Consider the following 212310-nt stretch of genomic DNA (forward strand, 5'->3'; position numbering starts at 1 on the left):
CAGATGTACGACGCTTGAATTCACGCTCGGACGTCGACGTCACCGTCAGGGAAAGCAGCGGTGACGAGCGGCAGTTCACCGTCCCAGCCGCCATGCTCGGCCTCGGGTTGCCAGCGCCAGGTTATTCAGTGGCCGCGGGACGCGTGCGCAACATCGGTGATACCCAGGGCGACGATCCGTGGGTAGCCAGTGCGGGCTGGACCGGCGCCGTGCACCCGCAACTGTCCCTGGGCAGCGGCGTGCTGGCGTCCAGCGAATACCGCGCGGCGGGGCTGAGCCTGGGCTGGCTGCCGTGGCTGGACAGTCAAGTGCAACTGTCCAGCCAGGTCGCCGATGCGCAGGCACGGGACAAAGCCCGCGGGCTGCAGACCGACCTGTCCTGGTCCCAGCGCCTGAATGATCAATGGTCGTTCAGCGTGGCCAATTCCTGGCGCACACCGGGCTATCGGGAGCTGGAAGAAGCCACCTACGAACCCGAGACTACGCAGCAGCGTCGCTCACGTTATCGCGATCAGCAAAGCGCCACCCTGGGTTGGTCCCATCCCTGGTTGGGCGCCTTCAGCGCCGGGGTTTCGCGCTCCAGCAGCTTTGATGGCGACAGCAGCAGCCGCGGCCTGGTGTCCTGGGGCAGCAGTGTGCGTGGGGTGTCGCTGTCGGCCAGTGCGGAATGGCAAATGGGGGGCCGTCAGCAGCAAGACAATGCGGCGTACCTGAATATCAGCCTGCCCCTGGGCGAGAACCGTCGGGTACGCAGTTGGGTGCGCAACTCGGGCGGCGAGCACCGCACCGGCCTCGGTTTGAACGAGCAGATCGACGATCAACTGAGTTACCGCGTCAGCGCCGAACACGACAGCCGCGACCAGCAGGTAGAAACCACCCTCGGCCTCTCGGCCCTGCCCCGCTACAGCCAGCTCGACTTCAGCTACAGCCGCTCCGATGCCGAACGTTCAAGTTATCAAGGCAGTGCCCGTGGCGGTGTGGTGGTGCATGGCGGTGGCGTAACGCTGTCGCCCTATCCGGTGCGTGACACCTTCGCCCTGGTCGCGGTCGGCGATATGCAGGGCATCAAGCTGAGCACCCCCAGCGGTCCGGTATGGACCGACTGGCAAGGCCAGGCCGTGGTGCCACAGTTGAGCGCTTATGGCCGCAGCCCGGTGGAAGTGCAGACCCGCTCGCTGCCGCGTAACGCTGATATCAACAACGGCCTGGCGATGATCGCTGCCGGGCGCGGCGCCGTGGATCGGGTCGACTTCGGCGTGACCCTGACACGCAGGGCATTGCTCTACGTGCGCAACGAACAGGGCACGCCACTGCCACGTGGGGCGTCCGTCACCACCGCTAGCGGTGAGTTCGTGACCCTGGTTCAAGACGGCGGCCAGGTGTTCCTGCCCAATGTGCTTGAGCAACCGCAACTGTGGGTCAGTGCACCTGGAATGGCGCGTTGTGCCTTGTGGTTCGAGTTGCCGGAAAAAAGCGACCCGCGGGTGTATTTCGAAACCGCACCTGCCCGATGTGATCAGTCATGAGGACAATCACCATGGATATAATTTCTGCCCTGCCACGTCTGGCCGTGACGCTGATGCTGGTGATATTCACCAGCAACGCCGTCGCCGAGGACGAATGCCAGTTGAACATCAGCGAAGCACTGCTGGACTTCGGTCTGATGAGCCGTATTGCCCAACGTGACAGCGCGTCTGAACGCCCCCTGGGTGAGCGGCGCATGAGCCTGAACTTCAGCTGTCCACAACCTGCCGATATGAGTCTGTTTTATAGAGCCCTGGCAGCCAATACCCAGCGCCTGCAGTTCACCGAGCATGGCAGTTACGCGATCCAGGCCAGCGACGCAGTACTGGACGGCAACGCTGTGGAGCTTGGCTTGGTCCCAGCACTCGGCCAACCGCCGGTGGCTCGCGGCACTCTGCTGAACTGGCGCACGAACCACGGCATCGCGCCGGTCAAGGGCGATACGGTACTCAGCGGCCAGCACTTTTCCGTGCAATTGACCTTCAGTGCCTTTGCCGATATCGCTGCCACACGGGTCAAGGACACCACCACCTGGGAAGTACCAGGGACAATCTATAGCCGCCAGAGCGGTCGCTACCGGGAACTGACCCTGCGCGCCCACTTTGCACCCGCCGCGTGCATGCCGCAGCTGTCCAATGGTGGCCTGGTCGATTACGGCACCTTGTTGGCCAAGGACCTGAGCAGCACCAACGAAAACCCACTGCCCACCCGTACCCTGCAATTTTCTGTCAGTTGCGATGCGCCCACGCCCTTCGCCCTGCTGATGCACGACAACCGCTTCGGTACAGCGACCGGCGGCACCGATGAAACCGCCTATGGCCTGGACCTGGACAACAGCCGGAACAAGATCGGCCGCTACTACCTGAACATCGACCCCGCGGATTTCACCGCCGATGCCTACGGCACGCTCTACCGTACGGACTCCACCAGCAGCGGCCAGGCCTGGAGCAGCTCCAGTGCACGACAGATTCCTATCGCCGCCAACAGCCTCATGGGATTTACCAACAGCGCCGGCAATACCCTTGGCCCGATCGCGTTGCAAAACCTGGCCGGTACCGTCCGTATCAAGGCCTACCTGGCCCCCACCCAGTCCCTGGATCTACGCACGGTGGTACGCATCAACGGCTCGGGCACCCTGGAAATCATCTACCTCTAGCCTCTGGAATCCACCCCATGAAAAAGTACTGCCTGGTTTTTTCGTCCCTGTTGCTACTGCCCTCGGCCCAACATGCACTGGCGGCGTCGACCGTGGACCTGACCGTCAAGGGCCGGATCACGCCCATCGCCTGTACGCCGCGGCTGTCCAGTGGCGGCCTGATTGACTACGGCAAGATCTCCCAACAGGACCTGAACGTCGACCGGGGCACACGACTGCCGATCAAATACCTGCAAGTCAGCATTGCCTGCAATGCCCCGAGTCGTTTTGCCCTGCGCATGCGCGACAACCGTGATGGCACGGCCACGGTCAACAGTGAGATTTACTACGGCCTGGGGCTGGACCACAGCGGCAATCGACTCGGCCTTTACTCCATGAGTTTTGACCCGCGCCACACCCAGGTGGACAGCACCACTACGGTCTACGGCACCGAGTCCACCACGGGCGGGGTGGCCTGGCGCACATCCAACCTCAACCCCATCGATATCGGTGCCAACAGTTACCTGGGTTTCACCGACACCCAAGGCAGCGTTGCCGGGCCTTCGGCGATCCAGGAGTTGATCAGCACGGTCAACGTCGCGGCGGTGATCAATGCCAGGCAGAACCTGGACCTGAGCACCGACACCCTGCTCGACGGCTCGGCGACCCTGGAAGTGGTGTATCTCTAGAGCTTCTCGCTGCTGACCTGCACATACAGCGCACGCCCGGCGCCTAACCCCGCGACGATTGCACCCAGGCCGATCACCGCAAAAATCCAGCCGATGGCCGTCCAGCCGCCGGTCCAGTCATGCACCAGGCCCACCGCGAGCGGGCCAAGGGACGCTAAGGTATAGCCGAAGCCTTGGGCCATGCTCGACAGGTTCGCGGCCACATGGGCATCGCGTGAGCGCAGGACGATCAAGGTCAGCGCCAGGCTGAAGGTGCCGCCCTGCCCCAGGCCGAGCAAAATCGCCCAGCCCCATAAACCGTCCAGTGGGGCATACAAGCAACCGAACAAACCACCGAGGGTCAACAGCATCACCACCACGATGGCCAGACGCTGGTCCTTGCCACGCGTGGCCAACCACGGCGCCGCCAGGGAGCTGGCCAACTGCACAATGACCGAGCCAGACAACACCAGCCCGGCCTGGGTAGCGGTCAAGCCTCGACCGATGAGGATCGATGGCAACCAACCGAAAACGATATAGGCCAGGGACGATTGCAGGCCCATGTACAAGGTCACCTGCCAGGCCAGCGGATCGCGCAGCAAGCCTTTGACCCGGTAGGCCACCTGGTGGGCCCCGTGTTTCTGGCCCACTTGCGGCAACCAGAACAGCGCCGCCACCAGCGCTGGCAGAACCCAGAAGCCCAGGCCGATGTTCCAGCTGTCGCCGAAGAAGTGACTCAACGGCACCGTGGCCCCTGCCGCCAGCGCCGCCCCCAGGCACAGGGCCATGGTGTAGACACCGGTCATGGTGCCGGCTTGCCTGGCGAAATCACGCTTGACGATACCGGGCAGCAACACCCCGATAATGCCGATACTGGCCCCGGCCAGCAGGCTGCCGGCGAACAGCCCGACCTCACCGAACGAACTGCGCAAAATGATCCCGGCCGCCAGGGTCAGCAAGATGCCCAGCACCACTCGCTCGGCACCAAAGCGCCGGGCGAGGATCGGCGCCAGGGGCGCAAACAGGCCCAGGCACAGCACCGGCAAGGTGGTCAGCAGGCCAGCCTGGGCCGCCGACAAGCCCAGGCTGCTGGACACTTCGCTGAGCAACGGTGCCATGCTCGACAACGCCGGGCGCAGGTTCAGCGCCACCAGGATCAGGCCCAGCAGCAACAGCCACGGGCGATGCACCAACGGCGGGCTGTGCTGGACCATCTCGTCGTCGGCCTCGGCGTCGATCAGCAATTCTTCAAGGGTGTTTTCTGGGCGTGACATGGCGCTCTCAGGGTCAAGGTTCATTGATCAACTGCCGGGACAATGCCTTGGCGCGCTCCGGGTCCTGTTGCTCCACGGCCTCAAGCAGCTCGACATGCAGGTCGAACACCGCCTGGCGGCGTGGCTTGATGTTCAGGGTCTGGCGCAACTGGGCGCCGACGATGCTGGAAAAGTATTGGTACAACTCGCTCAAGGCCGGGTTGTGAGCGGCATCCACCAAGCGCTTGTGGAACACCAGGTCGCAGCGAATGTAGTGCTCCAGATCACCATGGTAGTGCTCGCCGCTGGCGTCTAACGCTTCGCGCAACCGTCGTAAATCTTCTGGGGTTCGGCGCAAAGCGGCCAGGCCAATGGCCTCGACTTCGAGAATCTGCCGCGTCTCCTGGGCCTGGAACAGGGTGCAATGAGACATGGCGTTCATTACCCCCAAGGGGTCGGTCATCGAGCGCAGGTAACTGCCATCGCCCTGGCGGATCTCGATCAACCCCGAGAACGCCAGCACCCGCATGGCCTCGCGCACGGTGTTGCGGCTGATGCCCAGCTCGGCAGACAGCTCGGGCTCGGTGGGCAGGCGTTCGCCAATCGCCCACTTGCCTTGGGTGATGCGCTGGCGCAGTTGGTCCAGGGCCTGGTCGACCAGGGAACGTTTGATCAGCGGAGCGATGTCTGTCATCGGATTTTCGCTTTCGTCCAATCATAGGATGAATTTTCGTACAGCCTATTCGGAGTTGCCCACAGAAGCAACGCACTAGGGTTTTCAGGCGAGTAAAGGAGCGGAATTTTCGATTAGTAAAATTACCCTTAAAGGGTAATTATTGGAGTCAGGTGTCTTATGGAAAAGTACACACCTCATTACGATTTGGCGGTGATAAAGGCTGATTTCAGGCGGCTTGGGAAGAAAGCGTTTACCCGGGCAGCACAAGAGTGCGGTGAGGAGCTCGGCTTCAGCATCGAGGAAATGCAGGGCGTCATCTATGAGTTACAAAACTGGAGGTTGTACAAGTCGATGACCACTTATGGAGACCATAGAGTCTGGCAGGACGTGTATCACACTTACTCAAAAGATAGGGAGATTTACATCAAGGTCACTTACCGCACAGACGGAAGACCTCCAGTAGTCTCCTTCAAGGAGAAAAACCCATGAAAAAAACTGAGCTGTGCTACATCTGCGGCGCCCCCGATGCATTGAGTTATTTCGAGGGCCGCAGCGAAACCATCAGCGTCAAAGGCATGGAGCGACGGGTCGACAACCTTTCAGGCTGGGAATGCGAGGTCTGCGGCGACGGTTTCTGGGATCCTGACAACGACAGCGCAGATCGCTACGCAGAGGCAAAAGATGAACTGACCCTCGCCGCCCGGCAAATGATCGGCGCCGAGATGAAACGCACCCGCCGCAAACTGCACCTTACACAAAAGGAAGCGGTGCAATTGCTGTCCGGGGGCGGTCACAACGCGTTCTCCCGGTACGAGCGCGGCGAGCTTCTGGCGCCCAAACCCTTGGTGCTGTTGATGCGCTTACTGGATCGTCACCCACACTTGCTGGCAGACGCAAAAACCCTGGCGGACGGCGCTGATATGCGCGGTGCATTCACCTACACGGTGAACAACGACGCTGAAGCACTCAAAACGTCCTAGCCCAAAAAAATAAACCCGGCGCCAGGCCGGGTTTATGCTTTCAAACATCGATCAATGCAAAATCTGGCTCAAGAACAACTTCGTCCGCTCATTCTGCGGGTTGTCGAAGAAGTCATTCGGCGCCGCCTGTTCCACGATCTCGCCCTTGTCCATGAAGATCACCCGGTTGGCCACGGTCCGTGCAAACCCCATCTCGTGGGTCACGCAGAGCATGGTCATGCCGTCTTCGGCCAGGCCGATCATGGTGTCCAGCACCTCCTTGACCATCTCCGGGTCGAGGGCCGAGGTCGGCTCGTCGAACAGCATGATCTTGGGTTTCATGCACAACGCCCGGGCAATCGCCACGCGCTGTTGCTGACCACCGGACAACTGCCCCGGAAACTTGTGGGCCTGCTCCGGGATGCGCACGCGCTCCAGGTAGTGCATGGCGATTTCCTCGGCCTTGCGCTTGGGCATCTTGCGCACCCACATCGGCGCCAGCGTGCAGTTCTGCAGGATGGTCAGGTGCGGGAACAGGTTGAAGTGCTGGAACACCATGCCCACTTCACGGCGCACGGTTTCGATCTGCTTGAGGTCGTTGGTCAGTTCCACGCCATCGACCACGATGCGGCCCTGCTGGTGTTCTTCCAGGCGATTGAGGCAGCGGATGGTAGTGGACTTGCCCGAGCCCGACGGGCCGCACAGGACGATACGCTCGCCCTGCTTGACGTTGAGGTTGATGTCTTTCAACACGTGGAACTGGCCGTACCACTTGTTCACGCCCTGCATCTGGATAATGCCTTCAGGGCTCACAGGCTGTTTGATTGCTTCGCTCATCAAAAGAACTCCTAACGCTTGTGGCCAGTGTCGAGCTTGCGTTCCAAATGAATGGAGTAGCGCGACATACCAAAACAGAAAATCCAGAACACCAGGGCCGCAAATACATAGCCTTCAGTGGCCATGCCCAGCCATTTGGGATCGGCAGCGGCTTGCTTGACGCTGTTGAGCAGGTCGAACAGGCCGATGATGATCACCAGGCTCGTATCCTTGAACAGCGCGATAAAGGTGTTGACGATGCCCGGTATCACCAGCTTCAAGGCTTGCGGCAGAATCACCAGGCCCATGCTGCGCCAGTAGCCCAGGCCCATCGCTGCGGCCGCTTCGTACTGCCCCTTGGGAATCGCCTGCAAGCCACCGCGCACCACTTCTGCCACGTAGGCCGACTGGAACAGGATCACCCCGATCAACGCGCGCAACAGCTTGTCGAAGCTCATGCCTTCAGGCAGGAACAGCGGCAGCATCACCGAGGCCATGAACAGCACGGTGATCAACGGTACGCCGCGCCAGAACTCGATGAAGGTCACACAGATCACACGAATCGCCGGCATATTCGAGCGCCGCCCCAACGCCAGCATGATGCCCAGCGGCAAGGCGCCGGCGATGCCGACAGTGGCGATCACCAGGGTCAGCATCAGCCCGCCCCATTGGCTGGTCGCCACGTTGGTCAGGCCGAAGACGCCGCCATGCAACAGGAAGAAAGCCACGATCGGGTACACCACCAGAAAGCCCAGGCCGTAGACCGCCTTGCGCTGCAAGCGCGAGATGAACAACGGCGCCGCGCCGACAATGGCCAGCCACACGGTCAGGTCCACGCGCCAGCGCAAGTCGCTGGGATAGTAGCCGTACATGAACTGCCCGAAACGCTGTTGGATAAATACCCAGCAGGCACCCTCCTTGGTGCAGTCGGCGCGGGTAGTCCCCACCCAGTTCGCGTCGAGGATCGCCCACTGCAGAATCGGCGGTACAACCAGGTACACCAGGTAGAACGCGAGCAAGGTCAGCAGGGTGTTGAGCCAGCTGGAGAACAGGTTGGCGCGCACCCATGCCATCGGGCCGAAGACCTTGCCCGGCGGCGGCATATCAGGTTTGAAAGTATGCGTACTCATGGGTGTTTCCTCACCGCTCGATCAGCGCAATGCGCTTGTTGTACCAGTTCATCAGCAGGGAAATGCTGATACTGATCGCCAGGTACACACTCATGGTGATGGCAATGACCTCGATGGCCTGGCCGGTCTGGTTGAGCACCGTGCCGGCAAACAGCGAAACCATTTCCGGATAACCAATACCGGCGGCCAACGACGAGTTTTTCGCCAGGTTAAGGTATTGGCTGGTCAGCGGCGGGATGATCACCCGCAGGGCTTGCGGGATGATCACCTTGCGCAGCGTGGGGCCTGGGCGCATGCCAAGGGAGTGCGCAGCTTCGGTCTGGCCGTGGCTCACAGACTGGATACCCGAGCGCACGATCTCGGCAATAAACGCAGCCGTGTAGACGGTCAGCGCCAGGGTCAGCGCCAGCAGTTCCGGGATCAATACCCAGCCGCCGACAAAGTTGAAGCCCGCAAGCCTGGGCATTTCCCAGTGCAACGGTGCGCCGAAGACCAAGGTACACAACGCCGGAATCACGATGAGCAGCGCCAGGCCCGCCCAGAACTTATGAAACGGTACACCGGTGGCCTCAAAGCGCTTGTTGGCCCAACGCGTCATCAACACGACCGCCACGATAGCGACGACGACACTGGCGACAAACGGCCAGAAACCTTCAGACGCCAGTGCGGCCGGCATATTCAGGCCCCGCGAGCTCATGAAGAAGGTATCGCCAACGTTATGGCTGTTGCGCGGCAACGGCATGGTCAGGAACACCGCGAAATACCAGAACAGGATCTGTAGCAGCGGCGGAATGTTGCGGAACACTTCCACATACACCGTCGCCAGCTTGTTGATCATCCAGTTGGGTGACAGGCGCGCCACGCCGATGATGAAGCCGAGCAGGGTCGCCAGGACGACACCGATCACGGACACCAGCAAGGTATTGAGCAAGCCGATCACAAACACCCGGGCATAGCTGTCCGATTCGGTGTAGTCGATCAGGTGTTGCGCGATGCCGAAGCCGGCACTGCGCTCAAGAAAGTCGAAACCGGAGGTAATACCCCGGTGTTGCATGTTGGTCTGGGTGTTATGAAACAAGTACCAGCCCAGCGAGACCACCGCCACGATGGTGATGATCTGGAATAGCCACGCGCGCACTTTGGGATCGCTGAAGCTGAGCTTCTGCTTGGGTGCGCCGATTTGAGTTTGCATGAAGTGCCCCGCAAAAAATGGAACAGAACATCACCCGGCGGTTGGCCCACCGGGTGATAGAACCATCAGCGATCAGCGCACTGGGGGTGCGTATTGAATGCCGCCGTTATTCCACAGCGCATTCAGGCCACGGTCGATTTCCAGCGGGGTGCTCTTGCCCAGGTTGCGCTCGAACACTTCGCCGTAGTTACCGACCTGCTTGACGATCTGTACGACCCAGTCTTTCTTCACTTTCAGGTCTTTGCCGTATTCGCCATCAGCGCCCAGCAGGCGGGCGACATCCGGGTTCTTGGTGGCCTTGGCTTCAGCCTCGACGTTTTTCGAAGTGATACCGGCTTCTTCAGCGTTGAGCATGGCGTAGCCCACCCAGCGCACGATGGCCAGCCACTCGTCATCGCCATTACGCACGACCGGGCCCAGGGGCTCCTTGGAAATGGTTTCCGGCAGCACCACGTACTCCTTCGGCGCGGCCAGCTTGCTGCGCTGGGCGAACAGTTGGGACTTGTCGGAGGTCAGTACGTCGCAACGCCCGGACTCCAGCGACTTGGCGCTTTCATCGGAGGTATCGAAGGTGATCGGGGTGTACTTGAGGTTGTTGCCACGGAAGTAGTCGGAAACGTTCAGCTCGGTGGTAGTACCGGCCTGGATGCAGATGGTTGCACCGTCCAGTTCCTTGGCACTTTTCACGCCCAGCTTGTTGTTGACCAAAAAGCCAATGCCGTCGTAGTACGTGATAAACCCGGGGAATTTCAGGCCCATGCCCGCATCACGAGAACTGGTCATGGTGGTGTTGCGCGACAGGATGTCGACTTCGCCAGACTGCAGCGCGGTGAAACGCTCCTTGGCGTTCAACTGGCTGAACTTGACCTTGGTCGCATCGCCGAAAACAGCGGCGGCCACGGCGCGGCAGTAGTCAGCGTCGATCCCGAGGATCTTGCCGCTGGCATCCGGCACCGAGAAACCCGGCAGGCCGTCGCTGACACCACATTGCACAAAGCCTTTCTTCTGCACCGCATCCAAAGTGGCGCCGGCCTGGGCCAGGCCACTGATACCCAATACGGTCGCCGCAGTCGCGATGGCCAGGGTGGACTTCAATACCTTCATTCAAACCTCCAGTTGCTCTTGTTGTGTCGAAGCGCCAACCTCTGCGCACCCTTATGAGGCGATATCGACCCGTGTTGGCTTTTTTTAGGGTCAAGCGGCAAGAGGCTGGTGCTGTCATTCCAGCGGTATCCCACAGGCGGCAGTCACTGATAGTGTTACCGTCCTCGGAAAGTTCTGACATCGACCTACGCATAGCAAGCGCCGTACCAGAGTGGCAGCTGAGCCGTTTCAGCCCATGAACCATCGCAAAACAGTCAACCATGCGACATCTTGTTAACTGAATCACCTTTTTCGCACCACCCCAACGCCCCCCATCGGCGCGCACGCACATATATGGAGCAAACATGACCGAACCCTTGATTCTTCAGCCCGCCAAGCCCGCAGACGCCTGCGTAATCTGGTTGCATGGCCTGGGTGCCGATCGCTACGACTTCTTGCCGGTGGCCGAGGCGCTGCAAGAAACCTTGCTGTCCACCCGCTTTGTTTTGCCCCAGGCACCGAGCCGTGCGGTGACCATTAATGGTGGCTACGAGATGCCCAGCTGGTACGACATATTGGCCATGAGCCCAGCACGGGCCATCAGCCGAGAACAGTTGGATGAGTCGGCCGAAATGGTCATTGATTTGATCGGGCAGCAAAAAGCCAGCGGAATAGACGCATCGCGAATTTTCCTCGCCGGCTTTTCCCAGGGTGGCGCCGTGGTCCTACACGCCGCGTTTGTGAAATGGCAGGGTGCCCTCGGTGGCGTGCTTGCCCTCTCCACTTATGCGCCAACCTTCAGCGACGAGCTCGAACTGTCGGCGAGCCAGCAGCGAATTCCGGCGCTGTGCCTGCATGGCCAGTACGATGAAGTGGTGCAGAACGCCATGGGCCGCAGTGCCTACGAGCATTTGAAACTGCGTGGTGTCACCGTGACATGGCAGGAATACCCAATGGGTCACGAAGTGTTACCCGAGGAAATCCGCGATATCGGCACTTGGCTGGCCGGCCGCCTGGGTTGAAAACCAGGCATTGTGTAGCCGCATGACCAACACACTACGCCGCGCCCGATTCTTGCATTACACTGGCCGGCGTACATTCCTTAACCAATTGATGAGATGACCGTGCTCAAAGCACTCAAGAAGATGTTCGGTAAAAGCGAGGCTGAACCACTCGCCCCTGTTCCCAGCGCCCCTGTCCAAGCTCCCGGCAGCCGCAATGACGGTAAACAGCCTGGCCGAACCGCGCCCGTTGCCTCACCAAAACAGCCGCCAGCCGCTACCGCCGTGCAGCCCGCTGAACCCGCACACGTGGAAAAACCGCGCCGCGAACGTGCGCCAAAACCCGTGGTCAAGCCGTGGAAACTGGAAGACTTCGTGGTCGAGCCGCAAGAGGGCAAGACCCGCTTTCATGACTTCAAGCTGGCCCCGGAACTGATGCACGCCATCCAGGACCTGGGTTTCCCGTATTGCACACCGATCCAGGCACAAGTGCTGGGCTTTACCCTGGCCGGCAAAGACGCCATTGGCCGCGCCCAGACCGGTACCGGCAAGACCGCTGCCTTCCTGGTTTCCATCATTACCCAACTGCTGCAGACCCCGCCGCCCAAAGAACGCTACATGGGCGAGCCACGGGCGCTGATCATCGCACCGACCCGGGAGCTGGTGGTACAAATCGCCAAGGACGCCGCCGACCTGACCAAATACACCGGCCTCAACGTCATGACGTTTGTGGGCGGCATGGACTTCGACAAGCAGCTCAAGCACCTGGAAGCGCGGCACTGCGACATCCTCGTGGCTACGCCGGGCCGTTTGCTGGACTTCAACCAGCGCGGCGACGTGCATCTGGACATGGTTGAAGTGATGGTGCTGGATGAAGCCGACCGGATGCTCGACATGGGTTTCATCCCACAAGTGCGCCAGATCATTCGCCAGACCCCGCCGAAAAACGAGCGTCAGACTTTGCTGTTCTCCGCGACCTTCACCGAAGACGTGATGAACCTCGCCAAGCAGTGGACCACTGACCCGTCCATCGTCGAAATCGAAGCAGAAAACGTCGCCAGCGAAAACGTCGAACAGCATATCTATGCCGTGGCCGGTGCCGACAAATACAAACTGCTTTACAACCTGGTCAACGACAACGGCTGGGAACGGGTCATGGTGTTTGCCAACCGCAAGGACGAAGTGCGCCGCATCGAAGAACGCCTGGTGCGCGATGGCGTCAACGCCGCGCAACTGTCGGGCGATGTGCCGCAGCACAAGCGCATCAAGACCCTGGAAGGCTTTCGCGAGGGCAAGATCCGCGTGCTGGTGGCCACTGACGTGGCGGGTCGCGGGATTCATATCGACGGCATCAGCCACGTGATCAACTTCACCCTGCCGGAAGTGCCGGACGACTACGTACACCGCATCGGCCGTACCGGGCGTGCAGGTGCTGCCGGGGTGTCGATCAGCTTTGCCGGTGAAGATGATTCGTACCAGTTGCCGTCGATCGAGGCGCTGCTGGGGCGCAAGATCAGCTGTGAGACACCGCCGACGCACTTGTTGCGCGCCGTAGAACGCAAGCGCCCTTAAGCTGGAATGCGGTAAAAAATGTGGGAGCGGGCTTGCTCGCGATAGCGATAGATCAGTCAATAGATTCGGCGACTGATACACCGCTATCGCGAGCAAGCCCGCTCCCACATTAGTCTTGCGCTATCTTCAAGTACCTATTCCAGGAGGAACCCATGACCCAAGCCGACTACATCATCATCGGCGGCGGCATTGCCGGTGCCTCCGCCGGTTACTGGCTGTCCCGACACGCCCGCGTCATCGTGCTGGAGCGTGAGTCCATGCCGGGCTATCACTCCACCGGACGCTCGGCCGCCCTGTACATCGCCGCCTACGGCACCCCGCAAGTGCGCGCCCTGACCCTGGGCAGCCGCGAATTCTTCGATCATCCGCCCACAGGTTTTACCGAGCATCCATTGCTCACGCCCCGTGGCGAAGTCCTCGTGGATTTTATCGGCGACCCCGACGAGCTGCAGCGCCAGTACCTGAGCGCCAAGGCCCTGGTCCCGCCAACCCGCCTGCTTAGTCTCGAAGAAACCCTGGCGATGCTGCCCATCCTGCGCCGGGAGAAAGTCTACGGCGCGATCTATGACCCGACGGTTTGTGATATCGACACCGACGCGCTCTATCAGGGCTATTTGCGTGGTATTCGGCGCAACGGTGGCGTGATCCACACTAGCAGCGAAGTGCAAAAGCTCAACCGTGACGATCAAGGCCTGTGGCAAGTGCGCACCTCGCAGCAACGCTTTTGTGCGCCGGTCATTATCAATGCGGCCGGTGCCTGGGCCGATCATATTGGCGAACTGGCCGGTGCGCAGAAAATCGGCCTGCAACCCAAGCGTCGCAGCGCCTTTGTGTTCGCCCCGCCTGCCGGGCTGGATATTCATGACTGGCCAGAGCTGGCCGCCCTCGACGGCTCGTTCTACATGAAGCCTGACGCAGGCATGTTCCTCGGCTCACCGGCCAATGCCGACCCAGTGGAACCTCACGACGTACAGCCCGAAGAGCTGGATATCGCCACGGGCATCTATCACATTGAAGAGGCCACGACCCTGACCATCCGCCGTCCGGCCCGGACCTGGGCCGGGTTGCGCAGTTTTGTCAGCGATGGTGATCTGGTCTGCGGTTTTGATCCGCAGGTGGAGGGGTTGTTCTGGGTGGCGGCTCAGGGTGGCTATGGGATTCAGACCTCACCGGCGATGGGCCAGGCCAGTGCGGCGCTGGTACGTGGGTTGGGGTTGCCCGAGTGCTTGCAACAAGCAGGTTTGAGCGAGGCGATGCTGTCACCCAGGCGTTTTAGTTGAGCGGGAGCATGACGCAAACCCATTGGCGCCATGCTCCCGCTCCTGCCTCATCGGTTACCCTTAAAACAATTCCCCCAGGATCGGTTGGCGAATACGTGTCGCCTCGTCTCTGAATGCCTGGTAATAGCTGGCACTGCTGCTCGGCATATCGGTCAAACGGCTGCCCGTCGCTTGTGGCTGGGGCTGAGTCGAGAAACTTGATGGATCCGCCTCAGGAGCCGGAGTTGCGGGTGCCGTTTTACTTCTGGCTTCTATTGCCCGGCCAAAGTTGGTGGTTCGCAATGCAAAACGGGTGACACCGTAAATCTTGCTGAACGTGGTGATTCCCTGTTTATCGGTGAACTTATAGCTCAAACCCACCATGCGCTTACCTGCTGCCAGAATGCCACTCCCTACCGGGGTATCAAAAAAACCGGGGTACTTGATAAAATCCTTGGCCGCCCCGGCTTTGGCTGCTGCGTTAAAGGCCAGGCTTGCCGACGTGTAAGCCCCTGCCAGACTGACAGACCATGAAGCAATAGAAAATCCGAATGAAGCCCATCCCAGGTTATTGATGTGGCGCGAGCGGTCCCAGCCCATCTTCCTGTCGACCTCAGCGATGCTCAGCGCCGCAGTACCCAGTGTCCCCCCAACAACACCCAACCCCGAAGCGGTAGCCAGCGCGAGCTTGGAGGCAAGAACTATCATTGCCGTAGTAAGCGCTGCTTTCGCAGTAGCAGCGGCAGCAGCCGTAGCTACCGCGGCCGCAGTTGCCGCCGCCGTATACGCCGCCGCTGCGGCTATAACCCCCGGAACGGCGAACCCTAGAGTCACTATCGACAGCGCCAATGCCGCCCCGGTCAACGCCCACTTCAACCAATTCGGCCACAACCCACTGGGGTCGATCAGGTTGATCGGGTTGCCCGCACAGTAGGCATAACCGTTGATTCCCCCCTCATCAAATGGGCTTAGTGGGTCAGCTTGCAGAAACATCATCAAGTCAGGATCGTAGGCACGCTGGCCATTGCCCAGGAAGTAGAGATTGCTCGCAACATCCAGTCGCTGACCATTGAACGCCGGTAGTTGCAGGTCAGCCATGGTACGGACCTTACCGTCATCCAGAGGTATCTGCGCGTCGCCATAAGGCGTGTAATGGCGCCGTACATGAGCCCGCCCCGGGGCCGATACGCCGCGCACACTGCCTGCGGCATCATTGACATGCAGTTGCGGCCCATCCACGCCACCACTGCGCGCCATCACCTGATCCCTACCGTCGAAGTAGCGGATCTTTTTGCTCCCCTCAACCAGAACATCCAGGCGATCACCAGAGTACGCCAGCATCACAGGCGCCTCGTTGCCTCTGGAGGCGCTTACCTGGCGAGACTCGGCATCGTACTGGTAGCTGTACTTGAGGGGGCCGGCCTGTACTGCGGTCAGTTGATCAAAACCATTGTACGTATAGACCTGGCCTGAAGGCGCCGTCTTCACGTTGCCCGCCGCATCATAGGCCAGGGTGAAATCCTGCACCGGCCGGGTATGAGTCACCCGGGTCAGTTGGGTTGGGTCGGTGCCCGTGAAATAGCGCACGCAGGTGTCTTGCGTGCCATCGGCAAAGGTGGTCACCACCCGGGTGATGTTGTTGAGGCTGTCAAAGCTGAAATCCTGCCCGACGATGCCACGCCCCTGGTGATCCTTAGGATGTTCAAGACCTTCGCAACGGTACGTCTTCAACCGCAAGTAGGCGTCATAGGTGAATGTCTCACCGATCACTACACGTGAACTCGCATCCCGAAGAACGCGTGTCGCCAGCATGCTGTTGCCGTGATAGGTACTGGTCATCGTCTGCAACAACGCACCATTCTGCTCAAAGCGGCGCTCGGCTTCACGCCCCAGTGTGTCATAAGACACCCTGGTGACGACCTTCAGACTGTCGTAGGTGGTGGTCAGGGTCTGCGGCCGGCTAAACGTGTCGTAACTCTGTTCAATGGCCATGGCGCCGGCGGTCATTTTTGAAAAGCGCCCACGGGTGTCGTATACAAACTGGCTTTGCTGGCCATCGGCAGCGGCTTGATTTTGCAGGCGCCCACCGGAAGAGTAACCATACGTTGCAGTCAACGCCGTGCCATTGGCGGTTTGAACGTCTTTCTCCAGATACCCGCTCGCATTGTGAAACACCTCATGGACCAGGCTATTGGTCTCCGAGCGAGCCAGTGCAGCAGTAACCGGGTCATGTCGGTAGTGACTGATCGGTAGCCCTGTCATTTCGATCTTAGTCGGTACATCCAGCTCTTTGTCATAAGTCAGGGTCTGACGGCCACCACCAGGGGAGTTCATGGCGATAGGTTCCATCCAACCCGCTTCGTACTCCCAGGTCGTGGCTTGCCCTGTCCCGCGTACCTGGCTGGTCATTCGGCCCAGGCTATCGTAAGTACGGGCGCCCAACCGCTTGCCATCGATAGTGAGTGCACTGACCATTTCTCCACTGGTGCCTGGGACGTAGTCTGTTTTACGTGACCGTTGTGGGGTCCCATCTACCGGTTTTTGCGTGGCCGTCAGTTGGCGGTCGTACGGGTCATAAGTAAATTCGGTGAGGTTTTTGCTGACATCCCGTACTGACAGGCAACGCCCCAAGCCATCGTAGGTACGCGACTCCACTTCAACGCTGTTATTGGCCGTGTCGAGACGCTCCACCTTTACCGGCTGATTATGCCCATTGAAAGACGTCCGCAGACGCTCGCCGCCTTCAATGCCCTCCAGCTTGATATTGAGCTGCGGATCGTATTCATCAATCACCACAGAGCCATCGGCACGGGTCACACGACTGGCATTGCCCCAACGACTGTAGGAGTAGGTGCTTTTGAGCAAGCGTTGCCCGTCGGTCAGGTAATCGAAATTAACCACTTCCTTGATTTGCCCAAGCGCGTCATACAGCCAGGTCCCTGCAGCACGCTCCTGGTCCCCGGTCAACAGTTGAGCTTCGGCGACCTGACGCCCCAGGCCATCGTAGTAAGTGATTGAGCGGTTGCCTTGGGCATCGGTAGTGATCAGGTGAGCACGTTTGGTCGGCGTCGCAAAATGGTAGGCATAACGCCGCGCCGCTTGCTGCGGCTTGCCGGGGGATGCCGTTTCCGACGTCAACCGGCCACTGACATCGAACGCCAGGGCCAAGGTGCTGCCACCGTCTCGCGTCATCGACAATATACGACGGTTGACCAGTGAGAGCGTGCGCGCCGACTCCAGCCATTGCCCTTCACGCCCCTTGAGGCGGCGGGTTTCGGAAAGTGTATCGCCGGTAATGGTGTAACTGAAATCGCTGACCAACGACTGCCCGCCAATGGTGCTGGTGGTGCTCTTCAGCCGGCCGGCCAGCGCGACAGGTGTGTCGTAGTAAGTTTGTTGCATGCTGAACACACCGGCCTGGTTGCTCGACTGCTGCACGACAAAATAACTGTCGCCGGTTAGTGGCATGCGAGTGTGGGTGTACTCGGTGAGCCGGGCAGCAGGCGTACCACCAACCGGGATGAGGCGCTCTTGCTTCACGTAACGCTGGAACAGGTTATGAGGATCGGCCGGGCATTTGCCGCTCTCGCCAGTGATCGGGTAATAGCTATATTCGGTGCGAACTCCGGAAGCGTCGGTGCGGCTTAGTTCGTTGCCGTAGTCGTCGGTCTCGATACTCTCAATCACCGTCCTTGTTGGGTTAGCGGCCAGTACATATTGTTTGGTGATGGTTTTCGGAAGGTGGAGATTGGCCGGCTGCGCCGGAAAGAGCCCAGGTTTAGTGTTATAGGCAATGCTCGTCGTGGTCAACGTCCCCTCGCGCAGGACTCGCTCTTCGATCAGTAAGTGAAACTTGTTGTAGGTGGTACGGGTAGTACTTAGCACCGCATCATTGTTTTCCGAGTCTAGGTATTTTTCTTCTGTCCAATAGTCATAGGCACTGCCAACCAGATACAAATTGTCTTCGCCTTCACGAAAACCGCCGGCATAAGGGAACCCTGTAAAGTTAAGACCTGGGCTGTACCCATAAGTCCGGGTGATACGAGGCTGATTACTACCCGGAGTCAGCGTCCAACTGGACACTCGGGGGATGAACTGGTTATTTGCATATTGATGACCATTTTCTGTGTAGTTGATTTTCTCCTCCCCTCCCATAGGCAGCTGCATCCGATCGATCGCAACCAGGCCGTTACGAAACGGATCCCTGTACACAATATTATAGGCAGCTGTCCCGGGCGCGCCATTACGGTCATACGGAGCGGTGACCGCAGTGAGGCGGCCGTTAGACTGCGTAAACAACATACGCGCATAACGGCCGCCATCAACCCGGGCATCAGCCATTTGTAAGCGCCCACTCCCGTAAGTCAGTACCAGTAATTCTTCCTGCTTGTGATTGAGGATACGTTCCAGAGCCCCACTCTCGGAATAACGAAAGCTTAAGGTCTCACCGTTTTCGAATTTTATAGAAGTGATCCGATAAGGGAGGGTACTGTTGGTGCGCTGCAAAACTTCGATCGTGCCATCTTTATAAATCACATAGAGCGTACTTTCATCCGGGCGCTTCACCACCAGATCTTGGAGCTTTCGATCCTTGATAATCATCGTCCCTTTGACCGAGGGCATGCCTTGCGTCTGAAATTGCTCACCACTGAGTAAAGTAAGTTTTGAGGTAGCAAGATCAAACTCTGTGTTGCTCAATCGCCAGCCTTTTCCATAAAGCGAGCTCTCGGGACCGAGCATTGAGAATGACAAAGCAATACTGCGATTGACCTCAAGAGCTCCTTGAGGGGACAACTGCGCCAAGTTGATTTGACAACCGTATTGACCAGTACGCGGATCGACCGACCCACTTAAGTATGAACTGAAATTAAAAGCATTGGAGTAAACATTCATGACATGCTCCCTACACTAATAAAACCCAAGTCAATTCTCATAATCCGCCAGCAAAATTGTATTCCAGTCTTCACGTATCACAAATGAGTGCTCACAACCATAGTTATCTATTAAGCGCCAAGGTGTTCCGGCATTTCCCTGACTGATGGGTCTTTCTGTAGAAAACCATACCGCACGCATGATTGTATTCACACGATTAAACTCAATATAGGGATTATCCCAATGACCGGGGGCGTCCCGATGAATATCATTATAACGAAGCCTCAATCCGGGTATATTCTTAGAGACAACCACCCCCACCTTTCTATAAACCTTACCCGACCTTTGGCAAAAGGATGTATGAAAATAATCCCCCTCATGACTAACTTGCAGAGGCGCATCCAGTCCTGACTGGGAGACAAACCTCAAACCCGAAGGAGGCAACCAATAATAAACATCAATATCAATCTTCCAAACCCCATCCCAAAATGGGTCATCCCTGGTCTGCCGAAGATCAGCAACTTTCACTCGATAAGGCCGCTGAGGGGAGATATGCAACCAACTATTGAAATCCGAACTTCCATCCTTGAAGTTAGTTGTATAGACCTTGCCGCCTACAACTATCTTAGCCATAAACCGTCGAGACTCAACAGAAGAGCCTGCCAACAGCCGCATATAACGATCAATGACCTCTATTGAAGCTGGTGAGTCTGCATGCCTTTGCGGGCCTTGCTCTCCTGCAGGTTCTGCACTACGTTCCCAAAGACCGATTTCATATATATTTTTATTCGTATCACACGCCCACCCTAGCGGAAGCGGCTGGTTCACATCCGCCGAATAAGCCGTCACCGTCACACTGGCTTTTTCTTCGGGGGTTAAGGGTACAGCCTCCCATCCACCATCTACCGTCTCACGCTCCACAACGACCTCAATGCTTACTTTACACTGATGTCGGCTATTGGCATAAAGAGCGTTAGTTGAATCTTGCCCATTGGGAAGTGTGATGCGGAAAAAATGAACCTTCCTTTTCAGTGGTACGGGCACTATCGACAACCGATTGCCACTCTCATACGGCACTATCTTGAATATATGGAGTGTTCCGAAATTGTCCCGAAGCCGCCAGTTACTTTTTGAATCAAGATGCGGAAGCTCAGGTATCGTCGTTGTAAGCTTAGCTGCACACATGATGCTAGCATTTATTCGCCGAATGACCGGATTTGAGCCCGGTTCTATATCAGGAAGCTGCTGGTGGACCGTATCTAAATACCAATATAGTGCGGCTGGATTTTTGAAAACCCCTCCTTTAAATATCCCCGAAAAACCATAAGAAGTTTGAAACATCAACCCCTCATTCGGCACAAACAACGGCTCAATCAATCCATAATTATCAACAAAACGCAAACCATTTACACCACTCCAGTAGTACACATCCACATCGAGTTTATTAACCACATTAAAAGCATTATAGTCGACCGTTTCTGTAAGCTCGGTAGATAGCAACTCAGGCGGCAGGACAGGCGCAACAAAGACCGATGATTGAAAATCCGTCGGCCATTCGGAATAGCTATTGGTGACGTTTTCCCCATCCAAGATAATTGTCGCCATGAACTGCATAGGTTCGAGAGATGCATTCTCTTCAACACGTATGTATCGCTTGACAATTTCTATGCGCGGATCGGCAACAACACTTCTTGGTACTCGCTCACTTAAATCTTCCCCTGTACGATTCCAAAGCCCTGGATCGTATTTATTTTTCTCCGTATCACATATCCATCCGACCGCTTTACTCTCATCAGATGCCGTTGGTACCGGTACAATTTCTACACTCGCACGCTCACTATCAGTCAACGGAACGTTACCCCAAGTGTTAAACCGGCCGACGACCTCCTTTATAACCTCAACAACGATTTCAAGCTGATGATGCCCATTGGCATAAAGCGCATCCGTATAATCAGTACCGTCAGCAAACCTGACATTAAAATGTGCAAGTTTCATATTAGCCGATTGCCTGATCATCTCGCTCTCCCATGAATTTCTATCCGAAGAAATAATAGAAACCAGCCAAAAAGCACGCACTTTTATGCCAGATCCTTGGAAAAAGTAGATCCTAAAAATTCAAAGAAGATAACTGTCAGAATTGACAGTCAAGTAGCTCAATTCGAAATAACTTCAACAATCGTCATAACCGTAAACCACAGACGTGGCAGCTTGTTTATACAGGCACCATCGACTAATCAACAATCAGGCTTTCCAACGCCCCGCCGCCACATGATCACTGTCCCGCCCCTCAACCCACCGCGCCCCTTCACTGGTATTTTCCTTCTTCCAGAACGGCGCCCGAGTCTTCAGGTAGTCCATCACAAACGCACAAGCATCAAACGCGGCCTGGCGATGGGCACTGGCGGCTGCGACGAACACAATTGGCTCGCCGGGCTCCAGGGCGCCGATGCGGTGCAGCACTTCCAGCTTGAGCAGCGGCCAGCGCTGCTCGGCTTCGATGGCGATCTTGGCCAGGGCTTTTTCGGTCATGCCGGGGTAGTGTTCGAGGAACATGCCCGCCACGTCGAGACCGTCGTTGAAGTCGCGTACATAACCGACAAAGCTGACGACCGCGCCCACGCCGACATTGGCCGCGTGCATCGCGTTGACTTCAGCACCGGGGTCAAAAGCCTCGATCTGTACACGAATGGCCATGTTCAGCCTCCGGTCACGGGTGGGAAAAACGCGACTTCATCGCCCGCCTGCAGTGGCTCGTCGAGGGTGCAGAGTTCCTGGTTGCGCGCACACATCAAGCTGGCCTCGTTGAGCACCTCAAAACCTGGATCACCTGCCAACGCCTGGCGTACGGCATCGACCGTGGCAAAGTTGCCTTCCATTTCCAGCGAGTCCAGGCCTACCGCTTCGCTGTAGCGGGCAAAAAACAGTACGTTGATACTCATGCTTGATCCGCCTTGAAATGCCCACTCTTGCCGCCGAGTTTTTCCAGCAAGCGAATGTTTTCGATGGTCATGCCCCGGTCGACCGCCTTGCACATATCGTAGATGGTCAATGCGGCGACGCTGGCGGCGGTCAACGCTTCCATCTCCACGCCGGTCTGGCCGGAGAGCTTGCAGCGGGCGACGATGTGCACGGTATTTTCCCCTTCGGCGGCGAGTTCAACCTTGACCCCGGTCAGCATCAGCGGATGGCACAGGGGGATCAGATCACTGGTTTTTTTCGCGGCCTGGATCCCGGCGATGCGGGCCACGGCAAATACGTCGCCCTTGGGGTGGGCGCCGTCGACGATCATTTGCAGGGTCTGGGGCAGCATGCGCACCCGCGCTTCGGCCACGGCTTCACGGAACGTCACGGTTTTGTCGGTGACGTCGACCATATGGGCACGGCCCTGGGAATCGAGATGAGTCAGCACGGGGATACTCCTGATCAGAAGCCCCGATTGTAAACCCAACGCAGATCAAAATGTGGGAGCGGGCTTGCCCGCTCCCACACTGACGGCTACAGGTGGGATTCGGCGTATTCGGCCAGAATCGAGCGAGGGACGCCCTGCAAGGCGATGTGCACGCCGTTCGGGAAGTCCTTGAAGCGTTCTGTCAGGTAGGTCAGCCCGGAGCTGGTCGCGGACAGGTAAGGGGTGTCGATCTGTGCCAGGTTGCCCAGGCACACCACTTTGGAACCGGCGCCGGCACGGGTGATGATGGTTTTCATCTGGTGCGGTGTAAGGTTCTGGCACTCATCGATCAAAATCAGGCTCTGCTGGAAGCTGCGACCCCGGATGTAGTTGAGGGATTTGAACTGCAACGGCACTTTGCTGAGGATGTAGTCGACGCTGCCATGGGTGTTTTCATCATCCATGTGCAAGGCTTCGAGGTTATCGGTGATCGCCCCCAGCCACGGCTCCATTTTTTCTGCCTCGGTGCCGGGCAAAAAGCCGATTTCCTGGTCGAGGCCCTGCACGCTGCGGGTAGCGATGATGCGGCGATAGCGCTTGGTGACCATGGTCTGTTCGATGGCGGCGGCCAGGGCGAGGATGGTTTTCCCGGAACCGGCAGCACCGGTCAGGTTGACCAGGTGGATGTCCGGATCGAGCAGCGCGTACAGCGCCAGGCTCTGGTACACGTCACGCGGTTTCAGGCCCCAGGCCTCCTGGTGCAACAGGGGTTCCTGATGCAGGTCGAGGATCAGCAGCTTGTCGACCTGGATCTCTTTGATCCAGCCCACAAAACCCTGTTCGTCGATGATGAATTCGTTGATATGCACCGCCGGCAGGTTGTCGATCAGCTGTACCTGGTGCCAGGTGCGGCCATGGTCCTGGCGGGTCTCGACCTTGCTGACGCGGTCCCAGAACGAGCCGGTCATGGTGTGATAACCACGGGACAGCATCGACACGTCATCGACCAGTTGGTCGGTACTGTAGTCCTCGGCCGCGATCCCACACGCTCGTGCCTTGAGGCGCATATTGATGTCTTTGGTCACCAGCACCAGGCGCAGGTCCTTGTCGCGCGCGTGCAGGTCGATCAATTGGTTGATGATCTTGTTGTCGTTGAGGTTTTCCGGCAGCAGGCTGTTGGGCTCGCTGCGCTTGCTCATCAGGATCGACAGCAAGCCCTTGGGGTCGCCCTTGCCACGCTGGATCGGTACGCCGACTTCAACATCCTCAGGCGAAGCTTCACCCAGGGTCTTGTCGATCAGGCGGATGGCCTGGCGGCATTCGGCGGCCACGCTATGGTGCCCGCTTTTGAGCTTGTCGAGCTCCTCAAGCACGATCATGGGGATGGCGACGTGATGTTCTTCGAAATTAAGCAGCGCGTTTGGATCGTGGATCAATACGTTGGTATCAAGCACATAAAGGATTGGCTGGTCGGAAGAAGGGGTACGTCCATGATCATCCATACTCGGTCACCTTTGTGGGAGCCAGTCGACGCAATACCACAACAGTGCTGCGCCTCGATTCGACCGCCGGATACACCGCAAAGGGAGTCTGGGAAGACGCCACCTGTGGTGCAGGTTTCGGCGATCTGACTTCGTAATACCGCAAAACCCATGACAGAAAAAAGCACTTTGACGCTTTTTTGAAGTTTATTTTTCAGGATGACGAATAGCACTAGCCGAGTGCCCGATGCACCGTTAAAGTCGGAAGTCCGCCTGCATCGAAATGTCGCGGCAAATCGCCCCAGAAACCCCTCATCCCCAACAGGGCCGGGCATTTGCGTTTTTCAGCGAAACGCCTCCCGACACGCCTGCCAACCCAACCCACTTTGCGCCGTGGCCTGTAACAACAGAGGCAATGCGACCCGTGCCTTGTCCTGGGTGTCATGGAACACAATCACACCTTTGCGCCACAACAACATCAGCGTCAAAACGCGATGAGCCGACTCCTCGGCCTTGAGCGACCCAGGCTCATCCTGGGAGTCGATATCCCACAGCGCCACTTGCAGGCCCTGGGCCTGGAAGAAGCCCTGGCTGTCGGCCCGGCGCTGGCCATAGGGCGGGCGGAACAGCGGCACGTAGTTTTCCGGCAGCAGGTTCTGGGTCAGCGCGGCGCTGCGGGTGATGGAGTCCTGCCAATCGACCCAATGGCTGTGGGAACGATATTGCCAGCCCTGGATACCCACGCACTGGCCTTGATACAACGCCTGCACATCGGCGGCCGAAGTTTTCTCCAGACGTGTTTGCAGGCTGTTGCCCAGGGCAAAGAAGGTGGCCGTCATTTTCTGCTTGCGCAGGTAATCGGCCAGCCAGTCGGTATTACCGTTGACCGGCGCCGGGCCGCCGTCAAAGGTCAGCAGGAACAGCCGGTCGTTAAGCTCATCGCCATTGCGCTCGAAATCACCAAAACGCGCGACTTCGCTGCTGATCTGCGGGAACAACGCGGCCTTGCGCAGCAACTCGTCCAGGTAGCGCTGGTGAAACATGCGACTGGGGCCGGCCCAGCCTATATAGAAGGATTGGTCGCTGACTTCAAACTTGCCGGCCTGCTCGCGCAGGTCGTCCATGTTTTCCACCAGGTAGCAGAACGAGGCGTCCTGCTCGCAGCTTTGCTGGGCGAACGTGTAGTTCTCCAGCAGCCGTTGCCACAGGTGGCGACGCAGGTCATCGACAGCCCCCCGGTTGATGATCTTCAGGCCCAGGCGCTGCTTGAGCGCAGGTTCGTCCAGGGCCTCACTGACCAGCAGAGTGTTGGCGAACATCAGGATTTCGGCGCGTGACGCCACATCGAACAGCGCCGGGCTGCTGAGTTTTTCCGGCCAGGTGCCGCGGTCGAGGCTGGCGACATCCACACTGGCCGCCTGGGCGCCCAGGCACACCAGCCAGGCGCATAAGAAAAGCGCAATTCGCACAACGGGTCCCTCTGTAGGAGCGAGCTTGCTCGCGAAGAACGTCAACGATAACACTGGCATCCTGCATGCACGCTGTGCCCTGGCGTTTTTCGCGAGCAAGCTCGCTCCTACAGAAATTGCGTGGCTATTGGCTTGATAGGTGGAGTCAAACCGCCCTACCCCCTAGAATCCCCCGACGATTACAGGAGACGACTTCATGCTGATGGTGATTTCCCCCGCCAAAACCCTCGATTTCGAGACCAGGCCTGCGACCCCGCGCTTTACCCAGCCGCAATACCTTGACCACTCCCAGGAGTTGATCGAGCAGTTGCGCGAGCTGAGCCCGGCGCAAATCAGCGAGTTGATGCACGTATCCGACAAGATCGGCGGTCTCAACGCCGCACGTTTCGGCAGTTGGACGCCGGCCTTTACCCCGGCCAACGCCAAGCAGGCGCTACTGGCGTTCAAGGGAGATGTGTACACCGGCCTGAATGCCCAGACCTTCAAGGAAGCCGACTTCACCTACGCCCAGGAACACCTGCGCATGCTCTCCGGCCTGTATGGCCTGCTGCGCCCGCTGGACCTGATGATGCCGTACCGCCTGGAGATGGGCACCAAGTTGGCCAACGCCCGTGGCAAGGACCTGTACGCGTTCTGGGGCACACAGATCAGCGAGTGGCTTAATGAAGCACTGGCCGAGCAAGGCGATGACGTGTTGCTGAACCTGGCGTCCAACGAGTACTTCTCTGCGGTCAAGCGCCCGGCCCTGAACGCGCGGATCATCAATACCGAGTTCAAGGACCTGAAAAACGGCCAGTACAAGATCATCAGCTTCTACGCCAAGAAAGCCCGCGGCATGATGAGCCGCTTCGTGATCGAAGAGCGCATCAACGACCCAGCCCAGCTCAAGCAGTTCGATGTGCAGGGTTATCGCTTCAATGCCGAGCAGTCCAAGCCGGATAACCTGGTGTTTTTGCGCGATCACGCACCGGAATAAAGCGCTGCCCGATCTAAAGAACAATGCGGATAAAAATGTGGGAGCGGGCTTGCTCGCGAAAGTGGTGGATCAGTCACCGGATAGATTGACTGAAGCACCGCTTTCGCGAGCAAGCCCGCTCCCACATTTGTCCTACATTCCTTCAGCAGAATCGTCATTATTTTGGCGTCAAAAATATTTCTTCAGATTCTCTAACGTTTCTTTCACTCGACATTCGTCAGTTTTTTTCGTAGTGGCACCACTTTTTTTAAACAGTAGTGGCATAAAACTATATCCCCGCGCCAACTCCCTATAACCACTAGCCAAATCCGCAAGTGCTATCAATATAGTACCAGTGCCATCTTTGCCAATATTTCAAGAAATTTCGAAAAACAGGATGAGCGGCCAGGAACTATGCCCCCAAGTGCCGCTCATACCACCGGTAACGATTATCTCTGCTCTTGTGCGATATGACTTACACAACGACCACCGAAAGTAGCAAAGTTGTCACATACACGTTTACTTTCGGTTCTAACAACCAACTATTTAGTTGAGGGCAGGCGATCAGGTTGCATGACCATCACCTATAAGGCCAAGGCTGAGCCTACCCAAATGGGTCAGTGAGACAACCCAAGGCACTGATAGAAAAGGGCTTAATCCCCATATCACGGCTTTGCGGCACTGGCGCCAGACCTTTCTCGCTGAAGGCTGGCTGCATTTCAGGGCAAGCCCCAACAACAAGGCCAAGTTGCGCACAACTTGAGTGCATTAGTTAGTCACTCGACTTTTAACATGCCTGTACACGGGAATGCTGTGTCTATTCACGGCATAACCTTATGCATGAGTGACGCTTTAAAACATTAACTCCAGCCATCTAATGGCTCGTTAAACACAGAGGTATATGCGATGCGCATCAGTATATTTGGTTTGGGTTACGTGGGCGCAGTCTGTGCCGGCTGCCTGTCTGCACGGGGCCATGAAGTGGTCGGCGTAGACATCTCCAAGGATAAGATTGACCTGATCAACGCGGGCAAGTCGCCCATCGTTGAACCAGGCCTGGGCGAACTGTTGAGCCAGGGCATTGCCAGCGGTCGCTTGCGCGGTACCACCGACTTCGCCGAAGCCATCCGCGATACCGATCTGTCGATGATTTGCGTCGGTACACCGAGCAAGAAAAACGGCGACCTGGAACTCAACTACATCGAAGCGGTGTGCCGCGAGATCGGTTTTGTCCTGCGTGACAAGACCACCCGTCACACCATCGTGGTGCGCAGCACCGTGTTACCCGGCACCGTGGCCAACGTGGTGATCCCGATCCTCGAAGACTGCTCCGGCAAAAAAGCCGGTGTCGACTTCGGTGTAGCGGTCAACCCGGAATTCCTGCGTGAATCCACCGCCATTGCCGACTACGACCTGCCGCCGATGACCGTCATCGGTGAGTTCGACAAAGCCTCCGGCGATGTCCTGCAATCGCTGTACGAAGAACTCGATGCACCGATCATCCGCAAGGACATCGCCGTCGCCGAGATGATCAAGTACACCTGCAACGTCTGGCACGCGACCAAAGTGACCTTCGCCAACGAGATCGGCAACATCGCCAAGGCCGTGGGCGTCGATGGTCGCGAAGTGATGGAAGTGGTCTGCCAGGACAAGACCCTGAACCTGTCCCAGTACTACATGCGCCCGGGTTTTGCCTTCGGCGGCTCGTGCCTGCCAAAAGACGTGCGTGCCCTGACCTACCGCGCCGGCGCCCTGGACGTGGAAGCGCCGCTGCTCAACTCGCTGATGCGCAGCAACGAGTCCCAGGTGCAGAACGCCTTCGACATCGTCTCCGGCCACGACAAGCGCAAGGTCGCCCTGCTGGGCCTGAGCTTCAAGGCCGGCACTGATGACCTGCGCGAAAGCCCGCTGGTAGAGCTGGCGGAAATGCTCATCGGCAAGGGCTTCGACCTGAGCATCTACGACAGCAACGTCGAGTACGCCCGTGTCCACGGTGCGAACAAGGACTACATCGAAGGCAAGATCCCCCATGTGTCGTCCCTGCTCAACTCGGACTTCGACGATGTGATCAACAACAGCGACGTGATCATCCTCGGCAACCGTGACGAGAAATTCCGTGCCCTGGCGCAGAACGCCCCGCACGGCAAGCAAGTGGTCGACCTGGTGGGCTTCATGTCCAAGGCCACCAGCGTGACGGGCCGTACCGAAGGCATTTGTTGGTAACAGCAACAGCAAGTTTCGCGCTGCAGCGTTCCCATCCCCAGCGTTTGCAGCGCGAAGCCTTCTTCACCTTCGGATGACGCTTATGTCCAAGTTAAAACACGTACTACTGCAATCCGCCGGCTGGCTGTGCTTCCTGAGCCTGCTGATGGGTCTCGCCCTGCTGTTGCCAGCCAGTACGTTCGACTCCGAGTCGAAGAATTTTATTTTCCTGATTGGCGCCGTCGGTATCTGGCGCTACTCGATGGGTGCTACGCATTTCTTTCGCGGCATGCTGTTCCTCTATGTGGTCTACCCGCACCTGCGGCGCAAAGTGCGCAAGCTGGGCAAGGCGGCGGACCCCTCCCATGTGTTCCTGATGGTCACCAGTTTCCGCATCGACGCGCTGACCACCGCACAGGTCTACAGCTCGGTGATTCGCGAGGCCATCGAGTGCGGTTTCCCTACCACCGTGGTCTGCTCGCTGGTGGAAATGTCCGATGAGTTGCTGGTCAAGAGCCTCTGGGAAAAGATGAACCCGCCGGCCCACGTCAAACTGGATTTCGTGCGGATCGCCGGCACCGGCAAGCGCGATGGCCTGGCCTTCGGTTTCCGCGCGATCTCCCGCCATCTGCCGGACGAGCGCGCCGTGGTTGCAGTGATCGACGGCGACACGGTGCTGGCCGAGGGCGTGGTGCGCAAAACCGTGCCGTGGTTCCAGCTGTTCGGCAATGTCGGCGGCCTGACCACCAACGAATTCTGCGAAGTGCGCGGCGGCTACATCATGAGCGAGTGGCACAAGCTGCGCTTCGCCCAGCGTCACATCAACATGTGCTCCATGGCCCTGTCCAAGCGCGTGCTGACCATGACCGGGCGCATGTCGGTGTTCCGTGCCAGCGTAGTCACCGACCCCGGTTTTATTGCCGATGTGGAAAGCGACTCGCTGCAACACTGGCGCCTGGGCCGCTTCAAGTTCCTGACCGGCGATGACAAGTCCAGTTGGTTCAGCCTGATGCGCCTGGGCTATGACACCTTCTACGTGCCGGATGCGGCGATCAACACCGTGGAACACCCGCCGGAAAAGAGCTTTATCAAGGCCAGCCGCAAGTTGATGTTCCGCTGGTACGGCAACAACCTGCGCCAGAACTCCCGCGCCCTGGGCCTGGGCATGCAACGCCTGGGCCTGTTTACCAGCGTGGTGCTGTTCGACCAGCGCGTGTCGATGTGGACCTCCCTGCTGGGCCTGACCGTGGCAATCATCGCCACCTTCAAGTACGGCGGTGCGTTCATCCTCGCCTACCTGTTGTGGATCGGCATCACCCGCCTGATCCTGACCCTGCTGCTGTCGTGCTCCGGCCACAAGATCGGCCCCGCCTACCCGGCGATTCTCTATTACAACCAGATCATGGGCGCGCTGGTGAAGATCTACGTGTTCTTCCGCCTCGATCAACAGTCCTGGACCCGCCAGGACACCAAACTGACCCGCGATTTGGCCAGCTTTCAACGTTGGTTCAACACCTGGTCGTCTCGGACCATGACCTTCTCCGCCGGCAGCATTTTCGTCGCCGTGTTGCTGATGATGGTCTGACCCTGCCAAGCCTGAATTAACCTAGGAATTAGTACGCCATGAACAGTCAAGTAAACGCCAACGTTGTCCACGAATCCGAAGCCCAGCGCCAACACGCCCGGGTAAAAATACCGGCCAAGCTGCGTTTTTTCGGCGCCGACCGCACGCCCATGGAAGTGCGTGTCATCGACCTGTCCGCCGGCGGCCTGGCCTTCAATGCCGCCCAGCAACCATTGAAAGTCGGTGATGTGCACAAGGCGCGCCTGCAATTTGTGATCGACAACCTGGGCCTGGCGATGGACGTGGAATTGATGGTGCGTTCCCACGACCGCCAGAGTGGCCGCACCGGCTGCCAGTTCCAGAACCTCGACGCCCAGGACATCTCGACCCTGCGCCACCTGATCACCTCGCACTTGTCGGGCGATATCGTGACCATGGGCGACGTGCTGGCAACCCTGCAGCGCGACAACTTCACCAAGGCGCGCAAGGTCAAGGACAGTGGCAGTGGCATGAGCGCCTTCGGCCGCCTGCGCGCCGTGACCTTCAGCCTGGCGATTTTCCTGGTGGGCCTGGCAGCCTTCGGGTTCGTGTTCAAGTCGGTGTACGGCATGTACTTCGTCAGCCATGCCCAGGCCGGCCTGGTCAACGTGCCGGGGATGAACGTAACCATGCCCCGCGACGGCACCGTACAAAGCCTGATCAAGGACAACGGCGTTGCCGCCAAAGGCGCGCCACTGGCGACCTTCAGCACCAGCATGCTCGATGTGCTCAAGGGCCATCTGGACGAAGACCAACTGCAACCGGCCAAGGTCGAAGAGCTGTTCGGCAAGCAAATGACCGGCACCCTGACCTCGCCCTGCGACTGCATCGTCGCCCAGCAGTTGGTCGCGGACGGCCAGTACGCCAGCAAAGGTGATGTGATCTTCCAACTGGTGCCGCGCGGCAGCCAGGCGAATGTCGAGGCGCGCTTTTCCTATCGTCAGTTCGCTGATGTGCGCCCAGGCACCCGCGTGAACTTCCAGGTGGCCGATGAGGAACAAGTGCGCAGCGGCACCATCGTCAGCAGCACCAGCCTCAACAGCGCCGACCTGTCTTCCGACATCCGCGTGCAGATCAAGCCCGATACCCCGTTGGACAGCCTCTATGCCGGCCGCCCGGTGGAAGTGACCAGCGACCGTGGCCCGTCCCTGAACTGGCTGATCGATAAAGCCATGGCTGCTGGTTTGTAAGCGAGGACATGCCTGTGAACCCTATTTCAAGAACAACACAATCCCTGTGGGAGCCTAGTCCTGTAGGAGCCGGGCTTGCCCGCGATGCAGGCGACGCGGTGCATCAGACAAACCGCGGCGATGCCTTCGCAGGCAAGCCAGCTCCCACAAAAGCGCGCGCCCACATCCGCCCTGTGGCGCTGCTGGCATTGGCGGTCAGCCTGGCCGGTTGCGCCGGCCTGCCCGACCAGCGCCTGGCCAATGAAGCACTCAAGCGTGGCGACACCGCCACCGCCGCGCAGAATTACCAGCAACTGGCAGACCTGGGTTACAGCGAGGCCCAAGTCGGCCTCGCGGATATCCAGGTCGGCAGCCGCGACCCGGCGCAGATCAAGCAGGCCGAGGCCACCTATCGCGCGGCAGCGGATGTATCGCCACGCGCCCAGGCCCGCCTGGGTCGCCTGCTGGTGGCCAAGCCCGGCGCCACCGAGGCCGAGCACCGCGAAGCCGAAAGCCTGCTGAAAAAAGCCTTTGCCAATGGCGAAGGCAACACCCTGATCCCACTGGCGATGCTGTACCTGCAATACCCTCACGATTTCCCCAGCGTCAACGCGCAGCAGCAGATCGATACCTGGCGCACTGCCGGCTACCCTGAAGCGGGCCTGGCGCAGGTGCTGCTGTATCGCACCCAGGGCACTTACGACCAGCACCTGGATGACGTCGAGAAAATCTGCAAGGCCGCGCTGAACAGTACCGATATCTGCTACGTCGAACTGGCCACCGTCTACCAGAAACGCGGCCAGGCTGAGCAACAGGCCGAACTGCTCAAGCAGATGCAAGCAAACTACAGCCGTGGCACCGTCACCGCCCAGCGGGTCGACAGTGTGGCCCGTGTGCTGGGCGATGCCTCACTGGGCAAGACTGACGAAAAAACCGCCCAGGCCCTGCTGGAGAACATCGCCCCAGGCTACCCTGCATCCTGGGTCAGCCTCGCGCAGTTGCTCTACGACTTCCCGGAACTGGGCGACGTCGAGCAGATGATGAAGTATCTGGACAACGGCCGTGCCGCCGACCAACCCCGCGCCGAATTGTTGCTGGGCAAGCTGTACTACGAAGGCAAGTGGGTGCCGGCCGATGCCAAGGCCGCGCAAGCGCACTTCCAGAAAGCCCAGGGCCAGGAAGTGGCTGCCGATTACTACCTCGGCCAAATCTACCGCCGTGGCTACCTCGGCCAGGTCTACCCGCAAAAGGCCCTGGATCACTTGCTGACCGCAGCGCGCAACGGCCAGAACAGCGCCGACTTCGCCATCGCCCAGCTGTTTTCCCAAGGCAAGGGCACCCAGCCCGATCCGCTGAACGCCTATGTCTTCAGCCAACTGGCCAAGATCCAGGACACCCCGCAGGCCAATGAGCTGGCCGCGCAACTTGAACAACAACTGCCGCCGGCCCAGCGCGCCGAGGGCCAGCGCCTGCTGCAACAAGAGCTGGCCGCCCGTGGCGCCCTGAGCCAAAGCACGCTGCAACTGCACGCCCTGCAAGAAGAAGACGGCGAGGAATCCCTATGAAACTCAATCCATTCGTCAAGGCCGGTATTGGCCTGACCTTCGCTCTGCTGTGGTCGTGCCCGACCCTGGCCGCGCTGACCGAAGACAAGAACTTCGGCCTGGAAGTAAAAATCACCGGTCAGTCCGAAGATGACCGCGACCTGGGCACCCAGCGTGGCGGCGACGTCAACGGTATCGGCCTGGATGTACGCCCGTGGATCTATGGCGAAAGCGGTGCCTGGAGCGCCTACGCCATGGGCCAGGCAGTGGCGTCCAGCGACATCATCGAGACCGATACCCTGCAACAGTCCGATGGCGACACCACCGAGCAGTCGAGCAACAACGATCGCAAGACCAAGAAGAACTACCTGGCCCTGCGCGAGTTCTGGGTCGGCTACAGCGGTTTCACGCCCTACCCTGGCGAGATCCTCAAGCTCGGCCGCCAACGCCTGCGCAATAACGATGGGCAGTGGCGCGACACCAATATCGAAGCGCTGAACTGGACCTTCGACACCACCCTGCTCAAAGCCAATGTCGGCGTTGCCGAACGCTTCAGCGAGTACCGCACCGACCTCAAGGAACTGTCTCCCGAAGACAAGGACCGCCAGCACTTGTATGCCGATGCAGCCTACCAGTGGACTCCCGGCCATTGGGTCGGCCTGCGCGGGCATCACACCCACGACGACGGCAAGCTCGACTACCCACAACCGGGCGTGGCCGCCGACCCACTGGACAAGCGCCAGAACGGCGACCTGACCTGGCTCGGTATTGAGGCCAACAGCGACGCCTATAACTGGCGCAACACCAATACCGTCAACTACTGGGCCAGCGTCACCGGCATGCAGGGCGACCGCAGCAGCGTCAACGCGCTGAACGCCGACGGCACACGCCCAGCCAACGCCAAGCGCAACCAGGATGTAGACGGCTGGGCCACTGACCTCGGCGTGCGCCTGCGCCTCGACCCGCAGTGGCAAGTGGGCGCGGCCTATGCCCGCGCCAGCGCCGACTACGAGCAGAACGGCCTGCAAAGCAACCGTTCGAACTTCACCGGCACGCAATCGCGGGTGCATCGTTTTGGCGAGGCGTTTCGCGGCGAGATGAACAATATGCAGTCCATGAGCCTGTTTGGTTCCTGGCAATTGCGCGACGACTACGACGCCAGCCTGGTCTACCACAAGTTCTGGCGCGTGGACGGCAACAAGCCAGTGGGCAGCAATGGCATCGATGCGGTACAGAACAACTACGACGACGTCACCGGCGCCGTGTTGTCCAGCGCCTCCCTGCCGCTGGTAGACGGCAACAAGGACCTTGGCCAGGAGATGGACCTGGTGGTCACCAAATACTTCAAGAAAGGCCTGCTGCCCGCAGCCCTCAGCCAGTCGATCGACGAACCGTCGGCCCTGGTGCGCTTTCGTGGTGGGGTGTTCAAGCCGGGCGATGCCTATGGCAAGCAAGTCGACTCGTACATGCACCGCGCCTTTGTCGACGTAGTCTGGCGCTTCTGATGGGAGCCTGCGCAATGAATCCTCACGCCCTCAAAGGCTCGGCCCTGCTCGCTGCGGCAATGCTGCTGGCGTGCGCCCCGGCCTTTGCCAATGTCGAGCCGCAGGTCAAGGCGCCCACCATCGCCAAGGAACTGCAACAGGCCAAGACCTACACCATCACCAGCCCGCCGACCGCGCCGCTGGAGATGCCCAAGCCGGCGCTGCCAGACCTGTCGGGCTACACCGCCGAGGCCGTGGCGCAGAAGATCGTACGCAGCAAGGCCGGCAAGGTCAGCATCCGTCGGATGATGCAGGAGAACGCCCTCAAGGACTTCATCGGCGGCGACAACAAGATGGCCGAATGGGTGGTGCGCCAGCACGGCATCCCCCAGGCGATCTTTATCGACGACGGCTACATGAACCTCAAGGACCTGCTCAAGAAGGTGCCCAAGCAATACCTGAGCGAAACCTCGCCCGGGGTATTCCTGGCCAAGCTACCGATTGTGGTCGGCGAAAAGGGCATCCTCGAAATCGATAAACAGACCCAGGAATTGCGCCTGTCCCAAGAGGCCGGCTCGTTCCTGGTCAACGATGGCCAGCTGTTTGTGCGCGATACCAAGATCACCGGCTGGCGCGAGAAGACCAATGGCCCGGCGACCTTCCGCTCGCCCAAGGAATTCCGCCCGTTCCTGCTGGCCTGGGGCGGTACCCAGACCTATATCGTCAACAGCAAGATGGCCAGCTTCGGCTACGCCAACAGCAAGTCCTACGGCGTGAGTATTTCCCAGTACACGCCGAACATGGCCAAGGTGCTCAAGCGCCCGGAACCCACCGGCTGGATTGTCGATTCCGAGTTCTCGGACATGTGGTACGGCTTCTACTGCTACGAGACCACCGGGTTTGTGATCAAGGGCAGCACCTACAAAGACAATATCGTCTACGGCATCGACCCCCACGACCGTTCCCACGGCCTGATCATTGCCGACAACACCGTGTACGGCACCAAGAAAAAGCACGGCATCATTATTTCCCGTGAGGTCAACGACAGCTTCATCTTCAACAACCGCAGCTACGACAACAAGCTCTCGGGCCTGGTGATCGACCGTAACAGCGTGAACAACCTGATCGCCGATAACGAGATCTACCGCAACCACACCGACGGCATCACCCTCTATGAGAGCGGCGACAACCTGTTGTGGGGCAACCGCGTGATCAGCAACCGCCGCCATGGGATCCGCGTGCGCAACAGCGTGAATATCCGCCTCTACGAAAACGTCGCCATGGCCAACGGCCTGACCGGCGTCTACGGGCACATCAAGGACTTGACCGACACCGACCGCGACATCGCCCTCGACCCGTTCGACGCCCAGGTCTCGCTGATCGTCGTCGGCGGTGAGCTGGCGGCCAACGGCAGCGGGCCGCTGTCCATCGACTCGCCGCTGAGCATTGAGCTGTTTCGCGTATCGATGCTCGCACCCACCAAATCCAGCGGCATCAGCTTCTCGGGGATTCTTGGCGAGCGCCAGGATGAAATTCTCGACCTGCTGGTGCGCCAGCGCAAAGCCGTGCTGATCGACCCTGTCGAACGCCAGACCCCATTGCAGGACTGAGGATGACCTTTATGCACCCACACATGATCAAACTGCTCAGCCTCTCGGGTTTGACCCTTGGCATCCTGGCCGCCAGCCATAGCGTGCGCGCCGATCAAGCACCGGCCCCAAGCTTCACTGCCGAGCCGTGCTGCAACCTGTGCCCCGCGGCGCACGACGCAAAGAACTACACCACTCGCTACCAGCAGAACTTCACCACCCTGGTACAGGCCCAGGGCGACTGGCTGTTCCGGACCCAGGAAGACCTGCGTACCGAATTCGACACCACCCCGGCCGGCTACAAGCGCATGCAACAGTTGCACGATGCGTTCAAGAGCAAGGGCGTGGAGTTGGTGGTGGTCTACCAGCCGACCCGTGGCCTGGTGAACCGCAACAAGCTCAACCCGGCGGAAAAGGCGCGCTTTGATTTCGATAAGGCGCTGGGCAACTACAAGTCCATGCTCGGGCGTTTTGCCAAGATGGGCTACGTGGTGCCGGATCTGTCGCCGCTGACCAATGAACAGTTACCGGACGAACTGCCGGCCCATGATTTCTACTTCCGTGGCGACCAGCACTGGACCCCGTATGGCGCCCAGCGCACCGCAAAAATCGTCGGTGCCAAGGTGCGCGCCATGCCCGAATTCGCCGGGATCCCCCAGCGCGAATTCGAGACCAAGAAATCCGGACGCATGGGCAAGACCGGCACCCTGCACAACATGGCCGGGCAGTTATGCGGCACCAGCTACGCGATCCAGTACATGGACCAATTCAGCACCGAGCCCAAGGGCGAAGCGGCGGACGGCGACCTGTTCGGCGACTCTGGCAACCCGCAGATCACGCTGGTGGGCACCAGCCACAGCGGCAAGAACTACAACTTCGCCGGTTTCCTGGAACAGGAAATCGGTGCCGACATCCTCAACGTCGCCTTCCCCGGCGGTGGCCTGGAAGGTTCGATGATCCAGTACCTGGGCAGCGAAGAGTTCCAGAAAAGCCCGCCGAAGATCCTGATCTGGGAGTTCTCGCCGCTGTATCGCCTGGACCAGGAAACCACTTATCGCCAGATGATGGCCCTGCTCGACAACGGCTGCGAAGGCAAGCCGGCGCAAATGAGCGCCAGCACCACGCTCAAGCCCGGCAAGAACGAGTTGATGGTCAACAGCAAGAACATGGACCTGCGCAACAGCCGCCATCAGGTTGATATTCGCTTCGCCGATCCCTCGGTGAAAACCCTGCAAGCCACCCTCTGGTACATGAACGGGCGCCACGAGGACATCAAGATCGACAAGCCCGAAACATCCGAGACAGACGGGCGTTTCGCCTTTGAACTGCGCACCGATGAAGACTGGGCCTCGCAGAACCTGCTGGCCGTGGAAGTCCAGGGCCCCGAAGCGGGTGCTGCCGCGCAAAAAGTCGAAGCGAAAATTTGCACACGCAACGTGTTCCCAAGCGACGGTCAGCAGACCGCCCAACTTGGGCAATGAGGTTACCTATGCAAAAGTTACTGATTCCAACGCTGCTGGGCCTGGCGATGTTTGCAGGTCAAGTCAACGCCGCCGCGCCGCTGCGGCCGCCCCAGGGTTACTTCGCGCCGATTGAAGCGTTCAAGACCGGCGACTTCAAGAATGACTGCGACGCGATGCCCACGCCCTACACCGGGGCCCTGCAGTTTCGCAGCAAATACGAGGGCTCCGATAAGGCCCGTTCGACCCTGAACGTACAGTCGGAAAAAGCCTTTCGCGACAGCACCGCCGATATCACCAAACTGGAGAAAGACACCAGCAAGCGGGTGATGCAGTTCATGCGCGACGGTCGCCCGGAGCAATTGCAATGCACCCTGAACTGGCTGGTGAGCTGGGCCAAGGCCGATGCGTTGATGTCCAAGGACTTCAACCACACCGGCAAGTCCATGCGCAAATGGGCGTTGGGCAGCATGGCCTCGGCGTATGTGCGCCTGAAGTTTTCCGAGTCGCAACCGCTGGCCAAACACCCGCAGGAATCACAGTTGATCGAAGCCTGGTTCAACAGACTGGCCGAGCAAGTGGTCAGCGACTGGGACAACCTGCCCCTGGAAAAAACCAACAACCACTCGTACTGGGCCGCCTGGTCGGTGATGGCCACGTCCGTCGCCACCAACCGTCGCGATCTGTTTGATTGGGCGGTCAAGGAATACAAGGTCGGCGTCAATCAGGTCGATGCCCAGGGCTATCTGCCCAACGAACTGAAGCGTCAGCAACGGGCCTTGGCCTATCACAACTATGCGTTGCCGCCACTGGCGATGATCGCCAGTTTTGCCCTGGTCAACGGCGTGGATGTGCGCGGTGAAAACAACGGCGCGCTCAAGCGCCTGGGGGACAAGGTGCTCGCAGGCGCCAAAGATCCGGACATATTCGAACAGAAAAACGGCAAGGAGCAGGACATGAAGGATCTGGAGCAGGACTCGAAATTCGCCTGGCTCGAACCGTTCTGCACCCTCTACACCTGCGCCCCGGATGTGATCGAACGCAAGCACGACATGCAACCGTTCAAGACCTTCCGCCTGGGCGGCGACCTGACCAAGGTCTACGACCCGGCGCACGATAAAGGCCGTTGATGGAACGGGCGCCCAATGTGGGAGCGGGCTTGCCCGCGATAGCGGTCTGACATTCAGCATTGATGTCACCTGACACACCGTTATCGCAGGCAAGCCAGCTCCCACATTTGGGGCCGGTTTCGACAGTGAAAAAGTAGTACAGCCCTCCCCGGTTTTTCGTGGGGGGTTTGGGGGGGCCGTTGGCCCTTGACTGTTGGTTAAACATGGAGAGATCGGGATGGTTTTCTCGTCCAATGTGTTCCTGTTTCTGTTCTTGCCGATCTTCCTCGGCTTGTACTATTTGAGCGGGCAACGCTATCGCAATCTGCTGCTGCTGATTGCCAGCTACGTGTTCTACGCCTGGTGGCGAGTGGACTTCCTGGCGCTGTTCGCCGCCGTGACCCTGTGGAACTACTGGATCGGCCTCAAGGTCGGTGCGGCAGGCGTGCGCACCAAGCCGGCGCAGCGCTGGCTGCTGCTCGGGGTGGCGGTCGACCTGTGCATCCTTGGCTACTTCAAGTACGCCAACTTCGGCGTCGACAGCATCAACCTGATGATGAAATCGGCGGGCCTGGAACCGTTTATCCTGACCCACGTACTGTTGCCGATCGGGATCTCGTTCTACATCTTCGAGTCCATCAGCTACATCATCGACGTGTACCGTGGCGACACTCCGGCGACCCGCAACCTCATCGATTTTGCGGCGTTCGTGGCGATCTTCCCGCACCTGATCGCCGGCCCCGTGCTGCGCTTTCGCGACCTGGCCGACCAGTTCAACAACCGCACCCACACCCTGGATAAATTCTCCGAGGGCTGCACGCGATTCATGCAGGGCTTTATCAAGAAGGTGTTTATCGCCGACACCCTGGCGGTGGTGGCCGACCATTGCTTCGCCCTGCAAAACCCCACCACCGGCGATGCCTGGCTCGGCGCGCTGGCGTATACCGCGCAGCTGTACTTCGACTTCTCCGGCTACAGCGACATGGCCATCGGCCTGGGCTTGATGATGGGTTTCCGTTTCATGGAAAACTTCAAGCAGCCGTACATCAGCCAGTCGATCACTGAGTTCTGGCGGCGCTGGCATATCAGCCTGTCCACCTGGCTGCGCGACTACCTGTACATCACCCTGGGCGGCAACCGCAAAGGCACGCTGACCACCTACCGCAACCTGTTCCTGACCATGCTGCTCGGTGGCCTGTGGCATGGCGCGAACATCACCTACATCGTCTGGGGCGCCTGGCACGGCATGTGGCTGGCGATTGAAAAAGCCATCGGCCTCGACACCTCGCCACGCACGTTCAACCCGCTGCGGTGGGCCTTCACCTTCCTGCTGGTGGTGACCGGCTGGGTCATTTTCCGCGCGGAAAACCTGCAGGTGGCCGGGCGCATGTACGGCGCGATGTTCAGTTTCAACGAGTGGTCGCTGTCGGAACTCAACCGCGCCAGCCTCACCGGCCTGCAAGTGGCAACCCTGGTGGTGGCCTACGCCACCCTGGCGTTCTTTGGCCTGCGCGACTTCTATCGCGATCATCCGGCGGCGCCCCGCGTAGCCCAGGCAGTGCCGGGCTACGCCATGCGGGCCTGTGTGTTGCTGCTGTTCGCGGCATCGATTCTCAAACTGTCGGCGCAGAGTTTCTCGCCGTTCCTTTACTTCCAATTCTGAGGGAGCCGACATGACCCGTTCATTACGCGTGCTCTATATCGCCCTGTTCCTGAGCATGCTGCTGGTGCTGGGACTTTGGTCGATGCGCAGTTTTTTCGGTTTCAGCACCCACGCCGATGCCACCGTGCTCAACGGTCGCTGGACCAAGGCCGTCGAGACCCATTACGACGACGAGTTCCCGATCAAGCGCCTGGGTACCAACCTCTGGGCGGCGTTGGACTACAAGCTGTTCAACGAAGGCCGTCCCGGCGTGGTGCTGGGCCGCGATCACTGGCTGTATAGCGACGAGGAGTTCAACCCCGCCGTCAACCAGGCGCAGAACCTGCAAGACAACTACGCCCTGGTCGAAGGCGTGCGCCAGACCCTCAAGGCCAAGGGCGTGCAGTTGGTGATGGCGATTGTCCCGGCCAAGGTGCGCCTGTACCCCGAGCACCTGGGAGAAGTGCAACCCGCGACTATTCATGCCGGGCTCTACCAGGATTTCCACGCCCGGGTTGCCGCCGACAAGATCATCGCCCCCGACCTGCTGGGCCCGTTGCAACAGGCCAAGCTCCATGGCCAGCAAGTGTTCCTGCGCACCGACACACACTGGACCCCGGATGGCGCCGAAGTTGCGGCCAAGCAACTGGCCAGGGTGATCAACGCCAAGACCCTGCTCAGTGGCGAGCCCCAGCGTTTTGTCACCGACGCCGAGAGCATCACCCCGCACAGCGGTGACTTGCGCTTGTTCCTGCCCCTGGACCCGCTGTTCGAAAACCTGATGCCGCCCAAAGAGCCCCTGCAAAAACGCGTGACTCACGCGGTGCAAACCCAGGCAGCAGGCGATGACGCCCTGTTCGCCGACAGCGAAATGCCGGTGGCGTTGGTAGGCACCAGCTACAGCGCCAACCCCAACTGGAACTTCGTCGGCGCCCTCAAGCAAGCCCTGGGCAGTGAAGTGGTGAGCTACGCCGAAGACGGTCACGGCCCGATCCTGCCGATGCTCAGCTACCTGAAAAGCGACGACTTCAAGAACAGCCCGCCACAAGTGCTGATCTGGGAGTTTCCGGAACGCTATCTGCCTGTGAACAACGAAATCGGCGACGCCGACCCCCAGTGGGTTGCGCAACTCAAACAAGCCGGTACCCGCCAACAGAACATGGCACTCAACACTCCCGTTAAAACCCAGAAATCCGAGACGCCCGACCGGGCGCAAAACTGAAAGAGAGGTAACTCACATGACTTTCACTACTACTCCGCGTCGTCTCGCCAAGACCCTGGCCCTGGCCGCCGGTATGAGCTTCGTATCGATGTCCGCCTTCGCCGGCGATGCCGCCCTCTACGGCCCGGTAGCGCCGAAAGGTTCGAGCTTCGTGCGCCTGTTCAACGCCAGCAACCAGGAAGTCAGCGCCACGGTCGGCAACACCGCCTTGAGCGACGTCGCCCCGCTGGCCAGCAGTGACTTCAGCTTCCTGCCGGGCGGCGACTACAGCGCCAAGGTCGGTAGCCAGAACGTCACGGTCAAGCTGGCCGCCGATCACTACTACACCCTGGTCAACAGTGGCAGCGGTCAGCCGCAACTGATCGAAGAGCCACCGTTCAAGAACAAGCAGAAATCCCTGGTGCGCGTGCAGAACCTCAGCGACAAGGCCCTGACCCTGAAGACCGCTGACGGCAAGACCGACGTGGTCAAGGCCGTGGCCGCCAAGGGCCGTGGCGAGCGCGAAATCAACCCGGTGAAGGTCAGCCTGGCGCTGTACGACGGCGACAAGAAAGTCGGCGACGTGAAGCCGGTGGCGCTGGAGCGTGGTGAGGCGGCGGTGCTGTATGTCACCGGTTCTGGCAGCAGCCTGTCGCCAGTGTGGGTCAAGCGCCCCGTGTCGACCCGCTAATTATTTCCTGAACTGACGGCTACCCACTGTAGGAGCGAGCTTGCTCGCGAAAATCGCCAACGATAACGCGAGCAATCTGAATGAACGCGGTGTCTGGAAGTGCTTCGCGAGCAAGCTCGCTCCTACAGGGGATCAAGGCGTCAGTTCGGACCGAGACAAAAACAAGAGTGAAACGACTGAATTTCGTTGCTCTAACCCATACAGATTCAAGGAGAAACCCATGATCCCAGTAATCCTTTCCGGTGGTAGCGGCTCACGTCTTTGGCCGCTTTCGCGTAAACAGTTCCCTAAACAGTTCCTGGCCCTGACCGGCGAGCACACGCTGTTCCAGCAAACCCTGGAGCGCCTGGTGTTCGAAGGCATGGACAGCCCGATCGTGGTCTGCAACAAGGAGCACCGTTTCATCGTCAACGAGCAGTTGAGCGCACGCAAGCTGGAGAGCCAGCGCATCCTGATGGAACCGTTTGGCCGCAACACCGCGCCGGCCGTGGCCCTGACCGCGATGATGCTGGTCAATGAAGGCCGTGACGAACTGATGCTGGTCCTGCCCGCCGACCACGTACTGGACGACCAGAAAGCCCTGCAACGCGCCCTGGCCCTGGCCACCGTGGCCGCCGAGCGTGGCGAGATGGTGCTGTTCGGCGTGCCCGCCACTCGCCCGGAAACCGGCTACGGCTATATCAAGTCCACCAACGACTCACTGCTGCCCGAAGGCGTCAGCCGCGTGCAGCAGTTTGTGGAAAAACCCGATGAAAAACGCGCCGTGGAGTTCGTCAAAAGCGGTGGTTACTTCTGGAACAGCGGCATGTTCCTGTTCCGCGCCAGCCGCTTCCTCGAAGAGCTGAAAAAGCACGACCCGGACATCTACGACACCTGCGTGCTGACCCTGGAGCGCAGCGAACATACCGCCGATACCGTGACCTTCGACGAAGCCACCTTCGCCTGCTGCCCGGATAATTCCATCGACTACGCGGTGATGGAAAAAACCCAGCGCGCCTGCGTGGTCCCGCTCAGCGCCGGCTGGAGCGACGTGGGCTGCTGGGCCTCGCTGTGGGCGGTCAATGACAAGGACGCCAACGGCAACGTGACCAAAGGCGACGTGGTGATCCAGGACAGCAAGAACTGCATGATCCACGGCAATGGCAAACTGGTGTCGGTGATCGGCCTGGAAAACATCGTGGTGGTGGAAACCAAGGACGCGATGATGATTGCCCACAAGGACAAGGTCCAGGGCGTCAAACAGATGGTCAACACCCTCAACGAACAGGGGCGCAGCGAGACCCAGAACCACTGCGAGGTCTATCGCCCGTGGGGCTCCTACGACTCGGTGGACATGGGCGGGCGGTTCCAGGTCAAGCACATCTCGGTCAAGCCGGGCGCGTGCCTGTCACTGCAGATGCACCACCACCGCGCCGAACACTGGATCGTGGTCAGTGGTACCGCCGAGGTGACCTGCGACGATAACGTGTTCCTGCTCTGCGAGAACCAGTCCACCTACATCCCGATTGCCTCGGTGCATCGCCTGCGCAACCCGGGCAAGATCCCGTTGGAGATTATTGAAGTGCAGTCGGGCAGTTATCTGGGCGAGGATGATATCGAGCGGTTTGAGGATATCTACGGTCGGTCGACCCCGATTGAGCGTGGCGTGTCGGTGAAAACCATCGCGCAGTAACCACGCCGTACAAAAAGCCCCCGTCCAGCTCACTGCGTCCCCTATCCGCAGGGGGTTGGGCGGGGGCTTTTTCTTTGGGGCTTTGGGTGATGCTGAGGGCCCTTTCGCGAGCAAGCCCGCTCCCACACTTACCGAGTCCATCCTTGAAATGCGGTCAACCTGTGGGAGCGGGCTTGCTCGCGAAGGCGTCAGCCCAGCCAACACACCTCTTAAGGTAGCCAATCCCACCTGCGCTTCAGTTAGGATGTTCGTTCCTTATTCGAGGTGGTCTCCATGTTCTTCGGCGTTCTACTGATCATCACCTGGCTGATCCTGCTGCTGCGCTATCCCGCCAAGGCCTTGCCAGTATCCCTCGCAGCTGCCGTGGGCCTGGGCTTCGTGGCGATGTGGGTGGTCTGGCTGGACAACCGCGAAGCCGCGCAACTGGCGCGCCTGGAACTACGCATCAGCTACGCCCCCGAGCAATGCCCTGTCGATCGCCCCTTGCAGCTCAAACTCAACAATGGCAACGATGTGCCCCTGACCGAATTGCGCTGGCGCGTCGCCGCCTACGCGCCGGGCGATACGGTCAACCTGGCCGACAACGTCTATGCTGCCCCGCGCTATCGCGGCCCCGGCGAGTTGCAGGCCGGCGCGACCTGGGAAGATTGCCTGCCGATGCCGCCACTGCGTCCCGGCTATCGCCCACAAACCCTGGAGTTTCGTGCCGAACGCCTGCAAGGCAGTTTCTCCGACTAATACCCACAAAGGATTGATCCATGCCCAACGTGCTTATCACCGGTTGCTCCAGCGGCATCGGCCGCGCCCTGGCCGATGCCTTCAAGGCTGCCGGCTATGACGTGTGGGCCAGCGCCCGCCGTCCCGAAGACGTCGCGACCCTGGCGGCAGCCGGCTTCAAGGCCGTGCAACTGGATGTCAACGATGGGGCGGCGCTGGCGCAACTGGCCGGGCAAGTGGGCGAGGTGGATGTACTGATCAACAACGCCGGATACGGCGCCATGGGCCCGCTGCTCGATGGCGGTACCGAGGCGATGCAGCGCCAATTCGAGACCAATGTGTTCTCCATCGTCGGCGTGACCCAGGCGCTGTTTCCAGCCTTGCGCACGCGCAAGGGGTTGGTGGTGAATATCGGCAGTGTTTCCGGAGTGCTGGTCACCCCGTTTGCCGGTGCCTACTGCGCCTCCAAAGCCGCCGTCCATGCCCTGAGCGATGCCCTGCGCATGGAGCTGGCGCCGTTTGGCGTGCGGGTCATGGAAGTGCAGCCGGGGGCGATCAACACCCGTTTTGCCAAGAACGCCGGCACCCAGGCCGAATTGCTGATCAACGAACAATCGCCATGGTGGCCGTTGCGCGAAAGCATCCGTGCGCGCTCCCAGGCCTCTCAAGACAAACCCACACCGGCCAGCGCGTTCGCGGCAGATGTGCTCAAGGCCGTGCAACAACCAGAACCACCGCGCCTGCTGCGCTCGGGCAATGGCAGCCGGGCGTTGCCGTTGATGGCGGCACTGTTGCCCAAGGGGTTGCTGGAGAAGGTGTTGAAGAAGCGGTTTGGGTTGGCTGGGGTTTTGTAGGTTTATTCAGGGACCGAGGCGCCTGTATCGCGAGCAAGCCCGCTCCCACACTTGCCGAGTACATCCTTGAAATGCGGTCAACCTGTGGGAGCGGGCTTGCTCGCGATGGCGTCCCAACCAGCAACCGCCCCCTCCTTCATGAAATCAATAAACGCCCGCACCTTGAGCGGCAAATGCCGCGTGTCCGGGTACAGTGCATACACCCCCTGGGGTACGAAGCGATAATCCGGCAACAGGCGTACCAATCGCCCCGTGTCCAGATCCTCCTGTACCAGCCACTGCGGCAGGATTGCCACGCCATGGCCACGCACGGCAAATGCCTGGAGCACGGCGGCACTGTCAACCATAAGCGCACAGGGACCAGAGCGATATTGATGCTCGCCACCTGCCGGGTCGATCACACTCAACTCGGTCAATCGGCCGTGCCCCAGCTTGGGCAGTTGTTCAAGTTCATCCAGCGTATGGGCGGTACCAAAACCAGGCGCCGCAACCGCGAATATCTGGTAAGTGGATAACTGCACCGCACGATGATTGGAATCCAGCAGCCGCCCCAACCGAATCGCCACATCAAAGCGCTCGGAGATCAGATCGGCATGGGTGGAGGATGTGGATAAGTGGACATTCAGATCCGGGTGCAGACGTCGAAAGGCTTCCACTGCTGGGGCAACCACCGCCAACGCATATTCCACGGTGGTGGTGATGCGCAGCGTGCCCTTGAGCTGGGCGTGTTCAGAGCGGGCTTCTTCCACCGCCAACTGCGCTTCTTCGAGCATGCGTGTACAGCGCAGGTAAAACCGCTCGCCGGCATCGGTCAACGCCAATTGCCGGGTGTTGCGCGTCAGCAGGGTGACACCGAGTTCAGCCTCCAGGCGCTTGAGATTGAAGCTGACCACAGCGCGGGTCTGCCCCAGTCTATCGGCCGCGGCAGTCAGCGAACCGGCCTCCACCACCGTCTTGAACGTCTCGAAACGATCCAGGCTGACCATGGGCCACGCCTCCATTTGTCAAAATATTTTTGACAAACTAACAGCCAAACCAGCGTTCCCCAAGCATCCGCAGCACTCTACCCTGCCGGGATTGAATGCAGGAACGCCCTGATGACCTACCGCTCGAAAGTCGCCTGGATCTTTTTACTGGGCTTTGCCCTCGACCTGGTGAACATGTTTGTCGCCACCATTGCCTACCCGGATATCGCCCGCGAACTGCAGGCTTCGGTCACGCAATTGGCGTGGGTCAGCAATGCCTACATGCTCGGCCTGACTGCGATCATTCCCATGAGTGTGTGGCTGGCCGCCATGCTGGGGGAAAGAAACCTGATTGCCGTCAGCCTGCTGCTGTTCGCCGCAGCCTCGGTGATGGTCGGGCAGGCGAGTTCGATTGAAGCGCTGATCGGTTGGCGCGGCCTGCAAGGGTTGGGGGGTGGCTTACTGATTCCGGTGGGCCAGGCAATGGCCTACCGGCACTTTCCCCCAGCAGAACGCAGCCAACTCACCGCCAGGGTGATGTCCGTCGCGTTACTGGTACCAGCATTGTCCCCAGCGCTGGGCGGGGTGATCGTCGACAGTGTGTCGTGGCGCTGGATCTTCTACGCCAACCTGCCGCTGGCGCTGCTGACCTTACTGCTGGCGCTGCTGTGGATAAAACCCGACCAACCAACAAATGTTCGCCCTGTGCTTGAGCTGGGGGGGATTTTCACCCCCCTGAGCAGCCCGCTGTTACGGGTGGCGATGCTGGTCTATCTGTTTATTCCCGGGGTCTTTATCGGCACCAGCCTGATTGCCATCCTCTATCTGCGCGGCCTTGGATACGACTCGACACGCACCGGGGGCCTGATGCTGCCATGGGCAGTGGCGTCGGCCCTGGCCATTTTCCTCAGCAAAAAACTGTTCAACCGCTGTGGGCCCAAGCCATTGCTGCTGGCGGGCATGGTGCTGCAATGCAGCGGTATTGTGCTGCTGAACACCGCCGAACCTGTGCTGATCATTCTTGCCTACGCCTCAATGGGCCTGGGCGGCAGCCTGTGCAGCAGCACCGCACAGACCCTGGCGTTTCTCGATGTTCCCGTCGAACGCATGGGCCATGCCAGCGCGCTGTGGAATATCAATCGGCAAGTCAGCTTCTGCCTGGGTGCCGCAGCGCTCAGCGCACTGTTGTCGGCCTTGGATTCCTTCAGCATAACCTTCACGATAGCGGCAGCCCTGACACTGCTGCCACTCTTCGCAGTGCTGCACCTGGATGCTTCCAGAGTCCGCACGCTGCTTCACCCAGCCAGCGAGCCGCAACGATGATTGACTACAGTGATTTTTTTGAAGAAGTGATCCAGACCCACATAGAAATCGAGCAATGGTTTGCCGGCGTGGCACCCGAAGGCACCCTGCAGAACCTGCTTGCGCGCTTCTCCCCCGAATTCAGCATGATCGCCCCCGCCACCGGCGCACGGGTCAATGCCGCCGGGGTCAATGCCCTGTTCACTCGCCTGGGCGGCATGCGGCCCGGATTGAAAATCACCTTGAGTGAAATGGCAGGCATTGACCGGCATGCACGCGGGGCCACGGTGACCTACCGCGAACGCCAGATCGATGACAGCGGTACACAAACAGACCGCCGTGCCACCGTAGTATTCGAGAAACAAGCCAGTGGCGCGCTGCTGTGGCGCCATCTGCACGAGACCTATATCCAGGGCCAATAACGCCTCCTGTAGGAGCTGGCTTGCCAGCGAAAAACGTCAACGCTGACACGGAGCACCAGGTACCCCGCGTTGCTCTCAGGTTCTTCGCCGGCAAGCCGGCTCCTACAGCAATCCGCGAACTAGCTGACATCATTAACGGTAACCAATCTTCAGGCTCTTTCACCTCTTGTCCAAGGAAAGGTGAAAGGATGCTCAAGGACTTTCTCAGCAGCGGCGTGCCCAATGCCCACATAACAACTCGTCAACGACTAACCAGCCTACTGGACCTGCCCAGGCTCTATCGAACCATTGACGCCGATCCTGCCATCGTCGGGGCTGGCGTAGTGCATATCAGCAGTGATTATCGGGTGACGGTGCTGCGACTGAAAAACCCTCGCCATCCTCGCGAAATAATCCGGTTGAAGCAGTTGGCCGGAACTCTTCCTAAACGCTACAGCAATGCCCAATTACGCCAAGACATTCTCACTCAGATAGCAGATCAGATAGGGGCCGCGATAGCCGTCACAGGTAGCAGCATCTCTGGAAATATTAACCACATCGTCATCGCGCTTTATGAGGAGTTCAGTAGCCATGACCAATAACGCCAATACAGTATGCAAGCCGCGAACATTGCGTGGTTACACCCAACGCTTTGCTTTCACGGTGGGTACTGCAATATCAATGAACTTAGTGAGCATCTCGGGCAACCTGTCACATAGCCTCTCTTATTACGCCCGAATAAACTATCTCTCTAGCGACTATGCTGTGATGGCAAGCCTGATACTGGTATTGGCAATGTGTATCGGATTAGCCTTGGTGGCGCTAGGGTTTCGTTTGGGCCCTCCACTACTTGCATGTGTCGCGGCTCTGAATGTTCTGCTTTCGGCGGACTACTTGGGCAACCACCCGGTCACTCTGTTTGCGCTATTTCCTCTGCTGCAATCTCTGCTCTGCCTGGTCATCCTCAATACAAGAAACCACCGCCGCTACACCAACATGCTGAGGGTCAAGCGTCGGCGTAAAATCAGGGCTAACGCGTCAATCTCTTAGTCAACCGCAAAAAATCTGTGACCAAACCAGATCCCACACTTTTAGTGTTGTGTCTGGTTCACGATCACCGTGCACGTGATACCAGCCGCCAGCAGCACGCCTTCCGGCACTTCATCGATATGAATGCGCACCGGCACACGCTGGGCCAGGCGCACCCAGTTGAAGGTCGGGTTCACGTCGGCGATCAGTTCGCGGCTTTCAGGGTTGTCACGGTCGTAGATGCCGCGCGAGATGCTTTCCACATGGCCCTTGAGGGTTTCGCCGCTCATCAGTTGCATGTCGGCTTTATCCCCCACTTTTACATGGGGCAGCTTGGTTTCTTCGAAGAAGCCATAGACCCAGAACGAGTTCATATCGACGACTGCCATCTTCGCCTCGCCGATGCGCGCGTAATCGCCGCGATGTACGTTGAGGTTGGTGACATAACCATCGACGGCCGCCACCACCTGCGTGCGTTTCAAATTCAGCTCCGCCGCTTCCAGTTGCGCCTGGGCATGCTGGTAGTCGGCCAGGGCCGAGTCGGCGATGTTGCTGGCGTCGTCGCGGTTTTCCTTGGAGATCACCAGAGCGTCAAGGTCAGCGCGGCGGTGCGCATTGACCTTGCGCATCTCCCAGGTGGCCTTGCGTGACGCCACCAGTGATTGCGCCTGTTTCACCGCAATGCGGTAGTGCTCGGGGTCGATCTGCATCAGCAGGTCGCCCTTTTTCACCAACTGGTTGTCGCGCACCGGCACGTCAACCACCTCGCCAGTGACGTCGGCAGCGACGTTGATGATGTCGGCGCGCACCCGACCATCACGGGTCCACGGGGTCTGCATGTAATGCACCCACAGCGTACGGCCAATCCAGATCGCCAGGGCCAAGACCAGCAATGTCGCAAGCAGGCTGAAAAACTTTTTCATCAGGGCATTCTCAACGGTAGACGGTCAGCGCCATGGCGCCGAACAGGCAAACAAATAGGCTCAGGCGCAGCAACGCCGGGTGCCAGAAAAAACGGTACAGGTCATAACCCGCCAGGAAACGGTCCAGGGCCCAGGCCAGCCCCGCGGCAATGAAAAACATCAGGGTCATGGTTGGCATGTAGATGCCGTGGAACGCGATTTCACGAGGCATGGGCGACTCCGGAAGGCTTCAGGGCAGCCAGGGGCGATTGCGGGTCCAGCAGGGACGTGCGGATAAAGTGCAGGTAGCTTTTCACCCGGCGCAGGGCCGAGGTGTCGAAGTGCGGGGCGAAGGGTTCGTCAGTGGCTTGCACGCGGCTGATCGCGTGATCCACCGCGATCAAGGCGCGCTCAAGATTGCTCTGGCCGGGTTGCAGGAACAGCCGCACCAGCGAGCGCCCCATCACCCGGATGGCCTGGCGCCAGGGCTGGGATTCGGCATACGCCGGATGCACCGGCAGGATCGCCTGTTCCTTGCGCAACTCAATGATCGCGTGGCCGACCTCCAGCACCACGAACATCCAGCGCAACAGGTTGCGCTGCACTTGCGGTTGCCCGGCGGCCAGGCCATAGGCCTGGTGCAGCAGGTCGCGGGTGCGGCTTTCGAAACTTGACGCCAGGCCCTTGAGCTTGCCGCTGATCGCGTACACCACTTGCTCGCGCAGGTCGCGCTCCAGGCGGCGCCACAGCCAGGGGCTGTTGGGCGGCAGGATGATCGCGCCCGCCGCCGCACACACCAACATGCCGAGGATCATCGCGATGTAATCGTTGATAAAGGTGTAGGGGTTGTAGATCGTCAGGTTATCCGGCACGGAACCGGTGCTGAAAAAAATCAACAGGCCCAGGCCGACCCCGGCGTATTGCGGCCGCGACGACAGGAACGCACCCAGCACGATCACTGGGGCGAGCATCACGCAGAGCAAGGGAAAGCCATCGATCCAGGGGAACACGAAGAACATTTCGACAAACCCCACCACCGCGCCGATCAAGGTGCCGCAGGCCATCTGAAAGGCCATGCGCTTGGGGTTCGGCGTAGCTGCCGACAGACCCACGGTGGCCGCCGCGATCAGGGTCATGGTGGCGCCGCTGGGCCAGGCGGTGGCCACCCAGTAACTGCCGAGGACGATCAGAATGAATGACGCGCGAATCCCCGAGGCGGCGCAGGCCAGCCAGTTGGTTTTTGGCGTGTAGGCTTCGTCCCAGTGCTCGCGCTCGTGGCTGTGTTCGGCCAGGGAGGCGTGGGTCTGCGCATAGTTGTGCAAGTCATCGACAAAGCGGTACAGCAACTCGTAGGCGGTATGGAAATCCAGTTGTTCGGCCTCGCTCGGCCCGCTCTTCTGAAACAGCGCCCGCAGGCTGCGCACCTTGGCGGGCAGGCCCTCTTTATAAGCCGTGAGTTGGCTCACCAGGCGTGCCGCATCGGGGCTGGTCAAGGCACGGCCGCTGAAGCCATCGAGCAGTTCGGCAAGGTCCTGCAAACCGGGTTTGATGGCCGCTACCACATGGTCGGCAGCATCGCTGCGCAGGCGTTCGAGCAACTGGTGCAGGGCATTGAAGCGCGTGGTGATGCCCATGAACTCGCTGTTCAAACGACTCAGGCGGCCGTTGCGCCGGCGCATGTGCGGGTCCTCGAACACGGTGACGCTGCGCAGCCCTTCCAGGCCCACGGCTTCGGCGATAAAGCGCACATTGCTGCTTTCAAAACCCTCGCGCTGGCTGCGGCCACGCAGGCCATCGGTGACGAACAGGGCGAAGGTGCCGAAGCGCTGGTACAAGGCGTTGCGCATGGCCGCGCTGCTGGTTTGCGGAAGGATTGCGGCACTGACCAGGGTCGCGCAGAGAATCCCCAGGGAGATTTCCAGCACCCGCCATACCGCCGCCATAAATGCGCCGTCCGGGTGGGCCAGCGCAGGCAAACCCACCATTGCCGCCGTGTAACCGGCCAGCACAAATCCGTAGGCGCGAAAGTTACGGTTGCGCGTCGCACCCGCCGTGCACAGGCCAACCCAGATCGCCAGCGAGCCAAGGAACAGCTCAGTGTTTTGCGCAAACAAGGCGATCAACAACACCATCACCGCAGAGCCTGCGAGGGTGCCGAGGAAACGATAGAAACTCTTGGCGAACACCTGGCCGCTTTGCGGCTGCATCACGATAAACACGGTAATCATCGCGGTGCGCGGTTGTGGCAGCTCCAGGCGCATCGCCAGCCACAGGGTGAGAAACGCGGCGATCAGTACTTTGAAGATATACACCCAGGTCACGCCATCACTGCGTGCCCAGTCGAAAAAGCCACGGCGCCATTCCAGGGAATGCAGCCAACGCAGCGGTGCAGGCAAGGGAGTCATGGGAAACCTGATCAGTGATCGAACACGGCCAGTGCCGCCGGGGTCTTGCTCGGGAGGGTCGTGTCCGGGGCCGGGGCATCGCTGCCCGCGCCAAGGCCACCGCCCAAGGCGGTAACCAGCTCGGCATGGGCGCTCAGGCGCGCAGCCTGGACCTGCTGCTCGACCTGTTGCTGACGAAACAGCAACGTCTGGGCGTTGAGAACATTGAGGTAATCGGTCAGGCCGCGCTGGTAGGCGATCATCGCGATGTCATAGGTTTTCTGCGCCGAGGCCACCGATTCGGCGGCGAATATTTGCTGCTTGGCCATGGATTCGCGGCGGATCAGTTGGTCGCTGATGCCCTTGAGCGCATTGACCAGGGTCTGGTTGTAGCGAGCCACAGCAATGTCGTAGCCGGCGCTGGCCTCGCCCAATTGCGCGCGCAGGCGGCCGCCGTCGAAGATCGGCAAGGTAATCGCCGGGCCGACGCTGTAGTTGAGCTTCTTGCCGGTGAGGAACTCCAGCATACCGCCGCCGGTGGCGACGTAGCCGAGGCTGCCCACCAGGTCGACATTGGGGTAGAAGCCGGCATGGGCCACGTCAATCCCCCGGGCCTGGGCCGCCACTTGCCAGCGGCTGGCGACCACATCGGGACGCTGGCCAAGCAATTGCGCGGGGAGTGCCGACGGCAGTTTCAGCGGTTCGCCGAGGGCCAGGGTCGGTCGCTGCAGTTTTGCCCCCTCCCCCGGGCCCTTGCCGGCCAAAGCCGCCAGTTGGTTGCGGGTCAGGGCGATTTCTTCGTCGAGGGCGTCCAGTTGCCGGTGGGTTTCGGGCAATGGGGACTGGGCCTGGCTGACTTCAAAATGTGTGCCGATACCACCATCCAGACGCTTTTGCGCCAGGTCGAGGATCTGCTGTTGCTGGGCCAGGGTGGCGGCGACGATATCGCGCTGGGCGTAATGCAGCGACAGCTGGATATACGCGCGCACCACGTTGTTCTGCAATTCCAGCTGGGCTTGGCGCGCTTGGGCGACACTCATATGAGCCAGGTCCACCGCGCGTTCAGTGGCGTTGCGTTCGCGGCCCCACAGGTCGAGGGCGTAACTCAGGCCCAAGGCGGCGTTGTTGTCCCAGGTGGTGGAGTTGTCCAGTTTGCCAGGGCCGTAGAACTGATCGCTGGGCCAGTTGTGGCGCTTGAGCGTGGCATCCCCGTTGATCTGCACGGCCTCGGCGGACTCGGCCAGCCCGGCCATGGCCCGCGCTTCACGCACCCGCGCGGCGGCTTCGGCCATGCTCGGGCTGCCTTGTACGGCGAGGTCGATCCAAGCATTGAGTTGCGGATCGCCATAAACCTGCCACCACCGGGTGGTCGGCCAGTGGGCATCCCGGGCGGCGCTCTGGATCGCGTCGTCGGTGGCCAGGGTATTGGCGGCGAGGCTCTTGCCTTGGGGGGCAACTCCTCCGGTTCCGATGCAGCCGCTGATTGCTAACGATAAAGCCCAAACACTGAGAGTCTTCAGCTCTCTGCTGATGCGACGCGGCACTGCTGCGAATTCCTGAGGTGGTGTTGCGGGGACGGTGCGGCAATTCTAGGGGGCGCAAGGAATGGCGATAAGGTGGGATTCCTGTGAATCTTTGTTACCGTTAAGGCGATAATCCATTGGTCGGGCTCACTCGCCCCCGTAACTTCGTGTCACAATTTGCCATCTCCCTTGAGAGCACCCCATGGACACTTTGCAAAACATGCGCGCCTTCAGTTGTGTCGCCGAAGCCGGCAGCTTCACCGCCGCCGCCGTGCAACTGGACACCACCACGGCCAACGTCTCGCGCGCGGTCTCCAATCTGGAGGCCCACCTGCAAACCCGTTTGCTCAACCGCACCACCCGCCGCATCGCCCTGACCGAGGCGGGCAAACGCTATTTATTACGCTGTGAGCAAATCCTGGCCTATGTCGAGGAAGCCGAGGCCGAGGCCAGCGACGCCCATGCACGGCCTGCCGGGCAGCTCAAAGTGCACACCATGACCGGCATCGGCCAGCATTTCGTGATCGACGCGATTGCCCGCTATCGCCGCACCCACCCCGATGTGACCTTCGACCTGACCCTGGCCAACCGCGTGCCAGACCTGCTGGACGAGGGCTACGACGTGTCCATCGTGCTCGCCAGCGAGCTGCCGGACTCAGGGTTTGTCTCCCAGCGCCTGGGGATCACCTACAGCATCGTCTGTGCCTCGCCGGCCTACGTCAAAGCCAACGGCTGCGCGCAGCGCCCCAGTGATCTGCTCAACCATGCCTGCCTGCGCCTGGTCAGCCCGGTGATCCAGTTGGACAAATGGGTGTTCAACGGCCCGGATGGCCAGGAAAGCGTGAGCATCAACAGCTCGCCATTCCTGGTGAATTCCGCCGACGCGATGAAGACCGCGATCATCAGCGGCATGGGTGTCGGCCTGCTGCCGGTGTACGCGGCCATCGAAGGCCTGCGCAATGGCACCCTGGTGCGAATGATGCCGACTTACCGCTCCCAGGAACTGAACCTGTACGCCATCTACCCGTCGCGCCAGTACCTGGATGCGAAGATCAAGACCTGGGTCGAATACCTGCGTGGCTCGCTGCCGGAGATCCTGGCGGCGCACCAGGCGGAGTTGGTGGCGTATGAGTTGAGTGGGAGTTTGGGTAGCGTGCGCCTTACGACCTGATTTGGAACACGGCCTCCCAAATAGTGGAGATCACCCTGTGTACGGGCTTGCCCGCGATAGCCATGAGTATCTACACAACTGTCTTCTTGGTATGTGTACATATCCGTTGCTGCGGTCAGGGCCACTTAGGGTTCCGCTCTTACAGCGGGTCACTTTCGAAAAGCGCGAAAGTAACCAAAGCGCTCTTGCCCCACCACTCGGTGCCTCGCCTAGGCTCGGCATGCCCGTAATCCGACATTGATTTGGGTGGCCGCCGCGATGGGCCATCCATGGCCCAGCGCGGCTAAACCGGCGTCCTGCCGGTTTACCCCCCAAATCAATATCGGATTCCGGCCAGCGTGGTTTAACGGGGCGCCTAAGATCAAAATCAAAAAGCAAAGCGAGTCGAGGCGGCCTGACAGCCGACCTGATTCTTGATGCGTACGCGCACCCTTTGTGGGAGCGGGCTTGCTCGCGAAGGCACTGGGTCAGTCAACATCAATATTTGCTGGGCCGACATCTTCGCGAGCAAGTCGAATCGTCGCACCGCCGCTCCCACAGGTAAGCAGCCAGCTCTGCACTATGCTTTTACTTTTGCTTTTACTTTTGATCTGGCTTTTGATCTTAGGTGCCCCGTCAAACCACGCTGGCCGCAGGCAGGTATTGCACAGTGGGCACCCGGTGTCCTGACAAGTGTGTGCAGGAATGTTAGCTTGCTTGGCATTCCTCCCTGTCGATGAGCCCCACTTGCGATGAAAAAGACTGTCCTCGCCTTCAGCCGTGTCACCCCCGAGATGATCGAACGCCTGCAACAGGACTTTGACGTCATCGCGCCCAACCCCAAGCTCGGTGATATCAACGCGCAATTCAATGAAGCCCTGCCCCACGCCCACGGCCTGATCGGCGTGGGCCGCAAGCTGGGCCGTGCGCAGCTCGAAGGTGCGGGCAAGCTGGAGGTGGTGTCCAGCGTCTCGGTGGGCTACGACAACTACGATGTGGACTACTTCAACGAACGCGGGATCATGCTCACCAATACCCCCGATGTGCTGACCGAAAGCACCGCCGACCTGGCCTTCGCCCTGCTGATGAGCAGCGCCCGTCGCGTGGCCGAGCTGGACGCCTGGACCAAGGCCGGGCAGTGGAAAGCCAGTGTCGGCGCGCCGTTGTTTGGCTGTGATGTACACGGCAAGACCCTGGGCATCGTCGGCATGGGCAATATCGGCGCCGCCATCGCCCGCCGTGGGCGCCTGGGCTTCAATATGCCGATTCTCTACAGCGGCAACAGCCGCAAGAGCGCGCTGGAACAGGAACTGGGCGCGCAGTTTCGTAGCCTGGACCAGTTGCTGGCCGAGGCGGATTTCGTGTGCCTGGTGGTGCCGCTCAGCGAGAAAACCCGTCATTTGATCAGCACTCGCGAACTGGGGCTGATGAAGTCCAGTGCAATCCTGGTGAACATCTCCCGGGGTCCGGTAGTGGACGAGCCCGCGCTGGTCGAGGCCCTGCAAAACCACACCATCCGCGGCGCTGGGCTGGATGTGTATGAGAAGGAGCCGCTGGCCGAGTCGCCGCTGTTCCAACTGAGCAATGCGGTGACCTTGCCGCATATCGGTTCGGCCACCCATGAAACCCGCGAAGCCATGGCCAACCGCGCCCTGGACAACCTGCGCAGCGCATTGTTGGGCCAGCGCCCGCAGGATCTGGTGAACCCGCAGGTGTGGAAAGGCTAAGACACAACACAACCCACTGTAGGAGCGAGCGTGCTCGCGAAAAACATTAACGATAACGCGTCTATCCTGAATAAACGCGGCGTCCTCGGGTTTTTCGCGAGCACGCTCGCTCCTACAGTTTTTTGTGCCTGAGTCGATAACCTGCCATAGAAGATTGTTATCCCTGATCCACAGAAGGTTTTTATGTCCACCACCAAAGCCCGCGCAGATTCACTCTCGCTTCTGCTCTTTACCTTGCGCAGCGGCAAGCTGATGGCCATCAACCTGCTGAAAGTCAGCGAAATCATTCCCTGCCCGCCGCTGACCAAGCTGCCGGAGTCCCACCCCCACGTCAAAGGCATCGCCACCCTGCGTGGCGCGGCCTTGTCGGTGATCGACCTCAGCCGCGCGCTGGGCGAAATGCCCCTGCAAGACCCCGACGGCGGCTGCCTGATCGTCACCGATGTCAGCCGTTCCAAGCAGGGCCTGCATGTGCAGGCCGTGAGCCGGATCGTGCATTGCCTGACCACCGATATCCGCCCGCCACCCTTCGGCTCCGGCGGCACGCGCTCGTTTATCACCGGCGTGACCCAGGTGGACGGCGTGCTGGTGCAAGTGCTGGACATCGAAAAAGTCATCCATGCCATCGCCCCCGCCCAGATCGAAGTGGCCCCCACCGACCTGACCATGGAAGAGGCCGAAGTGCTCGGCCATGCACGCATCCTGGTGGTGGACGACAGCCAGGTCGCCCTGCAGCAATCGGTACACACCCTGCGCAACCTCGGCCTGACCTGCCACACCGCACGCAGCGCCAAGGAAGCCATCGACGTGCTGCTGGAGCTGCAAGGCACTGCCGGGCAGATCAATGTGGTGGTGTCTGACATCGAGATGTCGGAAATGGACGGTTATGCCCTCACCCGCACCCTGCGCGAAACCCCGGACTTCCAGGACCTTTACGTGCTGTTGCACACCTCCCTGGACAGCGCGATGAACAGCGAAAAAGCGCGCTTGGCCGGTGCCGACGCGGTATTGACCAAGTTCTCGTCGCCCGAACTGACCAAATGCCTGGTTGTCGCGGCCCAGACGGTGGCGCAGAAAGGCCTGTAGACGGTGACAGAGTATTACCAACTGCTACGCCGCGACCTCACTGGCAGCCTGCCCGCACCACAGTGGCCGGCCGACACCCGCCTGGATCATTACCGCGAAGAGCTGGCCCCGGCGATTCATGCGGTATTGCGCATGACCCAGGAACAGGGCGGTGGCCGCGTCGCCAACCTGGACACCTGGCAGCAGCAGTTCGTCACCGACGCAGAGTTCGACCCCACGCTGTGCCTGGTGGCCAGTAACGGTGATGGCATTCTCGGCGTCGCACAGTGCTGGACCAGTGCCTTTATCAAGCACCTCTGCATACACCCCTGCGCCCAGGGCCAGGGCCTGGGGCGCGCCTTGTTGCTGCATAGCTTCCAGGTGTTCAAGCAGCGTGGCGAACCCTATGTGGACCTCAAGGTACGCGAGAGCAATCTGCGCGCACGTCAGTTGTATGAGAGTGCGGGCATGGTCTTTGTCCTGCGCGACGTGGTGCCGCAAGACTGACAGGCACTGGCGCATAACTTGCTTCCAGAGTCTCTGAACGGCGGATAGAGGTAAAAACCCGTCACCGTTCTAGAGAGCCCTCTGACCTGGCCTGGTAGCAGATCCTCCATGAATACTCAGTTTTCCTGCGTAGGTTGCGGCAAATGCTGCACCGATCACCATGTACCCCTGACCCTCGACGAAGCCCGCATGTGGGCGGCAGACGGTGGCAATGTCATCGTTCTGGTGGAAGGCTTCCTGGGCAACGGCCTGGGCCTGCCACTGCAGCAACGCGAGCATGCCGAACGGCGTTCGGTGGTGGTGCCCAGCGGCACAACCCAAGCGTTTGTAGCAATCACCTTTGCCGCCTACAACGCCGGGCCCTGTCGGAATCTTGACGCAGACAACCGCTGCGGGATCTATGAGCGTCGCCCGCTGGTCTGTCGCATCTACCCGATGGAGATCAACCCGCATATCCCGCTGAACCCGGCCGCCAAGGATTGCCCACCGCACGCCTGGGAACAGGGCCCGGCGCTGATCGTCGGCGGCGAACTGATGGACCTGGAACTGGCAGATTTGATCCGCCGTTCCCGCCAGGCTGACCGTGACGATGTGCAGACCAAGGAAGCGGTGTGCGCCCTGTTGGGGATTCGCACCACCGCGCTCAAGGGCGATGGCTTTACCGCGTACCTGCCGGACATGGGCGCCTTTGCCCAGGCCATTGAGTTGGCGGTGGAGCAACCCGCCGAGGCCCATGAATGGGCATTTCATGTCTCCGGAATGGACATTGCCGAACAGTTGCTGGACGCCGGGGCACAGATAGCCACCGAGGTGCCGGCCAACTATGCGTTTATCTCCCTGCGCGCAGCCTGACCTGACACGGGCAAACGCTAGCGGCGCTTGCCCCAGAACTCTTCTGCCAGCCGCCGCAGGTCTTGCGCCAGTGCCGCCACGTCGCCCGAACTGAGCTGGCTTTGCTGGCCGGCACTGACAGTGGCCTCGCCAGCATTGCGGATGCCGACGATATTGCGATTGATGTCCTCGCTCACCGCGCTCTGCTCTTCCACCGCCGTCGCGATCTGCATACTCATCGCGGTGATCTGGTTGACCCGCTGACTGATGCCGTCCAGGGCCGATGCGGCACGCTGGGCATGCTCGACACTGACGTCGACATGTTGGCTGCTTTGTTCCATGGCCATCACCGCATCCCGGGCGCCGCCCTGCAGGGTGCTGATCATGCGCTGGATTTCATTGGTCGATTGCTGGGTACGTTGGGCCAGGCCGCGCACTTCGTCGGCCACCACCGCAAAGCCACGGCCCTGTTCGCCCGCCCGCGCGGCTTCGATGGCCGCGTTGAGCGCCAGCAGGTTGGTCTGCTCGGCAATCGCCCGGATCACTTCCAGCACACTGGAAATATCACCGCTGTGGTTTTCCAACTGATGGATCACGGTGGTGGCCCTGGCCAGCTCCTGAGACAGGCGCAGCACCGCATCGCGGCTTTCGTCCACCCGCTGATGACCTTCGCGGGTCTCGCTACCGGCCTGGTCTGCGGCCTTCGAGGCCTGCTGGGCATGGTGGGCGACTTGCGCCACACTGGCCGCCATCTGCTGGATGGCGGTTGCCACCTGATCGGTCTGGCTCTGCTGGCCAAGGGTGCTGGTGTGACTGCTATCCAGTTGTTCGACCAATGCGGCGGCGTGCCCGGATAAACGCTGCGACGCATCGCCAATCCGGCCGACCACCGCGCCTACCTGGGCCTCAAGCATCTGCATGGCAAATTCGATTTGCCCCAGCTCATCCGCGCGCCCGGTGTAGATCGCCTGGCTGACGGGGTTGTCGGCAATCTGCCGCGCCCGCTCACTCAATTGCTTCAGGGGACGCAATAACAGATTGATGCCCAATACCCCCGCCGCGCCCACTGCCGCCAGGCCCAGCACTTGCAACGCCCATGAATAACTCGCCAACCCAGCCCCCACGCCCCAGGTCAGGACGCACGTTGCGCCGGTGACCAGCGACAACTTCAAGGGCATCTCCAGTATTGGCCGCCAGCGCCGAGTCCCTGCACGCAGGCGCGCATAAGCGCGCTCCGCCGCCATCACTCGCCGCGCATCAGGCTTGGTGCGTACCGACTGATATTCCACCGCCACGCCGTCGCGCGTGACCGGCGAGGCATAGGCACTGACCCAATAATGATCACCGTTCTTGCAGCGATTCTTCACCATGCCCATCCACGAGCGACCGCTCTTGAGGGCCTGCCACATATGGGCAAAGGCCGCCGACGGCATGTCCGGATGGCGCAGCAGATTATGTGGCGCGCCCAACAATTCCTCGCGGCTGTAGCCACTGACGTCGATGAAGTCCTGGTTGGCGTAGGTAATCGAACTGCCGAGGTCAGTGGTCGAGAGGATATTGGCGTCTTGGGCAATGTCCACACTTCGCCCCGTGACCGGGAGATTGATCTTCATGGAAAGCGCGCTCGGGGGGTTATTGAGGGAGTCGGCAAGGGGCACCGACTCTAAGCGCACCGCTTGAGCAAATACTGATCCAGCTCATGTTCCACGCATTTAGTTGCCCGGTGTGATCACCACCGCCCCGTGATGGTCCTCGGTCTGGGCCACACACTCGATCGCCACCCGTGCGCCGCGCGGCAGCCTGCGTACGGCCAGTACGCTGCGGGCGGGCAAGCGGCTACTGGCGAAGTAACCCAGGTACACCTGGTTGACCAGGGCCAGGTCATCCAGCTCGACCAGCATCAAGGTGCATTTGGCCACTCGGTCCAGCGACGACTGATGGCGCTCCAGCAGGTCGTGCAGGGTCTTCATCACCTGTGTCATCTGCGCGCCCGTGCCTCCTCTGACCAGATTGCGGTTCGCATCCACACCCAAAATAGTCGAGATATACAGCGTGCTGCCCACCCGCACAGCCTCGGAAAAGGTCAGCTCCACATCAGTGGGGTAGAACTGCGGCCCATTGGTGTCTTGCACGGTGGCGGCGTCGGGCTCTTGCTCCTGATAGTTCTGGAGAATGCGCCGATGCTCGCCGCTCTGCCTGAGCTGCTCCAGCGCCCGGTTAAGGTCACTGCGTAACTCGGGGTCGGATTTGCGCACGCCGATGGCCACGGCGGTGCCCATCTGCTGCCCGGTGACTGGCGGGCCGACGAAGTCGAAAGATTGCCCCTGCTCAGTGTCGAGCAGTTCCTGGCGGATTTCTGCGGTGCCCTGCAGCGTCGCGTCGATATCACCGGCCACCAGGCTGCGGATCAACTGGTCGTTGAGCCAGAAGCTCTTGATGATCACACCGGCCGGTGCCCATTGTGCCTGGGCGAAGGCTTCACGATTGCTCCCGGTCAGCACGCCCACACGCTTGCCCTTGAGGGCGCGCACCGTGGGCATCAGCCCGGAATACCTACGTGCTACCAAGTGCGTGGTCAGGGGGTACAAATCGTCGGTAAAGTCGATCAGGTTGCGGCGCTGGGGCGTTGAAGCCATACCCATGATCGCATCGAAACGCCGGTTTTCGAGGGCCTCGATACTGCGGGTGAATACCTGGTCGACCCAGATGCAGCGGGCGTCGAGCTGGGCACACAAAGCATTGCCCAAGTCGATGTTCAGGCCGACCAACTGCCCTTGTGCATTGCGGCTTTCATAGGGAGGAAACAGCGGGGAGATCGCGAAGCGGATCTCGCTGCGTGGCGCAGCACCGGCTGCTGCCCCAACAAAAAAACCGCCTGACAACAGCCCAGCGGATAACACGAAGATCTTTGCCAAAGCCATGAAGACATCCCTTTCTTGAAAGACCAACGCCTTCAACCGGGGCTTCTGCCAGCCAGGTGGGGCGAAGGGGTATCGAGCAAGCTTTCAAGAAAGAGTCATGGACCGACAAGGCGAAAAGTCAGCAATGATTGTAGGCACAACTGCCGTTAGCGTTTACCCATCGAGCGGCGTGTGCCTGGCGGCGCCATACCAGGGGTCTTGGTGTGGCCGTTCTTGGCGCCGTTTTTGTACCACGGCTGATTACCGTCTTTCGCCCCGGCCAGTTCACCCGGTTTGAAAGGGAACTTAAAAGCAGGAATTACCGGCTTGGCTTCACTGTCGAGGCTGTCTGGGTTGGCGGGATCAGCCAATTCGGCGCTTTCAACAGGCGATTGTGTCGGGGAAGTCATGGAAGCTCCGGAACGTGCAAAAAATGACGCGGGCCCGCCTTGCAGGCCACACTGGCGCGCAGTATACCTGCGCGCCCTAGTTCTTTAACCACTGCTCGTACGAATGGTCGACCTTTGCTGACAGCGCTGTCAGTTAACGGTCACTTTGCTGACCGGGTTTGCAGGCTATAAAGAGCATCCAGCCTTCCAACTCTCTGTCCGGACGCCGCTCGCCCATGCACATTCAACGAAAAACCACCTTGATTGTGCTCGTCTGCGTGGCCCTGGCGACTGTGGCCTGGCTCTCGATCCGGCCAACCAAGACCAAGCTGTCCGCCTCCAGTGCGATTCCGGTGCGGGTGGTCAGTGTCGCGCAACAGGATATCCCGCGTTTTGTCAGCGGGATCGGCTCGGTGCTGTCGCTGCACAGTGTGGTGATTCGCCCCCAGGTCGATGGCATTCTCACCCAATTGCAGGTCAAGGAAGGGCAACTGGTCAAGGCCGGCGACCTGCTGGCGAGCATCGATGACCGGGCGATCCGCGCCAGCCTCGACCAGGCCAAGGCCCAGTTGGGCGAAAGCCAGGCGCAGTTGCAGGTGGCGCAGGTCAATCTCAAGCGTTACAAGGAGCTGAGCATCGACGACGGTGTGTCGAAGCAGACGTATGACCAGCAACAAGCCCTGGTCAACCAGCTCAAGGCCACGGCACAGGGCAACCAGGCGGCGATTGATGCGGCCCAGGTACAACTTTCCTACACGCAGATTCGCTCCCCCGTCAGCGGCCGGGTGGGGATTCGCAATGTGGATGAAGGCAACTTCCTGCGCACCAGCGATACCCAAGGCCTGTTCTCGGTGACACAGATCGACCCGATCGCGGTGGAGTTCTCCCTGCCACAACAGATGTTGCCGACCCTGCAAGGCCTGATCGCCGCGCAGCATCCAGCCAGTGTCGATGCGTTCCTCGGCGCCGACACCGATAGCCCGGCGGCGGTCCTGCTTGGCGAAGGCCGCCTGAGCCTGATCGATAACCAGATCAGCGCTACCACCGGCACCATCCGCGCCAAGGCCGAATTCAGCAATGCCACGCAAACACTATGGCCAGGGCAACTGGTCACGGTGAAGATCCAGACCGCCCTCGACAAGGCGGCCCTGGTGGTGCCGCCGACCGTGGTCCAGCGCGGCATGGACTCGCACTTCGTGTACCGCCTCAATGGCGACAAGGTGGACGTGGTCCCCGTACACGTGGCCTACCAGAACAGTGACCTGACGATTGTCACCGGGGTGCAGTCCGGCGATGTGCTGGTCAGCGACGGCCAGTCACGCCTCAAGGCCGGCGCCCAGGTGGAGGTGCTCAAGGAGCCGCCGCAAGTGATCCAGACGGCCCAAGCGCAGGCCCGGCCATGAAAGGCCATGGTTCGGTATCGGCCTGGTGCGTCGACCATCCGGTCGCCACCCTGCTGCTGACCTTTGCCCTGGTGCTGCTGGGCTTGATTGCCTTCCCGCGCCTGCCGGTCGCGCCGCTGCCAGAGGCGGAGTTCCCGACCATCCAGGTCACCGCCCAACTGCCCGGCGCCAGCCCCGACACCATGGCGTCCTCGGTGGCCACGCCCCTGGAAGTGCAATTCAGTGCCATCCCCGGCATGACCCAGATGACCTCCAGCAGCGCCCTGGGCTCCACGCTGCTGACCCTGCAATTTACCCTCGACAAGAGCATTGATACCGCCGCCCAGGAAGTGCAGGCGGCGATCAATACCGCGGCCGGCAAGTTGCCCAGCGACATGCCCAACCTGCCGACCTGGCGCAAGGTCAACCCGGCGGACAGCCCGGTGCTGATCCTCAGCATCAGTTCCAACAACATGCCTGGCACCGAACTGAGCGACTATGTGGAAACCCTCCTGGCCCGGCAGATCAGCCAGATCGACGGGGTGGGCCAGATCAGCATCACCGGCCAGCAGCGCCCGGCCATTCGCGTGCAAGCCTCGCCGGACAAGCTCGCCGCCATTGGCCTGACCCTGGCCGACATCCGCCTGGTGCTCCAGCAATCGAGCCTGAACCTGGCCAAGGGCGCGCTGTATGGGCGCGACAGCGTGTCGACGCTGTCGACCAACGACCAACTGTTTCATCCCGAGGAATATGGCGAGCTGATTGTTTCCTACAAAGACGGCGCGCCCGTGCAACTGCGCGATGTGGCGCGGGTGATCAATGGCTCGGAGAACGCCTACGTGCAGGCCTGGTCTGGCGACACGCCAGGGGTCAACCTGGTGATTTTCCGCCAGCCGGGGGCCAACATCGTCGACACCGTGGACCGCATCCAGGCCGAGCTGCCGCGCCTGCAGGCGATGCTGCCGGCGTCGGTGGATGTCAGCTCGTTGTCGGATCGCACCAAGACCATTCGCGCCTCGCTGCATGAAGTGGAAATCACCCTGTTGATCGCCGTGTTGCTGGTGGTGGCGGTGATGGCGCTGTTCCTGCGCCAGTGGTCGGCAACCCTGATTGTCTCCAGCGTGCTGGGGGTATCGCTGGTGGCCACTTTCGCCTTGATGTACGTGATGGGGTTCAGCCTGAATAACCTGACGCTGGTGGCCATCGTCATCGCCGTGGGCTTTGTGGTGGACGATGCGATTGTGGTGGTGGAGAACATCCATCGTCATCTTGAGGCGGGCCTGGACAAGCGCGAGGCAGCGATCAAGGGGGCCGGCGAAATCGGTTTTACCGTGGTGTCCATCAGCTTCTCGCTGGTGGCCGCGTTTATCCCACTGCTGTTCATGGGTGGCGTGGTCGGGCGTCTGTTCAAGGAGTTTGCCCTGACCGCGACCTCGACCATCCTGATTTCGGTGGTGGTGTCCCTGACCCTGGCGCCGATGCTGGCCGGGCAGTTCATGCGCGCGCCCACCCACCCTCCCCACGACAAGCCGGGCTTTGGCGAGCGCCTGCTGGCCAGCTATGCCCGGAACCTGCGACGGGCACTGGCCCATCCGCGCACGATGCTCGCTATCTTCACCGTGACCCTGGGCCTGGCCGTGGCCGGCTACGTGTTTATTCCCAAGGGGTTTTTCCCGGTACAAGACACCGGCTTTATCCTCGGCACCAGCGAGGCGGCCGCCGATGTGTCCTACCCCGATATGGTGGCCAAGCACCAGGCCCTGGCCGAGATCATCAAGGCCGACCCGGCGGTGGAAAACTTCTCACACTCGGTGGGCGTGACCGGCAGCAACCAGACCATTGCCAACGGCCGCTTCTGGATTGCCTTGAAGGATCGCGGCGATCGCGACGTGTCCGCCAGCCAGTTCATCGACCGGATTCGCGCCAAACTGGCCCAGGTACCGGGGATCGTGCTGTACCTGCGCGCCGGCCAGGACATCAACCTCAGCTCCGGGCCCAGCCGCAGCCAGTACCAATACGTGCTCAAGAGCAACGATGGCGCGACCCTGAATACCTGGACCCAGCGCCTGACCGAAAAACTGCGCGCCAACCCGGCCTTTCGCGATCTGTCCAACGACCTGCAACTGGGCGGCAGCATCACCCACATCAGCATCGACCGCCAGGCGGCCGCGCGGTTTGGGCTGACGGCCACCGATGTCGACCAGGCGCTGTACGACGCGTTCGGCCAGCGTCAGGTCAATGAGTTCCAGACCGAGACCAACCAGTACCAGGTGGTGCTGGAGCTGGACAGCCAACAACGGGGCAAGGCCGAGAGCCTGAATTATTTCTATCTGCGCTCGCCGCTCAGTGGCGAGATGGTGCCGCTTTCGGCGCTGGCCAAGGTTGATCCGCCAACCGTCGGACCGTTGTCCATCAGCCATGACGGTATGTTCCCGGCGGCCAACCTGTCGTTCAACCTGGCGCCGGGGGTGGCCCTGGGCGACGCGGTGATCATGCTCGACCAGGCGAAGAACGAGATCGGCATGCCGAGCACCATCATCGGCAACTTCCAGGGCGCGGCCCAGGCATTCCAGAGCTCGTTGGCCAGCCAGCCATGGCTGATCCTCGCGGCGCTGGTGGCGGTCTACATCATCCTTGGCGTGTTATACGAAAGCTTCGTGCATCCGCTGACGATCATCTCGACCCTGCCCTCCGCCGGCCTCGGCGCATTGATCATGCTGTGGCTGTTGGGCCAGGACTTTTCGATCATGGCCTTGATCGGCCTGGTGCTGTTGATCGGCATCGTCAAGAAAAACGGCATCCTGATGATCGACTTTGCCCTGGAAGCCCAGCGCGTACGTGGGCTGGCACCTGGCGATGCGATTTACGAAGCCTGTGTCACGCGTTTTAGGCCGATCATCATGACCACCCTCGCCGCCCTGCTGGGCGCCGTACCGCTGATGCTCGGCGCAGGCCCCGGCGCGGAGCTGCGCCAGCCACTGGGCATCGCGGTGGTCGGTGGGTTGCTGGTGAGCCAGGCGCTGACGCTGTTCACCACACCGGTCATATACTTGTACCTTGAGAAACTTTTCCACAGACCCAAACCGGCGCTCGGGCTGGCGACCACACATTGAGGCGGGGTCATGCGTGTCCTGATTATTGAAGACGAAGAAAAAACTGCCGACTACCTGCATCGCGGGCTGACGGAGCAAGGCTATACGGTGGACGTCGCCCACGATGGCGTCGAGGGCCTGCACCTGGCCCTGGAAAGCGACTACGCGGTGATCGTGCTGGATGTGATGCTGCCCGGCCTCGACGGTTTTGGCGTACTGCGTGCCCTGCGGGCGCGCAAGCAAACCCCGGTGATCATGCTGACCGCCCGCGAGCGCGTGGAAGATCGCATTCGCGGCCTGCGCGAAGGCGCCGACGATTACCTGGGCAAGCCGTTTTCCTTCCTCGAACTGGTAGCGCGCCTGCAAGCCCTGACCCGGCGCAGCGGTGGGCATGAACCGGTGCAGGTGACCATCGCCGACCTGTGGATCGACCTGATCAGCCGCAAGGCCAGCCGCGCCGGCCTGCGCCTGGACCTGACGGCCAAGGAGTTCTCGTTGCTCAGTGTCCTGGCCCGGCGCCAGGGCGAAATCCTGTCGAAGACGGCGATTGCGGAAATGGTCTGGGATATCAACTTCGACAGCGACGCCAATGTGGTCGAGGTGGCAATCAAGCGGCTGCGGGCCAAGCTCGACGGGCCGTTCGAACACAAGCTGCTGCACACTATTCGCGGCATGGGCTACGTGCTGGAGAACCGCAGTGTCGAGTAACTCCATTGCCCTGCGCCTGAGCGGCATGTTCAGCCTGGTGGCGCTGGTGATTTTCCTGCTGATTGGCGGTGCGCTGTACCAGCAGGTGGACCGCGGCCTGGGCCTGTTGCCGGGAGCCGAACTGGATGCGCGCTACAGCGTGCTGGAGTCGTCGATCACCCGCTTCGGTACACAGGATCACTGGGGCAAGATGGCCAACAAGCTCAAGTTGTTGGGGGAAGAGGACAAGCGCATTCGTTTCTGGGTGGTCAGCAGCGACCCAACCTATGAATACGGCAACCCGGATGCGCGCATCCGCGAATTTGCCACAGGGCCGACGGGCAAACGCGACCTGCACCTGCCGGGGCAAGCCTACCCGTTCAAAGTACTGGTCAGTCAGTTCCCCGCCAAAGACCAGCGCCCGCCCCTGCGTTTTATGATCGCCATCGACACCGCCAACTTCCGCACCACCCAGCATCATTTGCTGATGGCGCTGATCAGCCTGGCGTTTGTCGGCGTGGTACTGGCTTCCCTGCTGGGCTTCTGGGTCGCGCGTATCGGCCTCAAGCCGCTGATCAAGTTGTCGGATGAAGCGCAAAAACTGGCACCGCCGAAACTCTCCGGGCGCCTGCAACTGTCGCCGCTGCCGCCGGAACTCAAGCAGTTCGTCAATTCCTTCAACTCCACCCTGGAACGTGTGGAAACCGCCTACTCGCGCCTGGAATCGTTCAACGCCGATGTGGCCCATGAACTGCGCTCGCCGTTGACCAACCTGATCGGCCAGACCCAGGTGGCGCTGACCCGTGGCCGCTCCGCCGAACACTACTTCGAAGTGCTGCAATCGAACCTGGAAGAGTTGGAGCGCCTGCGTTCGATCATCAACGACATGCTGTTCCTGGCCAGCGCCGACCAGGGCAGCAAGGCGACCAAGCTGATTGAAAGTTCCCTGGCCGATGAGGTGGCGACCACCCTCGACTACCTGGACTTCATCCTGGAGGACGCCCAGGTGCAGGTCTCGGTGGTTGGCGATGCCTTGGTGAAAATCGAAAAGGCCCATTTACGGCGAGCACTGATCAACTTGTTGAGCAATGCGGTGCAGCACACGTCACCGGGGCAGGTGATCGAGGTGCGGATTGAAGCCCGGGAGCAGCAGGTGGTGATCGGGGTGACCAACCCTGGCGAGCTGATTGCCAGCGAGCACTTGCCCCGTTTGTTCGAACGTTTCTACCGCGTTGACGCCTCGCGCAGTAACAGCGGGGCCAATCATGGCTTGGGCCTGGCCATCGTCAAGGCGATTGCGTTGATGCATGGCGGGGATGTGTTTGTGCGCAGCGAGCACGGTGGCAACACCTTTGGTATCACCCTGCCGATTTGAATTTTCAAACCTCCCACATAAACCCATTCCCACAGGTTGATCTTCATCGTCTGGACTGTTGCGGTTTGGGCAACAGTCATTATCTTGTTACACTCTGTACCGTACCGCTCGCCTGCGCCAATATGTCGCACCGACGAGCGAGACGGCAAAGACAGCCGACCCGCCCTGCCATTTCCCTCGACTTATTTCCAGGGCTCTACACTGGGAATCTGTTTTAAAGCCGCTGACTTCAGCGGCTTTTTTTTGCCGTAAAAAAGGCCAGGAACACCCCACGACATTGGCCGTTCAGACTGACCCAAAGGAGCTCCCCGGTGAAAACCGCGCTGACATTCACCCCGTTATTCCTCGCGATTGCAGCAACTATCTCCCCGCTCGCCCATGCGGCAGACGCTCCACCTGCCGACGGTTTCGTCGAAGGCTCAACGCTCAACATCAACACCCGCAACTACTACATGAACCGCGACCGCCGCGACATTCATATCGATGACAGCAAAGAATGGGGCCAGGGTTTTCTCGGTATCTTCGAATCCGGCTACACCCAAGGCACCGTGGGTTTTGGCCTGGATGCCCACGCCATGCTCGGCCTGAAACTCGACGGCGGTGGCGGCACCGATGGCTCCAGCATCCTGCCGTACGGCAGCGGCAGCGGCAAAGCGCCCGGGTCGTTTTCCACCGGTGGCGGCACCCTCAAGATGCGCGCCTTCGATACCGAGCTGAAAGCCGGTGACCTGTTCCTCAACAACCCGGTGATTGCCGGTGGCATGACTCGCATGCTGCCCGAGACCTTTCGTGGCGTCAGCCTGACCAACCACAGCCTGGACGGCTGGATGTTCGAAGGTGGACAGGCCAGCTTTGCCAAGCTCTACAACCAGAGTGGCCATGGGCGTATCGGCACCAGCTATGGCGCGCTGCCCAAAGGTGAAAGCAGCCAACACATGAACTGGGCCGGCATGGCCTGGAGCGGCCTGCCAGGACTGACCAGCAACCTGTACGCCTCCGAGCTCAAGGACGTGTGGAACCAGTACTACTACGACCTGGACTACACCTACGCGCTCAATGACCTGGTCAGCCTCAACCCGGGCCTGCACTTCTACCATACCCAGGACACCGGGCATGCGCTGCTGGGGGATATCGACAACAACACCTACAGCCTGCATTTCACCGTCGGCGTGGGCAATCACAGCGTCACCGCCGCGTACCAGCGGGTCAACGGCAACACGCCGTTCGACTACATCGCCCAGGGCGACAGCGTGTACCTGGACAACTCCCAGCAGTACTCGGACTTCAACGGCCCCAACGAGCGTTCGTGGAAGCTCAAGTACGCCTATGACTTCGCAGGTCTGGGCCTGCCTGGCCTGACCTCGGCGGTGTCCTATATCAGTGGCAAGACCGACCTGACCAAGGTCGACCCCAACAGCCGTGGCTACTCGGCCTGGTACAACGCCGACGGCAAGAACGCCAAGCACTGGGAACGGGACATCGACCTCAAGTACGTGGTGCAGGGCGGCAAGGCCAAGGACCTGGCGGTGCGCCTGCAATGGGCGACCAACCGTGGCAGCAATGGCTACTCGGCGGTGGACCGGGATGTGGATGAGTACCGGATGATCGTCGACTATCCAATCAACGTGTTCTAACCCGTAGCACTGTAGGAGCCGGCTTGTCGGCCCCTACATCTTGTTCTGCACTCTTTTGCGGGCTTGCTACTACGCTAAGGGCATCCTCGACGCAGAAGTACGCCCGATGAGCTCAAGCCCAGCACGCCCGCCCCGCCCGACCCGTCGCCCGGAGTTTATGTTGATCCTGGGCAGCGGCCTCACCGTGCTGATGATCGTCAGTGTCGTGACCGTGCTGCTGATTCGTGAACACGCCAACACCCTGCAGGCAGCCAAGCGTACGGCGAGCACCATCACCCAACTGATCGACGCCGATGTGCTGCGGAACGTCGAACTGTATGACCTGTCCCTCAAGGGCCTGATCGCCGCCACCGAGCGTAGCGATCTAGAGGGTGTGTCGGCCAACATCCGCCACCTGGTGTTGTTCGACCGCTCGACGGCCGCACGCTACAAGGGCGATATCCTGTTGCTGGACAGGACCGGCGAGGTCATCGCCGACTCTTCGCTACTAAAGCCCAAGCCCGGCAACTTTGCCGACCGCGACTACTTCCAGGTGCACCGTCAAAACCCGGAGCTCGGGCTGTTTATCAGCCGCCCCTTCCAGACTCACTGCGTGTGTGAGGATAACTGGCGCATTGCCTTCAGCCGCCGTGTGTCGTCCGCCGACGGGCGCTTTATGGGCGTCGCAGTCGCGTCCATGCGTTTGTCGTACTTTGACCAACTGTTCAATAGCCTGAACATTGGCAACAACAGCACCATCAACCTGCTCAATCACCAGGGCATCCTGCTGGCGCAACAGCCGTTGCTGGAGCCGGACATTATCAACAAGGACCTGAGCGCCCGACCCAACGTTGCCCGGATCCTGCGCGAGCGCGACGGCAGCTTTAGCAGCGTCTCCAGCGTCGACCGTCAACGACGCCTGTACACCTTCTCCAATGTCGGTGCCCTGCCGTTGATTGTGGTGGTGGCCTTGTCCAACGACGAGATCTTCGCCCCCTGGAAACGTGCCGCCCTGCTGATCAGCGCTGCCACCGGGGTGTTGTGCATCGGTTTGCTGTGGCTGACCTGGATGTTGTGCATGGAGTTGCGCCGTCGCTATCGTGCCGAAGGGGTGCTGTCAGAACTGGCAGCTACCGACCCGCTCACTGGCCTGGCCAACCGCCGCACACTGGACCAGCGCCTGAACCTGGAATGGGATCGCGCCCAGCGCTCCGGCGAACCCTTGACCCTGTTGATGATTGATGTCGACCACTTCAAGGCCTTCAACGACCGCCATGGCCATCAGGGTGGTGACGAAGCACTGCGCAGTGTGGCTCAGGTGATCGAGAGCAATATCCGCAGGCCCGCCGACCTCGCGGCCCGTTATGGCGGTGAGGAGTTTGCGGTGATCCTGCCCAATACCGACAGCCAGGGCGCCCAGGTGATTGCCGAGCATATCCGCAGCAGCGTCGAGCACTTGCCACGGGTGGCCGGGGATACACAGCCAGTCACCGTGAGCATCGGCCTTAGTAGCTGGCACAAACGCAGCAATGCGTCATTGGAAGAACTGCTGCTCAGTGCCGACCGGGCGCTGTATGAGGCCAAGGATGGCGGGCGCAACCGTACCGTTGATGCCGCAGGTTGATTGCGCTATAAAAAAAGGCCACCCGAAGGCAGCCTTTAAAAACTAAAGAAAGAGAGTTGTTACTTACACCGCCGCAACGGGACGCATGTAAGAGATCGGTGCGGTGCTGGCATCTTCGAAGGTGACGACTTCCCAAGCATCTTTCTGCTCAATCAACTTGCGCAGGAGCTGGTTGTTCAGTGCATGGCCCGACTTGAAGCCTTTGAACTCGCCTATCAGGCTATTGCCCAGCAGGTAGAGGTCACCAATTGCATCGAGGATCTTGTGCTTCACGAATTCGTCTTCATAGCGAAGGCCGTCTTCGTTCAGTACACCATCCGCGTCGACCACGATGGCGTTTTCCACGCTGCCGCCGAGTGCGAGGTTGTGCTTGCGCAGGTACTCGATGTCACTCATGAAACCAAAGGTACGGGCGCGGCTGACTTCTTTTACGAACGAAGTGCTGGAAAAATCCACGCTTGCACTTTGGGTGCGGTCACGGAATACCGGGTGATCGAAATCGATCTCAAAGCTCACTTTAAAGCCTTCGAACGGGACGAAGGTGGCGCGCTTGTCGCCGTCTTCTACTGTCACTTCCCGCAGAATGCGAATGAACTTCTTGGCTGCGTCCTGTTCTTCCAGGCCGGCAGATTGAATCAGGAATACGAAAGGTCCAGCGCTACCATCCATGATCGGGACTTCAGACGCGGAGAGCTCGACGTAGGCGTTATCGATGCCCAGGCCAGCCATGGCCGAGAGCAAGTGCTCCACCGTGTCCACTTTGACGTCACCGTTGACCAATGTGGTCGACATGGTGGTTTCGCCAACGTTTTCCGCGCGAGCAGGAATCTGCACCACAGGGTCCAGGTCGGCACGAACAAACACGATGCCGGTGTCGACAGGTGCGGGCTTGAGGGTCAGGTATACCTTCTCCCCGGAGTGCAGACCTACACCTGTGGCACGGATAATATTCTTCAGGGTGCGTTGTTTAATCATGGCTTGGACCGCTTCAGCGCAAATTGCGAACTGGTATCAACAAAGGCTGGCGATAATAACAGACCAGACCTTTGCTGAACACCAATCACCTTCATAGCCCTGATACATTCCATTAATCGGCCTGACGACGCAGGAAAGCCGGGATGTCCAGGTAATCCAGATCATCTTGCGGATTCGGGCTACGGGACGCAGCAGCACCGGCCTGAGCCTGGTTGCGCATCACGGTCGGGCGATCCAGGTCACGGTAGTTCACCGACGGCATTTCCGGGCGCACAGGCGCTGGAGCGGCAGTCGAAGACGCCTGGCTGGTGTGAACGGTATTGTCGATGACCTTCACAGGCTTCTCGATTTTTGCGCCCAGGCCAGTGGCAACCACGGTCACATGCAGTTCGTCGCGCATGTCTGGATCGATAACAGTACCGACCTTGACCATCGCGTGCTCGGAAGCGAAGGCTTCGATGATGCTACCCACGTCGGAGTACTCACCCAGGGACAGGTCGGGACCTGCGGTGATGTTCACCAGGATGCCGCGTGCACCTTGCAGGTTCACGTCTTCGAGCAACGGGTTGCGGATGGCCGCTTCGGTGGCTTCACGTGCACGGTTCGGACCGCTGGCGCAGCCAGTGCCCATCATCGCCATGCCCATTTCGCTCATCACGGTACGTACGTCGGCAAAGTCGACGTTGATCATGCCCGGACGCTTGATGATGTCGGAGATACCGCGAACGGCACCGGCCAGTACGTCATCGGCCTTGGCGAAAGCCGACAGCAGGCTTGCGTCTTTACCGAGAATGGTCAGCAGTTTCTCGTTGGGGATGGTGATCAACGAGTCAACGCTTTCAGACAGCAGACGGATACCCTCGTCGGCGATCTGCATGCGCTTGCGGCCTTCGAACGGGAACGGACGGGTCACGACTGCAACCGTCAGGATCCCCATTTCCTTGGCCACTTCGGCAATGATCGGTGCTGCACCGGTACCGGTACCGCCGCCCATGCCAGTGGTGATGAACACCATGTTGGTGCCTTGCAGCACTTCGGCAATACGCTCGCGGTCTTCCAGGGCGGCTTGACGGCCGACTTCCGGATTGGCACCAGCGCCGAGGCCCTTGGTCACCGCGGTGCCCAATTGCAGGATGGTCCGCGCGCCGATGCTTTTGAGCGCCTGGGCATCAGTGTTGGCGCAGATGAATTCAACGCCTTCAATGTTGCTCTTGACCATATGGTTGACAGCGTTGCCGCCGCCACCGCCGACACCGATTACTTTGATAACCGGGCTTGCGGGGATGTTGTCTACGAGTTCGAACATTTTCCCTCTCCTTTCATTTCTCTAGTTTTTTCGCCTACTACTTGAAACGGTGTTGCGGTAAATCTTTAGAAATTGCCCTTCACCCAGGCTTGCAGGCGCTCCAGCAACGGCGCTTTCGGCTCGTCACTGCTGTAGCTTTCGCGGCTGCCAATGCCCGACAGGGAAATGCCGTCGGTCTGCTTTTGCAGGCCGTACAACAGCAAGCCCACACCGGTGGAGTAAATCGGGTTGCGCACCACGTCGCCCAGGCCCTTGACGCCATGGGGCACGCCCAGGCGCACAGGCATGTGGAAGATTTCCTCGGCCAGTTCGACCGCGCCTTCCATCTTCGAGGTGCCGCCGGTCAGCACGATGCCGGCCGGGATCAGATCTTCGTAGCCACTGCGGCGCAGTTCAGCCTGGATCAGGGTGAACAGTTCGTCGTAGCGCGGTTCGACCACTTCGGCCAGGGCCTGGCGCGACAGTTCGCGCGGTGGACGATCGCCCACGCTTGGCACCTTGATGGTTTCACCGGCACCGGCCAGCTTGGCCAGGGCGCAGGCGTAGCGAATCTTGATTTCTTCGGCGTACTGGGTCGGTGTACGCAGCGCCATGGCGATGTCGTTGGTCACCTGGTCGCCGGCAATCGGGATCACCGCGGTGTGACGGATCGCACCTTCGGTGAAGATTGCGATGTCGGTGGTGCCGCCACCGATGTCCACCAGGCATACGCCCAGTTCTTTTTCGTCGTCGGTCAATACCGAGTAGGCCGAGGCCAGTTGCTCAAGAATGATGTCATCGATTTCCAGGCCGCAGCGGCGCACGCATTTTTCAATGTTCTGTGCAGCATTCACGGCGCAGGTCACCACGTGGACCTTGGCTTCCAGACGTACGCCCGACATGCCCAGGGGCTCGCGAACACCTTCCTGGTTGTCGATCACATAGTCCTGCGGCAGGGTGTGCAACACGCGCTGGTCAGCCGGGATAGCCACGGCCTGGGCCGCGTCCAATACGCGCTCCAGGTCAGCCGAGCTGACTTCACGGTCGCGGATCGCCACGATGCCGTGGGAGTTCAAGCTGCGGATGTGATTGCCTGCCACACCGACGAATGCCGAGTGAATCCGGCAGCCAGCCATCAACTGCGCTTCTTCGATAGCGCGCTGGATCGACTGCACGGTGGATTCGATATTGACCACCACGCCCTTCTTCAGGCCCCGGGACGGATGCGTGCCGATTCCGACGATTTCCAGCGTGCCGTCGTCCGCGACCTCGCCTACCAGCGCCACCACCTTGGAGGTGCCGATATCGAGACCGACGATCATTTTGCCGCTTTGCACGTTTGCCATGGGTCCTGCCTCTTCTTAATTCTTCGCGACAGCGGGTTGCGCTGCCGTGGGCGCAGCCGGTTCGCGCCAGCTAACGGCCAGGCCGTTGGCGTAACGCAGGTCGATGCTCGCAATGTTCGTAATCTGTTCTTTCAGGGTTTTGTCGTAGATGGCGATAAAGCGGCGCATCTTCTCCACCAAGTGGTCGCGTCCCAGCAACAACTCGATGCCCGGGCCGGAACTGCCTGCCCCGGTGGTCAGGAACCAACTGCCCCGCTCGCGCAATTCCAGGCGCGCAATGGAGAAGCCCAGTGGCCGCAGCATCTGGCTCAACGCCTGGTACTGCTGCATCACTTGCTGCTGTGCCCGTTGCGGTCCGAACAACTGCGGCAAATGCTCGTAGTTGGCCAGCTCACGCGGGTTGAACGCCTGGCCCTGGTTGTTCAACAGCGCTTCGTCGCCCCAACGGGCCACGGGCAGTTGCTCTTCCAGGCGGATCGTCACTTGATCCGGCCACACGCGCCGTACTTCGGCGTGGGCAATCCACGGCATCTGTTCCAGTTCGGCACGCATGCCTGCCAGGTCGATGGTGAAGAAGCTCGCCGCGACAAAAGGCGCGATCCGCTGCTGCACCGCTTGCTGGCTGATGTAGCTCAAGTCGCCTTGCACGCTGATCTTGGTGATCGGGCGGTCGGCATACGGCAACAGGCGCTGCGCACCTTCATAGGTACCAAAGCCCAGCGCCACCAGCAGCACCGGCCAGAACAAGGCCTTGAGAAAACCAAAGTTGGCTTTCGGCAGGCGCGCCGACATCGGCTCTTTAGCCACCATTCGACTGGCACCACGCGGCACCGGCTTGCGGCCGGGAGCGGGTTGCTGATGACGAAGCGATGCGCCTTGCATGGTCTTAACCTCGTGCCTCTATATAGCTAGCCGCCAGAATTGCCAGCACCAACTGCTGGAAATCCAGGCCGGCTGCGCGTGCAGCCATGGGGACCAGGCTGTGGTCGGTCATGCCCGGCGCAGTGTTGACTTCAAGGAACCAGAAATCCCCCTGGTCATCCTGCATCACGTCTGCCCGCGCCCAACCGGCGATACCCAACGCCTCACAGGCTTTCGCCGTGAGGTCCATCAATTCCTGCTCTTTGGTTGCATCGAGGCCGCATGGGATCCGGTACTGGGTATCGGAAGCCACATACTTGGCGTCGTAGTCGTAAAAGGTGTGGGGCGTGCCCAATGCGATGGGCGGCAATACCTGGCCACGCAGGGTGGCGATGGTGTACTCGGGACCCTGGATCCACTGTTCCACCAACACTTGCGAATCGTAGGTACTTGCCGCTTTCCATGCGTCGATCAATTCGGCGGCCGAGTTCACTTTGGCCATGCCGATACTGGAGCCTTCATGGGCAGGTTTGACGATCAAAGGCAGGCCCAGTTCCTTGGCTGCAGAAATACAATCGTCTTCGCTGCACAGCACACTGTGACGCGGGGTCGGAATCCCCAGGCTGTGCCACACCTGCTTGGTGCGCAACTTGTCCATGGCCAGTGCCGAGGCGAGGATGCCGCTGCCGGTATAGGGAATGCCGGCGCACTCCAGCAAGCCTTGCATGCTGCCGTCTTCACCGCCACGGCCGTGCAGGATGATAAAGGCGCGGTCGATCTTCTCGGCCTGCAGGCGGGCGAGGAAGTCATCGCCCACGTCGATACCAAAGGCATTCACGCCTGCACTTTGCAGGGCTTCAAGCACGGCATTGCCGGACTTGAGCGACACTTCGCGCTCAGCACTCTTGCCGCCGAACAGCACCGCCACACGGCCGAAATCGGCAGGCGCGATGGTGGAGAACAGGGAGCCGTAGTCAGTGATCATTTCGACTTCCCCTTGGCCACGGCGAAGAGCGGGCTCGCCAACAATTTAGGGGCAAGGCCGCCGATATCACCGGCACCCTGGCACAGCAGGATGTCGCCGGCGCGCAGCAGCGGCTTGACGATTGGCGCCAGGTCGACACCCCGCTCGATGTAGATCGGGTCCAACTGGCCGCGCTGGCGGATGCTGTTGCACAGCTTGCGGCTGTCGGCGCCGGGAATCGGTTCTTCACCGGCCGGGTAGACTTCCATCAGCAGCAACACGTTGGCATCGGCCAATACATTTACAAAGTCGTCGTACAGGTCGCGGGTGCGGCTGTAGCGGTGCGGCTGGTAGACCATCACCAGGCGACGCTCCGGCCAACCACCGCGCACAGCCTTGATCACGGCCGCAACTTCGGTCGGATGGTGACCGTAGTCGTCCACCAGCATCACTTCCCCGCCCTCTACCGGCAACTGGCCGTAGACCTGGAAACGCCGGCCCACGCCGGCAAAACCCGACAGGCCTTCGACGATGGCTTCATCACTGACGCCTTCATCGGTGGCAATGCAGATGGTTGCCAGGGAATTGAGCACATTGTGGTTGCCCGGCATGTTCACCGACACGTCCAACGGTTCGCGATCCGGGCGCAGCACGGTGAAGAACGTCTGCATGCCTTGCTGGCGAACATTGATCGCGCGCACGTCAGCATCTTCGCTGAAGCCGTAGGTCACGGTCGGGCGCTTGACCAATGGCAGGATTTCACGCACCACCGGATCGTCCAGGCACAGCACGGCCAAGCCATAGAACGGCAGGTTGTGCAGGAACTCGACGAAGGTTTTCTTCAGTTTGTTGAAGTCACCGTCGTAGGTCGCCATGTGATCGGCGTCGATGTTGGTGACCACGGCGACCAAAGGTTGCAGGTGCAGGAAGCTGGCATCGCTTTCATCGGCTTCGGCGATCAGATAGCGGCTGGTACCCAGTTGTGCATTGGTACCTGCTGCATTCAGCCGGCCACCGATCACGAAAGTCGGGTCCAGGCCGCCGGCAGCGAACACCGAGGCGATCAGGCTGGTGGTGGTGGTCTTGCCGTGGGTACCGGCGACGGCGATGCCGTGGCGGTAGCGCATCAGCTCGGCCAGCATCTCGGCGCGTGGCACTACCGGAATACGGCGTTCAAGGGCAGTGGCCACTTCCGGGTTGGAGGTGTTCACGGCGCTGGAAACCACCAGTACATCAGCTTGCGCGGCGTTCTCGGCACGGTGGCCGATAAAGATCTGCGCGCCGAACGATTCCAGGCGCTCGGTGACCGGCGAGGTCTTGAGATCGGAGCCGGAAACCTGGTAACCCAGGTTCAGCAACACCTCGGCGATCCCGCACATGCCCACGCCGCCGATACCGACGAAGTGGATGCGACGGATGCGGCGCATTTCCGGTTGCGGCATGGCTTTTTGATTCTCAACCATGGGCCACCTCCAGGCAGATATCGACCACGCTGCGGGTGGCGTCGGGTTTGGCCAGGCGGCTTGCGGTGCTCGCCATGCTGTTCAGTCGTTCGGGTTGCATCAAAACCTCAGTCAGGCGAGCGGCCAGGTCGGCGGCGCCAGTCGTTCTTTGCGGCAGCAGGAAGGCAGCGCCCTCTGCGGCCAAATATTCGGCGTTGCGGGTCTGGTGATCGTCAATCGCGTGGGGCAAAGGCACCAGCAAGGACGGCAGACCGGCGGCAGCCAGTTCACTGACGGTCAACGCACCTGCGCGACAGACCACCAGGTCGGCCCAGCCATAGGCATGGGCCATGTCTTTGATAAAGGGCTCTACCGTTGCCTCGACCCCGGCCTCGCGGTAGCGGCCAGCGGTCACTTCATCGTGGTTCTTGCCAGCCTGGTGGAAGATCTCGGGACGCAGGTCCACAGGCAGTTGCGCCAGCGCTTCTGGCAGCAATTTGTTCAACGGCTCGGCGCCCAGGCTTCCGCCCAGGATCAGCAGGTGAGCCTTGCGCCCGACCAGGGCCTGGCGGGTAATGTCCATGAACAGTTCGGTACGCACCGGGTTGCCGGTGGTGCGTCGCTTGTCCATGGCCGCAAACGTATTCGGGAACGCCTCGCACACCCGCGCGGCCAATGGCGCCAACAGACGGTTGGCCGTACCGGCCACGGCATTCTGTTCGTGGACGATCACTGGCACACCACACAAGCGCGCAGCCACACCGCCGGGACCGGTGACATAGCCACCAAAACCCAGCACACAAACCGGTTTCAATTCACGGATGACCTTGCACGCCTGCCACACCGCCTTGAGCAACACGAACGGCGCCTTGAGCAGTGACAACTTGCTCTTGCCGCGCAGGCCGCTGACGTTGATCAGGTGCAGGGACAAACCGGCAGCCGGGACCAACTCATTTTCAATGCCACGCGGTGTGCCCAGCCAATGCACGGTGTAGCCACGGGCCTGGAACTCACGGGCACAGGCCAGCGCCGGGAACACGTGGCCGCCGGTGCCGCCAGCCATGATCAGCACGTTAGCGCCCATGGGTCGGCTCCTCGGCAAAGTCGCTCTCGCTGAATTCCATCTCTTCGCTGCCCAAATGGGTTCGACTCTCCCATTCGATACGCAGCAACAAGCCGAGACAGGCACAGCAGATCACCAACGAGCTGCCGCCGTAGCTGAGGAACGGCAAGGTCAGGCCCTTGGTCGGCAGCAGGCCGACGTTCACGCCGATGTTGATCAGGAACTGGCCGATCCACAGGAAGGCCAGGCCGTACGCTACATAGGCAGCAAAGAATTGTTTGGCTTTCTCGGCCCACAGGCCGATGTACATGGCCCGCACGCAGACGAACACGAACAGCCCGACGGTGGCCAGGGAGCCAACCACGCCCAGCTCTTCGGCGAGGACCGAGAACACGAAGTCGGTATGCGCTTCCGGCAGGTAGAACTGCTTCTGCACACTGTTGCCCAGGCCCACGCCCAACCACTCGCCGCGACCGAAGGCGATCAGTGCCTGGGTCAACTGGTAGCCGGAACCGAACTGGTCGGACCAGGGGTCGGTAAAGGTGATCAGTCGCGCCATCCGATAGGGTTGCGCCTGGACCAGGATCGTCACGGCGGCAACCGCCAGCCCGACCATCAAGGCAAAGCGGAACAGGCCCACGCCACCGAGGAACAGCATCGCCGCAGCCGCGCCCATCATCACCACGGTGGCGCCGAAGTCCGGCTCCATCAACAGCAGGCCGGCCATGGGCAGCAGCACGATGAACGGCTTGAAAAAGCCCATCCAGCTTTCGCGCACTTCTTTCTGCCGGCGCACGAGGTAGCCGGCCAGGTAAATCACCACGAATACCTTGGCAATTTCCGAGGGCTGCACGTTGAAGGCACCGAAGCCAATCCAGCGCATCGAACCATTCACTTCACGGCCGATACCGGGGACGATCACCATCACCAGCAAGCCGAAGGCGCCGATCAGCATCAGCCAACCCAGGCGCTGCCAGGTGGCGATAGGAATCATCATGGTGACGATGCAGGCACCGAGACCGATCACCAGGTAAATCAGGTGGCGGATCATGTGGTACAGGGTGTTGCCCGACTGCACGGCGGCCACTTCCGAGGACGCCGAGGTGATCATCACCAGGCCCAGGCCCAGCAACGCCAGGCAACCGGCGAGCATCGGGAAGTCGAGGTCGATCCCGCGCCCGGTAATGATTGGCGACGGGTACGGCTTGATGATGTTTTTCAGGTCCAGACTCATGCCAAGCCCTCCACGGCGCGGGCGAACAACTGGCCGCGCTCTTCGTAGTTCTTGAACATGTCGAAACTCGCGCAGGCTGGCGACAGCAGCACCGCATCGCCCGGCTGGGCCAGGCCGCGGCATTGGGCGATGGCGTCGTCCAGCGAGGTGGCGCGCACTTGCGGCACAGCGTCGCCCAGGGCAGCAGCGATCAAGTCGCTGTCACGGCCCATCAGCACCACCGCACGGCAATGGGCAGCCACCGGGCTCTTGAGGTCCTTGAAGTCGGCACCCTTGCCATCGCCACCGGCGATCAGCACCAGCTTGCCGTCGATATCGGCGCCCAGGCCTTCAATGGCGGCCAGTGCGGCACCGACGTTGGTGGCCTTGGAGTCGTTGTAGTAGCTCACGCCATCGAGGTCGCGTACCCACTGGCAGCGGTGTTCGAGGCCGGCAAAGGTGCGCAGGCTCGACAACATCGCGTCGAACGGCAAGCCGACCGCGTGCCCCAGTGCCAAGGCCGCCAGGGCATTGGATTGGTTATGGGCGCCACGGATCTTCAGTTCACGCACCGGCATCAGGTTCTGGAATTCGAAGGCCAGGTATTTCTCGCCACTCTCTTCCCGGATACCAAAGGCCTTGAAATCGGGCTTGCTCAAGCCGAAGGTCCAGCACGGCAGACCCTCGCCCATCAGCGGACGACTCAGGGCATCCTGGCGATTGACCACCACTTGCCGCGCACCACGGAAGATCCGGTGCTTGGCCAGGTGATAAGCCGGCAGGCCGCTGTAGCGGTCCATATGGTCTTCGCTGACGTTCAACACGGTGGCCACTTCGGCGCCGAGTTGATCGGTAGTCTCCAGCTGGAAGCTAGACAGCTCCATGACGTACAGCTCGATATCGTCGCTGAGCAGGTCCAGCGCCGGCGTACCGAGGTTACCGCCCACGGCCACGCGCTTGCCGGCCGCTGCCGCCATCTCGCCGACCAGGGTAGTGACGGTGCTCTTGGCGTTGGAGCCGCTGATCGCCACGATCGGCGCCTTGGCGTTGCGGGCAAACAACTCGATATCGCCAGACAACTTCACGCCACGCGCTGCGGCGGCTTGCAGGGCCGGTGTAGCCAGGGCCAGGCCCGGGCTCACGTAGAGCTCGTCGGCACGGCACAGAAACTCGACATCCAACTCGCCACAACGCACTTCCACGTGCGGGTAGTCACGGCGCAGCGTGACCAGCTCCGGTGGATTTTCCCGCGTATCGGCCACGGCAAACGACGTGCCCCGGTTCGCCAGGAAGCGAACCAGGGACATGCCGCTCTTGCCGAGGCCGACAACGATGCGGAAGTGGTCAGAAGCGATCAGGGACACTCGTTTCTACCTCAGTTTCAGGGTGGCAAGGCCAACCAGCACAAGAATCACGGTGATGATCCAGAAACGGACAATCACACGCGGCTCAGGCCAGCCCTTGAGTTCAAAATGGTGATGAATCGGTGCCATACGAAACACGCGGCGGCCGGTCAACTTGAAGGACGCTACCTGGATCACTACCGACAGGGTTTCCATCACGAACACGCCGCCCATGATGAACAGGACGATTTCCTGGCGCACGATCACGGCAATGGTGCCCAGGGCCGCGCCCAGCGCCAGTGCGCCGACGTCGCCCATGAACACTTGCGCCGGGTAGGTGTTGAACCACAGGAATCCCAGGCCGGCGCCGATCAGCGCGCCGCAGAATACGATCAGCTCACCTGCGCCCGGTACATAAGGGATCAGCAGGTACTCCGCGAATTTCACGTTACCCGACAGGTAGCAGAAGATGCCCAGGGCGCCGCCCACCATGACCGTCGGCATGATCGCCAGGCCATCGAGGCCATCAGTCAGGTTGACCGCGTTGCTGGAGCCGACGATCACAAAGTAGGTCAGCACTACGAAGCCGACGCCCAACGGGATACTCACATCCTTGAGCATCGGAATCAGCAGGGTGGTTTCCACCGCACTTGGCGCAGTCATATAAAGGAAGATCGCCGCGCCCAGGCCGAATACCGATTGCCAGAAGTACTTCCAGCGGCTTGGCAGGCCCTTGGAGTTCTTCTCGATCACTTTGCGGTAGTCATCGACCCAGCCGATGGCACCGAAGAACAGGGTCACCAGCAACACCACCCACACGTAGCGGTTGGCCAGGTCGGCCCAGAGCAAGGTGCTGACACCGATGGACGACAGGATCAACGCCCCGCCCATGGTCGGCGTGCCAGACTTGGACAGATGCGACTGCGGGCCGTCATTGCGCACGGACTGGCCGATCTGCAGGTTTTGCAGAGTACGGATCATCCATGGCCCCAGAAACAGCGACAACGACAGCGCGGTCAGCACACCCAGGATCCCGCGCAGGGTCAGGTACTGAAAGACCGCGAAGCCTTTGTGGAACTGTTGCAGATACTCAGCCAGCAGCAGCAGCATTAATGTTTCTCCGTACTTGAGCCACACAAGGCCGCGACGACGTTTTCCATCACCGCGCTGCGCGATCCCTTGATCAAAATGGTTGTGTGTTTTTCTTGTTCGGCGCCGACCAGCGCCTGGATCAATTCAGCCTGGGTCGCGAAATGCCGGGCAGCGGAGCCAAACGCAGCTACGGCGTGGGCCATATTCGTGCCCACGGCATACAGTGCGTCGACCTTGCCGGCGGCATAGGCGCCGACTTCACGATGGCCTTGCTCGGCCCACTCGCCCAGCTCACCAATATCGCCAAGCACCAACACCTTGCGCCCGGTAAAACCTGTCAACAGGTCGACGGCGGCACAGATCGAGGACGGGTTGGCGTTGTAGGTATCGTCGATCACCCGGATGCCGCTGCTGGTCAACTGCGCAACAGTGCGGCCCTTGACCGGTTGCACGGCGCCAAGACCCGTGGCAATCCCGAACAGCGACACGCCCAGGGCATAAGCCGCAGCCGCTGCGGCCAGGGCATTGGCCACGTTATGGTTACCCAACAGATTCAGTTGGACGTGCTCGTCACCTTGCGGGCTGTGCAGGGTGAAGGCCGGGCAGCCACGGGCATCGACGGTGATGCGCGAGGCGTGGAAATCAGCGGCGGCGTTATGCACGGCAAAGGTCAGGACCTTGCGACCGGCGGCACGTACACGCCAGGTTTCGAAAGCCTTGTCGTCCAGGTTCAGTACCGCGGTGCCCGAAGCGTCGAGGCCTTCAAGGATTTCGCCCTTGGCTTCGACAATTTTCTCGGGGCCACCAAACTCGCCAACATGGGCGGTACCCGCGTTGTTGATAATGGCGACTTGCGGCCGGGTCATGGCCACGGTGTAGGCAATTTCGCCAATGCGCGACGCGCCCAACTCGATCACCGCCGCAGTGTGTTCCGGGGCCAGTTCGAGCAGGGTCAGCGGTGCGCCAAAATCGTTATTGAGGTTGCCACGGGTGGCCAGCACCGGCCCGCGCGTGCGCAAGATACCGGCGAGCAATTCCTTGACCGTGGTTTTGCCACTGGAACCGGTGATCGCAGCCACCGGGTTGGTAAACGCTGCGCGGTTAAGGGCCCCCAGCTGGCCAAGGGCCAGGCGCGTATCGGCCACCAGCAATTGCGGCAAGGTCGAATCAGCCACTTCGCGCTGCACCAGAGCGCCGACCGCGCCCTTGGCGGCCACTTCGTTCAGGTAGTCATGACCGTCGAAACGCGGTCCGGCCAGCGCAACAAACAATTGCCCCGGTTTGATCGCACGACTGTCGATGCTGACGCCGTCGAAACTGCAATCGCTCGACAGGACGCGGGCCGCCAGGGCCTGGGTCAGTTCGCTGAATGTCATGGCCTTAAGCATGGGCAACCTCCCATGCGGTCAAGGCGTGATCAGCCTCGACCAGATCGGAGAAGGCATGGCGCTCGCCGTTGATTTCCTGATAGTCCTCATGCCCTTTACCGGCCAGGACCACCACGTCGTCTGCGCTGGCGCTGGCGATCAATTGGGCAATGGCAGCACCGCGACCGGCAACAAAGGTCACCTGGGAGGCGTCTTTGAAGCCTGCACGAATATCATCGAAAATCTGGCTCGGCGCTTCGCTGCGCGGGTTGTCATCAGTCACCAGCACACCATCTGCCAGGCGTTCGACAATCTCGGCCATCAAGGGGCGCTTGCCGCGATCACGGTCACCGCCGCAGCCGAACATGCACAGCAACTTGCCCTTGGCGTGCGGGCGCAGGGCTTCGAGTACTTTTTCCAGGGCATCCGGGGTGTGGGCGTAATCGACCACCACCAGCGGTTGCGTCCCGCCCCCCAGGCGCTGCATGCGCCCGGCCGGGCCTTCGAGTTTGGGCAGTACGCGCAGGATTTCATCCAGGGCGTAATCCAGGCCCAGCAAAGCGCCGATGGCAGCAAGGACATTGCTCAGGTTGAAGCGGCCCAGCAAAGTGCTGCGCAAGTGATGCTCGCCCTGGGGCGTGACCAGCGTTGCAAGCACGCCTTCATCATTGAACTGGGCTTCGCGGCAATACAGGTAGGCGCTGGAGTCTTCCAGGCTGTAGCTGATCAGGCGCGATTCACTTTTTTCAGCGGCCAGTTGGCGACCGAATGCATCGTCCAGGTTGACCACCCGGCACTTGAGGTCATTCCAGCCGAACAGCTTGGCCTTGGCCGCAGCGTAGGCCTCCATGTTGCCGTGGTAGTCCAGGTGGTCGCGGGACAGGTTGGTCATCACCGCCACGTCGAAGGCCAGCGCGGTCACCCGGCCTTGATCCAGGCCATGGGACGAAACTTCCATGGCAACCGCCTTGGCGCCGGCCTTTTTCAGGTCGGCCAGGGTCGCTTGCACGGCAATCGGGTTCGGCGTGGTGTGCAGGCCGCTTTGCAGCGCGCCGTAGAAACCGGTGCCCAGGGTACCGACGATGCCGCAGTGCTGACCCAGCAGGTCCAGTGCCTGCGCCACCAACTGGGTAACGCTGGTCTTGCCATTGGTGCCGGTAACGCCAATCAGGTTGAGCTGGCGGCTCGGGTCGCCATAAAAGCGCCCGGCGATGTCCGACAGCTGTGCCGCCAGGCCCTTGACCGGGATCAGCGGCACATCGGTGATTGGCAGGACGGTGGCGCCTTCAACTTCATAGGCCACCGCTGCCGCACCGCGCTGCAAGGCGTCGGCAATGTGTGCACGACCATCGAGTTTGCCACCCGGCACGGCCAGGAACAGGTCGCCGGCACGTACATTGCGGCTGTCCAGGCTCAGTTCGCGAATCAACAGATCGCGGCCAGCGTGGGCGAAAATCTTGTTCAGGCTAAGAGACATCAGCCGCGCCCTCCATTGGCTTTTACCGCTGCGGCCGGTGGTCCGGCGTTGGCTTGTTGGGTCGGCGGCAGGTTGTCCGGCGTGATGTTCATCAAGCGCAGGGTGCCGGACATGACTTTGCTGAATACCGGTGCCGAGACCAGGCCGCCGTAGTAGCCGGCCTTGCTCGGCTCATCAATGACCACGACGATGGCATAGCGCGGATCGCTCATGGGACCGAAGCCTGCGAACAGCGAACGGTAGGAGTTTTCCGCGTACCCCTTAGTGCCCACCGAAGTCTTACGCGCGGTACCGGACTTGCCGGCCACGTGATAGGCCGGGACCTGTGCACGGAACACACCACGCGGCGCCTCGATCACCTGTTGCAGCATGGTCTGCATAGTCTTGGCGACGTTTTCCGGGATGACCTGTTCGGATTTCGGCGCTTCGTCCACGTGGATCAGGCTCAACGGCGTCATGCGGCCATTGTTGGCCAGCACGGAAAAAGCATGGGCCAACTGGATCGCCGTCACCGACAGGCCATAGCCGTAGGACAGGGTCGCAGTCTCGGCCTTGCGCCACTCACGGTAGTTGGGCAGGTTGCCGACGCGCTCGCCCGGGAAGTCCAGGCCGGTGGGCTGGCCCAGGCCGATCTTCTGCGCCAGGTGGTAGATGGTCTCGCCGCCGATATCAAAGGCGACTTTACTCATGCCCACGTTACTGGAATTGATCAGGATGCCGGTCAGGTCCAGCACCGGGCCTTCGCTGCGCGATACGTCGCGAATGGTGTATTTGCCCAACTGCAGGGTGCCTGGATACACCTCGACCTTGTCGGTCGGCTTCCAGCGCCCGCTTTCCAGGGCCGCACTCATGGAGATGGCTTTCATGGTCGAGCCCGGCTCGAACACGTCGATCATCGCGCGGTTGCGCATCATCGCCGGTTGCAGGTTGCGACGGTTGTTCGGGTTATAGGTCGGCTGGTTGACCATGGCCAGGATCTCGCCGGTCTTCACATCCATGATCACCAGGCTGCCGGCCTTGGCGCCGTTCTCGATGATCGCGTTGCGCAGCTCACGGTTGGCCAGGTATTGCAAACGCAGGTCAATCGACAACGCCAAGGGCTTACCGGCCTTGGCGTTTTTGGTGACTTGGACATCCTTGATCAGTCTGCCGCGCCGATCCTTGATGACCTGCCGCTTGCCGGGAACCCCGGCCAGCCACTCGTCGTAGGCAAGTTCCACCCCTTCGCGGCCATGATCATCAATGTCGGTGAAGCCGACCATGTGGGCAGTGGTTTCACCGGCCGGGTAGAAACGACGGAATTCCTCGATGCCATAGACACCGGGGATTTTCAGGTCGAGTACGCCTTGACCCTGCTCGGGGGTGAGGCCGCGAACCAGGTAGATGAATTCTTTATTGGCCTGGGCCTCAAGACGTTCCTTGAGGGCCTTGGGGTCCTGGCCGAGGGCGTGGGCCAGCTCGGTCCACTTGTCCTTGGCGACTTGCAGTTCCTTGGCGTTGGCCCACAGGGTGGTTACCGGGGTGCTGACAGCCAGGGGTTCGCCGTTACGGTCGGTGATCAGGCCGCGGTGCGCAGGAATCGGGATATGCCGCAGGCTGCGGGCATCGCCCTGGCCGATCAGGAAGTCGCGGTCCACCACCTGCAAGTCGACGATGCGCCAGACAATCGCGCCCACCATCAATGCGAGCAAGCCCAGCACGACGCGGAAGCGCCACGGGTAGAGTGCGCCTTCGAGTTTCATCATGGCGCCACCATGCGTACTTCTGCTGCGCCAGGAATGTGCATCTTCAGTTGCTCGGCAGCCAGCACTTCGATCCGGCTGTGGGCCGTCCAGGTGCTTTGCTCCAGAATCAGCCGACCCCATTCCGCCTGCGCCTTGTCGCGCACGCTCAATTCGCCGTACAGGCTATTGAGCAACTGACGGTTCCAGTGGGCGCTGTAGGACACCGCAATCGCGGACACCAGCACGCCGACATACAGCAGCATCATAAAGAAGCTGCCGCCCGGAAGGGGCTTGGCGAAAAGCTTGCTCACCGCAGCTTCTCCGCGACGCGCATGACGGCGCTACGGGAACGTGGGTTGGCCTTGAGTTCGGCTTCGGAAGCGAACTGCGCTTTGCCATGGATTTTGATTTTCGGCACAAAGGCTTCGAAACGTACCGGCAGGTTGCGCGGCAGGTTGTCGGTTTCGCCCTTGACCAGACGACGCATGAACAGTTTGACGATGCGGTCTTCCAGGGAGTGGAAACTGATCACCACCAGGCGACCACCCACTTCCAGGGACTCCAGGGCAGCCTCAAGGCCAGCCTCCAGGTCACCCAGTTCGTTGTTGACGTGAATGCGCAGGCCCTGGAAGGCACGGGTCGCCGGGTTTTTGCCCTTTTCCCACGCAGGGTTGGCGACTTTCAGCACTTCGGCCAGGTCGGCAGTGCGTTCGAACGGCTGGATTTCCCGGCGCTCGACCACGGCACGCGCCATGCGGCCGGCGAAACGCTCTTCGCCGTATTCCTTGAACACGCGGGTAATTTCTTCGTGGGGCGCACTGGCGATGAACTGCGCAGCACTGATGCCACGGCTCGGGTCCATGCGCATATCGAGCGGACCATCATTCATGAAACTGAAGCCGCGCTCAGGGTCGTCCAACTGCGGCGAAGACACGCCCAGGTCCAGCAAGACCCCGGCCACCTTGCCCGCCATGCCCCGCTCGGCGACTTCCGCGCCCAGCTCGGCAAAGCTGCGCTGCACAACGACAAAGCGGCCGTCTTCGGCCGCTAGCGCTTGCCCGGTGGCAATCGCCTGGGGATCCTTGTCGAACCCGAGGAGTTTGCCCTCCGGGCCAAGCTGGCTGAGGATCAAGCGACTGTGCCCGCCGCGCCCGAATGTGCCATCCAGATAGCAGCCATCAGGGCGCACGGCGAGAGCCTCGACGGCTTCGTCAAGCAGCACGGTGATGTGGTTAAAGCCGCTATCAATAGTCACAGGATCAAATCACGCAGTTCATCAGGCATGGCGCCCGGTTGTTGAATAGCAGCCAGGTCAGCTGCAGAAACAGCATCCCAGGCATCTTCGTCCCACAATTGGAACTTGTTCAGTTGGCCTACCAGCATCGCGCGCTTGTCGAGCTTGGCGTATTCGCGCAGACGCGGCGGAACCAGGAAACGACCACTGCCATCGAGTTCGAGGTCGACGGCATTACCAATCAGCAAGCGTTGCAGGCGACGGTTCTCTTCACGCAACGAAGGCAGAGCGCGCAACTTGGTTTCAATCAACTCCCACTCATCGAGCGGGTAAACACACAAACATGGATCAACGGCATCAATCGTGATGATTAACTGGCCTGAACTTCGCGAAATGAGCTCGTCACGATACCGGCTCGGCATGGCGAGACGGCCTTTTGCATCGAGACTGATAGCGTTAGCTCCGCGAAACACAGATGCGTTTCTCCAAATATTAGCGTTTTACGTTCAAAAAACCCACTTTGTGCCACTTTCCGCCACTTGCGCACACTATAGGAATGCGCCCACCACACCGTCAAGGCGCGGATTAAAGGAAAAGCCTTACAGAACGGAGATTTAGGAGCGTAAAAGGAGGAGAAACGAGAGTTCAGCGATGTTTTTGACTCGATAATCCCAAGCAGCTCAAAGAGCTAGAGCTTGAAGTTAAAGTAATTTATTAAGAGTAAGATTTTTTCGGTATTACGAAGACGCATCTGCCAATGATTTGGCAGGGAGGGATTCTTGCGTTACTACCTGGTTTCTGCCCGAGACTCGTGCAGAAGGAAAAAGGTGGAGAGTCGATCTATAAGCCGGGTTCTGTCTTGAACAGTCATTCGTCTACGATGGCCATCACTGGACATCTTTAGCAACCTACCCGGTTCCAGCGCGGGCCACGCCTTGGAACCCTATTTGGTCTTGCTCCAAGTGGGGTTTACCTAGCCACGAACTGTTGCCAGTCGTGCGGTGCGCTCTTACCGCACCTTTTCACCCTTACCGGCACCGAAGTGCTTAGGCGGTTATTTTCTGTGGCACTTTCCGTAGGCTCACGCCCCCCAGGCATTACCTGGCACTTCGCCCTATGGAGCCCGGACTTTCCTCCCCCCCCTAATTTTCATAGAGGGCAGCGACTGTCCAATCGACTCTCCGCCGCGAAGGTTAACGGCACGGCGGCCTTAGAACAAGTATTAAAAGACAGCATTGCCATCATGTGCCGACGTCGTGCACGTTAAACCCGGAACTATTCGCTCTTTTGCTTATCAAGCGCAGCCTGATACAACACGTTCTTGCGCACCCCGGTTATTTCCGCCGCCAGGGCCGCCGCACGCTTGAGCGGCATTTCCTTGAGCAACAGATCCAGCACGCGCATGGCTTCGCTGCCCACGACATCTTCACTTTCCGGCGCACTCCAGCCTGCGACCAGCACCACACACTCGCCGCGCTGCTGATTGCTGTCACCTTCGACAAAGGCGCGCAGCTCTTCCAGCGGCAAGCCCTTGAGGGTTTCAAAAGTCTTGGTCAACTCCCGCGCCAGCAGGGCCAGGCGCTCGCCACCAAAGACCAGCTCCATGTCCTGCAGGCACTCAAGGATGCGGTGCGGTGCTTCGTAGAAGATCAGGGTGCGCGGCTCTTCTTTTAACAACTCCAGGCGCGCGCGACGCCCCACGGCCTTGGCAGGCAGGAAGCCTTCGAAGATAAAGCGGTCAGACGGCAAGCCCGCCGCCGACAAAGCCGCAATCAACGCGCACGCCCCGGGAACAGGGACTACATTGATACCAGCGGCACGAGCCTGACGCACGAGATGGTAGCCAGGGTCGGAGATCAGTGGAGTACCGGCATCGGAAATCAACGCCACGTCGTCCCCCGCCAAGAGGCGGGTAATAAAGCGGCTGCCCTCGTCACGCTCGTTATGTTCATGGCAAGCCGCCAAGGGCGTGGTAATACCAAAGTGCTGCATCAGGCGCAGCGAGTGCCGAGTGTCTTCCGCCGCAATCAACTTGGCTTCGCGCAACACCTTCAGCGCCCGAGCGCTGATGTCGTCCAGGTTGCCAATCGGCGTCGCCACCACAAAAAGCGAGCCAGCAGTGGAATTCAAAGGACCTGGAGCAGTCAAAGCGCACACCTCGAAGATTGGCAAAAGCCATATTGTAGCGCGTAGACGTCAAGAAAATGCGCCAACGGGGTAGCGTCCATCGGGTCTGTTTGCGGCGGTTACTGACGCTCTGCAACATTTAAACGATCTAAATAGACGGTTTCACGCCAGTAACATCGCGCCCCGGCCAGTGCTTGGGTACAATTCCACGCTAATTTGATCGGTATCAGGAACACTTACATGATCGCTTGCCTGCGGCTGTTCTCTGCCCTTTGCCTGGCTGCCCTGTTGGCGGCTTGCGCAAGCTCGCCCTCGTCAAGCCTTGGCGAACTCCCACGGACCCCGGATGCCACGATCGAGCAACTGCTCGAACAGGCGACTTCGGCCAAGACTCCGGAAAAAGCTGCACTGCTGCGCCTGAGCGCAGCTGACATGGCCTTCCACCAGAACAATCCCGGCCGCTCGGCGCAGATTCTCGCGCAAGTGCCACTGGACAGCCTCAAGCCGGCGGCCCAGGTCTTTGCCAGCACCCTGACTGCAGAGCTGGCCATGACCCGCAACCAGCCCAAGGCGGCGCTGACGGCGTTGAGCCATCCGAGCCTGCAAAACCTCAAGGGGTTGCCGCCGGAGCAACAGGTCCGCACCGGCACCGTACACGCCCGCGCCTATGAAGCCGACGGCCAGACCCTGGCCGCAGCCCGCGAACGCGTGGACATCGCCCCGCTGCTGACGGGAGATGCCGCCGCCAGCAACCACGAGGCCATCTGGAGCCTGATTGCTGCTGTGCCTGGTGAACAATTGCAGGCCAGCGGCAACCCGACACTCGATGGCTGGATCAGCCTGGCCCAGGCCGTCAAGAACGCCGGTACCCTGGAGCAGCAACAAGCCGCCATCGACACCTGGCGTGCGCAGAACCCTGCGCACCCGGCGGCGGTGCAACTGCCCCTGCCGCTGACCAAGCTCAAGGAGCTGGCAAGCCAGCCACTGAACAAAATCGCCCTGCTGTTGCCGCAGCAAGGCCCGTTGACCAACGTGGCCAAGGCTTTGCGCGAAGGCTTCATGGCCGCGCACTACCAGGCGCAACAGGCCGGGCAGAAACCACCGACCATCGAGTTCTATGACAGCTCACGGGTCAGCTCCCTCGATGAGTTCTACAAAAAGGCCCAGGCTGACGGCGTGCAACTGGTGATCGGCCCGCTGGAAAAACCGCTGGTCAAGCAACTCAGCACCCGTGCGCAGTTGCCCATCACCACCCTGGCCCTGAACTACAGCGAAGGCGATCAAGCACCTGCACAACTGTTCCAGTTCGGCCTGGCAGCCGAGGACGAAGCCCGCGAAGTATCACGTCGTGCCCGCGCCGATGGCCTGCACCGCGCTGCGGCCATGGTGCCGAAAGGCGAATGGGGCGACCGCGTACTCAAGGCCTTCCGCCAGGACTGGGAAGCCAATGGCGGCACCCTGATCGGTGTCGAGCATGTCGACCAGCCCGTCGCCCTGGCCCAGCAGATCGCCGACCTGTTCAAGCTGCGCCAGAGCGAAGGCCGCGCCAAGAGCCTGCAAAGCACGGTCGGCGCTGACGTCGCCGCACAGCCATCGCGCCGCCAGGACATCGAGTTCATCTTCCTCGCCGTGACGCCACAGCAGGCCCAGCAGATCAAGCCAACGCTGAACTTCCAGTACGCGGGCGATGTGCCGGTGTATGCCACCTCCCACGTGTACAGCGCCAGCGGCGACAAGAACCAGTACAACGACATGAACGCCATCATGTTCTGCGAGACGCCGTGGCTGCTCAACACCACCGACCCACTGCGCAACCAGGTCACCGCACAATGGCCACAAGCCAATGGCAGCCTGGGCCGCCTGTACGCGATGGGTGTTGATGCCTACCGCCTGGCACCGCGCCTGGGCCAGCTCAAGGCGCTGCCGGATACCCGCATCGATGGCCTTTCCGGCAACCTGGGGATGAGCCAAAGCCAACGGATCGAGCGCCAACTGCCGTGGGCCAAGTTTGTCAGTGGCCAGGTCGAACGCCTGCCCGATACCCCGCGCTGATGCCCCTACGCTCCAGCGCACAAAGCGGCAAGGATGCCGAACAACAAGCACTTGAACACCTGCAACAACAGGGTCTGCGCCTGCTGGCGCAGAACTGGTTGTGTAAACGCGGCGAGCTTGATCTGGTCATGCTTGACGGCGATACAGTAGTATTTGTCGAAGTCCGCTACAGAAAATACGCACAATGGGGTGGCGCACTCGCCAGTATCGACGAGCGCAAACGCCAAAAGCTGATACTCGCCGCGCAGTTTTTCCTGCTCAGTGAACGTCGCTGGGCTGACTCCCCCTGCCGTTTCGATGTGGTTGCCATGGAAAGCACGCCCCACGGAACCACTGATCTGAACTGGCTGCGCAACGCCTTCGACGGCTGAGCACCACCGGGACGGATCGGACATCTTCACCGCACACTTTTGCTCTTTGCTTTGCGGGCTGCACATTCGTGTGCCATACAGCCGCGCTACTTAAGGTCACACAGATGGACATGCAATCCCGAATTCGCCAGCTTTTCCAGGCCAGTATCGATACCAAGCAACAGGCGATGGACGTACTTGCACCGCACATCGAGCAAGCCAGCCAGGTCATGGTCAACGCCCTGCTCAACGAAGGCAAAATGCTTTCGTGTGGCAACGGTGGTTCGGCCGGCGACGCCCAGCACTTTTCCTCCGAGCTGCTCAACCGCTTTGAGCGCGAGCGGCCGAGCCTGCCGGCCATCGCCTTGACCACCGATTCGTCGACGATCACCTCGATCGCCAACGACTACAGCTACAACGAAATCTTTTCCAAACAAATCCGTGCCCTCGGCCAACCGGGCGATGTGCTGCTGGCTATTTCCACCAGCGGCAACTCGGCGAACATTATTCAAGCGATCCAGGCCGCACATGATCGCGAAATGATTGTCGTAGCATTGACCGGCCGCGACGGTGGCGGCATGGCCTCGCTGCTGCTGCCCGAAGACGTGGAGATCCGCGTCCCGGCCAATGTCACTGCACGTATTCAGGAAGTCCATCTGCTGACGATCCACTGCCTGTGCGATCTGATCGACAGCCAACTGTTCGGGAGTGAAGAATGACCGTTAACCGCCTCAGCCTTTTGGCCATCACGCTGTGCCTCGGTATCAGCGGCTGCACCTCGGCCATCACCGCGACCCGCGACACACCGATCCAGGACGACCGGGGCACGCGCACCTTTGGTAGCAAGATCGATGACTCGCTGATCGAAACCAAGGTCGGCGTCAACGTCGCCAAGGCCGCACCCGACCTGGGCAACGGCGCATCGCGTATCGTCGTGACCAGCTTCAACGGCATCGTGCTGCTCGCCGGGCAAACCCCGCGCGCCGACCTCAAGACCCAGGCCGAACAAGCCGCCGCAACTGTGCAACGGGTCAAGAAGGTCCACAACGAATTGCAGGTCACGCAGCCGATCACGCTGCTGGCAATCAGCAACGATGCGGTGCTGACCACCAAGATCAAGGCGCAGATGTTGACCGACAGCGCGATTCCCGGCTCTCGGATCAAAGTCGTGACTGATAACGGTATCGTCTACCTGATGGGACTGTTGACTCAACAGGAAGCCACTCGCGCAACCAACCTGGTGCAGGGTGTGTCCGGCGTACAGAAAATCGTCAAGCTGTTCGAATACATCGACTGATGTAATCACCAGCCACAAAAAAGGGTGCCGCGCATTGACTGCACGGCGCCCTTTTTAATGGCTGGCGGTTACTGGTACTGCTGGTATGGATTGCCCTGGAACTGGTTGTTCTGCTGCTGTTGCTGCTGTGCAGGCTGACCATATTGCTGACCAGGGATCGGGCCGAGGTTGACCTCGACGCGACGGTTCTGTGCGCGGCCGTTGACGTCGGCGTTGCTGGCAATCGGGTTATCCGGGCCGGCACCGCGGGTGGTCAGGTTGGTCGGACTCACACCTTGGGATGTCAGGTAATTGGCCACGCTTTGCGCACGACGCTGGGACAGGTCCATGTTGAGCTGGCGACTGCCGGTGCTGTCGGTGTAGCCGACAATCTGAATGGTGTTCTGGTTGAACTGCTTGAGCGAGTTGGCCAAGTTATTCAGCGGGGAGTAGAAGCTGCTGGCAATTGCATCGGAGTTGGTCGCGAAGGTGATGTTACCCGGCATGATCAACTTGATCTGGTCACCCTGGCGCTGCACCTCGACACCGGTATTAGCCATGCTTTCACGCAATTTCTTTTCCTGCTGGTCGGCGTAATAGCCATAACCTGCGGCACCGATACCGGCCACCGCTGCGCCGATCAGCGCGCCCTTGCCACGATTATCATGGCCAATGGCCGCACCAGCCAACGCGCCAGCCAGCGCGCCGAGGCCGCCGTACTTGGCGGTTTTGCTCATGCCTTGTGAACCGCTGTCCGCCTGCCCCTGGCTGCCATCGTAAGGGTTAGGGGAAGCACAGCCCGACAACAGGGCTACCGCTGTAGCAACAACAAGCAGACGACGCGAAGTGAACATGAAGGAAGCTCCTACTTTTGCATTCTGTGATGCAGAGGACATTGGCAATGGACCTGTGCCGAGTTTGGAACGCGACAAACGACAAAAATTCCATGCCCGGCCTCTGCCCTGTAACAAAAGATGGAGACCGGTGCGCTTACCTGAACACTAGCAGAGCCTCGCCATATCAGGCCCTGACAAACGGATTTTCGCGCATTTCATCCCCCAGTCGCGTATCCGGACCATGCCCCGTCACCACGGTCGCGTCCTCATCCAGGGTATACAGGCGCTGCTGGATCGAGCGAACGATGGTCGCCTGGTCGCCGCCCCACAAATCCGTACGCCCTACCCCGCGCCGGAACAAGGTATCCCCGGCGATCAGCAGCTTGGCATCGGCAAACCAGAAACTCATGGAGCCCGGTGTATGCCCGGGTGTGTGCAAGGCCACCCCGCAGCCACACGCCAACTCTTCATCATCGGCCAGCCAGCGATCCGGCGACGGCACCGGCGTGTAGGGCACGCCGAACATCTGGCATTGCATCTCCAGGTTATCCCACAGGAACTGATCTTCCTTGTGCAGGTGCAGCGTGGCACCGGTCTTCTCCTTCAATTGGCCGGAAGCCAGGAAGTGATCCAGATGCGCATGGGTATGAATGATGCTCACCACCTTCAAGCCCAGCGCGTCGAGCCGCGCCAGGATCAATTCATGGTTGCCACCCGGATCGACCACGATGGCCTTCTTGCTGATCGGGTCGCCGATGATCGTGCAGTTGCACTGCAAAGGGCCGACAGGAAATGTCTCGCGAATGAGTTGGAGCTTTGCAGCGTGCATAAGAGGTCCGTCCTAACTATTAGCCCGAGCGGCGTGCAGCTTTTTATAGCTGTCGATCAACCGCAGGTGTCGGTCCAGGCCTTCGAGCTTCATGCTGGTCGGCGTCAAGCCATGGAACCGCACGCGGCCATCCACCGAACCGATGGCGGCATCCATGCGCTCATTGCCAAACATGCGACGCAAGTTAGCCTCGTAGTCTTCCAATTCCAGGTCCTCGTCCAGTTGCATCTCCAGCACCGCATTCACCGCCTGGTAGAACAGGCCGCGTTCGACGGTGTTGTCGTTGTACTGCAGGAACATCTCCACCGCCTCTTTCGCCTCTTCAAACTGCTGCAAGGCGAGATAGATCAGCAGCTTCAACTCCAGGATGGTCAACTGCCCCCATGCGGTGTTGTCGTCGAACTCGATACCGATCAGGGTGGTGATATCGGTGTAGTCATCCAGTTCGCTTTCCACCAGGCGCTCGACCAGCGCTTGCAGGCCGTCCTCATCCAGGCTGTGCAGGTTGAGGATATCGGCGCGGAAGAACAACGCCTTGTTGGTGTTATCCCAGATCAGGTCGTCAACCGGATAGATTTCCGAATAGTCCGGCACCAGGATGCGGCAGGCCTTGGCGCCGATATGTTCGTAGACCGCCATGTAGACCTGCTTGCCCATGCCTTCGAGAATGCCGAACAAGGTCGCGGCTTCCTCGGCGTTGGAGTCTTCGCCCTGGCCGGAGAAGTCCCATTCCACGAATTCGTAATCGGACTTGGCACTGAAGAAGCGCCACGACACCACGCCACTGGAGTCGATGAAGTGTTCGACAAAGTTATTCGGTTCAGTCACCGCATGGCCTTCAAAGGTCGGCTGCGGCAAGTCGTTCAGGCCTTCGAAACTGCGGCCTTGGAGCAGCTCGGTCAAGCTGCGCTCCAGCGCCACTTCCAGGCTTGGGTGGGCACCGAACGAGGCAAACACACCACCGGTGCGCGGGCTCATCAGGGTCACGCACATTACCGGGAATTCACCGCCCAGGGAGGCGTCCTTGACCAGCACCGGAAACCCCTGTTCTTCCAGGGCCTGGATACCGGCGAGGATGCCTGGGTATTTGGCCAGCACGTGGGCCGGTACATCCGGCAGGGCAAATTCGCCTTCGATGATTTCGCGTTTCACCGCGCGCTCGAAGATCTCCGACAGGCACTGCACCTGGGCTTCCGCCAGGGTGTTACCGGCACTCATGCCGTTGCTCAGGTACAGGTTTTCGATCAGGTTTGAGGGGAAATACACCACCTCGCCATCCGACTGGCGCACAAACGGAAGCGAAACAATGCCGCGCTCTTCATTGCCAGAGTTGGTGTCGATCAGGTGCGAACCACGCAATTCGCCATCACGGTTGTAGATCTTCAGGCAGTACTCGTCGAGGATCTCAGTCGGCAGCGCATCTTTGCGGCCCGGCTTGAACCAGCGCTCGTCCGGATAATGCACAAACGCCGCGTTGGCGATGTCTTCGCCCCAGAACTGGTCGTTGTAGAAGAAGTTGCAGTTCAGGCGTTCGATAAACTCGCCCAGGGCCGACGCCAGTGCGCCTTCCTTGGTCGCGCCCTTGCCGTTGGTAAAGCACATCGGCGAATGGGCATCGCGGATATGCAGCGACCAGACATTGGGCACGATATTGCGCCACGAGGCGATCTCAATCTTCATGCCCAGGCCCGCGAGAATCGCCGACATGTTGGCGATGGTCTGCTCCAGCGGCAGGTCCTTGCCCGCGATATAAGTGCCCGCGTCCGAAGCAGAAGCCGGCATCAGCAACGCCTGGGCATCGGCGTCGAGGTTTTCCACCTCTTCGATGACAAACTCAGGCCCGGCCTGTACGACCTTCTTGACCGTACAGCGGTCGATGGAGCGCAGGATGCCTTGGCGATCCTTGTCGGAAATATCCGCAGGCAACTCGACCTGGATCTTGAAGATCTGGTTGTAGCGGTTTTCCGGGTCGACAATGTTGTTCTGTGACAGACGGATATTATCCGTGGGGATGTTGCGCGTGCTGCAATACAACTTCACAAAGTAAGCCGCACACAACGCCGACGAAGCCAGGAAGTAGTCGAACGGACCAGGGGCCGAGCCATCGCCCTTGTAGCGAATCGGCTGGTCGGCCACCACGGTGAAGTCATCGAACTTGGCTTCAAGCCGGAGGTTGTCGAGAAAATTGACCTTGATTTCCATGCGGGATTACCAGAATAGCGGAGCAAACGAATTGGCCGCCATTATCCGGCTTTTGCGGCGCAAGTCTCCCCCTTACCCCAACAACCCCATCTCCTGCGCCCGCGCGACCGCCTGGGTGCGGCGCTCGACCCCCAGTTTGCTGTTGATATGACTGGCGTGGGTCTTGACGGTGTGCAGCGAGATAAACAGCTGGTTGCTGATTTCCTGGTTGGAGCAGCCTTGGGCGATCAACTGCAGCACCGCCAACTCACGGGCGCTCAAGGTTTCGCTGGAGTGGCTGGTTTCGACCGGCTCGCGCGGGGCAACCGCCGGCAGCAGGGCCCACAGGCTTTGCCGCAGCAAGTCACTCGGCGCCTGGCCCAGTTGCTCGCGCACCCAGTCGGGATAACGCTCCAACAGGCGCTGGAAGGGTTGCAACGCGCCGCCGCTCGCCATTTGCCGGGCCCGGGCAAAAACCGGCCGGGCTGACGCTGCCTGACCGTCATCCAGCAACAACAGGACGTGTTGGTTCAGGGCCATCACCGCGATCATCTGCTGGCCCTTGTCTTCAGCCTGCCGGGCGAGCGCATCGAGCCGACGCAGGGCGCTTTCGGACTGACCACGAATGGCCTCCAGGGCCGCCTGTTGCAGTTCGATATGTTGCGGCAGATGTGGGTGAAACTCCGGGGCGGCCGCTGCCTGCTCGCCGTTATAGGTTTGCCCCAGGCGGGCCAGCCAGGCATCGGCCAGGTCGGTACGCCCCTGGGCCAGCCACAACTCGCATTTGATCAGGGTAATCATGGCCAGGTAGTAGATCGGCGGCACGTCCCAGATGTGCATCAGCCGCTCGGCTTCGGCCAGCTCGGCAAAAGCCTTGGGAAAGTCGCCACGGCGCCCTTCAAAGTTGGCAATGACACAGTGCCCGATCAACACGCTGATATCTCGGCAGGCACGGGCTTCAGCCAACCCCGTACGCAAACGCAACAGGCCGGTTTCCGGCTGGCAACGCATCAGCAGCAGGAACCCTTCATACAATGACAGGCGTGCGCGCACCGCATACAGGCGTTGAGGCCCCAGGCCCTGCAAGCGTTGCAGGCCCTCGTGCACCTCATCCAGGGAACGCAGGATTTCCCCGCGCGCCTGCAGCACGCGCGCCCGGTCGTAATGGGCCAGGGCCTCGAACAGCGGGTTGCCAACACGTTGCGCCAGCTCCAGGGATTCACGATTCAAGCCACGCGCGCGCCAAAGGTCGGCATCGACGATGGCCAGGTTCGACAAGGTCGACAGGCACATCAAGCGCTGGCCGTAACGCTTGTGCGGCAGGCTTTCCAGGGCTTCGCTGCAATACAGCTGGGTCAACTCGCGATTGCCGCGGCCACGGGCAATGATGCCGCTGAGGGCCAGCCACTGGGCCAGCATCGACTTCTGCGCCGTGGCCGACGGTGCCGGCAGGAAGCGACTGAGGTGGCTGGACAACTCCTCTGCTGCGTCCAACTGACAGGCCAGCCCCAACGCCCAGCTATAAAGCACGATCAAGCGTGGCGTGCTGATCAACAGGCTATCGGGCAGGTCCATCTTCCAGCGCAGGAGCATGCCGACGTTCTGCTCGGCCAACAATTGCTCTTCGGACAGGTTCTGCACCAGGTTCGCCGCCACATCCAGATGCCCCGCGCGCAGGGCCTGCTCCACCGCCTCATCAAGCAAACCCTGGGCATTGAACCAGCGACAGGCGCGCAAGTGCAGGCTGGCGGCCGGCAGCATCGCGTTCGGTGAACGCCGGGTGCGCAGCAAATCGGAAAACAGGTGGTGATAGCGATACCAGTGGCCCTGCTCGTCCAGCGGCACCAGGAATACTTGGTGGGCTTGCAAGTAGCGCAGGATTTCCGCGCTGTCATGGGCCTCACGCACGGCGTCGCACAGCTCGCTGCAAAAACGCTCCTGGGAAGCGGTGTCATAGAGGAAGGCCTGGACCTCTGGCGGCAGGCAGTCGATCACCTCTTCCAGCAGATAGTCACGGATCAGCCCTTCCCCACCATGCAGGCCTTGGGGCAGGTCGGCCTCGCTGCCGGCTTCGGAGGCCGCCAACAACCAAAAACGCAGGCCGGCCACCCAGCCTTCGCTACGGCGGATCAGGTTGTCCAGCGCTTCACCGCGCAACGAGCTGCTATGGCGGTCGAGCAAGGCCAAGGATTCATCGTTGGTCAGGCGCAGGTCCTGCTCATGCAACTCCAGCAAATGCCGCGATAGGCGCAGCCGCGCCAAATGCCAGTCGGGACGCTGGCGGCTGGTGACCAGCACCAACAGGCCATCGGGCAGATGATTGAGAAAAAATTGCAGGCAGCGATCCAGCACCGGACCCTGGGCCAGATGGTAGTCATCCAGCACCAGTAACAACGGCGTGCGTGTAGACAGATGGACAGTCAATTCATCGAGCAAGCCATCGAGCCATTCTTCAAAGGCAAATGGCTGATGGCGCTGGCGCATTTTCAACAAGCCCAGGGCCTGGTTGCCGACCTGCGGGAAGTACTGCTGCAAACCCTCCAGCAAACGCTCAAGGAAGCGCCCCGGATCACTGTCCCGCGAACTGAGGCCCAACCACAGGCTTTGCCAGTGGTCAGGCAGGCTTTGGCAGAACTCCACCGCCAGCGAACTCTTGCCAAACCCGGCCGGCGCGCTGACCAACAGCAAACGGCCCTCCAGGCCCGCGCTCATACGCTCACACAGGCGCGGGCGCAGCACATAGCCGTCGGGTAGCGGGGGTCGATAGAAGCGCCCTTCCAGCGTGGGGATTACCGTGCTGGCAGGCCCTTGGATTCGGGACAGATCAGTCATCGCCGGGCTCTTGTAATAGGCTGTGGTCGGCATTGCAGATGTCGGCAGACTAGCGTTAAAAGCGGCAGCTTTGTAGATCTTTGCAACATTTGTCTGAAAAAGACTACAACAAAAAATAACCAACCATTTTCCGGGTAGCCGAAAACAAATGTGGGAGCGGGCTTGCTCGCGATAGCAGTGTGTCAGTCACTGGTGAATTGACTGAACCACCGCTATCGCGAGCAAGCCCGCTCCCACACAAGCCCGCCCCCACAGGTGCGGACTTGTTTACCGCTGGTTAGCGCACGCCTTCCTGGCGCAGGGCCGCTGGCGTGAAGTCTTTGGTGGTGGCGGTGAAGCCGAAGTCATAGGCCTTTTTCTCTTCGTTCTTCATGCCCAGTGCCAGGTAGCGGCCGGACTGCAGGTCGTAGAGGGTTTCCAGGGCGTACCACGGCACTTGCTTGTCGTAGTAGTTCTCGCCATGGGCTTCAGCCACACGCCACAGCTGGCCACGACCGTCGTAGTGGTCGATCACGGCTGCTTGCCAGGTGTCTTCGTCGATATAGAAGTCACGCTTGGCGTAGATATGGCGCTGGCCTTCCTTCAGGGTCGCGACCACGTGCCAGACGCGGCGCAGTTCATAGCGTGCCAGGTCCTGGTTGATGTGGCCGGCCTTGATGATGTCGGCGTACTTGAGCTTCGGATCGTCGAGCTTGTAGCTGTTGGACGCGATGTAGATTTCCTTCTTGCCTTCCAGCTTCCAGTCGTAGCGATCCGGCGCGCCGTTGTACATGTCGAGGTTATCGGAGGTACGCAGGCCATCGGCAGCAGTACCCGGCCCGTCATAGGACACTTGCGGCGCCCGACGCACACGGCGCTGACCGGCGTTGTAGACCCACGCCGCGCGCGGTTCCTTCACCTGGTCCAGGGTCTCGTGTACCAGCAGCACACCACCGGCCAGGCGCGCCGGTGCAGTCACTTGCTGCTTGAAGTAGAACAGGATGTTGCCCGGATTGGCCGGATCGTAGTCCTTCATCTTGTCGCGGAACACGAACTGATCCTGGAAGTACACCAGGCTGTACGAGCCGTTGGCCTGTGGCGTGGCCTGGGTCACCAGGCGCGTCACGCTGCCACCACGATAACGGGTGATGTGGTTCCAGATCACCTCGACCCCACTTTTCGGGATCGGGAACGGAATCGCGGTCTCGAAGTTTTCCAGGCCGTTACCGCCACCTACCAGGTTGGTGCTGGTGGCGTTTTTCTTGATGGAGGCGAACACTTCGGCCGGCACAGTGGCGCCGCGATGGGTGGTGTACACCGGCATCTTGAAGGTTTCAGGGTAGCGCTTGAACATCGCGTACTGCCCCGGCGCCAACTTGTCTTTGTACTGCTCGACGTTCTGCGCGGTGATGGTGAACTGCGGCTGCTCGCTGGCATAGGGGTTGGCCAGGAAGCCCTTGGCATCCACGGCGCCCGCGTTGGTTGGCAGGGCTTTCCAGGCGGGGATGGTGCCGGCAGCGTTGCCGGCCATTTCCGCGCCCATCGGGGTCAGCGTGGTTCCCAGCTTGGCGGCTTCATCCGCCGAGACGGCCGCCATGACGCTGCTGGCCATGATCGACAGTCCCAGCACACCCACGTGCAACAGACTTTTGGTTATTTTCATGTTCTGGTCTTCCTGAAATGCAGTGTGCTTAGAAGTTCGCGCCGAAACTCAGGGCCACGAAATCGCGGTCAACCGAGGTGTTGTAGTCGCCACCAAAGAAGTTGGTGTAGGCCAGGCTCGCGGTGTAGGTGTTCTGGTATTCCGCGTCCAGCCCCAGGCTCACCGCTTTGCGACCTTCTTCGAAGTTGCCGCCAGGACCTGGCGAGTAACCGCTCACGTCATGGGACCAGGCCACACTAGGCTTGAGGTTTACACCGGCGAACACATCCGGGTATTCCCAGATAGCGCGGCCACGGTAGCCCCAGGATGTGGAGGTGGTGAAGCCGTCGTTGTTGCAGTTTTTGGACAGATTACTGGCGTCTGTTCCCGGACCCGCGCCACCGATGGTGCCCGTGTTCAAGATTTGCGAACAGGTATTCGCAGAGCCGGTATTAGGCAGTGCGCCTGGACCATAAACCGGGTCACGGCCATAACGAATCTTCGATGAGCTCTCAAGCCCGCCCACGTGAGTCACCCCGACTTCACCCACCACGGTCAGACGACTGGCGCCCATCACCTGATCGAAGAAATGGGTCAGTGTGGTCTGGAACTGGGTGATTTCCTTACGGCGATAACCATGCATGTCCTGCCCAGGAACGCCATTGAGCAGCGATGCATTATCGTAAAGGCCCTTCAAAGGCTTAACGGCGGAGTACAAGATATCGGTGGTATTGAGCTGTACCGGAGCATTCGGGCGATAGCTGACTTCACCGCTCCATGCGGTGCCGGTAGGTAACGTCGTGGAGAAGCTCAAGCCATACAGACGAATGTCTTCCGGGTACTCGATGAAGTACTTGGAATTACCCGCAATGAACACTGGCGCCAACTGACCAAAGTTAGGTGCCATTGCATAAGCTGAGGCTGGCGCAGCCGTCGCGCTGAAGATCGGCGCCCGGCTGTGGTAGTTCATGAAATAAGCGCCGAACTCGGTATCCAGCGGCTCGAAGTTGTAGTGCATCGCCGCGCCGAATTGGCCGCTGTCGCGTGCATCCCGGTCGGGGCCACGGCGAACCAGTGTGCCCTCATTGTTAATGTCCATGCCCATGCGATCAAATACCGCCAATGCACCACGACCTGGGGCCGTTGCAGCAATGGTCGAACGCTTGGCCAGCAGGCGCAGGTTGTCGCTGCAGCCATCGGACACCACATCCGGCTGGGAGAAGAACGTCCCGCAGTTGTCGGTAACCGTCTGGTCCCATTCCAACTGGTAGAAGGCTTCTGCCGACAGGTTATCGGTCAAGGATTGAGACACGTAGAACATGTTGACCGGAATCAGGCCTTCCTTGATTTCGGCGCCCGGACGACGGAACGCAGACACGTCGATCGGGTTGACGGAGTTGATACCACCGCCAATGAACGTACTTTCACCCCAGCTCACAACCTGCTTACCGAACCGCACCGAACCCGGCGCATCGGCAATGGAGTAGTTGTGGTAGATGAACGCATCGAGGATCTGCCCGCCAGAAGACTTGGCGCCCTCTTTGCGGTTGTGGTCGCTGATGTCCTTGAACTCGCGGCTTTCATCCTTGAGTTCAAAGTCATACCAATACTTGCCACGTACAAACACACCGGTATCGCCGTACTTCAGTTCCAGGTCATGGATACCCTTGAAGATCTTCGAGAACGTTTCCCCACGCTTGAAGTTCAAGTGACCGTCGTCAGAGGTCTGAGACAACCCCTTGCCACCGTTGTTGACACCAATCAGGTCGCGATCGGGCTTGGCCGTACTCCAGCTGGCCCCCACCGACAGGGACGAGTCGAAGCTGCCTTCGACCTCACCGATGTTGAAACTGACGCCGAATGCGGGCCCGGCGAGGGTCGAGGCAAGACTGACCGCCAGGGGTAATCTCGCCCGGCGCCAGAACTGATTTACTGAGGTCATCGACGCTACTCCATGTGCATTTTATTGTTATGGCAGTGAGCCTTTTCAAACATGCTTGTAACAGCCGGAATACAACGATTCCAATGCCAGACAACCGCCGGACCACCCAGGACCGCAGCGCCACATTCTTGAAAAACTCTGGGAGGGACTATAGCCAGCAGGGGGTATCGCTTGATCCCTCTAAAGTGTGATTTGCATCACCAACCCGTCTGCAACAGCCCTTTCGCCATGTCAGCGAGAGCTGACGCGAAAGAGGATGGCTGAAATTTGCCAAATGACAAGGCGAAGGCTTGTAATAGAGCATTGCCGTGCCCGGGCGGGCACGGCGAAAGGGGTCAAAGCGTGGAGAGGAAGGTGCTGTTATTGGCCTGCCATTCAATGATGTCGATACGGATACGTTTCTTGTCGAGTTTGCCGACACTGGTCTTGGGAATTTCCGTAACAATGGCAATCTGACTTGGAATCGCCCACTTGCTCAGGTGGCCCTGCTCGACATACGGCTTGAGGTGTTCCTTGAGTTCACGCGCGCCAATCCCGTGGCCCTCGCGCACCACCAACAGGGCAAACGGGCGCTCGCCCCACTGCGGGTCGGCAATCCCGACCACCGCTACTTCGCGTACCGCCGGGTGACGGCTGACCAGGTCTTCGAGGGCCAGGGACGAGATCCACTCACCGCCGGTCTTGATCACATCCTTGATGCGGTCGCGAATATCGATCACGCCGAAGGCATCCAGGGTGGCCACGTCGCCGGTGTGCATCCAACCGCCTTCCCAGAGTTCGGCGCCCTTCTGCGGTTCGTTGAAATAACCCTCGCTGAGCCACGGTGCGCGTAGCACCAGTTCGCCCTGGGACTCGCCATCGGCCGGGAGGAAGTTGCCGTCAGCGTCGACAATCGCAGCTTCCACCAACGGCCCGGGCACACCGGCCTTGATCCGGTAGGTGGTGCGCTCGTCTTCGCTGCCGGCCAGCAGTTCTTCATTGAGGTGGGCACAGGACACCAGCGGCCCGGTCTCGGACATGCCGTAGGCTGCCGTCAATTGGATACCACGGGCCTTGGCCGCTTCATACAGCGAACGGTTGAGGGCGCTGCCGCCGATCACGATCTTCCAGCCGCCAAAGTCCACGCCCTGGGCGGCCTTGGCGTTAAGCAGCATCTGCAGGATGGTCGGCACACAGTGGGAGAACGTCACCTTCTCCTTGCGCCACAGCTCCACCAGGTATTCCGGGTCGTAACGGCCGGGATAGACCTGCTTCAGGCCGAGCATGGTCGCCACATACGGCAAGCCCCAGGCGTGCACGTGAAACATCGGCGTGATCGGCATGTACACATCGTTGGTGCCGAGCAGGCGCACGCTGTCGATGCTGCCCATGATGGTCGCCACGCCGATGGTGTGCAGCACCAGTTGACGGTGGGTGAAATACACACCCTTGGGGTTACCGGTGGTGCCGGTGGTGTAGAAGGTAGTGGCTACCGAATGCTCATCGAAGTCCTCGAAGGTGTACTGAGTACTGGCGGCGGCCAACAGGGTTTCGTACTCACCCACCAGGTTCGGCAGGTCAGCGGTTTTTTCGTCGCCATCGGTCAACAGCAGGGTCTTGTCGACCGTGGTCAACTGCCCGGCAATGGCCTGGTACAGGCCGACGAACTCGCTGTTGACCAGCACAAAGCGGTCCTCGGCGTGATTCATCGTGTAGAGGATCTGCTCCGGCGACAGGCGCACGTTGATGGTGTGGATCACCGCGCCAATCATCGGGATGGCGAACATGCACTCCAGGTAACGGTGGCTATCCCAGTCCATCACGGCCACGGTATCACCGGCCTTGACCCCGGCTGCGGTCAGCACATTGGCCAGGCGGGCAACGCGCTCGATCAGGGTTGGGTAGGTGTAGCGCAGCTTGTCGCGGTAGACGATTTCCCGGGTTTTCTCGTAGCGGGCGCCCGACATCAACAGGCGCTTGATCAACAGCGGGTATTGGTAGGCGCCTTCGGCGGGCGGGATAACACGAGTCTGCAACATACGAATCCCTTTTTATGACTGCACGGTCTTGGCTAAAGGATTTGCACTGTAGAGACCTTGCGCGCCTGCCAAATCAGCCGAAGGAATGATTTGCAGCGCACAATGAATGCTAGCTTTGCGCCAGCATTCATTCACGAATGGCGTGCCTAGCGCTCGGTGAGAGCCACTTTCACACCGATGGCAATCAGCACCGCGCCCATGCTCCGATCAAACCAATGGCCCATGCGCGCAAAGCCGGCGCGCACGCGCTGTTGGCTGAACAGCATGGCCACCATGCAAAACCACAGGGCGGTGGCCACGGCCAGGTACACGCCATAACCCGCCTGGATCGCCAGCGGCGTGTGGGGGTTGATCACCACGGTGAACAGCGACAGGAAGAACAGCGTGGCCTTGGGGTTCAAGCCATTGGTCACAAAGCCCGAGGTAAAAGCGCCGCGGGCACTGCGCTCGCCCACTTCGCGGTGCAGGTCTTCTTCACTGGCAGGCTTGGCCGGTTGCGCACGCAGGGCCTTGAAGCCGATGTACAACAGGTAGGCCGCGGCCGCCCATTTCAGGGCGTTGAACAGCACGATGGACTGGGACACGATCAAGCCGATACCGAGCAACGAGTAGCCGACGTGGAGGAAAATCGCCGAACCAACGCCCAGTGCTGTCCAGGTGCCTGCGCGCCGGCCATGGGTCACGCTCTCGCGGACCACCACGGCAAAGTCCGGCCCGGGACTGGCCACGGCCAGCAGGTGAATCAACGCCACGGTCAAAAACTCGGTGAGGTACATGCACACTCCAAGAAGTAACTGATTATTTCATCTGGTAGGCTCGGCAGATTACGCCTTCGAACCCTGTCGCAAAAGGTACAGTTGATGACGAACAATCGCCGCGCCGTCTTCCTTGATCACCCTTCACTGGACCAGGGGGACCTTGACCTCAGCGAGCTGCAGGAAGTTTTCAGCGACTTGCAGCTGTGCGAGCAGACCTCGGCGGATCAGGTGGTCGAGCGCCTGCAAGGCGCTCAGGTAGCTATCAGTAACAAGATCCTGCTCAACGCCCAGACCCTGGCCGCCTGCCCCGACCTGAAGCTGATCCTGATCGCCGCCACCGGCACCAACAACGTCGACCTGGCCGTTGCCCGCGCCCAAGGCATTACCGTCAGTAACTGCCAGGGCTACGGCACACCGTCGGTGGCGCAGCACACGATCATGCTGTTGCTCAACCTCGCCACACGCCTGAAGGACTATCAAAAAGACGTCGACGCCGGCCTGTGGCAGCAAGCCAAGCAGTTCTGCCTGCTGGATTACCCGATTGTCGAACTGCAAGGCAAAACCCTCGGGCTGCTGGGCCATGGCGAACTGGGCGGCGCCGTCGCACGCCTGGCCGAAGCCTTTGGCATGCGCGTGCTGCTGGGCGCAATCCCCGGCCGCCCGGCGCGTGCAGACCGAGTGCCATTGGACGAACTGCTGCCGCAGATCGACGCCCTGACCCTGCATTGCCCGCTCAACGAGCACACGCGCCACTTCATCGGTGCCCGCGAGTTGGCGCTGCTCAAGCCAGGCGCGTTCGTGATCAACACCGCACGCGGTGGCCTGATCGATGAACAAGCCTTGGCAGACGCCTTGCGCGGCGGTCATCTGGGTGGCGCGGCCACCGATGTGCTGAGCGTCGAACCGCCGACTACCGGCAACCCGCTGCTGGCCGGCGACATCCCACGGCTGATCATCACGCCACACAGTGCCTGGGGCAGCCGCGAAGCACGGCAACGGATCGTCGGCCAATTGACCGAAAACGCCCGGGGCTTTTTCAGCGGCGCACCGCAGCGCGTCGTCAGTTGATAAACTGCGCTCCTTTTTCAGGGAGCAGACCATGGATCCGCGCAGTGAAGTACTGCTTCGTCAGGCCGAACTTTTTCAAGGCAACGTGTTGCTGGCTGGCCTGCCCGCCGATGACCTGCTTGGCCGCCTGCCCAATGCCCACGGCTGGTGCTGGCATGCCGGCGATCAGGCAGCGCTGAATGCGCGGCTTGCCGAGCGCAGCCATTTCGGGGTGAATGTGCCGCAGCGTCCATTCGACACGGCGGTGGTGTTCCTGCCCAAGTCCAAGGACCTGGCTGACTACATCCTCAAGGCCGTGGCCGCGCGCCTGCCGGGCGCCGAGCTGTACCTGGTCGGCGAAAAGCGCGGCGGCATTGAAAGCGCCGCCAAGCAACTGAACGCTTTTGGCAAGCCACGCAAACTCGACAACGCGCGACACTGCCAGTTGTGGCTGACCACCGTGGCCAACGCCCCGGTGGCGCCAGACCTTGCGAGCCTGGCCGAGGTATTTGAGGTGCCACTGGCCGACGGGCCGCTCAAGGTCGTCAGCCTGCCAGGCGTGTTCAGCCATGGCCGCCTGGATCGCGGTACCGCGCTGTTGCTAGAGCACCTGGACAAACTGCCCAGCGGTCATCTGCTGGACTTCGGCTGTGGCGCCGGCGTGCTGGGCGCGGCGGTCAAGCGGCGCTACCCGCACAACACCGTGACCCTGCTTGATGTGGACGCCTTCGCCACCGCCAGCAGTCGCCTGACCCTGGAGGCCAATGGCCTGGAAGGCGAAGTGCTGACCGGTGATGGCATCGACGCCGCGCCCATGGGGCTGGATGCGATCTTGAGCAACCCGCCGTTCCATGTCGGGGTGCATACGGATTATTTCGCAACGGAAAACCTGCTGCGAAAAGCACGCCAACATCTGAAAAATGGCGGCGAACTTCGGCTAGTTGCCAATAGTTTCCTGAAGTACCAGCCACTGATCGAAGAACACCTGGGCGTGTGTGCGATCAAGGCCGAAGGCCAGGGGTTTCGTATCTACCGGGCCAAGCGCGGCTGACGGGTGTTTGAAAAAGAAGGCTTGCCGAATGGATTTTGCCAAGGCAGAATCCGCTCCGTCCTAGGGGAGTAGTCTCCCACGAGCAACATGCTCGTCCGGCATACGTCAACATACTTGGTCAGCAGACCATGGCGTATGCGACCCAGGAGTCCGCACAGACGGACCGGGGTTTGACAAGACCTATGACACGCACACCTTACCCGGGGCGGGAAGGCTGTACGTGTCATAGCCGTGTCGACCCGCCCCTGGAAACCTACCTGATGCTGGATTCACTTCTCGTTCCTACCGCAATCGTTGCCTTGGCCGAAATTGGCGACAAGACACAACTGCTCGCGCTTATTCTCGCCGCCCGCTTTCGCAAACCCTGGCCGATCATCGCCGGCATCATCGCCGCGACCCTGGCCAACCACGCCGCCGCCGGCGCCGTGGGTGCCTGGTTTGGCAGTTTCTTCTCGGAGGCGGTGCTGCACTGGATCCTCGCCGCAAGCTTCTGCGCCACGGCTCTGTGGACCCTGGTGCCGGACAAGCTCGACGATGACGAGGCCAGCACTTCGCGCAAGTTCGGGCCGTTCCTGACCACCCTGATTGCATTCTTCATCGCTGAAATCGGCGACAAGACGCAGATCGCCACAGTGATGCTGGCAGCGCAATATCCGGAGTTGTGGTTGGTGATTATCGGCACCACCCTAGGCATGCTGATTGCCAACGTGCCGGTGGTTCTGGCGGGGAATTTCGCGGCTGAGAAACTGCCTCTGACCCTGATCCGTCGCCTGGCGGCCTCGGCGTTCTTCATCCTGGCGCTGGTAGCGGTGTACAAGGCCATGCAAAGCAGCGGCTGGATCTGACACCCCTCTGAATGTGGGAGCGGGCTTGCTCGCGATAGCGGTGGATCAGCCAGCGAATCCAGTGACTGACACTCCGCTATCGCGAGCAAGCCCGCTCCCACATTTGGATCTTCACACGGTCCGAGTTATCAGGACTTCTTGGCTTGCTGGTAAAGCGGCATTACCTTGGGAATCGCCGCCTGCAACGAGGCAATCCGACTGCTGGAGGCCGGGTGAGTGCTCATGAACTCAGGCGGTGCGCCTTCGGAAGCCTTGGCCATTTTGTTCCACAGCGTAATCGCAGCGTTCGGGTCATAACCGGCGCGGGCCGACAGTTCCAGGCCAATCAGGTCGGCTTCGTTCTCATTGCTGCGGCTGTTGGGCAAGGTCATGCCGTAGTTGGCCACGGTGTCGGCCAGCGCCATGCTGTCCTGCCCAAGCCCCAGCAACGCACCGGCGCCCTGCTTGGCCATTTCGATACCGTAGGCCTTGGACATGGCTTCGCGGCCGTGCTCGCGCAAGGCGTGGGCGATTTCATGCCCCATGACCGCGGCCAATTCGTCGTCGGTCAACTTGAGGTTTTCGATCAACCCGCTGTAGACGAAGATCTTGCCACCAGGCCCGCAGTTGGCGTTCATCTCGTCGCTTTTGATCAGGTTCACTTCCCACTTCCACTGCGCCGCATCCGGACGGAAGGTCGGTGCCTGGGCGATCAGGCGCTTGGCGATGGCCTGTACGCGCTTGGCGTTGGCGCTGGTCTTGTCCACCAACCCCTTGCCACTGGCTTCACCCAGGGTCTGCTGGTACGACTGCGCGTACATCTGGTCGACTTCCTGGCTCGACAGCATGCTGAACATGTACTGCTTGCGCTCCACACCCACGGCACCGCCGCTGGTGGTGTTGACGGACTGGCAACCGGCGAGCAGCAAGGCTGCGCTCAATGCCGTGACCACCAATGATTTTTTCATGCACATTCTCCCTGAAAACATGGCGCGTATCGTAGGCCCTCCCATGTATCGGCGCCAGATACACCTGACGCTTAACCGCTAAATTTCCGATACGCCCCACGCCTGCGACCGTTCTATTGATGACACTTCTGATTCTTTTGCGGGAGGCTCGCTCCCACATTTTGAATGTATTCACACATCAACATGTGGGAGCGGGCTTACTCGCGATGAGGCCAACCAAAACAACAAAGCACTGGCAGGCTCACGCCGGAGTAAGGCACTCCGGCCCATTGAGCTTCGGATCATTGACCATATTAGCCAACACCCGCTCGCGCAACGCCGTAGGCTCGCTGGCCAGCAATCCCTGCAACACATGCAGCGGCGTCTCGGGATCCAGCCAGGCCTCCTGCCCTGCCGCATCGAGAATCAACGGCCGGCGCTGGCTCTGCGCCGCCTGGGTCACTACCGCCGTACTCAACCACACCTGCTCCTGCACCGGGTAGGCCTCCCAGATCGCCGCAAAGAACAACGTCGAGCCCTCCCCCGGCGTCAGCCAGTACGGTCGCTTGCGCTGGGTGCCGCGCCATTCATAAAAGCCATTGGCCGGCAGCAGGCAACGGCGCAGGCGGAAGGCCTCGCGAAACATCGGTTGCTCGGCCAGGGTTTCGGCGCGGGCGTGGGCCGGTGTGCGGGACAGGTCGGTCAACCACGGCGGCGTCAGCCCCCAACGCGCCCGCGCCAAGCTGCGCTGGCCGTCGCTGAGGCGCTGGATCAGTACCGAATCATTGGGGGAAATATTCCACTGGGCCTGTTGATCCGCTGGGAAGCCCGGCAAGGCAGCAAACGAGGGGTTCCAGCGAAACAGGGCATAACGTCCACACATGGGGCAACACGACTCTTGGGTAAACCGGTCGACAGCCTAACAGACCAGCACGTCGGGGAAGCTGTCGGGTTCATCGCCAGGCAGAGGTTGCGCGCCGATATAGGCGCTAATCAGCTCTCGGGCGACAAGGGCCTGGTCGTTCTCTACCTCAAGGCCCAGCAGGCCGAAGATCGGCAGCTCACCCGTGCCACCGAGCAGATGGCGCCCGACCAGATGGGCGTCGATACCTTCGCTGGCAAGCATTTGTTGCAGCAACTCACCCTCCATCAGGTTCTCCGGCTCGTAGATTCGTTGCATCGTCGCCCCCTTTATTCGTTCTCGCTGCGCACTTCAAGCATCCACTCATCACCATGAACCTGCAGGTCGAAAACGATCGGCCGGCAGCACACCTGGCAGTCCTCTATATAGTTCTGGTCACCGCCGGATAAATCCACGCTTGTCTCAACCTCTTCACCACAATAAGGGCAATCGTACAGCACAGGTTCTAGCATCGCGGTCTCTCCCAAGTGACTTGTGCGTATAATCGCCGGTCTATTTGCAGGGCTTTTTCGTTTGATGCCATTTGTTCAGACCGGCCCTGTCACTTATCGATCCAAACCTTTACTTACCCTAGCCGTTTCTAACAAGAGAGCATGATGGGCGAATTCGATACCATCCGACCTTACAACGACAGCGAAGTCCCGGCAGTGCTGGCCCGGCTGTTCAGTGACAAGGCCTTTCTGGACATCCTGACCCACTTTCGCTTCCCGCGCTTTGCCGGCGCCTTTGGCTGGCTGCTCAAGCCGCTGATCGCCCAGAAACTGCGCCGTGAGTTCGCCGGTGTCACCACCGTCGCCACCTTGCAGGACAAAGTCGAGTATTACGTCGACCACACCATCGACCGGGCGACCGACGGCGTCACCTACACCGGGGTCGAACAGCTCAAGTCCGGCATGGCCTATGTTTTTTTGGCCAACCACCGCGATATCGTGATGGACCCGGCCTTCGTCAACTATGCGGTGTACCACGCCGGCCTGCCAACACCACGCATTGCCATCGGTGACAACCTGCTGCAGAAGCCGTTCGTCAGCGACCTGATGCGCCTGAACAAGAGCTTTATCGTGCACCGCTCCATTACCGGGCGACGCGAGAAGATGGCGGCTTATCAGTTGCTGTCCGCCTACATCAACCATTCGATCCGCAACGACTGCCAGTCGATCTGGATCGCCCAGGCCGAAGGTCGGGCCAAGGATGGGGATGATCGCACCGAGTCGGCGATCCTCAAGATGTTCCATATGAGCCGCAAGGATGAGCCGTTCGCCGACGTCATCCTGTCGTTGAACCTGACACCGGTGTCCATCAGCTACGAATATGACCCGTGCGACGCGGCCAAGGCGCGCGAGCTATTTATCCGCGCCAGCACTGGCACCTACAGCAAGGCGCCCGGCGAGGATGACGCGAGCATTGCCCTGGGCATCACCGGTTACAAGGGCCGGGTCCATATCAACTTTGCGCCGCCCATCACCGAGCGGTTTGAAGACACCAAACTATTGGCCATCGAGATGGACCGGCAGATCCTGGGCGGTTATCGGTTGTTTCCTGTGCATTACCTGGCGTATGCACAGTGGAGCGACGCGGACCCGCAATTGCAGGTGCCGACGGCCGCCGAAGTATTCCCGGCCGATGAGTTGGCCAAGGCGAAAGCGGAGTGGGAACGGCGCTTGACTGCATGCCCGCAAGAGCACCGACCGTATCTGGTGTTGCAATATGCGATGCCGGTGCGCAATCAGTATCGGGTCAACGCCGGGATCCCTCTGTAAACAACACGGCGCAATCAACTGTAGGAGCTGGCTTGCCGGCGATCGCATCACCTCGGTGTATCTGGCATACCGAGGTGCCTGCATCGCTGGCAAGCCAGCTCCTACAGTTGTTTTGTGGTGTCTTTACAGTTGAGTGCTGAGCCAGGACAGCAGCAGCGCCAGGCCAAGGCAGGCAAAGCCGATGCGATAACCAAGACGATGACTGCGCTCGGTGCGCACATCCAGAAACAGCATGGGCTGGTCGATGGCCCGCTCTTCGCTTTGTGCGGCCAGACTGGCCATCGCACGCTGCTCCTGCAGGCGGGTAATAAACAGCAACGCCGCGCCAGGACAGGCAATCAGCAGTGCAGTGGTATTGATCAATAACGCAGGCAACGGCATTTCAAACCCCGGTGTGACAGTCGTCCATCCAGATGCGCTCTCCTGCGCAGTGCAGCTCCATCCCCCAATGACGAGCAATGTATCGAGTAATTTACGTCGTCACCTGAACGTCACCTTAACAAGCCACTCTGTTGCCCTTCGAACACCCGGGAGCTTGTCATGTTGCACGCGCAAAACCAGGATCGGCTGTACCTGATCGCCCCAACCGATGAGCAAGAGGCGCTGGTCGGAGGCCTGGCGTTCAATGTCCAGGACCGGCACTGGTTGGTGTATTGCGCCCTCGGCGGGCATCAGCATGCCGACCTGCCGGAGCTGGACCTGCTGACTGGAGTCAGTGTGCTGGACTTTTATGTCGAAACGGCGGCATGACAGCCGCAGGCACAAAAAAGCCGGGCCCCTGACTGGGGCCCGGCTTTTTACTAAAGATTACTGCGAACTGAGGATCTGGCCGATGCTTGGATCCTTGAACAGTCGCGTCAGGGCATCACTCAACACGTCGCTGACCAGCTTGGTGTTGGTTTCCTGGTTCGGCGCCATGCCAAAGCGCTGGTCCAGGGACGCAGCGTAACGGCCGTTGTAGCGGCGGTTGCCGGCCGACACATCAGAGCGGAAGGTCGCGCCGATGGTGGCTTCGGTCACGTACAGGCCTTCCTTGGGCGACTGATACTTGAGCTCGGCCAGGGTCACGGTCAACTGCGGCGCACCAGGCGAGTTGCTGGTCGGGGTGAAACCCAGCAGACGCACAGCCGCTTCGGCCTGGGCTTGCAGCTTGGGCAGCACGTCGGCACCGGTCACCGTGATGGCGCTGGTTTCCGGGTACAGGCCGCCGCGGGTGCCCAGTGTCGGCGATGGACGACCATCAACGACACGCACCGACACCGGCTGGCCATGGCCCACAGGCGCCAACTGGGTGGTGAGCTTGGGTTGCGGGCTCAGTTGCTGCGGGCTGTGGGCGCAGCCAACCAGGGTCAAGCTGGTCACAGTGATCAAACCGAACAACAGGCGTTGCAACATGCTTTTTTCTCCAGAATTCAGGTACCGACAGCCCGGCAGTATAGCGGTGCGTCACCACCTGGAACTAGCGCCAGTTACAACCTCAGACCCAGGCCCGTGTGCAGCGGTTCAGTGTCACCAAGGTGTCATTCTTGACAGATATGCTTGGCGTCATTCTCAGGAGGCCTACCATGCTCAATCTTCTCTGGCGCTTTTTCGCTCGCACGCCCGCCTATCGCAACTTTGCCAGGCTCGACCCACAAGGTCGCTGCCAGGCATTCAAGCAATGCAGCCAGCCGCCCGTGGGCGAGGGTTGGGTCGAAGTCGAAGAGATCCGCCTGAGCTGGATGCACCAGCCACTGCCCGCCCGCGCCCGCGTCAGCCCGCGCCGCGCACGGTCATCACACCGTCTGCCGTTGACCGCCTGACCGAAGCGCTAATAAAAGTCATAAAACACGTCCATTTCCCCGCATTTCTTCGCTACAATCTCCCCCCGATTATAAGGACGTCTCCTGATCGGGCCTCGCAGCATCGCTAATGCCCTGGTATTAGCTCCCCCGCACCGCCCACAGAGAGCCGCCCACACAGATCGAGTGAAGCTGGCGAGCTGGCTGTTTTGTCTGCAAACCTGCGCCTTTACCGAATCTGCCAGAGCTGCCATTGCGCTCGGCCACTTGAGTTGTTTGCCCGTTATGCCGCATGTCGGCAGTGATTTCGGGCCAGGTGCCAGGCTGGGGCAGCCCTTTTTTGAGGTTCACGTCTTCAAAAGAGCGTGAAAAAACGGGTTTTCACAACTTCACAAGAGTGTGGCGAGCAAATGAATAGTTTTGCGTTTGTACAAGCACCATCAACGTCTGGCACTGCCCAACCACACAGGACCGAGTACTCCCCAAGAACCGGAGCTTGAAGCCTGTCCGCTACGGATTTGGTTGCACGATCGGACGTACTTGACCATAAGTCGAATTGCCACAGGGGCCCTGAAATGCGTTCATATGCAGATAAGGCCTGGTCGGCAGCGTCCGCTGAAGTTGCAAAAAAATTGCGAAGAATCGGACATGGCAATCCTGGCCATGGGTAACCTGGGGCATCACGTGAACCGCCCCGTCACTCCTGGCAGCCATGCCGTCAATTTGGTGCTGCAGATTTTGGAGACGCGTTAAATGGCGCATAACGAAGCAGTCGACGTAGTACTGGTAGGTGCGGGCATCATGAGTGCCACCCTCGCCGTACTGCTCAAGGAGCTCGACCCCGGCCTCAAGCTGGAAGTCGTTGAGCTGATGGACTCGGGTGCAGCAGAGAGTTCCAACCCGTGGAACAACGCCGGTACCGGTCACGCCGGGCTGTGCGAGCTGAACTACACCCCGCAGGCTGGCGATGGTTCCATCGACATCAAGAAAGCCGTGCACATCAACACCCAGTTCGAGGTGTCGAAGCAGTTCTGGGCGTACCTGACCAAACAAGGCACCTTTGGCTCAGCCAAGTCCTTTATCAGCCCGGTGCCGCACCTGAGCTTCGTGCAGGGCGAAAAAGGCGTGTCGTTCCTCAAGAAGCGCTTTGAAACCCTCAGCCAGCACCACGCGTTCTCGGATATGCACTACACCGAAGACCGTGCAGAAATGGCCGAGTGGATGCCGCTGATGATGCCTGGCCGCCCGGCTGACGAGAAAATCGCCGCGACCCGCGTGATGAACGGCACCGACGTCAACTTCGGCGCCCTGACCAACCAATTGCTGGCGCACCTGAGCAGCTCGGCAGATGCCCAGGTCAAATACAGCAAGCGCGTCACCGGCCTCAAGCGCAATGGCGCCGGCTGGACCGTGAGCATCAAGGACGTCAACAGCGGCAACACGCGCCATGTCGACGCCAAGTTCGTGTTTCTCGGCGCCGGTGGCGCGGCCTTGCCGCTGCTGCAAGCCTCGGGCATCGAAGAAAGCAAAGGGTTTGGTGGCTTCCCGGTCAGCGGCCAGTGGCTGCGTTGCGACAACCCGCAAGTGGTCAAGCAGCACCAGGCCAAGGTCTACAGCCAGGCGGCTGTGGGTTCGCCACCGATGTCGGTGCCGCACCTGGACACCCGCGTGGTAGAGGGCAAGAAATCCCTGCTGTTCGGGCCATACGCCGGTTTCACCACCAAGTTCCTCAAGTTCGGTTCGTTCCTTGACCTGCCCATGTCGATTCGCCTCGGCAATATCGGCCCGATGCTGGCCGTGGCCCGCGACAACATGGACCTGACCAAGTACCTGGTCAGCGAAGTGATGCAGTCCATGGAACAGCGCCTGGAATCCCTGCGCCGCTTCTACCCCGAGGCAAAAGCCGAAGACTGGCGCCTGGAAGTGGCTGGCCAGCGAGTGCAGATCATCAAGAAAGACCCGAAGAAAGGCGGCGTGCTGCAATTCGGTACCGAACTGGTCGCGGCCAAGGACGGTTCGCTGGCCGCGCTGCTGGGCGCCTCCCCAGGTGCGTCGGTAACTGTTTCGATCATGCTGGAACTGATCGAACGCTGCTTCCCGGCCCAGGCTGCCGGCGAGTGGGCGACCAAGCTGCAGGAAATCTTCCCGGCCCGGGAAAAAGTCCTGGAGACTGATGCCGAGCTGTACCGCAAGATCAGCGTACAGAACAACATCAGCCTGGAGCTGGTTGAGCAAAGCAGCGCGGCCCAAAGCTACGCTTGACCCCTGTAGGAGCGAGCTTGCTCGCGAAAAACCTGAGGACGCCGCGTTTATCCAGAATAAACGCGTCATCGTTAGCGTTCTTCGCGAGCAAGCTCGCTCCTACCAAAGGCAATAAAAAACGCCCCGCTCTCGCGATGAGAACGGGGCGTTTTTTTATGTCTGGATAATCAGCCGCGGACTTGCTCGATCAACTCGATGTACTCGTGCGCATTGCGCTGGTCCTTGATCAGGTCGACGAAGGTCTGGCCGTGCTCGTCCTTGCCATCGAGGTCCAGGCCGGCCTCCTTGAAAAAGGTCAGGAAACGTTCGAAATCGTCGATGCGCAGGCCGCGATAGGCTTTGATCAGTTTATGCAGGGAAGGTGAAGTGGCGTCGACCGGTTCAAAATCCAGGAACAGCTTGATCTGATCGTCGCCGATCTCGTCACCAATCACTTGTTTCTTATCTTTACGCATTGCCGACTCCAGCCTGCAGACATTTACACGGGGGTAGAAGTCTACCTGCGGGACTCAAGGTTCGGAAGCCACGAAAATCGAATGTGGGCTCAGTCGAACTGGGCCAGCATCCAGCGATGATACTCAGCCATGCCGGCTTCGCCTTCACGGGGTGCCCAGCTCGCCAGCTCGCCCTCGCCTACGGGGCGATAAGGGCCAGCCTTGCACTCGAACATCACCGAGTCAGGCTCAAGCACCACCAGGCCATGGAAAACGCCGGGCGACAGATCAACACCCTGGCACTCTCCACCCGCCTGCAAGATGCGCCGTTCGAGAACTTCGCCTGACTCGCTGAAGATCAGAATCCCCAGGCGCCCCTTGAGTACCAGCAGGGTCTCGGCCTTGTCAGCAGTGAGGTGACGATGAGGCTGCACGTAGGTGTGTGGCTGCAAACCGACAGCCATGCGATGGCACGGCTCTTCCATCTGGTGGAAGTTGACGTTCTGCCGGCCACGGGGGCTGGCGGCGGCTTTCTCAGCCAATTCGGCAAACAGAGATTGATCAAGAAAGCGCGCCATGGCTTACATCCCCTTCACAGCAAAGATGCCATTGGCATTACGCCAGTAGCCTTTGTAATCCATGCCGTAACCAAAGATGTAGCGGTCGATGCACGGCAGGCCAACGTAATCGGCTTTCAGGTCCGGGCGGGCCTTGCGGTCGTGGTCTTTATCGATCAGCACGGCGGTGTGCACTTTGCGCGCACCGGCGTGTTTGCAGAAGTCGATGATCGCGCCAAGGGTATGACCCTCGTCGAGGATGTCGTCGATGATCAATACGTCGCGGTCGATGAACGACACTTCCGGCTTGGCTTTCCAGAACAGGTCACCGCCGCTGGTTTCATTGCGATAGCGGGTGGCGTGCAGGTAGGACGCTTCCAGGGGGAATTGCAGGTGAGTCAGCAATTTGCCGGCGAAAATCAGACCACCGTTCATCACACAGAACACCACCGGGTTGGTGTCGGCCATTTCGCGTGTGATGTGCGCGCCGACCTTGGCGATAGCCTCTTCGACTTGTGCTTCGGTGTACAGGCAGTCAGCCTCGCGCATGATTTGACGGATATGGTCGAGATCAGCGGACATGGCGCTCTCCAGAGGGGTACTGTGGCAAGAAAAGCGGGCGAAGGTACGCTTCTGGGACGCAACGTTCAAGCCTTTATGGACTAACGTACTGGTTGTCTATAGGACAACACCCTCGGATAGATTAATCTAGGCCGGTTTTTTTGCCCGCCGCCGGAGCCTTTCCCCATGCCCATCCGTGAGATCCGCCACCCGCTGATCCGACACAAGCTCGGCCTTATGCGCCGCGCCGACATTAGCACGAAGAACTTCCGTGAGCTTGCTCAGGAAGTCGGAGCGTTGCTCACCTACGAAGCCACGAAAGATTTACCCCTGGAAAACTACGAGATCCCCGGTTGGTGCGGTCCCGTCCAGGTCGAGAAAATCGCCGGCAAGAAAATTACCGTAGTACCGATCCTGCGCGCCGGCATCGGCATGCTTGAAGGCGTGCTGAGCCTGATCCCGGGCGCCAAGGTCAGCGCTGTGGGCGTAGCCCGCAACGAAGAAACCCTGCAGGCCCACACCTACCTGGAAAAACTCGTCCCGGAAATCGACGAACGCCTGGCGATGATCATCGACCCGATGCTGGCCACCGGCAGTTCCATGGTCGCCACCATCGACCTGCTGAAGAAAGCCGGCTGCAAGGACATCCGCGCCATGGTGCTGGTGGCTGCGCCCGAAGGGATCGCCGCCGTAGAGAAGGCGCACCCGGATGTGATGATCTACACCGCGTCCATTGATGAACGCCTGAACGAGCACGGCTACATCATTCCGGGCCTGGGCGATGCTGGCGACAAGATCTTCGGCACCAAGCAGAAGGACGCGTGAGCATGCAGGATGAATTCAACGACCCGCTTTGGCGCCAGATCCTGTCTGGCGCACAAATGCTCTTCGTAGCATTTGGCGCGCTGGTGTTGATGCCACTGATCACAGGTCTTGATCCAAACGTTGCACTGTTTACCGCAGGTCTTGGCACGCTGCTGTTCCAGATCGTGACCGGACGCCAAGTGCCGGTATTCCTGGCATCGAGCTTTGCCTTTATCACCCCGATCATTCTCGCCAAGGGCCAGTTCGGCCTCGCGGCGACCATGGGCGGCGTGATGGCGGCGGGTTTCGTCTACACCTTCCTCGGCCTGGCCGTGAAGATCAAAGGCACCGGTTTTATCGACCGGCTGCTGCCGCCCGTGGTCATCGGGCCGGTGATCATCTCCATCGGCCTGGCCATGGCGCCGATCGCCGCCAATATGGCAATGGGCAAGAGCGGTGATGGTGCCGAGCTGATTCATTACCAGACGGCGATGATGATCTCGATGCCGGCGCTGCTGACCACGCTGATCGTGGCCGTATTCGGCAAGGGCATTTTCCGCCTGGTGCCGATCATTGCCGGGGTGCTGGTAGGTTTTGGCATGTCGTTCTACTTTGGCGTGGTCGATACCGCGAAGATCGCCGCCGCCCCGTGGCTCGCCCTGCCCCACTTCACCGCACCGGAGTTCAACTGGCAGGCGATTCTGTTTATCGTCCCGGTGGCCCTGGCACCGGCCATCGAGCACATCGGCGGCGTGATTGCCGTGGGTAGCGTGACTGGTCGCGATTACCTGAAAAAGCCCGGCCTGCATCGCACGCTATTGGGCGACGGTATCGCCACCACCACTGCCGGTATGTTCGGCGGCCCGCCCAACACCACCTACGCCGAAGTGACGGGCGCGGTGATGCTGACCAAGAACTACAACCCGAAGATCATGACCTGGGCGGCAGTATTCGCCATCACCCTGGCCTTTGTCGGCAAGTTCGGCGCGCTGCTGCAGAGCATTCCGGTGCCGGTGATGGGCGGGATTCTGTGCCTGTTGTTCGGCTCGATTGCCGCGGTGGGGATGAATACCCTGATCCGTCACAAGATCGACCTGGGCGAAGCGCGCAATCTGGTGATTGTGTCAGTGACCCTGGTCTTTGGGATTGGTGGTGTGCTGATCGGTACCGGTACTGGTCCGGATGATTTCGGCCTCAAGGGCATCGCCCTGTGTGCCGTGGTGGCAATTGGTTTGAACCTGCTGCTGCCGGGCAATGATGGCTGGAAGCACAAGAAGCCGGATGAGCCGTTGCTCTAAAAGCTACGGATTGTCGGTGTTGCTGATGGCCTCATCGCGGGCAAGCCCGGCTCCCACATTGAAGTGTATTCCAATGTGGGAGCCGGGCTTGCCCGCGATGAGGCCAGTCCAGCCAATGTAGATCCAAGCCTTAAAGATCGCCCAAGCCATCGACCAGCGCCTGGTTCTGCTCTGGCGTACCGATGCTGATCCGCAGGAACTGGGCAATCCGCTCCTGCTTGAAGTGCCGCACGATCACCCCTTGCTCACGCAGTTTGGCCGCCAGGCCAGCCGCATCGTGCCGTGGGTGGCGGGCAAAGATGAAGTTGGCCGCTGACGGCAACACCTCAAAACCCTTCTCTCGCAACTGCGCCACAACCTTCTCACGGCTGTCGATGACCAACTGGCAAGTCTTCTCGAAATACTCACGGTCCTCGAACGCTGCTGCCGCGCCGACAATCGCCAGGCGATCCAGCGGATACGAGTTGAAGCTGTTCTTGACCCGCTCCAGCGCCTCGATCAGGTCCGGGTGCCCCACCGCCAAGCCTACCCGCAAACCGGCCAGTGAGCGCGACTTGGAGAGGGTCTGGGTGACCAGCAAGTTCGGGTAACGGTCCACCAGGCTGATCGCGGTTTCGCCGCCGAAGTCGATATAGGCCTCATCAACCACCACCACCGAATCCGGGCTGGCCTTGAGAAGCTGCTCTACCGCATCCAGTGCCAGTACGCAGCCCGTCGGCGCGTTCGGGTTGGGGAAGATGATCCCGCCGTTAGGCTTGGCATAGTCCACCACGCGGATCTGGAACTGCTCATCCAGCGGCACCGGGTCGGACTTGATGCCATACAGCCCGCAGTAGACGGGATAAAAGCTGTAGCTGATATCCGGAAACAGCAGCGGCAAGTCGTGCTGGAACAGGCCGTGGAAGATGTGCGCCAGGACCTCATCGGAACCGTTACCGAGGAAGACCTTGCCTGCATCGACCCCGTAGTACCTGGCCACGGCCTGCTTGAGCAGATCGCTGTTGGGGTCGGGGTACAAGCGCAGGTTGTCGTTCAGCTCGGCCTGCATGGCTGCCAGCGCCTTGGGCGATGGACCATAGGGGTTTTCGTTGGTGTTGAGCTTGACCAGCTTGGTCAGCTTCGGCTGCTCGCCGGGCACGTAAGGCACCAGGTCCTTGACGAAGGGGCTCCAGAATTTGCTCATGCCTTACTCTCCCTTGACGATGCGATATTCGGCGCTGCGGGCGTGCGCGCTCAGCGATTCACCACGGGCCAGCACCGAGGCGGTCTTGCCCAGCTCCGAGGCGCCCTGTGGCGAGCAGAAGATGATCGACGAGCGCTTCTGGAAGTCGTACACCCCAAGCGGCGACGAGAAGCGCGCAGTGCCGGACGTCGGCAGGACGTGGTTGGGACCCGCGCAGTAGTCGCCCAGGGCTTCGCTGGTGTGGCGGCCCATGAAGATCGCCCCGGCATGGCGAATCGACGGCAGCCAGGCTTGTGGATCGGCCACCGACAGCTCCAGGTGCTCCGGCGCGATGCGGTTGGCGACTTCGATGGCCTGCTCCATGTCCTGCACCAGGATCAGCGCGCCACGGCCATTGATCGACTTCTCGATGATCTCGGCACGTTCCATGGTCGGCAGCAGTTTATTGATGCTGGCGGCCACCTTGTCGAGAAACTCGGCGTCGGGGCTGACCAGGATCGCCTGGGCGTCTTCGTCGTGCTCGGCCTGGGAGAACAGGTCCATGGCGATCCAGTCCGGGTCGGTCTGGCCGTCGCACACCACGAGGATTTCCGAGGGGCCGGCGATCATGTCGATGCCGACCTGGCCGAATACGTGGCGCTTGGCGGTGGCGACGTAGATGTTGCCTGGGCCAACGACCTTGTCGACCTTGGGCACGCTTTCGGTGCCATAGGCCAGGGCCGCAACGGCTTGGGCGCCACCTATGGTGAACACGCGATCAACCCCGGCGATGCAGGCCGCAGCCAGCACCAGCTCGTTGATTTCACCGCGCGGGGTCGGCACGACCATAACCACTTCGGTCACGCCGGCCACCTTGGCCGGAATCGCGTTCATCAGTACCGATGACGGGTACGAAGCCTTTCCACCCGGCACATACAGGCCGGCACGGTCCAGGGGCGTGACCTTCTGGCCCAGCACCGTGCCATCAGCCTCGGTGTAGCTCCAGGAGTCCTGTTTCTGCTTCTCGTGGTAGCTGCGCACCCGCGCTGCAGCCACTTCCAGGGCTTCACGCTGAGGCGCAGTGATGCGCGTCAGGGCCAGCTCCAGGCGTTCGCGGGGCAGGATCAGGTCAGCCATGGATTTGACGTCCAGGCCGTCAAACTGGCGGGTAAAGTCCACCAGCGCCGCATCACCGCGCTCGCGCACGGCCTTGATGATGTCGAGCACCCGCTGGTTGACCGAGTCGTCGGACACGCTTTCCCAGCTCAGCAGATGATCCAGATGATGGGCAAAATCCGGGTCGGCAGCGTTGAGTCGGGCAATTGCAGTGGACGTGGTCATAGCGAGGGCCTCAATAGAATTGGCAAAAACTCAGGCGCCCTAAACTAGCAGTCGTTTCCGCTTGGGCACCTGAGAATTCTGGCTATGAGGCGGATAGACGGGCGCAGCTTTTCAGCTACGCGGGTGAGTCAACCGCGGTGTCGAGACTCCACTGCCTTGCGCAGGGTGTCGATCAACGCCTGGATACGGGCGTGCTGCATTTTCATCGAAGCTTTGTTGACGATCAGCCGGGAGCTGATGTCGGCGATAAAGTCCTGGGGCTCCAGGCCATTGGCGCGCAGGGTGTTGCCGGTGTCGACCACGTCGATGATCTTGTCGGCCAGGCCGATCAACGGAGCCAACTCCATCGAGCCGTAGAGCTTGATGATGTCGACCTGACGGCCTTGCTCGGCGTAATAACGCTTGGCGACGTTGACGAACTTGGTGGCCACCCGCAAGCGGCCCTTGGGCTCGACGTCACCGACACGGCCAGCAGTCATCAACTTGCACAGGGCGATACGCAGGTCCAGCGGCTCGTACAGGCCCTGACCACCGTATTCCATCAGCACGTCCTTACCGGCGACGCCGAGGTCGGCGGCGCCATGTTCAACGTAGGTCGGCACGTCGGTAGCCCGCACGATCAGCAGGCGAACGTCGTCCTGGGTCGTGGGGATGATCAGCTTGCGGCTCTTGTCCGGATTCTCGGTCGGCACGATGCCCGCTTCAGCCAGAAGCGGCAAAGTGTCGTCAAGGATGCGGCCCTTGGACAGTGCGATGGTCAACATGGGAAACGTCAATCCTTCATCAGGCTATTGCTGTCCGGTCGCAAACGGCGCCAGACACAGATCGAGGCCATGACAGCCTCGATTTGAAACAAACCAGTGTTTGTAGGAGCGAGCAAGCTCGCTCCTACAGCGCAGCAGGGACTAGCCCGGTACGCGGCGGATTTTTGCGCCGAGCATCTGCAGTTTTTCTTCGATGCACTCGTAGCCACGGTCTATGTGGTAGATGCGATCGATCAGGGTGTCGCCATCAGCGCACAGCGCCGAGATCACCAGGCTGGCCGAAGCCCGCAGGTCGGTCGCCATCACTGGCGCGCCCTTGAGCTGCTCGATACCGGTGACGATGGCCGTGTTGCCTTCGACCTGGATCTTGGCGCCCATGCGGTGCAGTTCATACACGTGCATGAAGCGGTTTTCGAAGATGGTCTCGATGACAGCACCAGTACCTTCGGCAATCGCGTTCAGGGAGATGAACTGCGCCTGCATGTCAGTCGGGAACGCCGGGTACGGAGCAGTACGCACGTTGACGGCTTTCGGCCGCTTGCCGTGCATGTTCAGCTCGATCCAGTCTTCGCCGCAGGTGATTTCAGCACCGGCTTCGCGCAGTTTTTCCAGGACCGCTTCCAGGATAGTCGGATCGGTGTCCTTGACCTTGACGCGGCCACCGGTCACGGCAGCAGCAACCAGGTAGGTACCGGTCTCGATACGGTCCGGCATGACCTTGTAGGTCGCGGTGTGCAGACGCTCTACGCCATCAATGGTGATGGTGTCGGTGCCAGCACCGGAAACCTTCGCGCCCATGGCGTTCAGGAAGTTGGCCAGGTCGACCACTTCCGGCTCGCGCGCGGCGTTTTGCAGGACGCTGCGGCCCTTGGCCAAGGCAGCGGCCATCATAATGTTCTCGGTACCGGTCACGCTGACGGTATCAAAGAAGAAGCTCGCACCACGCAGGCCGCCTTCCGGCGCCTTGGCCTTGATGTAGCCGCCTTCGACGTCGATGGTTGCGCCCATGGCTTCAAGGCCACGGATGTGCAGGTCCACCGGACGCGAACCGATGGCGCAACCGCCAGGCAGGGCCACTTCGGCTTCGCCGAAACGGGCGACCATCGGCCCCAGCACCAGGATCGAGGCACGCATGGTTTTCACCAGTTCGTACGGTGCGATCAGGGTTTTGATGGTGCGCGGGTCGATTTCGACCGACAGTTTCTCGTCGATCACAGGCTCAATGCCCATGCGGCCGAACAGCTCGATCATCGTGGTGATGTCGTGCAGGTGCGGCAGGTTGGCTACGGTAACCGGGCCATCGCACAGCAAGGTAGCGGCCAGGATCGGCAAGGCCGAGTTTTTAGCCCCGGAGATACGGATTTCGCCATCAAGACGGGCACCGCCGGTAATAATCAATTTATCCATAAGAATCTCGACGTCTTGGGGGCTCAGGTGCGCTCGGCCCAGGCCGCGCGGCTGAAAAATTTCATAGTGACCGCATGGATGCTGCCATCGGTGATCCACGGGTTCAAATGGGCATAGATCTGCTGCTGACGCTTGACCGGGCTCAATGCCGCCAGTTCATCGCTAATCACGTTCAGCTGGAAATTGCAGCCTTCGCCTTCAACTGCAACCTCAGTATTCGGCAGCTTTCCTTCAAGGAAGCTTTTAACTTCTAGGGCCTGCATGCTCAACCTCTATCGGCGCCCAGTGCGCGCGGGTCGCACATCATACAAAAAAGCCCCGCGCCTGCGAACCCCGCATAGCAGGACTCTGACGGGGGGCTTCTTCAATAATGTGTATTAAGGATGCGCCAACAGCTCGGTCAAACCGCAAACCTGGGCGATTTCCCGCATATCCTCGGGTAATGCGCGAATACTGACAGGTTTGCTGACTGCGGCGGCGTCACGTAGGAAACACAAGAGCAATGACAAGCCAACACTGCTGGACTTCACCACCGCCGAGCAATCGAGAACCAATGCCGGCGCGGTGCTGGCATTGATCAGCGCCTGGCCCTGCTTGCGCAGAGCCGGCCCGGAGCTGTAGTCGAGCACGCCACTCAGGAGCAACTCGCCGGGCTGGCCTTGACGAACAGCCGACTCAGTCATGGGGCCTGCTTCTCTGCGGCTTCTTCGGTCACTTCCTTGGCCTTGGCCACTTCGCCAGCCCAACCATTGATGGTTTTGTCCAGGTCGTTGCCATTGCGCTGCATGGCGTCGGCAAACTGGTCACGGAACAACTTGCCGATGTTGATGCCGTTGATGATCACGTTGCGCACTTTCCACTCACCATTGATTTTCTCAAGGGTGTAGGAAACCGGATACACCGAGCCATTGTTGCCCTTGACCTGCATATCCACGCTGGTGCGGTCGCCAGACTCATCCTTGGCCGGGGAAACCACGATGCCCTGGTTGTTGTATTCCAGCAGGGCGTTGCCGTAGAACTGCATCAGGCTGCGCTTGAAGTTTTCCTGGAAGCGTTGCATCTGCTCAGGCGTAGCCTTGCGCGAGTACTTGACGGTCATGATGCTGCGGGAGATGCCGTCAGCGTCGACCACCGGCCCCACGATCCCGTTAAGGGCGTCGTAGAACGCGCCTGGGCTCTGCTTGTACTTGTCCTTGTTCGCGGCAAGGTCAGCCAGCAGTTCTTTGGTGGTTCTATCAATAATGTCGTGCGCCGAAGGCGCCGCCACGGCGTTAGCCATCAATGGCAAGGCTGCCAACAGCACCAACAGGCCACGTCGCAAGGTAGAGATCATGAACAAACTCCTCATTTGGCGTCTTTGCTAACCGTATTAAGCAGGAATTTACCGATCAGGTCCTCAAGCACCAACGACGACTGTGTGTCATGAATGGTCGAGCCATCCTTGAGCAAGGCTTCTTCCCCGCCCACGCTGATACCGATGTACTTCTCGCCCAGCAGACCCGCCGTGAGAATAGATGCAGTGGAGTCATTCGGCAGATTATCTACCTTCTTGTCCAGTTGCAGGGTCACGCGGCCGGTGAAGCTGTCGCGGTCCAGATCGATTGCCGTGACCTTGCCGATGGTCACACCGGCCATGGTCACTTTGGATCTGACCGTCAAACCGGCGATATTGTCGAAGTAGGCGTAAAGTTTATAGGTATCGGCGGCCGGGCTGGTCGACAAGCCGCTGACTCGCAGGGCGAGCAACAGTAAAGCCAGGATGCCAGCCAGCAAGAAAAGGCCGACACCGATTTCCACAGTGCGGTTTTGCATCAGAAATCTCCAAACATCAAGGCGGTCAAAATGAAGTCAAGGCCCAGTACCGCCAGCGAGGCGTACACAACGGTCTTGGTGGTGGCACGACTGATCCCCTCTGAAGTGGGCTCACAGTCATAGCCTTGGAATACGGCGATCCAAGTCACGACAAAGGCGAAGACGATGCTCTTGATAATGCCATTGAGCACGTCACCGCTGAAGGTCACGCTGTTTTGCATGTTGGCCCAGTAGGAGCCGTCGTAGACCCCCAGCCAGTCCACCGCCACCCACGAACCGCCCCAGATCCCGACCACGCTGAAGATCATCGCCAGCAGTGGCAGGGAAATGAAGCCGGCCCACAGGCGCGGGGCAACAATGTACTTGAGCGGGTCCACGCCGATCATTTCCAGGCTGGACAACTGCTCGGTGGCCTTCATGTTGCCGATCTCGGCGGTCAACGCAGAACCGGCACGCCCGGCAAACAGCAATGCCGTGACCACCGGCCCCAGCTCACGCAGCAGCGTCAGCGCAACCATCTGCCCCACCGCCTGCTCGGAACCGTAGCTGGACAGGATATTGAAGCCCTGCAACGCCAGCACCATACCGATAAAGACACCGGAGACCACGATGATCACCAGGGACATCACGCCCACCGAATGCAACTGCTTGAGCAGCAAGCCAAAACCACCGCCAATACCGCCGCGGCCAAGCAAGGCGTGAAACAGGAAAATCGTCGAACGCCCGAGCACTTCGAGGATGTCGATGCCGGAGCGACCGAAAAGACGAACCTTCTCGATTAAAGATGTCTTGCGCATCAGCGCTTCCCCAGAAGATCTGAGCGGTAGTCCGCTGCCGGAAAATGAAAAGGCACCGGGCCATCAGGATCGCCGGTCATGAATTGGCGAATGCGCGGGTTGTCAGCGTTCATCAGTTCTTCAGGCGTACCCTGTCCCAACACCTGGCCATCACCGACAACATAGAGGTAGTCGGCAATGCTCGCGGTTTCGGCCAGATCATGGGAAACCACGATACTGGTGATACCCAGCGCATCGTTGAGCAGACGGATCAGACGCACCAAGACCCCCATGGCGATGGGGTCCTGGCCGACGAACGGCTCGTCATACATCAGGATCTGGGGGTCGAGGGCAATCGCACGCGCCAGGGCGACACGCCGTTTCATACCGCCAGAGAGTTCATCTGGCATCAGGTCGATGGCACCGCGAAGGCCGACGGCCTGCAGTTTCAGCAATACAATGTCACGAATCATTTCTTCGGACAGTTGGGTGTGCACCCGCAACGGGAACGCGACGTTTTCGAAAACGTCGAGATCGGTGAACAGAGCGCCGCTCTGAAACAGCACACCCATGTGCTTGCGCGCATCGAACAGGTCACTGCGCGACAGGGTCGGCAGGTTCTGGCCGTTGACCCAGACTTCCCCGGCGGTGGGACGCAACTGCATGCCCATCAGGCGCAGCAGGGTCGTCTTGCCGCAGCCGGACGGCCCCATGATGCCCGTCACCTTGCCGCGGGGAATGCGAATATCGACATTATTGAAGATGCTGCGCGTACCGCGCTTGAAGGAAAGGCCCTTCAGCTCGACCGCGTAGGCGTTATCGGCACTCATCTAAACTCCTTGGGATGCAGCTTCTCACTCAGACACCATGCTTGGGACAACTGCTTGCGACAGTTAGACACATGTGGACTGCGCGGACCGAACTGGCGGCGAACTATATCACTGCTGACATAAAGCGCCCAAGGCCGGAGCAGCGCTTGTTCAGAAAGAGGACAGGTAAAAAGCGCAATTGAGACTGATCTCGCGCTCAAGAAGCACAACACCTGACGAACTTGCGTGAGGGAATTGATCATTACCGCTATAATCGCCGACTTTTCGTCAGGCTATACGATTTCAGACATGAGCCAATCCAGCGACCTTATTCAATCCGCACAACGCACCATCCGCCTCGAACTTGAAGCCGTAGAAGGCTTGCTGGCCCATATCGACGCAGATTTCGTACGCGCCTGCGAGATGATCCTGGCCAGTAAAGGCCGGGTTGTCGTGGTCGGCATGGGCAAGTCAGGCCATGTCGGCAACAAGATTGCCGCCACCCTGGCCAGCACTGGCACCACCGCATTTTTCGTGCACCCGGCCGAAGCCAGCCATGGTGACATGGGCATGATCACCCGTGATGACGTGATCCTGGCCCTGTCCAACTCCGGCACCACCAACGAAATCGTGACCCTGCTGCCGCTGATCAAGCGCCTGGGCATCAAGCTGATCAGCGTGACCGGCAACCCGGATTCGACGCTGGCCAAGGCCGCCGAAGTGAACCTGAACGTGCACGTGGCCCACGAAGCCTGCCCGCTCAACCTGGCGCCGACCTCCTCCACCACCGCCGCCCTGGTCATGGGCGACGCGCTGGCCGTGGCCCTGCTGGAAGCCCGCGGTTTTACCGCCGAAGATTTCGCCTTTTCCCACCCTGGTGGCGCCCTCGGTCGTCGCCTGCTGCTGAAAGTGGAAAATGTGATGCATTCCGGCGATGAGCTGCCACAGGTACAGCGCGGCACGCTGCTCAAGGACGCGTTGATGGAAATGACCCGCAAGGGCCTGGGCATGACGGTGATCCTGGAAGCCGACGGGCGCCTGGCCGGGGTCTTCACCGACGGCGACCTGCGCCGCACCCTGGACCGCACCATTGATATCCACACCGCGACCATCGATCAGGTCATGACCCCCCACGGCAAGACCGCCCGCGCCGAAATGCTCGCGGCTGAAGCCCTGAAGATCATGGAAGACCACAAAATCGGCGCCCTGGTGGTGGTCGACGATGCCGATCACCCGATCGGCGCCCTGAACATGCACGATTTGCTGCGCGCAGGAGTGATGTAAATGAGCAACGACCTGTTGCAACGGGGCAAGGCCATCAAACTGGCAATTTTCGACGTGGACGGCGTGCTGACCGACGGCCGCCTGTACTTTCTCGAAGACGGCAGCGAATTCAAGACCTTCAACACGCTGGACGGCCAGGGCATCAAGATGTTGATGGCCTCCGGTGTGCAAACCGCGATCATCAGTGGTCGAAAGACACCCGTTGTGGAACGCCGCGCACAAAACCTGGGGATTCCTTACCTCTATCAGGGGCGCGAGGATAAACTGGTGGTTCTGGATGAGCTTCTTGGCAAACTCAACCTAAGCTATGAGCAGGTCGCCTATCTGGGCGACGACTTGCCTGACCTGCCGGTGATTCGTCGCGTAGGCCTGGGCATGGCCGTGGCCAACGCCGCGTCGTTTGTCCGCGAGCATGCCCACGGCATCACCCAGGCCCGTGGCGGCGAAGGCGCCGCCCGCGAGTTCTGCGAGCTGATCCTGCGTGCCCAAGGCAGCCTTGAAGCGGCCCACGCCGCCTACCTATAGAGCCTTCTATGCTGAGCAAAAAGATTCGTAACTTCCTGATATTCGGAGCCATCGCCGCGCTGTTCCTGGCGGTGGGCTACTGGAATATCAGCCCGGAGCGCTTCCTCGACCAGCCCGTTGTGCAGGCCGACCAGGGCGCCATCGACTATTACGCCACCAACGCCTACAGCGTGCAGTTCCTGCCTGACGGCAAGGTGCAATACGAAATGACGTCGGACAAGGTCGAACACTTGAAGGCTTCGGAGGTCACATTGCTGACCAATCCCGACCTGAACCTGTATCGCGGCACCGAATTCCCGTGGCATGTCACCAGCAAGCGTGGCGAGGTCAACCCGGACGGTACCGAAGTGGAGCTGATCGATTCGGTGCGCGTTGCGCGCACCGACGCACAGAACCGCGAGACCATCATTACCAGCAGTCGCATGACCGTATTCCCACAGAAGCAATATGCGCAGACCGAGCAAGACGTTAGAATCGACGGCGCTGGCGGTGTATCGACTGGCAAGGGAATGAAAGCGTATTTGAAAGAAAGCAGGATACACCTGCTATCGAACGTAAGAGGACAGTATGAGGCTCGTTAAAACCCTCCCTATTTTGCTCGGTCTGGGCGCAGCACTGGGAAGCGTGAGCGCCTGGGCTCTGCCGAACGATAGCCAGCAACCGATCCACATTCAGGCTGACGATGCGCAACTGGATGACAAGCAAGGTATCGCGACCTACAAGGGCGATGTAATCATCACCCAAGGCTCGATGAAAATTACCGGCAATACCGTGACCCTTACCCGCACCCCGGCCGGCGACATCGACGTCGTGACCTCGGTGGGCAACCTTGCCTATTTCGAACAGAAGCAGAATGCCGCCGATCCAGGTCCGATCAAAGGCTACGGCGTAACCATCCAGTACCACGCGCCGCAAAACCGCATCGTACTGACTGATCGTGCCAAAGTGATCAGCAGCGACGGTAACTCGACCGAAGGCGAGAAAATTGTCTACGACACCGTCAAGCAAGTTGCGACTGCCGGCCGCGCCAATGGCACCAAGGTCACCGCGCCACGTCCGCGCATTGACATGGTTATCCAGCCGAAGAAGAAGGCCCAGTAATGGCAACCCTGAAAGCCCAGCATCTGGCCAAGGCCTATAAAAGCCGTCAGGTCGTGCGCGACGTCAGCCTGTCGATCGACAGCGGCCAGATCGTCGGCCTGCTTGGCCCCAACGGTGCCGGCAAGACCACCTGCTTCTACATGATCGTCGGCCTGGTCCAGGCTGACCAGGGCCGTGTTTTGATCGACGACCTGGACGTCAGCCATCAGCCAATGCACGGTCGTGCACGGGCCGGTATCGGCTATCTCCCCCAGGAGGCGTCGATCTTCCGCAAACTGTCAGTATCCGACAACATCATGGCGATCCTTGAAACCCGCAAGGAACTGGATCGCGACGGACGCCGCCAAGAGCTGGAAAGCCTGTTGCAGGAGTTCCACATCAACCACATTCGCGACAACCTCGGCATGAGCCTGTCCGGCGGCGAGCGTCGTCGTGTGGAAATCGCCCGCGCCCTGGCCACTGCACCGAAGTTCATCCTGCTCGATGAACCCTTCGCCGGTGTCGACCCGATTTCGGTTGGCGACATCAAGCAGATCATCCATCACCTCAAGGCCAAGGGGATCGGCGTGCTGATCACCGACCACAACGTGCGTGAGACCCTGGATATCTGCGAAACCGCGTACATCGTCAACGATGGCCAACTGATTGCCGAAGGTGACTCCGCTACCATCCTGGCCAACGAACTGGTCAAGGAAGTGTACCTGGGTCACGAATTCCGCCTGTAAACACTGTGGTGTCAGGACATTCGCCATCAGGCGCGGGAGTCAATAAAAACCTCATTATTTTTATTGTTACCGCGCTCTAGGCAAAGCCCCCGATATCAGGCATATAATTTGCTTATGTTTGGCGCTCACGCGCCCTGTCGTGGATGGCGCATTGCGCCGGCGAATAAGGTGTTAAGCCCCTGCCATGAAACCATCGCTAGTCCTGAGAATGGGCCAGCAGCTGACGATGACACCGCAGCTGCAACAGGCCATCCGCCTGCTCCAATTGTCGACCCTGGACCTGCAACAGGAAATCCAGGAGGCCCTGGAGTCCAACCCGATGCTCGAACGCCAGGAAGAAGGCGACGACTTCGATAACGCCGACCCGCTGGCCGACAACATCGAGCAAAAACCCAATACCGACGTCCAGGAACCGTCCTACCAGGAAACCGCACCCACGGTGGATAACCTGGAAGAAGGCGAATGGAACGAACGCATTCCCAATGAACTGCCGGTGGATACGGCCTGGGAAGACGTCTACCAGACCAGCGCCAGCAGCCTGCCCAGCAACGACGATGACGAGTGGGACTTCACCACCCGCACCTCCGTTGGCGAGAGCCTGCAGAGCCACCTGCTGTGGCAATTGAACCTCGCCCCGATGTCCGACACCGATCGCCTGATCGCCGTGACCCTGATCGATTGCATCAACAATCAGGGCTACCTGGACGAGACCCTCGAAGAAATCCTTGAGGCTTTCGACCCGGAACTGGATATCGAGCTGGACGAAATCGAAGCAGTCCTGCACCGCATCCAGCAGTTCGAGCCTGCCGGCATCGGCGCCCGCAACCTCAGCGAGTGCCTGCTGCTGCAACTGCGCCAGTTGCCGGCCAAGACCCCATGGCTGGCCGAAGCCCAGCGCCTGGTCACCGATTACATCGACCTGCTGGGCAGCCGCGACTACAGCCAGTTGATGCGCCGGATGAAGCTCAAGGAAGACGATCTGCGCCAGATTATCGAACTGGTACAGAGCCTCAACCCGCGCCCCGGCTCGCAAATCGAGTCCAGCGAAGCCGAATACGTCGTCCCCGACGTGATCGTGCGCAAGGACAACGAGCGCTGGCTGGTGGAACTGAACCAGGAGTCGGTGCCGCGCCTGCGCGTCAACCCGCAGTACGCCGGTTTCGTACGCCGGGCCGATACCAGTGCCGACAACACGTTCATGCGCAATCAGTTGCAGGAAGCGCGCTGGTTCATCAAGAGCCTGCAAAGCCGTAACGAAACCCTGATGAAAGTGGCTACCCAGATCGTCGAGCACCAGCGCGGCTTCCTGGAATATGGCGACGAGGCGATGAAACCGCTGGTACTGCATGATATTGCCGAAGCGGTTGGCATGCATGAATCGACCATTTCCCGGGTAACCACCCAGAAGTTCATGCATACACCACGGGGAATTTATGAACTGAAATACTTTTTCTCCAGCCATGTCAGCACCTCCGAAGGCGGCGAATGCTCGTCCACGGCGATCCGCGCGATCATCAAAAAACTGGTTGCCGCGGAAAATCAGAAAAAGCCGTTGAGTGACAGCAAGATCGCTGGTTTACTGGAGGCACAAGGCATTCAGGTCGCCCGTCGAACCGTCGCCAAGTACCGCGAGTCCCTTGGGATCGCGCCTTCCAGCGAGCGTAAACGGTTGATGTGACGGGCGGGCCACAGCGTTCCAGTGGCGGGTATTCCTACCCGCCGCTTTATGCACTGGCAACGAAGGAGAAGCTGTATGCAAGTCAACATCAGTGGACACCAACTGGAAGTGACCGAACCGCTGCGCGCCTACATCAGCGAAAAACTCAAACGAATTGAGGGGCATTTCGACAAGATCACCAATGTGCAAGTCATCATGTCTGTCGAAAAGCTGAAGCAGAAAATCGAAGCCACCTTGCGTATACCCGGCGGGGAAGTAGTCGCCAATGCCGAGCATTCAGACATGTATGCCGCCATTGATGACCTGACCGACAAGCTGGATCGCCAAATCAAAAAGCATAAGGAAAAGCAGCAGAGCCTTCTTCAAGGCACAGGCCGCTAACACTCCCCACCCATGATTCGACTTGAAACCATCCTGACCCCCGGCCGTTCCCTCGTGAACGTGCCGGGCGGCAGTAAAAAGAAAGCCCTCGAACAGATTGCCAACCTGATCGGCCGCGAAGTGCCTGAGCTGGATACGCAAGATGTGTACGAGGCCCTGATTGCTCGTGAAAAACTCGGCTCGACCGGTTTTGGCAACGGCATCGCCATTCCACACTGCCGCCTCAAAGGCTGCGAAACCCCGGTCAGCGCCCTGCTGCACCTGGAGGCCCCCATTGATTTCGACGCCATCGATGGCGCCCCGGTTGACCTGCTGTTTGTCCTGCTGGTCCCGGAAGCCGCTACCGATGCACACCTGGAGCTGCTCCGGCAGATCGCCAGCATGCTCGACCGTGAAGAAGTACGTAAGAAGCTGCGCAGCGCTAGCACCAACGAAGCGCTGTATCAGGTTGTCCTGGATGAGCAAAGCGGGCAGTAATCATGCGTTTGATCATCGTCAGCGGGCGTTCCGGCTCGGGTAAAAGTACTGCCCTCAACGTGCTTGAGGACAATGGGTTTTATTGCATCGACAACTTGCCAGCAGGCCTGCTGCCCGAGTTGGCCGAACGCGCACTGATCCATACCGAGCTGGCGCAACCGCTGGTGGCTGTATCGATCGACGCACGCAACCTGCCCAGCCACCTCACGCGATTCCCGGAACTGCTTGAAGAGGTACGCGCCAAGCATATCCATTGCGACGTGCTGTACCTGGATGCCGACGAAGAAACGCTGCTCAAGCGTTTCTCGGAAACCCGCCGTCGCCACCCGCTGAGCAGCCCGCACCGTTCGCTGGCCGAAGCCATCGAGGACGAGACCAAGCTGCTGGGGCCAATCATTGATTTGGCTGACCTCAAGATCAACACCACCAGCCTGAACCTTTACCAACTGCGTGACGCCATCAAGCTGCGCCTGCTGAACCAGCCGGAGCCCGGCACGGCCTTCCTGGTTGAATCCTTTGGCTTCAAGCGGGGTATGCCGGTAGACGCCGACCTGGTGTTTGACGTGCGCTGCCTGCCCAATCCCTACTGGAAGCCGGAACTGCGCGATCAGTCTGGGCAGGACCAGCCGGTGGCCGAGTACCTGGCAGCCCAACCGGATGTCGAGGAGATGTTCCAGGACATCTCCAGTTACCTGCTCAAGTGGCTGCCGCGCTTTGCCGCCAGCAACCGGGCCTATGTCACCATCGCCATCGGCTGTACCGGCGGGCATCACCGCTCCGTCTACCTGACCGAGCGCCTGGGCCAGGTCTTGCAGAAAACCCTCAAGAATGTCCAGGTTCGCCACCGCGACCTCAGCTGAAAGGAACACCTTCGCGATGCCCGCTCTGGAAATTGAAATCATCAACAAACTGGGCTTGCATGCCCGCGCGTCGGCCAAATTTGTCGGGGTTGCGGGCCAGTTTCCTTGCCTGGTCCGTGCCGGGCGTACGCCAGAATCCATGGTCGACGGCAAAAGCATCATGGCGATGATGATGCTGGCAGCCGGCAAGGGCACCACGATCCATCTGAAGACCGAAGGTGAGCAGGAACAGGAAGCGCTGGATGCACTGGTGAAGTTGATCAATAACTACTTCGATGAAGGCGAATAGCCCGCCTTTCCTGAATGCAGCACCAATCAATGTGGGAGCGGGCTTGCTCGCGATAGCTGGGTGTCAGCCGAATATATCTGACTGACCCACCGCCATCGCGAGCAAGCCCGCTCCCACGTTGGTTTTGTGCAACGCCTGAATAAAGGATCAGCCCAGCGCTGTATCCATGGCCATCATCAGACAAAACCCGATGCACAGCCCCAGGCTGGCCAGCTTGTCATGGCCATTGCGCCGCGACTCGGGAATCACTTCATGAGTCACCACCAATAGCATCGCCCCAGCCGCCAGGGCCAGGCCCAAAGGTAATAGCATCTCGGCCAGGCTGACCAGCCAGGCACAAAGCACGGCAAACACCGGCTCCACCAGCCCGGACGCCGCGCCAACCAAGAAAGCCTTGACCCGCGACATCCCCGCCCCTGCCAGCACCAATGCAATCACCAGCCCCTCGGGCACATCCTGCAAGGCGATGCCCATGGCCAGGCTATCCGCATCAGGCATGCCGCCACCGGCCGAGACACCCACCGCCATACCTTCGGGAATGTTGTGGGCAATGATGGCAAACACAAACAGCCAGATACGCGGTGGAATCACCGGTTTGTCGGGCGTACCGACCAGCATCTCCGGGCTGGCCCCGGAGACCTTGCGGTCCACCAGGAACAAACCGAACGCGCCCAACATGATGCCAAAACTGATCAGCCCGCTGGAGGCCCAGGGCGTCAGCCCCAGGTTTTCGGCGGCGGCGATTCCCGGCACGACCAGCGAAAACGCCGTCGCCGCCAGCATCACCCCGGCACCAAAGCCCAGCAATGTGTCGCTGACCGCCAGCGGCATCCGCCGGATCACCAGGACCGGCACCGCGCCCAATGCCGTACCCAGGGCACAAATTGCGCCACCCTGCAGGGCCCGCAGAATCCGTGGCTCCAGGTTCAGCCAGGCCAGCCCGTGGGCCACCAGCAATGCAGTTCCCGCCAATAGCAGCAACGAGCCAAACGCATAACGGAACATTCGCACGCTGCTGATCGCCAGTGTTTCAGTGCCCATAGTCGGCCTTAGATCTTGTTATGAGAGGGCATTAAGCCAGTGCAGCCTGGTAGCGCTCAGCGACTTCCGGCCAGTTGATCACACTGTAGAAGGCGTTGATGTATTCAGGGCGGCGGTTTTGATAGAGCAGATAGTAGGCGTGCTCCCAGACATCCAGGCCGAGGATCGGCGTATTGCCGTTCATCAATGGGCTGTCCTGGTTGCCACTGCTTTCGACGACAAGGGTCTTTTGTGGGGTGACACTCAGCCAGGCCCAACCACTGCCAAAACGAGTCAGCGCGGCCTTGGTGAATGCATCCTTGAACGCGTCAAAACCACCCAACTGCGCATCAATCGCCTGGCCCAGGACGCCCTCGGGCTTACCGCCACCCTTGGGCGACATGACCGCCCAGAACAACGAGTGGTTGGCATGCCCACCGCCTTGGTTGATCACCGCTGCGCGCAGTTTTTCCGGCAATTGCTGGACGCTGGAGACCAGCTTCTCTACCGGCCAGCCGGCAAATTCAGTGCCTTCGACGGCGGCATTGAGGTTATTGATATAGGTCTGGTGGTGCTTGGTGTAGTGGATTTCCATGGTTTGCGCATCAATATGCGGTTCCAGGGCATCGTAGGCGTAAGGCAAGGCAGGCAAGGTGTAAGTCATATCAATGGGCTCCATAAAAAGGGCTGTTGCGGGTCGGCACATCCGTCTGCGCCGTATTGCTGCCCAGCAAGCGATGGGTACGGGGGTACTCGCCGTGATCGCTGATGAAATTCAACAGTTCAACGTAGGTCTTGCTGCTCTGGCGCAAGGCCGCCTCGCGCAAGGCTTGCGGCAGCCGGGTGTCCTGCATGGTCTGCAGCAAGCGCTGGTGAATGGCGCAGAGGTATTCGGCGCTTTCTTCAGGCTGGTTCAGGCGCAGATGCAGGTCCGCCAGGTTGTGATGGGAAATGACGCAGGCTGCCACAGCTTCGTCGGCATCACCCCAGCGCTCGAACAACACTTGGGCCAGGGCCAGCGCCTGCAGGTAATGCTCGCGGGCATCCACCAGTTCGCCCTGCATAAAGCAGCGATTGGCCCGTTCGATCGTGCGTTTCCAGTGCTCCATGGTGAGCCTCCAAAGCAGGGTCGGTGATTACACACCGCCCGCCGTGAGCTTTTCCGGGTCCAGCAGGACCTCCAGTTGGCTGCGCGGCAAGTCGGTGTGTTCGAGAGCCACATCAATCACCGGCCGGCCTTGTTGATAGGCTTTCTTGGCGATTTCAGCAGCCTTTTGGTAACCAATGATCGGGTTGAGTGCGGTGACCAGGATCGGATTGCGCGACAAGGCTTCCTTGAGCTTGGGCTCGTTGACCTTGAAGCTGGCGATGGCCTTGTCTGCCAGAAGGCGGCTGGAGTTGGCCAGCAACTCCAGGCTGCCGAGCAAGTTCTGGGCGATGATCGGCAGCATCACGTTCAGCTCGAAGTTGCCGGACTGCCCCGCAATCGTGATCACGCTGTCATTACCGATAACCTGTGCCGCAACCATCGCGGTGGCCTCCGGAATCACCGGGTTGACCTTGCCCGGCATGATCGAAGACCCCGGCTGCAGGCCTTCGAGTTCGATTTCACCGAGGCCTGCGAGTGGGCCGGAGTTCATCCAGCGCAGGTCGTTGGCGATTTTCATCAGCGTTACGGCAATGGCTTTGAGTTGGCCGGAAACAGCCACGGCGGTGTCCTGGGAGCCAATCAAGGCGAACAGGTTCTTGCCCGGTGTGAAATGCACTTGGGTCAGGTTGCTCAGTTGCTGGCTGAAACGCGCAGCAAACTCAGGGTGTGCGTTGATTCCGGTGCCTACCGCAGTACCGCCCTGCGCCAAGGCTTGCAGGCTTGGCAGCAGGCCTTGCAGGTGACCGATATTGGCCTTGAGCTGCTGCGCCCAGCCCTCCAGGACCTGGCTCATGCGCACCGGCATGGCATCCATGAGGTGCGTACGCCCGGTCTTGATGAACGGATGGACTTCAACCGCCTTGCGCTCGATAACTTCAACCAAGTGCAGCAGCGCCGGCAACGTCTGCTCATGCAGCACCAGCGCAGCGCTAACGTGGATAGTGGTCGGGATGATGTCGTTGCTGCTTTGCCCGCAGTTGACGTGATCGTTTGGGTTGACCGGCTCACCCAGCAGGCGGCTGGCCAGGGTCGCAATCACTTCGTTGGCATTCATGTTGGAACTGGTGCCGGAACCGGTCTGAAAGATATCCACCGGAAAGTGATGCATGAAGTCGCCTTCCAACAAGCCTTGGGCTGCCTCGACGATGGCTTTGCCCTGGCCTTCGCTGATCTGCTTGAGATCGACATTGGCCTTGGCGGCCGCAGCCTTGGCCAGGATCAGGGCGCGAATGAACTGGGTCGGCATGCGTTGGTGGCTGATCGGAAAGTTGTTCACCGCACGCTGAGTCTGGGCGCCATACAAAGCCTCTGCGGGGACTTGCAACTCGCCCATGCTGTCGCGTTCGATACGGGTATTACTCATCGGAAGATCCTTGCACCAAGTCGGAGTGAGAAATAGACGGCAACAATTCACAGGTCGCCAATTGCCAGGCAAAGGTCTGCCAGCGCTTGAGGCGGCAGGCACAGTGAGAAAGGTTTTCCAGGTCCCGCAGCGGGCGCCAGGCCTGGTCCAAGCACACGGAGCGCCAATGCCAGGGCAAGGCGATATCACTGGCGGTGTCAATCAGCAGGCGGAACGAGGTCTCGGCAATGGTCCACGGGTGTGTGGCCGTACAGCAGGCCAGATAGCGCCCTTCGCTCAAGTAGTGTTCGATCAGGCGTGGCTCATCAGGGTTGAGCCCGCAGCGAATCTGACGACTCATCCAGCGCCAGCTTTCCAGGTAGGGATCCTCGTGCAAGACAGAACTCATGACCCACGCTCATTCGATAATGATATTTATTATTAAATGATATTGAGAATCAAAACAAGCTATTGAACCTATACCTTTTCCGGCCTTGCGATATTCCAGGCAAAAAAAAGCGCCACCCCAAGGGGTGGCGCTTCTGTGCAACGGGTTGACGCTTAGCTGCCAGCGACGGTCATGCGCTCGATCAGCACCGAGCCGGTGCGGATATTGCTACGCAGTTCCAGGTCGTTACCCACGGCGACAATCTGCTTGAACATGTCACGCATATTGCCGGCGATGGTCACTTCCTGGACGGCGAACTGGATTTCGCCATTTTCCACCCAGAACCCCGCCGCGCCCCGGGAATAATCGCCGGTGACCATGTTCAAGCCATGGCCCATCAACTCGGTCACCAGCAAGCCACGGCCCATGCGCCGCAGCAGCGCCGCCTGGTCTTCGTCGCCATGGGTCACGAACAGGTTGTGGACGCCACCGGAGTTCGCGGTACTGGGCAAGCCCAGCTTGCGCCCGGCGTAGGTCCCGAGCACGTAGGACACCAACTCGCCGTTCTCGACAAACGGCTTGGCGTAGGTCGCCAGGCCATCGCCGTCGAACGCCGAGCTGCCCATGGCCCGCATCAGGTGTGGGCGCTCATCCAGGGTCAGCCACTCGGGAAACAGCTTCTGGCCCAGCGCGCCTTCAAGGAACGACGACTTGCGGTACAGGTTGCCCCCGGAAATCGCGCCCAGGAAGCTGCCAAACAGACCACCTGCCAACTCTGCCGAAAACAGCACCGGCACTTCACATGTCGGCACCGGGCGTGCGCCCAGACGACTCGCTGCCCGTTGCGCGGCGCGCTGGCCAATGCTTGCAGGGTCCGCCAGCAACTCACCCTGGCGGCTTACGTCGTACCAGTAGTCACGCTGCATCTGGCCATCGGCCTCGGCGATCATCACGCAGCTCAGGCTATGACGCGTCGACGCATAACCACCGATAAACCCGTGGCTGTTGCCATACACCCGGCAACCCTGGTGGGTGCTCAAGGTGGTGCCATCGGCATTCTTGATCCGGCTGTCGGTATCAAACGCTGCGGCTTCGCAGGCCAGGGCCTTTTCGATGGCCTGCTCGGGGGTGATATCCCAGGCGTGATACAGATCGAAATCCTTCAGGTCCCGCGCCATCAAGGCGGCATCGGCCAAGCCCGACGCCTCGTCTTCGGAGGTGTGCTTGGCAATCGCCAACGCGGCGGCGACAGTTTCACGAATCGCTTCCGGGCCGCTGGCCGAAGTACTGGCCGAACCTTTGCGCTGCCCCACATACAAGGTGATGCCAAAGCCCTGGTCGCGGTTGAATTCAACGGTTTCCACTTCCCGTTGGCGTACCGAAGTCGACAGGCCCTGCTCCAGCGACACCGCCACTTCACAGGCACTGGCGCCCTGGCGCTTGGCCTCGGCAATGATCTGCTCAACTTGTTCCTGCAGTGCCGGTAATGCTTGTGGACCGACGCTTTGGGCTGCACTCATGGTTTTCTCCACTCAAATTCTGCTTTCGGTTAAGGCCATCGAGCGACCGGGCCGGACAAGCGGCCCCCGACTGGTTATCATGGCGGCGTTTCTTTGCGGACTGCCACCATGGTTGATTCTTACGACGACTCCCTCGATGGGGAGAAAAGCAAAACCCAGGTCAAACGTGAGCTGCATGCTCTGGTTGATCTCGGCGAGCGCCTTACAACACTCAAGCCGGACTTGATTGCCAAACTGCCATTGACCGACGAAATGCGTCGGGCCCTGGCGGATGCACCCAAGCACACCGCGAATATCGCGCGTAAACGGCACATCATGTTTATCGGCAAGCTGATGCGCGACCAGGACACTGACGCCATTCTGACCTTGCTCGACCAACTCGATGCCTCTACTCGCCAGTACAACGAACGTTTCCATAACCTGGAACGTTGGCGCGACCGCCTGATCGGCGGTGACGACGCTGTATTGGAGAAGTTCGTCCTGGATTATCCGGATGCCGACCGCCAGCAACTGCGCTCCCTGATCCGTCAGGCCCAGCACGAACTGGCACAGAACAAGGCGCCGGCGACCAGCCGTAAAATCTTCAAGTACATCCGTGAGCTGGACGAGACTCAACGCGGCCTGCGCTGATCCTCTTCCCCGGGTGGCGGTCTTCGCCACCCGAAGCTCCACGCCTTACGACCCCGTGCCACCCACGGTGATCGCATCAATTTTCAGGGTTGGCTGGCCGACACCGACCGGCACCGACTGCCCGTCCTTGCCACACATCCCCACGCCGCTGTCCAGCGCCAGGTCGTTGCCAACCATCGACACCTTGCTCATGGCTTCCGGGCCGTTGCCAATCAAGGTTGCGCCCTTGACCGGTGCGGTGATCTTGCCGTCCTCGATCAAATAGGCTTCGCTGGTGGAGAACACGAACTTGCCACTGGTGATATCCACCTGGCCGCCGCCAAGATTGGCGCAATAGATCCCACGTTTGACCGAGGCAATGATCTCTGCCGGGTCGCTTTCGCCCGCCAGCATGTAGGTATTGGTCATGCGTGGCATCGGCAAATGCGCGTAGGACTCACGGCGACCGTTGCCGGTGCGCGCCACGCCCATCAGGCGCGCGTTGAGTTTGTCTTGCATATAGCCCTTGAGCACGCCGTTTTCGATCAGCGTGGTGCACTCGGTGGGTGTGCCTTCGTCATCGACACTCAGCGAGCCACGGCGACCGGCCAATGTACCGTCATCGACGATGGTGCAGAGTTTGGAGGCAACCATCTCGCCCATACGCCCGCTGTAGGCGGAGCTGCCCTTGCGGTTGAAGTCGCCTTCCAGGCCATGGCCCACGGCTTCGTGAAGCAACACGCCAGACCAGCCGGAACCGAGCACCACCGGCAACGTACCCGCCGGCGCCGGAATGGCTTCCAGGTTGACCAGCGCCTGGCGCAACGCCTCGCGGGCATAGCCCATGGCGCGGTCTTCGCTGAGGAAATAGCGATAATCCGTACGCCCGCCGCCGCCATGGCCGCCGCGCTCGCGACGACCGTTCTGCTCAACGATCACACTGACATTGAAGCGCACCAGCGGCCGCACATCCGCCGCCAGGCTGCCATCGGTGGACGCCACCAGGATGCGCTCCCAGACGCCGGCCATGCTCACGCTCACCTGCTGGATACGCGGGTCGAGGGCACGGGTTGCAGCATCCACACGCTTGAGCAACTCGACCTTTTCGGCACGGGTCATGACTTCCAGCGGGTTGTCCGGGCCGTACAACTGGATCACGTCCTGGGTGCTGAACGCCTGCACGGTGCCGTTCTGCCCGGCCCGGGAAATCGAGCGCGCTGCGCGGGCTGCAAGGCCCAGGGCTTCCAGGGTGATGGCGTTGCTGTAGGCAAAGCCGGTCTTCTCACCGGACTGCGCACGCACGCCAACCCCTTGGTCGAGGTTGAAGCTACCGTCCTTGACGATCCCGTCTTCCAGGGACCATGACTCGGAGATCTGCCCCTGGAAATACAGGTCGGCAGCATCGATGCCCGGCCCGGCCAGGTCGCCCAGTACGGTTTGCAGACTTTCGATGGTCACGCCACCGGGCGCCAGGAGGTGTTCACTGACTGAGGACAACAACTCGCTCATAGGTTCGGCCTTAAATTCATCGTTCTGAAGCAGGTCGCTGTGCGCCCTGCGAGAAAAAGCGCCGGTGGCCTGCCACCGGCATGCGCGCCCGTATCGACGCTTGTTCGTTGCTATCGCGTTCGGCCAACAACACCGCTTCGCCTTGATCCTGTTGCGCCAGCACTCGCCCCCACGGGTCGATAATCGCCCCGTGGCCATAGGTTTCCCGAGGCCCCGGATGTACTCCACCCTGGGCGGCGGCCAGCAGATAACACTGGGTTTCGATGGCCCGCGCACGGATCAACACATCCCAGTGTGCAGCCCCGGTTACCGCCGTAAAGGCCGAGGGTGCGGTAATCAATTCAGCCCCCGCAGCACGCAATTCGCTGTACAACTCCGGGAAGCGCAAGTCATAGCAAACCGTCAGCCCCAGGCGCCCGACCGGCGTATCGGCCACCACCACCTGATTGCCGTAAGCATAGTCGTCGGATTCACGATACCGCCCGCGCGCGTCAGCCACGTCCACGTCGAACAAGTGCAGCTTGTCGTAGCGGGCGACGATTTGCCCCTGCGCGTCGATCAACAACGAGCAGGCGTTGGACTTGGCGTCGGGCTGACCCAGTGGGGGCAACGGCAATGTGCCGGCCACTATCCATAAGTTGAGGTCACGGGCGGCCAGTTTCAACCAGGGCAGGATCGGTCCCTCGCCCAAGGCTTCGGCACGGCCAAGCTCAGCCACGTCGCGACGGCCCATGGCGGCGAAGTTCTCCGGCAATACCGCAAGCTGCGCACCGCCTGCCGCAGCCTGTTCCAGCAAACGCCGAGCCTGGGCCAGGTTGGCCAGGACATCGCTCTGGCTGACCATCTGGATTACCGCAAAGGACATGGGCCCACACTCCATAAAAAGCATGGGGCCATGCTACTCCACAGGCGCTTATTGTGGTTTTTCAAATGGCTTGTCGAAGGTGATTTTGGGATCTTTCCATGGCCCTTCCACCTTGTACTGAACACTGGCGAAACGCGAGACCCGATCGCCGATCAGCTTGTCGATGAGGAACAGTGCGCCACCAATGGCCGGCGCGCCCACGATCAACGCAGCAATTGGCAGGTTGTTGGTCACAGGCAGTGTCACCAACAACTTGGCATCGATACGATCGGCCACCAGATCCAGGGTGCCGTTGATCTCCAGATTGCTCGACGGCCCTGTCAGGGTAATCGGCTCACGGGTCACAAACACACCGTTACTGGCGACCAGCAAGCCCTTGACTCGGTCGTAGCTCAGGCCCTTGCCGAGCAAGTCCGAGAAGTCCAGGCGTAAGCGCCGGCCAATCGAGTTGAAGTTCAGCAGGCCGAATACCCGCAACGCCTGGGCCCCACCTTCCACCTCGACAAACTGGCCCTTGCGGAACGACGCATCCAGGCTGCCGGAGAAACGCTTGGGACCGACCCAGGCCGGCGAACCCGGCCAACGCCCGTCCACGTCCAGATGGAAACTCTCGCTGGTCACGGTCGGCGCAAAGCCCCAGCCCTTGAGCACATCGGCGATGTTCTTGCCGTCCAGGCGCCCCTTGTACCAACTGTTGGTGGCGCCCGGCACACCTTCCCAGCCACCGGCCCCCTTGAGCTGCATGCCCTTGAGGCCCAGGTCGAGGTTGTTGAAGGCCATGCCCTTGGCCGTCGGGCGAACTTTCAATGACCAGGCGCCGATCAAGTCAGGCCCCTGGAACAACTGGTCAATCGCGATATCCAGCGCCGGAATGTCCTTGGGGTCAATATCGGCCAGGGGATCAGGTGCGTTTTCATCGGCCTGTACCGTCGGATCGACCGCAGGCAGCTTCACGTATTGCAGGTTGATGGCAATCGGGGCGCCCTTGGCATCCGGCAGGCCAACAGTGCCCTTGGCTTGCTGGCTGTCGAATTGCAGGCCCCAGGCGGCGGGCTTGCGATCCAATTGCAGGTTGACCTGGTCGAAGCGAGTACCAAGCCCCGTCAGCTTGCCGATCTTGAAATCAGCACTGCTCAACAGTTGCTTGGCGTTGCCACCGGGATCATTGCCGGCATAACGGTCCACCAGTTTCTTCCAGGGATCGATATCCAGCTCCGACAGCACACCACGAATCCGCAGCCCCTTGCCACCCGGCAGCAAGGCATCGCCATCACCGAGGAACAGCTCCCCACGGCCCTGGGCAAAGTTGTCTGCGGGCGCGGCGAAGGTAAAGTTCGCCAGTTCACCGTAGTCAAACCAGTAACGCCGTTCCTTACCCTGCAAGGTCATGCGGAACACGCTGTCACGCCCCTGGCTGGCGGGCATGCCAAACGGTGCCGGCAAATCTACCGCCACGCCCTTGAGGTTAGAGCTGACCATCAGTTGGCTATCGGCACCATCCAGGTCGAGCTGCAACTGATACGGGATGTCCCCGGACACCGGCAGTGGCTGGCTGACTTTCAGCCAGTCGGTGAGCCGCTTGACCGTCACCTGGCCCTTGGCCGTGACCCGTGTGCTGAGATTGCCCGGCTTGCCGCCGGCAGCAATCTGCGCCGTGATAGGCCGGTCGAAGGCTTGGGCGCTGATGTTCTGCCCACTCAGGCCCTTGGCGCTGTCGAAGCGGAACTCGCCTTTGAGCTGGTTCAGATCCAGGGTAGGTTCGGCCAGTTGCAGGCGTGCCTTGTCGGTCTTGAAATCCACCACGATGTTCGGCTCGGTACCCTTGGCCAGGGGAATATCCAGGTTCAGCGAACCTTGCAGGTCGCCCTCGCCTTTCCATCCGGCAAACGTCGATGCCGTGCCGATGGGCGCTTCCTGGAGGATCTTCAGGCCATCGCCCAACCCGCCGGCAAACCCACCCGTGAGCAGCAGGTGGCTGTCATGCCCAGGCAGCGCATGGGGAATATTGACGTAGATGTCCTTGACCTTGGTGTCGAGCAATTGCCCCTTGCTGGCCAGGATGCGCACGCCGGTTTCTTCGACAAACACTTCACCGGCGACCTTGCTGACATGGGGCCAGCCGGGCTGGAACGCCAGTTCGGCGTCGCGCACCTTGAAGAACAGGCTGATATTGCGCGCGGCCGTCACCGCATCATGGTTCAGCGAGCCTTGATACTGGAAGAAACCTTCATCGACCGCCCCCTTGAGAATGGCCGTACTCAGCCATTCATCCAGGGCCGGGCTGAGGACCGCCGGCAGATACTTGGGGGTAAAACGCCCATCACCGTCGACCATGCCGACCCGCAGGTCCATGTAGTCTTCCTGGCTATGATCGAAATGCAGGCGAATCAGGAAATCCGCCGCGATCTTGCCCTCTTCGCCCAGCACCTTGATGTACGGCGCAATCAAGGTGAAACCTTGCTTATCCAGTTTCCACGTCAGGCGGGCATTGGCCTGGATGTATTGCCAAGGCTTGTCGAAAATCGGGAACAGATGCAAGGCAAAGTCCTTGCTGTCCATGCGCAGCTCGCCCTGGCCCAGGTCACCGCTGATACTGCCGGACACATTGCGCGCCGCTGGCGCGCCGAAATAGGCGTCAAAACCCACGCGGTCAAGGTTGGCGGCAAAGCTGACGCGCTGGTCGCCCGTCTCCTGGGGACGATAATCCACCCGCACATTGCGCAGCATGCCTGTGGCCTTCAGCGCCTCGACGGTCTTGGCAAAACCTTCCGGCAGCGGCGCCAGGGCGTTGAGCAATGGGGTGATGGGCGTCAGGTTCAGGCGGTCAGCCTGCAAGTTCCAGATTTCCTGGGTCTTGTCGGTGGCCAGGGTTTGCTGCAATTGCAGGTGTGACTCCCAGCGAGTCTCCCCCAGGTTCATGGCCAACGAATCGAAGACAACCTTCAGGCCGCTGTCACTGCGTTGCAGGTAAGCCGTCAAGGCCAGGTTCTGGATGCTTGCAGGCTTGCGCTGGGCGTAGCGGACTTTTACCTGCGGTGCATTGAGCCGGGCGGCCGCGCTTTGCAACGTGCCGTTGGCCCAGGTCAGCCAGAACTCGCCGCCGGCTTTCAGTTCGCTGAGTTTCCAATCACCCGTCAACTTTGCCGGAACCCACTGCGCCCAGTTGCTCTGGGGCAGGCTCAGGTATGCCTGGACTTCACCGTCCTTCCACTGGCTGGCACGGATCCGCGTACGCAGGCTAAGGGCCAGCGGCTGCCCATCAGGCAGGGTCAGGCGGGCGTCGAGGCGCTGGCGAGTCGCGCCGGTTTGCAGGCTCAAACCCACATAGGTCAAGGTCAGCGGCGCCTGCTCGAACGGCTGCAAGGTCACCTGGCTGTCCAGCAGCGAGACCTTCGCCACGGCCTGCATGCGCTTGAGCAACTGCTCCGGATCCAGGGGCTGGTCGTCCTGCATCGGCAGGCCTTGCAGTGCCCACTGGCCGTCCTTGCCTTCCTTGACGCTGACCTGCAAGCCGCTGACTTCCAGGTGGACGATACGCACATCCCACGCCAGCAGGCTGGCCCAGACGTCAGGCACCACTTGCACCTGGTCCAGGCGCAAGGCACTGCTGCCCTCGCCGACCATCACATCATGGGCCAGCAGTACCGGGGCAAAGCCGCTCCAGCGCCCTTCCAGGCTACCAATACTCAGCGGCATATCGACCGCCGCCTGTGCCTTGGCCTCGATTTCGGCGCGATACTCCGCGACCAGCGGCGTCAATTCACGGCCCAGGCTGACGTAGACCGCCGCCAGCACCAACAGCAATGCACACAGGCCAAGGCCCCAACGGGTCAGTGCGGCAAAAAAGCGTTTCAGACGCTCCATGTCAGGCGACCCTCAAGGTAATAGTCGGACGGCAGATCACGGTCTGCCGGTCTCGTTGAAAAGGACTGATGCCGATCAGAGCAGCACCACGTCGTATTGTTCCTGGGAATACATGGTTTCGACCTGGAAACGGATGGTGCGGCCAATAAAACCCTCCAACTCCGCAACGTTGCCCGACTCTTCGTCAAGCAAGCGGTCAACCACCTTCTGGTTGGCCAGGACTCTATAACCTTCGGCCTGGTAAGCGCGTGCCTCCCGTAGGATTTCCCGGAAAATCTCGTAGCAAACCGTTTCCGGGGTCTTCAATTTACCGCGCCCCTGGCAGCTGCTGCACGGCTCGCACAGCACCTGCTCAAGGCTTTCGCGAGTACGCTTGCGGGTCATCTGCACCAGGCCCAACTCGGTGATACCGATGATGTTGGTCTTGGCGTGATCGCGCTCCAGTTGTTTTTCAAGGGTGCGCAATACCTGGCGCTGGTGCTCTTCATCTTCCATGTCGATGAAGTCGATGATGATGATCCCGCCCAGGTTGCGCAGGCGCAGTTGGCGAGCGATGGCGGTGGCAGCTTCGAGGTTGGTCTTGAAGATGGTTTCTTCAAGGTTGCGATGGCCGACAAAGGCGCCGGTGTTAACGTCGATGGTGCTCATCGCTTCCGCCGGGTCCACCACCAGGTAGCCACCGGACTTGAGCGGCACCTTGCGCTCCAGGGCCTTCTGGATTTCATCCTCGACGCCATACAGGTCGAATATCGGCCGTTCACCGGGATAGTGCTCCAGGCGATCAGCGATTTCCGGCATCAGTTCGGCAACAAATTGCGTGGTGCGCTGGAAGGTTTCCCGCGAGTCGATGCGAATTTTCTCGATCTTGGGGCTGACCAGGTCGCGCAGGGTACGCAGGGCCAGGCCCAGGTCTTCATAGATGACGCTCGGTGCGCCGATCGTCTTGATCTGGGTATCAATCTGATCCCACAGGCGACGCAGATAGCGGATATCCATGAGGATTTCATCGGCACCGGCGCCCTCGGCGGCGGTGCGCAGGATAAAGCCACCCACTTCCTTGATGCCTTCGGCCGCCACGCAATCACTGACGACCTTTTTCAGGCGCTCACGCTCGCCTTCATCTTCTATCTTCAAGGAAATGCCGACGTGGGCAGTGCGCGGCATGTACACCAGGTAGCGCGAAGGAATCGACAGTTGCGTGGTCAGGCGTGCGCCCTTGGAGCCAATCGGGTCCTTGGTGACTTGCACCACCAGGCTCTGCCCTTCGTGTACCAGGGCGCTGATGCTCTCGACCGCCGGACCTTCGCGCAGGGAAATTTCCGAAGCATGGATAAATGCAGCACGGTCCAGGCCGATATCGACAAACGCCGCCTGCATGCCCGGCAATACCCGCACGACCTTGCCTTTATAGATGTTGCCGACAATCCCGCGCTTCTGGGTGCGCTCGACATGCACTTCCTGCAAGACACCGTTTTCTACCACCGCCACGCGCGATTCCATCGGCGTGATATTGATCAGAATCTCTTCACTCATGGCTGGGTCTCGTTCAGGCGTTTTCACAATAGTGGCCGATCGCTTATAGGTGGCGCTGGAGTAAAGCGTTCAGCGCGCGCAAAGGTGTTGCCAACAGGGTATGCCGAAATGGCCCAGCAGTTCTGCTGTTTCGCAGACCGGCAGGCCGACGACCGCGGAGTAACTGCCATTGAGCCCGGCGACAAACACCGCTGCCAGCCCTTGGATAGCATAGCCGCCCGCCTTGTCCTGGGGCTCACCGCTGTGCCAGTAAGTCGTTGCTTCTTGTGTTGAAACCTTGCGAAAGCGCACGCGACTACTGACCAGGCGCGTTTCACAGCGCTGGTCATCAAGCACCGCAATGGCGGTAAGGACTTCGTGTTCACGATCAGAAAGGGCCAGCAACATGGCCAAGGCATCGGCCTGGTCCAGGGGTTTCCCAAGGATCCGGCCATCAAGGATGACGGCAGTATCGGCCCCCAACACGCAGGCATTTGTGGTATCGGCCAATGTCGCCAGGCCAGCGGCGGCTTTGCCACGGGCCAGGCGCTCGACGTAGGACGCAGGCGATTCGTCGCCCAGGGGCGTTTCATCAATGGCGGCGTTGACCACGGTGAACGGCACGCCGATCTGGGTCAGCAGTTCACGCCGCCGAGGAGAGCCGGAGGCCAGATAAAGTGCATGCATTGCAGACTCTCCCTGTGGGTTCGATAACCAGGCAGAGCCTCGCACCCCACTCAATTGATTTTATAGCGACGACACAAACCACGCAGGCCAAAGCTGATCCATGGCCACAACAGCGCACTGACCAGGGCCGGCAAGACCAGCGCCAGGGTCGGCTGACGGTTGCCGGTCAAGGCACTGAGCCACAGTTGCACCAACTGGGCCAGGCCGAAGATCACCAGAATCACCAGGCTCTGCTGCCACATCGGAAACATGCGTAAGCGTTGCTGCAACGACAACACCAGAAAGGTAATCAGGGTGAGGATCAACGCGTTCTGGCCCAGCAACGTGCCATACATGACGTCTTCGGCCAGCCCCAGGCACATGGCCGTGACCATCCCGACCTTGTGCGGCAAAGCCAGCGACCAGAAGGCCAGCAGCAATGCGAGCCACAGCGGGCGCAGGATTTCCATGAACTGCGGCATCGGCGAGACGCTGAGCAGCATGCCGATGGCGAAGGTCAGCCAGACTATCCAGCCATTGCGCGAATGAGTACCGGCCATTATTGCGCCCTCTGTCGGGTGGTTGCCGGCGCAGCCGCAGGTGCCGCTGGTGTCGTTGCCGCGGGTTTCACAGGGCGAGCAGGCTGGGCTGGCGTCGCCACGGCAGGCGTGGTGGTTGCAGGCGGTGTCGTAACGGTTGCAGCTGGCGCTGCAGGCTTGGGTACGGTTGCCGGAATAATCGGCGTCGTGCTGCCTTCTTGCCGGTCCTGCGCTTCCTGGGCCTGGGCGGCTTCGTTGGCGCGCTCTTCCGGCGTGCGGGTGTCACTGAACACCAGCAACAGGTAGCGGCTGCGGTTCAGCGCAGCCGTCGGCACCGCGCGGACAATCGCAAAGGGCTGGCCGGAATCGTGGATCACTTCCTTGACCGTCGCCACGGGGTAGCCTGCCGGGAACCGCTGGCCAAGGCCGGAGCTGACCAGCAGGTCACCTTCCTTGATGTCGGCGGTGTCCGCCACATGCCGCAGTTCCAGGCGCTCCGGGTTGCCCGTGCCGCTGGCAATAGCCCGCAGGCCGTTGCGGTTGACCTGCACCGGAATGCTATGGGTGGTGTCGGTCAGCAGCAGCACGCGGGAGGTATAGGGCATCAACTCCACCACCTGCCCCATCAGGCCACGGGCATCGAGCACCGGCTGGCCAAGAACCACGCCATCGCGCTCACCCTTGTTGATGATGATGCGGTGGGTGAAAGGGTTGGGGTCCATGCCGATCAACTCGGCCACTTCGACCTTTTCGTTAACCAGCGCGGAAGAATTGAGCAACTCGCGCAGTCGAACGTTCTGCTCGGTCAGGGCCGCCAGCTTTTGCATGCGCCCCTGCAACAGCAGGTTTTCGGTCTTGAGTTTTTCGTTCTCGGCCACCAGTTCGGTACGGCTGCCAAATTGGCTGGCCACACCTTGCCATAGCCGTTGTGGCAGGTCAGTGATCCAGTAGGACTGCATCAATACCAGCGACATCTGGCTACGCACTGGTTTGAGCAGTGTGAAGCGGGCATCGACCACCATCAGCGCGACCGATAGCACGACCAGCACCAACAAGCGCACGCCCAATGAGGGGCCTTTAGTGAAGAGCGGTTTAATAGGCCGCTCCTCCCGGGCAGATATTCTCTTTATTCATACGGCATCAAACCGGCCTGGATGCAGATTGAAGAAGATAAACGCCAACAGGCAGCACTGCAAAGTGCTGCCTGTTGGCGAAACATGGCGCAACCAACGATCTTATTCGCTGGAGAGCAGGTCCATGGTGTGTTTATCCATCATTTCCAGTGCACGACCACCGCCACGAGCCACACAGGTCAGCGGGTCTTCGGCGACGATCACCGGCAGACCGGTTTCCTGGGCCAGCAACTTGTCGAGGTCGCGCAGCAAGGCGCCACCACCGGTCAGTACCAGGCCACGCTCGGCGATATCGGAAGCCAGTTCCGGCGGCGATTGCTCCAGGGCGCTCTTCACAGCCTGAACGATGGTGGCCAGGGACTCTTGCAGAGCTTCCAGCACTTCATTGGAGTTCAGGGTAAAGGCACGTGGCACGCCTTCGGCCAGGTTGCGACCGCGCACATCAACTTCGCGCACTTCGCCACCCGGGTAAGCGGTGCCGATTTCCTGCTTGATGCGCTCGGCGGTGGATTCGCCGATCAGGCTGCCGTAGTTACGACGCACATAAGTGATGATCGCTTCGTCGAAGCGGTCGCCGCCTACGCGTACGGATTCGGCATACACCACACCATTGAGGGAAATCAGGGCGATCTCGGTGGTACCACCACCGATATCCACCACCATCGAACCGCGCGCCTCTTCAACCGGCAGGCCGGCACCGATCGCAGCAGCCATTGGCTCCTCGATCAGGAACACTTCACGAGCACCGGCGCCAAGGGCCGATTCACGGATGGCACGACGCTCCACCTGGGTGGACTTGCAGGGCACGCAGATCAGCACACGAGGGCTGGGCTGCAGGAAACTGTTTTCGTGAACCTTGTTGATGAAGTACTGCAGCATCTTCTCGCAGACGCTGAAGTCGGCGATCACGCCGTCTTTCATCGGACGAATGGCGGCAATGTTGCCAGGTGTACGGCCGAGCATCCGCTTGGCCTCGGTGCCCACGGCAACGACACTTTTCTGATTACCATGGGTCCGAATGGCCACAACCGATGGCTCATTCAGGACGATACCGCGCTCGCGCACGTAAATAAGGGTGTTGGCAGTGCCCAGGTCAATGGAAAGATCGCTGGAAAACATGCCACGCAGTTTCTTGAACATGGGAAAGGGACCCTAGGCAACGCGTGGGTAAAAAAGTGCGGCAAACTCTAACAACGACAGGGATTTTGGGCAAGGCGCCAATGTGCTAAATTGACCGACTTTCTGTGCACCTAACCCCACAATCGCGGCCATATGACCGTAGAAATGCGGTAGTGTTCCGACAATCTAACACACGGATAGCTTCCGTTCTGTTTTCCACTGGAGAATCCCATGGCGCTTGAACGCTCCGACGTGGAAAAAATCGCTCATCTGGCCTGCCTGGGCCTCAATGAAGCCGATCTTCCACAGACCACCGCAGCCCTGAACAGCATTCTCGGGCTGGTCGACCAAATGCAGGCCGTCAATACCGACGGCATCGAGCCCCTGGCTCACCCACTGGAAGCCAGCCAGCGCCTGCGCGCAGACGTCGTGACCGAGCGCAATCACCGCGAGGCCTACCAGTCCATCGCACCAGCGGTCGAAAACGGCCTGTACCTGGTTCCGAAAGTCATCGACTAAAGGGAAAGAGCCTGCAATGCATCAAATGACTCTGGCCGAGATCGCCCGCGGTCTCGCCGACAAAAAGTTTTCTTCCGAAGAGCTGACCCAGACCCTGCTGGCACGTATCGCCGCACTGGATCCGAAGGTCAACAGCTTCATCAGCCTCACCGAGGAGCTGGCCCTAGGCCAGGCCAAGGCCGCCGACGCCCGTCGCGCCAACGGTGAAAACGGCGCGCTGCTGGGTGCGCCAATCGGTCACAAGGACCTGTTCTGCACCCAGGGCATCCGCACCAGTTGCGGCTCGAAGATGCTCGACAACTTCAAGGCGCCCTACGACGCCACTGTCGTCGCCAAGCTGGCCGAGGCCGGGGCTGTGACCCTGGGCAAGACCAACATGGACGAGTTCGCCATGGGCTCGGCCAACGAATCGAGCTACTACGGTGCGGTGAAAAACCCGTGGAACCTGGAGCACGTGCCTGGCGGTTCGTCCGGTGGTTCGGCCGCAGCCGTTGCTGCGCGCTTCCTGCCGGCCGCCACGGCCACCGATACCGGCGGCTCGATCCGCCAGCCTGCGGCATTCACCAACCTCACCGGTTTGAAACCGACGTACGGTCGCGTTTCCCGCTGGGGCATGATTGCCTACGCGTCCAGCCTCGACCAAGGCGGCCCTCTGGCTCGCACTGCCGAAGACTGCGCGATATTGTTACAAGGCATGGCTGGGTTCGATACAAAGGACTCCACCAGCATCGATGAGCCGGTGCCGGACTACAGCGCCAGCCTCAATACCTCGCTCAAGGGCCTACGCATCGGCGTGCCGAAAGAGTACTTCAGCGCCGGTCTCGACCCGCGTATCGCCGAACTGGTGCACAACAGCATCAAGGAGCTGGAAAAGCTCGGCGCGGTGATCAAGGAAATCAGCCTGCCGAACAACCAGCACGCAATTGCGGCTTATTACGTGATCGCCCCGGCTGAAGCCTCGTCCAACCTGTCGCGTTTCGACGGCGTACGTTTCGGCTACCGCTGTGAAGACCCGAAAGACCTCACCGACCTGTACAAGCGCTCCCGTGGCGAAGGCTTCGGCGTGGAAGTACAGCGCCGAATCATGGTCGGTGCCTACGCCCTGTCGGCTGGCTACTACGATGCGTACTACCTCAAGGCGCAGAAAATCCGACGCCTGATCAAGAACGACTTCATGGCGGCCTTTAATGAAGTCGACGTGATCATCGGCCCGACCACGCCGAACCCGGCCTGGAAGATCGGTGCCAAGACCGGCGACCCGATCGCCGAGTACCTGGAAGACCTGTACACCATCACCGCCAACCTCGCGGGCTTGCCAGGCTTGTCCATGCCAGCCGGTTTCGTCGACGGGCTGCCGGTGGGCGTGCAGTTGCTCGCCCCGTATTTCCAGGAAGGCCGCTTGCTCAATGTGGCGCACCAGTACCAGTTGAACACTGACTGGCACACTCGCACCCCAACCGGCTTCTGAGGAGAACACTATGCAATGGGAAGTTGTGATCGGGCTGGAGATTCATACCCAGCTCGCCACCCAATCGAAGATTTTCTCCGGTAGCGCCACCACGTTCGGCTCTGAGCCCAACACCCAGGCCAGCCTGGTAGACCTGGGCATGCCTGGCGTATTGCCAGTGCTGAACCAGGAAGCGGTGCGCATGGCGGTGATGTTCGGCCTGGCGATTGACGCCGAGATCGGCCAGCACAACGTGTTTGCGCGCAAGAACTACTTCTACCCGGACCTGCCCAAGGGCTACCAGATCAGCCAGATGGAGTTGCCGATCGTCGGCAAGGGCTACCTGGACATCCCGCTGGAAGACGGCACGATCAAACGTGTCGGTGTGACCCGTGCGCACCTGGAAGAAGATGCCGGCAAGAGCCTGCATGAAGAATTCAACGGCGCCAGCGGCATCGACCTGAACCGCGCCGGCACGCCGCTGCTGGAAATCGTATCCGAGCCGGACATGCGCAGTGCCAAGGAAGCCGTGGCCTACGTCAAGACGATCCACGCGCTGGTGCGTTACCTGGGCATCTGCGACGGCAACATGGCCGAAGGCTCCCTGCGTTGCGACTGCAACGTGTCGGTGCGGCCAAAAGGCCAGGCCGAGTACGGCACCCGCTGCGAGATCAAGAACGTCAACTCGTTCCGCTTCATCGAGAAGGCGATCAACACCGAAGTCCGTCGCCAGATCGAGCTGATCGAAGACGGCGGCAAGGTGATCCAGCAGACGCGCCTGTACGACCCGAACAAAGACGAAACCCGCGCCATGCGCAGCAAGGAGGAAGCCAACGACTACCGTTACTTCCCCGATCCGGACCTGTTGCCGGTGGTCATCGAGGATTCGTTCCTCAATGACGTGCGCGCCACCCTGCCGGAATTGCCACCGCAAAAACGCGAACGCTTCCAGGCGCAGTTCGGTCTTTCGGTGTACGACGCCAGCGTCCTGGCGTCGAGCCGCGAGCAAGCGGACTACTTCGAAAAAGTCGTGAGCATCGCCGGCGACGCCAAACTGGCGGCCAACTGGGTCATGGTCGAGTTGGGCAGCCTGTTGAACAAGCAGGGGCTGGAAATCGACGAAGCACCGGTCTCGGCCGAGCAGTTGGGCGGCATGTTGCTGCGCATCAAGGACAACACCATCTCCGGCAAAATCGCCAAGACCGTGTTTGAAGCCATGGCCAGCGGTGAAGGCAGTGCCGACGAGATCATCGAGAAGCGCGGCCTCAAGCAAGTCACCGACAGCGGCGCCATCTCGGCCGTTCTTGATGAAATGCTCGCGGCCAACGCCGAGCAGGTCGAGCAGTATCGCGCGGCGGATGAAGCCAAGCGCGGCAAGATGTTCGGCTTCTTTGTGGGCCAGGCGATGAAGGCCTCCAAAGGCAAGGCCAACCCGCAACAGGTGAACGAATTGCTCAAGAGCAAGCTCGAAGGCTGATAACGGTTGCCGCCCTGTAGGAACCGGCTTCTGTAGGAGCTGGCTTGCCTGCGATAGCATCACCTCGGTGTATCTGAAACACCGAGGCGCCCGCATCGCAGGCAAGCCAGCTCCTACAGGGGTCGGTCCCCACATCAATTTTGGGGACACCTTGAAAATGAAGCGTCTGCTCGGCCTCCTGGCCCTGTTCTCCCTGCTCACCGGCTGCGCCAGCGGCATGATCGACCCCAACGGCTACGACGAAACCGGCACCGCGTCCTACTACGGCGCCAAGCACCACGGCAAGAAAACCGCCAGCGGTGAACCCTTCAACCAACACGCCCTGACCGCCGCTCACCGGCGCCTGCCGTTCGGCACGCGGGTCAAGGTTACCAATCTTGCCAACGACAAATCCGTGGTGGTGCGCATCAATGATCGCGGCCCGCACATCCGTGGCCGGTTGATCGATCTTTCACGCCAGGCCGCCGAGCAGTTGGGTATGCTGCGCAGCGGCACCGCGCGCGTGCGCGTGCAAGCCCTGAACAACTGACTGACGGAGCCCTGGCCATTTTCGGATTAAGCGCCCTCTCGCCCATGAGCCTGATTGAACTGATCAGCGGCCTGCTGCTGCTGATTGCCGGTGCCGAAATGCTGGTGCGCGCCGCCGTGCGCCTGGCCGCCAGCCTCAAGGTCAGGCCGCTGATCATAGGCTTGAGCATCGTCGCCTTTGGCAGCAGTGCGCCACAAATCGCCGTCAGCCTGCAAGCCACCCTCGCCGGTAACACCGATATTGCGGTGGGCAGTGTGATTGGCAGCAGCATCTTCAATATCCTCGTGACGCTTGGCCTCTCGGCGCTGATCATTCCCCTGCGCGTGTCGCGGCAATTGGTGCGCCTGGATATCCCGGTGATGATCGGCGCCAGCATGCTGCTGTTTATTCTCGCCAGTGATGAAGAACTGACACCGCTTGACGGCCTGGCCTTGCTTGCCGCCCTGCTCGCCTACCTGGGTCTGTTGCTGTACCAGACCCGCCACTCGCGCCGCCCACGGACCCGCGACACGGTGGTACAGGCGCCGTGGCTGAGCAGTTTGCTGTGGATGATCGGCGGGCTCGTGTTGCTGATGTTCGCCGGGCATCTGGTGTTGGGAGCGGCGGTGGAAGTGGCCAGCGACCTGGGCCTGTCCGAGCGGGTGATCGGCCTGACCATCGTTGCCGTCAGCACGTCCCTGCCGTGCCTCGCAACCTCACTGATCGCCGCCCTGCGCGGCGAACGGGAGATTGCGGTGGGGAACGTGATCGGCAGCAACCTGTTCAATCTGTTGGGAGTGCTGGGCTTTACCGCGCTGGTGGCGCCGTTGCCCTTGTCGGTGTCGCCCAACGCCCTGGATTTCGACTTGCCGGTGATGCTCGGCGTCGTGGTGTTGTGCCTGCCGGTGTTTTACACCGGCTACCGCATCACCCGCGCCGAAGGTTTGCTGCTGCTGGGGTTGTACCTGGCTTATGGGCTGCACGTGGTGTCATTCACCACGGGCATGCCGCTGGCCAACAAACTTGAACAATTGATGCTGTATTACGTCCTGCCAGCGCTGGTGGCGTTCCTGTTATTCACCTCGCTGCGAGCCTGGCGCCGTCAACACAAGAGGGAGTCGCAATGACCGATCAAGCGAAATCCGGCGTAGAAATGCGTCGCCAGGTAATGGGCGATGCGTTTGTCGATCGCGCCCTGGGCAATGCCACCGAGTTCACTCAGCCGTTGCAGGACTTCGTCAACGAACATGCCTGGGGTGGGGTGTGGAACCGTGAAGGCCTGCCGCTGAAGACCCGCAGCCTGATTACCCTCGCGGCGCTGACCGCCTTGAAGTGCCCGCAAGAACTCAAGGGCCATGTACGCGGTGCGCTGAACAATGGCTGTACTGTTGAAGAAATTCGCGAGGCGCTGCTGCATTGCGCGGTGTATGCCGGCGTGCCGGCGGCGATTGATGCGTTTCGGGCGGCCCAGGAAGTGATCGACAGTTATCAGCAACCCCCTTTGTAGGAGCGAGTTTGTCTCCTACACCCAGCCACCCGCCTGCAACACAAAGATCCCGATATTGGTGGTCACCGCCGCCATCAAGGTGGTGATCACAATAATCGCCGCCGCCAGTTCATGATTACCCTGGGCCGCACGGGCCATGACAAAACTGGCAGCGGCCGTCGGCGCGCCGAAATACAGGAACAGAATCCCCAACTCCGGCCCCCGGAAGCCATACAACCAAGCCCCCAGCGTTGCCACGACCGGCAAGCCAATCATCTTCACCAGGCTGGCGCTCAACGCCATGTTGCCGCTTTGGCGCAATGCAGCCAGTGACAAAGTGCCGCCAATGCAGATCAGGGCCAGGGGCAGCGTCATGTCCGCCAGGTACTGACCGGAGGTTTGCAGCCAACCGGGCAGGCCAATCTGGAAATAGGCAAACGGTGTGGCGGCAATCACGCTGAGAATCAACGGGTTGGCCAGTACGCTCTTGCAGATGCTCCACGGGTCAGACTTGATCACCGGGCTATAGACTGCCAGCACGATGGTCGACAGGGTGTTGTAGAACAGGATCACCAGCCCCGCGAGGATCGCCCCGAGGGAGATCCCGTAGTCCCCATACATGCTGGCCGCCAGTGCCAGGCCGATCACTCCGTTATTGCCGCGAAATGCCCCTTGGGCATAGATGCCCCGATCCTCACGCGGGCAACGAAAGATCGCCCAGCCCCAGGCCAGGGCAAAGCTGACGACCGTGGCCAAGGAGAAATAGATCAGCAGTTCTGGCTTGAGCGCCGAATGCAGGTCGGCGTGCAGAATCCCCAGAAACAGCAACGCCGGCATGGTGACGTTGAACACCAGGGCCGATGCGGTGTGGATAAAGTTGTCGTTGATCCAACTGATGCGCTTGAGCAACGCCCCCAGGAACAGCATGGCAAACACCGGTGCGGTGATGGTGAGCGTCGCAAGGAAAATGGCGAGCATGCTGTATCAGCCTTAAGTCCTGTTTTCAGGGAGTTGCAATGATAAAGCAGTGGCACCGACTGTTCACATTTCATTTCTAAACATGAGCACTAACTAAAAAATAAAAACAGGGAACTGTGCCTATTTTGTAGGAGGTAATACCAAGCTCTCGCTTGAGAGTCGACTGTCCCACAAACCACTACACAGGCTCCCACGCACTAACGAGAATCCACACCTCTGTTTCATCAACGCTGCCCCTGAAAATCCCCTCCTGTAACAACTGAATAACTCCAGGGGGGACTCATGCGTAGATCCGTCAGCCATTTATACAACGTGCATATCAGAAGCTGGGACGATCAGGACATCAAGGGGTATACCGAGCTGCTCAGTGACCCCGAAGCGATGAAGTTCATTTCAGCCGGCACCACCCGGGACATGGCCGCTGCCACAAACGAAATCTCGACCTTCAAAAAAGAAATGGCCGACCAGAACTGGTCACGCTGGGCAGTGAGCATTGGCCTGGAGGGTTCATTTATCGGTTATGCCGGGTTCGCAAAGAAAGAATACGGGATCAACTTCGGCAACCGTTTCCTGAGGAAATACTGGGGAACACCCTACCCCTTTATCGCCATTCACCTGGCACTTGAATACGGGTTTAAACACTTGGGTTTCGAGAAGATTTACACCCTGACCAATATCCAACATCACCGTGCACTGGAAATGAACAGGGCCTTTTTGCACGCACCACACATCGCGGGGCAAGTGATTGAAACCCCTTATGGCCCGCACGTGAAAATTGATCTTACCTGCGAGCGGTTCAAGGAAATCAGCCCTGCCAACCTGGCGCGCATCGAGCGGTTTTCGCGCCGGATGAAAACCGCCGAGCAAACCAAGCTGGCCTGACGACCATCATCACTTGAGTAGGCCCCCTTGAAAGACAATCTACCTCCACCAGCCCCCCTTCATTCTGTAGCGGGCCTATGCACCCGGGAAGTCTGGGCCTATCCCTGCTGGCTACGCCCACTGTACCTGCCCTTTGGCTGCGTGCTGGCAGGCCTGCGCCTGCTATCAATGGTCATGGTGAGTCTGATCGCCTGGCCGTTACCTCTGGCTGTCAGACGCATCATGTATCGAGGCCTTCTAGGGATAATGGGTATCCGGATCCGCTGCACACACTCATCACGGCAAATCGCCCTTCTCACCGACGGCTGCGTGGTGGCCGCCAATCACGTCAGCGTGATTGACCCGTTCGCCATCCTGGCGATGCCTGGCGCGACGCTGGTGGCGTCCAGCGGTTACAACCGTTTTATCGCCTTCACGGCCTTCCTGCTGCTCAAATGCTCGGGTGGGCAGTTCTGGAACGGTGCAGATAAGAAGGCCTTCTCCCGCAACCTGCATAAACTGCGCACCCACCCACAAGGCACCGCGCTTTACACCACCCCCGAAGCGACCATTAACAATGGCCGGGGCTTGTATCGCTTTCGCGCGGGGCTGTTGAGCCGCGGCTTGCCCGTGGTGCCGCTGGCCGGACGCCTGATTTTACCCTTCGGCCTAGTCGCCAGCCCGCTGCATGTTTCTGGCCTGGCGAGCTTCCTACGTGTGCTGATGATGCCCTGGGCCATCTGCGAAATGACCTACCTGGAGCGCCTCGAACGCCAGGAGCAGCAAAGTGGCCAGGCGTTTGCCGACCAGGTCCAGGCACGCATTGCCCAACACCTGGGTATCGCTGCGACCCTGTGGACCCGCGAGGATAAACACCAGTATCGCCAGCTAGATAAGCAGGTACGCCCGTGACCACAGCTGACACAACCCATGTAATCTTCGACTTTGACCAGACTCTGGTGAACCACGAAAGCACCCTGGAAGTCATCAAGTCGGCGCTTGGCGACGGCCCCGGCGCCCAGGCTACGCTGGAGCAACTGCAACGGCTGGCGCCCAAGGCGTTGGCCGGCCGGGCCAGTACCTGGGAGCTGCTGTCCTTGATCAAGGTGATCCCGCGCATCCGCAAGCGCCATATCAACCACTATGTCGACGCGATCATTGGCAGCCTCGACCCGGACCTGATGCTGATGCTGCGTAACCTGCAACGCGAGGGCACACAAGTGCATATCCTGTCCGGCGGCTACATCGAGTGGATCGCCCCCATCGCCCGCTCGCTGGATATCGACACACACAACGTGATCGCCAACCGTCTGTTCTGGGCCGGTTCGCGGGCCCTATGCCCCTGGCCCTCACCGCTGATAAATCCCGGGCGCGGCAAGAGCAGAATCGTCGGGCAATGGCGCCAGAGCGGCAAGCTCAAGGGCCGGGCCGTGATCGTCGGAGATGCCCGCTCTGACCATCAGGTGTATGTCGATGGCTGGGTAGACGGCTTTGTCTGTGCGGACTACTACACGCGCCACCCCATGCCTGCAATGTCCGGGCACATCCTTCGCGCGACCAGCCCGCAACAGGTCTACCCCCATCTGCAGGCATTGATCAGCGCGTTGCCCTAACCCCAAGGCCTAGGTGATCGGCGCCGGATTGAACAAGGTAATGTCATTGTGCAGTTTGTGCCTCTCAGCCCAGGTCTGCTTCTTGCCGCTGGCCACATCCAGATAGAAGTGGAACAACTCCCATCCCAACTCTTCGATGGTTGCACGGCCAGTGGCGATCCGCCCGGCATCGATATCGATCAGGTCCGGCCAGCGCTGCGCCAGTTCCGTACGGGTCGAGACCTTCACCACCGGCGCCATCGCCAGCCCATAGGGAGTGCCGCGACCGGTGGTGAACACATGCAGGTTCATCCCCGCCGCCAGTTGCAAGGTGCCGCAGACAAAATCGCTGGCCGGTGTCGCGCAGAAGATCAGGCCTTTGCCCTTGAACCGTTCGCCAGGCCCAAGCACGCCATTGATCGCGCTGCTGCCGGATTTGACGATGGAGCCCAGGGACTTCTCGACAATATTCGACAACCCGCCCTTCTTGTTGCCCGGCGTGGTATTGGCGCTGCGGTCGGCCTCGCCCTTGGCCAGGTAGCGGTCGTACCAGTCCATTTCCCGCACCAGTTCCCGGGCAACATCCTGGTTTTCCGCGCGGGAAGTCAGCAGGTAAATGGCATCGCGCACTTCGGTGACTTCGGAAAACATCACCGTCGCCCCCGCCCGTAACAACAAGTCCGAGGCGTAACCCAGCGCCGGGTTGGCCGTGATCCCGGAAAAAGCGTCACTGCCACCACATTGCATACCGAGGATCAGCTCCGACGCCGGTACGGTTTCGCGGCGGCGCAGGTCGAGTTTCTTCAGGCGGGTTTCGGCCAATTCCATGATCTGCTCGATCATTTCGGTGAAACCATGGCTTGCGTCCTGCAGGCGATACAACCACGGTTCACTGAGGTCCACCGAGCTGTCGTTGTCGTGCATCACCTGCCCGGCCTGCAGTTTCTCGCAGCCCAGGCTGATCACCAGCGCTTCGCCACCCAGGTTCGGGTTGCGCGCCAGGTTACGCACGGTACGGATCGGGATATAGGCGTCGGTGGCGGTAATGGCCACGCCACACCCGTAGCTGTGGGTCAGGGCCACCACGTCATCGACATGCGGGTACTTGGGCAGCAACTCGTCCTTGATGCGCTTGACCGCGTGGTCCAGCACGCCGGTCACGCACTGCACGGTGGTGGTGATGCCGAGGATATTGCGCGTGCCCACGGTGCCATCCGCGTTGCGATAGCCTTCGAAGGTAAAACCTTCCAATGGCGCCTGGGCCTCGGGCACTTCGGTGGACAGCGGCAAGCTGTCCAGCGGCGGCGCCGTTGGCATGCGCAACTGATCTTCCTGGACCCAACTGCCTCGCGGTATCGGCTGCAAGGCGTAACCGATGGTCTGGCCATAGCGAATAATCTGACCGCCTTCGGGGATATCTTCCAGGGTCACCTTGTGGCTCTGGGGAATGAACTCCACGGTCACCAAGCCGTCCGGGAACTCGGTCCCGGCCGGCACGCCCTGGTCATTGACCACAATCACTACATTGTCGCGCTCGTGCAAACGAATGGAGCGCGGCGAGTCGGCATGTTCAATCAACTGCATCGCACGGCCCCCTCAGGATTGCGCTTGGGTAAGGTTAGTCAACTCGGGGCCTTTGCTCGGTGGTTCGTTGAGCACCACGCGCTTGATCGGACCGACGATCACCAGATAGCTGAACACCGCCACCAGCGCGTTGGCGCCGACGAACACCAGGGCCCACTTGAACGAGCCGGTGGTGCTGATGATGTAGCCAATCACGATCGGCGTGGTGATCGAAGCCAGGTTGCCAAAGGTGTTGAACAAGCCACCGCTGAGGCCGGCGATCTGTTTCGGCGAGGTGTCGGACACCACCGCCCAACCCAGTGCGCCAACGCCTTTGCCGAAGAAGGCCAGGGCCATGAAGCCGACGACCATCCATTCCACGTCCACATAGTTGCAGGCAATGATGCTGCTGGAGACCAGCAGGCCGGCAATGATCGGCGCCTTGCGTGCGAAGGTCAGGGAATGGCCCTTGCGCAGCAAGTAGTCGGAAATAACCCCACCCAAGACACCGCCAATAAACCCGCAGATCGCTGGCAGCGAGGCGATAAAGCCGGCCTTGAGGATGGTCATGCCACGGTCCTGCACCAGATACACCGGGAACCAGGTCAGGAAGAAGTAGGTAATGCCGTTGATGCAGTACTGGCCCAGGTACACACCGAGCATCATGCGATTGGTCAGCAACTGGCGGATGTAATCCCACTTCGGCCCGTCGGTTTTCTTACCCTTGGCCTTGTCCTGATCCATATCGACCATCGCCCCGTTGGCGGCGATGTGATTGAACTCGGCCTCGTTGATCAACGGGTGCTGGCGCGGGCTGTAGATCACTTTGAGCCAGATCAGCGAGAACACGATACCGATCAGACCCATCACGATAAACACATGCTGCCAGCCGAAGCTGTAGACGATCCAGCCCATCAGCGGTGCAAACAACACCGTGGCGAAGTACTGCGCCGAGTTGAAGATCGCCGAGGCCGTACCGCGTTCGGCGGTGGGGAACCAGGCCGCGACAATCCGCGCATTACCGGGAAAGGAAGGCGCTTCTGCCAGGCCGACCAAAAAGCGCAGCATGAACAGCGCAACCACGGCGGTGGAGACCCCGAACTCACCGACATAGCCTTGCAGCACGGTGAACAGCGACCAGGTGAAGATGCTCAGGGCATAGATTTTTTTCGAGCCGAACCGGTCCAGCAGCCAGCCGCCGGGGATTTGCCCGGCCACATAGGCCCAACCGAATGCAGAGAAGATGTAACCGAGGGTGACCGCGTCGATGCCGAGGTCTTTTTGCAGGCTGGAACCTGCGATGGCGATGGTGGCACGGTCGGCGTAGTTGATCGTGGTCACCAGGAACAGCATGAGCAAGATCAAATAACGGACGTGCGTCGGCTTGGTCGCTTGCATGTAGATGTACTCCCACTAATTATTTTTTTTGCGGGTAATGGTTGTGTGTTGCGTAACGCTGGCTCTTGTAGGAGCGAGCTTGCTCGCGAAAAACGTCAACGATAACGCGTACATCCAGGTAGGTCGTGTCGCCCTGAAGTTTTTCGCGAGCAAGCTCGCTCCTACAGAAACCCCCTCTTTACGGGGGGTGGGTTTATGAGCCGATGTAGCTGGTTTTCACCACGGTGTAGAACTCTTGCGCATAGCGACCTTGCTCACGCGAACCGTAGGATGAACCCTTCCGGCCACCGAAGGGAACGTGATAATCCACACCCGCCGTCGGCAGGTTGACCATCACCATCCCGGCCTGGGAGTGGCGCTTGAAGTGGTTGGCGTATTTGAGCGAGCTGGTGGCAATGCCCGCCGACAAGCCGAACTCGGTGTCATTGGCCATGGCCAGCGCCGCCTCGTAGTCCGCCACGCGCACCACATTGGCCACGGGGCCGAAGATTTCTTCACGACTGATGCGCATGGCGGCTTCGCTGTCGGCAAACAGCGTCGGCGCCAGGAAGTAACCTTCGGTGTCGCAGGTCACCAGGCCACCACCGCTGACCAGCCGCGCGCCTTCGCCCTGGCCGATGTCGATGTATTTCAAGTCCTGGTCCAATTGAGCCTGGGACACCACTGGGCCAATATCGGTCCCGGCATGCAGGGCATGCCCGACCTTGATCGACTGCATGCGCTCGGCCATGGCCGCGACGAACCGGTCATGAATCCCGGCCGTCACGATAAAGCGACTGGACGCCGTGCAACGCTGGCCGGTGGAGTAGAACGCGCTCTGCGCCGACAACTCGACGGCCTGCTTGAGGTCGGCATCATCGAGGATGATTTGCGGGTTCTTGCCGCCCATTTCCAACTGCACCTTGGCCTGGCGCGACACGCAACTGACCGCGATCTGCCGCCCTACGCCCACGGAGCCGGTGAAGCTGATGCCATCGACCTTCGGGCTGTTGACCAGCGCATCACCGACCACTCGGCCACTGCCCATCACCAGGTTGAACACGCCACTGGGGAAGCCGGCGCGGGAGATGATTTCTGCCAGGGCCCAGGCACAGCCGGGCACCAGGTCTGCCGGTTTGAGCACCACGCAGTTGCCGTAGGCCAGGGCCGGGGCGATTTTCCAGGCGGGGATGGCAATCGGGAAGTTCCACGGGGTGATCAGGCCCACCACGCCCAAGGCTTCACGAGTGACTTCGACATTGACCCCAGGGCGCACCGACGGCAGGTAATCACCGGACAGACGCAGGCATTCGCCGGCGAAAAACTTGAAGATATTGCCGGCGCGGGTCACTTCGCCAATGGCTTCGGGCAGGGTCTTGCCCTCTTCGCGGGCCAGCAGCGTGCCGAGTTCTTCACGGCGCGCGAGGATCTCGCTGCCGACTTTATCCAGGGCGTCATGCCGGGCCTGGATGCCGGAAGTCGACCATGCCGGGAACGCCGCGCGGGCGGCGTCGATGGCGGCGTTGACCTGGGCCAGATCGGCCTTGGCGAAATCGCCGATGACATCCGACAGATCCGACGGGTTGATATTGCTTGAGTAGTCAGCACCGGCCACCCACTGGCCACCGATGTAGTTGTCAAAACGCTTGGCTTGGGACACGAATCTTCTCCTGACGCAAAAAGCCGCTGATGACTCAGCGGCTTTGTTATTGGGTTACTGCGCGCCTTGCTTATCGATCAGCGCAGCCAGGGCTTCGTACTCTTCCGGCAGCAGATCGGTCAGCGGGGTACGCACCGGGCCTGCGTCATAGCCGGCGATTTTTGCGCCCGCCTTGACGATGCTCACGGCATAACCGGCCTTGCGATTACGGATGTCCAGGTAAGGCAGGAAGAAGTCATCGATGATCTTGTCGACGGTGGCGTGATCTTCCCGGGCAACTGCATGGTAGAAGTCCATCGCGGTTTTCGGAATGAAGTTGAACACAGCCGAGGAATACACCGGCACGCCGAGGGCCTTGTAGGCAGCGGCGTAGACCTCTGCGGTCGGCAAGCCGCCCAGGTAGCTGAAACGGTCACCCAGACGGCGACGGATCGACACCATCAGCTCGATATCACCCAGGCCATCCTTGTAGCCGATCAGGTTCGGGCAACGTTCGGCCAGGCGCTCCAGCAGCGGTGCGGTCAGGCGGCAGACGTTGCGGTTGTAGACCACCACGCCAATCTTCACCGATTTGCACACCGCCTCGACATGGGCGGCGACACCGTCCTGGCTGGCTTCGGTCAGATAATGCGGCAGCAGCAACAGGCCCTTGGCCCCCAGGCGCTCGGCCTCCTGGGCGTATTCGATGGCCTGGCGCGTGGAGCCGCCAACACCGGCGAGAATCGGTACGCTGGTGGCGCAGGTATCAACAGCGGTTTTCACCACTTGGGAATATTCACTGGCTGCCAGGGAGAAAAACTCACCGGTACCGCCGGCTGCAAACAGAGCGGTGGCGCCGTAAGGGGCCAGCCACTCCAGGCGCTTGATATAGCCCGCCTGGTTGAAATCACCCTGGGCGTTGAAATCGGTCACTGGGAAAGACAGCAGACCGTGGGAGAGGATGGACTTCAGTTCTTGTGGATTCATTATTCGAACACCCTGGGTAAAGACTATCAATGAACAGTTATTGTTAATGTCGTACGTCATCGTACAACTATAAAATCGTTCGTCAATATTATTTCGTCGCTTGCCAGGATTTTGCGTTCGTTTATAGAGAGCGCCTTGACGTAGGAAATTATTCCTCTATCCTCGTAACAACTGTATATACATACAGTTAACAAGGAAGAGTCCTACGACATAGCAAGGAGCTAACATGTCAGAACTTAAATCGATCAACATCAAAAAACCTATCCCTTCCCTGCGCTTCGAGGGCGGCGAGCACACCGCCATTGGCGATGACACCCAACTGCGTTTTGTGCAGGGAGAACCCTCTATTCCGGGTGCTAACGTCGAGTTGCACCTGCCCAACGGCCTGGCCCTGACCTATGGCCAGATCATCTCCCTGGGGGGTGATTTCTACGGCATTCCCGGTCAACCCATCAGCGATGGCGCGTCGGCAGCCGACCGCGTGCAACGCTTTAGCGCGGCCTTCAACTCGCTGGCAACGTTGCCGGCATCGCGGGCCGAAGCGGGCCAAATCCTCGCGGTCATGCAAAAAGAGATCAATGCAGTCAAGCAGGCCATCAAGGACGGCAAACAACCACACGAGGCCTATGATGCATTAGGAGATACGTTGTCTGAAGAGTGGAACCGTATCACTGGCGGCGGCAGCGTCGTATCAGCGATGGTGCCACTGGGTCGCTATCTGAAGCTGGCGGCCGACAATGCCGACCATTTCGGTGAATGGGCGCTGTCAGCCTACCTGGCCGGGCATACCGCCGCCCTGCAACAAGCGGTAGTGGCTCACCAGAACGGCAGTGATCAGCAATTGGAATTGGCCTACGCCATGAACAGCTTTGCCGATCACTTTTTGACCGATCTGTTTTCTGCGGGCCACCTGCGCGTCCCGCGCAAGCAACTGGCGGCGGTGGTCACACCAGGTGAATTGGGTTCGCTGATCAGTCGTTTTATGCACGATGAAGACAGCAAGTTCGGGCTTAACGTGCGCAACGCCCTGGGCGATGAGTGGCATGCCTATGGTGACAAGCGCTATTTCGATAGCAACGATGCCGCCAACCGCACCCAGGTCAAGCGTGCCGTGCAGGCTTCGGCCGACGAGATATTCGACGCGTACATCAGCGGTATCGCGCCCTCCCCAGCCACGTTCAAGGCACCGCTGCATGTGCCGGACCTGAATGCGGCGAACAACCCGGCAAATAACTTTTCGCCATTGTTCAAGGCCGAAGGCGACAAGGTGCTGCGGCGCAAGGACGTCAACAACCTGAATGACAAGCAGTGGACCAATGATTGGTGGGGGTGGAGTACGTATTTGTTGCTTAAGGACTACAAGCCGAATAACCCGCTGCCTTGAGGTAGCCATAGTTCCCCTGTGTACGGATGACTCGCACACAGGGGACCGTTCGTCGTCACTGTGAATTCTGACAGTATCAGCGATATGCTTGCTGCCCCTAGATTGGATGCCACCACCAAGCTACCTCAACAGCAAGAGGTGCAGTCACCTTGGAGGCCCTTTACTAATCCAGAATAGTGAGGCACACCATGGCAACTAAAAAAAAATGCACGTTCACATCCAAATCCAATAAATCCAAACCCGGAACACAGAATATCGATGCTGCGGACCTACCCAATATCGGTGACACCGTTCAACTTGATGGTGATCCGCCTGCATTGATCCTGGCCAAAAACTTCCATATCGACAATGGCGAAGTTACCCAAATCGACTTTACCCTGGCGTGATACACCTCCCCCGACAAACACAGAATCACCCCCGCTGCGCCTGCGCCTCTTCATGAGCCTGGCGCAGCCGCTCCCGACTGTTAGTCAAATGCAAGCGCATCGCCGCCCGCGCCGCATCCGAATCCTGGCGGGCAATCGCCTCATAAATCTCCTCGTGTTCACGACTCAGGCGGCTCATGTAGTGCTGCTGGTCATCATGGGCCAGGCGCGCTGAATTCAGGCGGGTCCGCGGGATAATGCTGGTGCCCAGGTGCGTCATGATGTCGGTGAAGTAGCGGTTGCCGGTGGACAAGGCAATCTGCAGGTGGAACTGGAAATCCGAGGCCACCGCATCGCTGGCGTGCGCCGCACTTTCATTCAAGGCATCGAGGGCCGCGCGCATCGCCGCCAGTTGCTCGTCACTGCGGCGCTGGGCCGCGAGACCGGCGGACTCTACTTCCAGGCTAATGCGCAGCTCCAGGACCGCCAACACATCACGTAACGTCACCACCGTGGCGGGATCAATGCGAAAGCCGCTGGGGCTCGGCGTATCCAACACAAAAGTGCCGATACCATGCCGGGTCTCCACCTGCCCGGCCGCCTGCAAGCGCGAGATCGCCTCGCGCACCACCGTGCGACTGACCCCATGGGCATCCATGATCGCCGACTCGGTGGGCAACTTGTCGCCACGCTTGAGCTGGCCGTCGCGGATCTGCTCGGACAACACCGTGACCAATTCCTGGGCAAGGCTGCGGCGCTTGCGGGGAAGACGCGGGGCGGGGCTGAGGTTTTCCATGGGTAGCCAATTATCTCGATGATCCAAAGGCGCATCATAGCCCAAGCGAGTTGTACGATCACCGCTCACCATGACTTTGTACCGGGCAAAAAAATGCCCCGGCCAAAGCCGGGGCATTTTATTCAGCACGCGCCCGCAGGCTCATGCTCCGTCACTTCACCACTTTCAAGCTCGGCCGGCCAGTAGGGCGCGGCGGCTCGGAGTCCGGTGGCGGCAGGTCATCATCTTCAACTTCGATCGCTTCGTCGCCTTCAAGAGACGACTCCAGATCAAACACCATGCCCTGGCCATTCTCCCGGGCATAAATCCCCAGGATCGCGCCGATAGGCACATAGAGCGTATGCGGTACCCCGCCAAAACGCCCTTCAAAGCTGACCGCTTCATTGTCCATGTGCAGTTGACGTACGGCACTGGGCGAAACGTTCAGGACAATCTGTCCATCACTGGCAAAACCTTGTGGCACCTGCACCGCAGGAAACTCGGAATTGACCAGCATGTGCGGGGTGCAATCGTTATCCACAATCCACTCATAGAGCGCGCGGACCAGATAAGGTCGACTGGAGTTCATCAACGGCTCCTTAAGCCTTAGCGCATATCGCGTTCGACGCCAGACAGACTTGCCTGGAAAGCCTCACGCGCAAACTGGCGCTCCATGTAATCAAGCAGCGGCTTGGCAGGCCGCGGCAATTCAATGCCCAGAATCGGCAAACGCCAGAGTATGGGTAATAGGCAGCAATCGACCAGGCTTTGTTCCTCACTGAGGAAAAAAGGTTTGTCGGCAAATAACGGTGAAACGCCGGTCAGGCTCTCGCGCAATTCCTTGCGCGCCTGCACACGGGCCGCTTCTTTGCTGCGTGTATCCAGAATCAGATCCACCAGCCCACACCAGTCACGCTGGATCCGATGGATCAGCAGGCGGCTGTTGGCACGTGCCACGGGATAAACCGGCAGCAAAGGTGGATGGGGGTAACGCTCATCCAGATATTCCATCACCACGGTTGACTCCCACAGCGCCAGGTCACGATCGACCAGGGTGGGCAAGCTGCCGTAAGGGTTCACTTCGATCAGTTTCGGCGGATGACGTCCCACCTCCACACTGATGATCTCGGCGCTGACACCCTTCTCTGCGAGCACGATGCGTACTCGGTGGGAATAGTGGTCGGCGGGGTCGGAGTAACAGGCCAACCGATTGGTCACGCCCATGGCGGTCCTCCTCGCTTGTTGAAATTATCGAAAGCTCAAAAACGAGCGCGCCCAGAAAGCATCTCCCGTAACACCTGGATCAACCAGAGCGTTACCCGTTCAGAGACGTCGCTGGGCGCGCAAGATTAACAGCAATTGCCTAAGGTTGGATCAATGCACATCCTTCCAGTATTCACGCTTGAGCAAATAAGCGAATACGAAGAAGAACGCCAGGTACAGCAACACATAGGTACCGATGCGTTGATGCTCCAGTTTGACCGGGTTGGCGGAGTACGCCAGGAAGGTCACCAGGTTCTTGACCTTCTCGTCGAACTGCTCCTCGTTCAGCGCACCGCTCTTGGGCACGATGGTCAGTTGATCACAGGCTTCATGGGTCAACGGCGTGCCGGTCAGCGGGTCATATTGCTTCTTGCCGTTTTCAACGACTTGAACCTGCTTGCATCCTACCACCTGGCGACCTTGCAGGCCGACCAGCACGTTAGGCATGCCGACGTTCGGAAAGACCTTGTTGTTCACGCCCCAAGGACGTGTCGGGTCTTCGTAGAACGACTTCAGGTAGCCATACAGCCAGTCTGTGCCACGTACGCGAGCGACCAGGGTCAGGTCAGGCGGAGCAGCACCGAACCAGGCCTTGGCATCAGCCGGTTGCATGCCGATGTTCATATGGTCGCCAATCTTGGCGCCCGTAAACACCAGGTTGCTGAGCATCAGGTCATGCGGGATGCCCAGGTCATCGGCAACGCGCTCGTAACGCTGGAACTTGGCGCTGTGGCAGCCCATGCAGTAGTTGGCGAACGTACGGGCGCCGTCTTGCATGGCCGCCTTGTCAGAAACGTCGATGTCGACTTTTTCCAGTTCAACACCTGCACCGGAAGCAAAGGACAGGGCCGGCAGGGCAGCAAGAATCAATGCAGCGAATAATTTTTTCATCAGCCAGTCACCCTTTCCGGAACCGGTTTTGTCTTCTCAAGCCGGGTGTAGAACGGCATCAGAATGAAGTAGGCGAAGTACAGGAAGGTGCAGACCTGCGACAGCAACGTACGCTCAGGGGTTGGCGCCAGTACGCCCAGCACGCCCAGGATCACGAACGAGATGCAGAACACCCACAGCCAGATCTTGCTCAGCCAGCCTTTGTAGCGCATGGACTTGACCGGGCTACGGTCGAGCCACGGCAACACGAACAGCACGGCAATGGCTGCACCCATGGCAATCACGCCCATGAGCTTGTCGGGAATCGCCCGCAAAATGGCGTAGAACGGGGTGAAGTACCAGACCGGGGCAATGTGTTCCGGGGTCTTGAAGGCGTTCGCCTGTTCGAAGTTCGGTTTTTCGAGGAAATAGCCGCCCATTTCCGGGAAGAAGAACACAATCGAGCAGAACACAAACAGGAACACCACTACGCCGACGATATCTTTGACGGTGTAGTAAGGGTGGAAAGGAATGCCGTCCAGCGGAATGCCGTTCTCGTCCTTGTGCTTCTTGATGTCCACGCCATCCGGGTTGTTCGAGCCCACTTCGTGCAGCGCCAGGATGTGCAGTACCACCAGGCCGAGAATCACGATCGGCAAGGCCACCACATGCAAGGCAAAGAAGCGGTTCAGGGTGATGCCGGAGATCAGGTAATCACCACGGATCCACTGGGTCAGGTCGTTGCCGATGACCGGAATCGCGCCAAACAGCGAGATGATCACCTGGGCACCCCAGTAGGACATCTGGCCCCAAGGCAGCAGGTAGCCCATGAAGGCCTCTGCCATCAGCGCCAGGTAGATCAGCATGCCGAACACCCACACCAGCTCACGTGGCTTCTGGTACGAGCCGTAGAGCAAGCCACGGAACATGTGCAGATAGACCACGATGAAGAACGCCGAAGCGCCAGTGGAGTGCAGCAGACGCAGGATCGAGCCGTACTCGACGTCACGCATGATGTATTCGACGGAAGCAAACGCCTCTTCTGCCGACGGGGTGTAGCTCATGGTCAGCCAGACACCGGTAACGATCTGGTTGACCAGCACCAGCAGTGCCAGGGAGCCAAAGAAGTAGAAGAAGTTAAAGTTCTTCGGCGCGTAATACTTGCTGAGATGGTCTTCCCACATTTTGGTGGCGGGGAAGCGCGCATCCACCCAATCCATGAACTTGCTCATTACGCGCTCTCCTTATCGACACCAATGACAATAACGTCGTCAGATTCGTAGTTGTGCGGCGGAACCGGCAGGTTCAACGGGGCAGGCTGGGACTTGTAGACGCGACCGGCCAGGTCGTAGTGGGAACCGTGGCAAGGGCAGAAATAACCGCCAACCCAGTCCTTGCCCAGATCCACAGGCGCGACTTCCGGGCGGAAGGTCGGCGAGCAACCCAGGTGCGTGCAAAGACCGACCAGCAGCAGAATTTCTGGCTTGATCGAACGCGCTTCGTTTTGGGCGTAGGCGGGTTGCTCGGAATTCTTGGACTCGGGGTCAGACAGCTGGCCCTCGATCTTCTTCAGATTCCCCAGGATTTCCTCGGTACGACGAACGATGAATACTGGCTGGCCGCGCCATTCAGCAATCATCTGCTGGCCTGGCTCGATCTTGCTGACATTCACCTTCACCGGTGCACCTGCGGCTTTCGCCTTGGCACTGGGAAACCATGACCCCACGAACGGGACCGCAGCCCCCACCGCTCCTGCAGCACCCACCACGGATGTGGCTGCTACCAAGAAGCGACGCCGGCCTGCATTCACGCCGTCATTGCTCATTCAGTCCTCTCCCATCAGCTTTTTGGCCTGTTAAATCAGGCGTCTACTAAGTATTAAATCTGAACTTATAAAAATTTTGCCGAATGGTAATGAAAAGCCCCACCTCTGACAAGGTAATTACCCGAAGCCCAAGCTCCAAGCCTTGTAGTATAGGGGGTCTACGGATGTGGCAAGTTGTCACACAGAAAAAACCTGCATAAAACGCGGGCAATAAAAAACGCCCAGCTCCGTGAGGAGGCTGGGCGTTTTTGTGGAACGTAAAGCGAATTAACGCTTCGAGTACTGCGGACGCTTACGCGCTTTACGCAGACCGACTTTCTTACGTTCAACTTCACGGGCATCGCGAGTCACGAAGCCAGCTTTGCGCAGAGCGCCGCGCAGGGTTTCGTCGTACTGCATCAGAGCGCGAGTGATACCGTGGCGGATTGCGCCAGCTTGACCACTTACACCGCCACCGATAACGGTGACGTAGATGTCGAACTTTTCAACGGTCTCGGTCAGTTCCAGCGGCTGACGAACTACCATGCGGGCAGTTTCGCGACCGAAGAAATTTTCCAGAGTGCGGTTGTTGATCGAGATGTTACCAGTGCCCGGACGCAGGAAAACGCGTGCGGTTGCGGTTTTGCGACGGCCAGTGCCGTAATTTTGAGTCGCCGACATAATGAACTATTCCGTTAAAACTTCAGTTCTTGGGGCTGCTGAGCAGCATGAGGGTGAGCAGCGCCCGCATAGACTTTCAGCTTGCGATACATGTCGCGACCCAGTGGGCCCTTCGGCAGCATACCTTTAACCGCGATCTCGATCGGGGCTTCAGGCTTCTTGGCAATCAGGCCTTCGAAGTTCGAAGACTTGATACCGCCTGGGAAACCGGAGTGACGGTAGTACATTTTGTCGCTTGCTTTGTTGCCGGTTACACGAACCTGCTCAGCGTTGATGATCACGATGTAGTCACCGGTATCAACGTGAGGGGTGTACTCAGGCTTGTGCTTGCCACGCAGACGGCTGGCGACTTCAGTGGCCAGACGACCCAGGGTCTGACCAGCGGCGTCGACGACAAACCAGTCGCGCTGAACTGTTTCCGGTTTTGCAGTAAAAGTTGTCATTCTTTAATAGCCTCAGGGGCCGCCCTGTAAATTAGACGGCGGATCTTACTGAATAGTGCGTACTTTGACAAGTCAAAGGCAGCCGGATACAGACGCTATCGGGGGCTCGGGTCAGCGCGTCCGTTCAACGGCAAGATTCTTCGGCAGGCGGCGCATCACTTCCACTGCAGAAAGAGGTGGGCAATTATGCAGATTGCGAAAAAAAATTCAACCTGCTTTTATGATTGTTTTGCCGAAGGAGCACCCAATGAAGTATCGACAGCTGGGCCGGACCGATCTGAACGTGAGCGAGATCTGCCTCGGGACCATGACCTGGGGTGAGCAGAATACCGAGGCAGAGGCCTTCGCCCAGATCGAACGGGCCAAAGGCGCGGGGATCAACTTCCTCGATACCGCCGAAATGTACCCGGTGCCGCCCAAGGCCGACACCTATGCCACCACCGAGCGCTACATTGGCAATTACTTCAAGAGCCGAGGCGACCGCGCCGACTGGATCCTCGCCAGCAAGATCGCCGGCCCCGGCAATACCATCGACTACATCCGCGATGGCCAGCTCAAGCACAACCGCAAACATATCGTCGAGGCCCTGGATGCCAGCCTCAAGCGCCTGCAGACCGACTGGATCGACCTGTACCAACTGCACTGGCCGGAGCGCAGCACCAACTTCTTCGGGCAATTGAGCTACAAGCACAAGGATGAGCCCGACCTGACGCCGCTGGAAGAAACCCTTGAAGCGCTCGATGAACAGGTCAAGGCCGGCAAGATCCGGCATATCGGCCTATCCAACGAAACGCCGTGGGGCACCATGAAGTTCCTGGCCCTGGCCGAGGCCCGTGGCTGGACCCGCGCGGTGTCGATCCAGAACCCCTACAACCTGCTCAACCGTAGCTTTGAAGTAGGCCTGGCGGAGATTGCCATCCGTGAACAATGTGGCTTGCTGGCGTATTCGCCGTTGGCCTTCGGCATGCTCAGCGGCAAATACGAAGGCGGTGCACGGCCGGCCAAGGGGCGCTTGAGCCTGTACAGCCGCTTCAGTCGCTACTTCAACCCGCAGTCGGAAGCGGCGTGCAGCCGTTATGTGGCCCTGGCCCGCGAGCACGGCCTGGACCCGGCGCAGATGGCCCTGGCGTTTGTGACGCAACAGCCGTTTGTGACCAGCAATATCATTGGTGCGACGACGCTTGCGCAATTGGATAGCAATATCGCGAGTGCCGAGCTGAAGCTGTCGAAAGAGGTGTTGGAGGGGATTGAGGCGATTCAGAAGGATCATCCCAACCCTGCGCCTTGATTGATCTTTAAGCCGCCTTCGCGAGCAAGCCCGCTCCCACATTCGACTGCATTCCAAAGATGGAACTCGGTCGAATGTGGGAGCGGGCTTGCTCGCGAAGAGGCCCTCAAAAACACTACAGATTCAAAGCGCCCGCGCAATGATCTCCTTCATGATCTCGTTGGTCCCCGCATAAATGCGCTGCACCCGCGCATCCGCCCAGGCCCGGGCAATCGGGTATTCCCACATATAGCCGTAGCCGCCGTGCAACTGCACACACTCATCGAGCACCTTGCATTGCAGGTCGGTGGTCCAATACTTGGCCATCGCCGCCGTGGGCACATCCAGCTTGCCTTGCAGATGCAACTCCAGACACTTGTCGACAAACACCCGGCCGATCTGCACCTCGGTGGCAATCTCCGCCAGTTTGAAACGGGTGTTCTGGAAGTCCGCAATCGCCTTGCCAAACGCCTTGCGCTCGCGGGTGTAGTCCAACGTCCACTGCAATGCAGCTTCGGCCGAGGCCAGGGCGCCGATGGCCACGGTCAGGCGCTCCTGGGGCAGCTCCTGCATCAGGTAGGCAAAGCCCATCCCGGCCTGGCCCAACAGGTTCTCCTTGGGTACGCGTACATCCTGGAAGAACAGCTCGGAGGTGTCCTGGGCCTTCATCCCGACCTTCTCCAGGCGCTTGCCCTTGTCGAAGCCCGGCGTATTGGCCTCGACCAGGAACAGGCTGGTGCCCTTGGCGCCCGCCTTGGGGTCGGTCTTGGCCACCACAATCACCAGGTCCGCCAGGAAACCGTTGGTAATAAAGGTCTTGGAGCCATTGATCACATATTCGTCGCCATCCAGCACCGCGGTGGTCTTGACCCCTTGCAGGTCGGACCCGGCGCCCGGCTCGGTCATGGCAATCGCCGTGACCATCTCCCCGGAGACCAGCTTGGGCAAATACTTGTGTTTGAGCACCTCGCTGCCGTAATGCAGGATATACGGCGCAACAATGTCCGAATGCAGAGAAAAACCGATCCCGGTCAGGCCCAGCCGGCCAACTTCTTCAATCACCACGGTGCTGTAGAGAAAGTCCGCGCCCAGGCCGCCGTACTCTTCCGGCAGATGGGAACAGAGCATGCCCGCCTCCCCCGCCTTGCTCCACAGGTTGCGATCAATATGCCCCTGCTTCTCCCATTGCGAGTGGAACGGCACCGCGTCTTTTTCGAGGAAGGTGCGCACGCTCTGGCGAAAGAGTTCGTGCTCCGAGCTGAACAAGGTTCTGGGAATCATGGGTCACCTGCGTCGATTGTCAGACAAAAACAAGATCACAGAGCCTAAGCTGCACGGCCGTCACAGGACACTGGACACATGCGACAAAAAATAAGACGATCCAGCCGTTAGTTGACCACTTTCCCCTATAAGAATAATCGAAATTATGTCTAGCCTCGTCTCCACGCCCCTGCGGCGCGTCAGCATTTTGGCCATTGATCGGGTGTTTGCTTCAACCCTCATGCAAGCCAAGGATTTCTTCCACCTCGCCAGCCTGCGTTACGGCAAACAACTAGGCCAGGGCCTCACCCCAGCCTTTGAAACCCGTCTGGTGAGCCCCGACGGGCAATCGGTGCGCAGCTTCAGCGATGTGATCATGCCGGTGGACGGCGGCCTGGAAAACGCCGACATCATTGTGTTGCCGGCCTTCTGGGATGACTTCGACGCCCTGAGCAAACGCTACCCGCAGATCCTGCCATGGCTGCGCGAGCAGCATGCCCGGGGTGCAGTGCTCTGTGGCGAGGCCACCGGAGTCTTCTGGCTCGCCGAAGCCGGCCTGCTCGATGGCAAGGAGGCGACCACCTACTGGCGCTTCTTCAATGCCTTCAGCGAGCGTTTCCCCAAGGTCCAGCTCAATCAGGACAAGCACCTGACCGACGCCGACAACCTGTACTGCGCCGGCGGCACCACCTCGGCCTGCGACCTCTACATCTATCTGATCGAGCGTTTCTGCGGCGCCAACATCGCCCAGGCCGTGGCCCGCGACATTCTCTACGAAGTGCAGCGCAGCTACGCGCCGGGACGCATCGGTTTTGGCGGGCAGAAGCTGCACCAGGACGTGATCATCCTGCAGATCCAGCACTGGCTTGAAGAGCACTTCGCCGACAAGTTCCGCTTTGAAGACGTCGCCCGCGAACACGGCATGAGCATCCGCAACTTCATGCGAAGGTTCCAGACCGCGACCGGCGACAAGCCGCTGCACTACCTGCAACGCCTGCGGATCGAGACGGCCAAGGGCTTGTTGTCGGGCAGCCGCAAGAGCATCAAGACCATCAGCTATGAAGTGGGTTATGACGACGCGAGCTTCTTTGCGCGACTGTTCAGGCAGCACACGGAGTTGTCGCCGAACCAGTATCGCCAGCAGTTCCAGCAGGCCGCCTGACTAAAGCCGGGCACAATCAAATGTGGGAGCAAGCCCGCTCCCACATTTTGGTTCGGTGTTTGCCTAAGGCTTGTGCGCCCGCGCCAGGAACTCGTGGGATTGCATTTCCAGCAAGCGGCTCAAGGTCCGCTGGAATTCGAAGTTCAAGCGACCGCCAGTGTAGAGGTCCTTGAGTTCGACTTCGGCCGAGATGATCAGCTTGACGTTACGGTCGTAGAACTCATCGACCATGTTGATAAAGCGCCGGGCGATGTCGTCGGTGGTCACGCTCATTTGCTCGACGCCGCTCAAGATCACCGCATGGAAGATCTTGCCCAGTTCGATGTAGTCGTTCTGGCTGCGCGGGCCGTCGCACAGTTCGCGAAAGTCGAACCAGGCCACGTCGTCACAGGTACGCAGGGCAATGATCTGGCGATTTTCGATCATCAACTTATCGTTTTCCACCGCCTGGGTGCATTCCGGCGTCAGCGCGCGAAAGCTCTTGCGCAGGCTTTCGTGGGCCGCTTCGTCGAGGGGGAAGTGGAACAGCTCGGCTTGCTCAAGGTGACGCAGGCGGTAGTCGACGCCGCTGTCGACGTTGACGATATCGGTGTGCTGCTTGATCAGCGCGATGGCCGGCAGGAAGCGCGCGCGTTGCAGGCCGTCCTTGTAGAGGCCGTCGGGCACGATGTTCGAGGTGGCGACCAGGGTTACGCCGTTGCGGAACAGCTCTTCCATCAAGGTGCCAAGGATCATCGCGTCGGTAATATCGGACACGAAGAACTCATCGAAGCAGATCACCCGGGCTTCCTGGGAGAAACGCTTGGCGATGATGGTCAGCGGGTTTTTCTCGCCATGCAGGGTCTTCATCTCTTCATGCACACGCTTCATAAAGCGGTGGAAGTGCGTGCGCGATTTTTCCTTGAACGGCAGCGCTTCGAAGAAGGTATCGACCAGGTATGTCTTGCCCCGGCCCACGCCCCCCCAGAAATACAGGCCCTTGACCGGCACCAGGTCTTTCTTGCCAAACAACTTGCTGAGCATCCCGGGTTTGCTCTGCGAGGCCGCGACCAGGTCTTCGTACAGGCGCTGCAAATGGCGCACCGCCGTTTCCTGGGCCGCATCATGGAAGAAGTCGGGGCGCTTCAGATCAGCTTGATATCGTTCTAGGGGCGTCATAATTTCGTTAGCAAGGCAACAAAAACGGGCCGTCACTGTAACGACGGCCCCGGATAATGGCAATCAACCCTTGGTCGGGTCAGTCCTCGATGGGCGTCAACGCCAAGCGCACGGCTTCGATGGCGGCATCCCGCGCAGCGGCGTCGGCGAAGGCCGGGCTGTCGGCGACACACGCGCCGTCGAGCCACACACTGAAGCTTGAGGCTTCACTGCGCACATCCAGCGCCTGGCCGGACTGCAACTGCTTGGTGGCAGCACCCGCCGCCTTGCCGTCGGCGAAGTTGCGCGACAGCAGCAACTGCTCGCCATCAGCCGCCAGCAGGCGGAAGCGGAAGCTGCCGTCGTCTTCACGAAAGCTCACAAAGCGTGCGGCCTTCACCGCCTTCTTCTTGGTGCTGACTGCCTCGGCGGCCTGGTTGACGAACGAGCGCAGGCCCACGGCTTCACGCAGCTCTTGCAGGAACGGACCGGCAACGGCACGGGCTTTCTTGGCGCCGACCAGCAGCAGGTCTTCCATGTCCGAGGGGCGCGACATCAATTGATGGTAACGCTCGCGGGCTTCACCCAACTGATCGTCCAGCAACTGGAACAGGCGGTTCTTCGCCTCGCCCCAGCCCAGGCCGTCGAGCAGTTCGCTGCGCAGTTGCCGCTCCTGTTCCGCAGTGGCAAACGCCTGGTACAAGGTGAACAGGTGCGAGTTATCCGGATCCTTGGCCTCACCCGGCGCGCGGGAGTCGGTGACGATCCGCGAGATCGCGTCCTTCATGTCCTTGGCGCTGGTGAACAACGGGATGGTGTTGTCGTAGCTTTTCGACATCTTGCGTCCATCCAGGCCCGGCAAGGTGGCGACGCTTTCTTCGATCAACGCCTCGGGCATGGTGAAGAACTCACGGCCCTTGCCAAACAGGTGGTTGAAACGCTGGCCGATATCACGGGCCATTTCCACGTGCTGGATCTGGTCGCGGCCGACCGGCACCTTGTGCGCGTTGAACATCAGGATGTCCGCCGCCATCAGCACCGGGTAGCTGTACAGGCCCATGCTGATCCCGGCATCCGGGTCTTCGCCGTTTTCCAGGTTCTTGTCCACCGAGGCCTTGTAGGCGTGGGCGCGGTTGAGCAGGCCCTTGGCCGCGACGCAGGTCAGCAGCCAGGTCAGCTCGGGAATTTCCGGGATATCGGACTGACGATAGAACGTCACCCGGTTCACATCCAGGCCACCGGCCAGCCAGGTCGCGGCGATTTCCATACGCGAGCGCTGGATGCGCTGCGGGTCATCGCACTTGATCAGGGCGTGGTAGTCGGCCAGGAAGTAGAACGAATCGGCATTGGCATCCTGGCTGGCGAGGATCGCCGGGCGGATGGCACCGGCGTAGTTGCCCAGGTGCGGTGTGCCGGTGGTGGTGATGCCGGTGAGGATACGGGTACGAGTCGTCATGGGTAATCGCTTATCAGACTGCTATCAATTCGAAAGGCGCGGCAGGACCAGATCCTTGAGATCAGTCAGCTTGCCATGGAAAAAGTGTCCACATTCTGCCACTTTCAGCAGTTCATGGGGGCGTTTGAGGGCCGCGGACCAGTCGTAGACGGCCTGCGGGTCGACCACTTCGTCGGTTTCCGGCTGGATCAGGGTCAACGGGCAGTCCTGTGGCAGCACGTCCTCATCACGCAAACGCATGACCGCCGCTGCCACCATGAACAGGTGCGCGAGTTTTTCGCCCTTGGCTTCCAGGCGTCCGCCGAGGCTTGCGGCAACAAATCCACCGAACGAGAAACCCAACAAGGTGATGGGCAGGTCCGGGTGCTTTTCACGCAGCCAACCGGCCGCCGCTTGCGCATCGTCCACTTCACCGGTGCTCATGTCATGGGTACCGGCACTGGCACCCACGCCACGGTAATTGAAACGCAATGTGATCAAACCGGCATCGCGAGCGGTGCGTTGCAAGGTCGATACGACTTTATTAAGCATGGTGCCGCCCTGCACCGGGTTGGGGTGGCAGATCAGCGCCAGGCCACGTGGCTCGGGGTGATCCAGATACAGGGCTTCCAATTGGCCTACCGGGCCATCGATCAAAACGGGGGTTTCACGCATGAGCAAGGAATGAACTCCGTGACCTCTCAAGGGGTCGACTCGTCTAGCTAAAAGTCTGTGCATGGCATCATTGCGAGCTTAATCGCGGTATACAGCGCAGGTTTGAGCCGTTAACGTAAAGCAAAGCCGTTTATAGAGGAAGGACTCGTGGAACACTCGCTCTTAGTTTGGTTGTTGCCGACTCTTGCCCTGGTTGCCGGTGTCGCCATTGGATTCCTGATTGCTCGCCTGCTGCCGAATGCCGCGCCTAACCGCACGCAGCGTCAGCTGGATGACATCCAGGAACGTTTTGACAGTTATCAGAACGAGGTTGTTACCCACTTCAACAGCACCGCGACCCTGGTCAAGAAGCTCACCCAGAGCTACCAGGAAGTACAGGATCACCTCGCCGATGGCGCCAACCGCCTGGCCCTGGACGACATCACCCGTCAGCGTCTGCTGGCAGCACTGCACTCCGATGCCGCGCAAGCCCCACGGGAACGCCTGACCCCACCTCGGGAAAACCAGGAGCCACCACGGGACTACGCACCCAAAACGCCGAACGCCCCCGGCATGCTGGATGAGCATTACGGCCTGAAGAAGTAAGTCGCTTTCAAGCCACAACAAAAAGCCCGGCTGATCGATGATCAGCCGGGCTTTTTGTTAAATCTACACAAACCAAATGTGGGAGCGGGCTTGCTCGCTCCCACATTGACCAAGTACAGCGCTCAGCGGCGTACCGGGCGCTTCTGCAACTTGCGCTGCAAGGTCCGGCGATGCATGCCCAACGCTCGGGCAGTCGCCGAGATATTGCCTTCATGCTCGGTCAACACACGTTGGATGTGCTCCCACTGCAGGCGGTCCACCGACATCGGGTTTTCCGGCACCAGGGTGTCGAGGTCGGCGTGCTCGGAGAGCAGCGCAGCCAGTACGTCATCCGCATCGGCCGGCTTGCACAGGTAGTTGCAGGCACCGCGCTTGATCGCCTCGACGGCGGTGGCAATGCTGGAGTAGCCGGTGAGGATCAGCACGCGCATTTCCGGGTCCAGCTCCAGCAGCTTGGGCAATAGCACCAGGCCGGAGTCGCCATCCATTTTCAGGTCCAGTGCCGCGTAGTCCGGCAGGTCGGCCTGGGCGATGGTCAGGCCCTCTTCTGCCGACCCCGCCGTGCTGACGCGAAAACCGCGCCGGCTCATGGCGCGCGCCATCACGCGGGTAAAGGTGGCATCGTCATCTACCAGCAACAGGTGCGGCAGTTCTTCGCCTTCGACTTGGATCTCGTCACTCATCGATGTCTCCTCGTGCAGCACGGGGCAGGCGCAGCTCGGTGAGCGTGCCGCCTTCCTCATGGGGGTAAAGTTTCACCGAGCCGCCAGCGCGGGTCACGCTGGCCTTGCTCAAGAACAGGCCCAGGCCGAAGCCTTTGCCCTTGGTGGTAAAGAATGGCTTGCCGATTTGTTCGGCGATGGCCAGCGGCACACCGGCGCCGTGGTCACGAATGCTGATGGTGAGGGTTTCCGAATCCCAGTCCAATTGCACTTCCAGCCCTTCCGGACAGGCGTCGGCGGCATTGTTCAACAGATTCAGCAATGCCTGGGTCAAGTCCGGCGGTGGCGCCATGCGCGGTACCGCGCCCTGCCCCAACAGATGGAAGCGATAACTGGCTTCGGGGCGCATCAGGTGCCAGCGGTTCAGTGCTTCGTGCAGCCACTGGGTGACGTCTTGCATGTCCACCGCCAGGCGCCGGTTGGCTTCGGCGGCGCGCACCAGTTGCTGCAAGGTTTGCTTGCACTGCTTGACCTGCTCCTGCAGCACGCTGAGGTCGTCCTGTAGCGCCGGGTCGTGATGGTCCTGGCGCATTTCCTTGATCAGCACGCTCATGGTCGCCAACGGCGTGCCCAGCTCATGGGCTGCGCCGGCGGCCTGGGTCGCCACTGCCAACAGTTGCTGGTCGCGCAGGCCCTCTTCGCGGCGAATAGCGCGCAGTTCTTCCTGGCGCCGCAGCTCTTCGGCCATGCGCGCGGCAAAAAAGGTGATCACCGCCGCCGACAGCGCGAAGCTCAGCCACATCCCGTAGATCTGCAGGTTTTCCCGGGCGATCGGGAAGGTTTCCAGGGGATAGAACTGCGCCAGCAGCAAGGTGTAGAGCGCCAGGGCAATACCCGACAGGATCACCGAGTAGCGCCACGGCAACGTCACGGCAGCAATGGTCAGTGGCACCAGGTAATAGGAAACGAACGGGTTGGTGGAACCACCGGAGAAATACAGCAACACACTGTGGATAAACAAGTCACAGGCCAGTTGCAGGGCATACTCCAGCTCCGTCACCGGCCACGTGGTGCGCAGGCGGATGGCCGTGAACACACACAGCACCGTGGAAAAAGCCAAGGTCACCCACAGTTGCAGCCAGGGCAACGGCAGCAGGTCAAACCAATAGGCAAGCCCCACGGAACCGGCTTGTGCGGCCAGGACCAGGGTGCGGATAAACGTCAGGCGCCAGAGGTTCTGGCGAGTGGCGGAAGTCAGTTGTACGGGGGCGAGCATGAGCTCTCCTGATGAGCGCTCCAGGCGGATCGCAAGGAGTATAAACGAAGCCAGGGTATCGACAGCGTGTGTGTGGCCCTTTGACGCAGGTCACATAATCAGGAACGCCGGACGCAAATTGACCGTTCGTCGGCATCGCGCCAAGGTGTAGAGAATTTGTAACCCGACGAACCCAAATCGCCCGTCTACAGTCTTATCGAACACGATCACCCTCAAGGAGCTTCCATGTCACGTTTCACTCGCAGTGCCGCCCTTATTGCCCTCAGCGTTGGCACCGTCGCCAGCCTGCCCGTGCTGGCTGCCGATCAACTGCACTACAACCAGATTTCCCTGCGTGCCGAAGTCAGCCAGGAAGTGGCCCGCGACCAGATGATCGTCACCCTGTACACCGAGTCCCAGAACACCGACCCGGCCAAGCTGGCCGCAGAAATCACCACCACCATGAACAAGGCGCTGGCCCAGGCCCGCGAAGTCAAAAGCGTGACCCTGCGCCAGGGCAGCCGTAACAGCTACCCGATCTACGACAACAAGAACCAGAAGATCACCGGCTGGCGTGAACGCGCCGAACTGCGCATGGAAAGCTCGGACTTCGCGGCGCTGTCCAAGCTCACCGGCGAGATGCTGACCCACCTGAAAATGGACAGCATGGACTTCGCCATCGCCAACCCGACCCGCAAAGCCAGCGAAGATGCGCTGCTCAAGGAAGCGGTCAGCGCGTTCAAGGCCCGTGCCCAACTGGCCACCGATGCGCTGGGCGGCAAGGGCTACAAGATCGTCAACCTGAACTTCAATACCAATGGTTATCCACAGCCCTACGCCCGTGGCGGCATGATGATGAAGGCCGCTGCGATGGATTCGGCGCCCACGCCTGAGGTCGAGGCCGGTACCAGCCAGGTCAGTATGTCGGCGGACGGGGTAATCGAAGTTCAGATGCCCTGATTGAGCAATACCTTAGTTGTAATAACGCTGCCTTCGGGCGGCGTTTTTTTTGCCTGTACAACAGCGCATGATTTTTCCTGAAAGCTGTAGCCATCGGCTTAAACCCAACTTACAAAGCAAACCAAATCGCAAAACCGGAACTTATCACACTCATACCACCACCAAAAATAGCATACAAAAAACCACAACAAGGACGCTGTTATTACATTAACGACCAATATAAATCTACTTACTAAAAACGAGTCAACCATGAATATAAGCCAACCTTCTGCGCCCCCTCTTACGGCCATACCTCAGCCCCCAATACATCATCGCCATACTCGAAGCATTGACAGTTCACCCGCCCCAGAAAACCAAATCAAGGACCGTATAACCGATTCAGAAGACAAAAAAACTGACGATAAACAAAAGCATATTTCGGGCGCTCCTTCCAACCCCGAAACCAGCATCTATAGTGCAACTATTTATGGCGAAAATTCGGCACCTCCACCAAATAAAAACTTTACGCTGGAAGAGCGAAAAAATCATATTGATAGCTATGCTCATCGCGTAAAAAATCAGATAAAAAATGTGGAAACCGGTAGTGAAAACGAGAGAAACGTCAAGTTCCAGAACGTTCGCCAGTTCCTCGAACCTTCGGGTTATTTCAGTGGCGGTTTGTTGGCCGCAGGATACGACCCGCATGAAAAAATCACGGCGACGTTCACCTCCTACGTCGGGAAGGGAAAACCCGAAACACTGAACAATACCTTCCAACGTACCTATTATGCGTGGGAAATTGCAGCGGGCGCCCTTGCGCACGATGAGGTTCAACGGGGAGGCCCGATAAACTTCAACTTTATGGAAATCCCGGAGAAGGACAAAAGCCTGGTTGCCGACCTGACATCGGTCGGCAAGAAACTCCAGGATCATTGGGAAAATGATTTTACCAGCCCCATAAAAAGCGGCTTTAACCTTCTGGGAGAACTGGGATTCCCAGGAGCCTCAATAGGCTCGCAACTCCTTGGAGACAGTGGCGTCACGAAAGAAATAGCGCTCCGCTCGGGGAAAGCCGACGCCTATCTGGTACGGGGAACCTTGCAGAATTTCCGAAATAACCAGGACAGCTTTGAAATCTTAAGCCCCGAAGGTAAAGAAACAATAATTCGTACCCTGGATAAAAATGGGCAAGTCATTATCCCCAACATATATGGCTACCCATTGTCCGGATATGCTTTTATTCCCTATACGCCATATGATGGTGATTACAAGAGCAGACCCACTCAGGGTTTAATGATTGATTTGAAGAACGGCAGCCTCCGTGAAATACATGGCGACAAAGAGTTTGCGACATGGGCCAAAGACAACCGTGACAACTTACTGCAGAGTTTCAACGCCCGCGACAAGCAAGGCGGCAAAGATGCTCACTGGCCCATGGCAGGTGAAGTGCTCGACAATTTGATTTCCGGTGCCAACGCCCACTACCCCGGGTATTACAGTAAATTGTCAGATCAATCCATACCGGTTTCGCAGACATTCAATTACACCAGCTCACGCGGTTCAGATTATAATTTGAAATATGGCAATCTGAATGACGGCATTGCCGAAAAATACCAGGCCGTAAACACAAAAAATGCGGCATGGGCCGACCAAACCGAGGTGTTTGGCTCCTCGCAACAAACCTGGAAGGCCGCGAAGGAGTTTTGGGGTAACACGTTCGCTTACATCCCCGGCCTTGGCAACCAGGGCAATATTGTATTTGGCACCCACGATGGCATCTATGGCATGACGGCCTCTGACCGCGTTGGTGGCAATGCTGCTGCGGTAATATCAGCCCTGCAATTGGCTCACGATGCTGCGCCGTTTGCAGCAGAGGCAAGTTTAAGTGAAGTCCCCCTCTCTTTTAACGCGCTAAAAGCCGAAGATTACAGTTGGAGATATAACTCGCAAAATAATGACTTTGAATTGGTGCGAGCGTCAGAAGCTGAGAGCGGTACCAATGAAGTGGAGACATCCAGACAGGGAAGGACAGAAACAAGTAGCGAGGCGGGTGACATTCGACCAAAACAACCTGAAACGATCAATCCATTGCGCCCCAGCCAATCGGGGCATATCAGCCAGCACGCAGTGCCAGACGGCGAGAAAGTCATCGAATATGCCGTGCGCAACGCCAAGGGTATTTATCAGGTAAAGGATCCACTAACCGGTGCAGACAGCTGGTTCATTCGCTATACCGATGCGCAGGGTATCCCTGGGGTGTATGAGATCAAAAGCGATTTCAAACTGAGCAACGGTTATGTGCAGATCATTGACCCCAAAACCAGAACACCGATAATGACCGTCCACTCATCCGGTCACGGCGAGTGGGCACCGGCCAGTGGAAAGGGCGGCATCAAATGGCCTTGGGAGCGCACCCCCTCGCCCACGCCAAGTGATGATCCGAAGTCCCCCACCACCTTTGCCAATAACTTTCTCGATCTCGATGGCAAAAAGCTTCCCTCATCTGACAGGATTGATGAGTTCCTGAAAGTCAGAGAGGGAACCCAATATGACTTCGCCGGTAGCAACTATGAAGAGAACGGAGTCATCAAAACAAAATTCCAGGTGGACTGGAGCATCGAAGACAATAACTTCGCCGTTGCACCCGGAGAAAAAGCACAACTCACGGAACACAGTTCGAACAAATATTCACCCAACTTTGTTTTGGATTTAAATCGTAATACTTATACCGTTGTCACGACAGAAAATGGGCTTCCCGTGTCTAAGCCACTGAATGCAGGGGCTGGCTCAGGCTCGGCCGAAGGCATCAGACAAGGAAGATTGCAGCAATTTGAGCAACTTATTCCTGACGCTGATCTGCGTGCCAGTATTTCCGAGGTCGCTCATCAAGGCTCTCTGGCTCCTGCCGTCACGGATCTGAGCCCGGGATCGATGCTACAAGATGGCTATTACTTCGCCGCTGACGATACTCAGTTTTATATCGTGTACGACCCAGCCAAGGACCTGACCAAGGTTCAGATTACTTCTAAGGGACATCTCTCCTACCCGGACAAAGATATCCGCAATATTCCAGGTGTGGAGGTAACGATCCGCAGGACCTTCACAATACGCAAGGGCAATGAGTTGGGCAGCCCATATCCGATCGACAAAGACGCCCCAACCAATATTGAGGTCTCCGTCGCCCCCCGGAATGAAGTGACCAGGTAACGTCCCTCTACTGGATTCACCTGCTCAAGGTACGCCAAGCCCTGGACATGGCCATCGATAAACCGGCGATTATCCAGGCGGTGTATCAAAGTGCCGGGCAATTGGCGCAGAACGCATAGCCTGCGGCCCAGTGGTCTTATGACCCCAACATCAAGGATACGCCGCACGATCCGGTCAAGTCCCGGGCGCTACTAAAAGAAGCAGGGGTTGCACCAGGTACCACCATCAACCTGTGGGCTATGACCGTGCAGCGTGCCTCCAATCCCAACGCGCGAATGTCGGCGCAGGTGTTCCAGCACGACTGGGCCAAAGTCGGGATCACCGCCAATATCATCAGCTATAAGTGGGGCGAACACATCAAGCGCGCAAAAAACGGCGAGCACGATGTGATGATTTACGGCTGGACCGGCGACAACGGTGACCCGGATAACTGGCTCGGCGTGCTCTACAATTGTGCCGCAGTCAAGGGCAGCAACTATGCAAAATGGTGTAACCCGCAGTACGACCAACGGGTGCCGAAGGCCAAGCTCAGCAGTGACCGTGACGAACGCATCAAGTGGTATCAACAGGCGCAAAAAATACTTAAGGATCAGGCACCTATAACGCCTACTGCGAACTCGACGGTTTTTCAGCCACTGCGCAAGGAAGTCCAGGACTTCAAGATCAGCCCGTTTCGGCTGACACCGCTCTACGGCGCAAGTCTGAATAAGTAACAACAACGCCCCAACCGAGTGCGCCAGACACCTTGATTGGGCCGATACGGTGCATGTCGCGCACCGAAAAAAACCCTCAAAGATGCAGTTTTGTGTCGAAAATTACATGAATGCGACATTCCTGTACGTTCGTACCACTCTTTGACGCTTGTAGCCTCTCAACATCTTGCATTGGGTATGGGGCCTGCATAAGTATCCGCAGGCCGACTCACGAGGTCGCCCTCAATTCCAAAAATGACAACAAATCATGAGGCCAACATGCTTAAACACGCAGTCATTCCGTTTTTAGTCAGCGCCGGTTTAATGGCCGCTGCACCTTTCGCCCAAGCGGCGACTAATCTGGTGTTCTGCTCCGAAGGGAGCCCGGCCGGTTTCGACCCAGGCCAGTACACCACCGGAACAGACTTCGATGCTTCGGCCGAAACCATGTTCAACCGTCTTAGCCAGTTCGAGCGCGGCGGCACCGCCGTGATTCCTGGCCTGGCCACCAAGTGGGACGTTTCCGAAGATGGCCTGACCTACACCTTCCACCTGCGCGAAGGCGTCAAGTTCCATACCACCCCATACTTCAAGCCGACGCGCGAATTCAACGCTGACGACGTGCTCTTCACCTTCAACCGGATGATCAATAAAGACGATCCATTCCGTAAGGCCTACCCCACCGAGTTCCCGTACTTCACGGACATGGGGATGGACACCAACATCAAGAACATCGAGAAAATCGACGACCACACCGTCAAGTTCACCCTTGGCACCGTGGACGCCGCGTTTATCCAGAACCTGGCCATGAGCTTCGCCTCGGTACAGTCGGCTGAATACGCCGCCCAACTGTTGAAGGACGGCAAGCCCCAGGACATCAACCAGAAACCGGTCGGCACTGGCCCGTTCGTGTTCAAGAGCTACCAGAAAGACTCCAACATCCGCTTCACCGGCAACAAGGATTACTGGAAGCCTGAAGACGTGAAGATCGACAACCTGATCTTCGCCATCACCACCGACCCGTCGGTGCGTGTGCAGAAACTCAAGAAGAACGAATGCCAGGTCACCCTCTTCCCGCGTCCGGCCGACCTCAAGGCCCTGGGCGAGGACAAGACCCTGAAACTGCCGCACCAGGCCGGTTTCAACCTGGGTTATATCGCCTACAACGTCATGCCGGTCCTCAAGGGCCAGACAGCGGCCAACCCGCTGGCCGACCTGCGCGTACGCCAGGCCCTGGACATGTCGGTCAACAAGCAGCAGATCATCGACTCGGTGTACCAGGGCGCAGGCCAGCTGGCAGTCAACGCCATGCCGCCGACTCAGTGGTCCTATGACGAGACCATCAAGGACGTCCCGCACGACGTAGCCAAGGCCAAAGAGCTGCTCAAGGAAGCCGGCGTCAAGGAAGGCACCGAGATCACCTTGTGGGCCATGCCAGTACAACGCCCGTACAACCCCAACGCCAAGCTGATGGCCGAAATGCTGCAGAACGACTGGAAGCAGATCGGCTTGAAGGTCAACATCGTCAGCTACGAGTGGGGCGAGTACATCAAGCGTTCCAAGGGCGGCGAGAACCAGGCCATGATCATCGGCTGGAGCGGTGACAATGGTGACCCGGACAACTGGCTGAACGTGCTGTTCGGCTGCGATTCCCTGGCCGGCAACAACTTCTCCAAATGGTGTGACAAGAAATTCGACGGCATTGTGAAAGAAGCCAAGGCCACCTCGGATGTCGCCAAACGCACCGAACTGTACAAACAGGCGCAACACGTCCTCAAAGATGCAGTCCCTATGACACCTATCGCGCACTCGACGGTGTATCAACCCATGCGCAACAACGTGCAGGACTTCAAGATCAGCCCATTTGGCTTGAATTCCTTCTACGGGGTGAGCGTCAGCAAGTAGTGATCTCTGGCGGCGACGTTTCATAACGTCGCCGTTATTGCATCCGCCAAGATCCTAGGAATCGGACTACATAAACAGAGGCTGCCGTCCTACAGCAGCTAACTGCCGATGTTCCGTCCAATACCTACAAGGTCTGTCCGGTTCTGCGCATTTACTGCCCCACCCTCGTTCCCTAACGTCGAGGTAGGCAAACACGCAGTTCCGATACGGTATTTGCTGTGGATGAGAGCAGTGCTTTCTCCATGCCAGGTAAGGCGTGGCGATTGTTCACTGACGAAAATGATAAACATGGATTGGGGACCGTCATGCGCCATACCACCGTTCTATCCGCAATATTGGGCACCAGCCTGTTGGCCGTCGCTTCAATGGGCCAGGCGGCCGAGAAGAAAAGCCTGGTGTTCTGCTCCGAAGGCAGCCCGGCAGGGTTCGACACCGCGCAATACACCACCGCCACCGACAACGATGCGGCCGAGCCGATCTACAACCGCCTGGTCGAGTTCGAAAAGGGTGAAACCAGCGTCGTACCTGGGCTGGCTACCAAGTGGGATATTTCACCCGATGGCCTGACCTACACCTTCCATCTGCGCGAAGGGGTGAAATTCCACAGCAACAAGGAGTTCAAGCCGACACGGGATTTCAACGCCGATGACGTGCTGTTCACCTTCAACCGCATGCTTGACCCCGACCACCCGTTTCGCAAGGCCTACCCCACCGAGTTCCCATACTTCAACGGGATGAGCCTGAACAAGAACATCGCCAAGGTCGAGAAAACCGACCCGCACACCGTGGTGATGACCCTGAACACGGTCGACGCCGCGTTTATCCAGAACATCGCCATGAGCTTCGCTGCGATCCTCTCGGCCGAATATGCCGAGCAACTGCTCAAGGCCGGCAAACCCAGCGATATCAACCAGAAGCCAATCGGCACCGGGCCGTTCGTGTTCCAGCGTTACCAGAAGGACTCGCAGATCCGTTTTGCCGGCAACAAGCAATATTGGGACCCAAGCAAGGTCAAGCTCGACCAACTGATTTTCGCCATCAACACCGACGCTTCGGTGCGGGTACAGAAGCTCAAGGCCAATGAATGCCAGGTCACCCTGCATCCACGCCCCGCCGATGTCGACGCCCTCAAGGCCGACCCGAACCTGCAACTGCTGACCAAGCCTGGCTTCAACCTCGGCTACATTGCCTATAACGTGCGGCATAAACCCTTCGACCAGCTCGAAGTGCGCCAGGCGCTGGACATGGCGGTGAACAAGCAGAGCATCCTCAATGCCGTGTACCAGGGCGCGGGCCAACTGGCGGTCAACGCCATGCCACCGACCCAGTGGTCCTACGACGACACCATCAAGGACGCCGCCTACAACCCGGAAAAAGCCAAGGAATTGCTCAAGGCCGCCGGCGTCAAGGAAGGCACCGAAATCACCTTGTGGGCCATGCCGGTGCAGCGCCCGTACAACCCCAACGCCAAACTGATGGCCGAAATGCTGCAAAGCGACTGGGCCAAGATCGGCCTCAAGGTCAAGATCGTCAGCTATGAGTGGGGCGAGTACATCAAGCGCACCAAGAACGGCGAACACGACATCAGCCTGATTGGCTGGACCGGCGACAACGGTGACCCGGACAACTGGCTGGGTACCCTCTACAGCTGCGACGCCATCGGCGGGAACAACTACTCGATGTGGTGTGACCCGGCGTACGACAAGCTGATCAAGCAAGCCAAGGTCGTCACCGACCGAGAACAACGGACTGTTCTGTACAAACAGGCGCAGCAACTGCTCAAGCAGCAGGTGCCGATCACGCCTGTCGCCCACTCGACGGTCAACCAACCGTTAAGCACCAAGGTCGAAGGTTTCAAAGTGAGCCCCTTCGGCCGCAACGTGTTCTCGGGCGTCAGTATCACCCCATAAGAAAATAACCGGATACGCAGAGCGAAGTTGGCTCTGCGGCAAACGTGTAGCTGTAATTCGCGAAATGCCCTACAGCAAACGTTTGCAAAGGCTTGAAGAGTTACACACCCAATAACCGGTTCACCTAATGAGACCGGTATTAAAAAAAGAGAACCAAAGGAGCTCCACCCATGAAATTGAGCAGCAAAGTGCTACTGGCCATGGCCATCAGCAGCATCACCGCCACCGCCTACGCGGAATCAGTGAGCCAGGACTTCGTTCCAACCACACTGGCCGGTACCAGCGCCCAAAGCGAGGCCAAAGGCTTTGTCGAAGACTTCAGCCTGGGCGGCCAGACGCGTAACTGGTACTCCCATGAAAGCAAGTACCGTGGTGGCACCTTCGAATACCAAAAGCACGGTAAAACCCTGACCGACCGCAACCGTACCAACTGGGTACAGGGCACCATCCTCAACGCCAGCTCGGGTTTCACCGAAGGTACCGTAGGCGTCAAGACCGAAGTTGCGGTGTACAACGCTCTGGTCCTGGACCGCAGCAAGCGTGACATCAAGGGCGGCTCCAACCGTACCCTGGCTGATTCCAGCGGCGACGCCGTAGATCAGTGGAGCAAGCTGGGCCTGGCCAACGTGCAATTCCGTGTGTCGAACACCACCCTGACCGCCGGTCGCCAGAACTTCAGCAGCGCAATCGTCGACACCATCGGCAACCGTGCCCTGCCTTCGAGCTTCCAGGGCGTGAGCATCGACAGCCAGGAGTTCAGCAACCTGTCGTTCCAAGGCGGTATTTTTGACCGCGTATCGCCGCGTAGCGAGCAAAGCCTGTCAAAATTCCGTACCGAGTACGGCAATGGTGCCGAGACCGACAAGGTCTACACCGCCGGTGTGAACTACCAGCCACTCAAGAGCTTGAAGACCAGCTTCTTCGCCGCCAACGTCAAGGACTTCTGGAACCAGTACTACTTTGGCGCAACCCACGAATTGGGTGATAGCCAGCAACTGGCACTGACCACCGGTTTCAACTACTACAAGACCGTTGACGAAGGCAAAAAGGAAATGGGGGAAATCGACAACGATACCTACTCCCTGTCCCTGGGCCTGGCTCACCAGGCTCACAGCCTGACCTTCTCTTATCAGCATGTGAACGGTAACGAATACTTCGACTACCTGCACGAAACCAACGGCATCTACCTGGCCAACTCCCTGACGTCGGACTTTAACGGCCCGAACGAGAAATCGTTCCAGATCGCCTACGCCATCAACATGGCCGAATACGGCGTGCCAGGCCTGAAGTTCAACGCCTACTCGGCACGCGGCTGGGACATCGACGGCACCCACTACACCGGTAACGGTGGCCGGGCCAAATTCGCCTACGACGGCATCCAGAAACAAGACGGCGAGAAACACCAGGAATACGGTGTAGGCGCCGGCTACGCGATCCAGAGCGGCCCGCTCAAGGCCACGGCTATCCGTGCAACCTACGTCGAGCACCGTGGCAGCAAGTTCCAGTCTGACGGCAGCATCAAGGAATTCCGCCTGGTCACCACCATTCCATTCAACATTCTTTAATTAGCGCCAGGTGCACCGCGGGCTCAGGACGAGTTCGCGGTGCATGCTTGTCTGGTTGAAACAATCGTGGAGGACTCCTAGATGAAAATGCTCCCGTTACAAGCAGCCATCGCTGCTGCGCTGTTGAGTGTGGCCGTCGGCATTTCAGCCAAGCCGCTGGTGGTCTGCACCGAAGCCAGCCCGGAAGGCTTCGACCCGGTCCTGTACACCACGGCCGTCACCGCCGACGCCGCCGCCGAAACCATGTTCAACCGCCTGGTGGACTTCAAGCCTGGCACGACCCAAATCGTGCCCGCGCTCGCCAAGTCCTGGGACATCAGTGAAGACGGCCTGACCTATACGTTCCACCTGCGCGATGACGTCAAGTTCCATACCACCGACTACTTCAAGCCCACGCGTAACCTGAATGCCGACGACGTGCTCTGGAGCTTCCAGCGTCAACTGGACCCGAAACACCCATGGCACGACAAGTCCACCACCGGCTTCCCCTATTTCGAAAGCATGGGTTTCAAGGAACTGCTCAAAAGCGTCGAGAAGACCGATGACCACACCGTGATCTTCACCCTGACCCGCCCCGAAGCGCCGTTCCTGGCCGATGTCGCGATGCCGTTCACCGCCATCCATTCCGCCGAATACGCCGACAAGCTGCTGGCCGCCAACAAGACCGGCGAGCTCAACAGCAAGCCAATCGGCACCGGCCCGTTCATTTTCACCCGCTACCAGAAAGACGCCCAGGTGCGCTTCAAGGCCAACCCGGAGTACTTCCGTGGCAAGCCGCCCGCCGACCCGCTGATCCTGGCGATCGCGGTGGATAACAACGTGCGCCTGCAAAAACTCAAGGCCAATGAGTGCCAGATCGCCCTGTATCCCAAACCCGATGACCTGCCGAGCATCAAGGCCGATCCAAACCTGAAGGTCGCGGAACTGGCGGCAATGACCACCGCCTACACCGCCATGAACACCACCCACAAGTACATGAGCGACGCGCGGGTGCGCCACGCGATCAACATCGCGTTCGACAAACAAGGCTATAACGAATCCCTGTACGGCAAAGGCAATGCCGTCGACGCCACCGGTCCGTACCCGCCGACCCTGCTAGGCTTCAACGACAAACTGAAAAACCCGGCCCGCGACCTGGACAAGGCTCGCGCCTTGCTCAAGGAAGCCGGCGTGCCAGAAGGCACTGAGTTCACCCTGTTCACCCGCAACGGCGGCGGCCCGACCAACCCCAACCCGATGCTTGGCGCCCAGCGTATGCAGGCGGATCTGGCGCAGATTGGCCTGAAGGTCAATATCAGGGTCATGGAGTGGGGCGAAATGCTCAAGCGCGCCAAGGCTGGCGAGCACGACATGGTCTCTGCCGGCTGGGCCGGGGATAACGGCGATCCAGACAACTTCCTCACGCCGAACCTGAGTTGCGATGCAGCGAAAAACGGCGAAAACTACGCCCGTTGGTGTAACCAGGAGTTTCAGGGCTTGATCGACAAGGCCCGCGCCATCGCTGAACCCACACAGCGCGCCGCACTCTATGAACAAGCGCTGGACGTTTTCGACAAGGACCAACCGTGGATCCCCATGGCCTACCCGAAAATGTTCACCGCCATGCGTAAAAACGTCGAGGGTTATACCCAAAGCCCCCTGACCAACAATAACTTCGCCACCACCCAGGTGAAGTAATAAGAGACGCCCGGCGCCGTCGACATTGACGGTGCCGGACCTGCCTAACCGGCTGATTGAGGTAGATACCACGATGTTTAGTTTTATTGCCCGCCGATTGGGATTATTGATCCCAACGTTTTTCGGCATCACGTTGCTGACTTTTGCGTTGATTCGCATGATCCCTGGCGACCCCGTAGAAGTCATGATGGGCGAGAGGCGGGTTGACCCCGAGATGCACGCCCAGGCAATGGAACGCCTTGGCTTGAACAAACCCTTGTATGCGCAATACCTGGATTACGTCGGCAAGCTCGCCCAGGGCGACCTCGGCGAATCCCTGCGGACCCGCACCAGCGTTTGGACCGAGTTCAGCGCCCTGTTCCCCGCGACCCTGGAACTGTCCATGGCCGCCCTGTTGTTCGCCGGCATCCTCGGGCTATTGGCCGGGGTGATCGCGGCCTTGAAGCGAGGATCCCTGTTCGACCATGGGGTGATGGGCATCTCCCTGGCGGGATATTCGATGCCGATCTTCTGGTGGGGCCTGATCCTGATCATGTTCTTCTCCGTGAGCCTGGGCTGGACCCCGGTTTCCGGGCGTATCGACCTGCTCTACGACATCGAGCCACGCACCGGCTTCATGCTGATCGACACCTTGCTGGCCGACGAGCCGGACGCGTTCTGGGATGCCCTGCACCACCTGATCCTGCCAGCCATCGTGCTCGGCACCATCCCGCTGGCGGTGATTGCGCGGATGACCCGCTCCTCGATGCTCGAAGTCCTGCGCGAAGACTACATCCGCACCGCCAAGGCCAAAGGCCTGTCGCCGGCGCGCGTGGTATTCGTACACGGCCTGCGTAATGCGCTGATTCCGGTGTTGACCGTGGTCGGCCTGCAAGTCGGCACGTTGCTGGCCGGTGCAGTCCTGACCGAAACCATCTTCTCCTGGCCCGGCATCGGCAAATGGCTGATCGAAGCCATTGGCGCACGGGACTACCCGGTGGTGCAAAACGGCATCCTGCTGATCGCCTGCCTGGTGATCCTGGTGAACTTCGTGGTGGATATCCTCTACGGCTTCGCCAACCCACGCATCCGTCACCAGCGCTGAGATCATGACCATGACCACACCTACTCAAGTGTCAGCAGTCGATCAAAGCCTGCTGTACCCGTCGCCGTACAAAGAATTCTGGCAAGCCTTCTCCAAGAACAAGGGCGCGGTTGCCGGCCTGCTGTTCATGTTGCTGATCGTGTTCTGTGCGATCTTCGCCCCGTGGGTTGCCCCCCATAACCCGAGCGAGCAATACCGCGACTTCCTGCTGACCCCGCCGTCGTGGCTTGAAGGCGGGCAGATACAGTTCCTGCTGGGCACCGACGAACTGGGCCGCGACCTGCTGTCGCGCCTGATCCAGGGCTCGCGCCTGTCGTTGCTGATCGGCTTGTCGTCGGTGGTGATGTCGCTGATCCCGGGGATCCTGCTGGGCCTGTTCGCCGGGTTCTTCCCGCGCCTGCTCGGCCCGACCATCATGCGTCTGATGGACATCATGCTGGCCCTGCCGTCGCTGCTGCTGGCCGTGGCGATTGTCGCCATCCTCGGCCCTGGCCTGATCAACACCGTGATCGCGATTGCGATCGTGTCACTGCCATCCTACGTGCGCCTGACCCGCGCAGCAGTGATGGGCGAGCTCAACCGTGACTACGTGACGGCCGCGCGCCTGGCCGGTGCCGGTCTGCCACGCCTGATGTTCGTCACAGTGCTGCCCAACTGCATGGCCCCCCTGATCGTGCAGGCGACCTTGAGCTTTTCCTCGGCGATTCTCGATGCTGCGGCCCTGGGTTTCCTCGGCCTTGGCGTGCAACCGCCAACCCCCGAGTGGGGCACCATGCTGGCCTCGGCCCGTGACTACATCGAACGTGCCTGGTGGGTCGTGAGCCTGCCTGGCTTGACCATTTTGCTCAGCGTGCTGGCAATCAACCTGATGGGCGACGGACTGCGCGATGCGCTGGATCCGAAACTCAAGAATGCCGCGTGAGGAGATTCCCATGTCACTGCTAGAAATCAAGAATCTCAATGTGCGCTTCGGCGACAAGACTGCCGTGCCAGTGGTCGACGGGCTCGACCTATCCGTGGACAAAGGCGAAGTACTGGCCATCGTTGGCGAGTCGGGCTCGGGTAAATCCGTGACCATGATGGCGCTGATGGGCCTGATCGAGCATCCCGGCATCGTCAGCGCCGACTCGCTGACCTTCGACGGCAAGGACATGCTCAAGCTGAGCAATCGCCAGCGCCGGCAGATCGTCGGCAAAGACCTGGCGATGGTCTTCCAGGACCCGATGACCGCGCTGAACCCCAGCTATACCGTGGGGTTCCAGATTGAAGAAGTGCTGCGCCTGCACCTGAAAATGTCCGGCAAGCAAGCGCGCAAGCGTGCCATCGAGTTGCTGGAAAAAGTCGAAATCCCCGGCGCTGCCAGCCGCATGGACGCCTACCCGCACCAGTTGTCGGGCGGCATGAGCCAGCGTGTGGCGATTGCCATGGCCATTGCCGGCGAGCCCAAGCTGCTGATCGCGGATGAGCCGACCACGGCGTTGGACGTGACCATCCAGGCGCAGATCATGGAGCTGCTGCTGGCCCTGCAGAAAGAACAGAACATGGGCCTGGTACTGATCACCCACGACCTCGCGGTGGTAGCAGAAACCGCCCAGCGGGTGTGCGTGATGTATGCCGGCCAAGCCGTGGAAGTCGGCCAGGTGCCGGGCTTGTTCGACGTACCCGCGCATCCTTACAGCGAGGCATTGCTGGCGGCGATCCCGGAACACAGCATGGGCGCCGAGCGCCTGGCAACCTTGCCGGGCATCGTCCCCGGCCGTTATGACCGCCCGCAAGGCTGCCTGTTGTCGCCACGCTGCCCCTACGTGCAGGACAGCTGCCGCCAGACCCGTCCGAGCCTGGACCCGCAAGCCCACAGCCTTGTGCGCTGCTTCTACCCCTTGAACCAGGAGGTGGCGTAATGGCCGTCGTTCTTACCGCCCGCGACCTGACCCGTCACTACGAAGTGTCCCGTGGCCTGTTCAAGGGCCACGCCACCGTGCGCGCCCTCAATGGCGTGTCGTTCGAGCTGGAAGCCGGCAAGACCCTGGCTGTCGTGGGTGAGTCCGGTTGCGGCAAATCCACCCTGGCCCGGGCGCTGACGCTGATTGAAGAGCCATCGTCCGGCGCCTTGAAAATCGCCGGCCAGGAAGTCGCCGGCGCCAACAAGGCCCAGCGCAAGCAACTGCGCAAAGACGTGCAGATGGTGTTCCAGAGCCCTTACGCGTCGTTGAACCCACGGCAGAAAGTCGGTGATCAACTGGGCGAGCCGCTGCTGATCAACACCAACCTGTCCGCCGCCGAGCGCCGGGAAAAAGTCCAGGCGATGATGAAGCAAGTGGGCCTGCGCCCTGAGCATTACCAGCGCTACCCGCATATGTTCTCCGGTGGCCAGCGCCAGCGGATCGCCCTGGCCCGGGCGATGATGCTGCAACCCAAAGTGCTGGTGGCGGACGAACCGACCTCGGCGCTGGACGTGTCGATCCAGGCCCAGGTGCTCAACCTGTTCATGGATTTGCAGCAGCAGTACAACACGGCCTATGTGTTCATCTCCCACAACCTGGCGGTCGTCCAGCACGTGGCGGATGACGTGATGGTGATGTATCTCGGCCGCCCGGTGGAAGTGGGTCCCAAGGAAGACATCTACGCACGCCCCCTGCACCCGTACACCCAGGCGCTGTTGTCGGCCACCCCGACCATTCACCCGGACCCGAACAAACCGAAAATCAAGATCGTCGGCGAACTGCCCAACCCGTTGAACCCGCCACCTGGCTGCGCCTTCCACAAGCGCTGCCCGTACGCGACCGAGCGCTGCAGCAGTGAAGAGCCGCTGTTGCGCGAACTGGACAACCGCCAGGTGGCTTGCCATCACGCGGAGCAGTTCGTGGCCTAAAGCCTGTGGGAACGGGCTTGTGTGGGAGCGGGCTTGCTCGCGAAAGCGGTGGGTCAGCCCCCCATTCAGTGACTGATACGCCGCCTTCGCGAGCAAGCCCGCTCCCACAGGGGATCGTGGTGATACCGAGTTGTACAGCCTCTCCCGCCAGATTGCGCATCAGTCTGGCAGGAGGGGCTTTTTTGTTTTTTGGGGCCGCATCGAGGCCCGGCCAAAGTGTAAAAGTTGTAAATGACATTTGCTTACATTTGATAATGAATAGCATTCCGGCGCATAGAGAGCGCCGAATCCTGCTGGAAGGCAGTTCTGGTGCATCTCGCCCAGTTACCACCTTCCTTAAAGGATTTTACTCACATGTCCCCTCGATTCAGGCTCAGCCGTTTTTCCCTGGCGCTTATCGCCGCCCTTTCGTCTCCCACACTGCTGGCAGATACCCAGGAGAAAGAACACGGCAAAGTCCCGATAGAGACGACCGACCTGCCCGTCGACGGCACCTCCCAAGCCTTGGAACTGAGCGAAACACGAATCCTGGGCACCGCCGCCGAAGAGCTCAAACAAGCCCCCGGCGTGTCGATCATCACCGCCGAAGACATCAAGAAGCGCCCACCGACCAACGATCTGTCGGACATCATCCGCCGTGAGCCAGGCGTCAACCTGACCGGCAACAGCTCCAGCGGCAGCCGTGGCAACAATCGCCAGATCGACCTGCGCGGCATGGGCCCGGAAAATACCCTGATCCTGATCGATGGCAAGCCGTCGACCTCGCGCAACGCCGTGCGCTACGGCTGGAGCGGCGACCGTGATACCCGTGGCGAAACCAACTGGGTACCGGCCGAGGAAGTCGAACGCATCGAAATCCTCCGTGGCCCGGCGGCCGCGCGTTATGGCTCCGGCGCCATGGGCGGGGTGATCAACATCATCACCAAGCGCCCGACCGACCAGTTGCACGGCTCGCTGACCACCTACGTGTCGCTGCCCGAAGACGATGCCGAAGGCATGAGCAAGCGCACCAACTTCAACCTCAGCGGCCCGTTGAGCGATACCTTGGCGTTCCGCGTCTACGGTGGCCTGAACAAGACCGACGCCGATGACTCCAACATCAACCAGGCCGAGCAGGCCAGCGCCGACTCGTTGGTAGCCGGCCGAGAAGGTGTGCGCAACAAGGACGTCAACGGCTTGCTCAGCTGGCAGTTCACCCCCGAGCAAACCCTGGACCTGGAAGCCAGCTACAGCCGCCAGGGCAATATCTTTGCCGGCGACACCATGCTCAACGGCGGCGGCACCTTCGTTAACAGCCTGGTGGGCAAGGAAACCAGCGTGATCCAGCGCAGCAGTTTCTCCGCCACCCATCGCGGCGAGTTTGACTGGGGTTCGACCCTGGCGTCGCTGAGCCACGACCTGACCCGCAACGCGCGTCTCAACGAAGGCCTGGCAGGCTCCGGCGAAGGTGCACCTTCTGCCACTGCGGGTGCTTTTGAGTCGCGCCTGCGCAATACCCGAGCGACTGCCGAAGTCAACCTGCCCCTGAGCTTCGGCACTGAGCAGGTACTGACCCTGGGCAGCGAATACCTCTACGAATCGATGAACGATCCAGGCTCGCTGCGCCCACAAAGCTACGACCCAGGCACCGGTGCTGTCCCAGGCATCCCAGGCGTCAGCCGCAGCAGCACCAAGACCACCGCGTCGAGCTATGCGTTGTTCGCCGAGGACAACATCGAAGTCGGCAGCAAGACCATCATCACCCCCGGCCTGCGCTACGACAATCATGAAGAGTACGGCGGCAACTGGAGCCCGAGCCTTAACGCCTCGCACCAGTTGACCGATGAACTGAGCCTCAAGGGTGGTATCGCCCGGGCCTACAAGACGCCGAACCTGTATCAATCCAATCCCAACTACCTGCTGTACAGCCGCGGCAATGGTTGCAACGCCAGCGAAGCCAACTCGGGCGGTTGCTACCTGATCGGCAACCCGAACCTGAAACCGGAAATCAGCGTCAACAAGGAAATTGGCCTGGCCTTCGACAAAGGCACCTGGCGCACCAGCGCGACCTACTTCCGTAATGACTACAAGAACAAAATCAATGCCAGCAACCAGGCCGCTTTCCGCCTGGACGGCGGCCGCCGTGTACTGCAGTGGGAAAACAGCGGCGCGGCACTGGTCCAGGGGATCGAGGGCAACCTGTTCATGGACCTGCGCGACGACCTGGCCTGGAACACCAACCTGACCTACATGATCGACTCCAAGGACAAGGACACTGGCGAGCCACTGAGCATCATTCCCAAGTACACGGTCAACACCACGCTGGACTGGCAGGCCACCGACAAACTGTCGTTCCAGGTCAGCGGCACCTACTACGGCAAACAGGAAGCGCCGACCCTCAATTCACGCAGTGCCAATAATTACGACAGCAGCGCGCAGCAGGATGTCGACCCGTACGGCCTGATGGGCCTGAGCAGTGGCTACGAGTTCACCAAGAACCTGAGCGTACGCGTGGGTATCGAAAACCTGCTGGACAAGCGCCTGTATCGCAAAGGCAATGCGGATGACGCGGGCGCGCAGACCTATAACGAGCCGGGGCGTGCTTACTTTGCGTCGGTGACTGCTTCCTTCTGACGCTACACCTCAACGAAAACACCTGCACCGCCCGGCCTGCCGGGCGGTGCTTTTTCCGACGATGTTGAAATATCGTTGATCAAGTTTGATTCGAACTTATCTGTAATCCCCGCCCAGAAAAGGCAACTAATAAAGAAAATAACTACAACCAACACTCGTTAACCCCCGACCTTACCTCGCAAAATCTGAAACATGTAACATCTCCTCCATTAATATTGCCCCACAGAAAATCCACGATTAAAGTCTGCCGTCCAAACCCTCATCAACAGGTAGACCTTTATGAAGTATCGCGACATATCCCGTTCACTCGAAAACTTACTAAACACCATCTATAAAGATGGCGACGTCACCTTTGAAGAATTCAAAACCCTCCAGAAATAATCGGATCGCCGTTGGGAGGCGGTCATGGAAGAGCTTGGCAAGAACAACACGCTAATCTCTTTCCAAAGCGCCATGGATGTTGCCCTGCACTTGCTCTACCTCAGTGTCGAGCACATAAAAAACCAGGAGTTGACCGACTTTGGCGAAGCGCTTGTAAAAGATGCGGTGATTGCACAGGTTGAAGCGGTGCGGGTGGGGGCGGAGCTTTCCTTGAAACAGCTGAGAGTTGGATCGAATACGCTGTAATTTTTACGACCCTCCAATGAAAAGGGCGACGGCATGGTGGCTTCGCCCTTTCATCAATTCACGTCATGAAAGCACAACACTTTCATACCACGCCATCTTTCGCCCGACACCTTGACTATCTAACATGATATCGATCTCCACATTCACCCATCAAAGTCACATGCCTCCCACTTCTAACGTAGAAGGCACAAAGTTCAGCGCCAACTGCTAACATTAACAGTTGGCAACCCAGAACCTCTCAACACCTACAATACAGCACCGGCCTGCTTCAATATGAAGTACCCTTCGACACGTCTAACCGTATCCCCAATAGGCACATCGAGATTAAACGTAAAAAATCCAGATTTTTCTGAAGGGTTAATCATTCCGGTAATAAAACCGGACGTAAGTCTAGTCACCCCCCCTGACAGAAAATGTTCCACACGATATCCCTGATTAACAGGAACATTGCCCCCCCAAAAATCAAACGTATCGAATCTAAAAATAAAGCCCGTTTCATGTATAGGGTTATCTGTATCCCGACCTTGAAAAATCGGCAGGACAGGAAACTGCCCCGTCTCAAGATATACGTACTTATAACGAGGGGTTACAAGCCCTCCGTCTTCAAAACGATATTCAAAGTGCCCGATGGCATCCGCTACCATACTTTCTTCATGACTGACCATGACTCACTCTCCATGCTATGTAATTTGATAGAAAGACCTGTGCTTTCAAGCTCCAAACCAAAAACATGCTGTTGAGCGTCTACTGTCAACATTGATAGTAGGCCTCACGACCTCGTTTTTTGCCCAAAAAGCAAAACACCTTTTACATTGGTCTTCATGTCTATTTAACAGCCGCGCCCTATAAAACCTACTGTCAAGCTTCACAGTTGACTTTCCAGCTATTCTCAAGGCGATAAAAAACCCTAAAGATAAAATCTTTAGGGTTTTTTAGTTTCGTACTATGAAATGACTAAATTAATGATGCTCACGCGTCGCGCGGAACTTCACATCCGGCCAGCGCTCTTCCATCAGCGCCAGGTTGACCCGGGTCGGGGCCAGGTAGGTCAGGTGACCGCCGCCGTCGATGGCGAGGTTTTCCACCGCCTTGTTGGAAAACTCCTCCAGTTTCTTCTTGTCACTGCAATCGATCCAGCGCGCGGAGTACACGGTGATTGGCTCGTAGGAGCACTCGACCTTGTATTCCTCTTTCAAGCGGCTGGCCACCACATCGAACTGCAGCACACCGACGGCGCCGAGGATGATGTCGTTGCTGCGCTCGGGGAAGAACACCTGGGTCGCGCCCTCTTCGGCCAATTGCTGCAAACCCTGGCGCAGTTGCTTGGACTTGAGCGGGTCGCGCAGGCGTACGCGGCGGAACAGTTCCGGGGCGAAGTGCGGGATACCGGTGAAGCCCAGTGCCTCGCCTTCGGTGAAGGTGTCGCCGATCTGGATGGTGCCGTGGTTGTGCAGGCCGATGATGTCGCCGGCAAACGCTTCTTCCAGTTGTTCACGCTCGGAGGAGAAGAACGTCAGGGCGTCGCCGATGCGCACGTCCTTGCCGGTACGCACGTGACGCATCTTCATGCCCTTTTCGTATTTGCCGGAGCAGATACGCATAAAGGCGATACGGTCGCGGTGCTTGGGGTCCATGTTCGCCTGGATCTTGAACACGAAACCGGTGAATTTTTCTTCGACTGGCTCAACCGTGCGCTCGTTGGCAACCCGCGCCAGAGGCTTGGGCGCCCAGTTCACGACCGCATCAAGCACGTGATCGACACCGAAGTTGCCCAATGCCGTACCGAAGAACACCGGGGTCAACTGGCCGTCGAGGAATTCCTGCTGGTTGAATTCGTGGCAGGCGCCCTGCACCAGCTCAAGTTGGTCGACAAACCGGTCGTACTCGTCACCCAGGTGGGCGCGGGCTTCGTCGGAATCGAGTTTCTCGATGATTTTCACGTCGGTGCGTTCATGACCGTGGCCGGCGGTGTAGACAATGATGTAGTCGTCGGCCAGGTGGTACACGCCCTTGAAGTCGCGGTAGCAACCAATCGGCCAGGTAATCGGCGCAGCCTTGATTTTCAGGACGGCTTCGATTTCATCGAGCAGTTCGATCGGATCACGGATATCACGGTCGAGTTTGTTGATAAAGCTGACGATCGGCGTGTCACGCAGGCGGCAGACATCCATCAGCGCGATGGTACGTGGCTCAACGCCCTTACCACCGTCGAGGACCATCAAGGCCGAGTCCACTGCGGTCAGGGTGCGATAGGTATCTTCGGAGAAGTCTTCGTGGCCCGGGGTGTCGAGCAGGTTGATCATGTGTTCGCGGTAAGGGAACTGCATGACCGACGTGGTAATGGAAATACCCCGTTGCTTCTCCATCTCCATCCAGTCGGAAGTGGCATGGCGATCAGACTTGCGGGATTTCACCGTGCCGGCCACAGCGATCGCCTTGCCCATCAGCAGGAGCTTTTCGGTGATGGTGGTTTTACCGGCATCGGGGTGGGAAATAATGGCGAAAGTGCGGCGTTTCGCGACTTCGGCGGCCTGGTGGGTCATGGGAAATCGCCTGGCAGGTGAGTCAAAAAAGGGCGGCGAGTATAGCGTAAATCAAGGCACCCAGACCACCGCTCACCCGATTGGGGGTGGCTAAATGCTGCCAATTATGGAACCTTTTAAAAGGCGGAGACGTCCACTCCCCTGTTATCGCATTGGTAACAGAGGCTGAAATATCAGCAAGTTAGCCTGACGGGGCTGCGCTCATGGTTCGACCAAACGCCGTATTGCCGGCATTGGCGAGCTGCTTTTCGCGACCACATTGACCGGCAGCCAGGAATGGCAATGCCACACGGGAATGTGCTCGCCGACTGAAATAAAGGAGTCCGCCTGTGGCTATTCGCTATGGCAAAGGGCTGATAGGAGGAGCGGTTGTCGTCGCTCTCCTGGCCCTGCTGATCCACTGGATCGGCATCAACACGATCGAGATGTACCGCGACGATTTGTTGTTTTACCTGCAAGCACACCTGATCCTCGTTCTAGTCTCCATGCTGGCCGCCCTCGTTGTAGGGATTCCCGCCGGTATCCTGCTCAGCCGACCGAATATGGTCGGGCGCGCAGAACGTTTCATGCAGATCTTCAACATCGGCAACACCGTCCCTCCCCTGGCCGTACTGGCCATCGCCCTCGGCGTCCTCGGCATCGGCATGGGCCCTGCGATCTTCGCCCTGTTCCTCGCCTCCTTGCTGCCAATCGTGCGCAACACCTATGAAGGCCTGAAAAACGTGCAGGGCTCCCTGAAGGAAGCGGCCGTCGGCATCGGCATGACCCCGCGCCAGGTGTTGTTTCGCGTCGAACTGCCCAACGCCGTGCCGATCATCATCGGTGGCGTGCGTGTGGCCCTGGCGATCAACGTCGGCACCGCACCGCTGGCGTTCCTGATTGGTGCCAACAGCCTGGGCAGCCTGATCTTCCCCGGCATCGCCCTGAACAATCAGCCGCAATTACTGCTCGGCGCCGCGTGTACCGCGCTGCTGGCCTTGCTGCTTGACGGCCTGGTGACCATGGCCAGCCGCCTCTGGCTGGAACGCGGAGTGCGTGCGTCTTAAGGCTGGGTAAAGGAATCGACATGAAAAAAATAAGCTTGATATTAGGCTGCGTCCTGCTGTTTGCAGGCATTGCGCAAGCCGCTGAAAAACCGGTGATCCGCATCGGCGCCCGAGTGTTCACCGAGCAGACCCTGCTCGCGGAAATCACCTCCCAGTATCTGCGCACCAAGGGTTACGACACCCGCGTGACCGGTGGCCTGGGCAGCAACCTGGCGCGCAGTGCCCAGGAAAGCGGGCAACTGGACCTGATCTGGGAATACACCGGCGTGTCCCTGGTGGCCTACAACCATGTGGACGAAAAACTCGACAGCGAACAGTCCTACGCACGGGTCAAAGAACTCGACGCGAAAAAAGGCCTGGTCTGGCTCTCGCCATCGAAGTTCAGCAACACCTACGCCCTGGCACTGCCAGAAAAAGTGGCCGCCGAGCACCCGCAGATCAATACGATCAGCGACCTGAACAACGCCATGCGAGAGGACACCAAGGAGCACCGCCTGGTGGCTCTGGACACCGAGTTCGCCAACCGTTCCGACGGCATGGCCGGCATGGTCAAGCTGTATGAGATGAACCTGACCCGCGAAAACACGCGCCAGATGGACGCCGGCCTGGTCTACACCGCGCTGCGTAACGGCCAGGTGTTTGCAGGGTTGGTGTACACCACTGACGGGCGCCTCAACGCCTTCAAGTTGAAGCTGCTGGAAGATGACCTGCATTACTTCCCGGACTACACCGCCGCGCCCGTGGTGCGTCAGGTTTATCTGGATGCCCACCCGCAACTGGCCGCCGAGCTCAAGCCACTGGCGGCGCTGTTCGACGATGAAACCATGCGCCAGTTGAACGCGCGGGTCGACGTCGACCATGAAAGCCCGTCCGCAGTTGCCGCTGATTTCCTGCGCCAGCACCCACTCAACTAAAGAGGAGAAGACATGGAATTTTTGAACGCCTTTTCCCATCTTGATTGGGCCCAAGTCCTGCACCTGACCTGGCAGCACATCACCCTGGTCGGTATCGCCGTGATCCTCGCAATTGTCGTCGGCGTGCCCCTGGGCGTGCTGATGACCCGTTTCCCGACCCTCGCTGGCCCGTTGCAGGCCAGTGCCACGGTGTTGCTGACCGTGCCGTCCATCGCCCTGTTCGGCCTGCTGCTGCCGTTCTACTCCAAGTTCGGCCAGGGCCTGGGGCCGATGCCGGCGATCACCGCTGTGTTCCTCTACTCGCTGTTGCCGATCATGCGTAACACCTACCTGGCCCTGACCGGCGTGGAGCCTGGGATTCGCGAAGCCGCCAAAGGCATCGGCATGACCTTCGGCCAGCGCCTGCGCATGGTCGAGTTGCCCATCGCGGTGCCGGTGATCCTCGCCGGCGTGCGCACTGCCGTGGTGATGAATATCGGTGTGATGACCATTGCCGCCACCATCGGCGCCGGTGGCCTGGGTGTACTTATTCTGGCTTCCATCAGCCGCAGCGACATGTCGATGCTGATCGTTGGCGCCGTGCTGGTCAGTCTCCTGGCCATCTTCGCCGACCTGCTTCTGCAATGGCTGCAACGCTCGCTGACTCCAAAAGGATTGCTCAAATGATCGAACTTCAAAACCTGTCCAAGACCTTCCAAAGCAACGGCAAGACCATTACTGCCGTTAACGATGTGAGCCTGACCGTCAACGAAGGCGAAATTTGTGTGTTCCTCGGCCCATCGGGTTGCGGCAAGAGCACCACGCTGAAGATGATCAACCGCCTGATCCGCCCGACCTCGGGCAAGATCCTGATCAACGGCGAAGACACCACCGACCTCGATGAAGTGACCCTGCGCCGCAACATCGGCTATGTGATCCAGCAGATCGGCCTGTTCCCCAACATGACCATCGAGGAAAACATCGTGGTGGTGCCCAAGCTGCTGGGCTGGGACAAGCAGAAATGCCATGACCGTGCCCGCGAATTGATGAGCATGATCAAGCTCGAACCCAAGCAGTATCTGCACCGCTACCCGCGCGAGTTGTCCGGCGGCCAGCAGCAACGAATCGGCGTGATCCGCGCCCTGGCGGCCGATGCGCCGTTGCTGTTGATGGACGAACCGTTCGGCGCGGTCGACCCGATCAACCGCGAGATGATCCAGAACGAGTTCTTCGAGATGCAGCGTGCGTTGAACAAGACCGTGATCATGGTCAGCCATGACATCGACGAGGCGATCAAGCTCGGCGACAAGATCGCAATCTTCCGCGCCGGCAAGCTGTTGCAGATCGACCACCCGGACACTCTGCTGGCCCATCCTGCCGACGAATTTGTCAGCAACTTTGTCGGCCAGGACAGCACCCTCAAGCGCCTGCTGCTGGTCAAGGCCGAAGACGCGGCGGACAACGCCCCGTCGGTCAGCCCGGAAACCCCGGTAGCCGATGCCCTGGAATTGATGGACGAGCATGACCGGCGCTATGTGGTGGTCACTTGCGCCGAGAACAAGGCGCTGGGGTATGTGCGACGTCGCGACCTGCATCGTCAGACCGGCACCTGCGCCCAGTACCTGCGCGAATTCAACGCCACGGCGGCGTTTGACGAGCACTTGCGCATCCTGCTGTCACGGATGTACGAGTTCAACCGTTCGTGGCTGCCGGTGATGGATGCCGAGCGGGTGTTTTTGGGGGAAGTGACCCAGGAGTCGATTGCCGAGTACCTGAGCTCCGGCAAGTCCCGTGGTGGCAAGACCAGTATTGTGTCGCCCGCAGAAACCGCCCAGGCCTGACCTGACACCACTCGGTCAAAACTGTGGGAGCGGGCTTGCTCGCGAAGGCGGCGTGTCAGTCACTGAATAGGGTGCTGAACCACCGCCTTCGCGAGCAAGCCCGCTCCCACATTTTGGACTGCCCCCAAGAAGTTGGAC

192 protein-coding genes, 1 other RNA gene, 1 pseudogene and 1 riboswitch (1 of these 195 cut by a window edge) are annotated in these 212310 nt (G+C 59.9%); of the genes and pseudogenes, 93 read left to right on the top strand and 101 right to left on the bottom strand.

The annotated features are described in order from the left end of the window. The 3 genes in view from H097_RS11765 to H097_RS11775 are tightly spaced (at most 17 nt apart) and all read left to right on the top strand, a layout consistent with a single transcriptional unit that may run on beyond the window. Positions 1-1526: the 3' portion of a fimbria/pilus outer membrane usher protein gene (locus H097_RS11765; RefSeq protein ID WP_241495425.1), read on the top strand. The gene continues 907 nt to the left of window position 1, outside the view; the window shows 1526 of its 2433 coding nt (coding positions 908-2433); its start codon lies off the left edge, out of view; its stop codon occupies positions 1524-1526. 11 nt (positions 1527-1537) lie between these two features. Beyond that, positions 1538-2680, top strand: coding sequence for a DUF1120 domain-containing protein (locus H097_RS11770; protein ID WP_082445570.1), 1143 nt, complete (start codon positions 1538-1540; stop codon positions 2678-2680). A gap of 17 nt (positions 2681-2697) precedes the next feature. Then, on the top strand, positions 2698-3348 hold the full coding sequence (locus H097_RS11775) for a DUF1120 domain-containing protein (RefSeq protein WP_032859986.1): 651 nt from the start codon (positions 2698-2700) through the stop codon (positions 3346-3348). On the opposite strand, the gene H097_RS11780 is transcribed toward H097_RS11775, so the two are convergent. Next, the gene (locus tag H097_RS11780) at positions 3345-4625 is read right to left on the bottom strand and encodes a CynX/NimT family MFS transporter (protein WP_032859987.1); all 1281 of its coding nucleotides are present in this window, start codon (positions 4623-4625) and stop codon (positions 3345-3347) included. The genes H097_RS11775 and H097_RS11780 overlap by 4 nt on opposite strands. Continuing rightward, positions 4615-5274: a FadR/GntR family transcriptional regulator gene (locus H097_RS11785; RefSeq protein WP_032859988.1), complete on the bottom strand. Its 660-nt coding sequence runs from the start codon at positions 5272-5274 to the stop codon at positions 4615-4617. Before H097_RS11785 ends, H097_RS11780 begins: the two co-directional genes overlap by 11 nt. 159 nt (positions 5275-5433) lie before the next feature. On the opposite strand from H097_RS11785, the gene H097_RS11790 reads away from it, so the two are divergent. Then, positions 5434-5745 (top strand): type II toxin-antitoxin system MqsR family toxin, encoded by a 312-nt coding sequence (locus H097_RS11790; protein ID WP_032859989.1) that lies wholly within the window; start codon positions 5434-5436, stop codon positions 5743-5745. Continuing rightward, positions 5742-6236 carry a type II toxin-antitoxin system MqsA family antitoxin gene (locus H097_RS11795; protein WP_032859990.1) on the top strand — a complete coding sequence of 165 codons (495 nt, stop codon included), beginning with the start codon at positions 5742-5744 and terminating at the stop codon, positions 6234-6236. The genes H097_RS11790 and H097_RS11795 overlap by 4 nt, the downstream gene beginning before the upstream one ends. Before the next feature lie 51 nt (positions 6237-6287). Here H097_RS11795 and H097_RS11800 read toward each other — a convergent pair whose 3' ends face one another. From H097_RS11800 to H097_RS11815, 4 genes are all read right to left on the bottom strand, one after another. Next, positions 6288-7052 carry an amino acid ABC transporter ATP-binding protein gene (locus H097_RS11800; protein ID WP_032859991.1) on the bottom strand — a complete coding sequence of 255 codons (765 nt, stop codon included), beginning with the start codon at positions 7050-7052 and terminating at the stop codon, positions 6288-6290. An 11-nt stretch (positions 7053-7063) separates the two neighbouring features. After that, on the bottom strand, positions 7064-8161 hold the full coding sequence (locus tag H097_RS11805; protein WP_032859992.1) for an amino acid ABC transporter permease: 1098 nt from the start codon (positions 8159-8161) through the stop codon (positions 7064-7066). 10 nt (positions 8162-8171) lie between these two features. Then, on the bottom strand, positions 8172-9353 hold the full coding sequence (locus H097_RS11810; protein WP_032859993.1) for an amino acid ABC transporter permease: 1182 nt from the start codon (positions 9351-9353) through the stop codon (positions 8172-8174). Between the two features lie 72 nt (positions 9354-9425). Further along, complete coding sequence (locus H097_RS11815; protein WP_032859994.1) at positions 9426-10457, bottom strand: amino acid ABC transporter substrate-binding protein; 1032 nt, start codon at positions 10455-10457, stop codon at positions 9426-9428. 344 nt (positions 10458-10801) lie between these two features. On the opposite strand from H097_RS11815, the gene H097_RS11820 reads away from it, so the two are divergent. The 3 genes from H097_RS11820 (at position 10802) to H097_RS11830 (ending at position 14289) form a co-directional block, all read left to right on the top strand. Further along, positions 10802-11458, top strand: coding sequence for an alpha/beta fold hydrolase (locus H097_RS11820; RefSeq protein WP_032859995.1), 657 nt, complete (start codon positions 10802-10804; stop codon positions 11456-11458). A gap of 96 nt (positions 11459-11554) precedes the next feature. Continuing rightward, on the top strand, positions 11555-13009 hold the full coding sequence (rhlB, locus tag H097_RS11825; RefSeq protein ID WP_032859996.1) for an ATP-dependent RNA helicase RhlB: 1455 nt from the start codon (positions 11555-11557) through the stop codon (positions 13007-13009). A 152-nt stretch (positions 13010-13161) separates the two neighbouring features. Beyond that, positions 13162-14289 carry an FAD-binding oxidoreductase gene (locus H097_RS11830; RefSeq protein WP_032859997.1) on the top strand — a complete coding sequence of 376 codons (1128 nt, stop codon included), beginning with the start codon at positions 13162-13164 and terminating at the stop codon, positions 14287-14289. Positions 14290-14349: 60 nt separating this feature from the next. On the opposite strand, the gene H097_RS11835 is transcribed toward H097_RS11830, so the two are convergent. The 7 genes from H097_RS11835 to H097_RS11860 form a co-directional block, all read right to left on the bottom strand. After that, on the bottom strand, positions 14350-19161 hold the full coding sequence (locus H097_RS11835; RefSeq protein WP_032859998.1) for an RHS repeat-associated core domain-containing protein: 4812 nt from the start codon (positions 19159-19161) through the stop codon (positions 14350-14352). Between the two features lie 30 nt (positions 19162-19191). Further along, on the bottom strand, positions 19192-21216 hold the full coding sequence (locus H097_RS28180; RefSeq protein WP_156356790.1) for a hypothetical protein: 2025 nt from the start codon (positions 21214-21216) through the stop codon (positions 19192-19194). A 165-nt stretch (positions 21217-21381) separates the two neighbouring features. Then, a complete protein-coding gene (gene moaE / locus H097_RS11840; RefSeq protein ID WP_032859999.1) occupies positions 21382-21834 on the bottom strand; it encodes a molybdopterin synthase catalytic subunit MoaE in 453 nt (150 codons plus the stop codon). 2 nt (positions 21835-21836) lie between these two features. After that, entirely contained in the window at positions 21837-22079 is a 243-nt protein-coding gene (gene moaD / locus H097_RS11845) for a molybdopterin converting factor subunit 1 (RefSeq protein ID WP_032860000.1), read from the bottom strand. After that, entirely contained in the window at positions 22076-22549 is a 474-nt protein-coding gene (gene moaC / locus H097_RS11850; RefSeq protein WP_032860001.1) for a cyclic pyranopterin monophosphate synthase MoaC, read from the bottom strand. The genes moaD and moaC overlap by 4 nt, the downstream gene beginning before the upstream one ends. Positions 22550-22635: 86 nt before the next feature. Continuing rightward, positions 22636-24030: a PhoH family protein gene (locus H097_RS11855; protein ID WP_032860002.1), complete on the bottom strand. Its 1395-nt coding sequence runs from the start codon at positions 24028-24030 to the stop codon at positions 22636-22638. Between the two features lie 323 nt (positions 24031-24353). Beyond that, entirely contained in the window at positions 24354-25478 is a 1125-nt protein-coding gene (locus tag H097_RS11860; RefSeq protein WP_032860003.1) for a polysaccharide deacetylase family protein, read from the bottom strand. Between the two features lie 196 nt (positions 25479-25674). Between H097_RS11860 and yaaA the strand changes: the two genes are divergently transcribed. The 15 genes from yaaA to H097_RS11935 all read left to right on the top strand — a co-directional run bounded on the left by yaaA (position 25675) and on the right by H097_RS11935 (position 45370). After that, positions 25675-26454: a peroxide stress protein YaaA gene (gene yaaA / locus H097_RS11865; RefSeq protein ID WP_032860004.1), complete on the top strand. Its 780-nt coding sequence runs from the start codon at positions 25675-25677 to the stop codon at positions 26452-26454. Between the two features lie 885 nt (positions 26455-27339). Beyond that, positions 27340-28656 (top strand): nucleotide sugar dehydrogenase, encoded by a 1317-nt coding sequence (locus tag H097_RS11870; protein ID WP_032860005.1) that lies wholly within the window; start codon positions 27340-27342, stop codon positions 28654-28656. Positions 28657-28738: 82 nt separating this feature from the next. Beyond that, the gene (gene alg8, locus H097_RS11875) at positions 28739-30220 is read left to right on the top strand and encodes a mannuronan synthase (RefSeq protein ID WP_162237641.1); all 1482 of its coding nucleotides are present in this window, start codon (positions 28739-28741) and stop codon (positions 30218-30220) included. Positions 30221-30258: 38 nt separating this feature from the next. Beyond that, complete coding sequence (locus tag H097_RS11880) at positions 30259-31428, top strand: alginate biosynthesis protein Alg44 (RefSeq protein ID WP_032860007.1); 1170 nt, start codon at positions 30259-30261, stop codon at positions 31426-31428. A gap of 98 nt (positions 31429-31526) precedes the next feature. Continuing rightward, entirely contained in the window at positions 31527-32972 is a 1446-nt protein-coding gene (gene algK, locus H097_RS11885; protein ID WP_241495426.1) for an alginate biosynthesis TPR repeat lipoprotein AlgK, read from the top strand. After that, positions 32969-34456, top strand: a complete 1488-nt coding sequence (locus H097_RS11890) for an alginate export family protein (RefSeq protein ID WP_032860008.1) — start codon at positions 32969-32971, stop codon at positions 34454-34456. The genes algK and H097_RS11890 overlap by 4 nt, the downstream gene beginning before the upstream one ends. Continuing rightward, entirely contained in the window at positions 34456-36045 is a 1590-nt protein-coding gene (gene algG / locus H097_RS11895) for a mannuronan 5-epimerase AlgG (RefSeq protein ID WP_032860009.1), read from the top strand. Before H097_RS11890 ends, algG begins: the two co-directional genes overlap by 1 nt. A gap of 11 nt (positions 36046-36056) precedes the next feature. Beyond that, entirely contained in the window at positions 36057-37505 is a 1449-nt protein-coding gene (locus H097_RS11900) for an alginate O-acetyltransferase (RefSeq protein WP_032860157.1), read from the top strand. Positions 37506-37513: 8 nt separating this feature from the next. Next, entirely contained in the window at positions 37514-38614 is a 1101-nt protein-coding gene (locus H097_RS11905) for a mannuronate-specific alginate lyase (RefSeq protein WP_156356791.1), read from the top strand. A gap of 217 nt (positions 38615-38831) precedes the next feature. Further along, the gene (locus H097_RS11910; RefSeq protein ID WP_032860011.1) at positions 38832-40256 is read left to right on the top strand and encodes an MBOAT family protein; all 1425 of its coding nucleotides are present in this window, start codon (positions 38832-38834) and stop codon (positions 40254-40256) included. A 10-nt stretch (positions 40257-40266) separates the two neighbouring features. Continuing rightward, positions 40267-41457 carry an alginate O-acetyltransferase gene (locus H097_RS11915; RefSeq protein ID WP_032860012.1) on the top strand — a complete coding sequence of 397 codons (1191 nt, stop codon included), beginning with the start codon at positions 40267-40269 and terminating at the stop codon, positions 41455-41457. 16 nt (positions 41458-41473) lie between these two features. Further along, a complete protein-coding gene (locus H097_RS11920) occupies positions 41474-42127 on the top strand; it encodes an alginate O-acetyltransferase AlgF (protein WP_032860013.1) in 654 nt (217 codons plus the stop codon). A gap of 220 nt (positions 42128-42347) precedes the next feature. Continuing rightward, positions 42348-43799 (top strand): mannose-1-phosphate guanylyltransferase/mannose-6-phosphate isomerase, encoded by a 1452-nt coding sequence (locus tag H097_RS11925; RefSeq protein ID WP_032860014.1) that lies wholly within the window; start codon positions 42348-42350, stop codon positions 43797-43799. Between the two features lie 273 nt (positions 43800-44072). Continuing rightward, complete coding sequence (locus H097_RS11930; protein WP_032860015.1) at positions 44073-44537, top strand: hypothetical protein; 465 nt, start codon at positions 44073-44075, stop codon at positions 44535-44537. A 20-nt stretch (positions 44538-44557) separates the two neighbouring features. Further along, the gene (locus H097_RS11935; protein WP_032860016.1) at positions 44558-45370 is read left to right on the top strand and encodes an SDR family oxidoreductase; all 813 of its coding nucleotides are present in this window, start codon (positions 44558-44560) and stop codon (positions 45368-45370) included. Positions 45371-45447: 77 nt separating this feature from the next. On the opposite strand, the gene H097_RS11940 is transcribed toward H097_RS11935, so the two are convergent. Then, entirely contained in the window at positions 45448-46356 is a 909-nt protein-coding gene (locus H097_RS11940) for a LysR family transcriptional regulator (protein WP_050593342.1), read from the bottom strand. A 111-nt stretch (positions 46357-46467) separates the two neighbouring features. Between H097_RS11940 and H097_RS11945 the strand changes: the two genes are divergently transcribed. From H097_RS11945 to H097_RS11960, 4 genes are read left to right on the top strand one after another with little or no spacing between them, the layout of a single operon-like run. Continuing rightward, positions 46468-47658 (top strand): MFS transporter, encoded by a 1191-nt coding sequence (locus H097_RS11945; RefSeq protein ID WP_032860017.1) that lies wholly within the window; start codon positions 46468-46470, stop codon positions 47656-47658. Then, positions 47655-48059: a hypothetical protein gene (locus H097_RS11950; protein WP_032860018.1), complete on the top strand. Its 405-nt coding sequence runs from the start codon at positions 47655-47657 to the stop codon at positions 48057-48059. Before H097_RS11945 ends, H097_RS11950 begins: the two co-directional genes overlap by 4 nt. A 20-nt stretch (positions 48060-48079) precedes the next feature. Beyond that, entirely contained in the window at positions 48080-48640 is a 561-nt protein-coding gene (locus tag H097_RS11955; protein ID WP_241495427.1) for a hypothetical protein, read from the top strand. Then, complete coding sequence (locus H097_RS11960; RefSeq protein WP_229752308.1) at positions 48630-49088, top strand: hypothetical protein; 459 nt, start codon at positions 48630-48632, stop codon at positions 49086-49088. Before H097_RS11955 ends, H097_RS11960 begins: the two co-directional genes overlap by 11 nt. 41 nt (positions 49089-49129) lie before the next feature. On the opposite strand, the gene H097_RS11965 is transcribed toward H097_RS11960, so the two are convergent. Genes H097_RS11965 through H097_RS11980 form a run of 4 tightly spaced genes read right to left on the bottom strand, consistent with a single transcriptional unit; the run spans position 49130 to position 53897 of the window. Continuing rightward, positions 49130-49990 carry an HlyD family secretion protein gene (locus H097_RS11965; RefSeq protein ID WP_032860021.1) on the bottom strand — a complete coding sequence of 287 codons (861 nt, stop codon included), beginning with the start codon at positions 49988-49990 and terminating at the stop codon, positions 49130-49132. Positions 49991-50000: 10 nt separating this feature from the next. Then, a complete protein-coding gene (locus tag H097_RS11970) occupies positions 50001-50201 on the bottom strand; it encodes a DUF1656 domain-containing protein (RefSeq protein WP_032860022.1) in 201 nt (66 codons plus the stop codon). Beyond that, complete coding sequence (locus H097_RS11975) at positions 50191-52374, bottom strand: FUSC family protein (RefSeq protein ID WP_032860023.1); 2184 nt, start codon at positions 52372-52374, stop codon at positions 50191-50193. Before H097_RS11975 ends, H097_RS11970 begins: the two co-directional genes overlap by 11 nt. An 11-nt stretch (positions 52375-52385) precedes the next feature. Continuing rightward, on the bottom strand, positions 52386-53897 hold the full coding sequence (locus H097_RS11980; protein ID WP_032860024.1) for an efflux transporter outer membrane subunit: 1512 nt from the start codon (positions 53895-53897) through the stop codon (positions 52386-52388). A 181-nt stretch (positions 53898-54078) separates the two neighbouring features. Between H097_RS11980 and H097_RS11985 the strand changes: the two genes are divergently transcribed. The 5 genes from H097_RS11985 (at position 54079) to H097_RS12005 (ending at position 59177) form a co-directional block, all read left to right on the top strand. Continuing rightward, on the top strand, positions 54079-55047 hold the full coding sequence (locus H097_RS11985; RefSeq protein WP_032860025.1) for a LysR family transcriptional regulator: 969 nt from the start codon (positions 54079-54081) through the stop codon (positions 55045-55047). 731 nt (positions 55048-55778) lie between these two features. Further along, positions 55779-56753, top strand: coding sequence for a D-glycerate dehydrogenase (locus tag H097_RS11990; protein ID WP_032860026.1), 975 nt, complete (start codon positions 55779-55781; stop codon positions 56751-56753). Between the two features lie 183 nt (positions 56754-56936). Next, complete coding sequence (locus H097_RS11995) at positions 56937-57839, top strand: chemotaxis protein (RefSeq protein WP_032860027.1); 903 nt, start codon at positions 56937-56939, stop codon at positions 57837-57839. 3 nt (positions 57840-57842) lie between these two features. Next, the gene (locus H097_RS12000) at positions 57843-58325 is read left to right on the top strand and encodes a GNAT family N-acetyltransferase (protein WP_032860028.1); all 483 of its coding nucleotides are present in this window, start codon (positions 57843-57845) and stop codon (positions 58323-58325) included. A 108-nt stretch (positions 58326-58433) separates the two neighbouring features. Continuing rightward, positions 58434-59177: a YkgJ family cysteine cluster protein gene (locus tag H097_RS12005; protein WP_032860029.1), complete on the top strand. Its 744-nt coding sequence runs from the start codon at positions 58434-58436 to the stop codon at positions 59175-59177. A gap of 17 nt (positions 59178-59194) precedes the next feature. Here the strand turns inward: H097_RS12005 and H097_RS12010 are convergent, their stop codons facing one another. The 3 genes from H097_RS12010 to H097_RS12020 form a co-directional block, all read right to left on the bottom strand. After that, entirely contained in the window at positions 59195-60769 is a 1575-nt protein-coding gene (locus tag H097_RS12010) for a PAS domain-containing methyl-accepting chemotaxis protein (RefSeq protein WP_032860030.1), read from the bottom strand. 99 nt (positions 60770-60868) lie between these two features. Then, entirely contained in the window at positions 60869-62077 is a 1209-nt protein-coding gene (locus H097_RS12015; RefSeq protein ID WP_050593343.1) for a transporter substrate-binding domain-containing protein, read from the bottom strand. Positions 62078-62223: 146 nt separating this feature from the next. Then, positions 62224-62466 (bottom strand): hypothetical protein, encoded by a 243-nt coding sequence (locus tag H097_RS12020; protein ID WP_032860031.1) that lies wholly within the window; start codon positions 62464-62466, stop codon positions 62224-62226. Between the two features lie 215 nt (positions 62467-62681). Here H097_RS12020 and H097_RS12025 point away from each other — a divergent pair, with 215 nt between their 5' ends. The 6 genes from H097_RS12025 to H097_RS12050 all read left to right on the top strand — a co-directional run bounded on the left by H097_RS12025 (position 62682) and on the right by H097_RS12050 (position 72218). Further along, a complete protein-coding gene (locus H097_RS12025) occupies positions 62682-63848 on the top strand; it encodes an efflux RND transporter periplasmic adaptor subunit (RefSeq protein WP_032860032.1) in 1167 nt (388 codons plus the stop codon). Next, complete coding sequence (locus tag H097_RS12030) at positions 63845-66940, top strand: multidrug efflux RND transporter permease subunit (RefSeq protein WP_032860033.1); 3096 nt, start codon at positions 63845-63847, stop codon at positions 66938-66940. The genes H097_RS12025 and H097_RS12030 overlap by 4 nt, the downstream gene beginning before the upstream one ends. A 9-nt stretch (positions 66941-66949) precedes the next feature. After that, positions 66950-67627, top strand: a complete 678-nt coding sequence (locus tag H097_RS12035; RefSeq protein ID WP_032860034.1) for a heavy metal response regulator transcription factor — start codon at positions 66950-66952, stop codon at positions 67625-67627. Continuing rightward, a complete protein-coding gene (locus H097_RS12040) occupies positions 67617-68981 on the top strand; it encodes a heavy metal sensor histidine kinase (RefSeq protein ID WP_032860035.1) in 1365 nt (454 codons plus the stop codon). The genes H097_RS12035 and H097_RS12040 overlap by 11 nt, the downstream gene beginning before the upstream one ends. Before the next feature lie 311 nt (positions 68982-69292). Further along, entirely contained in the window at positions 69293-70615 is a 1323-nt protein-coding gene (locus tag H097_RS12045; RefSeq protein ID WP_032860036.1) for an OprD family porin, read from the top strand. Positions 70616-70721: 106 nt separating this feature from the next. Then, a complete protein-coding gene (locus H097_RS12050; RefSeq protein ID WP_032860037.1) occupies positions 70722-72218 on the top strand; it encodes a diguanylate cyclase in 1497 nt (498 codons plus the stop codon). Between the two features lie 63 nt (positions 72219-72281). On the opposite strand, the gene lpxC is transcribed toward H097_RS12050, so the two are convergent. The 18 genes from lpxC to rsmI all read right to left on the bottom strand — a co-directional run bounded on the left by lpxC (position 72282) and on the right by rsmI (position 91752). After that, positions 72282-73193: a UDP-3-O-acyl-N-acetylglucosamine deacetylase gene (lpxC, locus tag H097_RS12055; protein ID WP_029297841.1), complete on the bottom strand. Its 912-nt coding sequence runs from the start codon at positions 73191-73193 to the stop codon at positions 72282-72284. A 112-nt stretch (positions 73194-73305) separates the two neighbouring features. After that, positions 73306-74499 carry a cell division protein FtsZ gene (gene ftsZ / locus H097_RS12060; protein ID WP_029297839.1) on the bottom strand — a complete coding sequence of 398 codons (1194 nt, stop codon included), beginning with the start codon at positions 74497-74499 and terminating at the stop codon, positions 73306-73308. Positions 74500-74564: 65 nt separating this feature from the next. Beyond that, positions 74565-75824, bottom strand: coding sequence for a cell division protein FtsA (gene ftsA / locus H097_RS12065; RefSeq protein WP_029297837.1), 1260 nt, complete (start codon positions 75822-75824; stop codon positions 74565-74567). A 15-nt stretch (positions 75825-75839) separates the two neighbouring features. Then, positions 75840-76706, bottom strand: coding sequence for a cell division protein FtsQ/DivIB (locus H097_RS12070; RefSeq protein WP_029297835.1), 867 nt, complete (start codon positions 76704-76706; stop codon positions 75840-75842). 4 nt (positions 76707-76710) lie between these two features. Then, a complete protein-coding gene (locus H097_RS12075; protein ID WP_032860038.1) occupies positions 76711-77670 on the bottom strand; it encodes a D-alanine--D-alanine ligase in 960 nt (319 codons plus the stop codon). Continuing rightward, positions 77667-79112, bottom strand: coding sequence for a UDP-N-acetylmuramate--L-alanine ligase (gene murC, locus H097_RS12080; protein ID WP_032860039.1), 1446 nt, complete (start codon positions 79110-79112; stop codon positions 77667-77669). The genes H097_RS12075 and murC overlap by 4 nt, the downstream gene beginning before the upstream one ends. Further along, positions 79105-80175, bottom strand: coding sequence for an undecaprenyldiphospho-muramoylpentapeptide beta-N-acetylglucosaminyltransferase (gene murG / locus H097_RS12085; protein ID WP_032860040.1), 1071 nt, complete (start codon positions 80173-80175; stop codon positions 79105-79107). Before murG ends, murC begins: the two co-directional genes overlap by 8 nt. Beyond that, entirely contained in the window at positions 80165-81376 is a 1212-nt protein-coding gene (ftsW, locus tag H097_RS12090; protein WP_162237642.1) for a putative lipid II flippase FtsW, read from the bottom strand. The genes murG and ftsW overlap by 11 nt, the downstream gene beginning before the upstream one ends. A gap of 8 nt (positions 81377-81384) precedes the next feature. Next, entirely contained in the window at positions 81385-82731 is a 1347-nt protein-coding gene (gene murD, locus H097_RS12095; protein WP_032860041.1) for a UDP-N-acetylmuramoyl-L-alanine--D-glutamate ligase, read from the bottom strand. Between the two features lie 6 nt (positions 82732-82737). Further along, positions 82738-83820, bottom strand: a complete 1083-nt coding sequence (mraY, locus tag H097_RS12100; protein WP_032860042.1) for a phospho-N-acetylmuramoyl-pentapeptide-transferase — start codon at positions 83818-83820, stop codon at positions 82738-82740. After that, a complete protein-coding gene (gene murF / locus H097_RS12105; protein WP_032860043.1) occupies positions 83820-85190 on the bottom strand; it encodes a UDP-N-acetylmuramoyl-tripeptide--D-alanyl-D-alanine ligase in 1371 nt (456 codons plus the stop codon). The genes mraY and murF overlap by 1 nt, the downstream gene beginning before the upstream one ends. Continuing rightward, entirely contained in the window at positions 85183-86646 is a 1464-nt protein-coding gene (locus H097_RS12110) for a UDP-N-acetylmuramoyl-L-alanyl-D-glutamate--2,6-diaminopimelate ligase (RefSeq protein WP_032860044.1), read from the bottom strand. Before H097_RS12110 ends, murF begins: the two co-directional genes overlap by 8 nt. Then, positions 86646-88388, bottom strand: a complete 1743-nt coding sequence (locus tag H097_RS12115) for a penicillin-binding protein 2 (protein WP_167360833.1) — start codon at positions 88386-88388, stop codon at positions 86646-86648. Before H097_RS12115 ends, H097_RS12110 begins: the two co-directional genes overlap by 1 nt. After that, entirely contained in the window at positions 88388-88681 is a 294-nt protein-coding gene (gene ftsL, locus H097_RS12120) for a cell division protein FtsL (protein ID WP_029297818.1), read from the bottom strand. The genes H097_RS12115 and ftsL overlap by 1 nt, the downstream gene beginning before the upstream one ends. Then, positions 88678-89619, bottom strand: a complete 942-nt coding sequence (rsmH, locus tag H097_RS12125) for a 16S rRNA (cytosine(1402)-N(4))-methyltransferase RsmH (RefSeq protein WP_154842214.1) — start codon at positions 89617-89619, stop codon at positions 88678-88680. Before rsmH ends, ftsL begins: the two co-directional genes overlap by 4 nt. Before the next feature lie 2 nt (positions 89620-89621). Continuing rightward, the gene (gene mraZ / locus H097_RS12130; protein WP_003171868.1) at positions 89622-90077 is read right to left on the bottom strand and encodes a division/cell wall cluster transcriptional repressor MraZ; all 456 of its coding nucleotides are present in this window, start codon (positions 90075-90077) and stop codon (positions 89622-89624) included. Between the two features lie 354 nt (positions 90078-90431). Continuing rightward, positions 90432-90785, bottom strand: an RNA gene (rnpB, locus tag H097_RS12725) — RNase P RNA component class A. A 94-nt stretch (positions 90786-90879) separates the two neighbouring features. Beyond that, positions 90880-91752 carry a 16S rRNA (cytidine(1402)-2'-O)-methyltransferase gene (gene rsmI / locus H097_RS12135; protein WP_032860047.1) on the bottom strand — a complete coding sequence of 291 codons (873 nt, stop codon included), beginning with the start codon at positions 91750-91752 and terminating at the stop codon, positions 90880-90882. A gap of 219 nt (positions 91753-91971) precedes the next feature. Here rsmI and H097_RS12140 point away from each other — a divergent pair, with 219 nt between their 5' ends. The 4 genes from H097_RS12140 (at position 91972) to H097_RS12155 (ending at position 95430) form a co-directional block, all read left to right on the top strand. Continuing rightward, complete coding sequence (locus tag H097_RS12140; RefSeq protein WP_032860048.1) at positions 91972-93783, top strand: penicillin-binding protein activator; 1812 nt, start codon at positions 91972-91974, stop codon at positions 93781-93783. Beyond that, positions 93783-94154, top strand: coding sequence for a YraN family protein (locus H097_RS12145; protein WP_032860049.1), 372 nt, complete (start codon positions 93783-93785; stop codon positions 94152-94154). The genes H097_RS12140 and H097_RS12145 overlap by 1 nt, the downstream gene beginning before the upstream one ends. 104 nt (positions 94155-94258) lie before the next feature. Next, positions 94259-94852 (top strand): phosphoheptose isomerase, encoded by a 594-nt coding sequence (locus tag H097_RS12150; protein WP_003171862.1) that lies wholly within the window; start codon positions 94259-94261, stop codon positions 94850-94852. Next, entirely contained in the window at positions 94849-95430 is a 582-nt protein-coding gene (locus tag H097_RS12155) for a BON domain-containing protein (RefSeq protein ID WP_032860050.1), read from the top strand. The genes H097_RS12150 and H097_RS12155 overlap by 4 nt, the downstream gene beginning before the upstream one ends. Before the next feature lie 68 nt (positions 95431-95498). Here H097_RS12155 and H097_RS12160 read toward each other — a convergent pair whose 3' ends face one another. From H097_RS12160 to H097_RS12195, 8 genes are all read right to left on the bottom strand, one after another. Then, complete coding sequence (locus tag H097_RS12160; protein WP_032860051.1) at positions 95499-96263, bottom strand: OmpA family lipoprotein; 765 nt, start codon at positions 96261-96263, stop codon at positions 95499-95501. Positions 96264-96429: 166 nt separating this feature from the next. After that, complete coding sequence (locus H097_RS12165; protein WP_032860052.1) at positions 96430-97074, bottom strand: MBL fold metallo-hydrolase; 645 nt, start codon at positions 97072-97074, stop codon at positions 96430-96432. 12 nt (positions 97075-97086) lie between these two features. Next, positions 97087-99276, bottom strand: a complete 2190-nt coding sequence (locus H097_RS12170; protein WP_032860053.1) for an OsmC domain/YcaO domain-containing protein — start codon at positions 99274-99276, stop codon at positions 97087-97089. 72 nt (positions 99277-99348) lie between these two features. Beyond that, positions 99349-102087 (bottom strand): LuxR C-terminal-related transcriptional regulator, encoded by a 2739-nt coding sequence (locus tag H097_RS12175; protein WP_032860054.1) that lies wholly within the window; start codon positions 102085-102087, stop codon positions 99349-99351. A 277-nt stretch (positions 102088-102364) separates the two neighbouring features. Next, positions 102365-103729: a DUF1329 domain-containing protein gene (locus H097_RS12180; protein ID WP_029297800.1), complete on the bottom strand. Its 1365-nt coding sequence runs from the start codon at positions 103727-103729 to the stop codon at positions 102365-102367. 28 nt (positions 103730-103757) lie between these two features. Then, positions 103758-105650 (bottom strand): DUF1302 domain-containing protein, encoded by a 1893-nt coding sequence (locus tag H097_RS12185; protein ID WP_032860055.1) that lies wholly within the window; start codon positions 105648-105650, stop codon positions 103758-103760. A 335-nt stretch (positions 105651-105985) separates the two neighbouring features. Further along, positions 105986-107668, bottom strand: a complete 1683-nt coding sequence (locus tag H097_RS12190) for a fatty acid--CoA ligase (RefSeq protein ID WP_032860056.1) — start codon at positions 107666-107668, stop codon at positions 105986-105988. 146 nt (positions 107669-107814) lie between these two features. Beyond that, positions 107815-108444, bottom strand: a complete 630-nt coding sequence (locus H097_RS12195; protein ID WP_032860057.1) for a LysE family transporter — start codon at positions 108442-108444, stop codon at positions 107815-107817. An 84-nt stretch (positions 108445-108528) separates the two neighbouring features. Here H097_RS12195 and H097_RS12200 point away from each other — a divergent pair, with 84 nt between their 5' ends. The 3 genes from H097_RS12200 (at position 108529) to H097_RS12210 (ending at position 111369) form a co-directional block, all read left to right on the top strand. Next, complete coding sequence (locus tag H097_RS12200; protein WP_032860058.1) at positions 108529-109494, top strand: 2-hydroxyacid dehydrogenase; 966 nt, start codon at positions 108529-108531, stop codon at positions 109492-109494. 31 nt (positions 109495-109525) lie between these two features. Continuing rightward, entirely contained in the window at positions 109526-110524 is a 999-nt protein-coding gene (locus H097_RS12205; RefSeq protein WP_032860059.1) for a class I SAM-dependent methyltransferase, read from the top strand. A gap of 51 nt (positions 110525-110575) precedes the next feature. Further along, positions 110576-110695, top strand: a riboswitch (yybP-ykoY riboswitch). Between the two features lie 89 nt (positions 110696-110784). Next, positions 110785-111369 carry a TMEM165/GDT1 family protein gene (locus H097_RS12210; RefSeq protein WP_032860060.1) on the top strand — a complete coding sequence of 195 codons (585 nt, stop codon included), beginning with the start codon at positions 110785-110787 and terminating at the stop codon, positions 111367-111369. Between the two features lie 128 nt (positions 111370-111497). Here the strand turns inward: H097_RS12210 and H097_RS12215 are convergent, their stop codons facing one another. The 4 genes from H097_RS12215 to H097_RS12230 all read right to left on the bottom strand — a co-directional run bounded on the left by H097_RS12215 (position 111498) and on the right by H097_RS12230 (position 113669). Next, positions 111498-112316: a M48 family metallopeptidase gene (locus H097_RS12215; RefSeq protein ID WP_032860061.1), complete on the bottom strand. Its 819-nt coding sequence runs from the start codon at positions 112314-112316 to the stop codon at positions 111498-111500. A gap of 241 nt (positions 112317-112557) precedes the next feature. Continuing rightward, the gene (locus H097_RS12220; protein WP_032860062.1) at positions 112558-113178 is read right to left on the bottom strand and encodes an SOS response-associated peptidase; all 621 of its coding nucleotides are present in this window, start codon (positions 113176-113178) and stop codon (positions 112558-112560) included. 36 nt (positions 113179-113214) lie between these two features. Continuing rightward, complete coding sequence (locus H097_RS12225) at positions 113215-113475, bottom strand: DUF2007 domain-containing protein (protein ID WP_032860063.1); 261 nt, start codon at positions 113473-113475, stop codon at positions 113215-113217. Positions 113476-113486: 11 nt separating this feature from the next. Beyond that, positions 113487-113669, bottom strand: a complete 183-nt coding sequence (locus tag H097_RS12230) for a CPXCG motif-containing cysteine-rich protein (RefSeq protein ID WP_032860064.1) — start codon at positions 113667-113669, stop codon at positions 113487-113489. Positions 113670-113813: 144 nt separating this feature from the next. Between H097_RS12230 and H097_RS12235 the strand changes: the two genes are divergently transcribed. Next, positions 113814-114977 (top strand): 1-acyl-sn-glycerol-3-phosphate acyltransferase, encoded by a 1164-nt coding sequence (locus H097_RS12235; protein ID WP_174553292.1) that lies wholly within the window; start codon positions 113814-113816, stop codon positions 114975-114977. Positions 114978-115100: 123 nt separating this feature from the next. Here H097_RS12235 and H097_RS12240 read toward each other — a convergent pair whose 3' ends face one another. After that, positions 115101-115358, bottom strand: a complete 258-nt coding sequence (locus H097_RS12240) for a hypothetical protein (RefSeq protein WP_032860066.1) — start codon at positions 115356-115358, stop codon at positions 115101-115103. Between the two features lie 159 nt (positions 115359-115517). Between H097_RS12240 and H097_RS12245 the strand changes: the two genes are divergently transcribed. Further along, a complete protein-coding gene (locus H097_RS12245; RefSeq protein ID WP_032860067.1) occupies positions 115518-115727 on the top strand; it encodes a hypothetical protein in 210 nt (69 codons plus the stop codon). A gap of 57 nt (positions 115728-115784) precedes the next feature. Here the strand turns inward: H097_RS12245 and H097_RS12250 are convergent, their stop codons facing one another. Continuing rightward, on the bottom strand, positions 115785-116372 hold the full coding sequence (locus H097_RS12250) for a YajG family lipoprotein (protein ID WP_032860068.1): 588 nt from the start codon (positions 116370-116372) through the stop codon (positions 115785-115787). A 170-nt stretch (positions 116373-116542) separates the two neighbouring features. On the opposite strand from H097_RS12250, the gene H097_RS12255 reads away from it, so the two are divergent. Continuing rightward, positions 116543-116779: a hypothetical protein gene (locus H097_RS12255; protein WP_032860069.1), complete on the top strand. Its 237-nt coding sequence runs from the start codon at positions 116543-116545 to the stop codon at positions 116777-116779. A gap of 732 nt (positions 116780-117511) precedes the next feature. Continuing rightward, on the top strand, positions 117512-119020 hold the full coding sequence (mqo, locus tag H097_RS12260) for a malate dehydrogenase (quinone) (RefSeq protein WP_032860070.1): 1509 nt from the start codon (positions 117512-117514) through the stop codon (positions 119018-119020). Between the two features lie 167 nt (positions 119021-119187). Here mqo and H097_RS12265 read toward each other — a convergent pair whose 3' ends face one another. The 3 genes from H097_RS12265 to H097_RS12275 form a co-directional block, all read right to left on the bottom strand. Next, positions 119188-119475: a PA4642 family protein gene (locus tag H097_RS12265; RefSeq protein ID WP_032860071.1), complete on the bottom strand. Its 288-nt coding sequence runs from the start codon at positions 119473-119475 to the stop codon at positions 119188-119190. An 89-nt stretch (positions 119476-119564) separates the two neighbouring features. Then, positions 119565-120032: a WbuC family cupin fold metalloprotein gene (locus H097_RS12270; protein ID WP_032860072.1), complete on the bottom strand. Its 468-nt coding sequence runs from the start codon at positions 120030-120032 to the stop codon at positions 119565-119567. 3 nt (positions 120033-120035) lie between these two features. Then, on the bottom strand, positions 120036-120593 hold the full coding sequence (locus tag H097_RS12275; RefSeq protein ID WP_029291749.1) for a hypoxanthine-guanine phosphoribosyltransferase: 558 nt from the start codon (positions 120591-120593) through the stop codon (positions 120036-120038). A gap of 165 nt (positions 120594-120758) precedes the next feature. On the opposite strand from H097_RS12275, the gene upp reads away from it, so the two are divergent. After that, the gene (gene upp / locus H097_RS12280) at positions 120759-121397 is read left to right on the top strand and encodes a uracil phosphoribosyltransferase (protein WP_032860073.1); all 639 of its coding nucleotides are present in this window, start codon (positions 120759-120761) and stop codon (positions 121395-121397) included. Between the two features lie 2 nt (positions 121398-121399). Further along, positions 121400-122674 (top strand): uracil-xanthine permease family protein, encoded by a 1275-nt coding sequence (locus H097_RS12285; protein WP_032860074.1) that lies wholly within the window; start codon positions 121400-121402, stop codon positions 122672-122674. 130 nt (positions 122675-122804) lie between these two features. Here the strand turns inward: H097_RS12285 and hisC are convergent, their stop codons facing one another. From hisC to H097_RS12335, 10 genes are all read right to left on the bottom strand, one after another. Further along, positions 122805-123857 carry a histidinol-phosphate transaminase gene (hisC, locus tag H097_RS12290; protein ID WP_032860075.1) on the bottom strand — a complete coding sequence of 351 codons (1053 nt, stop codon included), beginning with the start codon at positions 123855-123857 and terminating at the stop codon, positions 122805-122807. A gap of 3 nt (positions 123858-123860) precedes the next feature. Further along, on the bottom strand, positions 123861-125177 hold the full coding sequence (hisD, locus tag H097_RS12295) for a histidinol dehydrogenase (RefSeq protein WP_029291757.1): 1317 nt from the start codon (positions 125175-125177) through the stop codon (positions 123861-123863). A 128-nt stretch (positions 125178-125305) separates the two neighbouring features. Further along, complete coding sequence (hisG, locus tag H097_RS12300) at positions 125306-125941, bottom strand: ATP phosphoribosyltransferase (RefSeq protein ID WP_003188599.1); 636 nt, start codon at positions 125939-125941, stop codon at positions 125306-125308. Positions 125942-126082: 141 nt separating this feature from the next. Continuing rightward, complete coding sequence (murA, locus tag H097_RS12305; protein ID WP_032860076.1) at positions 126083-127348, bottom strand: UDP-N-acetylglucosamine 1-carboxyvinyltransferase; 1266 nt, start codon at positions 127346-127348, stop codon at positions 126083-126085. 23 nt (positions 127349-127371) lie between these two features. Continuing rightward, positions 127372-127611 carry a BolA family protein gene (locus H097_RS12310; RefSeq protein WP_010567702.1) on the bottom strand — a complete coding sequence of 80 codons (240 nt, stop codon included), beginning with the start codon at positions 127609-127611 and terminating at the stop codon, positions 127372-127374. Between the two features lie 114 nt (positions 127612-127725). Then, positions 127726-128031, bottom strand: coding sequence for an STAS domain-containing protein (locus H097_RS12315; protein WP_032860077.1), 306 nt, complete (start codon positions 128029-128031; stop codon positions 127726-127728). Further along, on the bottom strand, positions 128028-128681 hold the full coding sequence (locus tag H097_RS12320) for an ABC transporter substrate-binding protein (RefSeq protein ID WP_032860078.1): 654 nt from the start codon (positions 128679-128681) through the stop codon (positions 128028-128030). Before H097_RS12320 ends, H097_RS12315 begins: the two co-directional genes overlap by 4 nt. Before the next feature lie 11 nt (positions 128682-128692). Then, on the bottom strand, positions 128693-129160 hold the full coding sequence (gene mlaD, locus H097_RS12325) for an outer membrane lipid asymmetry maintenance protein MlaD (RefSeq protein WP_032860079.1): 468 nt from the start codon (positions 129158-129160) through the stop codon (positions 128693-128695). Then, positions 129160-129957 carry a lipid asymmetry maintenance ABC transporter permease subunit MlaE gene (gene mlaE, locus H097_RS12330; protein ID WP_032860080.1) on the bottom strand — a complete coding sequence of 266 codons (798 nt, stop codon included), beginning with the start codon at positions 129955-129957 and terminating at the stop codon, positions 129160-129162. The genes mlaD and mlaE overlap by 1 nt, the downstream gene beginning before the upstream one ends. Then, on the bottom strand, positions 129957-130766 hold the full coding sequence (locus tag H097_RS12335; protein WP_029291781.1) for an ATP-binding cassette domain-containing protein: 810 nt from the start codon (positions 130764-130766) through the stop codon (positions 129957-129959). Before H097_RS12335 ends, mlaE begins: the two co-directional genes overlap by 1 nt. A 288-nt stretch (positions 130767-131054) precedes the next feature. Here H097_RS12335 and H097_RS12340 point away from each other — a divergent pair, with 288 nt between their 5' ends. From H097_RS12340 to H097_RS12385, 10 genes are all read left to right on the top strand, one after another. Then, positions 131055-132029 (top strand): KpsF/GutQ family sugar-phosphate isomerase, encoded by a 975-nt coding sequence (locus H097_RS12340; protein ID WP_032860081.1) that lies wholly within the window; start codon positions 131055-131057, stop codon positions 132027-132029. After that, complete coding sequence (locus H097_RS12345) at positions 132030-132554, top strand: HAD family hydrolase (RefSeq protein WP_032860082.1); 525 nt, start codon at positions 132030-132032, stop codon at positions 132552-132554. Positions 132555-132562: 8 nt separating this feature from the next. Further along, positions 132563-133135 (top strand): LPS export ABC transporter periplasmic protein LptC, encoded by a 573-nt coding sequence (gene lptC / locus H097_RS12350; protein ID WP_032860083.1) that lies wholly within the window; start codon positions 132563-132565, stop codon positions 133133-133135. Continuing rightward, on the top strand, positions 133122-133655 hold the full coding sequence (gene lptA / locus H097_RS12355; protein ID WP_029291790.1) for a lipopolysaccharide transport periplasmic protein LptA: 534 nt from the start codon (positions 133122-133124) through the stop codon (positions 133653-133655). The genes lptC and lptA overlap by 14 nt, the downstream gene beginning before the upstream one ends. Next, positions 133655-134380: an LPS export ABC transporter ATP-binding protein gene (gene lptB / locus H097_RS12360; RefSeq protein WP_029291791.1), complete on the top strand. Its 726-nt coding sequence runs from the start codon at positions 133655-133657 to the stop codon at positions 134378-134380. Before lptA ends, lptB begins: the two co-directional genes overlap by 1 nt. 184 nt (positions 134381-134564) lie before the next feature. Next, on the top strand, positions 134565-136058 hold the full coding sequence (locus H097_RS12365; RefSeq protein WP_032860084.1) for an RNA polymerase factor sigma-54: 1494 nt from the start codon (positions 134565-134567) through the stop codon (positions 136056-136058). Positions 136059-136133: 75 nt separating this feature from the next. Further along, positions 136134-136439 (top strand): ribosome-associated translation inhibitor RaiA, encoded by a 306-nt coding sequence (gene raiA / locus H097_RS12370; RefSeq protein WP_032860085.1) that lies wholly within the window; start codon positions 136134-136136, stop codon positions 136437-136439. A 12-nt stretch (positions 136440-136451) separates the two neighbouring features. Continuing rightward, the gene (ptsN, locus tag H097_RS12375) at positions 136452-136916 is read left to right on the top strand and encodes a PTS IIA-like nitrogen regulatory protein PtsN (protein WP_032860086.1); all 465 of its coding nucleotides are present in this window, start codon (positions 136452-136454) and stop codon (positions 136914-136916) included. Positions 136917-136918: 2 nt separating this feature from the next. Further along, the gene (gene rapZ / locus H097_RS12380) at positions 136919-137776 is read left to right on the top strand and encodes an RNase adapter RapZ (protein WP_032860087.1); all 858 of its coding nucleotides are present in this window, start codon (positions 136919-136921) and stop codon (positions 137774-137776) included. 16 nt (positions 137777-137792) lie between these two features. After that, positions 137793-138065: an HPr family phosphocarrier protein gene (locus tag H097_RS12385; protein WP_032860088.1), complete on the top strand. Its 273-nt coding sequence runs from the start codon at positions 137793-137795 to the stop codon at positions 138063-138065. A 147-nt stretch (positions 138066-138212) separates the two neighbouring features. Here H097_RS12385 and H097_RS12390 read toward each other — a convergent pair whose 3' ends face one another. The 6 genes from H097_RS12390 to pmbA all read right to left on the bottom strand — a co-directional run bounded on the left by H097_RS12390 (position 138213) and on the right by pmbA (position 143485). Continuing rightward, positions 138213-139106 carry a ZIP family metal transporter gene (locus H097_RS12390; protein ID WP_032860089.1) on the bottom strand — a complete coding sequence of 298 codons (894 nt, stop codon included), beginning with the start codon at positions 139104-139106 and terminating at the stop codon, positions 138213-138215. 31 nt (positions 139107-139137) lie between these two features. Continuing rightward, positions 139138-139749, bottom strand: coding sequence for a superoxide dismutase (locus H097_RS12395; protein ID WP_032860090.1), 612 nt, complete (start codon positions 139747-139749; stop codon positions 139138-139140). Between the two features lies 1 nt (position 139750). Next, the gene (locus H097_RS12400; RefSeq protein WP_032860091.1) at positions 139751-140194 is read right to left on the bottom strand and encodes a hypothetical protein; all 444 of its coding nucleotides are present in this window, start codon (positions 140192-140194) and stop codon (positions 139751-139753) included. A gap of 27 nt (positions 140195-140221) precedes the next feature. Then, on the bottom strand, positions 140222-141598 hold the full coding sequence (locus tag H097_RS12405; RefSeq protein ID WP_032860092.1) for a class II fumarate hydratase: 1377 nt from the start codon (positions 141596-141598) through the stop codon (positions 140222-140224). Beyond that, positions 141591-141986, bottom strand: coding sequence for a hypothetical protein (locus H097_RS12410; RefSeq protein ID WP_032860093.1), 396 nt, complete (start codon positions 141984-141986; stop codon positions 141591-141593). Before H097_RS12410 ends, H097_RS12405 begins: the two co-directional genes overlap by 8 nt. A gap of 152 nt (positions 141987-142138) precedes the next feature. Then, positions 142139-143485, bottom strand: a complete 1347-nt coding sequence (gene pmbA / locus H097_RS12415) for a metalloprotease PmbA (RefSeq protein ID WP_032860094.1) — start codon at positions 143483-143485, stop codon at positions 142139-142141. Between the two features lie 108 nt (positions 143486-143593). Between pmbA and yjgA the strand changes: the two genes are divergently transcribed. After that, positions 143594-144115: a ribosome biogenesis factor YjgA gene (gene yjgA, locus H097_RS12420; RefSeq protein WP_029291815.1), complete on the top strand. Its 522-nt coding sequence runs from the start codon at positions 143594-143596 to the stop codon at positions 144113-144115. Positions 144116-144160: 45 nt separating this feature from the next. Here yjgA and tldD read toward each other — a convergent pair whose 3' ends face one another. The 8 genes from tldD to mreB form a co-directional block, all read right to left on the bottom strand. Beyond that, complete coding sequence (tldD, locus tag H097_RS12425) at positions 144161-145603, bottom strand: metalloprotease TldD (RefSeq protein WP_032860095.1); 1443 nt, start codon at positions 145601-145603, stop codon at positions 144161-144163. A 16-nt stretch (positions 145604-145619) separates the two neighbouring features. After that, positions 145620-146468, bottom strand: a complete 849-nt coding sequence (locus H097_RS12430) for a carbon-nitrogen hydrolase family protein (RefSeq protein WP_032860096.1) — start codon at positions 146466-146468, stop codon at positions 145620-145622. A gap of 48 nt (positions 146469-146516) precedes the next feature. Then, complete coding sequence (locus H097_RS12435; protein WP_032860097.1) at positions 146517-150332, bottom strand: YhdP family protein; 3816 nt, start codon at positions 150330-150332, stop codon at positions 146517-146519. A gap of 75 nt (positions 150333-150407) precedes the next feature. Next, positions 150408-151865 (bottom strand): ribonuclease G, encoded by a 1458-nt coding sequence (rng, locus tag H097_RS12440; protein ID WP_032860098.1) that lies wholly within the window; start codon positions 151863-151865, stop codon positions 150408-150410. A 69-nt stretch (positions 151866-151934) separates the two neighbouring features. After that, entirely contained in the window at positions 151935-152531 is a 597-nt protein-coding gene (locus H097_RS12445; protein ID WP_032860099.1) for a nucleoside triphosphate pyrophosphatase, read from the bottom strand. 50 nt (positions 152532-152581) lie between these two features. Continuing rightward, positions 152582-153070, bottom strand: coding sequence for a rod shape-determining protein MreD (gene mreD, locus H097_RS12450; RefSeq protein WP_032860100.1), 489 nt, complete (start codon positions 153068-153070; stop codon positions 152582-152584). Further along, the gene (gene mreC / locus H097_RS12455) at positions 153070-154146 is read right to left on the bottom strand and encodes a rod shape-determining protein MreC (protein WP_082445572.1); all 1077 of its coding nucleotides are present in this window, start codon (positions 154144-154146) and stop codon (positions 153070-153072) included. The genes mreD and mreC overlap by 1 nt, the downstream gene beginning before the upstream one ends. A gap of 138 nt (positions 154147-154284) precedes the next feature. After that, positions 154285-155322: a rod shape-determining protein MreB gene (gene mreB, locus H097_RS12460; RefSeq protein ID WP_002555108.1), complete on the bottom strand. Its 1038-nt coding sequence runs from the start codon at positions 155320-155322 to the stop codon at positions 154285-154287. 210 nt (positions 155323-155532) lie between these two features. Between mreB and gatC the strand changes: the two genes are divergently transcribed. From gatC to H097_RS12490, 6 genes are all read left to right on the top strand, one after another. Then, the gene (gene gatC, locus H097_RS12465; RefSeq protein ID WP_032860102.1) at positions 155533-155820 is read left to right on the top strand and encodes an Asp-tRNA(Asn)/Glu-tRNA(Gln) amidotransferase subunit GatC; all 288 of its coding nucleotides are present in this window, start codon (positions 155533-155535) and stop codon (positions 155818-155820) included. 16 nt (positions 155821-155836) lie between these two features. Next, positions 155837-157288, top strand: coding sequence for an Asp-tRNA(Asn)/Glu-tRNA(Gln) amidotransferase subunit GatA (gatA, locus tag H097_RS12470; RefSeq protein WP_032860103.1), 1452 nt, complete (start codon positions 155837-155839; stop codon positions 157286-157288). 10 nt (positions 157289-157298) lie between these two features. Next, positions 157299-158744, top strand: a complete 1446-nt coding sequence (gatB, locus tag H097_RS12475; protein WP_032860104.1) for an Asp-tRNA(Asn)/Glu-tRNA(Gln) amidotransferase subunit GatB — start codon at positions 157299-157301, stop codon at positions 158742-158744. 157 nt (positions 158745-158901) lie between these two features. Continuing rightward, positions 158902-159273, top strand: coding sequence for a septal ring lytic transglycosylase RlpA family protein (locus tag H097_RS12480; RefSeq protein WP_032860105.1), 372 nt, complete (start codon positions 158902-158904; stop codon positions 159271-159273). A 44-nt stretch (positions 159274-159317) separates the two neighbouring features. Continuing rightward, entirely contained in the window at positions 159318-160379 is a 1062-nt protein-coding gene (locus H097_RS12485; protein ID WP_032860106.1) for a calcium/sodium antiporter, read from the top strand. Next, entirely contained in the window at positions 160376-160759 is a 384-nt protein-coding gene (locus H097_RS12490) for a carboxymuconolactone decarboxylase family protein (RefSeq protein WP_032860107.1), read from the top strand. The genes H097_RS12485 and H097_RS12490 overlap by 4 nt, the downstream gene beginning before the upstream one ends. 15 nt (positions 160760-160774) lie before the next feature. Here H097_RS12490 and H097_RS12495 read toward each other — a convergent pair whose 3' ends face one another. Continuing rightward, on the bottom strand, positions 160775-161716 hold the full coding sequence (locus H097_RS12495) for an AEC family transporter (RefSeq protein ID WP_032860109.1): 942 nt from the start codon (positions 161714-161716) through the stop codon (positions 160775-160777). A 282-nt stretch (positions 161717-161998) separates the two neighbouring features. Here H097_RS12495 and H097_RS12500 point away from each other — a divergent pair, with 282 nt between their 5' ends. The 3 genes from H097_RS12500 (at position 161999) to H097_RS12510 (ending at position 164190) form a co-directional block, all read left to right on the top strand. After that, positions 161999-162598, top strand: coding sequence for a GNAT family N-acetyltransferase (locus tag H097_RS12500; RefSeq protein ID WP_050593344.1), 600 nt, complete (start codon positions 161999-162001; stop codon positions 162596-162598). Positions 162599-162844: 246 nt separating this feature from the next. After that, a complete protein-coding gene (locus tag H097_RS12505; RefSeq protein ID WP_156356792.1) occupies positions 162845-163489 on the top strand; it encodes a 1-acyl-sn-glycerol-3-phosphate acyltransferase in 645 nt (214 codons plus the stop codon). Beyond that, positions 163486-164190: an HAD-IB family phosphatase gene (locus H097_RS12510; RefSeq protein WP_032860110.1), complete on the top strand. Its 705-nt coding sequence runs from the start codon at positions 163486-163488 to the stop codon at positions 164188-164190. The genes H097_RS12505 and H097_RS12510 overlap by 4 nt, the downstream gene beginning before the upstream one ends. 9 nt (positions 164191-164199) lie before the next feature. Here the strand turns inward: H097_RS12510 and garD are convergent, their stop codons facing one another. From garD to kdgD, 4 genes are all read right to left on the bottom strand, one after another. Continuing rightward, on the bottom strand, positions 164200-165753 hold the full coding sequence (garD, locus tag H097_RS12515) for a galactarate dehydratase (protein ID WP_032860111.1): 1554 nt from the start codon (positions 165751-165753) through the stop codon (positions 164200-164202). A 12-nt stretch (positions 165754-165765) separates the two neighbouring features. Then, positions 165766-167130, bottom strand: coding sequence for an MFS transporter (locus tag H097_RS12520; protein WP_032860112.1), 1365 nt, complete (start codon positions 167128-167130; stop codon positions 165766-165768). Positions 167131-167323: 193 nt separating this feature from the next. Then, positions 167324-168769, bottom strand: coding sequence for an aldehyde dehydrogenase family protein (locus tag H097_RS12525; RefSeq protein WP_032860113.1), 1446 nt, complete (start codon positions 168767-168769; stop codon positions 167324-167326). 54 nt (positions 168770-168823) lie between these two features. After that, the gene (gene kdgD / locus H097_RS12530; RefSeq protein WP_032860114.1) at positions 168824-169735 is read right to left on the bottom strand and encodes a 5-dehydro-4-deoxyglucarate dehydratase; all 912 of its coding nucleotides are present in this window, start codon (positions 169733-169735) and stop codon (positions 168824-168826) included. A 226-nt stretch (positions 169736-169961) separates the two neighbouring features. On the opposite strand from kdgD, the gene H097_RS12535 reads away from it, so the two are divergent. Then, a complete protein-coding gene (locus H097_RS12535) occupies positions 169962-171119 on the top strand; it encodes a hypothetical protein (RefSeq protein ID WP_032860115.1) in 1158 nt (385 codons plus the stop codon). A 188-nt stretch (positions 171120-171307) separates the two neighbouring features. Further along, on the top strand, positions 171308-171505 hold the full coding sequence (locus H097_RS12540) for a hypothetical protein (protein ID WP_032860116.1): 198 nt from the start codon (positions 171308-171310) through the stop codon (positions 171503-171505). A gap of 25 nt (positions 171506-171530) precedes the next feature. Here H097_RS12540 and H097_RS12545 read toward each other — a convergent pair whose 3' ends face one another. The 8 genes from H097_RS12545 to rplM form a co-directional block, all read right to left on the bottom strand. Beyond that, a complete protein-coding gene (locus tag H097_RS12545; RefSeq protein WP_032860117.1) occupies positions 171531-172280 on the bottom strand; it encodes a FadR/GntR family transcriptional regulator in 750 nt (249 codons plus the stop codon). 151 nt (positions 172281-172431) lie between these two features. Continuing rightward, positions 172432-172848 carry a ClpXP protease specificity-enhancing factor gene (locus H097_RS12550; RefSeq protein ID WP_032860118.1) on the bottom strand — a complete coding sequence of 139 codons (417 nt, stop codon included), beginning with the start codon at positions 172846-172848 and terminating at the stop codon, positions 172432-172434. Between the two features lie 17 nt (positions 172849-172865). Then, positions 172866-173483 carry a glutathione S-transferase N-terminal domain-containing protein gene (locus tag H097_RS12555; RefSeq protein ID WP_027604841.1) on the bottom strand — a complete coding sequence of 206 codons (618 nt, stop codon included), beginning with the start codon at positions 173481-173483 and terminating at the stop codon, positions 172866-172868. A 150-nt stretch (positions 173484-173633) separates the two neighbouring features. Next, a complete protein-coding gene (locus H097_RS12560; RefSeq protein WP_032860119.1) occupies positions 173634-174413 on the bottom strand; it encodes a cytochrome c1 in 780 nt (259 codons plus the stop codon). Further along, positions 174413-175624 carry a cytochrome bc complex cytochrome b subunit gene (locus H097_RS12565; protein WP_003188526.1) on the bottom strand — a complete coding sequence of 404 codons (1212 nt, stop codon included), beginning with the start codon at positions 175622-175624 and terminating at the stop codon, positions 174413-174415. Before H097_RS12565 ends, H097_RS12560 begins: the two co-directional genes overlap by 1 nt. Further along, complete coding sequence (petA, locus tag H097_RS12570; RefSeq protein ID WP_032860120.1) at positions 175624-176217, bottom strand: ubiquinol-cytochrome c reductase iron-sulfur subunit; 594 nt, start codon at positions 176215-176217, stop codon at positions 175624-175626. Before petA ends, H097_RS12565 begins: the two co-directional genes overlap by 1 nt. 267 nt (positions 176218-176484) lie before the next feature. Next, entirely contained in the window at positions 176485-176877 is a 393-nt protein-coding gene (gene rpsI / locus H097_RS12575; protein ID WP_003216038.1) for a 30S ribosomal protein S9, read from the bottom strand. Positions 176878-176891: 14 nt separating this feature from the next. Next, a complete protein-coding gene (gene rplM / locus H097_RS12580; protein ID WP_029291908.1) occupies positions 176892-177320 on the bottom strand; it encodes a 50S ribosomal protein L13 in 429 nt (142 codons plus the stop codon). A 247-nt stretch (positions 177321-177567) separates the two neighbouring features. Between rplM and H097_RS12585 the strand changes: the two genes are divergently transcribed. Next, the gene (locus H097_RS12585) at positions 177568-178608 is read left to right on the top strand and encodes an NADP(H)-dependent aldo-keto reductase (protein WP_032860121.1); all 1041 of its coding nucleotides are present in this window, start codon (positions 177568-177570) and stop codon (positions 178606-178608) included. Between the two features lie 123 nt (positions 178609-178731). Here the strand turns inward: H097_RS12585 and H097_RS12590 are convergent, their stop codons facing one another. Beyond that, a complete protein-coding gene (locus H097_RS12590) occupies positions 178732-179868 on the bottom strand; it encodes an acyl-CoA dehydrogenase family protein (RefSeq protein ID WP_032860122.1) in 1137 nt (378 codons plus the stop codon). Between the two features lie 220 nt (positions 179869-180088). Here H097_RS12590 and H097_RS12595 point away from each other — a divergent pair, with 220 nt between their 5' ends. Continuing rightward, positions 180089-181009, top strand: coding sequence for a GlxA family transcriptional regulator (locus H097_RS12595; RefSeq protein WP_174553311.1), 921 nt, complete (start codon positions 180089-180091; stop codon positions 181007-181009). A 63-nt stretch (positions 181010-181072) separates the two neighbouring features. Here the strand turns inward: H097_RS12595 and zapE are convergent, their stop codons facing one another. From zapE to H097_RS12610, 3 genes are all read right to left on the bottom strand, one after another. Beyond that, a complete protein-coding gene (gene zapE / locus H097_RS12600; RefSeq protein WP_032860124.1) occupies positions 181073-182167 on the bottom strand; it encodes a cell division protein ZapE in 1095 nt (364 codons plus the stop codon). 79 nt (positions 182168-182246) lie between these two features. Further along, positions 182247-183602: a tryptophan--tRNA ligase gene (locus tag H097_RS12605; RefSeq protein ID WP_032860125.1), complete on the bottom strand. Its 1356-nt coding sequence runs from the start codon at positions 183600-183602 to the stop codon at positions 182247-182249. A 24-nt stretch (positions 183603-183626) separates the two neighbouring features. Continuing rightward, entirely contained in the window at positions 183627-184256 is a 630-nt protein-coding gene (locus H097_RS12610) for an alpha/beta fold hydrolase (protein ID WP_032860126.1), read from the bottom strand. A gap of 147 nt (positions 184257-184403) precedes the next feature. Here H097_RS12610 and H097_RS12615 point away from each other — a divergent pair, with 147 nt between their 5' ends. After that, a complete protein-coding gene (locus H097_RS12615; RefSeq protein ID WP_032860127.1) occupies positions 184404-184841 on the top strand; it encodes a DUF1043 family protein in 438 nt (145 codons plus the stop codon). A 122-nt stretch (positions 184842-184963) separates the two neighbouring features. Here the strand turns inward: H097_RS12615 and H097_RS12620 are convergent, their stop codons facing one another. Both H097_RS12620 and H097_RS12625 read right to left on the bottom strand, forming a co-directional pair. After that, positions 184964-185524, bottom strand: coding sequence for a response regulator transcription factor (locus H097_RS12620; RefSeq protein ID WP_029291924.1), 561 nt, complete (start codon positions 185522-185524; stop codon positions 184964-184966). Beyond that, positions 185517-186779 (bottom strand): ATP-binding protein, encoded by a 1263-nt coding sequence (locus H097_RS12625; RefSeq protein WP_032860128.1) that lies wholly within the window; start codon positions 186777-186779, stop codon positions 185517-185519. Before H097_RS12625 ends, H097_RS12620 begins: the two co-directional genes overlap by 8 nt. A gap of 225 nt (positions 186780-187004) precedes the next feature. Here H097_RS12625 and H097_RS12630 point away from each other — a divergent pair, with 225 nt between their 5' ends. The 13 genes and pseudogenes from H097_RS12630 to H097_RS28720 all read left to right on the top strand — a co-directional run bounded on the left by H097_RS12630 (position 187005) and on the right by H097_RS28720 (position 205849). After that, complete coding sequence (locus H097_RS12630; RefSeq protein WP_032860129.1) at positions 187005-187718, top strand: SIMPL domain-containing protein; 714 nt, start codon at positions 187005-187007, stop codon at positions 187716-187718. A 249-nt stretch (positions 187719-187967) separates the two neighbouring features. After that, complete coding sequence (locus H097_RS12635) at positions 187968-190904, top strand: hypothetical protein (protein ID WP_032860130.1); 2937 nt, start codon at positions 187968-187970, stop codon at positions 190902-190904. Between the two features lie 23 nt (positions 190905-190927). Further along, positions 190928-191617: pseudogene (locus tag H097_RS12640) on the top strand (ABC transporter substrate-binding protein); the annotation flags it as partial. Positions 191618-191875: 258 nt separating this feature from the next. Beyond that, positions 191876-193501: an ABC transporter substrate-binding protein gene (locus H097_RS12645; protein WP_032860131.1), complete on the top strand. Its 1626-nt coding sequence runs from the start codon at positions 191876-191878 to the stop codon at positions 193499-193501. 305 nt (positions 193502-193806) lie between these two features. After that, positions 193807-195411 (top strand): ABC transporter substrate-binding protein, encoded by a 1605-nt coding sequence (locus H097_RS12650; RefSeq protein WP_032860132.1) that lies wholly within the window; start codon positions 193807-193809, stop codon positions 195409-195411. A gap of 170 nt (positions 195412-195581) precedes the next feature. Next, positions 195582-196976, top strand: a complete 1395-nt coding sequence (locus H097_RS12655) for an OprD family outer membrane porin (protein ID WP_032860133.1) — start codon at positions 195582-195584, stop codon at positions 196974-196976. 81 nt (positions 196977-197057) lie between these two features. Continuing rightward, a complete protein-coding gene (locus tag H097_RS12660) occupies positions 197058-198653 on the top strand; it encodes an ABC transporter substrate-binding protein (protein ID WP_032860134.1) in 1596 nt (531 codons plus the stop codon). A gap of 73 nt (positions 198654-198726) precedes the next feature. Next, positions 198727-199737, top strand: a complete 1011-nt coding sequence (locus H097_RS12665; RefSeq protein ID WP_032860135.1) for an ABC transporter permease subunit — start codon at positions 198727-198729, stop codon at positions 199735-199737. Between the two features lie 10 nt (positions 199738-199747). Further along, a complete protein-coding gene (locus H097_RS12670; protein ID WP_029291943.1) occupies positions 199748-200659 on the top strand; it encodes an ABC transporter permease subunit in 912 nt (303 codons plus the stop codon). 10 nt (positions 200660-200669) lie between these two features. Continuing rightward, complete coding sequence (locus H097_RS12675; RefSeq protein ID WP_032860136.1) at positions 200670-201638, top strand: ABC transporter ATP-binding protein; 969 nt, start codon at positions 200670-200672, stop codon at positions 201636-201638. Then, entirely contained in the window at positions 201638-202609 is a 972-nt protein-coding gene (locus H097_RS12680) for a peptide ABC transporter ATP-binding protein (RefSeq protein WP_032860137.1), read from the top strand. Before H097_RS12675 ends, H097_RS12680 begins: the two co-directional genes overlap by 1 nt. 354 nt (positions 202610-202963) lie before the next feature. Continuing rightward, a complete protein-coding gene (locus tag H097_RS12685) occupies positions 202964-205222 on the top strand; it encodes a TonB-dependent siderophore receptor (protein WP_032860138.1) in 2259 nt (752 codons plus the stop codon). 405 nt (positions 205223-205627) lie between these two features. Continuing rightward, entirely contained in the window at positions 205628-205849 is a 222-nt protein-coding gene (locus H097_RS28720; RefSeq protein ID WP_229752309.1) for a hypothetical protein, read from the top strand. Positions 205850-206094: 245 nt separating this feature from the next. On the opposite strand, the gene H097_RS12695 is transcribed toward H097_RS28720, so the two are convergent. Together H097_RS12695 and H097_RS12700 are read right to left on the bottom strand one after the other, a co-directional pair. Then, a complete protein-coding gene (locus H097_RS12695) occupies positions 206095-206514 on the bottom strand; it encodes a hypothetical protein (protein ID WP_032860139.1) in 420 nt (139 codons plus the stop codon). Between the two features lie 294 nt (positions 206515-206808). After that, positions 206809-208392, bottom strand: a complete 1584-nt coding sequence (locus H097_RS12700) for a peptide chain release factor 3 (RefSeq protein ID WP_032860140.1) — start codon at positions 208390-208392, stop codon at positions 206809-206811. A gap of 329 nt (positions 208393-208721) precedes the next feature. Between H097_RS12700 and H097_RS12705 the strand changes: the two genes are divergently transcribed. From H097_RS12705 to H097_RS12720, 4 genes are read left to right on the top strand one after another with little or no spacing between them, the layout of a single operon-like run. After that, positions 208722-209438 carry an ABC transporter permease gene (locus tag H097_RS12705; protein WP_032860141.1) on the top strand — a complete coding sequence of 239 codons (717 nt, stop codon included), beginning with the start codon at positions 208722-208724 and terminating at the stop codon, positions 209436-209438. A 20-nt stretch (positions 209439-209458) separates the two neighbouring features. Further along, entirely contained in the window at positions 209459-210352 is an 894-nt protein-coding gene (locus H097_RS12710; protein ID WP_032860143.1) for a glycine betaine ABC transporter substrate-binding protein, read from the top strand. Positions 210353-210364: 12 nt separating this feature from the next. Further along, complete coding sequence (locus tag H097_RS12715) at positions 210365-211018, top strand: ABC transporter permease (RefSeq protein ID WP_027604864.1); 654 nt, start codon at positions 210365-210367, stop codon at positions 211016-211018. Then, positions 211015-212172 carry an ABC transporter ATP-binding protein gene (locus tag H097_RS12720; protein ID WP_032860144.1) on the top strand — a complete coding sequence of 386 codons (1158 nt, stop codon included), beginning with the start codon at positions 211015-211017 and terminating at the stop codon, positions 212170-212172. Before H097_RS12715 ends, H097_RS12720 begins: the two co-directional genes overlap by 4 nt. The last annotated feature ends 138 nt before the right edge of the window (positions 212173-212310 follow it).

The sequence above is a fragment of the Pseudomonas sp. FH4 genome (genome assembly GCF_000510915.2).
In the GTDB taxonomy this organism is placed as follows: Bacteria; Pseudomonadota; Gammaproteobacteria; order Pseudomonadales; family Pseudomonadaceae; genus Aquipseudomonas; species Aquipseudomonas brenneri.

What these genes read in the sequence shown, in the direction of transcription:
- H097_RS11770 (WP_082445570.1), top strand. Translation starts at nt 1,538, where the DNA reads ATGGATATAATTTCTGCCCTGCCACGTCTGGCCGTGACGCTGATGCTG.
- H097_RS11775 (WP_032859986.1), top strand. Translation starts at nt 2,698, where the DNA reads ATGAAAAAGTACTGCCTGGTTTTTTCGTCCCTGTTGCTACTGCCCTCG.
- H097_RS11780 (WP_032859987.1), bottom strand. Translation starts at nt 4,625, where the DNA reads ATGAACCTTGACCCTGAGAGCGCCATGTCACGCCCAGAAAACACCCTT.
- H097_RS11785 (WP_032859988.1), bottom strand. Translation starts at nt 5,274, where the DNA reads ATGACAGACATCGCTCCGCTGATCAAACGTTCCCTGGTCGACCAGGCC.
- H097_RS11790 (WP_032859989.1), top strand. Translation starts at nt 5,434, where the DNA reads ATGGAAAAGTACACACCTCATTACGATTTGGCGGTGATAAAGGCTGAT.
- H097_RS11795 (WP_032859990.1), top strand. Translation starts at nt 5,742, where the DNA reads ATGAAAAAAACTGAGCTGTGCTACATCTGCGGCGCCCCCGATGCATTG.
- H097_RS11800 (WP_032859991.1), bottom strand. Translation starts at nt 7,052, where the DNA reads ATGAGCGAAGCAATCAAACAGCCTGTGAGCCCTGAAGGCATTATCCAG.
- H097_RS11805 (WP_032859992.1), bottom strand. Translation starts at nt 8,161, where the DNA reads ATGAGTACGCATACTTTCAAACCTGATATGCCGCCGCCGGGCAAGGTC.
- H097_RS11810 (WP_032859993.1), bottom strand. Translation starts at nt 9,353, where the DNA reads ATGCAAACTCAAATCGGCGCACCCAAGCAGAAGCTCAGCTTCAGCGAT.
- H097_RS11815 (WP_032859994.1), bottom strand. Translation starts at nt 10,457, where the DNA reads ATGAAGGTATTGAAGTCCACCCTGGCCATCGCGACTGCGGCGACCGTA.
- H097_RS11820 (WP_032859995.1), top strand. Translation starts at nt 10,802, where the DNA reads ATGACCGAACCCTTGATTCTTCAGCCCGCCAAGCCCGCAGACGCCTGC.
- rhlB (WP_032859996.1), top strand. Translation starts at nt 11,555, where the DNA reads ATGACCGTGCTCAAAGCACTCAAGAAGATGTTCGGTAAAAGCGAGGCT.
- H097_RS11830 (WP_032859997.1), top strand. Translation starts at nt 13,162, where the DNA reads ATGACCCAAGCCGACTACATCATCATCGGCGGCGGCATTGCCGGTGCC.
- H097_RS11835 (WP_032859998.1), bottom strand. Translation starts at nt 19,161, where the DNA reads ATGAATGTTTACTCCAATGCTTTTAATTTCAGTTCATACTTAAGTGGG.
- moaE (WP_032859999.1), bottom strand. Translation starts at nt 21,834, where the DNA reads ATGGCCATTCGTGTACAGATCGAGGCTTTTGACCCCGGTGCTGAAGTC.
- moaD (WP_032860000.1), bottom strand. Translation starts at nt 22,079, where the DNA reads ATGAGTATCAACGTACTGTTTTTTGCCCGCTACAGCGAAGCGGTAGGC.
- H097_RS11855 (WP_032860002.1), bottom strand. Translation starts at nt 24,030, where the DNA reads ATGGATGATCATGGACGTACCCCTTCTTCCGACCAGCCAATCCTTTAT.
- yaaA (WP_032860004.1), top strand. Translation starts at nt 25,675, where the DNA reads ATGCTGATGGTGATTTCCCCCGCCAAAACCCTCGATTTCGAGACCAGG.
- H097_RS11870 (WP_032860005.1), top strand. Translation starts at nt 27,340, where the DNA reads ATGCGCATCAGTATATTTGGTTTGGGTTACGTGGGCGCAGTCTGTGCC.
- alg8 (WP_162237641.1), top strand. Translation starts at nt 28,739, where the DNA reads ATGTCCAAGTTAAAACACGTACTACTGCAATCCGCCGGCTGGCTGTGC.
- H097_RS11880 (WP_032860007.1), top strand. Translation starts at nt 30,259, where the DNA reads ATGAACAGTCAAGTAAACGCCAACGTTGTCCACGAATCCGAAGCCCAG.
- H097_RS11890 (WP_032860008.1), top strand. Translation starts at nt 32,969, where the DNA reads ATGAAACTCAATCCATTCGTCAAGGCCGGTATTGGCCTGACCTTCGCT.
- algG (WP_032860009.1), top strand. Translation starts at nt 34,456, where the DNA reads ATGGGAGCCTGCGCAATGAATCCTCACGCCCTCAAAGGCTCGGCCCTG.
- H097_RS11900 (WP_032860157.1), top strand. Translation starts at nt 36,057, where the DNA reads ATGCACCCACACATGATCAAACTGCTCAGCCTCTCGGGTTTGACCCTT.
- H097_RS11905 (WP_156356791.1), top strand. Translation starts at nt 37,514, where the DNA reads ATGCAAAAGTTACTGATTCCAACGCTGCTGGGCCTGGCGATGTTTGCA.
- H097_RS11910 (WP_032860011.1), top strand. Translation starts at nt 38,832, where the DNA reads ATGGTTTTCTCGTCCAATGTGTTCCTGTTTCTGTTCTTGCCGATCTTC.
- H097_RS11915 (WP_032860012.1), top strand. Translation starts at nt 40,267, where the DNA reads ATGACCCGTTCATTACGCGTGCTCTATATCGCCCTGTTCCTGAGCATG.
- H097_RS11920 (WP_032860013.1), top strand. Translation starts at nt 41,474, where the DNA reads ATGACTTTCACTACTACTCCGCGTCGTCTCGCCAAGACCCTGGCCCTG.
- H097_RS11925 (WP_032860014.1), top strand. Translation starts at nt 42,348, where the DNA reads ATGATCCCAGTAATCCTTTCCGGTGGTAGCGGCTCACGTCTTTGGCCG.
- H097_RS11930 (WP_032860015.1), top strand. Translation starts at nt 44,073, where the DNA reads ATGTTCTTCGGCGTTCTACTGATCATCACCTGGCTGATCCTGCTGCTG.
- H097_RS11935 (WP_032860016.1), top strand. Translation starts at nt 44,558, where the DNA reads ATGCCCAACGTGCTTATCACCGGTTGCTCCAGCGGCATCGGCCGCGCC.
- H097_RS11940 (WP_050593342.1), bottom strand. Translation starts at nt 46,356, where the DNA reads ATGGTCAGCCTGGATCGTTTCGAGACGTTCAAGACGGTGGTGGAGGCC.
- H097_RS11945 (WP_032860017.1), top strand. Translation starts at nt 46,468, where the DNA reads ATGACCTACCGCTCGAAAGTCGCCTGGATCTTTTTACTGGGCTTTGCC.
- H097_RS11950 (WP_032860018.1), top strand. Translation starts at nt 47,655, where the DNA reads ATGATTGACTACAGTGATTTTTTTGAAGAAGTGATCCAGACCCACATA.
- H097_RS11960 (WP_229752308.1), top strand. Translation starts at nt 48,630, where the DNA reads ATGACCAATAACGCCAATACAGTATGCAAGCCGCGAACATTGCGTGGT.
- H097_RS11965 (WP_032860021.1), bottom strand. Translation starts at nt 49,990, where the DNA reads ATGAAAAAGTTTTTCAGCCTGCTTGCGACATTGCTGGTCTTGGCCCTG.
- H097_RS11970 (WP_032860022.1), bottom strand. Translation starts at nt 50,201, where the DNA reads ATGCCTCGTGAAATCGCGTTCCACGGCATCTACATGCCAACCATGACC.
- H097_RS11975 (WP_032860023.1), bottom strand. Translation starts at nt 52,374, where the DNA reads ATGACTCCCTTGCCTGCACCGCTGCGTTGGCTGCATTCCCTGGAATGG.
- H097_RS11985 (WP_032860025.1), top strand. Translation starts at nt 54,079, where the DNA reads ATGGACACTTTGCAAAACATGCGCGCCTTCAGTTGTGTCGCCGAAGCC.
- H097_RS11990 (WP_032860026.1), top strand. Translation starts at nt 55,779, where the DNA reads ATGAAAAAGACTGTCCTCGCCTTCAGCCGTGTCACCCCCGAGATGATC.
- H097_RS11995 (WP_032860027.1), top strand. Translation starts at nt 56,937, where the DNA reads ATGTCCACCACCAAAGCCCGCGCAGATTCACTCTCGCTTCTGCTCTTT.
- H097_RS12005 (WP_032860029.1), top strand. Translation starts at nt 58,434, where the DNA reads ATGAATACTCAGTTTTCCTGCGTAGGTTGCGGCAAATGCTGCACCGAT.
- H097_RS12010 (WP_032860030.1), bottom strand. Translation starts at nt 60,769, where the DNA reads ATGAAGATCAATCTCCCGGTCACGGGGCGAAGTGTGGACATTGCCCAA.
- H097_RS12015 (WP_050593343.1), bottom strand. Translation starts at nt 62,077, where the DNA reads ATGGCTTTGGCAAAGATCTTCGTGTTATCCGCTGGGCTGTTGTCAGGC.
- H097_RS12020 (WP_032860031.1), bottom strand. Translation starts at nt 62,466, where the DNA reads ATGACTTCCCCGACACAATCGCCTGTTGAAAGCGCCGAATTGGCTGAT.
- H097_RS12025 (WP_032860032.1), top strand. Translation starts at nt 62,682, where the DNA reads ATGCACATTCAACGAAAAACCACCTTGATTGTGCTCGTCTGCGTGGCC.
- H097_RS12030 (WP_032860033.1), top strand. Translation starts at nt 63,845, where the DNA reads ATGAAAGGCCATGGTTCGGTATCGGCCTGGTGCGTCGACCATCCGGTC.
- H097_RS12035 (WP_032860034.1), top strand. Translation starts at nt 66,950, where the DNA reads ATGCGTGTCCTGATTATTGAAGACGAAGAAAAAACTGCCGACTACCTG.
- H097_RS12050 (WP_032860037.1), top strand. Translation starts at nt 70,722, where the DNA reads ATGAGCTCAAGCCCAGCACGCCCGCCCCGCCCGACCCGTCGCCCGGAG.
- lpxC (WP_029297841.1), bottom strand. Translation starts at nt 73,193, where the DNA reads ATGATTAAACAACGCACCCTGAAGAATATTATCCGTGCCACAGGTGTA.
- ftsZ (WP_029297839.1), bottom strand. Translation starts at nt 74,499, where the DNA reads ATGTTCGAACTCGTAGACAACATCCCCGCAAGCCCGGTTATCAAAGTA.
- ftsA (WP_029297837.1), bottom strand. Translation starts at nt 75,824, where the DNA reads ATGGCAAACGTGCAAAGCGGCAAAATGATCGTCGGTCTCGATATCGGC.
- H097_RS12070 (WP_029297835.1), bottom strand. Translation starts at nt 76,706, where the DNA reads ATGCAAGGCGCATCGCTTCGTCATCAGCAACCCGCTCCCGGCCGCAAG.
- H097_RS12075 (WP_032860038.1), bottom strand. Translation starts at nt 77,670, where the DNA reads ATGATCACTGACTACGGCTCCCTGTTCTCCACCATCGCGCCTGCCGAT.
- murC (WP_032860039.1), bottom strand. Translation starts at nt 79,112, where the DNA reads ATGGTTGAGAATCAAAAAGCCATGCCGCAACCGGAAATGCGCCGCATC.
- murG (WP_032860040.1), bottom strand. Translation starts at nt 80,175, where the DNA reads ATGGGCGCTAACGTGCTGATCATGGCTGGCGGCACCGGCGGCCACGTG.
- mraY (WP_032860042.1), bottom strand. Translation starts at nt 83,820, where the DNA reads ATGCTGCTGCTGCTGGCTGAGTATCTGCAACAGTTCCACAAAGGCTTC.
- murF (WP_032860043.1), bottom strand. Translation starts at nt 85,190, where the DNA reads ATGCTTAAGGCCATGACATTCAGCGAACTGACCCAGGCCCTGGCGGCC.
- H097_RS12110 (WP_032860044.1), bottom strand. Translation starts at nt 86,646, where the DNA reads ATGTCTCTTAGCCTGAACAAGATTTTCGCCCACGCTGGCCGCGATCTG.
- H097_RS12115 (WP_167360833.1), bottom strand. Translation starts at nt 88,388, where the DNA reads ATGAAACTCGAAGGCGCACTCTACCCGTGGCGCTTCCGCGTCGTGCTG.
- H097_RS12140 (WP_032860048.1), top strand. Translation starts at nt 91,972, where the DNA reads ATGATCGCTTGCCTGCGGCTGTTCTCTGCCCTTTGCCTGGCTGCCCTG.
- H097_RS12145 (WP_032860049.1), top strand. Translation starts at nt 93,783, where the DNA reads ATGCCCCTACGCTCCAGCGCACAAAGCGGCAAGGATGCCGAACAACAA.
- H097_RS12150 (WP_003171862.1), top strand. Translation starts at nt 94,259, where the DNA reads ATGGACATGCAATCCCGAATTCGCCAGCTTTTCCAGGCCAGTATCGAT.
- H097_RS12155 (WP_032860050.1), top strand. Translation starts at nt 94,849, where the DNA reads ATGACCGTTAACCGCCTCAGCCTTTTGGCCATCACGCTGTGCCTCGGT.
- H097_RS12160 (WP_032860051.1), bottom strand. Translation starts at nt 96,263, where the DNA reads ATGTTCACTTCGCGTCGTCTGCTTGTTGTTGCTACAGCGGTAGCCCTG.
- H097_RS12165 (WP_032860052.1), bottom strand. Translation starts at nt 97,074, where the DNA reads ATGCACGCTGCAAAGCTCCAACTCATTCGCGAGACATTTCCTGTCGGC.
- H097_RS12170 (WP_032860053.1), bottom strand. Translation starts at nt 99,276, where the DNA reads ATGGAAATCAAGGTCAATTTTCTCGACAACCTCCGGCTTGAAGCCAAG.
- H097_RS12175 (WP_032860054.1), bottom strand. Translation starts at nt 102,087, where the DNA reads ATGACTGATCTGTCCCGAATCCAAGGGCCTGCCAGCACGGTAATCCCC.
- H097_RS12180 (WP_029297800.1), bottom strand. Translation starts at nt 103,729, where the DNA reads ATGAAAATAACCAAAAGTCTGTTGCACGTGGGTGTGCTGGGACTGTCG.
- H097_RS12185 (WP_032860055.1), bottom strand. Translation starts at nt 105,650, where the DNA reads ATGACCTCAGTAAATCAGTTCTGGCGCCGGGCGAGATTACCCCTGGCG.
- H097_RS12190 (WP_032860056.1), bottom strand. Translation starts at nt 107,668, where the DNA reads ATGTTGCAGACTCGTGTTATCCCGCCCGCCGAAGGCGCCTACCAATAC.
- H097_RS12195 (WP_032860057.1), bottom strand. Translation starts at nt 108,444, where the DNA reads ATGTACCTCACCGAGTTTTTGACCGTGGCGTTGATTCACCTGCTGGCC.
- H097_RS12200 (WP_032860058.1), top strand. Translation starts at nt 108,529, where the DNA reads ATGACGAACAATCGCCGCGCCGTCTTCCTTGATCACCCTTCACTGGAC.
- H097_RS12205 (WP_032860059.1), top strand. Translation starts at nt 109,526, where the DNA reads ATGGATCCGCGCAGTGAAGTACTGCTTCGTCAGGCCGAACTTTTTCAA.
- H097_RS12210 (WP_032860060.1), top strand. Translation starts at nt 110,785, where the DNA reads ATGCTGGATTCACTTCTCGTTCCTACCGCAATCGTTGCCTTGGCCGAA.
- H097_RS12215 (WP_032860061.1), bottom strand. Translation starts at nt 112,316, where the DNA reads ATGAAAAAATCATTGGTGGTCACGGCATTGAGCGCAGCCTTGCTGCTC.
- H097_RS12220 (WP_032860062.1), bottom strand. Translation starts at nt 113,178, where the DNA reads ATGTGTGGACGTTATGCCCTGTTTCGCTGGAACCCCTCGTTTGCTGCC.
- H097_RS12225 (WP_032860063.1), bottom strand. Translation starts at nt 113,475, where the DNA reads ATGCAACGAATCTACGAGCCGGAGAACCTGATGGAGGGTGAGTTGCTG.
- H097_RS12230 (WP_032860064.1), bottom strand. Translation starts at nt 113,669, where the DNA reads ATGCTAGAACCTGTGCTGTACGATTGCCCTTATTGTGGTGAAGAGGTT.
- H097_RS12235 (WP_174553292.1), top strand. Translation starts at nt 113,814, where the DNA reads ATGGGCGAATTCGATACCATCCGACCTTACAACGACAGCGAAGTCCCG.
- H097_RS12240 (WP_032860066.1), bottom strand. Translation starts at nt 115,358, where the DNA reads ATGCCGTTGCCTGCGTTATTGATCAATACCACTGCACTGCTGATTGCC.
- H097_RS12245 (WP_032860067.1), top strand. Translation starts at nt 115,518, where the DNA reads ATGTTGCACGCGCAAAACCAGGATCGGCTGTACCTGATCGCCCCAACC.
- H097_RS12250 (WP_032860068.1), bottom strand. Translation starts at nt 116,372, where the DNA reads ATGTTGCAACGCCTGTTGTTCGGTTTGATCACTGTGACCAGCTTGACC.
- H097_RS12255 (WP_032860069.1), top strand. Translation starts at nt 116,543, where the DNA reads ATGCTCAATCTTCTCTGGCGCTTTTTCGCTCGCACGCCCGCCTATCGC.
- mqo (WP_032860070.1), top strand. Translation starts at nt 117,512, where the DNA reads ATGGCGCATAACGAAGCAGTCGACGTAGTACTGGTAGGTGCGGGCATC.
- H097_RS12265 (WP_032860071.1), bottom strand. Translation starts at nt 119,475, where the DNA reads ATGCGTAAAGATAAGAAACAAGTGATTGGTGACGAGATCGGCGACGAT.
- H097_RS12270 (WP_032860072.1), bottom strand. Translation starts at nt 120,032, where the DNA reads ATGGCGCGCTTTCTTGATCAATCTCTGTTTGCCGAATTGGCTGAGAAA.
- H097_RS12275 (WP_029291749.1), bottom strand. Translation starts at nt 120,593, where the DNA reads ATGTCCGCTGATCTCGACCATATCCGTCAAATCATGCGCGAGGCTGAC.
- upp (WP_032860073.1), top strand. Translation starts at nt 120,759, where the DNA reads ATGCCCATCCGTGAGATCCGCCACCCGCTGATCCGACACAAGCTCGGC.
- H097_RS12285 (WP_032860074.1), top strand. Translation starts at nt 121,400, where the DNA reads ATGCAGGATGAATTCAACGACCCGCTTTGGCGCCAGATCCTGTCTGGC.
- hisC (WP_032860075.1), bottom strand. Translation starts at nt 123,857, where the DNA reads ATGAGCAAATTCTGGAGCCCCTTCGTCAAGGACCTGGTGCCTTACGTG.
- hisD (WP_029291757.1), bottom strand. Translation starts at nt 125,177, where the DNA reads ATGACCACGTCCACTGCAATTGCCCGACTCAACGCTGCCGACCCGGAT.
- hisG (WP_003188599.1), bottom strand. Translation starts at nt 125,941, where the DNA reads ATGTTGACCATCGCACTGTCCAAGGGCCGCATCCTTGACGACACTTTG.
- murA (WP_032860076.1), bottom strand. Translation starts at nt 127,348, where the DNA reads ATGGATAAATTGATTATTACCGGCGGTGCCCGTCTTGATGGCGAAATC.
- H097_RS12310 (WP_010567702.1), bottom strand. Translation starts at nt 127,611, where the DNA reads ATGCAGGCCCTAGAAGTTAAAAGCTTCCTTGAAGGAAAGCTGCCGAAT.
- H097_RS12315 (WP_032860077.1), bottom strand. Translation starts at nt 128,031, where the DNA reads ATGACTGAGTCGGCTGTTCGTCAAGGCCAGCCCGGCGAGTTGCTCCTG.
- H097_RS12320 (WP_032860078.1), bottom strand. Translation starts at nt 128,681, where the DNA reads ATGATCTCTACCTTGCGACGTGGCCTGTTGGTGCTGTTGGCAGCCTTG.
- mlaD (WP_032860079.1), bottom strand. Translation starts at nt 129,160, where the DNA reads ATGCAAAACCGCACTGTGGAAATCGGTGTCGGCCTTTTCTTGCTGGCT.
- mlaE (WP_032860080.1), bottom strand. Translation starts at nt 129,957, where the DNA reads ATGCGCAAGACATCTTTAATCGAGAAGGTTCGTCTTTTCGGTCGCTCC.
- H097_RS12335 (WP_029291781.1), bottom strand. Translation starts at nt 130,766, where the DNA reads ATGAGTGCCGATAACGCCTACGCGGTCGAGCTGAAGGGCCTTTCCTTC.
- H097_RS12340 (WP_032860081.1), top strand. Translation starts at nt 131,055, where the DNA reads ATGAGCCAATCCAGCGACCTTATTCAATCCGCACAACGCACCATCCGC.
- H097_RS12345 (WP_032860082.1), top strand. Translation starts at nt 132,030, where the DNA reads ATGAGCAACGACCTGTTGCAACGGGGCAAGGCCATCAAACTGGCAATT.
- lptC (WP_032860083.1), top strand. Translation starts at nt 132,563, where the DNA reads ATGCTGAGCAAAAAGATTCGTAACTTCCTGATATTCGGAGCCATCGCC.
- lptA (WP_029291790.1), top strand. Translation starts at nt 133,122, where the DNA reads ATGAGGCTCGTTAAAACCCTCCCTATTTTGCTCGGTCTGGGCGCAGCA.
- lptB (WP_029291791.1), top strand. Translation starts at nt 133,655, where the DNA reads ATGGCAACCCTGAAAGCCCAGCATCTGGCCAAGGCCTATAAAAGCCGT.
- H097_RS12365 (WP_032860084.1), top strand. Translation starts at nt 134,565, where the DNA reads ATGAAACCATCGCTAGTCCTGAGAATGGGCCAGCAGCTGACGATGACA.
- raiA (WP_032860085.1), top strand. Translation starts at nt 136,134, where the DNA reads ATGCAAGTCAACATCAGTGGACACCAACTGGAAGTGACCGAACCGCTG.
- ptsN (WP_032860086.1), top strand. Translation starts at nt 136,452, where the DNA reads ATGATTCGACTTGAAACCATCCTGACCCCCGGCCGTTCCCTCGTGAAC.
- rapZ (WP_032860087.1), top strand. Translation starts at nt 136,919, where the DNA reads ATGCGTTTGATCATCGTCAGCGGGCGTTCCGGCTCGGGTAAAAGTACT.
- H097_RS12385 (WP_032860088.1), top strand. Translation starts at nt 137,793, where the DNA reads ATGCCCGCTCTGGAAATTGAAATCATCAACAAACTGGGCTTGCATGCC.
- H097_RS12390 (WP_032860089.1), bottom strand. Translation starts at nt 139,106, where the DNA reads ATGGGCACTGAAACACTGGCGATCAGCAGCGTGCGAATGTTCCGTTAT.
- H097_RS12395 (WP_032860090.1), bottom strand. Translation starts at nt 139,749, where the DNA reads ATGACTTACACCTTGCCTGCCTTGCCTTACGCCTACGATGCCCTGGAA.
- H097_RS12400 (WP_032860091.1), bottom strand. Translation starts at nt 140,194, where the DNA reads ATGGAGCACTGGAAACGCACGATCGAACGGGCCAATCGCTGCTTTATG.
- H097_RS12405 (WP_032860092.1), bottom strand. Translation starts at nt 141,598, where the DNA reads ATGAGTAATACCCGTATCGAACGCGACAGCATGGGCGAGTTGCAAGTC.
- H097_RS12410 (WP_032860093.1), bottom strand. Translation starts at nt 141,986, where the DNA reads ATGAGTTCTGTCTTGCACGAGGATCCCTACCTGGAAAGCTGGCGCTGG.
- pmbA (WP_032860094.1), bottom strand. Translation starts at nt 143,485, where the DNA reads ATGAGTGCAGCCCAAAGCGTCGGTCCACAAGCATTACCGGCACTGCAG.
- yjgA (WP_029291815.1), top strand. Translation starts at nt 143,594, where the DNA reads ATGGTTGATTCTTACGACGACTCCCTCGATGGGGAGAAAAGCAAAACC.
- tldD (WP_032860095.1), bottom strand. Translation starts at nt 145,603, where the DNA reads ATGAGCGAGTTGTTGTCCTCAGTCAGTGAACACCTCCTGGCGCCCGGT.
- H097_RS12430 (WP_032860096.1), bottom strand. Translation starts at nt 146,468, where the DNA reads ATGTCCTTTGCGGTAATCCAGATGGTCAGCCAGAGCGATGTCCTGGCC.
- H097_RS12435 (WP_032860097.1), bottom strand. Translation starts at nt 150,332, where the DNA reads ATGGAGCGTCTGAAACGCTTTTTTGCCGCACTGACCCGTTGGGGCCTT.
- rng (WP_032860098.1), bottom strand. Translation starts at nt 151,865, where the DNA reads ATGAGTGAAGAGATTCTGATCAATATCACGCCGATGGAATCGCGCGTG.
- H097_RS12445 (WP_032860099.1), bottom strand. Translation starts at nt 152,531, where the DNA reads ATGCATGCACTTTATCTGGCCTCCGGCTCTCCTCGGCGGCGTGAACTG.
- mreD (WP_032860100.1), bottom strand. Translation starts at nt 153,070, where the DNA reads ATGGCCGGTACTCATTCGCGCAATGGCTGGATAGTCTGGCTGACCTTC.
- mreB (WP_002555108.1), bottom strand. Translation starts at nt 155,322, where the DNA reads ATGTTCAAGAAACTGCGTGGCATGTTTTCCAGCGATCTTTCCATTGAC.
- gatC (WP_032860102.1), top strand. Translation starts at nt 155,533, where the DNA reads ATGGCGCTTGAACGCTCCGACGTGGAAAAAATCGCTCATCTGGCCTGC.
- gatA (WP_032860103.1), top strand. Translation starts at nt 155,837, where the DNA reads ATGCATCAAATGACTCTGGCCGAGATCGCCCGCGGTCTCGCCGACAAA.
- gatB (WP_032860104.1), top strand. Translation starts at nt 157,299, where the DNA reads ATGCAATGGGAAGTTGTGATCGGGCTGGAGATTCATACCCAGCTCGCC.
- H097_RS12480 (WP_032860105.1), top strand. Translation starts at nt 158,902, where the DNA reads ATGAAGCGTCTGCTCGGCCTCCTGGCCCTGTTCTCCCTGCTCACCGGC.
- H097_RS12485 (WP_032860106.1), top strand. Translation starts at nt 159,318, where the DNA reads ATGAGCCTGATTGAACTGATCAGCGGCCTGCTGCTGCTGATTGCCGGT.
- H097_RS12490 (WP_032860107.1), top strand. Translation starts at nt 160,376, where the DNA reads ATGACCGATCAAGCGAAATCCGGCGTAGAAATGCGTCGCCAGGTAATG.
- H097_RS12495 (WP_032860109.1), bottom strand. Translation starts at nt 161,716, where the DNA reads ATGCTCGCCATTTTCCTTGCGACGCTCACCATCACCGCACCGGTGTTT.
- H097_RS12500 (WP_050593344.1), top strand. Translation starts at nt 161,999, where the DNA reads ATGCGTAGATCCGTCAGCCATTTATACAACGTGCATATCAGAAGCTGG.
- H097_RS12505 (WP_156356792.1), top strand. Translation starts at nt 162,845, where the DNA reads ATGGGTATCCGGATCCGCTGCACACACTCATCACGGCAAATCGCCCTT.
- garD (WP_032860111.1), bottom strand. Translation starts at nt 165,753, where the DNA reads ATGCAGTTGATTGAACATGCCGACTCGCCGCGCTCCATTCGTTTGCAC.
- H097_RS12520 (WP_032860112.1), bottom strand. Translation starts at nt 167,130, where the DNA reads ATGCAAGCGACCAAGCCGACGCACGTCCGTTATTTGATCTTGCTCATG.
- kdgD (WP_032860114.1), bottom strand. Translation starts at nt 169,735, where the DNA reads ATGAATCCACAAGAACTGAAGTCCATCCTCTCCCACGGTCTGCTGTCT.
- H097_RS12535 (WP_032860115.1), top strand. Translation starts at nt 169,962, where the DNA reads ATGTCAGAACTTAAATCGATCAACATCAAAAAACCTATCCCTTCCCTG.
- H097_RS12540 (WP_032860116.1), top strand. Translation starts at nt 171,308, where the DNA reads ATGGCAACTAAAAAAAAATGCACGTTCACATCCAAATCCAATAAATCC.
- H097_RS12545 (WP_032860117.1), bottom strand. Translation starts at nt 172,280, where the DNA reads ATGGAAAACCTCAGCCCCGCCCCGCGTCTTCCCCGCAAGCGCCGCAGC.
- H097_RS12550 (WP_032860118.1), bottom strand. Translation starts at nt 172,848, where the DNA reads ATGAACTCCAGTCGACCTTATCTGGTCCGCGCGCTCTATGAGTGGATT.
- H097_RS12555 (WP_027604841.1), bottom strand. Translation starts at nt 173,483, where the DNA reads ATGGGCGTGACCAATCGGTTGGCCTGTTACTCCGACCCCGCCGACCAC.
- H097_RS12560 (WP_032860119.1), bottom strand. Translation starts at nt 174,413, where the DNA reads ATGAAAAAATTATTCGCTGCATTGATTCTTGCTGCCCTGCCGGCCCTG.
- H097_RS12565 (WP_003188526.1), bottom strand. Translation starts at nt 175,624, where the DNA reads ATGAGCAAGTTCATGGATTGGGTGGATGCGCGCTTCCCCGCCACCAAA.
- petA (WP_032860120.1), bottom strand. Translation starts at nt 176,217, where the DNA reads ATGAGCAATGACGGCGTGAATGCAGGCCGGCGTCGCTTCTTGGTAGCA.
- rpsI (WP_003216038.1), bottom strand. Translation starts at nt 176,877, where the DNA reads ATGTCGGCGACTCAAAATTACGGCACTGGCCGTCGCAAAACCGCAACC.
- rplM (WP_029291908.1), bottom strand. Translation starts at nt 177,320, where the DNA reads ATGACAACTTTTACTGCAAAACCGGAAACAGTTCAGCGCGACTGGTTT.
- H097_RS12585 (WP_032860121.1), top strand. Translation starts at nt 177,568, where the DNA reads ATGAAGTATCGACAGCTGGGCCGGACCGATCTGAACGTGAGCGAGATC.
- H097_RS12590 (WP_032860122.1), bottom strand. Translation starts at nt 179,868, where the DNA reads ATGATTCCCAGAACCTTGTTCAGCTCGGAGCACGAACTCTTTCGCCAG.
- H097_RS12595 (WP_174553311.1), top strand. Translation starts at nt 180,089, where the DNA reads ATGCAAGCCAAGGATTTCTTCCACCTCGCCAGCCTGCGTTACGGCAAA.
- zapE (WP_032860124.1), bottom strand. Translation starts at nt 182,167, where the DNA reads ATGACGCCCCTAGAACGATATCAAGCTGATCTGAAGCGCCCCGACTTC.
- H097_RS12605 (WP_032860125.1), bottom strand. Translation starts at nt 183,602, where the DNA reads ATGACGACTCGTACCCGTATCCTCACCGGCATCACCACCACCGGCACA.
- H097_RS12610 (WP_032860126.1), bottom strand. Translation starts at nt 184,256, where the DNA reads ATGCGTGAAACCCCCGTTTTGATCGATGGCCCGGTAGGCCAATTGGAA.
- H097_RS12620 (WP_029291924.1), bottom strand. Translation starts at nt 185,524, where the DNA reads ATGAGTGACGAGATCCAAGTCGAAGGCGAAGAACTGCCGCACCTGTTG.
- H097_RS12625 (WP_032860128.1), bottom strand. Translation starts at nt 186,779, where the DNA reads ATGCTCGCCCCCGTACAACTGACTTCCGCCACTCGCCAGAACCTCTGG.
- H097_RS12630 (WP_032860129.1), top strand. Translation starts at nt 187,005, where the DNA reads ATGTCACGTTTCACTCGCAGTGCCGCCCTTATTGCCCTCAGCGTTGGC.
- H097_RS12635 (WP_032860130.1), top strand. Translation starts at nt 187,968, where the DNA reads ATGAATATAAGCCAACCTTCTGCGCCCCCTCTTACGGCCATACCTCAG.
- H097_RS12645 (WP_032860131.1), top strand. Translation starts at nt 191,876, where the DNA reads ATGCTTAAACACGCAGTCATTCCGTTTTTAGTCAGCGCCGGTTTAATG.
- H097_RS12650 (WP_032860132.1), top strand. Translation starts at nt 193,807, where the DNA reads ATGCGCCATACCACCGTTCTATCCGCAATATTGGGCACCAGCCTGTTG.
- H097_RS12655 (WP_032860133.1), top strand. Translation starts at nt 195,582, where the DNA reads ATGAAATTGAGCAGCAAAGTGCTACTGGCCATGGCCATCAGCAGCATC.
- H097_RS12660 (WP_032860134.1), top strand. Translation starts at nt 197,058, where the DNA reads ATGAAAATGCTCCCGTTACAAGCAGCCATCGCTGCTGCGCTGTTGAGT.
- H097_RS12665 (WP_032860135.1), top strand. Translation starts at nt 198,727, where the DNA reads ATGTTTAGTTTTATTGCCCGCCGATTGGGATTATTGATCCCAACGTTT.
- H097_RS12670 (WP_029291943.1), top strand. Translation starts at nt 199,748, where the DNA reads ATGACCACACCTACTCAAGTGTCAGCAGTCGATCAAAGCCTGCTGTAC.
- H097_RS12675 (WP_032860136.1), top strand. Translation starts at nt 200,670, where the DNA reads ATGTCACTGCTAGAAATCAAGAATCTCAATGTGCGCTTCGGCGACAAG.
- H097_RS12680 (WP_032860137.1), top strand. Translation starts at nt 201,638, where the DNA reads ATGGCCGTCGTTCTTACCGCCCGCGACCTGACCCGTCACTACGAAGTG.
- H097_RS12685 (WP_032860138.1), top strand. Translation starts at nt 202,964, where the DNA reads ATGTCCCCTCGATTCAGGCTCAGCCGTTTTTCCCTGGCGCTTATCGCC.
- H097_RS28720 (WP_229752309.1), top strand. Translation starts at nt 205,628, where the DNA reads ATGGAAGAGCTTGGCAAGAACAACACGCTAATCTCTTTCCAAAGCGCC.
- H097_RS12695 (WP_032860139.1), bottom strand. Translation starts at nt 206,514, where the DNA reads ATGGTCAGTCATGAAGAAAGTATGGTAGCGGATGCCATCGGGCACTTT.
- H097_RS12700 (WP_032860140.1), bottom strand. Translation starts at nt 208,392, where the DNA reads ATGACCCACCAGGCCGCCGAAGTCGCGAAACGCCGCACTTTCGCCATT.
- H097_RS12710 (WP_032860143.1), top strand. Translation starts at nt 209,459, where the DNA reads ATGAAAAAAATAAGCTTGATATTAGGCTGCGTCCTGCTGTTTGCAGGC.
- H097_RS12715 (WP_027604864.1), top strand. Translation starts at nt 210,365, where the DNA reads ATGGAATTTTTGAACGCCTTTTCCCATCTTGATTGGGCCCAAGTCCTG.
- H097_RS12720 (WP_032860144.1), top strand. Translation starts at nt 211,015, where the DNA reads ATGATCGAACTTCAAAACCTGTCCAAGACCTTCCAAAGCAACGGCAAG.